This window comes from Candidatus Tisiphia endosymbiont of Beris chalybata (assembly GCF_964026555.1).
GTDB lineage: Bacteria > Pseudomonadota > Alphaproteobacteria > Rickettsiales > Rickettsiaceae > Tisiphia.
The window spans coordinates 115,344-346,029 of record NZ_OZ032159.1; the positions used below are offsets into that span (position 1 = coordinate 115,344).

Below are 230,686 nucleotides of genomic sequence, written 5' to 3' on the forward strand. Positions count from 1 at the left end.
TTAAAACCTGGTGTTAATAATTAAAGTCAGACTTTGAAAATTGAATTGAGACTAAAATATTACTCATGAAAGCTTTTTCCATATTTATATTAATTATTTTTACTTCACTCACAGCTATAGCTAGAGAAGAAATTAAGGGGGGTAATTTGCAGCTTGCTTCCTATCAAGAGCTAGAGAGGTTGGAGGCTTTAGAAAAAGAAAACCAACATTTATTAGGTAGAATCGAAGTAGCTGAACATAATATTGCAAAATTAGAAAAAAGCTTAAGCCTGCTACATCAAGAAGCTTTAGCTTCCTCTAACGCTGCAGGGGCTAAAACTGTCAAGGCCGACTCTTTAAGCGACATATTTGACATAACATCTGATAAACAGGCAATAAGCCAAGATAATAAAGCTATCAATAACTCTGGCGGTAATATAGCTAAAGATAAGCCACTCTATGATTTGGCTCTGGCATCTTTAAAAGAGAATAAATTAATGGAAGCAGAAAAAAAGTTTGCAGAATTTTTAAAAAACTTTCCTAATAGTCCTCTAGTCAGCAATGCCTATTTCTGGTATGGAGAAACTTTTTCCAAGCGTAATATGTTTGATAAGGCTGCTATAAACTATTTAAAAGGCTATAAACAAGCCCCTAAAGGAGCGAAAGCTTCTGATTCTTTACTTAAGCTCGCATTAGCGCTTGGTGCGCTTAATAAAAACCAGCAAGCTTGTTCTATTCTAAATAAACTTGATGCGGAATTTCCTAGCAGAACAATTAGTTCAGTAACAAGGGCTAAGGAGGCTAAAATTAAGTTTGGTTGTAAAAATTGATAAGTTAATAGACTTCCTGCATAAGTCGAAAGTAGCCAGCGGGATTTTTAGGAAAAACGAAGCTGAGCCGAGCTGTGGACAAGGATGTATATGAGGAGCAGAGGCAAGTTTTGACAATAAAATCACCCACTAGATCGGGCCTTGTGCAGCAAGTCTAATACTATCTGCAGTTATTTATAGTCTAGGCCCTTATTAATTAATAACCTCTGCTGGGGGGAAGAAGGTAATGAACAATGATAGATATTTTAGAAGAAATTTTAAATGATAATAAAGAAGAAAAAAGGTTATTTTATTTTAAAAAACTCCTTCCTATAGTAATTATTTTTGTACTTATTACTGTAATAATAATGATCATAAATAATTGGTATAATGAAAAAAAAATAAAAAATAATCAGGAAATAGGAGATATTTTAGTTAAAGCTATACGTTCCCCAGTAAATGAAGAATTAACTATTAAACCATTAGAACATTTAGTGGCAACTAGTAATAATAAAACTAAAGAATTAGCGGCCATTGCCCAGATTGGATTTGGAATAAAGCGCAATGATTGGGCCCAAACCGATAATTTATTGAATAATATAATTAATAATCAATATTACGATGAATTAACCACCGCATATGCCCGTTTAATTTGGATCAGTTTAAATATAGATAAAATACATTTATCTGATATAAATATTACCATGTTAGAAGAATATTTAAATTACTTTGACACGGCCAATAAGCCATTTTATGGAACAGCAAATTTGTTGAAAGCACACTGGTATATTAAAAAGGGTTCTAAAGATTTAGCAATCAATACTTTGACTAACCTAATTTCATTAGATGAACTGCCCTTAAGCATTAAAAAGCAAGCGAATTATTTGCTTGGCACCCTTACAATAATAAAATAGAAAGTATAAGATATGAAAAAACCACTATTAGTCGCTTTGTGCTTACCATTTATTTTAGCTTCTTGTGGTCTTGGATCTCACAAGATTAAAAATATTACTGAATTAACTCCTAAGTTAGTATTAGAAAATGATGAACTTATTAAAGTAGACCCTGTTATTAATGACTTTACTCCCAAAATGTTACAGGGGAAAGAATATGCGATAGCTAAGTATAAAATAATAGCAGAGCCAGTCTTGGCTCACGATATTCTTTATATTATTGATAAAAGAGGGAACGTTTCTGCTTTTTCCAATAAAAGCAAGTCAACTATTTGGTCATATAATATAAGTATTAATAAGAACGATCATTATGTAGGAGGGGGAATCCTACATCATAACGGCAAATTATATGTTACTTATGGATCAAGGTTTTTAGTGATTTTAGATAGTGCTTCAGGCCATGAAATAATAAGAAAAGAGCTGCCTGATATAGTAAGAATAACCCCAATACTAATTGATGAACATAATATTTTAGTGCAAACAATAAGTAATCAAATATTAGCCATTAACATTGAAAACTTAAATTTTGTTTGGCAACATGAAGGTATGTTTGAAACATTATCTTCAAGCTATTATGTGGCTCCTATAGTTCAGGGCGGGTATATAATAGTAAATTACAATTCCGGTGAAATGGTAACTTTAAATCGTCAAGGCACGGTGTTATGGACTCAGGATATATCACTAGGTAAACAAGAAATTGGGTTGCCAAATTTTGAGACTTCGTCTATCTTATGTAAACCCGTGGTGCACAATTCATCGTTATATATAGCAAATAGTAGTGGTAAGCTAATTAAGTTAGATATTCTGAAAGGTACAATTCTGTGGCAAATTAAAGCGGCAGATATACAATCCATGGCGTTATCAGGCAATAGTTTATTGATTACCAATAATGCTGGACAAGTAGGCGCGGTTAGTACTGAATCGGGCAAAATTAAATTTGTAGCAAATTTAATTCCACCTAATACAAAAAAACTTAAAGCCGCTTTATTTTTAGCTCCGATTATTAGTAAATTTGGTGATGGTTGGAAATTAAATATAATTTCTAATAAGGGGGAATTATATAGTTTTCACTCAGATAATAGGGGAAATTTAGAAGTACAGCCACAAATTAACAAAATTGCTAAAAATATAAAATATTACGGAGAAACAGCCGAAGGTAACATATATTTTATAACGGATAGAAAAGCGATTTTTGTAGCTCTGCAATAAAAACAAGGGCAGGCCTATACTATATTAGGCTTTATATATAATAACATTTAACTTGACAAATCGCTGTGTATAATGCTATTTAAGTATACGCCAGTAGCTAATTGGTATAAAGTAGAAACTCAATTTGTAATTAATAAAATTATTTAACGTGAAAACTTATTCTGCAAAGCCATCCGAGATTCAGAAGAGGTGGTGGATTATAGATGCTAAAGGTCTCGTATTAGGGCGGCTTGCTAGTGAGGTAGCTAAAATCTTGCGTGGTAAACATAAGCCTTCTTATACTCCTCATTTAGATTGTGGAGACTATATAATAATAGTTAATGCACAATATATCTATTTGAGTGGGAAAAAATCAGATCTTAAGGATGGTAAAATTTATTACCGACATACCGGTTTCCCAGGAGGAATAAAAGAAACTACTGCCGGAAAGATTTTAATGGGTAAACATCCAGAACGCGTCATAAAACTTGCCGTAAAAAGAATGATTACTAGAAACGTATTAGGCTCTAAGCAAATGGGAAATCTCTATGTATATGCTGGAGCTGAGCATCCTCATCAAGGGCAACAGCCGGAATTTTATGATTGGGCAAGCAAGAATCCTAAGAACAAAAAGTTATAGATCATGACAACATTGAAAATGCAAGACACTAATACTAGTAATGCTATTATCGCTTCAGATACGCTAGTAAAAAATAAGAAATCAGTATTAAATACTAATAAAGTTTATAGCACTGGCAGAAGAAAAAATGCAATTGCTCGCGTTTGGATTCAAGTGGGAAATGGCCAGATCATAGTCAATAAAAAAAACGTAGAACAATATTTTACCCGCGAATCACATGTTAAAACCTTATTACAGCCTTTTGTGGTCACTAAGTCAGCTGGGCAATATAATATAATATGTACTGTTAAAGGGGGGGGTGTTTCCGGTCAAATGGGAGCAGTATTGCATGGAATTGCTAGGGCTCTTAACAAAATTGCTCCTGAATACCACGATCTTTTACATAAAGCTGGCTTATTAACACGTGATTCACGGGTAGTAGAACGTAAAAAATATGGTCAACATAAAGCGCGTAAAAATACCCAATTTTCTAAACGTTAATATTTTACATTATAATACAGGCTTCTGGCATAATTGGTATTGAGTAGGGGATTTGAAGCGTGCACAGAAGACTGGGCTACTGAAGCGTATAGCCCATATACCGCTTTTGTGCTTCAAGAATTGGCATGCTATGTGTCCCAAAGATTGAGGCTTGCTCACGTACCGTGTAAGTACACGCTATGCTCCTTTGGCTTTGCCACATGCTCGATCTGCTTGAAGTCGTCCTTTGTCTACCACCTTTTCAGGTTCGAGCAGTATATATTGCGGCTCTAATTTAGAAAAACTTTATAATTTTGTAATACAAAAAGGCTACGTTAATATAATATAAAATTTCTTTAATAGGACTATGGCGGGGTAGCTCAGCTGGTTAGAGCAGCGGAATCATAATCCGCGTGTCGGGGGTTCAAGTCCCTCTCTCGCTACCAAAAATATTGGTGAAGCAATAATTAGACTTTTTACATAATTATTGTTCGAATTAACTCTTAAAATATAAATACATTCTATGAAAACTTTAATTTTATTTATTAGTTGCTTATGTTACTCTTTAATCAGCAACGCTGCTCCTACCTCTTCATCTAGCTTGAAAACTCTGCACCAATATGCTTTATCAATTGAGAATGAAAATTCTGAAAATAAGATCTTGTCATTTTCTAAGTATTTTCTTTCAAAACCTTATGATACAGAAATAGGTAATAACTTAATTGTTTGGGATCAAACAAGAAATAAAATTAATCTAATTAACCTAGATAGCTTTGATTGTTTTAGCTATATCGAAATGGTTTTAGCTTTGTCAACGATACAAAATCCTAATACTAATTTAGAAAAATTTACTACCCAACTAGCTGATAATTTAGCAACAATAATGTTTTCCTCAAATAATATTAATTATAGTAACCGCAATCACTTTATGGATGAATGGTTAAGGAATAACAAAAATATTATTGGAGAAAATGTTTTTGAAAAACTTAGTTATGCCAAGTTAAAGAACGCTAAAATTAATAAAGCAGGATTACTAGAAAAACAAATTAAAAATTATGCTGATAAATCATTAAATGAAAGTCAACGTCAGCAATTTATTGATAAATATAAAAATTTAATTAATGACTCTGCAACTTTTGAATCAAGTATTAAATATATAAGTTTTTCAGATTTTTTATTACATGAAAAAGAGTTAACTCAAGATTTACAAGGGAAAATTTATATAATAACTATACTAATGGATAATCCTGAGTTACTAGCATTAACGGGCTCTGAGCATAATATAGCTCATGTTGGTTTTGTATTTGTTAAGGAAGGCGCCTTATATCTAAGGCATGCTACGTCCATTGGTTCTAAATCTGTAGAAGAAATATCATTAAAAGATTATGCTAGTGCTAAAAAACAAAGTAAAGTTTTAATTGGCTTCACCTTATTTGATTTAAAAATTTAAACATGTATACTCTAGGAACTTCAAGAATTGGCGTCGTCGCGCCCTAAATATCGAGGCTGCGTATGTACTTTAGTATGCTGCGCTGCTCGACTTTGAGCCTCCTGCCTCTTCTTGAAGTTGACCTTCGTTACTCTCTTTTCAGGTGCGAACCATACTGTTCACTTATGCCGAAATCGAAGTTATATTACCAAGCATTTTTTATAATTATGGGTAGAGCATACGGCCGTATAATGACTAAATCAAATCTGATACAATAATTTTGATATTTTGGATTAGAATTTAAAAATATACTGACAGATCTTTTGATCCGTGTTTGTTGTTTAGTGGATAATATCCTATATTCCAGCGACTTTCTTGCTTTAACTTCGATAAAAACAAGCTTTTGTCCACGCAAAGCAATAATATCAATTTCTCCTACGTAATATTTTTTACGGTGATACAAAATTTGATAAAATTGAAGTTTATAAATAATAATTGTTATATACTCGGCTATTAAGCCGAGGGTAAATTTTTTCATTATACTACTCGTCTTTCAAAAATTGTTTTTTTATTTTATCATGGACTCATGTGGTCAAATACTTGCATGTATAGCTGTGAACGGTCACTGTATAGCTTAGATCAATATGATACAGACAAGATAGTATACAGGAAGTATAATAGATATACATACTTGGAGATACATATAGTGTCAACACCTTAACGATTTAGGCTATACGCTGCGCGCGCTCGCCATGGAAAATAAAATCCAATTCTTGAAGTATGAGCAGTATATATGTCTTCTACCTTATACCCCAAATATCAGATTTCTTGACCCACGGACGGCAAAGCAAGTAACTTTGACAGTAGACTTCTTGCGAAATTCTACTCGAGATGATAATTTGTATGTCGAATCTAGGAGCAAATCCTCACCTATAGTATATGCCATTAAGGTGCGTATACTGCTTGTACTTCAAGAATTGGATTTTATTTTAAATGGCGAGCGCGCGCAGCGTACATGTCAGTACGTGAGCACGTGAATCCAGGATAAAATAAAAAAAACAATTTTTGAAAGACGAGTAGTATATAGGGTATTTACCTTCAAGTATCCATGACTACTATACTTCTAGCACACTATTATGTCTATATCATAATGATACAAGCTATACGCTGCGGTTTGGTGCGAAGAGTCTCCTTCAAATTTCCTGCTTGACGCGAGTTTCGAAAGAGGTCTATTTCTCGAAAAAACCCACAAGTCGATAAAGTTAAGCTACACCTTCTAAATGTAAAAGAATCCGTTTAAGTTCTAAGCCAGCAGCATAGCCGGTTAACCTAGAGTTACTACCTATCACCCTATGGCATGGTACTATAATGGATAAGCGATTCCGTGCAATAGCATTAGCTACTGCTCTAAATGAGTTAGGAGCAGATACTAAATTAGCGACTGCCTTATAACTTAAAACTTGCCCATAGGGTATGTTACAGAGGGTAGACCATACCTTTTGTTGGAAATCAGTTCCGATAAAATTATAGGCAATAGTGAACACTTGTCTCTTGCCGTTTAGATATTCCGTTAGTTCTGTATAAGCTTCATTAAATATATTTAAGCTTTTTTGTTCATAATCTTGAATATTTGGTATGGCCGCATGCTTCTGGCCTTCAAAATACAAGCCAGTCAGAGCGGTTCCATCTGAAGTTAATAGCATTGTGCCTATTGGTAAGTTAATATATTGATATATTATTTTGTTACTAATCATCCTATTCTCGGGAATACTGCCGTTGGGAGATTAATATCTCTGCCTGGCGTTATAGCAAATTCTTTGGTTAAATGTTTCCACAATCTTTGATCTACTGGCACAGCTAATTGATCAAGCATTATATTAGCTGAATTAGGGATAAATGGCTGTAACATTATAGCTATATACCGTATTAGCTCTAGCAAGGTATATAAGATTTCAGACATTTTCTCAGGATTTGTTTCCTTTAAATTCCAAGGTGCTTCGTGATCTATGTAGACGTTTGCTTCTTCCGCTAAGTTAATAATACTCGTTAATACTGCATTAATATCAAATAAGCTCATCGATGAAGAATTTTGTAAAACCGATTCCTCAACTTTTATAATTAAAGGTGAGTCATAAATTTTATTTAGAGTATCTTCATTAATTAGCGGAATCTGTTCCTCATTATTTTTATAGGCCAAAGTTAAAGTTCTCTGTAACAAATTCCCGATCTTATTAGATAGCTCACTATTTACTCTATTAATAAAATTATTTCGGGAAAAGTTACCATCTGAGCCGAGTATTACTTCGCGGATTAGATAGAATCTGACAGGATCTAGCCCAAACTCGTCTATTAATTTTATAGGATCAATAACATTTCCTATGGATTTAGAGATTTTTTGTCCATCATTTGTCCACCACCCGTGGGCCATTATGCATTTAGGAGGCTCAAGCCCAGCAGCCATAAGAAATGCTGGCCAGTATACTGCGTGAAAACGTAAAATATCTTTACCCACCACATGGACATCAGCAGGCCAAAACTTATTATAATTATCGTGGGGAGCGGGGTATCCTAACGCCGAAATATAGTAAGTAAGAGCATCCAGCCATACATATATTACATGCTCCTCATGCTCTGGCACTTTTACCCCCCATTTAAAACTAGAACGAGAAATAGAGAGATCATGAAGCCCAGATTTAACAAAGCTAATTACTTCATTATATCTAGCAGCTGGTCTGATAAAATTAGGATTATTAGAATAAAACTCAAGCAATTTATCTTGCCACTTTGATAAGCGAAAGAAGTAACTTGGTTCTTCTACCCACTCAACTGTTGCGCCAGTAGGAGCGAGGCCATCTATTAATTCGGAGGCATTATAAAATGCTTCATCACGCAGGGAATACCAACCATTATAAGAGCTCAGATAAATATTATCGCTACTTAGTAATTGTTGCCATAAATATGTCACTGCTTGCTTATGGCGCGCTTCGGTAGTCCTAATAAAATCATCGTTAGAGATATTCAGAGATAACATTAAATTACGAAAATGCTGGGAAACCTGATCAGTAAATTGTTGTGGATCCATATTACGGGCAATAGCCGCTTTCTCCACTTTTTGTCCATGTTCATCAGTGCCGGTTAAGAACATAACGTCTTTCCCTAACAGCCTCATAAATCGAGCCATTACATCAGATATCACGCTAGTATAAGCATGACCTATATGAGGAACATCATTTACATAATAAATAGGGGTGGTAATATAGTAAGTATTGTGCATAATAAAAAATCAAATAATTTTATTAGGTTCTGGAAATATTTCTATAAATGGTCGATTTCATCATTAGGCTTTCTGCATAAGTCGAAAAATCCCTCAACTATTCTTTGACTTATGCAGGAAGTCTATGTATTAACTATATAATATTTTTTATGAATTAAGTATACTATAAAATTATTTCAAAGTGGGTAGGCAATGAAAAATTATATCTTATTAGAACAAGAATTAGAAAAAATTTCTCAAATCAATAATGTGATTTCCATTCTCTATTGGGATATTTCGGTGAATATTCCAATAGACTCGGTTAATAATAGAACAAAAGAAATAGCTTATTTATCTTCTTTATCTCATTCTATATTAAAGTCGCAGAAACTCGAAGAATTAGTAGAAGCTTGCTCTCAAGATTCAAAAGGTCTAGATGAATGGCAATTAGCGAATGTTCAAGAAACAAAGAAATATATTATTGAATCTAAATGTATAGATGATGATTTGAGAGATAAATATATTATAGCTAGTACAAAATGTGAGATGATTTGGCGTGAAGCAAGAAAAAATAATGACTATCAATTACTCAAGCCTTATTTACAGTCAGTATTAGATTATGCTAAAGAAATGGCACGTGCTAAAGCACAAAAGTTAAATTGTAGTATATATGATGCTGCGCTGGACCAATATGATCCAGGCCGTAAGGCAGAGGAAATTAGAGTAGTGTTTAATGAGATCAAAACTACTATTCCTACCTTAATTCAGCAAGTAATTGAAAAGCAAAGTAACGAGAAAGTAGTGCCAATAGTAAAGGTGGTGAATAAAGACTTACAAAAACTAATTGCCACAAGGCTAATGGAAGTAATGGAATTTAACTTTAGGAATGGTAGGTTAGATGAATCAACTCATCCATTTTGTGGAGGAACTTCTTATGATATAAGATTAACTAATAGATACAATGAATATAATATTATTTCCGGCATAATGGGCGTAGTCCATGAAACTGGCCATGGATTATATGAGTATAATTTACCTGCGCAATATAAAAATCAACCAGTGGGGAAAGGTAAAGGGATGGCGATTCATGAAAGCCAATCCTTATTTATGGAAATGCAAGTAGGGCGTTCGCAAGAGTTTTGTGAATTTTTAGCTACCTTACTTAGAGATGAATTTGATTTTAAAGGAACAGAATATACGGCTGATAACCTTTACAAATTAGTCACCAGAGTTGCTCCAAGCTTTATTAGAGTAGACGCTGATGAAGTTACTTATCCTTTACATGTAATCATTAGGTTTGAACTGGAAGAGGCCTTAATTAATGGCGAGTTATCATTAGATGATTTACCATATTATTGGAATAATAAGATACAAGAATATCTTGGTATTATGCCGCAGAATGATAGAGAAGGGTGCTTGCAAGATATTCATTGGCCTATGGGGAGTTTTGGCTATTTTCCATCTTATACTAATGGAGCTATTATTGCTTCTATGCTGATGCATCAAGCGCAAATAAAAAATGGTAATATAAAAACAGAAATAGCACAAGGAAATTTTAGTAATATCAACCATTTCTTAAATAATAATATTAGAAAATATGGTTCATTAAAAACTACTAATAAATTAGTTGAGGATGCTACCGGAGAAGAAAAGATTCAGCCTAAGATATTTCTAAATTATTTAAAACAGAAATATTTAACTTGAATGCCAGGGCACGGAGACCACAAAATCATCAACTAGATATCACCGACTAGATCGACTTATGCAGGAAGTATACTGCTATGAAGGCTTAGGCTTAGATTTTGGTATACAACCGGCACCAGCAGCTAATGGCTCAAACTTTACCTCCATATTCTCGTGGTTTGATAAACAATAACGTTTCAGGGGTACCTTAGGATCAGGTATCATGTCATCTTCACACCTGCCAGTTGCCTCTAGACCTATCGCTGTTTCATCCCAGATGGCATTACCACTATCAGGGCTTGGAGTAGTAATTGCATGGCATGTAGGGATGGGGTATTTTACGCATAAATCTAATTCTAGAAGAGTTTTATCTCTAATAGCTTCTATTTTATTGTCATAATTTGGCTTACCATCTTTCTGCTGTAAAACAAAATGTTGTTCTTCCTTGTTGATGGGGAAGTTTAAAGAAGCAGCAGGTATAAGTCTATCTTTTACAGCTACTGAAGCTTTACATAATTCTTGCCCTGGGTGAACATTATTTTCATAGCAATATATTAAATTCTGAGATACTGAATCCTGACATTCATATATTGTTATCCTATTATTTTCTTTTTCAGGTATAGCTTTCTTCTTTGTACACCCCACTTTACCTTCTTCTTGCTGGCATATTCTAAGAGTTGGATTGTCCCGCATGATTTGATTAAACTCATTGCAATCCACTATATCTGTTTCAGTAAGCTTTGTTAATACACAATTAGCATCTTGAGGATTTGGCGGGTCATTAGGATCCTTAGAATCAGAGGAGGATGTACCAGGGGTACACTTAATCATATCCTGCGGTTGCAAACAAGCATGGGTGGCTCCTTGAATATACTTCCCCTGACGATATTCCAAGCCACTTAAATATACTCCCCCTGGTATAAGTTTCTTCGTTTTAGGGTCATAAGGAAATTTGTTATCTTTATATTGCCCAAATCTGCTTAACGGGTCTATTGCATTTTTCCCAGAAAATGGCATAGCAATATATTGGCTTCCATCATCAGAAATGAAAGCCATAAAAGCAGAGAAATTAAGGCCGGCTAAACTGAAGTTTACTTGCTCTCCTACTGCTGATGTAGAGGGGCTCCTAATTGTTAAGGGAGTCACAACTGTGGGTAGAGAATTTATTACTTTATCATCCTCATCTAATACTTCTAGGGTAGCAATAAATTCAGGGGTAAAATATTTGTTATTAGCAGTGCATAGAGTATTAGGGGATGGGGGACATAGAGAAGTTTTAATTACATATCCATCGAGCACTCTATTAACACAACCCACTAAATTATTTCCTTCGGATACACAAATCGATTTTGGATCTTGGTGAGGAGGAGAGGTCTTGTCTTCGGAATCGGTACTAGGAAATTGAGCAATTGTAATATTAAATGTTCGAGGGGAAGAAGTTTTGGTGTTATTATTATCTTTAAGCTCTCTATGTTCTCTTAATGAATCTGTGGGATTTGGCTCGGTGAACACAAGAGGTACATCAATAAATTCTCCAGTATTAATTCCCCATACTTCTTGACAGGCAATTTTATTTGGTACTTTATTAGGGTCGCAATCCTCAAGATCATCAACATAATAATCATATGGTTTAGTAGTTTTTCCTATTTTTTGCCCATACACTATTCGAAAACCATCTTGACAGCTGTTTAAGGAAGCGACGCTACATGTCAAAGGTATTTTTGTATCAACACAATATCCATTGCCTGTAGGGTCTGGGCATGGTTTGATAGTATCGCGTTGTTCGGTTGCAGCATGAATAGCTTTAGCGGATAGAAGCGAGGGGTTAATTTTAACGCATCGGTCAGGTTTTGTAGGGTCCATATTCCCCTTACAAAGAGGTACTAAATTGTCAAGACTAATACGTACTACATTATGAATAATATTATTGTTAAGGCGAGAGACTACACATGCGTCCTCAGAATTTTGCCTGAATTTACCATCTCGGTTTTTCTTACTACATATAGTGCTAATAGTGGGCGTAGGCTGAATAAAATCCAAGGTAGGGCAATATGGAGGAGGGAAAGGACCAAGAGGGATTTCTACACAGCCAAGAGATTCACGTACATCCCCATTTAAGGATCCAAATTTTTTTAATATTCCTACTACCGCGTCCTGCAGCTTGCTAAGGAGTTTCCCTATTTGCTTAAGTATAGTCTCTAATACATTAAGGCCGGGGATCTTATCGGCCCCTAATGAATCCAATAATTCGCCCAATAGTTTCGGTAAATTAGCATCCTTCTGTCCTAAAAAAAATAAGAGAACTTGCATTATAGGGTGTAGCTTAGTTGTCTTATGAAGAGGTTGGTTATATGGATATATATCCAGTATATCCGTGCTGAATCCTGAGGCTGATATCAAATTAACTAATCCAGGGTCAATGTAAGCACATAATTTCGGTTTATCAAAGGATATTGGGTTTCCCTGCTCATCTAGGACAGGCTTATCATCTTCATCTAAAATTCGCGCGTCATTTTCTTCGACTCCTACCATATTCAAATGCTTTCCTGCCGTATAACCATTATCTGCAGGTATTTCTTCTGTGTGTAGGGCGTCCGCAGGAACTTTCGGCATCGCAATACGAGCGCAAATCCTAAGAACAGGTACAGCATAAGCACCTGCCCATACTGCACACTCTCCATTCCCTTTTAAATTAGTAGATTTACTCCAGCATGCAAGGGCATTACAAGAGGTAGTTCTTACGTTAATTTTGGGGTTAAAATAGGTGCTATCGGATGTTTTTTGAGCACAATATTTAAGATAAAACCAAATCCCTGGTTTAGGCATTTCAAATTGCATTAAGCAATTATCCGTCTTTCGGCCCGCTTTTTTATTCCAAGGGGCACATATAGGATTAGGTTTTACATTTCCCCATTTAACTTTACCATTCCAGATTTCATCTTCTGTACCGCTACCACAATTACAAGGATCAGAGAAACAGGTAGCAATATCATCCCAGACTGATGAGTAGGCAGGAATAGAATACATCAATAAGAAAAACGCTATATAATATTTTTTTAGCACCGTATTAATCCTCTTCTTATTTTGAACCATATTGTTTGTTAAATATGGTTTAATGCTCTATATAATGGGTTAATCCAATCATCTGGATGTCCGGGATATTTTTGTAATATTTTTTGGTATATTTGCATTTCGGGTTCTCTACAGGATAACATTCTAGCTATTCCACTTAAGCCTCCAATACTTAACTCTAAAGCAACAGTTTGATCATTTTGCTTAATTAGGAATCTTCTAGAAGCAACAGAAAATTTTGATAGTTTATTTATCTCAGAAGAGTTTAATTCTAAAATTTTTTCTAAATATTCGGATCTTATTTCTGAAGGTAAAATGATTTTAGTATCCATTAAATTTAACCAGCTTTGTAACGCATTAGTCTCTAGAAATTGCAGGTATGCAAAATTAAAATTGCTAATTAAAATACCATTATTTTTAAACAAATTCTCTGAAATCATGGGAGATATGTTAACAAAATTTTCTGGTTTATACAAGGAATCAAGATTATCAATTGCTAATATTTTGGGTTTTTTTCCTATAAGTGTTAAATGATAACTTAGCGCATATATTAATCCTGCACATAAACTTTTATGGGATGATAGCTTTAGAAGAAATGTATCTATAAGTTTTCTGTCCTGCGGATAAAAGCGCTTGGTAAAAGATTCTTCAGTAAATTGATATAAATTAAAGCCTATTATCCCTGATTCCTCTACTAAAAATTTATCGTTATTAAACAGCCCATCATATAGTCCGCCAGTTTCATAATCCGCTAGTTTAGCTTTGATTAGGCTGCCACTTTCGGTAGACCAATCTATATTTTGTAAAATAAAAGTGAAGAAACGCTCTTGTTTATCTAGGCTATAGATTTTATCGATAATTACTTCTAAAAATTTTAATTCTCCCTCTGTGAGAGGAGTATAATTATTATTACAAATAACTTTTAAAAACTCCATAATAAAATGTCGTGATTCAGGGCTATCATCTACTAAAAAAGGGTTTATTAAAAGAGTTTCTTGTGTTACCCATTGACCTTCCAGCGCTTCAATAAAAATCCTTGAATTATCATTATTGGTAATATAAATTATCGTTGGATCATATTTAGTAGCTTCGGAGATTAAAAAATTTGTTAAAGTAGTCTTACCAGTATTCGGTGTACCCAAAATACAAGTATTACCCCTACCGCTTCCCTGACTATGAAAATTCATAAAATAAGGAGTCCCTTTTTCTGTCCTTAATAACGTTACTGCTCGCCCCCAAATATTTTTGTGTTCGCCGGTGGGGAAATTATGTAAGGAAGCTAAGGCTGCAGTATGATCAATAATGGTGGGAGCCATCCTGCGCAGGTAGGAAAAATTACCAGGAAGTTGAGCCCAGAATGTTTGTTCTAAATTGATATCTTCTAGCACATGCACTATACCAATTTTAGAGAGTTCTCTAGATGCTTGTGCTACTGATTTATCTAATTGTTCTAGATCCGGGGCTATAATCGCAATAGAAATTTGTTGTTTGCAAAATTGATTAGGTAATAGCTCATCAAGGTTCATTATTTTATCTAGGGCGGTAATTTCAGCAAGTTGAGTATCTTTACTAACTTGTAAAATATATGCCTGATCTTTAAAGTGTTTAGTTACTTCTTTTTTGTTAACAAAGTAAAATATTTCCGTAGCAATTAATTCCACCGGTAGTTGTAAAAAGCTATCTAACGCCGCTGATGACACTTCGTGATATTCTTTTATAGAGATAATGGAGGCAAACTTTCTAATATGTTCTTGACCCATCACTTCAATTTTATCGCTACCGACTGCATATTGATTTGAGGCTAATACTTTCGATAAATTTGCAATTGGCACTAAGGAGTATTCTTCATTAAGATGGATAATTCTATGATATACAAACATGAGTTCAGAATAAGATTCTTCCTCTTCAAAGGCGATTCCTAATTTTACTGCTCCAAAATCTTGTAAATCTGCCAGTATGCCATTTACAGCATTATTTAGTTTAATAAAAACGTTATCTAAATATTTACTTTGAAAATCTACTATTTTTGTAATAGATAAGGAGGTAAGTAAAGTGGCAAAATTCGTAACTTTCAACTTAGCTGAGTCATAAATTATGGTTATGTATAAGGTGTTAACAAATTTATCATCCCAAAAGTTTTTTTTGCTGCCATAAATTATGAATATTAGCAGCTAGTAATTTATTATAAAGGGCTGGATCATCTAAGTTTATTTTACGTCTTACAGTATGTATCCAAAAAGCAAAATTATTATTTTTAATATTCTGTTTGATCGCGTTACGAACCACTTCTCGCAAGTTAAACAATTTGCCGCTTATATTTTCTGAATTAATACCATTTATTTGAATAGTTTGTAATAACTCACCATTCTTGGTTAATAAAGTATCTTTATTATAGTGACAAGCAATTGGAATAAAATTTTCAGCAGCATTATTATATAAAGCTTTATCAACTTTTCGAGAATTTTGAGTTATTGTGAACACTAATTATCCTTAACAAAATAACAACTTTAATAAATAACAACTTTAGTCTTTATAATTATGAAGCTTTTTTACTCCTCCCATATAACTTATCAAACTATCCGGGATAGTGATTGAACCATCTTCATTTTGATAATTTTCTAATATAGCCACTATAGTGCGCCCAATTGGTAGGCCGGAACCATTTAAAGTATGAACAAAAGTCATGTCAAGGCTACCAAATTCTTTGTATCTCGTTTTCATCCTTCGTGCTTGAAAATCGCCACAATTTGAACAGCTAGAGATTTCGCGATATAATTTTTGCCCTGGTAACCATACTTCTAGGTCATAGGTTTTGTTAGAGGCAAATCCCATATCCCCAGTACAGAGCAGCATTACTCTATACGGTAAATCAAGTTTTTTAAGTATGGTTTCTGCAGCATTAGTAATATATTCATGTTCTCGCCCCGATTCTTCTGCAGTAGTAATGGTGACTAACTCAACTTTACTAAATTGATGCAGTCGTATCATACCTCGAGTATCTTTGCCGCTGCTTCCTGCTTCAGACCTGAAGCAAGGGGTATGAGCAACATAACGAATTGGTAATTCGTCTCTTGCAATGATAGTATCAGCCACCATATTCACTAGCGGCACTTCACCAGTAGGAATAAGTCTATAATTATTGGTCGTTTCAAACGAATCACCAGCAAATTTTGGTAATTGTCCAGTATTATACATAGCAGCGCAGCGTACTAATGAGGGAGGAGATAATTCAATAAAATCGAATTCCTGGGTATGAATATCAATCATAAAATTGATTAAAGCTCTCTCTAACCTAGCTAAATCCCCGCGTAGGGTGACAAATCTGCTGCCAGATATTTTAGTAGTATTAACAAAATCCATCATCCCTAAATTTTCTCCGAGCTCAAAGTGCTGCTTAGGGGTAAATAATGGAGGGGTAATTTCTCCTACCGATCTAATAAGCTTATTCATGCTTTCGTCAGTACCATATGGTACTTCATCATCAGGAAGATTAGGCAGTAATTCCAATATATTATGTAATTCTTGGTTGCTATTTAATTTTGAATGCAGTTCTTCTAATTTTTCATTGATATGATCTACATCACGCTTCATTTCCTCAAAATCTTTACTAGATTTATCAACCATACTACCAAGTTCTTTAGACTTCTTTTTACGCGCATGTTGGAATTGTTGAATTAAATTAGTTAATTGACGTTTATTCTCATCTAATTTAGTAATTTGATCAGACATTGGAGGAATGCCTCTTTTAATCAATAAATCGTCAAATTTTTGTTTGTTTTCTCTAATCCACTTTATATCTAACATTGAGTTCCTCGGTTTTCTACAAATTTACACATAATAATTGACACCTCATATAATAAAATCATTGGTATTGCAAGGGCAAACTGGCTCAGGACATCGGGCGGAGTTATTATTCCGGCAATAATAAAATTAATTACAATCGACAATCTTCGTTTGTTACTTAAATCTTTAGCCTGTAATATTTTTAATAAATTCAATATTAATATGACAATTGGTAACTGAAAAGCTATACCAAACGCAAGAATTAATTGAATTACTAAGTGCAGATATTCACTAATTTTAGCTTCTAATATTATTGGGATAACAATATTATTATTTTCAAAGCTTAGAAAAAATTGCCATGCACGTGGCATAACAAAATGGAATACAAATATACTACCGCTCCAAAATAGGATAGGAGACATACATAGTAAAATAGCCGCATATTTTTTTTCATTATTATATAAACCAGGTTTTATGAATAAATAAGATTCTAAAGCAATAATTGGCATAATCAGTAAAAATGAAAAAAAGGCGGCAAGTTTTATATAAGTAAAAAATGCTTCCGTAAGTCCAGTATAAATCACTTTTCGAGTGTTATCCTCGCTTAATTTGGCAAGTGGCTCTAATAAAATATTATATATATTATTACTAAAATAATAGCAGATAATAAAACAAATAATAAAAGCAAATAATATTCTAAAAATTCTAGTTTTGAGCTCTAAAAAATGCTCTATAATAGTATAAGATTTCATATATTACATAGTATACTTAATTTGCTTGCAAGAATAGTTTTTCATTTTTCTAGGATTCGTGTGCTCATATAGGAGTATATAGTTAATGGGTACGAATTGAAATACAAAATAGTGCTAAAGCATCGCTAATAGTTTTTCCACATTGTTTAAGCTCTCGTTAATCCTTATTATTTTGTTTATCTATCAATATTTTATCTAGTTCTTGGTTAAGAGCTTTAATAATTTTAGTATTTTCGCTGCTGGGCTTATTGGAGAAGTGTGGTTTTTTAGGCACATTCATAAAATCGGTTTTTTTGGGATTATTAGGGATTTTAATTGATTGTAAACTATTGAGGGAGAAAGTATTAAGTAAAGTTTTACTAGTTTCATGGAGATAAGGGGTAGTGATAGAATTTTGCAGCCAATTTGGGTATTTATCTAGCGTTGTATGCTTTGCAATATCTTGTAATGTTTTAGCTCCCAGATAACTATTAGAAAACAGCACTGCTAAGCTGCTGAATAATAATAAGCAAATAAAAGCTCCCCTAAAGAAACCCGCTGCGAACCCAAGAGCTCTATCCAGCATACCGCCTCTAATAACAGATACCATTAAAATAAATTTACGAGTTATTAGACTGCATATTATTAAAGAAATAATATAAGCAATAATACCCGAGACTACCTCTAATGCTATAGGATTCACTAAATATTTAGTAATTATTTTCGTTATGTATGGTTGTGAAAAATAAGTGATAATAATTGAGGATATAAAACCTAATAGGCCAATAAGAAGTTTTATCACGCCTCCATATAACCCCAAGAGGGAGGAAGCAGTAATTATGGTTAATATTATGAGATCAAACCAGGTAAGCATCAGCTTTATTTTGTTATTAAATATTCTTGAAAGATGAGCAGTAATATTGATCCCGATTTGTATCCTCTAGTAGCCTGTTTCATTTTTCCTAAAAACTCCTATAGCTTTACTTGGAGTTATGCCGTAAGTCTACTAAAATAATAACTTCAAATATTAATAATTTAAATTTTTTTCACAGAAGCTAGGGAAATTGGGAGTATAATAAAATTTTTATATTGAATAGAGAGAATTTTATACTATATATAACCAAAAGCCCATATTATATAGAAATTATAACGCCATGTTCGACTTTTTTTTAGCAGGTAACTAATTTTTCGAGTTGTGTTGGCACAAGTTTTAAAGACTTTGTCAAAAATGTAGCAATAGTATGAGCAAGTAATTTTCTAGCGATGCGAGATTGTAGATGCCAGTAACTCTTAACTCTGATAGCATTAATAGCAAAACGTTCTGTAAGCTGACCAATAACAGTTTCAATTAAACGACGAGTAGCAGTAATCCATTTAAGGAAATTCTTGGATCTATTATCCTTCATATTCTTTTTTAAAGGTGTTTGTAAATCAATGTTTTTGGTGGCCAACTCATCTTTTAAATCCTGACCAAGATAGCCTTTATCGCCCAGTACCATGCCACTAATATTAGGAGACATTACTTGCAGAGCTTCACGTTCAGACCCATTAGCAGGAGTTATCATGAATCCAGCTATTCGACCTTCTTCATTAATTAATACGTGTCCTAGAAAACCGTAATAATAGCTATCTTTCGAAGCGCAGTACCCATAGTCAGCGTATTCCTTAAAACATCGCCCTCTCGTTGCTCGGGCCAAATTTATTACAGGAATCGGTACCCCATCTATCATATGCAGATCTGATTTGCTTGCACTCTTAAACAAGTCGGCAAGCAGCATGTTCTTAATAGATAAAAGACCGCTACATTGCTTCACATAAGACGGTCTACTCTTTAGATTGGGAAACCATTCTTGAAAATGACGTTTAAAATATTCCCATATCTGCTTGTCTTGGTGCAAACCGATAAATTCTCCCACCACTTCCATTGTTAATGCTTCCACGTCACTTAAGCAAGGTGGAAATCCTGCTTTCCTTACTTTGATATTTTTGGTTATTATAGTCATTTTTTCTTCTATGAAACAATACACAGTAATGATAAACTCTTCTAGGGTCATAGCTTCTTTCTCGATAATTGAACTATGACCTTATTAGGCTATCCTATTCTTTTGTCAATCTTAAAAAAAAGTCGAACATGGCGTAAATTATAATAATATTTTAAAATTATAATAGACTTTATGCACGTAAATAGTAAGATTTTTGATAATTTGTCTGGTAAGGTTTTAATCTCAACCCCCTATATGTTTGAGGGTATATTTAACCAATCCCTTATTTATATGCTTTCTCATACAGATGAAGGTGCTATGGGTTTAATATTTAACCATTTAGTTAATCAAATAGAAGTTAAATCCTTCTTTAAAATAGAAGATGATCAAGTACCTAGTAATATTGTGATGCCTATCTATTTAGGGGGGCCAGTTGAACATGAACGTGGATTTTTTCTACATTCTGATGATTATGATAAAAATTTATTGTTAAAATTTCAAAACCATTTAGCGGTTAGTTCTAATCATAAAATATCTTATGATATTGCGGCAGGGCAGGGGCCTAAAGATAGTTTATTTATTATTGGTTATACTGCTTGGAAAGCAGGGCAGCTTGAGGCGGAGCTTAAGGATAATTTGTGGATAGTGCTGGATAGTGATAAGGATTTTATTTTTGCTGACCATCCTGAAAATAAGTGGGATCATGCCTTAGAAAAATTGGGTATAAGAAAATCGCATTTTACTTCACGGATTGGTAACGCTTAATAATACATCCGGGCTTATGTAATAGCATTTCCGAAAACTAAATTAGCATTAGCAGTACTAGTGCTCTACATATTAGTACGCAAGGAGCGGAGATCATGAAGCAGGGCGAACGTAGATGATTAGTTTTCAGAGATGGTATAATTCAGGTGGAAGAACCTAGTATATACTGCTCGTACTTCAAGAATTGGATTTTATTTTAAATGGCGAGCGTTTGCTGCGTACATGCCAGTACGTGAGCACGTGAGTCCATGATAAAATAAAAAAACAATTTTTGAAAGACGAGTAGTATATTCAGGTTAATTATAGGAGAAGAGGGTGGGTTGGATAATTTTTGCCAGTATCATTATAGGGTTATTAATTTATGATCTAGGTTTAACCAATAGGTATAATAGAGTAATTACTTTTCGTCAAAGTATTTATTCTACTCTTTTTTATCTATTTATAGCTTGCGCCTTTGGGGTTTTTATTTTCTTTGAGATGGGTAGCGAGAAAGCTTTAGAGTATTATACTTGTTTTTTTATAGAAAAAGCTATGTCCTTGGATAATATTTTTGTTATTTCAATGATTTTTCAGTTTTTTTCTATTCCCCTAATGTATCAACACAGAATATTATTTTTTGGAGTGCTAGGGGTCCTGTTTTTTAGAGGAGTGATAATTTACTTTGGGATAGTGGCAATTACTAAATTCTCATGGCTCTTATATCTTCTGGGAGTAATACTAATAATAACAGGCGTTAAAGCTTTTTATATAACTAAAGAAAAATTTAATATCCGCCAATCCTATATTTATAAGTTTTTACAGAAATATTGCAATCTTACAGATAAAATAATTGGTTATAGATATTTTGTAAGAGAAAATGGTAAAATAAGCATAACGCCTATTTGTGGGGCGTTAATAATTATAGAAGCTATGGATGCAGTTTTTGCTCTAGATAGTATTCCCGCAATATTTGCTATTACTCATGATAGCTTTATAATATACACTTCTAATATTTTTGCAGTATTAGGTTTGCGCAGCCTGTTTTTTTGTTTAGCCAACCTTATAGAACGTTTTCATTATATAAGATATTCTCTAGCAATTATCTTAATATTTATTGGGGTTAAAATATTTGTAGTACATTTTATTGCTATACCTCCTTATTTCTCGTTATTAGTAGTGATTAGCATTATAACTGGTGGTATTTTTGCTTCAATAATGGCGCCAAGAAATAAAAGTTAACACTTTATTTCTTTATCCTTTTCAATATTAAACCTATGCCAAATATTGTTAAACTGGCCATAGTACCTACAAATACTCCGCGCACCCCGTAAAATTGTCTGCTAATAAAATTTTCCCATATCAGAAAAGTGGCACTACCTACGCTTCCGCTTATAATCATCATAATTGTTGATACGGTAATACCACATAGAGCAAATATTAAAGGTATTAATATTATAGGTCCCCAAAATCCTGTAATGAATACTACCAAATCAATTACGTTATGAAATTTTAATGCAATGATTATTGCAATGCTGCCAATTAGAACATTAGCAATCCGAGCAATTACTAATAATCTGCCTTGATTTTGGATTTTCAATAAAGGATTTAGTAAATCTTTTACCAACGCTATAGTAGTGATATTTAAATCAGAATCAGCAGTAGACATTACTGCGGCCAGCATTCCAATGATAACAATCCCTTGTAGGCCGGGAGGTACTACCTGTCCAATAAGATAAGGAAGCGCCAGAGTAGAAGATTGGTTAGGAAATAGATGATAAGCAATTAACCCATTTATAGTAACACATATTAAGAATAAGGCATATATAGCAGATTTTATATATATTGCTTTGCTAGTTGCTTTAGGATTTTTATTAATTAAGGTTCTTTGAATAAAATGAGGATATAAATTCATTACGTAAAAACCAAGCATGGCGGTGATAGTGTTAATAAGTAAATCATGATCAAAGCTATTATTATGAAAAAGATATACTTTTTGTGGAGGAAGCTGTTGAAAAAATTTAAGGAATCCGATTTCGTGGAGCCCGCATGTTGCTATGATCGGAATCGCTATTATCATAGCAAAAAATTGTATCAAATTGGTAAATATTATTGATTGTATTCCTCCTAAAGTAGTATATATGATCACAATTCCGTAGCTTAATATTACCCCCTCTACATAATTAATTTTCAATAAATATTGAAAGATGTAACCGCTAACGCTTATTTGAGCCGCTACAAAACCTATAGATACCAAAATGGTAGTGAGACCTGCAATAAAGCGGCCTGCCTTCCCATAATATATCGACATTATATCGCCTATGCTTTCAGCGCCATAATGTTTGATTATTTTGGGTACTAGGTAAATAGCTATTAATATATCAACTGGTATGGTCAGGATTAAACCATAGGTATAAGAGATGTTTCCTGAGAATGCTTTTTCTGAAATCCCAAAGGTAGTAGCGCCCCCAACCGAGGATGCAAAGATAGTAGCAACTAGGAGTAATTTATTACTACTGAAATTACTTCGGATACTTGCATAATTTGCAAAGCTTACCATTTTCGCTTTATGATATATCCCAAAAATCAGTAAAAATATTAAGTATAAAAATACTATGGTAATGTCAATTGTCATCTAATACCATTTCCGAAAACTCATCATTACGTCGTACTTCATGCTCTCCGCTCCTTACGTACTAGTATGTACGCGCAGGTAGCCGACACTCGTACTCCTAGTGCTAATTTAGTTTTGGGAAATGGTATAACTTCAGTTTCTTCGCTATCTCTTATCCCAGTGATATATCCTACTCATCTTTTAAGGGTTGCTTTTTTATTTTATTAAGGATTCGTCTGTTTACGTAACGTATATGCTACTTCCGCATATACTCGGTGAACTTCAAGAATTGGCGTCGTCATGCCCTAAAGATCTGCGATGCTCACGTACTATAGTACGCTGCGCTTCTCGACTTTGACACTCCTAGCTCTTCTTGAAGTTGACCTTCGTATACCAACTCTTCGGTTATGAGCAGTATACTTACTGCTTAAAATAAAATGAGGGGGTCTTGAAAAGAGTATACGTTAAATAACTAGTGCTAGCAATTAATATAAGTACATAATTTGCATTAGTAACCACAAAGATGCTCCTTACTCCTACTAATTAACTCCGTGATTGCTGCTTACCATATTTTAGAAAACATATAATTTATTTGAGAGATATTTGAAAATTCTTGACTCTATGGCTTTACTCTAATATTCTCAAATACCACATAATCCCAAATTATCCCAAATTTGACCAAATCTTATACGGTGTGGATTTGTTAGTTATAGCCTGCGGTATTTAGCTGGTGATATAAAATCTTAAGCTTTACGAAAGCACTTAAAAACTGAAAAATGTAAATGAGTATTTTTCTATCAAAATATATCAATAATCTTGATAAGAAAGGACGGGTGTCAATACCCGCTAGCTATAGGACCGTTTTAGAAGAACATTCATTTAAGGGTGTTATTGCCTACCCATCTTTTAGAAATAAATGCATCGAGGCTTGTAGTATCAAAAGGCTAGAAGAGTTAAGTCAAATCATTCAGACCTTGGATCCGTATTCAGAAGAACGTGATGCTTTTGAAACAATCATTCTAGGAGAAGCTGTGCAGCTTGCATTAGATAGTGAAGGTAGGGTAGTAGTGCCTAAAGCCTTAATAGAACATGCTAATATAGCAGAGCAAGTGTGTTTTGTTGGTAAAGGCCTAATTTTTGAAATGTGGTGTCCACAAAACTTTGAAGTGTATCTTACCGCTGCTCGTAAGATCGCTCAAGATAATCGTTTAACTTTAAAAAACATTTAAGAAGATGGCACAAAAATTCTCAAATGATTTAGAGAAGCTAGCTACCAAACGCTCCAAGGCAACGTTGTATAAAGAGCATACATTGCACGAGATAGAAGATTTGCCCCTAGGTTCTGCAAGTGACTTGCACGAGGATAACAAGGAATTGCCCCATATTCCAGTTATGCTAAACAAAGTTAAGGAGTTATTACAGCCTAACGATGCAGGAAATTATTTAGATTGTACCTTTGGCTTTGGGGGCCACAGTAGAATGATCCTTGAGTCTTGCATGGGTAATGTAGTAGCACTTGATCGAGATCCGAACGTGAAAATTTATGCTGATCAGTTAATAAATGATTACCCCACTAGAATGAAATTTATTCAATCAGATTTTGCAAGTAGTGCAGTGAAGTTAGGGGACGCAAAATTTGATGGGATTGTGATGGATTTAGGAGTGTCGTCTATGCAGCTTGATTCTGGTGCCAGGGGTTTTTCATTTACTCATAATGGCCCTCTTGATATGCGAATGAGCCATAGCGGGTCCAGTGCTGCAGATTTTATCAATAATGCCGATGAGCAAGAAATAGCGGATGTGATTTATCAATATGGTGATGAAACTTATTCCCGAAAAATAGCTAGAAAAATTATTGAGCATAGACAGCAAGAGGCTATAACTACTACCTCACGGCTAGCAAGCATTATACATAGTAGCATAGGTGTTAGGCACGGCAAAATTGATTCCGCTACTAAAACTTTTCAGGCATTGCGTATTTATGTTAATGATGAATTAGGTCAGTTAGAACAGTTTCTGAATAATTGTAAAAATATTTTAGCTAGGGAAGGAAAGTTAATCATAATATCCTTTCATTCTTTAGAAGATCGAATAGTTAAGAATTTTTTTAAAGCTAATTCACCTAAATTGGTCGCACAGTCTAAATATTCTGTAAAATTAGAGCAAATGGAAAATAGTAATAAATGGCTTAAAATCCTTACTAAAAAGCCAATAAGTCCATCATTAAGCGAAATCCACAACAATCCAAGGGCGCGTTCTGCAAAGTTAAGGGCGGGGCAAGATGTCAGGCCGTACAATGCCTAAACGCCGATATTTTCAAGGAGAATAGTGTAATGATGTTAATTAGGATGGTTAGTTATGTAGTGGTAATTATTGTAGCTATTTCTATTTATGGCTTATTTACCATTAAGGATAAAGTGGCTAGCTTGCATTATCAGATTAGTACCATATCTAAGCAATTAGCAGAAGAGAATAATATGCTGCATATTTTAAAAGCCGAACAAGCATATCTTACTTCGCCAAATAGACTGAGAAAATTAGCTTCACTCTATTTGCAGCTGGATAATATTAAGATTACTCAAATGGTTAGTGACCCTTTATCACGTGCTGAAGCTAAATATGTAATATCTCCAGAAGAAGGATTACAATATCTTACCAAAACCACTGCTAAATGGCGTTATAAAACCCATAATACCAATAAATATATTAAAACGGTTTCTAGTAAGAAGGTAGAATAACCTATGCAGATTACTAATTTATTATTATTCCTGAAAAATATTGTCATCAGAATAACAAGAAATTTTAATGATATTATTGTATGGGATGTTTCAGTTGACAATACAAAAATTAGGTTATTAACGGTTAGTGGTTGTTTTGCTTTATTCTTTTGTGGCTTAGCATATCGCTTAATAATTATCGCCACTAGCGATTATGTTAAGCAAACGGAGTATAACATAAAAAACACCTTGCGAAAGGAAATCATAGACCGTAATGGCACTTTATTAGCCGTCAATTTGCCTTCTTCATCCTTGTATGCAAACCCTCAACGAGTCATTAACCCTAGGCAATGCTTAGAAAAATTAGCGGCAATACTTCCACGGATTGATAAAACTAAGCTGCTTGCAGATCTCAAAACGGATAAAAGTTTTGTATGGATACAAAGAGATCTATTGCCCCACGAACAAGAAGCAATATCTAATTTAGGCATGCCAGGCTTTGTATTGGAGCAGGAACAAAAACGAATTTATACTTTTTCCCATTTACTTTCGCATGTGATAGGATATGTCAATAGGGATTTGGTGGGGATGGCAGGATTAGAAAGGGCCTATGAGCAGTTTTTAACTAACTCAGATCCTGATAGAAGTAAAGAAGAACAACTTAACAAGCCTTTAGAATTAACGATAGATGTCAGGGTCCAGAACATTTTAAATGAAGAAATAGAACGTACTATTAAAGAATTTAGTGCCAAAGGAGCGGTAGGAATAATTGCTAATCCTAATAATGGAGAAATTTTAGCATTTGTTAGCAAGCCTGATTTTGATCCCCATTACCCTAATTTAGCTAAACCCGAGGAATTATTTAATATGGCAAGCCTTGGTATATATGAAATGGGCTCTGTATTTAAAGCGTTAACTATGGCAGTAGCGTTTGATGTTAATTGTATCACCATGAATGATGCTTATGATACTAGTTACTTGAAAGTAGGAGGGTTTAATATAAAGGATACTCATTATATGCCTGGATGGCATAGTGTTTCAGAAATTTTTTTACATTCTTCGAATATTGGCGCTACTCAAATTATTTTTGAGGTTGGTAAGCAGCAGTTTAAGGAATATTTGAAGAAATTAGGTTTATTAGATCAACTGAAAATTGAGATTCCAGAAAGAGGGACTCCTCTATTTCCTTCGGATAAAAGATGGACTGACCTTACAACGGCTACTATGTCTTATGGCTATGGGTTATCAGTAAGCCCCTTACATTTTATGCAAGCCGTAATACCCGTAGTAAATGGGGGGATATTGTATGACCTTACCTTAATAAAAAGGCCAAGAACGCGTACACTTGGCACTAGGGTTTTTTCTGAGAAAACTTCTAAGCAGATGAATCAGTTATTTCGAGTAGTGGTGAAAGAAGGAACAGGACAAAGAGCCGAAGTAAAAGGTTATTTAGTGGGAGGTAAAACGGGTACTGCCGAAAAATTATCTTCCGGGCCTGGTAAAAAAAGGTACCTTAAAAATAGCAGGGCTTCATCATTTTTAGGGATACTCCCCTCTTATAATCCCCAATATGTTATTTATATTATGTTTGATGAACCTAAAGGTATTAAAGAGTCATTCGGCTTTGCTACAGCTCGGTGGACTGCTGCTCCTACGGTAGGAAGAGTCCTTGCAAGATTGATATCATTATATGGGATAGAACCTATTTATAAGGGTGAAGAATTATAGAAGAGCAAATAGCTCTCGCTTAGAGAAAGCGCCGCTTGTATTCGACCTTTAGAGTAGATGAGATAAAACCAATTATTTCTACCTGTGAAAAAAATTTTTAAATTTCTGTTTTAGATTTGAAGCTGTTGTAGTATTTGACGCCTTTGATTTGTCCATATTCACCTTGTCCATAAGTTTTACCTCCTTCCCTATCTTCTGCGCTTCTGCTTTTAGATCTGGTACTTTATCTTTTGGCTTCATAAATTCTGTAAGAGCTCTCGTGCGTTGTATTATTTCCCTAGAGATTTTAATTTGTGCAGCTTTTGGATCCTTCTCTATGTTCTGCTTTATTTCTGTTCGGAATTCTTGCAGTTTTTGATAATGCTCCTGATCGTCCTTACTCATCTTATCTATTCGCTTTACAACCTGAGGACTAGATCGCGTTAGTGCCTCGTGCATTAACTCTACAGAGTGCTTTATCTTTGTATCGTCAGGTGTCTTAGCTGCTATTGCTAATGCATTTTACGTTAATTCTGGATAAGGGGAATATGGGAGGATAATAGATAATAAGGATTGCCAAGGGAGGCAACCTACAGTATTGAAGTTTTTGACCAAAAAAACAAACTGTAGTCATGAAGAAAGATATCACAGAATTATATAGTTTTATAGATGATTTTTGTAAAATTTATCTTGAACTTCCTCTATCTTCTCAATAAAGGCATCCTTAACCACTTTCCCCATCTTTTTTATCCAAACTGACACCACTGAATTATGTATTTTCTTTACCCTAGCTATTGCTCTAATACCCATTGAATTAATATACATCATTACCGCTTCTAATTTAAAATCTGCACTATACTTAGATGCTTTGCCTCGAAACACACTATTACAAACTTTACATTTATATCTTTGTACTCCATCTTGTAGTCCATTCTTCACTATCTCTTCAGAGCTACATTTCTTACATCCTTTCCATGCTCCTAACATTATTTCGCTCCTTATTGCTATTTCCCTATATAGCTTAGCTATATATTGTTCATCCGTCAACTGTCCATAGGCAATGCCAAAGTCATTTTAGTCTTGCTCAATTTTAGAGTACGACTTTTAAACTGCCCTGTCTCTTAATATACCTTGAAATTTTTCTTTAATAACAGAGATAATTACGTTACTTAACTGGTTTAAATCCTCCTCATTTAACGTACGATCATCGGCTTGAAATTGCACTTTAATAGCCACAGATTTTTTACCCCATGGTAATTTCTCACCTATATAGATATCAAACAAATCCACTGTTTTTATTAATTTTTTATCGAGATTTTTTATACAATTCACCAGTTCTCCAACCGGCTGGTCTTGCTCTATTACAAAGGCATAATCTCTAACAGTTATCTGAAAATCAGACACTATCAATTCCCGCCTCTTCCCAAATTTTGATTTACTAAATGGGATATTAGCAATATTGAGTTCAAAAGCAAATACTTCCTCCTTAATACCAAAATGTTTTAATATAGTAGGATGCACTTGCCCAAAATATGCTATTACATTCTTCCCGAGTTTTATTAAACTAGACCTTGTTGGGTGGTAATAAGATAAATCTACCTTAGTAAATTGACAATTATCTATATTTATATTCATATAATCCAAGGCAATTTTTAAGTCAGATTTAATATCAAAAACATCAAACAAGCGCGCTGCTGAATGATAATTCGTCACACTATAATAGCCGCATTTTATTCCCGAAGCAAATAACCCCTCTCCCTCGACGGTGCAAGAGTTAAATACTGGCCCTATTTCCATTAAGGCAATGGTCTTAATAGATCTATCAAGGTTTTTTGCAGCCATCTTTAATAAATTTGGCAGAATAGAAGGGCGCATATAATTATTATCTAGACTAATTGGATTTACTAAGAACAAATCTTCTTGTAGTGTTGAAAATAATTTTGCTGTTTCACTATATAAGAATGAATTGGTAACTACCTCATCATAGCCACAACTAGCTAAAACCATTTTAAGACCCCCTACTCTCCTTTGTTCTGGATCATTAGGGTTCTTGAAATCTAACATAGGTAATTTAATTGAAGTCAGCCGATCATAACCATAAACTCGGATAATTTCTTCAATAACGTCTTCTTTGATATTAATATCATGCCGCCAAGAGGGTACTAAAATGTTGATTAGACCTCTTTCACCGCTTGCATCGTGCTGGGAAGAAAAAAATCTATCGTTAGTTTTTGGTATTGTACTATCTTCATTCACGATAATGAAGCCCAAACTTTCTAAGATACTACAAATTTTTAATAGGCTTAGATTCATACCAGTTATTTTAGATAAACAACTTATAGGAAACTCTAAAGATTTCATAATAGGATTAATGCTACCTTCATATATCACCTGGGAAATTTCCCCACCGCAAATAGAAACGATCATTTCAGTAGCAATATTTAAGGCTTTCATAGTAAATGCCTGATCTATATTGCGTTCAAAACGGTAACGTGATTCAGTATCAAGCTGTAACCGTCTGCCCATTTTAATAATATAGCTAGGTGCAAAACAGGCGGCTTCTAAAATAATATTTTGCGTACTTAATGTGCAACTACTATGACTCCCTCCTATAATGCCAGCAATAGCTTGAGGTTCCGACTGATCCTGGACTATTAAATCGTCTTCTTCTAAATCATATTCTTTTTCATTTAACGCTATGAATTTAGTTTTTTCTTGAAGTAATGCTACCTCAATATTACCTACAAATTTACTTTGATCATAAGCATGCATTGGCTGACCAAAGCTATATAATATATAATTAGCTACATCTACTATTGCTGAGACCGATTTTACCCCTATATTATCTAATAAACGTTTTAACCAATCTGGACTCTCTCTATTGTTTAAGTTTCTTATTTCTCTAACACAAAATAAGCAAGCAGCTGTTTTATCTTGGACCTTTAACGTAAGCTCCGACTGAAACCCTTCTTGAATTACTGGTAGGGTTAATTCTGTCAGCCTACCTATTCCGCTAGCCGCTAAATCTCTAGCTATTCCATAAACTCCAAGTGCATCCCCGCGATTGGGAGTAACATTAATATTGAGTACTGGGTCATCCAGCCCATAATAATTTACAAATGGCTCTCCTACCTTAGCAGTAATAGGCAATTCAATAATCCCTTCAGGATCGGTGCCCACTAATAATTCTGCTTCAGAACAAAGCATCCCACAGCTTTTTTCCCCACGGATTATCGATTCTTTAATCTTAAACTTACCCCTTGGAATTTCACAGCCAACCTTAGCTAATACCACTTTGAGATTTGCCCTAGCATTACTAGCGCCACAAACAATTTGTAATATTCCTTCTTGCGTTTCTACTTCACATATTTGTAATTTATCTGCCGCAGGGTGAGGCTTAGTACTTAATATATACGCTACTTTAAAATCACTTAATTCGGCCCTTCTGTCTATTATTTCTTCTACTTCAAGACCCAGTGCCGTTAAGCATTGAGCAATTTCTGCTACCGAAGCGTCAGTGTCTAAAAATTTCTTTAACCAGGATAAAGTAATTTTCATTTTGTTATCCCCCCTGCTATAGCCGCAAAATCAAAAGCAGAAAAATTATAATGTTTTAACCATCTGATATCACCTTCAAAAAACTGTCTCAGGTCTTTAATATTATATTTTAACATAGCGAAACGCTCAATCCCTAAGCCAAACGCAAATCCTTGGTATTTTTCACTATCTATATTAACATTCTTTAAGACATTGGGGTGTACCATCCCACAGCCCAATACTTCAAGCCACCTGTCACTATTTGGCATTTTAATATCTACCTCGGCTGACGGTTCAGTAAATGGAAAGAAACTTGGTCTAAACCGTATTTCTATGTTGGCTTGTTCAAAAAAGTTTTTGATAAACTCGATTATTACATATTTCAAATGCCCCATATTAATCTTTTCCTCAATTACTAAACCTTCAATTTGATGAAACATTGGGGTATGAGTCATGTCAGAGTCAGAGCGATAAGTTCTACCGGGCGCAATAAATCTAAAAGGTGGATTACTATTTTCCATTGCCCTAATTTGAATTGGGGAGGTATGAGTACGTAATAATAGGTTCTGCCCTTCTTTTTGTGATTTAAGGTAGAATGTATCATGCATTTGCCGCGCCGGATGGTCTTTATCAAAATTCAAAGCGGTAAAGTTATACCAGTCATTCTCTATAGTAGGACCCCCTTGGACGTTGAGACCAAATTTTGCAAAGATTTGAATCAATTCTTCAGTAGCTTGGGTAATAGGGTGTATACTTCCTTGTTTATATGACCTTGCGGGAATTGTTAAATCTATTTTTTCTTCAATAAAACGTTTTGCTAACTCACTTTCCTCTAACACTACTTGTCTTGCTTCTAACAAATTGGTAATTTTTAATTTCACTAAATTAATAGCTTCTCCCAGATGCTTACGCTCAACTTGCTCAATAGTGGCCAGTTGTTTCATTTCTTGATTAATTAAGCTTTGCTTCCCCAAAAACTCTACTCTAACTTGCTGTAATTCAGATATAGTATTGGTTAACTCTATTTTTTTCTCTGCAGAATGTAGTATTTTATTAAGATTATTCATAAAGCTCAAATTAGGTAATTTAAATATAGCTATACTGCTCATACTTCAAGAATTGGATTTTATTTTGAATGACGAGCGCGCAGCGTACTATGTAAGTACGTAAACACATTAGCTCACGATAAAATAAAAAAACAATTCGTCTTATGCAGGAAGTCTACTATGGAAAATAAATTAATTTACTAATAAAAGCAATGAAGATATAGTAGACCTCTTGCATAACCTAAAGATAATTGAAGAATTTTTAGGAGAAACGAAGTCGAGTACCGCAGCGTACATGTTAAGTACGTGAGGAACAGAGAGGAGTTTCGACGACAAAATTACCAATTAGATTAGGTTATGCAAGAGGTCTAGTGAATTCAGAAGAATTAAGAACTGATAGGAGAGGCAGTGAAGCCTAGGTTCTGTAAAGGAAAAAGATTACTGCTATAAAGGAAGATTAAAATGCTTAAAGTAAGACAAATTGGGGATCCACAACTTCACCTGGTACCAGCCAAGGCAGACCTATCGAAGATTGACTTGGTACAAAATTATATCACTATTTTACAAGAGGTAAAAAATTTATACGGCGGGGTTGGAATAGCATGTAATCAATGCTTAGAAATTACTAATCCTATTCAACTTGCTTTAGTTGGTGTTGGGGATGAAAAATCAAAAGTAGAAGCCCAGAAGAGGTACCCTCATGAACAAATCCCTAGTACGACTATTATGATAAACCCGACCATAGTAGGTTATAGTCAAGAAACATATTATCCCACATATGGTGAAGGGTGCTTAAGCGTTTTTGGGCCGATACGCGGCAAAGTCCGAAGATATTCTCGCATCACAGTTCAATATCAAACCTTAGAAGGTTATATTATCAAAAGAGAGGTTGAAGGTTTTGAGGCCCACATAATTCAGCATGAATATGACCATTTACTCGGAATTGTTTATCTACAAAGAATATTTCAGGATTGTACCTTGGCGAGCAAAGAGTTAATAGCTACTTTGCTAGACAGAGAAATAAATAATAGACAAAATCGTCTTCCTTATAACGGTACGGTTTCTAATCAACCAATACTTGTTTTTGATAGAAAAGAAGATCAAGTAATTTTTGAGCCTACTCTGTTATCTCTCCTATTAACACAATTAGAAAACTCTACACTTTTAGGCATGAAACAGTGCTTACAATCCCCCCATCCGCTCCACTAACGCAATAGACCTCTTGCATAACCTAAAGATAATTGAAGAATTTTTAGGAGAAACGAAGTCGAGTACCGCAGCGTACATAGACGTACGTGAGGAACAGAGAGGAGTTTCGACGACAAAATTACCAATTAGATTAGGTTATGCAAGAGGTCTAATGTCATAGCACAGAGTAAAATAATTTTCATACTGGTGCTGGTCCAGTACTAGCGTACTGGTCCAGCACCAGTATGCTTCTTTCCAGACATCATTACTTTCTTACCTGCCACAAGCAACTCCTGAAAACTCTTCGCGCACTCGCCAGAGGCTTTAGTATTCTCTAGGACGCCTTTACATATCACAATAACTACGTTGCAGGCAGAGTTAATGAACTTCTTTAGGGCCGTTAGAAATTCCTTCTCTTTCAGTACCCCAATTGGTTCTACAACCTTCTCCACCAATAGAGCTTGCACAAATTTCTCCAAGCGCCCCATCGGGCTCTTCTCATAACGTGATTTAATTAACTCATCCAAGTTCTCTCGTGGATCTTTTAATACATCTTCGAAACCACTACCAAAATTTTCTAAAATTTTCTTACCTCCTTCCAGATGGAGCTTACCCTTTTCACTAACCGGCCCCGCAAGGATTGAGTTAACAAGCTCTAAGACTACTGCTACCTTAGTTTTAATGTCCTGTAATTTTTGACCAGCAGTATCCTGAAATTCCCCTATATTATTTAATTTTTCTCCTTCTACATGGTGAGCTACCGTTTTACTATCTTGCTTGCTATCTCCAACCATTGCTGTATTATTTTTTTTATCTATTATTACTTCTTTCCAAATCACTACCTGAAATTTGTTGTTCTATTGTCATTATTATCCTTCCTTAATTAATTCATGTAATTAAATATCGATTAACGAGCTAAATCAATTATTTAAATAACTCTTCAGTATAAGCTTACCATATCTTATATTAACTTAATAACCATTTTCCTAAAAAATTTAATTATTCTCCTGACCTGTGTAAACTTAAGGCTATTTTATGTATAAATTACTAATTAATATTTGCATATTAAGGCCTAATCTATTAGAATAAGGTTTTTTTATGTGTATTTAAGTAGTGTGGTAAAATTTTGGCTTTGACAAATATGCAGTAAAGACTTATTATTCAGAATTAAAAACTACCTTTGTATCCAGAACATCTTGTTGCTGCAAATATTGGTGTTGGATAATATAAGTAGTTTATTCATATACCGTTACATTTTATTCTATTATCAAGTAATTATCATATATATTATGCTAAAAAATATCGACTGGCCTGCTTTTTTTGTACTACTTCTCTTGCCTTTTTTGCTGTTATATTTAATGATAAAATATTCAGCTGTTAATGGCATTGGTTTATTTGAAATCGGCTTACTGATCGCAGGGTATTATGGAGCTAACATTGCAGTAGGAGTAGGTTTGCACCGTTTATGGTCTCATCATGCTTTTAAAACGAATAAAGTAGTGGAGTTTGTTCTGGCAGTTATGTCAGCCGCTACATTGCAAGGACCAGTGTTATCTTGGGCATCAAATCATCATAAACATCATACTTTTACTGATAAAGATTTGGATCCCCATAGCCCATTAAAATATGATAATAAAATTTTAGGTTTTTTATGGTCGCATATTGGTTGGATGATAATCGGAGGTAGCTATAAATCAATTGACCGTATTACTATGGTTAAACTCGGAAAAAACAAAATCTTAAAATGGCAGTTAAAATATTATTGGGAAATTGCTATATTGATGAATAGTGTTGTTCCTATAACAATTGGTTATTTAATTAAGGGAACTCTTACTGCAGCATATGCAGGTTTTTTATTTATTTCTATAGGTAGAGCCCTCCAACAGCACGCAACTTTTTGTGTGAATTCATTATGTCATTTCGTTGGTAGTAAGAAATATTACAAAGGTACTGCTGGGGATATCTGGTGGATGGCATTATTTTTATTAGGGGAAAATTGGCATAATTTCCATCATGCTTTTCCTTCTGACTACCGTAATGGTATTAAATGGTATCATTTTGATGTACATAAATGGATAATATACGTAATGAGCAAATTGGGATTAGCTTGGAACTTAGAACGAACGGAAAAAGTCCGAATCAATGCAAAAATGCATGAAGTGCGCTTCAGTGTAGTAGAAGGAAGGACCCAACAATTAGGTTTACTACAAAGTAAGGCTGAACAATTAGTAGAACATATACGGATAAAGCTTCAAGAACTTGAAAATTCTTCTGTCTCTATCAAAGAACAATTGAATAAATCTTTCATAGAAATTCAAGAATCCCTTAAAAAGCTTGCAGAACAATTACATTCATCAATACAATTAACTGAAAAATCGTCCGAGCAATTACTTAAGATTGCTACTAAGAAAATTAAAGGCAGTGAAGAGGCTATTTATCAATTATATAATAAACTAAATAAACAGCAATATCTTAGTAACTAGCTGTGCTGTGCATGTTCTATGTAATCATTAGACTTCCTGCATAAAGTCGAGCTAGTGCATTTTATCCTATTCGATATACTCCTCGCAGATGATTTTGCTGCTAGGCGCGATGGTAGAGCCTATAGATAATAGGCGAGCTATTTGAGCAACGACGCATGCAAATTCGTATCAGAAGAGTTTATTATATGGATAATTAATTTTATCTTAATATTTGGCTCATTAACAACTTAAATATAATAGATGTTATGCAAAATTTACCTCCTATTAAAGAGATGAGCTTTGAGGACGCTTTAACGGAATTAAAAGACATTGTCAAAAAAATTGATATGGGTGAAGAAAGTTTAGAGTCTTCAATTAATAACTTTGAAAGAGGAATTTTACTAAAAGAGCATTGCGAACAAAAATTAGCTGATGCCCGTTTAAAAATTGAAAAGATTACTAAGCTAGTAGATTCGACGGTAATATTAGAGACAATTGATTCGTAAAAAGCATTTACTAGACTTCCTGCATAAGTCAAAAATAGTTAAGGGATTTTTAGGAAAAACGAAGCCGAACCGAGCTGCCCCCCATGTACGCAGCTGAGGAGCGGAAGCAAGTTTTGAGAATAAAATCACCCACTAGATCGAACTTATGCAGGAAGTCTACTAAACCTTATATGCAATTCCAAACAGTATACTGCCTAAATTGAAAAATATAGTATATACTGCTCGTAACTGAAGAGTTGGTAGACGATAGAATCAACTTCAAGAAAAGCTAGCAGTGTCAAAGTCGAGAAGCGCAGCGTACTATAATAGTACGTGAGCATCGCAGATCTTTAGGGCCCAACGACGCCAATTCTTGAAGTTCCTAGAGTATATACGTTACATAAACCGCAAATCCTTGTACACAATAAGAAACTATTCTTAGCAGCCAATGAGTATAGTAGCTCAATACGAGTTTCAAAGTAGATCTATTAAAACAACCATAAGTGAAATTATACACGATATAAAGAAATATATAATTTTTATTATTTAGCTTTAAGCTGTAGTATTGTTGCTAGTAATGCATATAGATAAATTTAAAAAGCGTTAAAATTACTGTTATTTTACACTGGCATAAAATGTTTTTTTATGCTAGAAAGTTGGGAGTTATTATACCAAAGTGAAAAACGTTATTTATACATAGATATATTCCTACTTATTTCTAATGCAATAAATTGTAGTTGAATGAGGTTCCTATATTGCACAAGAACAAAAATATATCAAAATTAAGTATAAATGTTTTACACTTAAATATTTTTCTGAATTAATTTAAATAAGTTGTGAGGTTCTAAATTATGAGTACAGATAAGGATGTTGAAAATGCTGTTATTAAGATTGTTGCTAGCTCATTAAAACTAGAGGAATCAAAAATAACCCCTGATTCTAGGTTCATTGAGGACCTAAGAGCAGATAGTTTAGACACTGTTGAATTAATGATGGCAATAGAAGCAAAATTTAAGTGTGATATACCAGATGAAGATGCAGGTAAAATTCTAACTGTTGCTGACGTAATACGTTATATAGAAAATAAACAACCTGTAGTAGGAAGTTAAATAACCTTCCGCTAGATATTATATGATCTTGATTTTATGTTAAGAACTAACACTCAAAAACAGAACAGATATGTCAACTAGACGGGTAGTGATAACAGGTCTTGGCCTAGTTACCCCATTGGGTCACAATGTTAAGTCTTCGTGGAATGGAATTATAGAAGGGCGTAGCGGTATTAAACCGATTACAGGATTTAATGTTGATAAACTGGCGTGCAAAATAGCAGGGATAGTGGATAAGTCCAGCACTAATGGCTTCAACCCCGAACAATACATCAACCCGCGCAGCCTTCATAAAATGGATTTATTCATCCAGTATGGAATTGCCGCAGCTGCCGATGCAATAGAAGATAGTGGTTGGAAGGCAACTAATGAATTATCTGCAAATAGAACAGGTATAATATTAGGATCAGGTATTGGTGGGCTTAAGATGATTGAAGAAACGTCTGTGAAATTCCATACAGAAAATAATGGTAAAGTCAGCCCTTTCTTCATCCCTGCTTCGCTAATTAATCTATTGGCTGGGCACGTTTCAATTCAATATGGTTTTACCGGACCAAATCATGCGACAGCTACTGCTTGTTCTACAGGAGCGCATGCTATAGGTGATGCGATGCGGATGATCCAATATGGGAATGTCGATGTTATGATTGCTGGCGGTGCTGAAGCTCCAATTACGCCAGTCGGAGTAGCAGGGTTTATTGCCGCAAGGGCATTATCTACTAAATATAATTCTACCCCAGAGATTGCGTCAAGGCCTTGGGATAAAGACCGTGATGGGTTTGTCATGGGCGAAGGAGCGGCTGTAGTAGTGCTGGAAGAATACCAACATGCTATAGTAAGAGGTGCTAAAATTTATGGTGAAATCGTGGGGTATGGTTCTACCGGAGATGCCTACCATATTACCTCGCCTCATCCTGAAGGCAAGGGGGCTTATAGAGCGATGGTCGAGGCTCTTAAAGATGCTCAAATCAACGCTCAGCATATTGACTATATTAATGCGCACGGTACTTCTACTCCCGTTGGTGATGTGATTGAGTTATTGGCGGTACAAAAATTATTTTTAGATGCCAATCCAAAAATCCTTATGTCTTCCACTAAATCATCCACTGGGCATTTACTTGGCGCCACTGGTAGTATGGAATTAATTTTTTCCCTTCTGGCAATCCAGGATCAAGTGGCCCCTCCTACTTTAAATCTATATAATTGTATAGAAGAAGCCAAGATAGATTTAGTACCATTAGAAGCGCGAAATAAAAAAATTAATTATGTTCTTTCCAACTCCTTTGGTTTTGGGGGCACTAACGCTAGTTTAATTATTAAAAAGATTTAGGGCGTGTAGACAACTAGTTCTGCAAACATTTTTATGTATAAATATATTTATGACCACCCCTATTTATTATATTAAAAATGGTAATTTAAGCTTTGCAGATAAGCCTATATTATCAAATCTTACCTTGTATATTCATAAAGGAGATAAGATTTGTCTTATTGGAAAAAATGGTTGTGGTAAATCTAGTCTAATGAAAGTAATTGCAGGAAGTTACGAGCTAGATAATGGTGAGTTATTTCAGGATACTAGGACAACAATTAATTATTTGAATCAAGAAGTTAAACCTAATTTAAACTTACCTATTTATGATTTTGTGCTAGATCAATTCAGCGTGAGCGAGGTTGATCAATATAAAGTTGATATCATCCTAGAGAAACTACAGCTTGATAAATCTAGTAATTTAGCTAGCTGTTCCGGCGGACAAATCCGAAGAGCTCACCTAGCTAAAACCTTAGTGGCAGAACCAGAAATTCTGCTGCTTGATGAACCTACTAACCATCTTGATATCTCAACCATAGAATGGCTGGAAGAATTCGTCAAATCTTACAATGGCGCTATTGTGTGCGTGAGTCATGATAGAGCATTTTTAACAAACGTGACTAATAAAATTTGGTGGCTTGACCGAGGGAATTTACGAAAATCAGACCAAGGCTTTAAATATTTTGAAGAATGGCAAGAACTCATTATCGAACAAGAAGAAACAATTTTAAAAAAGTTGAATAAAAAGCTGGGGGTAGAAAATGACTGGCTCCAGACCGGAGTAACCGCTAGAAGGAAAAGAAATCAAAAAAGATTAGCAGATTTAAAAAGCTTAAGAGAAATAACTAGAAAACATGCTAATAACCTGGCCTTATCTAAGCAAAGGGTCAAAATAGATAATATTGAAGAGTCTAGTCAAAGTAAATTCATTATAGAACTGGATAGTGTGTCTTTCCATTACCCCAAAACTCAAATTATTAATAATTTCAGCTTTAGGGTGAAAAAAGGAGAAAAAATAGGAATAATTGGTTCAAATGGCTCTGGAAAAACTACTTTGATTAAATTAATCACTAAGCAAATTGCCCCCCACTTGGGCAAAGTAATACATGGTACTAAATTAAATATTTCTTATTTTGACCAACATAGAATAGAATTAAATCCTAACTATACATTACAACAAATATTATGCCCTACGGGCGGTGATCAAGTATTTTTACCTAATAAAACTATGCATGTTGCAGGTTATTTAAAGCAATTCATGTTCGACCCTAAACTTCTTACCACCAAAGTAGGCACCTTATCAGGAGGAGAAGCTAGCAGGTTGTTATTAGCTAAAACTCTAATCAATCCTGGTAACTTGCTAATTTTAGATGAGCCAACGAACGATCTTGATATGGATAGTTTAGAGATCCTATTGGATATTCTAGGCGAATACCCTAGCACATTATTAATAATTAGCCATGATCGTGATTTCTTACATAGGTTAGTCACGAGAACTTTAATTTTCTCTCACAATACCACCTCTAACAATACCATAATTGATATAGCGGGAAGTTATGAAGATTACCGCCAATTAGTTCCTGCAGCTTTAACAGCCAAACAACCAATCAAATTAGCCAACAAACCACCCACCCCTGCTTTTAAAGAGGAAACAACAAAACCTAAGAAATTATCTTATAAATATCAGCGATTACTTGAAACAATCCCAATAGAAATAGAGGCGTTAGAATTAAAGATTAAAAATTTAGAATTACACTTAAGCGATAATACTTTATTTTCTACTAATTCTATTAAATTTAATCAATTAAGCAACGATCTATTATTGCATAAGAAACAGCTTGAAGAATTATTAGCCCAATGGCTAAAGATTGAAGAATTCGGCATTGCCGATAAATAGTTGATGGCAATCAAAGATTGTGCTTGGGTACCGTAAACGTCATGAGCTAAGCGAGCGTTTGCTGCGCGCAGCAATCCAGGAAACATTGGTTTGTTTGCAGGATTTTCTGGATTGCTTCGTCGGCCTTATGGCCTTCTCGCAATGACAATGCTCTGGATCAACTATTTATCGGCAATGCCATAGGCAATGCCGCAGTATATGTAAAATTTATATTGAATAATTAAATTATTTGTGTTAAAATGACTTTATTTCTCTTAAGTTGTATTAATTTTTTCTTATTTAACAGCATATTGGGGTAGCGCTTTACGAATATGCCTACTCCTGACTCTTAATACAAAAAAAACCAAATTTGCGCAGGATCTAAATTCTATGCAGCTAAGGTGAGAGCACTGTATAGTTTAATTTATTAATTTCTATACCTCATCACAATTTTTAAAGAAGTGACGCTATGGCAGCTCTAACAAAATCAAAGCCTCTACAAAAAATTATATCTTTTTCTGAAGATAAGTCTGATATAGATAGAACTCAATCTATCCTTAATGAAGGTTGGTCGATAGTAAAATTAGTACCATGTGGAAATCACTATGTTGGTGTTATGGAAAAGCCAACTTACGATACTTCTCTTAGTGCTGAAGAACAGCTTGTTTATATCCCTCCGAAAAAAAAGATCTCGTTTAGTTGAATATATTTTAAATGAGGCCTCTTTCAAAACATGCTTCGGATAGGGAATTTTATAGGGATAGTGTATCTATTGCAAAAAATTTCTGCTATTTTGCCCAGAAAATACGCATAAATCAAGCTATAAAAATTTCCTTCACAAAACCTAAGATATGACAAAGTATAAAAATCATTAAGCCTTGATTTCAGTATGTATTTTCCTTGATTTTGATAAGTCGATCCAGTATAAAAGTAATTATTTCAGGTTTAGATCATCATCATGCAACGTTTAAAAATCCTTTTTACCCTAGCGTTATTATTATTGTATACTATTTCGCCAGTTGAGGCACGGTGGGGTAAATATGAAGATGCTGCAGTTGAAATTAAATTTTTTAATAATAAGATTAAAGTAAATAAAAATGGTACTTCGGAAATAATAACAGAATTCAAGGCTACCATACTTAAAGAAACTGCACGTAGTAGCTTTTCCCAATATAGTTTTACTTACAATGGAGATAGTTCCTACATCACTATTTTAGAAGCTAAAACCATTTATAATGGAAAAGAATACCTAGTTACTAAAGATATGATAGAAGATAAACCGCTTGCCAGTGGGGGCCAGGGATTTGACCAGTTAAAGCAATTAGTTCTCTCCTTCCCCAAAGTAGAACTCGGAGCCACAATCTATTTAAAATATAAACAAGTCGAAACAAAAGTTCCCATTGATAATTTTTATGGCCATAACTTATTTTATGGGGGGGGAGGTTATTGGCAAGCAAGCAGTACTAAAATTACTTCGGAATTACCTTTAAAGCTCAAAATAAATGATCCCAAGAATGTATTAAAAGTTGTCCAAGAAACAAAGAAGAATACAGATTCTATAAATATTACCTTAACCGCACCTATCTATGAGGGGCTAGTAAATGAGCCTAGTAATGGTATATTAAATATTAAACACGCTACGTGGGTTTCAGTGTCCAGCCTGCTTGATTGGCAAGAGTTTGCTAAAAAATTAACCCCTGGCTATTACAAAGTCATTAATCAACCACTTCCTGAAATATTCACCACCATAGCAGATTCCGCGGCTAAGAAGAATAACGATGAGGAAAAAATTAATTTTGTTACTTCTTCACTAAATGAAAAAATTCAATATATGGGAGATTGGAGGTCAATAGCAGGGCGTTATTTTCCAAGAGATTTAGAGAAAATAGCTAATTCCCAAATTGGAGATTGCAAAGATTTTACGGCAAGTACAGCCTCTATACTACAAAAGCTTGGGTATCAAGTGCAGCCTATTTTAGTCATGAGAGGGACTTATAATATTTCTAATCCCGGATCATTACCTAATATAAGTAATTTTAACCATGTAATGCTTAAGGTTACCAGCCCAGAACAGAAAGTGTATTGGATTGATCCCACCAATATAGTGAGCATGGCTCAAGGTATTTTCCCGGATATCTCTAATAAAGACGGTTTAATGTTAGATGCTAAGGAGGCAGGGTACGTAAAAATCCCAGCAATATCGGAACAAAGCTCAAAAACCACCTATAATAGTGAATTAATTATTCAAAATAACGTTATAGATGAAACGGGGCAAGCAGTAATGCATGGAGAAACAGCTTTAGATTTCGCAGGGGCTGGATTATATTATTCAAATGAGCAATTGAGAGATATGACTTTTTATTTGATTAGTGGAGTACATCTTAATGAAGAAGACAAGAAATCTTTAGAATTACCTGACCTTACTTCGCGCATTGTCAAAGACCTTACTATCAAATATAAATTTCAACAAAAAAATCTACTCTTTAATACTAATAATGGGCCGGCTTTAAGGCTGGGGGGGAGCAGTGCAGTCAAACATATTATTAGTACAGCACCAGATCAGCTATCAGATATCTTTATCGGCATCCCGGGGACTAATGAAAAACATATACAAATAAGAAATACTACAATTAAACACTGTGAAAGATTAGACTTTAAAATAGATTCCCCCTGGTTATCGATTAATAGATTCTGTAAATATCAAGATCAGGGTACTGAATTTATCGATAAAGTAATTATACGCAAAAGTTTTATTACCAATGAAGAGTTAAAGACTACAGAATATAAAAATTTGAAAGAGCAGTTAGAAAATAATTTTGATGGAGCTTCTATAATAATAAATGAATAAAAATTAATTATGGATGTATACCATTTCCCAAAACTAAATTAGGCATTGCCGATAAATAGTTGATGCCGGAGCATTGTCATTGCGAGAAGGCCATAAGGCCGACAAAGCAATCTCGAAAAATCCTGCAAACAAAACCAAGGTTTCCTGGATTGCTGCGCGCAGCAAACGCTCAATCGCAATGACGTTTACGGTACCCAAGCACAATCTTTGATTGCCATCAACTATTTATCGGCAATGCCCTAAATTAGCATTAGGAATACGAGTGTCGAGCGGCGGAGCGGGAGATCATGAAGTATAGTATAGTCCATTAAAGCGTGGCGCGTACAGGGTATTTATCTTCAAGTATGCATGACTACTATGCTTTCCGGATACTATTATGTATATATCTAATGATATAAGCTATATCATAGCAACCTAAGCTATACTACGAACGTAGATGATTAGTTTTCAGGCATGGTATAAGATCATAAGGTGTTTCTTGTCCTTATTAAAACTCTTACATCAGATGGCTCAACAATTTATTGTTAGACATTTTTTTCAACTTGCTACCTCCAGGGAATTGAAAGGAAATAAGGCACGCAAAACCGCAGCGCCCTTAGCTGCAACTGAGGAATTCCTAGGTTCTGTGAAGGAAATCTTTATAGAAGTGATTTATAGAGCATTTTAAGCGAAAAATAGTGGGAATTTTTTTGTAGGAATATTGTGCTTCAATTTACACTAAGTATTTTGTGAACTTATCTACCGCCTCTCTCGCTCCCGGGGCGTTTAGCAGAACTTTGGCTTACGGGCGGCGGTAAGACATTGGGAAGATTTGTAACCTTCGGATGTTTCTCCTCCATAACTTTTCTCATTTTGTCTACTACTGCCTTTGCTAGACTCTTGATTTCCTGTTCAGGCATAGTAAGTTTAGCTATTGTTTCTGGCGCTACTTCTCCAAGCGTGCGTACTACTTGTATAAATTCTCCTGATTTTATCACCTTTTGCATTTTCGGATTCTGGATTAATTCTTTAAATTTTTTCTCTACTTTTTCTTTTTCTTCTTTAAATTGTTCGGGGTTTTTTGTTTGGGCGATTTTCTCTATATTTTTTAGCTTAGGGTTATCGCGCATTAAGACTTGGAATACCTTAGCGTTTTTATTGCTATTTTTTTCATACTTCTGATTAACCTCGAATAAACGAGGATTTTTTAGTTTTAAAGCTTTCTTTAGGACCTCTATGTCCGTAGAGTCTGATTTACCGGAGTTATACTTCTCTAGTGCATCGATCTTCCTCTTAATCTTAGCCCCGGAATTAATTTTTCCTTTTTCTGGAGTGTCACTATTTTTATTACTTTCTTCTTTTAACTCTTGATTAGTTGCTAATCTATCTTGCTTATCTATTAAGAGGAGAAAGTCCTGATACCCATTAACGTTAATGTCCTTTGGCTTATTGGTATCTGTATTATGCTCCTCTAACGTTTTGCGTACCATACTTAAGATTACAGCCTTATTTAAGTCCTTTATTTCCTCTTCGGTGAACTGAGATTTGTCATTTTTGGTTTCACTTTCTGGCATTTCATACCTAATTTATTATTCTTATCTATTGGCCTAATATTTATCGCTTTTCGTTAACTTCGGGCTTAACCGAGGCATGATGCTTTCCTTCTCCAGCTCTCTCCCTGGCTCCATATTATAGTCACTTAGGTGAATTAGATACTAGGCGCGAGGAGTGAAGCCTAGGAGATACTAAGTAAGCGACGAGCAACAACGTAGCTAGTTTAACCTAAGTGACTATATCTCTTGTTAGGATTCATACTAACCTTATAAATTATCATGGTAGTACAATTCTTGACTGTTTAAAAATTATTTACCAAAATTAATAAAATAAATAATAAAGAGTGTTACATTTATGTTAATAAATGTAAGCTATTAGCTAGAAAAACGAACAACATAGAGGAAGGCTTTTCTAGACAAGAGTTGCTAATTCGTGACTTTTTATTAATTAGGTAATGATAAGAAAATAATAATTTGCCTTAGATATTTTAAGCTTAATATAATTTTGTGTTTTGGTGGGAGGCAATATGCCGCAACAATGCGCGCGCAAGGAAAAATTCTTCCTTTACTTAGGCAGTGGGGTTATCTAGACTAAAAATCTTCTTATTATCATCATAAGAAAAAATTTCTGCATACCTACCCCAACCTATTACAGATTTTAAAGTGGTAATAGCATCCTCATTAGCTAGTTTATCGGTAAGATAAGACTTAAAATGTGCAAAAGAGGCTTTATGGTCTGGTTTTTGATGTAAAGTAGTATATATATAAGATGCAATAGCTATATTATCGAGTAGATGCTGTTTGAAAATATTTTTTCTTTCCTCTAAGTTACCACTAGCAAACAACTTTCCAGCTTGATTTAATTTTACATTTTCTGAAGTAACCGTAGCAAAATCTAATATTTGTAATGCATTAACAATTTGTAATATTTCACTCATATTGTGAATATGAAACACCTCCAGTAAATCTGATAAAGGTGCATTACCTTGGTATGGTAAGCTAGCTAGTGCTTCAATACTACCAATTAATTTCGTTACTGACGTTAAATTAATTTTTTGATCAAGATTCTTATCTTTACGACTCACTACCGTAGTTGGCTTTTCATATGCAGATACCATATGACTATATATTTTATCAACTATTAGACCAAATTCCATACTATGAATATCGCGGGGTCTTGCTAAGGCAATAGGGATTTCAGATACTATTCTCCCAGGGTTAGCAGAAAGTATCAGCACTCTATCCGCCATAGTTACAGCTTCTTCAATTGAATGCGTTATTAGCACTACGGACTGCATCTGAGTTTCTCCCCTCTCCCATAAATTCAGGAAATCTTTCTTCAAATTATTAGCTGTAAGAATATCTAAAGCAGAAAAAGCTTCATCCATGAGTAAAATTTCTGGCCTTAGCACTAAAGCTCTGGCAAAACCCACCCTCTGCTTCATCCCCCCTGATAATTCTTTAGGGTAGGCCGATTCAAAACCATCCAGGCCTATCATGTCAATGGCATCTAACGCACGTTTACGGCGCTCATAGCTAGATAAATTTAAACTTTCTAAACCTAATTCAACATTTTCTAGCACTGTCAGCCACGGAAAAAGAGCAAATGCTTGAAAAATCATGCTAATATTGCAGTTCTCTTCAATAGACCTTTGGTTATACCTTATTACTTGTCCCTGAACTGGCAATATAAAACCAGCTATTATTCTTAATAATGTAGATTTGCCTGAACCAGATTTACCAAGGATTGCCACTATTTCACCAGCTTTAAGCGTAAGATTAATATTATCTAATATCTTTTTCTTACTACTATCCTCCTTTGTAATAACATGACTAATTGATACTAATTCCAGTAAACTATCTGCCATAAATTTTCCTTTTTAATAATTAAGGAATTAGACTTCCTGCATAAGCCAAAAAAGCGCTCGGGATTTTGAGGAAAAACGAAGCCTAGCCGAACTGCGTACTAAACTGTACATGAGGTGCGTCAGAGGCACGTTTTGACAACAAAATTATCCCCTAGGGCGGCTTATGTAGGAGGCCTATTATAAAAATTGATATATTCTTTTTGTTCCTAGGAACCATCGTTTTATTTTGAGTAGTAAGGGCGTGGTAGTAACATACACGTTAGATTAGCACCCGCATCCTTAAAAAATAAAATGAGAGTTCTGAGAAGCAAAAAGAGTATATATTAAATTTTAAAGCGATTTATACAATACTCCTGTAAGGGCCGCCAAACTAAACGATTAAAAAATACTACTAATAAAGCCATGACCCCCATGCCTAAAACTATTTTATTAAAATCTGCTTTAATCGTCATTTGAGCTATATAGCTTCCTATACCATCGGCTATCATTGTTTGATCTCCAAAAGTAATAATTTCTGCTACTATACTAGTATTCCATGCGCCCCCAGAGGCAGTGATTGCTCCTATGATAAAATATGGAATAATTGCTGGTAACATTACCTTATACCACCAACTCCACCCTTTAACCCTCAAAATTTTTGTCACATCCTTAAGTTCATTTGGCACAGAAGAGGCCCCGGCTATTACGTTAAATAAGATATACCATTGCGTCCCTACTATCATTAAAGGACTAAGCCAAATGTTGGGGTTTAAATGGTAATGAGTAATAACTATAAAGACCACAGGAAATAATAAATTTACTGGAAAGGCTGCAAGGAACTGAGCCAAGGGCTGGGCAAAGGAAGCTATTTTAGGATTTAAGCCAATATATATACCAATAGGAACCCATATTACTGCCGCAATAATAATTAATATTACTACCCGGAGTAAAGTAATTAAACCAAGTTTAAAGGCATATAACATCTCAGCTAGGCCAATATCATGATATAAGAAATAACTTATATAATAAACAGCAAAACAACTAATAACAAATAAACCTATATACCATAAATAATCCAGAAGAGTAGAGGAGACATTTGAAGAATTAATCAATAAATTTTTTTCTCTTATACCATATTTATTGAAGAGGGGAGCATATAATATTAATTTGCCAAGGGAATAAATAGGAACAGTTAATTTTTTAATTAATTTACTTCTTTGAAATAAGGTCAATACCCAAGAGCTAGGCGCATTATTACCGGACGCCATATTATAATAAAATTTGTCAGCCCATGCAGTTAAGGGCCTCAGTAATAATTGATCGTATAATATAATAACTAAGGTCATAGCTAGAAGGGCATATCCTATAGCATGAAAATTTTGCTGCTGAATTGCTAGCGCAATATACGACCCAATGCCTGGTAAAGTAATATTGCTATTTCCGACTGTAATTACTTCGGAAGCAACCACAAAAAACCAACCACTAGATATTGATATACCGAGATTTCCTACTAAAGATGGTATTGCATAAGGAACATTAATTTGCCAAAATCTCCTCCAGCTAGACATCCTAAAAATATAGGCTACTTCTTCCAATTCTTGAGGAATAGTTTTTAAAGAATAATAAAAACTAAACGTCATATTCCAAGCTTGTGAAGTAAAAATAGCAAATATCGCCGCACATTCCGCGCCCATTACACTTGATGGAAAAAGCGCTAAAAAAGCTGTAACCGTAAAGGAGATATAACCCAGAATAGGTAGAGATTGTAAAATATCTAGCAATGGAATAAAAATTTGTTCGCACTTCTTACTTTTGGCCGCTAAGGTCCCATAAATAAAAGTAAATACTAACGATATTATAACAGCAATCAGCATCCTTAAAAGCGTTCTAAGGGAATAATGAAAGAGGTTACTGTACTCTAAGTTCACTGGTTCTTGTGTTAATATAGCGATCGGGGCATTCATTTGTTTTAATCCCCAAGCAATAAAAATAAAGAAAAGTCCTAATATTAAAAATGTTAAACAATTAAACAGCCAGCTATTATTATTTGTTTTAGAATAGTTTATAAAATACATAATGGCTTTAAGTGAATCAATAAAAAGACTCGGTAATAGGCTTATTTGTTAATAATCCTCTTTTGCACGTTTGCACCCGAGCAGGGAAATTTGAAAGAGCCACGGAGCACAGGGCCCATAGAAAACTTATTACTGCTTTAATAACTGCTCTACTTTATCAGCATTATCAAAACCATAATCATAATGAAAACGAATTTCAGGAGAATATTTTAAATTCACTTTGATTGCCACTAAGTGTCTTATAGCATATTTTGAATTATTCAAGGCTTCTATCAACTGCTTTGCACTTAAATTAGTGTTAAATGGTAAAAAATAACAATCAGCTAATTTCAAATCAGAAGTCACTATTACTTTAGTAATAGTGACAGGACAATCAATTAAGCTTTCGTCTAACTTTTTGCCACGACGCAATATTTCCGCTATAGCTATATTTATTAACATTGCTACTTTTTGCGGTTTATGCGCCTTAGTTTTATCTAGAGATATTTTCATAACTTGAATCGCTCTCCTCTAACTTAGAAGAATATTAACTTAATATTATAACAATTGTTTCTTTTCTTCAATAATTTCAAACACTTCTATCATATCCCCTTCTTTTATATCATTGTAATTATCAAAGGCTATTCCACACTCAAACGTTTCTCGGACTTCTTTTACTTCATCTTTAAAACGTTTTAGAGTTTTAAGCTTCCCTTCATGAACCACAACATTATCACGTATTAGGCGCACACCTGCTCCTCTTTTAATAATGCCTTTAGTAACATAACAACCGGCTACTTTCCCTACTTTAGTTACCACAAATACTTGCCGGATTTCAACTGATCCAATATATTGCTCTCTAATAATAGGGGATAGCATACCGCTCATTACCAATTTAATATCATCTAATAAATTATAAATAATAGAATAATATCGAATGTCTACAGTATCTTTTTCTGCCATAATTAAAGCATTACTATTAGCCCTGACATTAAAGCCAAGAATAATTGCCTTAGACGCTCTTGCTAAGGTGACATCTGCCTCCGCTATGCTACCTACTGCTTGATGTAATATCCTTATTCTTACTTCATCAGCGGGCAATTTTTGTAAGCTCGATACTATTGCCTCTACTGATCCTTGTACGTCTCCTTTTATAATTATTGGTAATTCTTTTACGAAGCCTGCGGCCCCTGACGCTTTCAAGAACAATTCTTCAAGGCTGGATCTTTGAGTTACAGAAATTTTCTTTTCTTTAGCAATACGCTCCCGGTAATCTACAATATCTCTAGCCTGTTTCTCATTTGTCACTACATTAAACTGATCACCAGCTCGGGGAGCTTCATTCAAACCATATACCTCTACTGGTATGGTTGGACATGCTAAGCTAATATTAACCCCTTTATCATTATTCATGCGCCTGATTTTACCATATTTGGTCCCTGCAACTACTATATCCCCATTTCGTAAAGTACCGCGTTGTACTAGGACCGTAACAACTGTTCCCTTCCCTTTATCAACCCTTGCTTCTATAACTACCCCAGCTGTTAACCCTCCGTAGTTAACCTTTAAATCTAACATTTCTGCCTGCAATAAAATCGCCTCTTCTAACTTATCTAAATTAGTTTTCTTCAAAGCGGACACAGGCACTAACATAGTATCCCCTCCTAACTCTTCAGCAATTAAACCATAAGTTACCAGCTCATTTTTAATTTTTTCCAGGTTACTCCCTGGCTTGTCTATCTTATTAATTGCAACTATTATAGGGACATTAGCAGCTTTTGCATGGTTAATAGCTTCTATTGTTTGGGGCTTTACTCCATCATCTGCAGCCACCACTATAACTACTATATCTGTTACCTTTGCACCTCTGGTCCTCATCTCTGAAAAAGCCTCATGTCCTGGCGTATCAATAAAAGTAATAGCTTTATTCCCTTCTAAATTTACTCTATACGCCCCTATATGCTGGGTAATACCTCCAGCTTCTTTACTAGCCAGGTCAGTTGATTTTAAAGCATCCAGGAGGGAAGTTTTCCCATGATCCACATGACCCATAATAGTAACGATAGGAGCTCTAGCTTTTAAATCTTCTTCTTTATCTTCTGCGCTAATCAATATATTTTCTACATCTGACTCTTGAACTCGCTTGACAGTATGTCCTAAGGTAGAGGCTACTAATTCTGCAGTATCAGCATCAATGGTTTGGGTGGTGGTCGCTATTACTCCAAGTCGCATTAATTCCCTGACAACATCAGCTGCACGCTCAGACATTTTAGCGGCTAAATCTCCTACCATTATTGCCTCAGGAATAATCACTTCTCTATAAACTTTTTCAGGCGCAGCATATTGCTCCGCTTTCCGCTTTTCTTTTTCACGGGCTCTTTTTAACGAGGCAAGGCTCCTAGTTTTACCAACATTATCTTCTCCCTTAGAATCAAGCATATTAAAAATATCGGCTTTTTTTAGTTTTTTAGGTTCTTCCACCTTGAGTTTTGGAGCGATTACCTTACTATCACCAATTTTATCTTTTTCTGTACTCTCTTCAATAACTGTCCCTGCCTGGGTTAGTGAAGGCGCTGCGGAGGGCTTATTATTAAAATGTTTAGGTAAAATCTTCTCTTCGGCCTTTTCCTCTACTTGCGAAGGCTCAATAGGTAAATTTTTCTCTGCTTCACTAATAGAATCAAGCGTATCTACTACATTCTCTTCAACATCATTACTGATATCCTGTGTTTGAGTAGTCACCGGATTGATTCGAGCAATCTGCGTCAAAGTAGAAACAAATTGATTCTCCATATTTTGAGACTTAGCTTTTTCTGCAGCATTTTTTAATACAGCTAAGCGCCTGTTAAATTCCTCTTTAGCAGTGGAATCTAACCCTTGAGAATTGGTGCCACTAGCCCGGTTTTTATTAAAAGAGAAATCCTTGGAGGCAGAACTGCTCTTTTTAACTTCAACAATAGTTTTAGCAGAACTAACAAAACCTCTGGTCATATTAGCGTTACCAACTGGCTTATTAAGAGTCAGTTTTGAACTGCCAAAGGTCAATCTTTTGGGTTTAGATTCTTGGTTATCCGTCATAAATATTAGATCTCTTTAACTTATTGTTAGTTATTAAGTCTCTTTGCCAAACTCTGCTGCTGATATAAAATTTGTAAGAAAGCAATTAGCGTTAGTTTGGCTCAGAATTCCACTAGACTGCCTGCGTAAATCTCAATCTAGTCAATAATTTTATCCTTGAAGATGTGGCCTGACGCTCCTGCCCTGCCTATAGCCAAAGTGATTTAGCTGGGGACCTCCCACTATTTCTCCTAAAAATTCCGACAGACTACGTTGACTTGTTCAGAAAATCTATTGGAGACTTAGTAATAGACCCCTTCAAATTCCCAGTAAGATGCGAGCTGCGAAAGAGGTCTATTACTTACTAAGAAGGTAGGGTTTTATTCTCAGTAGTACGAGCGGTATCAATGATTAAGGCCATATCTTCTTCTGTCATTCCTGAATTAGAAACTAATGACTTAAACTCTCCAACTGTTAATACCCCTAAATCTTCTATAGTCTTGATCCCATATTCTGCCATCTTCAATATAAACTCTGGAGGTAATTCTAATACATCAATTAATTCTTGTTCAACCCCTAATTCCTCCAGCTTAGCAATAATCTTCTCATTTTTAACATTCACGTACTCTATAGCTCGATTTTGAATCTCTGTTGCTAATTCTTCCTCAAAACCTTCAATATCCATCAAAGCTTCAATTTTGCTAGAAGCAATTTGTTCCACAGTAATAAAACCTTGGGAAGATAAAAGTTGGGCTATTACCTCTTCCACATCTAGAGCTTCGGTAAATAATTCTGTGGTAGAGCGAAATTCTTCATGCCTACGTTTAGATTCTTGTTCTTCGGTCATTACATTAATATTCCATCCGGTAAGCCTGGACGCTAATCTGACATTTTGGCCACGTCTTCCTATTGCAAGACTTAAATTATCCTGCGATACTACTACATCAACGTTATTTCTATCTTCATCAATCACGATTTTAGTAATTTCTGCCGGCGCAAGAGCATTCATTACAAATTGGGCAATGTTCTTATTCCATAATATTATATCTATCTTTTCTCCATTCAGCTCATTAGTAATTGCTCTGACTCTATTGCCTTTAATTCCTACACAAGTACCTATAGGATCAACAGCAGAGTCAGCAGCAAAAACTGCTATTTTTGTTTTGGATCCCGGATCACGCTCGATCGCTCTGATCTCAATAATATTATCATAAATTTCAGGGACTTCTAACTCAAATAGCTTAACTACCATTCGATCATCAGTTCTTGATAAAAAGATTTGCGGCCCTTTAGAAACCAACCTTACATCTTGAACATATGCTTTAATACGGTCGCCCACTTTAAAGCTTTCCCCTCTAATTAGCTGATCTTTTTTGATTATTGCTTCAGCCCTACCAAGATCTACAATAATATTATTGAATTCTATTCTTTTGACCGTACCATTTAGGATTTCTCCTTTTCTATCTTTAAAATCTTCATATTGCTTTTCTCTCTCAGCTTCGGTCACTCGTTGTATTATTACTTGTTTAGCAGTTTGGGCTGCAACGCGCCCTAAATCAATAGGAGGTAATAATTCATATATTTCATCCCCTATTTTTGCATCACTTTTTCTTTCAACTACATCTTTTAAAGAAATTTGGGTAAAATAATCTTCTGATCTCTCTACTACTTCCAGTACCCTAAAAAGGCTAATATCCCCAGTTTTTCTATTAATTTCCGCCTTTATGTTATGATCATTTCCGTATTTTCTACGCCCTGCTACTTGTACAGCTTGCTCCATGGCTAAAATCAACGCTTCTTTAGGGATACTTTTTTCGCGCGCTACCGAATCTATAATCTGCAGAATTTCTATATTACCAATATTCACCATAAGATTTATTGCCTTTTAAGATTTTTTATTTATTAAATTCCTAAACATTTCTTCTGTTAATACTAAAGATGCTTTTTTTATCAGATCAAATACAATAATTACTTCCCCCCTAGGGGTATTAAGATGAATTTGATTATTTTCAGCTTTAGATATCTTGCCCTGATATCGCGTTTGCCCCTTTAATAAATCTTTTAATTTTATAGTAACTTCTCTATTTAAAAATCTAATATAATCCTGAAATTTTATTAAAGGCCGCTCTATCCCTGCAGATGAAACTTCTAAAAAATACTTATCACTAATTATATCTTCTACATCCAGAAGCGCTGAAACATGATAGCTTACAGTGCGGCAATCCCCAATACCAATTTGCCCTCCATCTAACCTATCTATCAATATTTCCAGCACTTTACGCGTAGACCCTTTTAACGTGACTTTTACTACCTCAAATCCTAGACCTTCTAGTGTATCTTGTATTATATCAGTAATTTGTTGCTCTATATTTTGCATTACAAATACCCCCATTAATTATAATTATTATTCGAGATAATATACATATAGCTTTGGCTGGGATATAACCTAAGTTATTTCAAGTTGCAAAAATAAGGAACAACTATGGTAAAGAACAGCTATAGCCTGCGGTATTGAGCTGGTGATACTTGATTTTGCAGGATTCGGTTGTGCTCACGTATTCTCTATACGCTGCGCAACCTCACCTTTAAATTCAAGTGTCCCCAACTAAATCACTTTGGCTATCAGGTGTACTCAAATGATCCCTCGAGTTGGATTTGAAAATGCATGATCAAGAAGCAAAACGGAGTACATGAGGAGCTTCAGGCCACGTTTTGCCTAAAAATCCCGAGCACTTTTTCGACTTATGCAGGAAGTTTATTTTCAAAAAACAATTCTTCAAAGCAAATGAGTATTCCAATAAAAAAGGTGGGTTTAACCCACCTTTTTACCGATATTAAATAACATTACATATGTTACCATATTTTTATTATATTAGCAATAACTAAAAATTTATTCTCTTGGCATTGCCTAAAGGCAGTTGATAAGATATCCAAAGGTTTTAAGGAATAATAAGATATAAAGAGAAAGTGCTAACATTATACTGCATTTAGAGTATTTTTTAGTTTTTCTATCTAATCTTGCTAAGTTATCTCTATAAGATGAATTTTTTGCCTCAACCAAGCAAGTTTCAGCCTTATCAATTATATGCTTTTTACTTATTTTATACTTACTATAAACATCATAATCATCTGTACATAGATACTTGATATTATAGTGCTCAAGCCTAAATGCTAATGGTAAATACGAAGCAAAACTCCTGTCCTTCGTTACTTCGATATCAATAACTCGGAGCCTATCTCGGTCAACAGCACTAAATACATACGCTTTATTTTCTTTTTTTTAATGTAAGTAAAAAGCTCATCTAACTCCACTATATTAATATCTTTTTCTTGAACTTCCTCTATCTTCTCAATAAAGGCATCCTTAACCACTTTCCCCATCTTTTTTATCCAAACTGACACCACTGAATTATGTATTTTCTTTACCCTAGCTATTGCTCTAATACCCATTGAATTAATATACATCATTACCGCTTCTAATTTAAAATCTGCACTATACTTAGATGCTTTGCCTCGAAACACACTATTACAAACTTTACATTTATATCTTTGTACTCCATCTTGTAGTCCATTCTTCACTATCTCTTCAGAGCTACATTTCTTACATCCTTTCCATGCTCCTAACATTATTTCGCTCCTTATTGCTATTTCCCTATATAGCTTAGCTATATATTGTTCATCCGTCAACTGTCCATAGGCAATGCCTATACTGCTCCAGGGCGGTTTAAAAGTCGCACTCTAAAATTGAACAATCCTAAATGATTTTAAGTAAATATTACTGCAAAAGTCATGGCCAGGAGGTTGCTTACTGCAGGCGAAGAAGCAATCCAGAAAAATATACAAAAACACGATGATTTAATTCTTGTGATTGCTTCGGGCGGCGCGTCGTGCTTTCTTGCAGTGATTTTTGTTATTCTTAATAATTACTTGTTGCAACCTTTGAGTGCGACTTTTAAATTGCCGTGATTCTGCTCGTATTTCCAGAACCTAAAATCTCTTTGGCAATATATAGCTTAGGTTATTATGATACATACACGATAGTATGCGGGCAGCGTAGTAGTCATGCATACTTGAAGATAAATACCCTGTACGCACCTTAATGGACTATACTATACCCGAGTTGCTATTAATTAAAAATGATTGGCAATCCCGGTTAAAAGGATTATACTCTTACAATTAAAATTGATAGATACATATTATGGGCATGAGTTTAACTCACTTATTAGTGATATTGTTAATTGTTTTACTATTATTTGGGGCCGGGAAGTTACCGCAAGTAATGACAGAGTTAGCCAAAGGACTTAGGGCATTTAAAGAAGGAATGAAAGATACAGAACAAAAACCTGATGATAAGAAAGATTAACCTCACTACAGATGGGCTGAATTCAATAGACCTCTTGCATAACCTAATCTAATTGGTAATTTTGTCGTCGAAACTCCTCTCTGTTCCTCACGTACGTCTATGTACGCTGCGGTACTCGACTTCGTTTCTCCTAAAAATTCTTCAATTATCTTTAGGTTATGCAAGAGGTCTAATACAGTCAGTTAGTTGGATTCAGGCCATACGGTAGCAACAAGCTTAAAGCGGCTTAACATCTCTAGGATAAGTATCTTTATCTAGTTTATATTATATAACTGCTTTTAGAATTTAAAACCAACACCTACGGATATCACTAAAGGATTGAATTTGATTTTAGATGATACGGTTTTTTTCCCTACTAAAGCTTCCTTATAATCAACTTTAGTATTGAGGAAATATTGTTTAATATCTACGTTAATTAAGGTATCATCTTTAGCATAGAAATCTATACCTACTTGTAATACTGGGCCAAAACCATTTTTAACTTTAAACGCTTTAGATTTTGTTAACATGTAAGTACCATGATATCCCCCTCCTATATAAGGGCTTATTGAGCCAAAAGGAGCTATGTGGTACTGTCCAAGTAAGGTTAATGGCATCGTATAGAGTTCTCTTCTTTTCTTAACACCATCTGTGTTGCCTTGATTATTATGTGCAACGTTTGCTAAGTGGGTTGCTTTAATACGCAGTACCTCAAAGCCTAAAGACAATTCAGCAGCTATATTAGGAGAAAAGAATATAGAAGTAGAGGCCTCTAGCCCGTATCCAACTTCAGTAAAACTACCAACCGCTACTGGCTTTGGGATAGTAGATGAAGGAGGAGTTTTGGCTGCGCCTTGAGTTTTGATACCCGCGCCCCTAATTTTAAATACAAGATTTCCTTCATTTCCATAATAATCTGCATCATAATTATTAATATCTTCATCTTTATCCGCAAAGCTATTAATACTTATCAAGCTTATTAAAAAAAACACTACTAAATTTTTAGTTACCTTAATCATCATTGCAACCTTTCCTTGCTTTTAATATATTACTGTATTATACATACTCTTCTTGGTAAGAAAATCAAATAATATATATAAATTTCTTAAAGCTTATAATTAACGGTGATAATTATAGCACTACCTTTTTTTTGTGCATAGGTATTTTAATTTATGGGTTTTTACCAAATTATCAGAAAAGTATACTCGAATTAAATATAAAGCCAGTACATATAACCAATCAGCTAGAGATCAGGTTATATGGGTTGTAGGTGAGAATATAATAATAAAGGCATAAGGGTAAAATAATGAATAATAAATTTACTAATTATTTTGTTGGCATAGGGTGGTTTATATTAAGCTTATTAAGTAGTATTACCAACGATATAATAGCCAAATCACTAGGAATTAGATTGCATAGCTTTGAAGTGGCATTTTTTCGTTTTTTCTTTAGCGCATTAGCCTTAATACCTTTTATTTGGTATTATGGAACCCAGACTCTTAAAACTAATAGCCCCTTTATCCATATAATCCGAGGGGTGTTATTGTTTTTTGGTATGACCTCCTGGACTTATGGTTTAAGTATCGCCCCAGTAACAACTGCTACGGTAATAGGTTTTGCTACTCCTCTATTTACTTTAAGTTTAGCAATATTTTTTCTAAAGGAAAAAATTATTTGGCAAAGATGGGTAGCCACTTTATTGGGTTTTATTGGTATTATAATCACTCTAAAACCACATGCTGATGATTTTAATCCTTATATATTATTGTTTGTATTAGCTTCAATATCTTTTGCAATGCTAGATATTATTAATAAAAAATTTGTTATAAAAGAATCAATGATCAGTATGTTGTTTTATTCTGCATTAGTAACATCTATCATCTCAGCGCCGCCCTCAATAGCCTATTGGCAAACCCCTACCCCATGGGAGTTTATGTTGCTATTTAGTTTAGGGGCAGGGGGGAGTTTAATCTTATTTTTCTTGTTAAAAGCCTTTTCTTTAGTTGATGCTACTGCTACCGCGCCTTATCGATATATAGAATTAATATTGTCAGCAGCAGGAGGATATATTGTTTTTAAGGAAATTCCTGAAAATAGTACTTTGTATGGCGCTTTAATAATAATTCCTACAACATTATTTATGATATATTCCGAAAAAAAACATATTATAGATGATAATAAAATAGTTCCATAATTATAAATCCAAAAACATTGATAATTTATATTGATTAAAGGAAATTATGAATAAACGTAAGTTAGTTTTTGCTAGCGGTATAGCGAATGCATTTGAATGGTATGATTATGCATTATTTGCCCATTTTGCTCCCATAATAGGAATAAAGTTTTTCCCGGGGGTGAGTTCTAGCGCCTCCTTATTACATGCCTTTATAGCATTTGCTCTTGGGTATTTAATGCGTCCCATTGGCGGAATATTTTTTGGAATAATAGGGGATCGCTTTGGCCGGAAAACCGCTTTAAGTACTTCGATATTTTGTATGGCGCTGCCAACAGCATTAATCGGTATAATCCCTACTTATGACGAGATAGGTGCTATTGCCACTATACTAATGATTTTAGCACGGATGCTGCAGGGATTATCCATGGGAGGAGCGCTTACTGGTTCGATCTCCTTTATTATTGAACATACCGAACCGCACCATAGGGGTTTTACTGGTAGCATATCTATGGCAAGTATTTGTGCTGGGATATTATTTGGTTCTATAATTGCTAGTCTTATTCAGACTATTTTATCGGTTGAACAATTTAATAATTGGGGATGGCGAATTCCCTTTTTACTTGGCATCTTTATTTTATTTGCGGGCCTTTATATTAAAAAATATACTACTGAAACACCAGTATTTCAGGCGATCAAGGAAGAGGGGGCAATTTTAAAATCCCCCCTTACAAAGGTGATATCTAAGCATTGGGTTGACATGTTGATATCAATATTCATTAATGCTACTGGCTCAGTAATATTTTATTTACAGGCAATTTACTTAATGTCATTTTTACGAATAAACCGTAATTTTAGCGATTCTGATGTCAGTAATCTAGCGAACTGTTGCTACCTAGTGATGATAGTTGCGACTTTATGTTCAGGTTATTTATCAGATATAATCGGGAGAAAAAGATTATGTATCATTAATTTATTGTTAATTATTGTGGTTACTCCATTTTTAATGAATATAATTGAAACAGAAGATTTCTATTATATAATTATAGCGCAAATTATCTTATCTATCTTAGCGGCGTTTTATATTGGTCCGGAGCCAGCTCTACAAGCGGAGATGTATCCTACAAATATCAGAAACACTGCGTTATCATTATCATATAATATAGCAACTAGCCTTTTTGGAGGTACGACCCCTTTAGTCGTAGAATATTTAATTCAAAAAACTGGAACTATTACTTCTGCTACTTATTATGTGATTATATGTGCTATTGCTAGCTTGATAGCGCTTGCTTTTTATAAAAATCGTGAGGGAGGTAAGTTGATTACTTGAGGAAAACTTAAAAGAAAATTTTTTAAATAATTTTCTAGCCATTTCTAGCAAAGTTATCTATAAAGTGAAGAGAGTCTTATGTTAAATAACCTAGGCCTTATTTATCTTAATCTCGAACTTTAGGGAAATAGCAAAGCCGATGAGGCTCAATTTTTTGTTAATTAATAAACTTTATTTTTTATGTCAGAAGTAATAGCTAAAGAGCAGTTAGCGCAATATATAAGCCAAATAGAACAACTTGAGCAAGAGAAAACTGAATTGTCTACCGCAATAAAAGAAATATTCGATACGGCTGCCTCTAGTGGTTTTGATAAAAAGGCTATGAAGTCGGTCCTGAGATTAAAAAAACTTGATAGAAATGAATTAGCAGAACAGGATGCTATATTAGAACTTTATAGACAAGCACTAGGTCTCTAAATAAATACTATAATATTAAAAAATTTAGCGATGCGATTATATCCTTTGAGGCTTTTACCTGATAAAATCAATTTTGATTTTATGCAATTTACAAAAGTAAGTTATACTGTTTCTATTATTTTAACTCTTATGAGTCTCCTATTAATAGGTAAGTATAGGTTTAATTTAGGGATCGATTTTACCGGGGGAGTAATAATTGAAGTACGTGTCGACCAGGAACCTGACTTAGTAAACATGCGAGAAATTCTCAATAAACTTAAAATTGGCGAAGTAACTTTACAAAATTTTGGTACTAAACACGATTTGTATATAAGGATTGGTAGTAATAAAGAAGATGCTTTAATGCAAAATGTTGATCTTATTAAATCAGCTTTACAGCAATTTCCTTATAAATACGACTATCGTAAGGTAGATTTTGTCGGTCCGCAAGTTGGTTCTCAGCTAATAAAATCCGGAATAACAGCGCTAATTCTTGCTTTTATAGCTATAATGATTTATACTTGGGTTAGATTTGAATGGTATTTTGGGCTGGGGATTCTTGTCGCATTGTTGCACGATGCAATATTAAGTCTAGGTTTCATGAGTTTAACTCAGCTAGATTTTAATTTAAGTTCGATAGCGGCGCTGCTGACCATAATAGGTTATTCTGTTAATGATTCGGTTGTGATTTACGATAGAATTCGCGATAACTTACGCAAAACTTCGCAGAGAATTATGCCGCAGATTATTAATAGAAGTATTAATGAGACGCTCTCTAGGACTATTTTAACGGTCATCACAACTTTGTTGGCTAGCCTAGCGTTAGTAATTTTTGGAGGAAAAGCTATTTATAGTTTTAGTGTATTAGTATTTTTCGGTATAATAGCTGGAACATACTCTTCTATCTTTATTTCTGCTCCTATCTTACCTTTGTTTATTGCGAAGAAATTGGATACTCGTTTAGGTAGTAAATAATAGCCTCCTATCAAAATTCGCTTTGAGTAGGAAATTTGAATGGGGAGGTTGGGCATCGGTCTGTCTACAAATTACCAACAAAAGCAAGTTTTGAAACGAGCCTAATCTTAAGGTAATTATACCGCCATTTATATTTATCTTAATCGTCAAGATAAATAAGTTCCGGAGGTATTTGGAGCAATATTTATAAAACTATTGAGAAAAGTTTATAGTTGCTTTATTAGTCCTAAGTCTCTATATCTTGAATCTTATAGCTTAAAAGAATTTTATTATTTATACTCTTAATTAATGTTATATATTTAACTGCATGAATCCACAACAAAAATTACCTATATTACCAAGAGCAACAGCAATCTGGCTGATTGAAAATACTGCCTTGACATTTAAGCAAATAGCTAACTTTTGTGGAATTCATGAGTTTGAAATTAAAAGTATCGCTGATGGAGAGGTATCTCAAGGTATTATGGGCCTAGACCCTATTGCTGGTGGTCAATTAACTAAAGAAGAAATAATACGTTGTACCAATGATAACAATAGTAGTTTAAGAATTTCTACCAGTACCGCCTATGAATTAGTAAGTGCTAAACGGAAACAGCAATCTAAATATACCCCTATTGCTAGGAGACAAGATAAGCCAGATGCAATATTTTGGTTACTTAAAAATTGTCCAGAGATTGCAGATAGCCAAATTATTAAGTTAATCGGTACTACTAAGGCTACAATTGATACAATTCGTGATCGTAGTCACTGGAATATGAAAAATATTCGTCCGCGCGACCCGGTCTTACTTGGAATTTGTAGTCAAATGGAATTAGATACAATAACTGAACAGGTTAAGTTGGTACCCCAGCAAGATAAGGAGCATAAAGAATAATCTAATATAGCCGAGTTCCGGATAACTGATTAGCGCAATTAAACTATTTTAATAAACTCTTATTGGGTATTGGTACCTATTAAAAATTTATGAACGAGCAATAAAAGCATTTTATACTTTATAAGTTACCCGAGATGTTTATAATTAAATTGATTGATAAGAGTTAAATGAGTAAACCAAAATCTGTTTTTTTCTCTGCCATTTCAGGCAATATACTAGAATACTATGATTTTACTGTGTATTCGGTATTTTCAGCGGTAATTGGCCGTACGTTCTTTCCAAAAGGCCCAGAATTGATCCAGATCCTATTCAGCCTTGGAGTATTTGCCGTAGGGTTTCTTACCAGGCCCATAGGAGGGATCTTTTTTGGTTATGTGGGCGATAAGTATGGGAGGCGAATATCTTTAATTATTTCTATGCTTGGTATGACAGTGCCAACCTTCACTATGGGGTTAATTCCCTCTTACGAAGATATAGGAATTTATGCCCCAATAATATTGGTCATAATGCGCCTTTTACAAGGGCTCTGTATTAGCGGTGAAGGGGCGGGTGCCGCTATTTTTATTCTAGAGCATCATCAGAACTTACGGCCTGGTTTTACTGCCGGTTTAGTACATGGTTCAAATATTGCTGGAACATTAATTGCTACCCTTATAGGAATTATTATTGAACAATATTTTTCTCATATTGATTTTGCTTGGCGTTTTGCATTTTTACTAGGAGGATTTATGGGGCTTATGGGGTTCTACTTACGTCTTCGAGTATCAGAAACTCCTATTTTTAAAATGTTAGCTCATCAGAAAAAAACCCTGAAAGCGCCTTTTACCAACGTAATTAAGACCGCCTGGAAAGCAATGTTTTTAACTTTTTGTGTTGGGTCGGTTGCCAGTAGTGTTTTGTATTTAGTTAAAACTTATATAAATGTTTATTATAATAATGTTTTACATCTTGATAATACCACTGCTCTGATTTATCTATTATATACTTCTTTTATAGCTATGATCACTATGCCATTATTTGGGGGGCTTGCTGATATTATAGGTAAATTTAAGATGATTACTTATGCAAGTATTGCAGTTTTTGTTTTGGCTTTACCTACTTTATTTTCTATGTCTTTACCAGGCACGTGGTGTCAAATTATATCTTTAACTATTCTAGGATCGCTTGGAGGAGCAATATCAGGATCCGCCTATATATTTATTATTTCCTTATTTACCCCAGAGCAAAAATTCTCAGGGGTAGCTTTTAGTTATAATTTAGGAATTGCTATGTTTGGAGGTACTTCTCCCATTATCTCCCGCTGGCTTGTTGAACAAACTAATTTATTTTATGCTCCAGCTTTTTATATCATGACTACTTCTAGTGTATTTTTGCTAATCATTTATATTATGAGACACGAAATAAGAAGCATACTGAAAGAGGTTGCTTATTAACTATTTCCGAAAACTAATCATCACGTCGCCTTACTTCATGATCTTCGCCCCTCACGTACTAATATGTACGCTCCGGTGCAGGGCAGCCGTACCCTTTGCTAATTTAGTTTAGGGAGCTGGTATTAGACTCCTTGTAGATTCGCATCGACCAGGGAATTCTGTAAGAAGTTTATGAAAGGAATTTTTTAATTTATTATAATATTCTGATGTTCAATAATAGAGAAAAAACTAGCAGTTGGTTCACCGATTTGCGTGATCAACTGCGTATAGAATTTGAAAAAGTTGAGTTAGAATATAGTAAATTAAAGAATTTATCTCCAGCAAAATTTGTACCTTCTCCTTGGGAGAGAGCAGATGGAGGGGGAGGGGTGATGTCAGTAATGCGAGGGAATGTATTCGAAAAAGTGGGAGTGAACATTTCTACCGTTTTTGGTGAGTTTTCGCCAGAGTTTAGTAAAAATATACCCGGAACTGAAAATAATAAAAAATTTTTTGCTACTGGCATTTCTGTGGTGGCTCATATCAATTCACCTTTAGTACCAGCGGCCCATTTTAATACACGCTATATTGAGACTGCAAATAGTTGGTTTGGAGGAGGAGGAGATCTTACCCCGTTCTATCAGGATGACGAGGAAAAGGTAAAATTTCATAATGCTTTTAGAGTAGTATGTGATCAATATAATTCTGATTATTACCCTAAATTTACTAAGCAATGTGATGAATATTTTTATTTAAAACATCGCAAAGAACCTAGAGGGGTAGGAGGCATATTTTACGATTATTTAAATACTGGAGATTTTGACCAGGATTTTTCATTTACGCAGGATATAGGCAAAGCATTTTTGTCAGTATATCCTGCTCTGATTAGGGGCAAAATGCTGCTCCCCTGGACAGACGAGCAAAAAAACTACCAACTAATACGCCGGGGCCGGTACGTTGAATTTAATTTGCTATATGATCGTGGTACTATGTTTGGTTTAATGACTGGGGGAAATGTTGAAGCAATATTAATGTCCTTGCCCCCTATAGTACATTGGTAGTTAGGCCCGCCGTCAAAAATGTAGAACAATAATAGCTAATATAATTAGAGAGCAAAAATATATAGAGAATCCATAAGAAAATGCTAGAATAGAGCAAAAATCTTATAGAGTGTGCTCATATGCCCAGGGAAAATATTACAAAATTCCAAAGACCAGGACAACTTTTTGGGTATAAGCTAACTGAAGAATTAAATCCCAATAATAAATTATATAAGCTAAGATTTTTGGTAGATTGGTCTTATTTAGAAGAGTGGTTGTTGGCAAACGTTAAGATTAGTTTACTTGGTGGGAGCCGGAGTTGTCCTATAGCTTAAGTCATTGAGGTATGGACAAGTCAAGGGGGAAGTGATATAAGATTTAGGGAAGATAATAAAGAGAGAGAATACATGGCAGCCCCTTATCCATATGAATTACGTATAAGAGTAATATCGGCCCTAGAATCTAAGATGCCAGTAGCAAAGATAACGGGAATATTTAAGGTTTGTAGAGAGACAGTATATAAATGGAAGAAGAATAGACCTCTTGCATAACCTAATCTAATTGGTAATTTTGTCGTCGAAACTCCTCTCTGTTTCTCACGTACGTCTATGTACGCTGCGGTACTCGACTTCGTTTCTCCTAAAAATTTTTCAATTATCTTTAGGTTATGCAAGAGGTCTATTAAAGAAAGCACTGGTGATATCAAAGCCAAGTGTGGTTATCAGAATGGATATAGTCGGAAGCTAATAAAAGATAAAGCAGAGTTTTTAGAATTCATGAAGATAAATGAGGGGAGAAGTATTCAAGAGATAGGAGAGCTAATGCCCAATAGAATGTCGAGTTCAACAATTAAGTGTGCTTTAAAAAGCTTTAATTACACATATAAAAAAAACCTTTTATCACCCCAAGAGGGATATAGCAGCAAGAGAGAAGTTTTGGGAAGAGATAACTCAAATTCCACCAGAAAAGCTAGTATATCTTGATGAATCTGAGATAGAAGATAACGCTTGTCCTCTATATGGTTGGAGTTTAAGAGGAGCAAGATGTTATGGTAACAAAATAGACCTCTTGCATAACCTAAAGATAATTGAAGAATTTTTAGGAGAAACGAAGTCGAGTACCGCAGCGTACATAGACGTACGTGAGGAACAGAGAGGAGTTTCGACGACAAAATTACCAATTAGATTAGGTTATGCAAGAGGTCTAATATATCAACATACCAGGAGAGTAAATATAATAGCTGGTTTGTGCCAGGATCAAATTATTGCCCCGGTAGTTTTTGAAGGCAGTTGTAATAAAGCATTTTTTGTATCTTATGTAGAGACGATGTTAATAAAGGAACTTAAAGCTGGTCAAGTAGTAGTAATGGATAATATTAATTTTCATAAAACTGCTAGAGTTAAAGCTTTAATAGAATCAGTGGGATGTAAGATTTTGTATTTACCTACTTATAGTCCTGATCTTAATCCTATTGAGCATTATTGGTTTAAGATGAAGCATCAGATCAGAAAAATCGCTAGCGACTTTAAAGATTTTTTTGTCGCTGTAGAACATGGAGTACTAATGTCTACAGCTTAGTGACTTAAGCTATAGTTAATAATTCACAAAGGTCTAAACTTCCTTGTCTTTGGTGCTTCCTATCAGAAGCAATCAACTTCTTACCTTCCCATTCTTGATAAATTTTACAAAAATTATCTATTAAATAATATACTGTTGTGATACATTTTTTCATGTTGAGTTATCTTGATTTTCTTTAAAAAATTTCTTATAACTCAACATCTTTGATTTGAAAAACCCTTTCTTATTACTTCTCTAAACTCTCCTTATCCTAAACTCGCGTTATAAAGATAAAAATTTTGAAATCCAAGTTTGACTTTTACTGAACTCCTGACGCCTTTCTTCAACCAACAATGACCTATTTTTGAATGAGTCCCAAACCTTGCCTCATCAAAGAAAAAGATCGCTTTCTTTAAATTTGCATTAGATTGTAGTTTTAGAGGAAGATTTTTTTTTAAACTCTTCTACCAAATTTGGATTTTGTTTGTAGTGCTTTGGTCTCGGGGTTATATACGAATAGTTTAGCTTATGCATTATTCTATGAACAGTAGATTTACCCAGGACTATACCCATAGTACCCTACGATTTTTGTAGGGAGGCAGAGTAAGTAGTAAGAAGTTCTATTTTTGGAGGTATTAATAAGGTGCGTATTAGTTGAGTTACAGCTATTAATGATAGATTGATAAAAGATATTTTTAATATGATCAAACCCGTAAGTAAATAATGAAAATAATTGTTTTTCAGTGGTTTTTTGGAGTTTTATACGGATTGGGTTTAGTGAATTTTGTATTAAGCCATTCTTAACTATTAAAGCTGAAGCAATAGCAGTTACCACCAATAATTTTTTGAATCTATCCAAATTTACTAAGTGACTTTTTTCAATATCAAAGCCTCCGCTTTTGAGATGCTTAAACAACCGTTCGATGGACCAGCGGTACCTATATAAAGCGAAAATATCAACTTCGACCTCAATTGATGACACCAAAACCATCAGTTCATTTTTATCATTTCTATATGCAGCAAAATTGACTTTTCTATCCCACAATATTCCAGCACAAACCTTATATTTTAAGGCTTTGAGATCATTAAATATTAGACCTCTTGCATAACCTAATGAACTGCGCCCCTATGTTTAGACCAAAAAAGCTTTAAATAGAGAGACTATTATTTTCATAAACTATCTACAAAAATATTATTTTTATAATTTTGTAGCTGTTGTGGTAATAGTGGAATTGTGGGTAAGTCGCAAGACTTATCCATAAATCCACTATATATCTCAAACGGCGTTTTGTACTCCAAAGCCTGATGGGGCCTTTGATTGTTATACCAATTCAACCATTTCGGGATATTATTTTTCAACTCTAAAACTGAAGTACACCGGTATAAATACGACCCCTCATACTTAAACGATCGCCATAAACGCTCAATATGGGCATTATCGTTACACCTGCCTTTGCCCGTCATGCTGATGCTTATGACGCATCTCCTCAATTCATTAATCCAATCCTCGCTGGTAAACTGGCTACCTTGATCACTATTAATTATCGACGGCTTCCCATATTTAGCTATAGCATCTTCTAACGCTAGCAAACAGCTCTCTGTATTTAAACTATTTGATAAACGATATCCTACTACTAATCTAGTATAAACATCGATTAATGCAACCAAATACATAAAACCACTTTGTACCCTTAAATAAGTGATATCCACCTGCCATACCTGATTTGGCTTTATAACCTCTAACCCTGATAGCAAATATGGATAAATAGCTTCTTTTAGGTTTCTTTTACTTGTATTAATCGAAGGGTAAATTGCTTGCAAATTCATTAGTTTCATCAACCTCCTGACTTTTTTGCTGTTAACAATTACCACTTCTCTCCTAAGTATCGCCGTTATTCGCCGGTAACCATATATCGGATAATTACTATAGATCTCAACTATTCTATTACTTAAATAATTATCTTGATCCTTCTCCGAATCCTTGTAATATAGGCTGGAGCGGTTCAGATTCAATAGCTGACTTTGCCGACGAACACTTAAATCTTTATAATCCTTATCTACCATCACTTTCCTCTTTATAGTTTCAACTTGGCAGATACGAGCTGCAAAAAATCGTTTTCTACCTTCAATTTGCCAATAGTTGCATGCAGTTTCTCTATTTCGCTTGTAGAACTAGAGGAATTACCGTTTTCATAGCTAAACTTAAAAATATCAGCACCATTTTCCAAAAATTGTTTCTTCCACCTTGTCATTACCGACCTTGGAACTTGATATTTTGAGATTATTTCAGCAATACTCAAATCTCCTCGGATCATCTCTAGCGATACTTTAAACTTAAATTCTTTACTGTAACTTTTTGGCTTACTCATTTTCGACTGCTCCTATTTTATATTTATTTTAACATAAAATAGTCTCTCTATCACTGCTCTAGTTTTCGGGGCGCATTACGTAAAGATAATTGAAGAATTTTTAGGAGAAACGAAATCGGGTACCGCAGCGTACATAGACGTACGTGAGGAACAGAGAGGAGTTTCGACGACAAAATGACCAATTAGATTAGGTTATGCAAGAGGTCTATTTTGTTACCTATTTTCTCATCGTAAGAAAATTATAACAGAAATACAACCTATATTCTAGCGCTAAATAGCCTAGTTAATAATGGGAATTGGTATTAGATGCACGGCGAGAAACAGTAGTATAATCTGGTATCTTAAGTTCAAGCTTCATTGATTTCAATACAGATTCCACAAAACCCTGTGCTTGTCGATATGGTAATTGATAAAATTCTCGCATCAACAAACATAACTCTATTACATATTCACTATATATTACTTTGCCCCCATGTTGTCGCTTACCACTATAATACCAATTGCTTATCGCTTCCTCAGAGATAAAAAAATTTATGCTTGCTATTTTCTTTAGTTTCTGGTTATATTGCGACCAGTTGCGCTTTTTTCGATGTATGGTCATACACCTTTATTAGCGCAACTATCTCCTCTTGACAACCTATTTCTTCTAACTCTTATTCTCCATGCAACAAGGCCATGGCCTTCTCGCAATGACAATGCTCCGGCATCAACTATTTATCGGCAATGCCAAGATTTGGAGTCGATAATAGTTTATACTACTGTACAAATTAAGAATATCAAACACCTGCATGATGTTATACTCTAGGAACTTCAAGAATTGGCGTCGTCGTGCCCTAAAGATCGAGGCTGCTCACGTACTTTAGTACGCTGCGCTGCTCGATTTTGATTCTCCTCTCGCTCTGCTTGAAGTTGACCTTCGTCTATCAACTCTTCAGGTACGAACAGTATATATTTGATGGATCAAGCTATGATCAAGAGACGTAGCGCTATAGAACCAATAATAGGACCTCTTAAAAATTTTGGTAGGGTTGGCAGAAATTACCTAAAAGGAATAAGAGGAGACATCATCAATCCATTAATCTCTAGCATAGGCTGGAATCTACGTTGTATAACCAATTATTTGCTCAAACCAGTCATTTCGACATAAAAATTAGCAATCAACAAAAACACCCCACAAATTCGTTTAGCAAAAATCGTTAACAATAGCTTCTACAAAAAATTTAAGAAAAAATACTATTTTCAATAACAAAACTCAAAAAACCCCTTAAGCAAAATTTATCACCCTAAATTATTACAAACTAATTAACTTCATATTGGCAGATACCTAATTTTAGTAATTTTGACAGGGGGATGACTAGTTATCTTTAAGCATGCCTGGCTACCATGCTTCCCATATACTAATATGTATGTATCATAATGATATAAGCTATACCAAACCCTATGATTGGCGAAACCGAGAGGATTCGAACCTCCGACCTAGTGATTAGGAATCACTCGCTCTATCCAACTGAGCTACGGCTTCTTTATAAAAGTTAATGCAGAGATACTTGAGCGATCCCCAGAATTGTTTTTTTATTTTTCACGAACTTCGTGCGCGCATGTAACGTATAGAGAATTTTTATCGAAAAATGGCATATACTTCTCTGATATGAATTTGTGTGCGTCGTTGCTCAAATAGCTCGCCTATTATCTCTAGGCTCTACCATCGCGCCTAGTAACAAAATCATCGGAAGAAGAGTATAAATCAACACGTATAAATCAAGTTATAAAAATTTGCTAGCATAATCTAGAGTATACTCATTTATTCTGCTTTTTATACCAGAAATAATAGACAGGAATACCGCTTAATGCAAATGAACTAGCAATTATTATAGTTCTAATAGGAGTTTGATAAATAGTCCATACGCAAAAACTAATTGCAGTCCCACCAATCAACCACATATATAAAGGGGATTTTTCTAGTTGAGTTATCAATAATTTGCAAAACGCAATGCTACACGCTAAATACACAAATAAAAAGGTGATCACAGAAAAATCAATTATTTCAGTAATTTGTGCTGATAAATTTTCATTTGCTGTGATAATTAAGAGAGGTAATATTCCTATACAACTGATAAGGATACTCCACACGGGGGCACCATTTTTATTTGTTTTTGCTAGGAAGGACGGCATAAACCCATCTTCCGCTAGCCCTAAGGCTATTTGTCCGCTAGTTAATACCCACGCATTTAATGTGCCAATACAAATAATTGCGGCAATTAATGAAATAATTATATGCCATTTACCTCCAAAAATTATTTGCGTTGCATCTACGTAAGGGGCGCTAGAAGTTATTAGCTCTTCTTTTGGAATTATTCCAATAATCCCAATATTATTAATTAGATATATTATCGCTACACATAGGGTACCTGTGACTATTGCTTTTGGTATAGTCTTAGAAGGATTGATTACTGATCCCGCCTGAGCAGTAGCCGATTCTAGCCCAATAAAACCCCAAAATGTTAATAATATTACTTCGCTCAGACTTTGAAAAAAAGTTAAATTGCTAGTATTTTGTTCTATAACAAAATTCCTACTATCAAACTTACATAACGCAGCAACCGGTATAATGATGAGAGGAATAAATTTTAATAGGGTGAATATAAATTCTATACGCCCTGCTACTGCTATACCTTTAAGATTTAAAAGCATAATGGTGAGTAACAGTAATATTTCTAGTCCTAAATATAGCAAACTATTATAAGCGCCAATTAAAGGAGCTAAATATCTGATCGCTGCAATAACAACTGTTGCAGTACTCACCCATGAAATTACCCAATAAGTCCAGCCCGTAAAAAATGCTGGAGTATTCCCAAATATATTTTTTAAATATACATGCGGGCCTCCTGTCTGAGGAAATTTTGAGCATAATATAGCAAATAACAGCGCAAGGATTATAGCGGCACAGGACGATACTACCCAACCGGCTAATCCATATACTCCAAAGGGCGCTAAACTTGCTGGTAATATTAAAATTCCTGTGCCGATCTGGCTACCAGTAGCTAATGCAAAAACTGACCAAAATCCAAGTTTTTGGGACATATAATTCTATTAATTATCACTTAAATTTGCTTGCCCACTGAAAAGCTTGAACATTACTCTTCCAATTAATTTCAGTTTTTGCAATATATAGCATAGTCCATTAAGGTGCGTACAGAGTATTTATCTTCAAGCATGCATGACTATAGTCACTTAGGTTAAACTAGCTACGTTGTTGCTCGTCGCTTACCTAGTATCCCCTAGGCTTCACTCCTCGCGCCTAGTATCTAATTCAACCTAAGTGACTATACGAGCAGTATATAGGCTGTTTTGTTCTTTAGGCTTCCTGCGTAAGTTGAAAATAGTTAAGGGATTTTTAGGAAAAACAAAGCTGAGCCGAGCTGCTTACATGGATGTACATGAAGAACGGAAGCAAGTTTTGACGACAAAATCACCAATTAGCAAAATCACCAACTAGCTCGACTTATGCAGGAAGTCTTTATATTTAAAGTATCCCTATTAATGAGAAACCTAACTATTCCCTGCGCGATGCAAGTTTTGGAAGAGGCCTATTAATAGTGGTGGTGACCCCTACGGGAATCGAACCCGTGTTTTCACCGTGAAAGGGTAGTGTCCTAACCGCTAGACGAAGGGGCCGTAAAAGATCGCTGGTGACTAAGCTTTTTATACACTTTTGGGTGTCTATGCAACCCTAAATCATCTTAAAAACTTTGTCTACCGAAGCTTGAGTATTAACGATAGTGAAATTAGCTAAATACCGCAGACTATACCGTCCGTACAAAGGTATATACTACTCGCTTTGCCGAATTGTTTTTTTATTTTATCAAAAACTCACGTCCTCACGTAACTTCATATATACGCTGCGCGCGCTCGCCATTCAAAATAAAATGCTGGTTCTAGCAGTACAAGCACCATACTCGAATGACCCCTAGAATTTGCATAGTCACTTTAGAGGCGCAAAGGTCTTATTGTAACCGCTTGCTCTACCCTTAATATTGCACAACAGCATCATAGGAATAAAACTTAATATCGCTATCATTTGATTATACTGTAAGCTAACAGCGTTCAGTTTATACACTATACTTAAAATATTGCAAGCATGAAATTGTATTTTTAAATTAACTTCACTCTACTTTCTCTTTTTTTTCTTGCTCTCTGTAGTTTGGTTAAATCTACCAATGTTTCGTACAAATTTTTGAACACTATTAAGTTCAGTGCCATAAGTTTTAGTATATTCCTTAACAATATTTATATCATTTTTATAAGAATTATTAAGCACTAATGCCTCATCAATAGTATCATTTTTATTGAAACTAACTTTTATTATCCTTTGTTCTAATACTTTTGGCTCAAGCCAAGCTCTTTTTGATAAAGAACGATGTACATAATACCAAGTATTAGGCGAATAGCTAGGGATAATTGTTGCGGTTCCAATTAAATCTTCTACCTCGTTTTTGCTCAGTTTTTTGTTCTCCAGCATAGGTAATAAACTGTCATCCACATATTGGCCTCGCGATTCAATTACTTGACAGTTAGAGAGAGTCAGTAAGATAAACATAGTGGAAAGAATTCTAATTATAAAAATTTTCATACAATTTATTTTTGAAATACCTAGATTTTGTAATGGAAATATAATATACTGCCCTATCAATTTGACAAATACTTTTTACATATAAATTTATAACCTTTATATTAAAATAGTTTTTGCAGTAAATTAGGGTATAGGGCAATGTTAGAGGTGTATATATTACTACCCAGTCTTTAACGCTTAACTAGGTTTTGCTATCTCATACCCTGCATTTAATATTATATATCTAAATCAGGAATATACATACTAACAATAAAGTAGTGCAGTAAAGGACAAAGTGAAAACATACTCGGCAAATCGTTTTAGAGGGTATGTTTTTTATTAGACTTCCTGCATAAGTCGATCTAGTTAGTATTACATATTTTTATACCGAGTTGAGAGTACAATAGAATATTTATTAAGTAAATAGTTTAATTTTAAGAGGCGAATATGGCAGTACCAAAAAAGAAGACATCGAAATCAAAACGCAATATGCGTCGTTCCCACCTTGCGCTGGGTAAAATTAACGTTGTAGTAGATTCTGAAACAGGGGAATATAAACTTCCTCATCACATATCTTTGGTTGATGGGACTTATAATGGGCGACAAGTGATTATAAAAAAGTCAGAAAAAGACGAAGAAGTAGCATAAACTGCAATGTCCTGTAAAATTATTGGGTGTGGTTCCTATTTACCAGAAACTATTATTACTAATTCAGCTTTATCTTTATCAGTTGATACTAGTGATGAGTGGATTCGTTCTAGAACAGGTATATTAAAAAGACATATTGCTAGTGATAATCAATATACTTCTCATTTAGCTCTTAAAGCTAGTCAAACGGCGATAGAGGACTCTGGCCTTCCCCCTTCTGCTATAGATTTAATCATTACTTGTAGTACCACCCCTGATAATAGCTTTCCCTCTATTGCTTCTAAATTACAAGGTTACCTTGCTCTTGGTAGCATCCCCTCATTTGATTTACAAGCAGTGTGTTCTGGCTTTATTTATGGCTTACATGTTGCAGATTCTTTAATTAGTTCTAGTAAATATAAAACCATATTGCTGGTGGGGGCTGAAAAAATGTCCTCGTTGCTTGATTGGAATGATAGGGCTACCTGTATATTATTTGGGGATGGAGCTGGAGCGGTAATATTGCAATATAGCGATGATAATTCGGGAATAATAGATAGTCATATTTACTCGGACGGACGTTATTATGATCTTCTTTATACCGATGGAGGGGTAAGTATGAATGGTAAAAGTGGTAAATTAAAAATGAAGGGGCAAGAAGTTTTCAAATATGCAGTCGAGAAAATGTCAAAGTCAGCTGAAGAGATAATGCATAACAATCACTTGACCACGGATGATATAGATTATTTTGTTCCTCATCAGGCCAATATAAGGATTATAGAGGCAATCGCAGAGAGGCTCAACTTTGCACCCAATAAGGTAGTAAAAACAGTAACAGAGCATGCCAACTGCTCCGCCGCATCAATTCCTCTGGCGCTTGCTTCTCTTAAAAACTGTCATAACCTCAAAAAAGGCGATATCTTACTGTTGAGTGCTATGGGGGCGGGCGTCACCTGGGGATCTGCTTTAATACGATGGTAAATATAACCTCTAGATTCTGTGAAGGAAATTTTTATATACTAGACCTCTTGCATAACCTAAAGATAATTGAAGAATTTTTAGGAGAAACGAAGTCGAGTACCGCAGCGTACATAGACGTACGTGAGGAACAGAGAGGAGTTTCGACGACAAAATTACCAATTAGATTAGGTTATGCAAGAGGTCTACTCTAGGAACTTCAAGAATTGGCGTCGTCGTGCCCTAAAGACTGCGCTCCTCACGTACTAATATGTACGCTGCGGTACTCGACTTTGAGCCTCCTTGCTCTTTTTGAAGTTGATTCTATCGTCTACCAACTCTTCAGGTACGAACAGTATAGTAGTAAAATTAGATCCATATCTTAATATTTTCTTAATTTTTGTTCATCAGACTGTCGCATCTTAGGCATGGTTAGTAAAACATTCACTAGATTTCATACGAACAATTCACCCAAAAGTAGGCAGGTCGTCACACTCTCCTATATTCTGGATTGTCCATTCCTCATAGGGTGCTTCTCGTAGTTTATATTCTGCTAGTTCCTTCGTGGTTCTCTCTATATTTATAGGGTCCGTATCTGTTACTTCTTGTTCTAGATAGTTGGGGCTGTATATATTAAACTTCTCGTCCTTTGCTTTGCGGTTTAATAAGCATAGGATAGGAAAGAATCTACCGTATCCCGGTATTTCCTTTATTTTGTCTACCTCAAACGCCGCTTTGCTTAATGCGTCTTCTACTACCTTTCTAGCAGTCATTTCTATGTCTATCAGCTTTATAGGTGATACTTCCCGAATCGCTTTTTCTTCCATATCTAGGTGCGCTGCGGTTTTGCTGGCCTCATCTCCTTCAAGTTTGCGGCTCCAAGTGAGCTGCGCAAGAGGTATATTCTCTTCGGCTATTTTGCGGAGCGTAGATCGCCTTTCGGTATTAGAGATAGAATCTTCAGGTGATTTATAGTCAATTGATGAGAAGTTGGTGACATCGTCACTCGTCTCTTGCCTATTATCTATAGCCGTCGTTCCATCGCTCCTAGCACCAAATTCTCCTGAATTGACTATAGTATCTTCATCTTCCATTGATTCGGCATCTTTTGATATATATCCTTCATCCTCCTCTAGGAGCTGCTTCCATACATCCTCCTGTTCTTCACTACTTATTAAGGGTTCCTGTTGGCTGCCTTTCCATTCAAGTAATGCTTTAATAATTGCAGGATTATCAGTCCCCCCTATTAAATAATACTCTGTTGCGTAGGAAAAGGCGCTCCTACCAAAGTGATCTTGCCAATTAATATATTCTTTAAATTCTTTTATATCATTCTTAAAAATATTTTGCCAATTAGCTTGAAAGTGACTTACTAAAAGTTGGTATGTTTTTATATCCAGAGTCTGGATAGCTAATATCAAAGCTGTTTCTTTCGCTTGAGTTTTTTGCGTAATATCTGTGTTAGGATGAGAGAGAAATTCTTGAATAATCTGTATATTTCTCTGTTTAATTGCTAATAAAAAAGGTGGATCATCATCCTGCAGACCTTGCACTGTTGAGGCAGAGGTAACTTCATTAAAATCTATTTCAGGAAATTTTAATGTCGAATCTAGGCTCAAATCCTCACATACACCCCCGTACGCTGCAGTTTGGAGCGAAGAGTCTTCTTCAAATTCCCTGTGCGATGCGAGTTTCGAAAGAGGCCTATTGATATCAATTGCTTCTGTTAATGGGGAATGGCTATTTTCATCTGGTGGGTTAATATTTCCGTTGGAGTCAAATTGAGGGGCTAAAGGTACTGTATCTAATTGCTCACTGTCATGCTGCAAGATTTGTAGTTCTATTTGTGCTGGTTGCTCTTCTAGTAGAGGAACTGCAAGGTCATAATTACCACTTTCGTCTTTCTCAATATTGCTAATGGTAATTATTATACGGTTATATAGTGCGTTTTGTATAGATGGTTCGTTAATTGATGAAATATTATTAGGTGGGGTCTGGAATTTAAGGGGCTCTGTTTTCGGCATTAGCTGAGGGGGAAGGTGGGGAGTAGAGTTACTATCACTAGATAGATATGTTTCGGCTGAGTAGGTATCCAATAATAAGTTTGTCTGCTGGAAGGTCGTAAGGTCATTCATCACTAGCTGCGCAGTAGGATAATCAGAGATACTATCTACGCTGCAGCTAACAATCATATCATGGGGACTAGGTAATCTATGATTAAAATCTGAATTTATATTAGGTTCTAACAATGTAAGTATGGTATTGTTGTTATTTTGGTAAATATTAGTAGCGTGATCATTAAATGATAATCTGCTATTGATATTTCTTAATATCCCTAGCTCTTTATATGACTCAAATTTATAAAGCCTATGGATACGCTGTTTGATATCTCGGTCTTTAGCTGGGGTTTTAAGTATATTAATAAGTGGAAGATAAGCTGATTGGTACAAAGATTGATATATATTATATACTTTTTCTTTGATAATTGCTGGTTTCTTTTTATATTTCCAATGTGCTGCCGTTCCATGCTGGGCCTTCTCATTCATTGCGCAAGTACGGATTTGGATCTCTATATTTTGCCTAGTGGGACCAATGATTATAGTATGTAAAGATTGATAACCATTAGATTTAGGTCTGTGAATATAATCCTGAAATTGACCCTTGACGCTTTGATAATGGGCATGCATGACCGCAAGGGCTTTATAACAATCTTCAACATTCTCTACTATAATTCTAAATGCTAAAATATCATATAATTGCCCTATATTAATATTTTTCTGTAGCATTTTTAACCAAATAGAATAAGGAGTTTTGATCCTACCGAATATTTTGGCTTGGATACCTTCAGCCTGCAAGCTATTATGAAGAGAATTAATAATTTTAGTAATTAAAGCTTTGATATCTTTGCCACAAAAGGCATATAGATGGGTTAAAATATATTCTCGAATATCTGGTTGCAATATTGTTAAACAAATTTCTTGCAGTTCAATTTTAATTGCTTCGAATCCTACTCTTGACATTAAGGGTACGTAAATTTCTATTATTTCTAAAGCAGAAATAGCGTATTTTTCAAGTGTAGGATTGACCGAAAATATACTAATATTATGTAATAAGTGAGCCAGCTTGACAAATAATACTCCTACTGCTACTTCTTGTGGCATAGAAAGTAAGAAGTCAAAAAATTTCTGTGCTTGTCTTATATTATAAGGTAAGTAATGAATTGTTGATGTTTTAAGGATTCCCTCTACTATGTTGGCTATTTCTATACCAAATTGGCTGCTAATTTGTTGGAGGGGGAGAGTAATTTTAGATAAATCTGTTGTGGAGATAGCAGTAGACAATAAGCCTGCTATTACTGTATTATTATTGGGGTAAATCGTTAAGAGGATTTCAGCAACTTCCAAAGCATATGCAGGATTTTGACCCTGAGATATAATGTAAGAGATAGCCTCCTGTAATTTAGTATCATTAAGCCTAAAAATACTGTTAGTGAGCATAAAAGTAATATTTCCTTAGGCTTCCTGCATAAGGCGAAAAAGCGCTTGGGATTTTTAGGAAAAACGAAGCCGAGCACCACAATGGACAAGGATGTACATGAGGAGCGGAAGGCCACGTTTTGACAACAAAATCACCTACTAGATCGACGCTCTCTAGAGCGACTTATGCAGGAAGCCTCTTATATTTTCGATCAAAATCTTTCACAAAGCTTTCTACTTAAAAATTTTGTTTTTAGAAAATAGAAGTAAATGAGACCAGTGAAAATAAAATTGGAGAGATCACTTTCAGCCTTAATTTGATTATGTTAAATAATTAAATATTGCTCAATAATCAAATACGCCATTCCAAGGGAATGACCTCGACTGGCAGTATGCAGCTAATGTATTTATAGTCAATTAATATAATCTAGGGACGCCGTTGTTTGTTGCTCTACCATAGTAGTTCTAGGCTCTACCCTGGCACTTAGACCCTAGTGCATCTTAATTGATTATACTTCAAGGCTTACTGCCTTTGTTTAAACAATAGGGATATATACTGCTCGTACTTCAAGAATTGGCGTGTCGTCGTGCCCTAAAGATCGAGGCTTCACGTACTTTAGTGCGCTGCTTGACTTTGAGCCTCCTGCCTCTTCTTGAAGTGGATTCTATCGTCTACCAACTTTTCAGGTACGAACAGTATATGTCTTCATTGTTAAAATTATAAGATTTTTTGTTAACATATACAATCTTTAAATTACAAAAATCTTAATTAAGTTTTAAGAAGAATATTACTAATTTAATTGAATTACGCAGAAAGTCTACTAAAAGCAGGATAATTCACCTCGACTTGATATAAAATAAATATTTTTATATCAAACTGAGGTATATACTGCTCGTAACTGAAGAGTTGGTATACGAAGTTCACCGAGTATATATAATAAATATAAAAAGAAATTTTGATGCAAAAAATTATAAAATGCCTATATCAGGCTGCCTTTAGAACAATTGAACATGATGGTATAGAGCACTCGGGATATATGTCATTTATGGTGCTTTTATCAATATTTCCCTTTTTAGTCTTTTTATTAGCGCTTACAAGTTTTGTGGGGGCTTCAGAGCTTGGTAAAAATTTTATTATTATTTTTTTAGATAATATGCCTGAACTTGCTACCGACTCTATAAAAACGAGAATTAATGAATTAGAAACAAGCCCTCCTCAGAGCTTAATGACTTTAGCAATCATTGGTAGTATATGGACTGCTTCATCTTTTGTGGAGTGCCTGAGAACAATTTTAAATCGGGTCTATGAAATAAAATTTCCTCCTCCTTATATAAGGCGCAGGCTTCTTAGTATAGTCCAATTTCTAGCGATTAGTATATTTATCTTGTTAGCTATGCTTCTGCTAGTAGTTGTGCCAATAATATTAGCAAAACTGCCATACCTATTAACAATAATAGAAAAACATAAACATACCTTAAATATTTTACGGTATATTATACTTTTTTGTGCGCTATTTATTACTGCTTCATTACTATACTATATTGTTCCTAATGCCTCTCTAAATTTCATTGATGTAGCCCCTGGAGCCTTAGTAACGGTAGTGTTATGGGTTATCAGCGGATATTTATTATCAACCTACTTAATGTATTATAATCAATTAAGTATAATCTATGGCTCACTTGGTAGCATTATAGTAACCTTAATCTTTTTTTACATTATTAATATGATTTTTATCTATGGTTCCGAATTTAATTATTTATATACAAAAGAGGAGTGATAGTGGCTCATCTTCCGTACCTTTGGCAATTTTAAATTTAGAAGAATTTAAGATTCTGACTAACACTTTCTATTCCAAGATGTTCAAAGGCACTTTTAGTAATTATGCGCCCCCTGGGAGTGCGTTGTAGCAATCCTATTTGTATTAAATATGGTTCTATGGTTTCTTCCACTGCATCACGTTGCTCCGATAAAGCTGCAGCAATAGTATCAATTCCTACCGGTCCCCCAGAATAATTATCGGCTATAAATTTCAAATATCTATAATCATTGCTATCTAACCCTATTTTATCGACCTCTAAACGATTTAAGGAAATATTCGCAATAACTTGATCAATTTCTAGCTTATTCTCAACTGAGGCAAAATCTCTTACCCTTTTGGCTAATCTTATGGCAATCCTAGGGGTGCCCCTGCTGCGCCGCGCTATTTCCTCTAAAGCGCCATCTGTTAAATTAATCTTTAATAATTTGCTGATTCTAATAAGAACTAATTTTAATTCTTCTACATTATAAAAATGCAAGCGTAGGGGGATTCCAAATCTATCCCTTAATGGGTTGCTTAATAATCCAAGTCTAGTAGTGGCTCCTACTAAAGTAAAATTGGGTAAATTAATTTTTACTGTTCTGGCAGCTGGCCCTTCTCCAATGATTATATCTAAAGCGAAATCTTCCATTGCTTGATATAATGTTTCTTCAATGTGAGTACTAAGCCTATGAATTTCATCGATAAATAATACATCCTTTTCTTGTAAGTTAGTAAGGATAGCTGCTAAATCAGCTGCTTTAGAGATAGCAGGGCCAGAGGTGGTTTTGAAATTAACTCCCATTTCTTTAGAAATAATTTGCGCTAGGGTAGTTTTGCCAAGGCCAGGGGGGCCATAAAATAATGTGTGATCCAAATGCTCGGATCGGTTTTTAGCTGCCTGGATAAAAATAGATAAATTTTCTTTAATCTGTTGTTGGCCAACGAATTCTTTTAAGTAGCTAGGTCTTAAAGAAAATTCTTGATCTGTAGGCAGTTTATCGCTCGATAAGATATTCTTAGACATTGGTACCACGGGCTTTTAACGCAAGTTTAACTAGTTCATTAATAGAAATCTCAGGATTTTTAGCAATAATTTCTTGTACTAAATTTTGTGCTTCATTTCTATTAACACCAAGCGAAGTTAAAGCAAGCATGGCATCTGACATTAGGCTCGTGAGAGTATCGTCTTGTTTGCTATGGGGAGTGTTTAGGTTGTGGATATTCCCAAAAGTGTTAGCAATTTTATCTTTTAATTCCACAATAATTCTTTCTGCTAATTTACTGCCTACCCCTGAAACGACTTTAAAAGCCTCTTTATCTCTGGTGAAGATGGAAGATTGAATTTGCAGAGGAGATAAATTCGATAAAATAGTTAATGCCATTCGAGTGCCTATCCCTCCCACCGATTGCAATAAATTGAAGAAATATTTCTCTTCAAAAGATAAAAAACCAAAAAGGGTAATATGGTCTTCCCGTACATGAGTTTCTATTAGTAACTGACAAACTTCGTTGATAGCTAATTTATTTAAAGTCATACCAGAACAATATACTAAATACCCAACATCGTTAACGTCAATAATTACATAGTCTTTAAAACATGAATCTATTTTTCCTTTTAATTTGCCTATCATATATTATTATTTTTAATTTTAGGAGTACGCTTTTTGATACAAATATTGGTAATGATAGGAGCGCCAGTTAATATAGCAGCAAAAACATAATGTATTAATAGAGGCGTATCGCTACAATGACATTTTCCATCATCAGAGTAAGTTTCTAATAGTATGATTTTTGCAATAATAAAAGTAGCAATTAAATATATTATTATGTATAGTGGATATTTAAATTTTGACCATATATTTTTTACCATATCTAAACCTATCTTGTTGGAGACATAAAGTTTTGTTCATTAATCGTTAATTATAAGCGAATATTTGTTTCTAGGTTCTGTGAAGGTTTCTATCTAATGGTCGATTTCGTCGTTATTTTTGTTCTCGAATCCTCACGTACATTTAGTACGCTGCAGTTCTGTGAGCAACAATGCCTATAAATCTACTCATTACATAGAAATCTTTACAGAACCTAGTAATTTATATAGTAATGATTATATAACTTTAAGTTTTTGTTTTAAAGCTAAATAGTAAGGTTCTCCTCAATAAAACATATGATAAGACCTGCATTTTTAATTGCCTTTTTTACAATTATTATACGCTATTATGATTATGCACTGTTTGGTTTATCAGCAGCAACTTTATCTAAGAATTTTTTCCCTCCTGATACTTCACATAATCAAATATTATTATTTTATGCTATTTTTGGTATAGCAGTCATAGCAAGGCCTTTGGGGTCGATTATCTTCGGTTTTATTGGAGATAAATATGGGCGAGCAACATCAGTAAAAATCTCGGTATTTTTAGCTACTACCTCAACAATTTTAATCGGGCTGGTTCCTAATTTTGGGACAATTGGAATATTTTCTACCCTAATTTTAACTTTTTGCCGGATGCTATTTTTCATAAGCCTAGCTGGCGAGAGTGATGGTATAAAAATTTATGTAGTAGAAAAAGTAGGGAAGTTGTATAAAAATTATGCCAATGGTATCGTAGTATGTTGTAGTCAAGTTGGCGCTTTATTAGCAGCACTAATGTACTATTTAGCAACAGAACATACTAGTATTACCTATCTATGGCGTATTAATTTTATTATTGGTGGAATATTTGGTGTATTCATAATATTTATGCGTCATTACTTTGTGGAAAGTGAAGAGTTTTTACAATATCAAAATAATCCCCACTCTCCTGAAATAAAATTTTTAGATTTAAAGAAAATCCTCAAAGAAGTAATAGAAAAATTTATTTTAGCCTTAGTAATTAGCGGGGCTATAGGTGGAATTTATCATTTTTTAATTATTTTTTGGGGGGTATTTTCAGTGAAATTTGCTTTAATTCATGACTTTCAGCAAGGGCAGAGATTAAATATACTTTTAATAGTAATTTATGCGGTAATGTCAATAGTATCAGGCAAATTAGCTGATAAATTTTCTCCTAAACTGCAAATTATTACCTCACTATTATTAAGTTTATTAATTATAGTTATTGCCCAATTTGTTCTATATATTAATAATTACCTAATTTATTTTCCTATATTCCTTATAGTGCTCGCACCTTTTTATATGATTCCCCTACAAATTATTGTTCAATCTATATTTCACACTAACATTAGAAATAGGATGTATAGTCTTTCTCACTCGATTGGAGGGATGGTTCTCTCCTCTACTACTCCATTTTTTTGTATGGTATTATGGCAATATTCTCATTCTTTACATATAGTACTAGGATTTTTATTGTTATTATTAGCGCTATTGTTAACTACAGTGATATATCTATATACTTCCACTACTATGCTCCTTTTCCGATGATTTTACTGCTAGGCGCGATGGTAGAGCCTATAGATAATAGGCGAGCTATTTGAGCAACGAAGCATGCAAATTCATAGCAGGGTAGTATATAAGAGGGGAAAAACAACTTGTATAGAGAATGCCGTTGTTCACTAGCTTCTGTGAGCATTGCTAAAATATTTAGGCCATAAAATCTAATAACTTTAAGGGGAACAAGTTGAAAAAAAACAACTTAATCAAATATGACTATAGTGCATATATTACACTAAAAAGATTAGTAGGGGAATATATTAAGCCTTACTTAAGGCAGCTAATGATTGCTGTGTTTTTTATGGTTATTTCAGCTATTTGTTCCACTATTAGCGTAAAATTAGTGCAACCCATCATAGATCAATTATTTTTGACTCACGATAGTAAAATGCTACTTATACTGCCCTTGACGGTAATATTAACTTTTGCTGTTAAGGGGATCGCTGAATATTATCAAAGCTATTTAATTAAATTTATTGGTCAGAAAGTTTTAACTGATCTGCAAATTAAAATGTACGAGCATTTATTATTCGCAGACATTTTATTTATCCAATCACAATCGTCAGGGCGGTTGATATCGCGCTTTACTAATGATATTTCAATGATGCGCGGTGCGGTGTCGAATTTGCTTGTTGGATGCGCTAAACATCTTTTATCCGTATTGTTTCTCCTAATATTAATGGTTAAATTAGAACCAATATTATCCTGTATAGTATTTATTGTATTTCCTATCGCAATTTACCCTATCCAAAAATTAGGAAGAAAAATTCGTAAAATATCTGGGCACGCACAAGAGGATTTAGCTAATTATACTTCTAGATTAGATGAGACTTTTCAATCTATTAAAATTGTTAAATCTTTTTTAGGGGAAAAAGTTGAAAGTAATAGAGCGTTATTGATTTCAAGCAATATTTTGAATTTTTTAAAAAAAACGGCCAAATTAGATGCCTTAATTTCCCCAATCATGGAAATATTATGTGGTACTGCGGTGGCAGGAATAATTTGGTATGGTGGATATTTAGTCATGTCAGGGAAAACTACCCCAGGCGCCCTTTTTGCCTTCATTACTGCGTTTGTTTCTGCCTATCGCCCCTTTAAAAGTTTGGTATCTTTGAATGTAAATTTGCAAGAAGGAATAGCAGCTACTAAGAGAATATTTAACGTATTAGATACTGAGCCTAGTATAAAAGATAATCTCAGCGCCCAAAGGAGCCAATTCATCAATCCGGAAATAATTTTGGATAAAGTAAGCTTAAATTTTAATAATAGAGTAGCGTTAAAATTAGTTAATTTAAAGTTAGAAAGAGGCAAAATAACCGCTTGCGTGGGACGTTCTGGTAGCGGTAAAACTTCTATTGCAAATTTATTAGTACGTTTTTATGATCCTTCAAATGGGCGTATTTTAATTAACAACCAGGATATTAAAGACATACAAATTAGTTCTTTAAGAAGCCAAATTTCCTTAGTTACTCAAGACACTACGTTATTTGATGTTAGTATTGCCGATAATATCGCTTACGGTCATCTTAATGCTTTGCGAGAGCAGATCATTATTGCGGCAAAATATGCAGACGCTGATGAATTTATCTCTCAACTCCCAGAAGGTTATGATACTATAATTGGCCATCAAGGTTCTACTCTATCTGGAGGGCAACGTCAACGTTTAGCAATAGCTCGAGCTTTTTTAAAAGATGCACCAATTTTAATATGGGATGAGGCTACCAGTTCTTTAGACCACAATTCAGAGCAACTAATTTTTAATTCTTTAGTAAATATTCGAAAAAATAAAACTACTTTAATTGTAACTCATCGCTTATCTACTATTCAAGACGTGGACCATATAGTAGTCATGAAGAGCGGCCTCATCGCTGAACAAGGAACTCACTTGCAGCTGATGGCTCATAAAGGGGAGTATTATAAATTATATAATAAAGAACTAGGAGAAGGGTAGGGCAGAGCAGAGAGCTACTGCTTATGCCGATTCCTACTGATTTTCTATTACCGCGCATTTTGTTTTTCTTCTATATAATTTCAAGTCTACCATTTTCCTAAATCTTGTGAGCGTGTCCAATAATTCTATGAAAATTATCCTTATATCAGCATGTGTAATTAAATCACAATCTTAAGATTTTTTAATGTTTGTTCCATATTTTTCTTAAAGTTGATTTAACAAAATATTTAATAACTGTTAACATTTATAAATGAATAAAATGCTAACAGTTATTAATAAATATTCAAACCTTTAGGAGGATTATATGGCTAAACCAGAAATTAGAGAAGTTATTAGTAAGGGTGTTATTTTATCTACAGGAGAGGGACTCAGTGGAAAAGGACCATTTGTTTCAGGGTCAAGTTTAATTAATGGGGTAGCTGGCTGTAATATTAAAGTTGACGTGGATCAGCTTGATATTCACTCTATTGAGGATAAAACACCAAATGCAAATCTTCATTCTGTTTATAATACCTGCCTTACATTAGCAGAAAATGTACATAATGTATATCTGGGTTCTATTAAAACGCCATGTTCGACTTTTTTTTAGCAGGTAACTAATTTTTCGAGTTGTGTTGGCACAAGTTTTAAAGACTTTGTCAAAAATGTAGCAATAGTATGAGCAAGTAATTTTCTAGCGATGCGAGATTGTAGATGCCAGTAACTCTTAACTCTGATAGCATTAATAGCAAAACGTTCTGTAAGCTGACCAATAACAGTTTCAATTAAACGACGAGTAGCAGTAATCCATTTAAGGAAATTCTTGGATCTATTATCCTTCATATTCTTTTTTAAAGGTGTTTGTAAATCAATGTTTTTGGTGGCCAACTCATCTTTTAAATCCTGACCAAGATAGCCTTTATCGCCCAGTACCATGCCACTAATATTAGGAGACATTACTTGCAGAGCTTCACGTTCAGACCCATTAGCAGGAGTTATCATGAATCCAGCTATTCGACCTTCTTCATTAATTAATACGTGTCCTAGAAAACCGTAATAATAGCTATCTTTCGAAGCGCAGTACCCATAGTCAGCGTATTCCTTAAAACATCGCCCTCTCGTTGCTCGGGCCAAATTTATTACAGGAATCGGTACCCCATCTATCATATGCAGATCTGATTTGCTTGCACTCTTAAACAAGTCGGCAAGCAGCATGTTCTTAATAGATAAAAGACCGCTACATTGCTTCACATAAGACGGTCTACTCTTTAGATTGGGAAACCATTCTTGAAAATGACGTTTAAAATATTCCCATATCTGCTTGTCTTGGTGCAAACCGATAAATTCTCCCACCACTTCCATTGTTAATGCTTCCACGTCACTTAAGCAAGGTGGAAATCCTGCTTTCCTTACTTTGATATTTTTGGTTATTATAGTCATTTTTTCTTCTATGAAACAATACACAGTAATGATAAACTCTTCTAGGGTCATAGCTTCTTTCTCGATAATTGAACTATGACCTTATTAGGCTATCCTATTCTTTTGTCAATCTTAAAAAAAAGTCGAACATGGCGTTATTAAAGGTACTGGAAACACTCATAAAGTATTATTAAGCAGTTCTGGGGTAAAAGGACCTGTAAATGTAACATTAACAGGTACTGGCGGTGGCGAAGTAACAGACAATGATTATTCTGGGTTTTCTTGTCTAGAAAGTAATGCTGAAACTGTCCTAGAAACCAATTCTTTTAATAAAGGGATTATTACACTAGATACTAGATTCTATGAAGGTGGTGCAGGGCTAACTCAGTTTAAGGTTATAACTGATTGTGTACGTCCTTTTTTTCGAGGTCAAGATAGAATTGATGGGGCCGTTAAAGAGATCCTTTTTGTTTATAAAACTATTATTGGTAGTGCCAATGCGCCTGCAACATATACTATAGAGCTGAATAATGTTGAGCTTAATTTTATGCAGCAAGGACGCTATCCAGGAGTTGACTCCAAACATCCTCTTTATGACACGCCTATTATTGAAGCAGCTCACGCAGATTCGGCATTGTGTCTAAAAGCTACGGGTGGGGCTCCTCAAATAAATATGTGTGGACCTCTAGATTTAGGTAAGGATAATCATGGGATAGTAAAATTAAATGATGGTTCGCCTGTTGAGCATAGTTTCTTAACAATTCGTCCTTTCTCAGGTTCAGGAATACATCCAGCAGTAGATAAGTCAGTTGCAACATTAGGTACTAAGGATCATCAGTTAAAAAGCTTAGTAGTCTATCCAGGAGCGCTCTTGGCCGCAGACTATCATGCTTATTCGTACGAAAATCTTAATCATCATGCCGTAGCCCAGGTGGGGGAGGATTCTGTATTGCATGATGTGGCATAAATTATTATATACTACTCTGATATGAATTTGCATGCGTTGTTACTCAATACTCTCCTAGATTTTACTAGGCTTCGCTCCATCGGCCGCAGCAAAATCATCTGAGAGGAGGAGAGTTTACTCCCATTCTTTGAATATTAATAAACTCTCCTACTTAACTGGTAGGGGAGTTTATTAATAGCCTTCCTGCATAAGTCTAAAATAAAATCTAATTCTTGAAGTAAAAGCAGTATACATTAGACCTCTTGCATAACCTAAAGATAATTGAAGAATTTTTAGGAGAAACGAAGTCGAGTACCGCAGCGTACATAGACGTACGTGAGGAACAGAGAGGAGTTTCGACGACAAAATTACCAATTAGATTAGGTTATGCAAGAGGTCTATTTTATCATGGACTCACGTGCTCACGTATAGCTTAGGCTATTATGATACATACATGATAGTATGCGGGAAGCATAGTAGTCATGCATACTTGAAGATAAATACCCTGTACGCACCTTAATGGACTATACTATACTAGCATGTACGCAGCAAACGCTCGCCATTTAAAATAAAATCCAATTCTTGAAGTACGAGCAGTATATAGTCAATTAATATAAACTAGGGACGTCGTTGCTCTACCATCTTAGTTCTAGGCTTCGCGCCTAGCCCTTAATTCATCTTAATTGACTATAGTTTAAGAATATGTTGCCAATACAACTTAATCTATTCCTAAAATTTTATGAGTTTGTAGTGAAAGGCGATAGCCGTAGTTCAGTGCTAAGTTCACAGCAAATTGTTCATTTTCTTGATTAATAATGTGATTATTTTGATCCATAGGCTGGACAAAAACTGGAATATTATATTTACTTTGTCCCAGCTCAGGTATTTGAGAATATCCGAGAACATTTTTAGCTACTAGAAATTTTATTGCCTGAAGACGCGGCAGTAGATCTTCCCGTAACGGTAGATAACGATTTTTTATTACTTTTGGGGAACATACTATTTGCACTTGCTCTGCAATATTACGGTATAAAGTGCCATTGGTTTCTATTTGCACTGTAAACTTTAGTTTCACTAAACTATCGCATAATAGCTCAATAGATTGCCGAAAAGGTTCACCACCAGTGATAACGACCAGGTTAATTACTCTCTGCTTACTGAAATTAAGAGAAAGGTCCAAAACATTCTTGATAATTTCCTGTAGATTAACAATATTAAATTCTTCAAAGTCAGTATCACAAAAACTACAAGCTAGATTACAGCCGCCAAGACGAATAAAGACCGCGGGAGTGCCTACAAATGGTCCCTCTCCCTGAATAGTTTTAAAAATGCTTTTTACTTCTAGATTAGTTCCATCATTAAATGTGGGGGATCTTTTGGGGTTTTGGCCAAACATATATTTATCAAATTTATTTTGGCAATAATATATTAACAAACTCTGCTTTAGATAAGTCTACTACAGGCTTTACACTAATATCTCCTTGCTTGATATTATTGACATATCCTACTGTAATACCTGCAGGATATATACTGCCGTGACCGGAGGTGATAACCTTTTCTCCTTTTTGTACTAGATGCGCTTTAGGTAAATAAAGAATTTTACTATCATTGCCTCCTCCGCTCATAATGCCTTTTTCTCTTGATACAGCTGTGGTAATTGGAATTCTAGAATTTACATCATTAATTAAAATTATTTTTGAGTAGTTATTACTGACCTGGATGACCCGTCCCACTAATCCTTCCGCATGTGTAACAATTTGATCTATTTCTACTCCATGTTTGGTCCCTGCTGACATTACCGCAGTTTTACTAAAAGGGTTTAATGAGACATTAATTAATCTAGCTCCGATATGTTTATATTGCTCTTCCTCTACAACTGACAATAATTTTTTAAGCTCATTATTTTCCGCTTGGATCATATAGAGTTCGTTTTGTACGTACCTTAATCTCTCCACTTCTAATCTTAGTGTGATATTTTCCCTGGCTAAATTTTTAATATAAACAAAGTTTTGAGTTAGCAAATTAATGTTCTTAAATAATGCCTTATGGACTGAAAATATTCCAGAAATACAAGGGCTAACTATTTCTAAGGAAATAGCAGAGAGTTTCTGGGGAGAAGATATATATACATATAATGATAATATTAAAAAAAATAAAATAAAAAGTCTTTTTACGGTGATAAAGATTGATCGGATGAATATTGATATCTCCTTAGTATTTTTTATTCTATTTTCAAGTAAGGCCATCGTTAATCTTGTTTAAATAACACATGTTTTAGTTTATGAAAATCTTCTAATACTTTGCCAGTACCAAGTGCTACACAAGATAATGCTTGATCGGAAATTATTATCGGTAGATTTGTTGCTTCTTTTAGCACATAATCAAGATTTCGTAGTAAGGCGCCCCCACCAGTCATCACAATGCCTTTATCTACAATATCCGAGGAAAGCTCTGGCGGAGTGGATTCTAACGCAACCTTTACTGCTTCTACAATTTGGCTGACTGGTTCAATTAAACTATCAGCTATTTGTTTTTCATTCAACAACATTTCTTTGGGAATCCCGTGTACTAAATCTCGACCTTTAATTTCCATTACTCTTGGTTCTAAATTATCATCTACGAAAGCAGTACCAATTTCTTTTTTAATTTTTTCTGCGGTGGCTTCACCAATTAATAAATTATAATGTCTTCTAATATAAGAAATAATGGATTCATCCATTTTATCACCGCCAACGCGTACTGATCTAGAATAGACAATCCCCCCTAATGATAAGACCGCTACTTCTGTTGTTCCGCCACCTATATCCACAATCATTGAGCCAGTTGCTTCGGTGACTGGTAAACCAGCGCCAATCGCTGCTGCCATTGGTTCTTCGATTAAGTATACATCTCTTCCTCCAGCGCTTTCTGCAGCTTCTTGGATGGCTCTCCGTTCTACGGGGGTAGAGCCTGAGGGCACGCAAATTATAATCATTGGTCCAGTAAATGACCTACGATTATGAACTGTTTTAATAAAATATTTTAACATTTCTTCCGCTCCTTTAAAATCAGCAATAACGCCATCTTTTAAAGGTCTTTTTGCTTCAATATCTGTTGGGGTACGTCCTAGCATAATTTTTGCTTCGTGACCAAATGCATAAGGCTTAAAGGTACCATTTTCTTTAATAAGGGCAACTACTGATGGTTCATTAAGTACTACGCCCTTGCCTTTGACATATACTAAAGTATTGGCGGTACCAAGGTCTATAGCTATATCTGATGCAAATCTACTAAAAAATTTCGCTAACATTTTTATTTCTCCTAAACACAAATTTATAATTTTTTTTATCTCTATTTATCAATCGGCTTCCGGCATAAATCAATAGACTGCCTATGTTAATAAGCCAATCTAGACGGTAACTTTGTCGTCGAAGCTTGTCTTCCCCTGTATTATATATACAGTTCAGAATTTGTGTTAGTTATAATAATTGAAACACTTTTTATATCAAGTATGTTGAGCAGGGGTGATAATAAAATTACTTAATAAGAATAGACATATATTAGGTAATAACACTGCTAAGGCTGGGGTAATGCCATTATAAGAAAGCATTTTAAATGAAATTTCTAGGGAAAAATAAGCAATAAAACCTATAAATAAACCAAAAATGAGGATTTTATCTTGCATATTACTTCTTTGCTTTAAGCTAAAAAAGCATGAAGCTAGTACTACCATAATCCCCATAATTAAGGGTTTGAATAATTGCTTGTAATAATAAATTTGGTAATTAATGGTTGGTAACCCCGCCTCTGTCAATTGATTTATTGTCGTCGGTAAGTCCCATATTGAGACCATTTCTGGATTGATAAAATTATCTAATAGCTTACTGATAGAAACAGTAGTAGGAATATTAAGCTGACTATAAGATGCCAGCTTTTGGCCATCATAAATTTTGGCTGAAAATATTGCTAAATTGTTATTAGCTAAAACAGCATATGGAGCATCAATTCTTTTTAAAAAATTATTATTATTATCTAAAATTAATAAAGTAAAGTTTTTTAACTGATTAGTGCCTATATCAATCACTTTCGTTTGTAGTATCTGTTTAGTATTCTCATTCTTTTCAAGGAGTAATAGTCCGGATTTAGAGATTCTAAAATTAAGGGCAGTTTTATTTGTTAATTTGGCCTTTATATGTTCGTATTTTTGTAAGCCAATAGTACCAAGAGGGCTGCAGATGGTTACAATTATAATACCAAATATTATTGACGCAATAACCGGCATGAATATTATTTTCCAGATATGGATGCCGTTACACAACATTAATAACAATTCATTATATTTTGTTAGTTTTTTTAAAAAAAATAGCATAGCGCTAAAGCTAATCAGCCCACTTATTTCATTAAGAAAAAATGGTATTTTGTATAATACTAGTTTCCAAAAATAGTGAGTTGGTATATATAAAGATTTGAACTGTTGTAAAAGATCAAAGATATTGGACAGAATTAGGATGCCAATAATTATAAGTAATATATTGATAAAATAACCACAATATAACCTAAATAAGTACAAGGAAAGTATTTTAAGATTAATCATTGTATAAAAAATGATTGGTGGGCCCGGCAGGACTTGAACCTGCGACAACACCGTTATGAGCGGTGGGTTCTAACCAACTGAACTACAGGCCCTTTAACAATAATTGTTAAAGTCTTATATAATTATTAGGGGATGAAGTCTAGCAAAATTTTTATAATAATCAAAAAGTTTTAATCCAACAGTAATTAAAAATGTTGGCAATTAAAGTCACTTGTTAGTTTCTAGGAAGAGGATCTTTATAGCTTGCAAGATGAGGATACTGTTCATCTTGCAAGAATTGCCTTTTTATTTTTAATAGATTTCTTGCATAATTCATAGCGAGCTGGTAATTTGTACGCCGATTCGGCACTCGGACCCTCAGAGGCCTCTCAGTAGGCTGCGGGTTTTGCGTTCTGGATCTCCTAAAAATTCTCTACTCGATGCGAATTATGCAAAAAGTCTAGCAGAAGGAAATTTTATTTATTGGAAGTAAGATGAGAAATAAATCAAAGCATAAGATTATAGGCGCCTTTTTAGGGACAATAATAGAATATTATGACTATAGTTTATATGGTTTTTCAGCGAGTATTATCGCAATTAAATTTTTCCCAAATTCAGATCATTTAACTAGCTTAATGAATGTGTTTGCAGTTTATGCAGTAGCATATCTATCTAAACCTATTGGCGCTATGATTTTTGGGCGTATAGGAGATATTTATGGCCGTAAGGTAGTGCTTAATATCACTATAATAGGTATTGTGATACCTACTATTATTATAGGACTGCTCCCCCCCTATTCAGCAATTGGTACTTGGAGCGCAGTAATATTGATTATATGTCGATTTATGCAGGGTATATTTGTAGCAGGAGAGTATGATGGAGCGGCTATTTATGTGATCGAACACTTAGGTAAGGAATATCGTTCCACTGCCTCAGCGGTAACCAGATGTACAGGTGTTATAGGAATATTACTGGGAATAGGGGTGACTAATTTTTTTAGTTCTCATATCTTTCCTGATTGGAGCTGGCGCATTCCTTTTTTAATCAGTTTACCTTTAGCTTTAATAGTATTATATTTCCGGCAAAAACTTGCTGAAACCCCGGAGTTTAAAATTGATAAAGAGAAAGGGGTAAAAATAGAAAATTTAAGCGATTTATTAAAAAAGCAATGGCGAGTAATATTAATGGTAATATTCCTTGCGGGCGGATTTGGGGTGACTTACCAAATAGCAATTATTTTTATGAAACAATATCTACCGTTGGTAATGCCGCAAGCTACTTTAATTATTAGTACATTTTCGGTGTTAATAGTGCTATGTTTTGCTGTCTCCATGCCAATTTCTGGCCTACTAGCTGATCGCTTTAGTGAAGTCATGGTGCTCAGAATCAGTTTATTTGGTACTATTTTTGCTAGCTTATTATTTATTATTGCCGTTAAGAATGAAATGCTTAATCTAGTATTAGTAGCTTGTTTAATGTTAGCATGTTTTGTAGCACCAGTTAATGCTTTAGCGCACGGTATTTTTGTTAAAGCTTTCCCAGTTAATAGACGCTACCGGGCGATAAGCCTTGGTCATACTATTGGGGCAATGTTAATGGGAGGAAGTGCTAACTATGTATGTTTACTAGTAATGAAAACACTAAACTTTAAGCTATTTCCAATTATATATCTTATCATATTTGCAATATTGGCGTATTACATGGTAAGAAAATTTGAGCAGAGTAGAAAATAGACTTTTTCTACAGCTCGCATATAGTCACTTATGGTAAACTAGCTACGTTGTTGCTCGTCGCTTACCTAGTATCTAATTCAACCTAAGTGACTATATCACAGGTAATTTCTAGGTCGATTCTGTACTTAATTCTTCACCTGTAGCATAGAGCATAATAGCATAAGTCATTAAGGTGTGCACAGAGTATTTATCTTCAAGTATGTATGGCTCTATGCTGCCCGCATATTATCATGTAGGTATACTACTGGTCTTTCAAAAATTGGCGTCGTCGTGCCCTAAAGATCGAGGCTGCTCACGTACTTTAGTACGCTGCGCTTCTCGACTTTGAGGCTCCTTGCTCTTCTTGAAGTTGATTCTATCGGCTACCCACTCTTCAGGTGCGAGCAGTATATAAAGTATACCTACAGAATTTAGGACCAAAGATTTTTCATTTTATTAAAAAAGCTAGCATCATCGTCCTTATCTTTGTCTAATTCTTTACCTAGAGCCTCCAACGATTCTTTCTGTTTTTTAGTAAGGTTTTTCGGTATTTCGATATGGATATGAGCAAGCATATCTCCTCTAATAGGGGATCTAATTTTTGACATTCCCTTACCTTTTAACCTAAGCTGGTCAGCGTTTTGGGTACCTGCAGGTATTTTTAATTTTACCTTCCCCCCTTCTATGTCAGGCACTTCTACTTCTCCCCCTAAAGCTGCTGTGATGAAACTAATAGGTAATCTACAGTGTAAATTAATTCCATCTACCTTATAAAGATCATGGGGTTTAATAGTAACAAAAATATATAAATCTCCATTCCCTCCCCCTCGTAGTCCAGCATCTCCTTCTCCTGTAAGGCGTATCCTAGTTCCGTTTTCTACTCCTGCGGGGATATTGACTAATAAATTTCTGTGTTGCGGAGAGCGACCATTGCCACGACATTTGGTACAAGGGTTTTTTATAATTTGACCTAGCCCTTGACAGCTAGGGCAAGTTTGTTCAAGGGTAAAAAATCCCTGTTGAGTTCTTATAGCTCCTTGCCCCTTGCAGGTAGTACAATTGGTCATACCAGCATTCTTTTCTGAACCGCTACCACTACAGTTAGAACATTTTACTTCACTAGTAAAATTAATATTTTGCTCCGTGCCCTGGAATGCTTCTTTTAAAGTAATAGTGGTATTATATTTTAGGTCTGATCCTCTAACTGTTGGTGAAGGGCGTTGCCTTCTTGCGCTCCCCCCCATAAAATCGTTAAAAAAATCTCCAAATATATCATTGATATCCGCTCCATTCCCGCTGTTAGATCTTGTTGATGAGGCGCCCCCCCCTTTAACAAATGCTTCATGACCAAAGCGGTCATAGGCTGCTCTTTTTTGCTCATCTTTTAACACGTCATAAGCAGCACTAATTTCTTTGAATTTTTTTTCTGATTGAGTATCGTTAGAATTGCGGTCAGGGTGGTATTGCATTGCCAACTTATGATAGGCCTTTTTTAGCTCTGCTTGAGTAGCAGTTTTATTCACACCAAGTATTTGATAATAATCTTTTGTTGCCATATATATGTGTATTTTATTAGAGATTCAAGTCTCGACTTAAGTAATACTATTCCCGAAAACTAATCATCACGTCATCGTACTTCCTAATATCCACCCCTCACGTACTAGGTTCTGTGGAGGTTTCTATGTAATGGTCTTATCGATCGTTATTTTCGTTCTCGAATCCTTACGTATACCCTAGTGTGTTGCGGTTCTGTGAGCAAAAATGCCTATAAATCTACCATTACATAGAAATCTTCACAGAACCTAGAATAATCAGCTTGTAAAAAAAAAATCAAAAAAATATCCTGAGATATAGTCATTTAGGTTAAACTAGCTACGTTGTTGCGCGTCGTTCACCTAGTATTTCTAGGCTTCACTCCTTGCGCCTAGTATCTAATTCACCCTAAATGACTATACAATCTTATTATTTATTTTCGCTTACATCCTCGTAATTGGCATCAACTACCTTCTCTTCAGCAGTAGTAGCGCTAGGACCGTTTTCGGGCGGAGCTTGATGCGCTGCTTCTCCAATTTTCATACTACTAACTGTAAGGAGTTCAGTTTTTGCTTTAATTTCCTCTAAATCATCAGATTCTAAGACAGACTTTAATTGTGCTATAACACTTTCTATCTCTTGCTTATTTTCAGCTGATATTTTACTACTATTATCTACTAGCATTTTTTCTGTAGAGTAGATTAGGCTATCTGCGCTATTCCTAGCATCAATTAATTCACGACGCTTTTTATCGCTCGCAGCATTTTGCTCTGCATCTTTTACCATTTGCTCAATTTCACTATCACTCAGCCCGCCAGACGCTTGAATTGTAACCTTTTGTTCTTGACCGCTAGCCTTATCTTTAGCAGATACATGAACTATGCCGTTTACGTCTATGTCAAAAGTGACTTCAATTTGAGGCAGCCCTCTAGCTGCAGGCGGAATGCCTGTAAGGTTGAATTGTCCAAGTAATTTATTATCACTTGCCATTTCTCGTTCTCCTTGGAACACCCGAATCGTTACAGCATTTTGATTATCTTCAGCAGTGGAGAAGGTCTGACTTTTCTTAGTAGGGATAGTGGTATTACGGTCAATTAATCTCGTAAAGACACCTCCTAAAGTTTCTATACCTAAAGAAAGAGGGGTAACATCAAGTAATAATATATCGGTAACTTCTTTGTTTAATACTCCCCCTTGGATAGCAGCACCTAACGCCACCACTTCATCAGGATTCACGCCTCTATGAGGTTCACGGCCAAAGAATTCTTTTACCTTTTCAATGACTTTCGGCATTCTGGTCATTCCGCCAACCAGTACTACTTCTTGAATGTCAGAAGCTTTTAAATTAGCATCTTGTAGCGCTTTTTTACAAGGCTCAATTGTATCTTCAATTAGTGTTGATACTAAGGACTCTAGCTTTGCTCTAGTAAATTTCATATTTAAGTGTTTAGGGCCGGAGCTATCAGCCGTAATATATGGTAAGTTAATATCGGTTTGGGCGACAGAAGATAGTTCTTTTTTAGCTTTTTCTGCTTCTTCTTTTAACCGTTGTAGGGCCAGAGAATCGTTACGTAAATCTATGCCGCTGTCTTTTTTAAACTCTTCGATTAAGTAATTTAAAATTTTAGCATCAAAATCTTCTCCCCCTAGGAAAGTATTACCATTAGTAGATTTTACTTCAAATACTCCATTACCTATTTCTAAAATAGATATATCAAAGGTACCGCCTCCGAGATCGTAAACTGCAATTATCTTGCTCTCATCTTTATCAAAACCATATGCTAACGCTGCGGCTGTTGGTTCATTAATGATCCTTAAAACTTCTAAACCAGCAATTTTGCCTGCATCTTTTGTTGCTTGACGTTGAGCATCATTAAAATATGCGGGTACTGTAATTACCGCTTGTGTTACCTTTTCTCCTAGATAATTTTCAGCTGTCTCCTTCATCCTTTGTAGAATGTAAGCCCCAATTTGGCTCGGAGAATATTTTTCTCCTTTAGCTTCAAGCCAAGCATCTTTATTATTAGCTTCTACTATCTTAAATGGCACTATCTCTTGATCTCTTTTTACCATAGGATCAGTATAGCGTCTACCTATTAGACGTTTAGTACCATAAAAAGTGTTTTTTGCATTAGTGACAGCTTGGCGCTTTGCGGCCTCACCAATTAATTTTTCTCCAGAATTGCTAAATCCCACCATTGAAGGAGTTGTCCGAACACCTTCAGCGTTTTCTATCACTTTTGGCCGTTGTCCCTCCATTACTGCCACACAGGAATTTGTTGTTCCTAAATCTATACCTATTACTTTTCCCATATATACTCCTAAACCCAATTTAAACAAATTTATTTTAAATAGACAAATTTTGATATAGTGTTCTATAATGACTTTTACAAGGGGGCTTATAAAAAATTATTACATAAAAATGTTCATAGAACCTAATTGAAGGGTTACGATCCTAATTATTTTTGTATTATAACAATAGGGGAGAAAGGGGAAAGTAGAGTTTCGAGAAAGGTTTGATGATCAGGATGCAAGTATACCAACTCTTCAGTTACGAGCAGTATACTTGCATCCTCATTTTTAGGTTAAATTTATATAATTTTAGCCTTTAACAAGTAAAATTGATCTACCTTATGATAAGTAATCGTCAGGAATTGGATCTTCTCCTTCTAAGGAGGCATTTTCTTCCCGCTTGCTTACTGACTGACCTAGTAATTCCTCTATGAGTTCAAGTTTAGAATTTTCATCTTCCCCTCCACTATCATATCCGTCGTCTTCTTCTAAGGCAAAAGGTTTCTTAGCAGCCAAGGAGGGGGCAGCTAATATATCTTGAGCTCTCATTATACCCTCTTTTTGCTCCCCTTGCGATAATTTGGGCTCAATAGGCTTAGAGGCTGCTTGTACCTCAGAGAATGGATGAGCTGAAAGCGCTGAGGGTTGTGGGGTTAGAGGTATAACGCCAGCAGTAGAGGGGGAATTAACCCCTACCGGTGGAAGATCATAAGTCAGCTGTTCCTGGGAAGAGGACACATCCTCTTCCCCATAACCTTCATCTATTTCTTGAATTATACTAGGCGGGGTAGTACTAAATAATTCGTGATACAGCGGAAGGTTAACCTTGATTAAGTTTTCAGGATGCTTGTTATTATAACAAGTTACCAAATTGTCCACAATGCCTTTGAGCCATAAATTTCCTTCAGCTTCTAGGTGAATTCCTACGTCATCTTTCAGGCTTTGCATATTTTTAGGAGAAGAATCATCTAATTTGGTACTTGACTTTTCCCTGAGAGGGACTGCTATTTTATAATATTTATCAGGTAATATTCGTTCTATCATATTTTCTTCCCAACGTTGTTGAGAATCCATAAGTAAAGATTTAACATTATTAATTAGTATATCTAGTTTTCCTCCACCGTACATACCAGAGGTATGGCCCTTAACATATGGGTCATCTGAAGAAATATAAGTCATGTTGTTAACATTATATCCTGCTATTAACAGTTCAAGAAAAACTGATAAAGTAGGAGAATTTTTTCCTAACCCCCCGTCCCACCATATTGAATCTTTACTACCACTAAGATTTGTTACTTTTGCCCATGGGAGAAAACCTGGCGCAGCTGTTGTGCCTAATAATACATCAACTAATCGATAATTATGATCTGGATTTTCGCGTGCTTTTATTGTTGAAAGAACCTCAATATCGTGGTCATTTCTATTATACACCGGAATAAATAATGGTATAATCGTATCGGCAAGAGTTAGATCCCCACAATGTTCTTCTAATAATTTTTTAAGAGCCTCGCTACTATATTTGTTACCTAACAAACCATTAAAGGTTTTAATATTATACATAGTTTGCTTGAAAGTACCTTGCGGAAAAACCTTTTGTACCATTTCTTGAAAAAGGTCAACTACTTCACTCGCTGCAAATCGTGGCTCAAGACTTCCTTTTTCCTTCGGGATAGTCAGTATAACAGCCATCAATCCTCCAACACTGGTACCGGCTCCAATATCGTAAAGCTTGCTAATAGGAGTACCTGTTAATTCTTCAATTAGCGCTAATACTACTGCTTGTTGTATCCCTTTGACCCCTCCTCCTTCACAGCTAAAGGCATTGATACCTTCTCCAGCTTTGAAGTTATGTGAGAATACTGGTTCCTTAACATCGCGAGTAATAGGATTTTTAGCTATTTTAGCGTCTAAATTGTCAAACGATGGGAATTTGATATTTTTATTCGTTACTGCAGTAGACATATTTCCTACCTATAATGTATTTATATTAGTAAATAATTTTGAAATTTAAAAAGTAATAAAAAGTATTAAGAATAAATTGATAAACTAAGCTATACTATCTATTGTTAATTAATTTCATTATACTATTATAAGTTAAAGAAAAATAGTAATTATTGTATTTAGGAGAAAAATTAATTAATTTTTCTCCTAAATACCGCACTTAACAAAATTCTGCTGCAGTTTAGAGACATTAGAATAATAAATTCAATTTTATTGACCCTTGGTGACTATAGTATTTTTTACCAGTAGTTAACCAGTCATAAGTGGTCATGATTTCTGTCATCCCACGTTTAATAGTCACGTTACCTCCAATTTTATAGCTGTATTTGGAAGGTTTTTGAGTAAAAAATAACTGGCTGTTGGAGGCGGTAATAGGGGTATGGGTAGTAACATTAGATATGCTAGCTTTATTACGGAAAAACTTTTCAGCTTCTACATATAAGCCTGGGGTTATTAGCATAGTACTAGTAATTTGTAACGGTAGGGCAGTGCCAAAACCAATAATTCCGGAAGTTTTTTTACTACTATTACTAGCAACTTCTAAGCTTTGAGCCTCGAAGTTTTGGGTATAACTTCCTGTATTATAGGAGCCATATTTGAAAGCCATATTTGGTATAACTAATAATTTACCAAGCTGCGATTTATGGGCAAGCACTACTTGACTGCTATAAGGTTTATTCTTGATTTTGTTGTTCAATATTTGGCTTTGAAAGGGAGTTTTTGTAATGATATCACCGAATCCTAGCGAAAAAAACCCTTGTAATATTAGTTTCTCTGTTAAACTACCTTGGCCATATAAAGATAATAAGTGAGTTTTTATAGCTACCTTCTGACTATGATTTTTATATTTAAAATTAGAAGTCACATAGTTATAGGCTAATCCAATAATACTATTCTCCTGTACTTCTATATCAGTGCCAATAGAGCCTATAGTAGTTTTACCATGATAATCGCCTGCCTTATCCTTGTCATTATTATATTTACTACTGCCATAATTGCCATTAATCCATAAATGTTTTGGTAGACTTTGCTCTTGATCCCCTGAACCTATGGCTGCTTTATTATAAGTAGAAAAGAGCCTATCTTGTGCTGCTTGAGTAATAATATGTTCTACTGTAAGCATTGAAGCATTTATTAGCGGTTCCAGGTAGTAAGGGTAGTTATTAGGGCTATTTGAGACTATTGAGGGTAGCAGTGGAGCATCGTCACCCCTTCCGCCGCCTGCAGGGGGTGAGAGTAGATCCGTCCTGCTTGCTTCACCGCTTGCAGGTCTGCTTTCTCCATTACCAATGCGGGGAAGGGGAGGTGTAGTGGCTGTTGGGAGGGGCAGTGAAGAAGAGCTACGAGGTGAATTATTAGCTTCTTCTTCCCTAGGCCTCTCATTAACTGCTGGCTGATCATGATTAGGGCTATAGTCAATTGATGAGAATTTGGTGATATCGTCGCTTAATGCTTGCCTATTATCTATAGGCTTCGTTCCATCGCTCCTAGCACCAACTTCTCCTGAATTGGCTATATTGGGATCAGGATCCTTTTTTACATCAGGCTCCATAGGTATTAGGCCAGTCGCCATGGGCTTGATAGTAGGAATAATAGGGTTAGCAGAAAACGCTTGTGGTTGATTAAGAGTGCCGATTTTACCTACATAGATAGGAGGAGCTTCTTGTACCTTGTCATGTTGCATTGGAGAGGAGTCCTCCCACTCTTTATCTACTCGCAATTCTTCTTCAGTTTTTGGCAACGCCGATTTTTTTTCTCGTGAAACAGTTTGATCCGGTGCACCCATTGCATTCATATGCGCCAATACTGAGGCTAGAGGTGTTCTTGGTGTAGGTGTGGTTGATTTAGGAAAAGTATTAGCTTTATTTTTTAGGAGATGACCGTTTTGTAATGATAGTTTAGCTCTAGTTTTGTTGAGCTGCTCCAGGAAGTCAGTAGGCGCAGGGTTGTCACTACTATCTAATAGCCGTGGAGGCACCGCTGGGGGAGCACTACCGGCGAGTACGCCACGCTGGTTAGCGTCATCAATAGTTTCTACTTTTGGTGTTGTATCCCTACTCCTCTGCGGTGATGGGGGCGGGGTTAGAATATTACTGAGATTATATTTGGGTTGAGTGGCAGGAGGAATAGCGGTCTTATCATCAGTATATTGTGTCTCATCCTCACCATCAGATTCTGAACTGCTGGACTCATTCATCGCCTTAGCCCTCTGGGTCAAAAGTAAATGTTTCGCTACTGTGGCAGTAATACTTGGACGATCTAGTTCTGGGGGCGCAGCTCCTGTTTTTGCAGTATTGCTTTTAGTATCCTTGGTAGACGTAGCGGTGTTATTATTCTTGTTATTATCGTTCTGTTGATTTGATAAAGTTATTAAGTTTTTCCAACCTTTATTTGGTTGAAAGTTTTTGAGACCGCCAATTGGCGGAGGAGGAAGCGGCGGAGGCGGTGGTGGTGGAGGAGGAGGAGAGGCATCAGGAGCTGTATTCGAAGCAGAAATAGCCAGATTAAGTTCTGCAGATGATGCAGCCCCAGCGTTACTGCCTTGACTTATGGCAGGTTTATTATCGTGTGCTGCACTTTGATTCCGCTTCAATAATGCCTCGTTCACTATGTGCTGCATCTGCTTAAACTGACTAACTTTTTTTCGCTCTTGAGGCGTAGGAGCTGCAAATACCAAGCTAGGCATACTGATAATAGTTGTTACTATACTTGATGTAAATAATAGGGCCTTAGCATTATCCCTTATTTTGCGTTTAATTTTGTGATTAGTAACGCTTGTTAGTGATAAAAAATTTTTCATAAACCTCTGAGTAATGGTTATTAACGAAGCTATAACGTAAGTAATTAATAAGTTCAAATAATCTATTAAGTTGTTAGCAATCTGTTAATCATTTAATATGGTTTAATAATATTTGTGTGACTTAATTGCTGCATAGTGAAGTATTACAACTTTTAATGGGCTTTTTTTACACTATGGGGTGAGCTATATCCTCGGGTTGTTTTGCTATCTAATTAGCAAAAATTAGGTGAACTACAATAGACCTCTTGCATAACCTAATCTAATTGGTAATTTTGTCGTCGAAACTCCTCTCTGTTCCTCACGTACTTAACATGTACGCTGCGGTACTCGACTTCGTTTCTCCTAAAAATTCTTCAATTATCTTTAGGTTATGCAAGAGGTCTAATATATTATGGAATCATGCGGGGCACCTTTCGCCTTTCTTGGGGGTAATCAAATATTAAAAAGATTGACAAATCATGATATTACCGCATAATGGCTATGATGGTTGTGCAGTTGCGTAAATAATCTAGCGAGATTTTACGAGGAAAGTCCGGACTCTACAGAGATATGGTGCTGGTTAACAGCCAGCGGAAGAGCAATCTTTTAGGGAAAGTGCCACAGAAAATATACCGCCAATTTTATTGGTAAGGGTGAAATGGTGCGGTAAGAGCGCACCGGTAGGTTGGTGACAAACTACGCATGGTAAACCCCACCAAGAGCAAGATCAAATAGGCACTACAGAACTTGCATGTTCCTAGGTTTCTCTGACTAGAAGTAGTGTGGGTAGATCGCTTGAGGTAAATGGTAACATTTATCCTAGATAAATAACTGCAGTAAGTATTAAAGTACTTATACAGGATCCGGCTTATAGACCATCATTTCTTTAAAAAAATCAAGATTCTTAAATATTATCTCATGAACAGTTAAGAATTACAAAAAGCAACTAGGTTCTTATATCTACTTATAACATATTTCTAAGGTATACTGCTCGTCACTGAAGAGTTGGTAGACGATAGAATCAACTTCAAGAAGAGCTAGGAGTGTCAAAGTCGAGAAGCGCAGCGTACTATAGTACGTGAGCATCGCAGATCTTTAAGGGCACAACGACGCCAATTCTTGAAGTTCAGCGAGTATATAAGGATCTAAGTTAAATTAGAAGTAAGGGCTAATTTAATTCCTGCAGCTCGGTTTTAGTAAATAATTTTATCTGTAAAGAAGTAAGCTCGGAGTTAATGGTATTTGATGCTAATTTATTTGCTTGAATTAACAAGTCGGTGTCTCGAGTAAGATCGGCAAAAAAGAATCTTATTTCTCCACTTTGTTTGGTACCTAAAATTTCTCCGCTACCTCTTAAAAGCAGATCTTGTTCAGCAATATAAAATCCATCATTACTATTGCGCATAATTTCAAACCGGGATTTTGCGGTCTTGCTGAGCCTTTTAGGGTCATAGAGCAAAATACAATGAGATTGGAGGTGGCTGCGTCCTACCCTTCCTCTAATTTGATGCAGTTGTGCTAAGCCAAATTGTTCGGCATTCTCTATAATGATTAAAGTTGCTTCTGGAATATTTATTCCTACTTCAATAACAGTAGTGGCTACTAAAATATGCACATCGTCTTGTTGAAATTTCTGCATAATACTATCTTTTTGCTCATTTTTCATTTTGCCATGGATTGCCGCAGTAATATTAGGATATATATTGTCAATGTAGGCTAAACGAGTATTTACATCAATAAGCTCTCTATTATTTTCAGTTTCTGCTCCTTCTGCCATTGCAGGTTCAATAAGGGGGCATACCCAATAGATTTTTTCCTTAGCTTTAAGCTTTTTATCCAAGCTAGTAATTATTAGAGGTAACTTAACTTTTGGCACTATACTAGTAATGATTGGCAAGCGGTTTTTAGGTTTGTTCATTAATTTGGAAATAGCCATGTCACCAAACATGGTAAGAGTAAGACTCCGAGGGATCGGGGTTGCAGTCATTACTAGTACATCTGGACTTGAAGCTTTATTAATTAACTCTAAGCGTTGTTGTACACCAAATCTATGTTGTTCATCAATTACTATATACCCCAAATTTTTAAAATTCACCTTTTCTTGAAATAAGGCATGGGTGCCGATTAATATATCAATATCCCCACGTTGTAAATCTAAGAGTGTTGGTTTCCTTTCGCTCGTTGCTAACCTGCTTGTCAGGAGTGCTAGCCTTATTCCTGTACCATTGAGTGCTTTAATAAAGAATTGATAATGCTGATTAGCTAATAGATCTGTAGGTACCATTAACGCTGCTTGAAATTTAGCTTCTATCACATTGACCATTGTCAACAACGCTACTATAGTTTTACCAGAGCCCACGTCTCCTTGTAGCAAACGCATCATTTCGCCAGCCGCTAATTGGTCTTGTTCAATTTCTGCAATTGCCATTTGTTGGTCGTTTGTGAGTTCAAATTCTAAGTTTCTAAGTATAGCATGTTGTAAGGTAATAGCCTTGGCAAATGAGTTACCCTGCTTTGCTTGAATTTGGGTGCGAACATAACATAAAGTTAATTGATTGGCTAAAAGTTCTTGCTCCGCAAGTCGCCTGAGGCACTCGGTATATCTTTGATCTAAATTACTGGAATTAGGAGCGACTTGCTGGTAATGTAGGATTTTTAGCTCTTCTATTAAGGCGTTGAGATACTCATGAATATCCTGTGAATTTTTGGCTATATTATCAGAAAACCTTTCTAGGAAAATTATAGCTTGTTTAATATATGAATGAAGCTGGGGATTTGTAATGCCATAAGTTAAAGAGTAAATTGGTTCTAGTGGATCATTAGCCTTGTCGTTAAAAATAAATTCTGGGTGAATTAATTGAGGCAATCCTGCGAACACTTGTGCTTTCCCCTTAACAATCAAGGTATTTCCTATTTGCAAATGTTGAAAAATAAAATTTGCTGGTCTATTAAAAAATATTAATAGGATAGAACCAGTTTCATTAGAGGCTAAAATTTTTAAAGGTTGTACTTTTTTAGTAGGTTTAAGAATTTCTTGAATAGTTACTCTAACCTGGATTAATAACCCATTTTTTAAAGAAGATAAATTAGGGGCAATTATTTTTATTTGATAAGAAGTAGGTCGATAAAATAATAAATCCCTTAAAGTAATTATTTCTAATCTTTTAAGCGCATTAATTATATTATCACTAATATTGAGATAAGTTTTAATGGGAGAGAGAAAAAATTTGTTAAAATCTGACATAGCCATAATATTGCCGGCCCTAAATAATCAGGCGACTTTAATTTTCTCTATTTATTATATTATACTGAGGCTAATTATATAACGTTTTTTTAGAAGTGATATCAATAAAAGCGTTTATTGTTGGAATTTACTAATAATAAATATCAACTTCCCGTTTGCTAGGTCACTTTTTTAATAGTTCACCAAATTTTCCACTTCAAGCTGCATTTATTAAAAATTACCATATGATATTTATTGTTAGGCTGTAGAAAAAGCTAGATTATTATTTAATAATAGATACAATATAGTTAATAAATCAATAAATGATTAAGATGTTACACAAGGGTCAACCCCTTATAGGGCCGTGGAGCCCGAGAATCGTAGAATTATATAATCAACTAATAGCATCAGAGGCCCCTGATTTCGATAAATTGAAAGCTCTTGTTGGGGAGGCACATGATGTCGAGATCAGCCGCCCTATTATAGTCAAATTGCTAAGAAATAGTGGGCAGAACTTAGACCAGTATTTACGTCCCGCAATAGCAGAACGACGTGATGATCTGTTGCAAATATTGGAGGAAATTCCTCAACATGAAGAGGAGGACGAAGAAGATGAGGACACGGTTAATGTCTATAAACAGGAGTGCAAGATAACTTACTATATCCAGAAATTGCTAGGAGATATAAAGGAGCGGCTAGGAGATATAAAGGAGGAGGGGCCAGCAGTTCTAAAAGAGTTGCTAGGAGATCTAAAGAAGTGGCTAAAGGACAGCCCACAAGAAGCAAGGTGTATTATGTCACCCGCCATAGTATTGTTGGGGCCCGGGATAATAATCAAGAGTATTACTTATATAGTACAACTTGGTTGTAAATTGTATAATCTCTATACTTCCGAATCATCAGACCCGGATTTTTTGGTATTAGAAAATAACACCTGCCCCTTACAGGGGGAGCTATATCAAGATTTTAATAATCATACATAAAAATTTCCTTTACTGAACCTAGCGGTCAACTACGATTTTTAAAAATTTAAAATTTCACAAGCATAGTTGATACCAAGTGGTGCATGCCTTTTTAGATATTGCATGCAAGGCTAGGGGGGTCAAAACCCCCCTAGCAACGTTATCTATCTTACTCTGTGATAGTCTTAAGCCAGGTTATATGCCTATTTTCGTTCGCTAGGCCTGTAGTCAACGTCTTTTCCGCTTCTATAAATTTTTGATCATGTTCAGTCATACGTTTATAGGCGGTATTAATATCTTCTTCTAGCTGTATAATAGCCTTGAGTATAGCATTATCTCCAAAAAGATTTGCAATAGCTACTTTTCCTATGGAGATTAGCTGAGTACCACTTGGGCCACGCGGCGCCTCTATACCTTTACTAGTTAACAGTTGAGTAAGGGCACTGACTTGGCTTTTATGCTCAGCTTTAGCATTAACCAGTCCTTGTTTATAGTTGGCACTCTCAATTCGATTAATAGCCGCTTCGTACGCCTCTAGCGCTTCATATTCTAATTCTACTAATTCCTTTAATGCTTTAGCAAAGTCTGTTTGCTGTCCTACAAAAGTAGTCATATCTATATATCCTCTGTAATTGTAAATAATCTAGGTTCTGTGAAGTTTTTATCTAATGGTCGATTTCGTCGTTATTTTCGTTCTCGAATCCTCACGTACATTTAGTACGCTGCGGTTCTGTGAGCAAAAATGCCTATAAATCTACTCATTATATAGAAACTTTCACAGAACCTAATATTAATGGCTCCTCAGAGCAAAATGCGAATCCAAAACCTTTTACGGCTGCTGGGGGATAATACCTGCGGTTCAGTATAGTCTTATACCGAACCACAGGCAGTCAAATTCAGATAAATTATTTCTATTGATCTGAATCATCTTTTTTAGCGGAGCTATTTGTATGACTCTGCTTTTTTTGGCTTGCTTTTCCACCCTTATGGGCTGTTTCGTGTAATGACTTCTTGTTCATTGTTGCGAAACCTTTTTTTTGAGTAGTCATTTTTACCTCCTAAATTTATATTATCAGGCTATTGTAAACTATGCTTTGAGCTCAAAACAGTGAGGTGCTCACACATCACGTTTTTAGGTTAACTCTTCTCGTAGCTGCTTGTCAACCTTTTTATCAAAAAAAATTATTAGAGTATATTTATATGTAGTATTGTGTTATATATTCCTAAAAAATTGCCATCAAACTAATTATCTTTTATAAAAATCTATGGAAAAGAAACTGTTTGTCAAAACTTATGGATGTCAAATGAATGTGTATGACTCCATAAAAATGCAAGACTTACTGGAGCCTTTTGGTTATAAGCCAACTGATACGATGCAGCATGCTGATATGATTATTCTTAATACATGCCATATTAGAGAAAAAGCTGCAGAAAAAATGTATTCTGAACTTGGCCGTATTAAGCAAATTAAAGATGAAAGAAAATCTCAAGCTAAACAGGATTTAATAATAACGGTAGCTGGTTGTGTTGGACAAGCAGAAGGAGATGAGATTTTTCGCCGTGCTCCTTATGTAGATATAGTAGTGGGTCCTCAATCTTACTACGAATTACCGGAATTAATTGCGAAAATTGCTAGGCATGAAAAACAATTAATTAAACTTGATTTTGTTGAAGAAGCAAAATTTGATAAATTACCTGAACAAACTGGAGTCAAAGATAGTAGTGCACTAATCTCAGTCCAAGAAGGGTGTGATAAATTCTGTTCTTTTTGCGTAGTACCTTATACAAGGGGGGCAGAATTTTCCCGCAATTTAGAACAAATATATAGAGAAACTGTAAGGGCAGTAACAAATGGTGCAAAGGAAGTAATTTTTCTAGGGCAAAATGTTAATGCGTATCATGGAAAAACGCCTGAAGGTATCGCCTGTAGTCTAGCGGATTTAATCAAATATATAGCGACTATACCTAGCCTTGAACGTATTAGGTATATTACTTCACACCCAATTGATATGACAGACGACTTAATCCAATTGCATGGCATTGAACCAAAATTAATGCCATTTTTACACTTACCCGTACAGTCCGGTTCAGACAGAATTTTGAAAGCAATGAACCGTAAGCATAATAGAGATTATTATTTCGATATTATTAAACGTATCAGAAGCGTTAGATCTGATATGATTTTTTCGTCTGATTTTATTGTAGGCTTTCCTAGTGAAACAGATGAAGATTTTGCAGATACCTTAGATTTGGTAAAAAAAGTAGGATACGGTCAATGTTACTCTTTTAAGTATAGTCCAAGGCCTGGCACGCCAGCAGCTGTTAAAGAACAGATACCAGAATATATTAAATCTAAGCGCTTAGCGATTTTACAAGAGGAATTATCGAAACAACAATTACAATTTAATGAACATTGTGTAGGGGCTACCATGCCAGTATTATTTGACCGTAAGGGAAAATTGGATAATCAGTTAGTAGGTAAAACAGCTTACATGCAGTCAGTACATATAATTAATCCTACCAATAACTTATTTGGACAAATTTGTGAGGTAAAAATTATCAAAGCTAGTACAAGTAGCCTGACGGGAAGTCTATATAGTCACTTAGGTTAAACTAGCTACGTTGTTGCTCGTCGCTTACCAAGTATCTACTAGGCTTCACTCCTCGCGCCTAGTATCTAATTCAACCTAAGTGACTATAGTCAATTTTAATACAAAATTAGTAAACATGCTCAAGAAATTATATGTAGGTCTAAAATTATTAGTAATAGTAGGATTAATAGGAATTAGTAGTGTAATGGCGTTACTCTATTACTACTCCCAAGACCTACCAGATTACTCACAACTTACTAATTATTATCCCAATTCTGTCACTAGAATTTATTCACAGGATGGGAAATTAATTGAAGAATACGCCTTCGAGCGTAGAGTTTTTGTTCCTATTAATAGTATTCCTCGCTTGCTAATAGAAGCTTTTATTGCAGCTGAAGATAAAAATTTCTATGAACATCCGGGGGTGGATATTATTAGTATTTTGAGAGCTGCGATATCTAATATCTTTAATATCGTTCGCCATCGTAGAGTAGAAGGGGCCTCAACTATTACCCAACAAGTAGTTAAGAATTTTTTATTAACTTCTGAGGTATCAATAGAGCGAAAAGTTAAAGAAGCAATATTATCTTACAGAGTTTCAAAAGTATTTACTAAGGATAAAATCTTGGAGCTTTACCTTAATCAAACATTTTTCGGTAAAGGAGCTTATGGAGTTGCTATGGCAGCCCAAAATTATTTTAATAAATCTGTCGAAGATTTAACTATTGCAGAAGCAGCGTTTATCGCTGGTTTACCCAAAGCGCCCTCAAGTTTTAATCCCACAAAAAATTATGCACGAGTAAAAGAGCGTAGAGATTACGTTCTTATGAGAATGTATGAGGAAGGTTATATCAAACAAGAAACAGTTCTAGAAGCAATAGCAACTCCTATTATTTTAAAACAACGTGATCGTAACGAAACAGTAAAAGCAGATTATTATGCGGAGCTGGTAAGAGAAGAAGTAATTAACAGAATAGGTAGTAAGGAAGAGTTTTATACTGGCGGTTTGACAATTATTACTTCCCTTAATGCAGATTATCAGAAAGCTGCGGATAATGCTCTGCGGCAAGGTATAAGAGATTATGATAAAAAGCATGGTTTTAGAGGTAGAATCAATTCTATCAATATAAATAACTGGCACGAAAACTTAAAGCAAATTGTGAAACCAGGAGGCTTACTTGAATATCAATTAGCTGTGGTGTTAACTCTTCAGGATATGCAAATTGAGATTGGGCTTGAAGATGGCAGTAAATCAAAAATACTTTTATCTGATATGAAATGGGCAGCAGCTAATCTGAAATCTGCAAAAACTTTATTAAAAGCTGGAGATGTGATAGTAGTTGAAAAGCTAAGCGCGAATTATGCCTTACGACAAATCCCTCTAGTTAATGGGGGCATTATAGTAATGAATCCTACTACTGGTCAAGTACTAGCTAGTAGTGGAGGATATGATTTTACCGTTAGCAAATTTGATCGTGTTACTCAAGCGCTAAGGCAGCCAGGTTCGCTTAGTAAAACTTTTGTATATTTAGCTGCTTTGGAAAATGCAGTGCAACCTAACACATTGTTTGAAGATGGGCCTGTAGAAATTGATCAAGGGGCAGGGCTGCCAATTTGGCGTCCAAAAAATTACAAAGGTGATTTTTTAGGATTAATCACTATGCGCAGCGGCCTTGAGAAATCACGCAATCTGATCACTGTTAGAGTGGCTCAAGCCATAGGCTTAAATAAAGTTGCTGAAATAATCAAAAGGTTGAATATTAATAGTGAGCCTAAAAAAGTATATTCTATGGTTTTAGGATCTCTTGAAACTACCTTAGAGAAAATGACTACGGCGTATGCAATGATTGCGAATTCAGGGAATAAAGTAACGCCGCATTTTGTAGAATTAATCAAGGACCGTAATGGCAAAATCATTTACCGTAGAGATAATCGTGAATGCAGAAATTGTCATATATCAGATCAACAACTTGCTGACCCCCCAAATCCCATTATCTCTGCTCCTAACTCTAAAATGATTATTGATGAAGCTAGCAATTACCAAATTACTTCCTTCTTAACAGGAGCAGTAGAAAGAGGGACCGCCGCGTCTGCCAAAAAGCTTGATAAGATTATAGCAGGAAAAAGCGGCACTACTAATGAAAGTATGGATACCTGGTTTATTGGCTTTACCCCTAAGATCATTGTTGGAACATATGTTGGCTATGATATTCCTAAAACTCTTGGCAAAACTGCTACTGGCTCAAGTGTTGCCTTACCTATATTCATTAATTTCATGGCAAATGTTTATGCTAATATTCCTTCTTTGCCCTTTCACGTGCCAGATACCATTAAATTGTTACGCACCGATCGAAAAACTGGCAAAGTGACAGCCCTTGGCGATATCGTCGAAGCATTTAAAATTAATGATATACCGCAAATACCGCATATAGATGGGCAGCAAGATGAAGATATATTTTATAATATGCCCCCTGAACAAGATGCTTCTCAGGAAATATATTAATCGTAATCTAGGTTAGGTTAGTAAGATAAAATATCAATATCGTTCCACCCTATTAAATCTAAGTTAGCTCTAGTAGGTAAAAATCTAAATATATGCTTAGCTATATCTAACCTTGCTTCGGCTACAAGCATTTGGTGTAAAATGCTACGTATTTGATGTAAGTACACCACATCCTTGGCAGCATATTCTTTTTGTTCTTCTTTTAATATCTTACTGCCCCAATAGGAAGATTGTTGTTGTTTCGACAACTGGATACCAAGTAGCTCACGGCATAACTCTTTAAGTCCATGAAAATCAGTATAGGTACGGACTAATTTAGAGGCTATTTTTGTACAGAAAATATTTTCTAAATCTATTTCAAGATATTTTTTTATCGCGGCTAGATCAAACCTAGCATAATGAAATATTTTTTCTCGAGTTGGATCAAGTAATAGCTTTTTTAAATTAGGCGCCGAGTAATTTCTATCTATAAAATTTATTAGATAAACATTGCCATTACCATTAGTCATCTGTAAAAGGCATAATCTATCTCTATGTAAATTTAAGCCCATTGTTTCAGTATCAATTGCAATATCACCTGAAATATCTAGATCTTCAGGAATATCATTGGAAAAAACTATAATATTTATAAACACCTCCTAGGTTATTTAATTACTAGACCTTTTTCCAAACTCGCTACTACATTACCAGTAGGAATAGAGTTTAGAAAGAGGTCTACTTTGTCCCTTCTTTAGGGTCATTTTTTGTTTCTACAGAGTTTATAATAAAAACTTGTTCATTTGGCATAGCTACTCCTAGAACTCTGCGTGCTTCTTGATCTAGCATATCACGGTCTAGTAATTCGGGCCTGAGTAATTTCACCCTATGTTCTAGCTCAATCCTTTCATCTCTGACAATTTCAAGGGCAGTATAGGTTTTTTCAAGTTGGTGGTTTAATGAAAAATAAGCTATAATACCTCGATTGCCATAAATAGAATGATAAATAAAATATGACAATAATAAAAATAGAAAAATATTAAAAATAATTTTCTTTGAGCTTTTTATTGCCATAAAAAAATATAAATGCTTCATAATATTTGACTAGTGACAAATAAAATAGGGGCCGTTAAAATTATGCTGTCAAACCGATCTAAGACTCCGCCATGACCTGGTATTATAGTACCACTATCTTTAATTGCAAATTTCCGTTTAAAATATGAAATAAATAAATCGCTCAGCTGGGCTATTAGTGCCAGAAAAATAGCTGCTATAATTAAGTGCTGCCTTTGCAGCAAATAGGGTTGAGACAAATTAAACCCTGGAAATAAGCTCAGTAAAAAAGCCGCAAGCCCACTGCCCAAAATCCCTATTAGTAAACCGCTCCAAGTTTTGTTAGGGCTGATTGTGGGCGCAAGCTTAGGACCTTTTAGGTTTTTTCCTCCCACCATAGCAAATGTGTCCACTGACCATATTATAATAAAATATAGTAATAATAGCCAGTATTGCGTCTCATTAATAGCAATAAATATTAGAGATATAGTAGGAACTGGAATAATCATAAACCCTAATAGCTGATAACAGTAAGAGGATTTTGTCATCTGACACCATTCATATAACATCCCTATAGTGACTAATAACATCAGGAAACAGAATAGTAATTTACTAAACATAATAGCTATAATAAAGATTGGACCAAGCACTAATGCTGATAAAACCCTCAGTATGTTCTGCCTGTGTTTTTTACCTTGCACCAAAATTCCTTTTCCTTTTTGAGTAATTATCTAATGCTTCTATCAGATCTTCCTTAGTAAGTTCTGGCCAGTACTTAGAGATAAAATGTAGTTCAGCATAAGCTGATTGCCATAATAAAAAATTACTTATCCTAAGTTCTCCGCTAGTACGAATTAATAAATCAACATCCGGCATTTCATTATCATATAAATAATCTTTAAATTCATTTTCACTAATTTGGGTTTTGCCAGAATTAATAATTTTTTGACAGGCATCAATAATTTCTGCTCGTCCTCCATAACTAAAAGCAATGCAAAGAGTCATCTTGGTGTTATGTTTTGTTAGCTCGACAGAGTCGAGCATTTGTTTTTGTAATAGTTGTCCTGCCTGTTCTAGCCTCCCTATGATTTTTATTCTGATCCCATTTTGATGTAATGAAGTTGCTTCGTTTTTGAGGTAATTACGTAGTAATTTGAGTAAAAATGCAATTTCTGTTTTAGATCTATGCCAGTTTTCCGAAGAAAAAGTATATAGAGTTACATAAGGGATATGAAGTTCTATAAGGGCTGGTAATAACTTTTTAACATTATTTGCTCCAACGCGGTGGCCTTCAGATTTAGGCACCCCGTTACTCAATGCCCATCTGGCATTACCATCCATGATGATAGCTAAATGATTTACTGTGCTGGTAATGGTCATATTGAAATATCCTGCGCGATGCGAGTTTCGGAAGAAGTCTGTTTTCAAATCCAACTCGCGAGATCATTCGAGTATACATAGTCTATTAAGATATATCAAACTTATATATACTGCTCGTACTTCAAGAATTGGCGTCGTGGCACCCTAAAGATTGAGGCTGCTCACGTACTTATATAGTACGCTGCGCTGCTCGACTTTGCCACTCCTCGCTCTTCTTGAGGTTGATTCTATCGTCTACCAACTCTTCAGGTACGAGCAGTATACAAAAAATAAGGAGACACAAATAAAGCAAAATTTACTATATTCCTATAGTGAGTTAAGGTGAGGTATTGAAATCCGCACCAATAATCCCCCTAAATTCTTGCTATCTTGCAATAATATAATACCATTATGGTCTGTAATTATTTCTTTAGTAATAGCAAGACCCAGACCAACGTTTCCTGAGTTGTTGATTGAACGTGATTTATCTGAGCGATAAAACGGTTTAAAGACCCGCAATTTTTCTTCGTCGTTGATACCTTCTCCATTGTCCTCAATGGTTATGATTACGCTTGCATTAATAGCATGGGCAGAAATTTCAATTTTGGTAGAATATTTTATAGCATTATTTATTAAGTTGGCTAGAGCTCGTTCAAAATTACCAACTTTAAGTTGCACTTGTATTTCTTGTGTTGTGGTTAAGAGAGTAATATTGGTAGTAGGCCATTTATTTATTACTCCTTGTAACCAAGGTAATAAATTAATAAGCTGATATTCTTCGCCATTTTTCCCTGTAGTAAAGTCTAAATAAGAGTTTATCATTTGTTGCATTATTTCTATGTCTTCCTGTAATTCTTTAGTCGCTTCTGTGGAGGGCATTAAAGCTAATTGTAATTTCATCCTAGTTAAAGGAGTACATAAATCATGAGAAATCATAGCTAGCATTCGAGTTCTTTTTTCTATTTGTTTTTCAATTCGATTTTTCATTTTAAGAAAAGCAACTCCTGCTTTTCTTATTTCTTTTGCTCCTGAGGGCTTAAAATTATTGCTCCCCTTTGCTTCCTGTCCAAACTGATCCGCAGCGTCGGCAAGAGTTAAAATAGATTTAATCTGATTTTTAGAAAAAATTAAAGAAATAGAAAGTAGCAATATTGTTAAAAATATTAACCACAAAACAAAAATATAAGCGGTAGGGTTGATCAATAATTTTGTGGGAAATGATATTTCTAGCAAACCGTTAGTTAATTGAAAATATACTTCAATTCTTTTATTATCATTAATCTTAATAATATTTCGTTTATTAATTTTGCCATCTATAACACTTTTAAAAATTTCTAATTCTTCGCTAATTTTAGGTTGTATTGTAGGGAGGTAGGAATTTTTATGAAATTGATATGCTAAATTTAGATAATTAGTTTCTAGAAGAGTTTGTTCTAAAAAATTATTTTTATTTTGTTCAAGTAGGGCGATTATTTCATTGGCAATAATATTGCTGGTATAGTATGACACATTATACCAATGCCTATCATAGAATAAAAATACTGCCAGAATTTGTCCTATTAAGGTAGGAATAATAATGATTAATACAAATCTAGCTAGTAAAGTTTGAGGAATAAGTTTACGTATAGATAGCATATCCCCCATTACGTATAGTTCTTAGATATTTAGGGCGCTTAGGATCATCTTCAATTTTACTTCTTATGCGAACAATTTGTACATCAATAGATCTAGGGCTTAAACCTCCCATTATTTTGGATAACTCATCACGGGAGATTACTTGTCGCTCATTTAGTAGTAATAATTCTAGTAATTTCTGTTCAGTAGAACTCAAATTTACTAGATGATTATTTTTTATAAATTCTTTTGTATCAAGGTTATAATAATTATTACCTAAACGCTTAATTTTCCCTGCCTGGGTATGTTGCGCGTGGCTTTTTATTAGGTTATTAACTCTGAGCAATAATTCCTGGGGCTCAAAGGGCTTTGTTAAATAATCAGATGCTCCTGCTTCTAAGCCGGTCACACGATCTCTGGGCTGAGACAACGCAGTAAGCATAACAATCGGTATATTATTGCCGGTTGATCTTATAATATTTGCAAATTCAAGACCGGTAATATCTGGTAGCATAACGTCAAGGATAATTAAGTCAAAGATTCTCTCTCCTAATAAAGCTTTAGCTTGCTGGGCATTAGTGGCAGTTGATACCGCAAAGCCCTTGGTACATAAAAATTGCTTCAAAAGTTTCAGTATTCTGGTATCATCATCGACTACTAAAATATGATATTTATGTTCTTGCATAAATTAAATTTTATAATTAATCTGAATGTTCAAATAGCTCGTGATATATTATAAAAAAGAATTACCTATTGCGAGTAGGATTAAACTCACTCTTACAGTAAAAGTAAGTATATAGGTAACCTCAATGTGATACAAGAATAGTCTTCATGCATAATTCGCATCGAGCTGGTAATAGAATTATGTAAAAGCCTAATAATTAAATATTAGTATATTCTTAATAATAATAGAAAAATAATGTCCCGAGATAATCAATCTATAAAAATTGCTAGTACACCTTGCCCATATATCTGGATGAATGGCGAATTTATTCCAGTAAATGATGCTAAAATATCCGTTCTTACTCATAGCCTACACTATTCGGGGGGAGTATTTGAAGGAGAAAAAGCCTATAATGGAAAAGTTTTTAAGCTAGCAGAACATACTACTAGGCTTTTAGCATCAGCAAAAATTTTATATTTGGACACCCCATATAGTGCTGATGATATTATTAAAGCCCATCATTTACTCATAGAAAAAAATAATATTAAAGATGCTTATATTCGTCCATTAATTTGGCAAGGTAGTGAATCCCTTAATATGACCAATCCTGCGTTATCAGTGAATTTATTAATTGCTGCTATCCAATCTGCGCCTAAACCTTCTGCTGCCTTAAATTTACATATTGCCCGGTTCAGGAAACCTCACCCTACTTCTTTGCCTCCCCAATGTAAATCATCGGGGCACTATAATATGATGATTACTACTCAAAAAGAAGCAAAATCTTTAGGGTATGATGATGCTATTGTATTGGATTGGCAAGGTTTGATAGCTGAATGTACTGTTGCTAATATATTTTTTGTCAAAGATGAGCGATTATTCACCCCTATTGCTGATCGATTTCTAGATGGTATAACGCGGCAAGCAGTGATGAATATGGCAAGAAATATTGGTTTAGAGGTAATAGAAGAAAGGATAGCTATGGAAAGATTAGAAGAATTTAAGGAGGGTTTTATTACCGGTACTTCTGTAGAAATTAAAGGGATCAATTCTATTAATTTAGGCAAAGAAACAGTATTGTTTAAGGAGCATAATATTACTAATTTGCTCAAAGCTAAATATAAAGAATTAGTGGGAGCGGTTATGTAAAGAAGTGAAAATAGTTTTGGCGATAGTGGTGCTAATACCTGGTACTTTTGATAATTCCTCTATAGTTGCCTCACATATAGCTTTATATGAGCCAAAATAATATAAGAGAGCTTTCTTTCGCCCCTGCCCAATAGAGGTAACCTCATCTAAGCTAGATATACTCAGCGCTTTAGAACGACGTGCTCTATGGTTTTTTATAGCAAAATTATGGGCTTCATCTCGCAAAATTTGTAAAAATTTCATGACTGGTAAATTTTTATCAATAGTAAACCCTTCTTTATTGAACATATAAAATTGTTCATTTCCTGCATTCCTGTCCACCCCTTTTGCCATACAAACAACAGGAATATTCATCTCAAATTCATTCATTATTTTTTGGACAACTGTTAAATGGCCTTTTCCGCCATCAATAATCATTAAGCTAGGGCTCTTGCTGGGGTCCTTCTTTAGCTTAATAACTCTTCTAGTTAAAACAGTTTCTAACATTTTATAATCATCGCCATGTTGTATGGGGATATTAAAAATTCTATATTCTTTTTTATCTAACCCAGATTGGGTGGCAACCACCATACTACCTACCGCAAAACTGCCCATGATATGACTATTATCATAAACCTCAATGCGAGTTGGAATGATAGCAAGGTTAAATAGTGTCTGTATTTCAGCAAAAATCAACTGGTTTTTAGCAAATTGATTTAAATGGTGGTCAAGGGCTGCTCTAGCATTAGTTTCTGCATTTTCTATTAGTTTGATTTTGTCAGCATTAGTTGGCTGGGAAATAGTGACTTCCTGGTTATTACTAATTTCCCTAATAGCTTTAGTTATTAAGGTTAAATCATTAATTGGATGATTTATAATGATTTCCTCAGGGATTTGGGCAGTTTGATAGTGTTGAGTGATAAATTGTGTTAATATTTCCGATTTCGTGCTGTCATTATTCTCAGTATGTAGAGGAAAATAAGGGAGATTACCATAAAACTGTCTATTCCTATAAACAAATAATTGTATACAATAGCCATTACTTTTTTCAGTAATGGCAATAACATCTGCATTTATTACACTATTACCGAGTAAATTTGATTTAAGTTGGATGTAACTGATAGCTTTAATTCTATCTCGTATTGCTGCCGCTTCCTCAAAACGTAATTGAGCACTGAAATTTTCCATCTTTTGAGCAAGTAACTGTTGAAGTTGCGCAGTTTGTCCGCTAAAAAATTTTTCTACTTGCCTTACTAGCTCATTATATTCTTCTTTGGTAATTTTACTGACACAAGGAGCGCAACAACGACCAATTTGGTATTGTAAACACGGGCGCTTACGGCTTTTGAAGTAATTATCACTGCAAGAACGTAATTTAAAAATCTTCTGTAATTCACGCAAAGTATTATTAACTTGCTCTATTGCAATAAAGGGGCCAAAAAATTTGCCTTCAGATAAATTTTTGCCTCTATATTTGATTAATTGCGGATAATCACTCTCTAACGTTAGCTTAATATATGGAAAAGACCGACCATCTTTCAGTAATATATTAAATTTTGGCTGTAATTTTTTGATTAATTGTGCTTCTAGTAATAAAGCTTCTACCTCTGAGTTAGTAATATTATACTCTAAGTAGTTGACTAGCGATATTAATCGTAAGGTTTTAGTATCAAGATCGCTTTGGATATAATTAGTAAGGCGTTTCTTAAGATTTTTAGCTTTTCCTATATAAAGAATTTTTTTATCCTCTCCTAGCATTTTATAAATTCCAGGAAGATTTGGGATATCTTGAATATAAGACTTTATTAACTCATGGCCGATAAGTTTAGGTGCTAATAACTCGGCAACACAATTCTTAATTTTCATCGAGTGTATTTACTCAGTTTTCTTCGGAACAGGATCATAGCCCCCATCAACAAAAGGGTGGCATTTAATGATTCTCTTAAGGAATAGCCATAACCCTTTGATATTACCATGTATTGCTATGGATAATCTAGCATATTCTGAACATGTTGGAGCGAAACGGCAATTAGATCCTAGTAAAGGCGAAATAAAAAATTGATAAAATTTAATAAGAATAATAAATAAATTAAATTTGCTGGCACAACGACGCCAATTCTTGAAGTTGCTAGAGGAAATGGGTGCTTTCGGAGGCATTATGCAAGCGCCCTATTATCTTTTAATAAATTAGCAAGGGTTTGATAGGATTTCAGGGCTTGATCATGACTAACTGCTATTAATTCCATCCCCAACTTTTCGTTACTATTAATATCCCATAAACGACAATTATCTGGGCTAATTTCATCTGCAAGCATTACAACAAATTCTTCGCCATTAAAAACCCTACCGAACTCCAATTTGCACTCAACAAGCCTGATGCCAATCCCTACAAACAGCCCACTCAAAAAGTCATATATTCTTATCGCTTTATGTTTCACTTCATTAATCTCCTTATTAGTTAACCAACCAAAATTTAATATTTGATGTTCATTAATTATAGGATATTTTAATTCACTGCTTTTAACTCTAAAATCAATAATAGGATGATCAAATACATACCCTTCTTCCATAGAAAATTCTTGAACAAACCTACCACAAGCTACTGAAGAAACAGCTACCTGAATGGGAAAAATATCTACCGTCTGAATTAATTGCTCACGCATATTAATTTTTTCAATTAAATGATTATCTATACCCACCATATCTAGCTTACTCATTATAAAGGCTGAAATATTATTATTTAATACGCCTTTACCCGAAATATCTACAATTTCCCCATTGTCCAGGAGGATTTTGTCAGTAAAAGACATAATCAAAGCAAAATCTTCGGAAGATTGGTAAAGAATTTTACTTGACCCTTGGTATAATTTTTCTTTCATCGAAAACGTTAAAAAAATAGGTGAAATAAATATTTTAGGCTAAGCCAGCTAGCGGCAATTGCTAAAGAAGCAACAATAAGCCCTATGATAGAAATAAAAAAGCCAAGCAATATTATTAGGCCATCACGATTTAACAGCCCTAGCGTCATGACTGCAATCCCTAATGCAGGGATCGCATTAGTCAGAGGTAAGGGCACCGCTACTGCTATAGAGCAAAATAAAGATACTAAACCAACGAATTGTTCACAATATATTGAATTTGAAAAATTAAATCTAGGTTTTAAATATTTCTCTACTACTGTAATGATCGGAACAAATTTTTTACTTACTTTAATTAAGGTCATATTGCTTATTTGATAGTTATTAATTCGGGCAGGGAGAAAAATTTGCCTAAGCCCTAATAACATCTGGATAGATAAAATTATTAAAGGTAAACCCATTAAAGTAGTAAAGCCTGGGGGGTAGGGTAGGGGGATCGCAACAGGAATAGCAAAAAATAGCATAGTTAATACCAGACCATTTTCATGAAAATCTGCTATTAACTCACTAATTTTAGTGATGCCTTGTTGGTCTTTTTGGCCTAACTTATAAAAGATACTGGATACTTTTGTGGCATCCAGCCTCTTGTTTTGGAAATGCATATTGAATATTTTTGGGTAAGGCTATTAATATAAAGCTATTTTGATAAAAATTCTATACTCATTTGCAGATATGCATTGTTTTTTCATTAGACCTCTTTCGAAACTCTACTTCTACTGGTAATTGGGACAATGAATCTAGGCTCGAATCCTCAGCTGCACCCTAGTGCGCTTGCGGTTCTGTGAGCAAAAATGCCTATAAACCTACTCATTACATAGAAACCTTCACAGAACCTACATAAGCCCTTTGCAAAGTTTTTGATAATCTATAGTTAAAGGGGAGGGGCCAATAATCGATAAAGTTGGTTTAGTAATAAAGATTTGTTGAGCAATATTTGTTATATCCTGCGTAGTGATATTGGTAATATTGTCAATAGTTTGCTGGAGAGGTATATATTTACCAAAAACTGCAAAGTTTTTTCCTATTTCCTCAGACTTATAAGAAGATTTCTCTTGAGCTAGGTAAATACTAGATTTGAGTTGTACTTTAGCTCGTTCCAGTTCAAAATCTTTAATATCGCTACAGATTTTCTTGATTTCATTTATTAATTCAGCGGTAAGAAGAGTTAATTTATCATGGTTAGTAGAAGCATATATCCCAAATATGCCACTATCATAATATGAACTATTATAGCTCCCAATAGAGTAGGCAAGGCCAAGGTTTTCTCTAATTTGTTGAAACAATCTAGACGACATACTACCACCGAATATTAAGGAAAGAAGCTGGACGTGATATAATGGTAGTATGTTAAGATATGGGATACTCTCAAAACCAAGAATTATCGTAGTTTGTTCCAGATCTTTAGTGATAACACTATGGCCGCCAGTGTAGCTAGCTCGTGAGAAAGGTTTGGATGATGTACTTGGTAATGAGGTAAATAAGTTTTCCGCAAACAACACTACTTGCTCATGAGTAATATTTCCTGCTACCGATAAGTAAATATTTTCTGCATTATAATGTTTTTGAGTGTACTCATTAAAATGTTGTGTAGTAAATTGACTTAAAGTTTCCTGAGTGCCTAAAATTGATTTTCCAAGCGCTTGGTTATAATAAGCACTAGCATAAAACTTTTCATAAATAAATTCTTCAGGGTTATCATGGACATGAGCAATTTCTTGTAAAATTACTTGATATTCCTTTTGGATTTCAATTTCAGAAAAAACTGAATTTTGGATTATATCTGCTAGGATTTCTAACGTTTTGGGGAAATACTCGCTTAATGTTTTAGCATAATAAACTGTATGTTCATGGCCGGTATATGCATTGAACTGACCCCCTATGGAATCAAATTCTTCGGAGATTTGCTTAGCAGATCTAGTAGCTGTGCCTTTAAAAGCCATATGTTCAAGAAAGTGAGACATTCCTTCTTCAAATGGCTCCTCATATCTACCTCCTACATTAATAATTAAGTTAATGGCTACTGAATTAACAGCTGGCATATTATAGCTAAGGATAGTTAGTCCATTTTTAAGTTTACTGGAATTAAAAGTCATTATTATGTAATTTTTTGAGTTTTTAGGCAGAGGGGCCTAAATCGTGTTGACAAAATTTAAATTAGATTTTGTAGCCCTTTCTTTTCTCCAGGTTCCTTACAATTGGAGGGTACAGGCAACGACACTTAAAATAAAACGAAGATCCTTGAAATGCAAGTAGTTATTTAGTTAATCTAAATCTAATAGTGTATCTAAAGAAGATGGATTTAAAGCTGCGCAGGCTCCTGCAACTGACACCTCAGATGAAGAAAGATTAGAGACATATACATGTTTAAATTTTTCTTGCGGAAGTAAATTTTTTGCTGTCCCTGGCAGTAGCCTTCCACTAATATTACAATGAGGGATCCCTAAAATATCACAAAATGTTCTAGCGATACTATTACTATTACCTTCCCTAATATTGGAAAGTTCACCACCAAATGGGTTATATCTAACATTAAGCAGATTAAATGTTTCTGCACCATTAAGTATACAACCATCCCATAATTTTTCCATCTCTTCCCGAGACCCTTCTCTTAGGGTCTTTTCTTCTTGTCCTGGCTGAACTAAGCCTGTAAAAGATTTTGCCGATAAAGTGCTATGATTTTCTCTAGGTGGGTATATTACTGCTTTTAAACGATCCTCCCCTCCAAAACTTACACTTTGAAATTCGTTGTTATTATTTACTGCTATCCCATGAGCTTGACTTATAATCTTACCTTGCTCATCTTTTAGCACTAGAAATTGATGACTTGCTATTGGCAGATCCAACACTGATAAGGTGAACTCTCTTAATGCTATCTTACTTTTCATAAATTAATGTTCCTAAAGCTTATTTATATTATGTATTAATTATTCTGGCAACTACTAATTACTTTAGTAACTAAAAAATATTGGGTTTGAAATATTGAGTTTGGTATAATATTCTCATACAAGAAATTTATTATATAATTGCAGACTTGCTACATGTTTGTTATAATAGAGCACTTCACAAACAAGAATATCCTGTAGTGTTTAAAAAAATTAATTTTGCTAAAATGCATGGATTAGGGAATGATTTTGTAATTATCAATAAAAGAGATTTACCTAAAAATTGTGATCTACAAAAATTATCTCTTAATATTTCAAATCGCCATATGGGCATTGGTTGTGACCAGTTTATTGTTTATAATCAAAAGCCCAATTATTATGAAATGGTAGTATATAACCAAGATGGGTCAAGTGCAAAATTATGCGGAAATGCTTCAAGGTGTTTAGCAAAATTAATATATCTAAATACTGGGATTAGAAAAATTCAGTTAAATATAGGAGAGAAAAAATTAATATGCACCGTATTAAACGAACATGAAATTAGTGTTGATGTTGGAATTGTTAGCTTTAACGAGTCCTGGATGCCTTCCTGTGATAAAATTTGGGAAGTAGCAGAACGATATATGATAGATTTAAAAGAAGTGATTTGCGCAGATGTAGGTAACCCCCATTTTGTTATTTTTACTAATCTCAGTGATCGAGATAAAGAGATAGTGGGAGAAAAATTGCAAGCAAAAGAATTATTTATTGATGGAGTGAATGTTAATTTTGTGTCAATTAAGGATAATAAAATTTATTTATTAGTTTGGGAACGGGGAGTAGGATTAACGCTTGCGTGTGGGAGCGGCGCAGTAGCTAGTTTTGCTGCAGCTATAAATATGGGGTTTGTTAGCTCTCCTTGTGAAGTAGTGTTCCCTATTGGAAGCCTCAAAATGTCAAAACAAGAGGAAAATATAATAATGACCGGTCCTGCGACTTTAGTGGCATTGGGGGAATTCTTTAATGACTAAATCACAAGAAGTGATTACTTTTGGCTGTAGATTAAATATTTATGAAAGTGAAATTATCAAAAAGAATTTAATACTGTCCGGCCTTGAGAACGTGGTAGTATTTAATACTTGTGCGGTAACTAAAGAAGCAGAAAAACAATCTCGTCAAGCAATTCGGAAAGTGAAAAAAAATCATCCTGATTTAAGAATCATTGTAACTGGCTGTGCTGCTCAAAATAATCCGACCAGTTTTACCAATATGATAGAGGTAGATAAGGTAATTGGTAACACTGAAAAGTTACTTCCTGATTATTATCAACTGAATGGTGAAAAAGTAGTAGTTAATGACATTATGTCAATCAAACAAACTGCTAATCATCTGGTGAGTCACTTTGATGGCAGGTCCCGTGCCTTTATTCAAGTACAAAATGGTTGTAATCACCGCTGTACCTTTTGTATTATACCTTACGGCAGAGGCAATAGCCGTTCTGTGCCTATGGGAGTAATAGCGGAGCAAGTAAAACAATTAGTAGAAAATGGTTATAATGAGGTGGTGTTTACCGGTGTGGATGTCACAGCTTATGGGCCAGATTTACCTGGTAATCCAACTTTTGCTCAAATGCTGAGAAGAATTATAAGAATAGTGCCTGAATTAAAAAGATTTAGATTGTCATCAATTGATGTAGCAGAAATTGATGAGGAATTATTTGAGCTAATAGCATACTCTTCTCAAATCATGCCTCATTTCCACATTAGTTTACAAGCGGGTGATGACATGATCCTTAAAAGGATGAAACGCCGTCATAATCGCCAGAATGTCATTGATTTTTGTCATAAGCTGCGTGCTATAAGACCGAATGTATCATTTGGAGCAGATATTATTGCTGGTTTTCCTACTGAGACTGATCAGATGTTTGAAAATACTAGAAAACTGATTGCTGAAGCGGATTTACAATATTTACATGTTTTTCCTTATTCGGAACGTGATGACACACCGGCGGTGCGAATGCCTCAAATACCAAAATTCGTCAGAAAGACAAGAGCCGAAATTCTAAGAACTGCAGGGAAAGAACAACTAAAAAAATTCTATCAAAGAAATATAGGAAAGAATGTAGAGTTATTAGTAGAAAATAATAAAATAGCTCACACCGAAAATTTTATTCCTGTAAAACTGCACGGAGATTTTGTAGTGGGGCAGATTGTAAAAGCTAGGTTAATTTCTATAGAAGAGAATCACATGCTTTCAGAAGTTTTAGGATGAATATGAGTAAATATAAAAATATGGCAATTTACGGGGGAGGCAGTTGGGGTACTGCGCTAGCCTGCCAGGTGGCAAGATGTTATAATAGTGTGAATATATTATTACGTGATAACGATATATTACAGGAGATAGAAAATACTAGGACCAATAAAAAATATCTAGGGGATGATATTAAATTGCCCAATAATATATTCCCTTCTAATCAAGTATCAGCTATCTTAGAAAAAGAAGTAATAATTCTCGCAGTTCCTTCTTATGCTTTTGCTAATAGTTTAAATATATTAAAAGAAGCGCAAATATCACCCAATATAGTATTATTGGTGGCAACTAAAGGGTTTAGTAAGAACCCTACCGAATTATTATCGGATAAAGTGAAATCAATATTACCCCACAATCCTTTGGCCTTTATAGCAGGTCCTAATCTTGCTAAGGAAGTGGCAAGAAATTTGCCTACCTCAGTCACGATAGCTTCGGATAATATTCAGGTGGCACGAAAATTAGCAGTAAGTTTAATCTCAGAGCAATTTAAAGTTAGTATTACTGATCATTTTGTGGCTCTTCAAGTAGCCGGGGCCGTTAAAAATATTATAGCTATAAAAAGCGGATTATATGAGGCGCGGAACTATGGCCAAAATGCTAAAGCAACTCTTATTACTGCAGCGTTACAGGAAATTAAAATCTTATCGGAAGCTATTGATGGAGAGCTGGGGGATAATTCTATTTTATATGCTCCAGGAATATTAGGAGATTTAATTTTAACTTGTTATTCAAAGGACTCACGAAATACTAGATTTGGCTATGAGCTAGGCCATCAAAAGGACCCAGAAAAATTTTTAAAGGAAAATTCATATTTAGTAGAAGGACGAGAAGCAGCTAAATTAGTATTAGATTTTATACAAAAATATAATCTGACATTACCGATTATCAAGTCTGTAGTACAAGAATTAAACCTAGGCTAGATCAAGTTATTCATCCCAGCAATATTAATTATGAAATTTTTTAAAGAGCTACCGCAAATATTTTATAAGATTATATTGGTAGAATTGTGCTTATTATTATTAATATTCCCTTTAGAAGCTTTTAGAATTGATGCCGCCTCTATTATTTTTCCATCTTTTGATATTATTTTGCTTTACTATTTTGCGACAATTTACCATATTAGTTTTGGAGTAATATTCTTAATAGGGATAGTTTTTGATCAAATATACTCAATGCCAATTGGTACCAATTCCTTGGTGTTAATCTCTGCCCACATATTAGTAAAATTTTTAGGGAAATATTTTACACTGCGCAGTTATTTAACAAATTTTATAATTTTTTGTTGTTATTATTTTTATATAATACATTGTAGGTATTTTTTAATTGCTATCAAGGATTTAACAAACCAAGGATATTTTGTTATAATAATGCAGTATTTAACCACCATATTATCTTATAATTTAATCCGAGTTCCATTTGATAAAACGTTAAAATAATTCAGATATGCAAGGGAGCAGAGGTGCATCTGATCCCTTGCTCAAATTCAAATCCATTGATTATATATAAGATTAATGATGATATAAAAGAACTGCCGGGAGACCTAGGTTTTTACTTAAATTTACTGATTTAACAAAATATGCTAAGCAAAAAAATATTATATAACCAACTAATCTCCAGGAGGTCTTTCTTAATAGGTGCAGGGAAAATGTCGTTGTTGTCCTTACTGGCTAGCAAAATGATTTATATGCAACTTTTTGAAAGCGTAAAATATCGTACTTTATCTGATAAAAATCGTATTAATTTTGTTTTATTATCACCGGTTAGAGGACAAATTTATGATGTAAATGGTACTGTGCTAGCGATAAATCAAGCGTGTTTTAGGCTATTATTAGATCGAAATATTAATGCCAATTATCAGAATGAGTTAAAGCTCATTTTCAATATCTTAAATTTTTCAGAAGAAAAGATAGGGGCTATTAAGAACAAAATAAAAAAAGCTAATACTCATATCCCTTTTGCAATATTAGATAACCTTACTTGGCAACAAATGGCATTAATAGAAGAGCAAAAGCCCTATTTAAATTCGCTTTTTATTGATGCTGGCTTAGCACGGTTTTATCCTTTCTCAGATTCTGCATGCCATATAATAGGTTATATTGGCCAAATTAATGAACAAGAAAAACAAGATCTAAAAATAAATAATTTAGGCGATTTTTATGTCGGCAAATTTGGATTGGAAAAATATTATGAAGAGAAATTACGAGGAGAATTTGGCTATAAACAAGTAGAAGTAAATGCGGTAGGGAAACATGTCCGGGAGATTGCCAGCTTCCACAGTAACGATGGGCAGGATTTATACTTAAATATTGATATAGATCTTCAACATAAAATACAACCATATCTCAGTAAGCAGGGCTGCTCTGCCATAGTTATGGATGTTAAGAACGGTAATATATTAATCCTTGCTATGTCGCCAGTATTTGAAACTAATAATTTCATAAAATTATCTAATGATTATTGGCAGACTTTAATTAATGATCCTTATAAACCTTTAATTAATAAGATAGTACAAAGTACTTACCCACCTGGCTCAGTTTTTAAAATTATTACTATTTTAACTGCGCTAGAACATGGGCTTACTCCTGATCATAGCTTTCATTGTTCTGGTGCTTCGGTGCTTGGTAGTAACAGCTTTCGTTGTTGGAAAACTTATGGTCATGGGCGAGTGGATATGTATAATGCTATGAAATATTCTTGTAATACTTACATGTATGAAGTAGGACGTTTGGTTGGCTTTAGGAAAATCCTCAATATGGCCAAAAAATTTGGGTTTGGCAAAAAAACAGGAGTAGACTTAACAGGAGAAGTTAGCGGGTTTTTACCCTCAGAAGAGTGGAAAGTAAGAAAATTGAAATCCCCGTGGTCTTTAGGAGATACTTTGAATTTATCGATCGGTCAGGGGTTTTTATTGTCTACCCCTATTCAATTAGCAAGTTTTGCTACTGCCATTGCAAGTGATGGGAAATTATATAAGCCTAGAATTGCTAAAGAGCAGGCATTATTTGAGCAAATTGACATCCAACAAAAACATTTGGATGTTTTAAAAGAAGGTATGTTTAAAGCGGTAAATACTGAAGGTGGTACTGGCTATTATAGTAGGATTTTAGGGGAAAAGAAACAATTAGCTGGTAAAACAGGCACAGCTCAGGTACAGTCCAAAGCTAGTATTGATGATGATTTAAGTAGAGAGAATATTGCCTGGGAAAGGCGTAATCATGCGATATTCATGGGCTTTGCCCCATACCATCAGCCACGCTATTCTATTTTGGTTTATTTAGATCATGGGGGAGGAGGGGGGAAGGCCGCAGCGCCTATAGCTAGTAAAATTATGTCAATGGTACTTGATAAATATGCTTAATATTCCTATTATACCATTTCTGAAAACTAATCATCACGTCGCCTTACTTCATGCTCTCCGCTCCTCTCAGCTGCGTCTATGTATGCAGTTCGGCTTGACACCCGTACTGCCAGTGCTGATTTAGTTTTGGGAAATGGTATTATAATCTATTGCGTAATTAATATAACTATATGTTAAATTCAATTTTTGGACAGTTTGTCGTTATTTTACCTGAGATTTCGCTGGTATTGTTGGCGTTATTTTCTCAGCTCTCCGCCCTGTTTTTTAGTAACAGAATAAAAATTATTACTAATATTACGGTAATAATTTTATTCATATTACTTGCTTATACTTTTTGTGGCTTAACTGATTGGATGGTAAGTTTTAATAATTCTTTTGCTACAGGCAGAGGGATAGGCATTTATAAAGCTATAGTTTTACTGTTCTCGATAATGACAATAGTGATTTATAAAGATTATTGCCAGATAGCACAGCAAGAATTTAAATTTGAATTTATAACCTTAATATTACTCTCTACCATGAGTTCTTTTGCTGCTATATCATCACGTAACTTTTTATTGTTGTTTTGTAGCCTAGAGTTGCAGGCATTAATTAGTTATGTCCTAGCTGGTTTTAGTATAAATAATCTTAAATCCTCAGAAGGAGCATTAAAATATTTTGTTCTAGGGGCTTTAATCAGCTGTCTATCATTATTTGGTATATCCTATATTTATGGCTTTGGTGGAGGGTTAGACTATACCTATATTTTTGATGCGATGCGTGGGATGCGCCAGCCTAACATTGGGCTGGTAGTAGGGATGGTACTTTTTTTAAGTAGTATCTTTTTTAAATTATCAGTGGTACCTTTACATGTGTGGACTCCTGATGTTTATGAGGGATCTCCTATTCCTGCGGTAACATATTTTTCCGCTTCTACTAAATTTGCAAATCTAGTAGTATTATTAAATATCATTATATTAGCTGAAAATTATAAGCCAATCTCAATGAGTTTAATAAAAATTCTCGCGATTTTATCGATGTTCATTGGCGCAGGGGGAGCGCTACGCCAAAATTCTTTAAAAAGGCTAATGGGGTATAGCACTATCCTCAATATCGGATATGTGTTAATAGGCGTTTCGTTGGCAGGGAATTCTTGGAGCAGTAAAGCTGCTTTATTATACATGATTATTTATGCTATCTCAGTTATAGGCTTCTTTAGTTGCCTAATTGCTTTGCTGGGTGACAAAGCAGATACAGCAACATTTGAGGATTTACAAGGGCTTGCATCTACCAGAAAAGCTTTAGCTGGCGGTATTACTATTATTATGTTTTCTCTTATTGGGATACCCCCGTTAGCAGGATTTTTTGGCAAATATTTTCTTTTTTATCAAGCGATTATTCATCAGCAATTTACTTTGGCGATCATAGGTATTGGCAGTAGCGTGGTTGCTGCTTATTATTACCTTAAAATAGTTAAATCTATGTACTTTGTTGAAATTAAACAGGGACACGCCTATTCTTCAATCACCTCTTCTCTAAGTTTAAAATTTATGAACTGCCTTGTAATAGCCTTCCTATTACTTTTTTCTGTAGTTTTTATCTTCGCAATCCTGACTTGAGTTAGAAATGTGGCACGAAAAATATACTCTAATAGTTTTTGAAGAACTAGACAGCACTAGTTCGGAAGCTCTTAGAATAGCACGAACTAGCCCACGGGGAAATTATGTAATAGTTGCTAAAAATCAAACTCACTCTCGCGGTAGAAATACTAAAGTTTGGCACTCCTACCCTGGGAATTTGCATTTGAGCATATTATTAAATCATAATATAGATTTTAATTATATCCAGCAATTGTCTTTTGTGACAGCGGTGGCTGTATATAAGGCTATTAATTCCTTAGCAAGTAAATCATCAAATAGCATTAAATTAAAATGGCCGAATGATCTATTAATAAATAATAAAAAAGTAGCTGGGATATTGCTTGAATCTATTACTATAAATAAGGCACATTATTTAGTGATAGGTATCGGTATTAATATTAGGCAAAATCCTGTACAGGCTGATCAGCCAACTACTAATTTATTGAATGAAGATATTGAGGTAATAGAGAGCACAGAGTTGTTAGATAGAGTTATGAGTAATTTTGAAAAAAGTTTTATATTATGGCAAACATATGGTTTCGATCGAATAAGGCAGTATTGGATGAAAAGGACTTACCAACTTGGCCAACTAATTACTGCGAATTATCAAGGTACCAAACTCTCCGGGCTTTTTAAAGGAATAGACCATAATGGCCGAATGAAAATTTTACTAAATTCAGGAGAGACCAAGTTGCTGTCAATATATTAGCAGGGCAATTTCAAAGTGCGACTTTGAAATTGCCCTGCTATATTAGGCTCCTGTATATAGTCACTTAGGTTAATAAACTAGCTACGTTGTTGCTCGTCGCTTACCTAGTATCTCCTAGGCTTCACTCCTCGCGCCTAGTATCTAATTCAACCTAAGTGACTATAAGACAATCTAGTCGGTAATTTTTTTTATGTCTTTGGGTCCAGAGAGCCCCCGTACTCTTGCTCTCTATTCTGTGCCTATGTATGAATCACCGCTGCTACTTCATCTGCAAAATTTTTCTCTACTTGCACTATCCCTTCACCCAGTTCATAACGGATAAATTGACTAATTTTAATTGTCCCTCCTAAGGCTATTTCAGCATTTTGAATCACTTGCGCAATAGTTAATTTATCATCAAATAAAAAATTTTGTTCCAATAACAGAACTTCTGCCAAGAATTTACGAATTCTTCCCTCAACCATTTTATCAATTATGTTATCTGGTTTGCCCGAAGCCTTCGATTGCTCAATAAATATATTTCTTTCACGCTCAATTACTGCTGGGTCTAAGCTTGTGGCATCGAGAGCATAAGGGTTGCTTGCGGCGATATGGATGGCGATTTTTCTTCCTAATTCAGAAAGAGTAGTTTTATCTTGAACCGTTGATTCTAGTCCTATGAGAACAGAGATTTTACCTTGATTAGTCACTACAGCATTATGCACATATGCACTCACTACCCCTTGGGAAACGGTGACAAGCTGCATACGGCGTAAAGTTAAATTTTCTCCAATAGTGGCAATATTATCTAAAATTTCTTCATTAACAGTTTTTCCGGAAGGAGTTTTAGCTAATTTTAGTGATTCTAAATTATTATAGTGGAGCGCTAACTCAGTAATATTATTAACTAATTGCTGAAATTTATCATTTCGTGCTACAAAATCTGTTTCGCTATTTATTTCTATAATAGCTCCTACTTTCTCCTGGACCTTAACAGCAGTAGCTCCCTCTGCCGCAAGTCTACTAGCTTTTTTTGCAGCTGCCGACAACCCTTTAGTCCTGAGCCAGTCAATTGCTTTCTCAAAATCGCCATTGGTTTCAACTAAAGCTTTCTTGCAGTCCATCATCCCTGCGCCGCTTTTCTCTCTTAATTGCTTTACTAAGCTAGCCTCAACCATTTTTCTTTCCTCTAATATTATTTTTTAGGTTTTTTAGTATTTTGATCCTCTTCTGCCAGCTCTAATGCTAGCTCAAAATCAGTGACTGCTTCATTTGCTGTGTCAGGGGCTTTAGAAAATTTCTTACTAAAGTTTAATTTAGCAATATTTCTAATATTCTTATTTTTTTCTTCCTGATTTTCAATACTGCCTAAATCAACGCCCGAGGCAACTAAAGATTCTTCTATACCGGCGAGCACCGCATCAGCAAATAAGCTGCAATAAAGTTTTATAGACCTTATAGCGTCATCGTTTCCAGGGATAGGGTGATCTATATTATCGGGGTTGGAATTAGTATCTACTATGGCAACGATGGGGATCTTTAATTTCACTGCTTCCTGGATAGCTAAATGTTCCTTATTAGTGTCAATTACCACTAGTAAATTAGGTTTAGTATTAAGATGTCTTATACCTCCTAAGGATCTAAGCAATTTATCCTTTTTACGGGTCATCTCTAATATTTCTTTTTTAGTATAGCCGGCACATTCTTCTTCATTTGCCAAAACTTTCTCAAGCTTATCTAGCTTTTTTATTGAGTTTGAAATTGTGCCCCAGTTAGTTAACATCCCGCCAAGCCAACGGTGATTTACATAAAATTGGCCGCACTTTTCTGCGTATTCAGCTACTATCTCGCTTGCTTGAACTTTAGTACTGACAAATAATATTTTACCATTCTTTTTAACAGTTTCACACATTATATTTAACGCTCTTTCCATGAGAGCAACGGTTTGTTGTAGGTCAATTACATGGATATCATCTCTACTACCATAAATATAAGGGGCCATTTTAGGATTCCACCGAGAAGTTTTATGGCCGAAATGGACGCCTGCATCAAGTAATTCTTTTATATTAACCGCTTGTATTTTTGACATTTTTTCTCCTTCAAATGTTAGTTATATATCTCCTGTAAGAGATAACTACCGCAAAAGTCTAATACCAAAAGCCTTAAAGCATATTTGGACTAACACTATTCTTTTGCGTGTGAATTTTGCTTAATTTATAAGCTTCTGGAGTATACATTTTGATTCAGATATTTGCAATAGTGTTGTAGACTAATTTAATTAAAGCTCTTTGTCTATATAACCCCTTCTCCAAATAGTAGAGCCGTCCGCTTTATCTTCTATAATTATCCCATCTTGTAGTAAGTTTTGCCGTATTTGGTCAGCTAATTCCCAATTTTTTTGTGATTTAGCCTCACGGCGCTTAGCCAGAAGTTGGTTAATATCTGTCTCATTTACTGCAGAATGAAACCAATTTTTTGGTGATTCTCTCATCAACCCGATAAAATTACTGCAAGCAAGCATAGAGGAGGCATGCAAATATTTCTTTTCTTCGTTGTTTGTACCAAAAATAAGCTTAGCATAATCATTGATTATTTTAATAGCTAACGGAGTATTCAGATCATCAAGTAACGCAGATAAGAAGTTTGGGGGCAGGGGAGGGCAAGGAATACGGCTCATATCTAAAGAATCCAGCGCTCTATACCAATAATTTATTGTTTTGGTAGCGTCTTCTAATGCTTTATTATTGTAATCTAATGGTTTACGATAATGAGTAGATAGCAACAGTAACCTTAGTATATCCCCCGGGACTTTTCTATTGATAAAATCCCTGACAGTAAAAAAATTACCTAAAGATTTACTCATCTTTTCACCATTTACGGTTAGAAAACCATTATGTACCCAATAGTTAGCAAATTGTGAATTAGGAAAAGCGCATACGCTTTGAGCAATTTCATTAGTATGATGAGGGAAGATTAAATCAGCACCACCACCATGTATATCAAAATTTTCGCCTAAATATTTATAGCTCATAGCTGAACATTCTATATGCCAACCTGGTCTGCCTCTACCAAAAGGGCTGTCAAAACTTGCAGACATCTCTTCATCTTGCTCCACTGCTTTCCATAACACAAAATCCTGGGGGCATTTTTTAGCAAGATTATTTTCAATACGTACCCCATCTATTAATTCCTCTAAACTACGGTTAGATAATTTGGTGTAATTTAAGCAAGTAGAAACATCAAAATATACCTGATTGTCGACAATATAAGCATGTTTTAAGGCCAGTAATTTCTGGATAATCATAATCATATCCTCAATATGCATAGTAGCTTTAGGCTCAATATTAGGTTCCTGGCACCCTAAATATTGCATATTTGCATGAAATTCCTGAGTAACTTTGGTGGTTAAATCGGAAATAGTGATATTTAAGTCCTTAGCCTTGAGTATTATTTTATCGTCCACATCAGTAATGTTACGAACATATAGAACATTTTTAGAGCCAAATAATTTACAGAGTAAGCGGTATAAAATATCGTATACTATTACTGACCTCGCATTGCCGATATGGGGAGCGTCGTAAACAGTTGGACCACATACATATATCTTGACTAAATTACTATCTATAGGGGTAAAAACTTCTTTTTTTCGTGTTAAACTATTGTGTAATAACAATTTCATAGATATCATGGTATATAAATCAGTATTATAGTGAAGTTATGAAGAGTATACGTTGAAAGCGTAGAGCTATGTATACTCGAAAGAGATCTATTGCAGCTTGCTCAATTTATTGTACTATATATATTATATATATCAAGTCTACCCTAATACTAAAAATGAATTTTTCAGAAAAAATCACCAAAATTCCAATTACTTTAATAATCCTTATTAGTATAGTATGTGGTATAGGCTTTGTAGTGCTCTATTCGGCTGCTAGGGGTAATATTCAACCTTGGGCTTATAAGCAAATAATAAATTTCTGTGTATTTTTGCCTGTTATGTTAATTGTTGCCTTGATTGACATAAAAATTATATTCAAATGCTCTTATATCTCGTATCTCACTGTGTTAATTTTATTAATAGGGGTAGAGCTCTTTGGCACTAGTTCTATGGGGGCAAAACGCTGGATAGATTTATCTGTTATTCGCCTGCAACCTAGTGAGCCCACTAAACTAGCGATAGTATTAATGTTAGCGAGATATTTACATCAGCTCAAAATCGAGGAGTACCTAAAATTCTCTCAGATAATATTACCTCTAACCGCCGTATTAATCCCTGTATTATTAATTATAAAAGAACCAGATCTAGGAACTGCTATTATCACTTTAATTATTGCTAGTAGTATATTTCTTGCTGCTGGTTTTAAGTTAAGAAATTTTATAATAACGGGGGGGATCGTGCTCTGTTGCCTGCCAGTTATGTGGCATATAATGCATGATTACCAAAAAAAGCGGGTTATGGTTTTTTTAGATCCTTCCAGAGATCCCTTGGGGGCAGGGTATAATATCATACAGTCAAAAATTGCCATTGGCTCAGGAGGGTTGCTTGGTAAGGGATTAGTTAAGGGTAGCCAAAGTCATCTAGATTTTCTGCCAGAACATCAGACAGATTTTATTTTTGCCACCTTTGCTGAAGAATTTGGGTTAATCGGCAGTCTAACTTTATTGCTTTTGTATGCAGCCATCATTATTATTTCTCTAATAATTGCGGTCAATTGTAGATCGATGTTTAGTAAGCTGATGGTGATAGGGATTACCTCAATTTTATTTAGCCATGTATTTATCAATATAGCTATGGTTATGGGATTATTGCCGGTGGTGGGGGTACCTCTCCCCTTTATCTCTTATGGCGGGACTATGCTAGTATCTATGATGATTGGGTTTGGCTTAATAATGAATGCCCAAATCCACCAGCATAGTAATATTAGGTGAGTAGAACTTAACCCTGGCGCAGAATATCTAATGCTGAATCTACACTCTTTTCTAATAAATTCATATTTTTCTAACAAAACAAAGAAAACTCTAGACCTTAGTTGCAAGATTTGTTATAAGGTTTGGATAGCTAGTTCCTCGGTAGCTCAGTGGTAGAGCAAACGGCTGTTAACCGTTCGGTCGCTGGTTCGAGTCCGGCCCGGGGAGCCACATTTCATAATATTCAACTAAATATAGCATGACTAAGGAAGAACTGATTAGCTTTGAAGGAACGGTCCTTGAACTTTTACCTAGTGCAACTTTTAAAGTTAAATTAGAAAATGGTCATTTTATCACTGCCCATACATCTGGAAGGATGCGTAAGAACCGTATTAGAATCCTTGTGGGAGATAAAGTAACAGTAGAAATGACTCCTTATGATTTAACAAAGGGGCGTGTTACCCACCGTTATTAATTCCTCTTTTTTATCTGTAGTTTTGGAGTCTTCGCTAAAAGAAGCTAGCCTTGCGGGATATTTTCACCATTAAACCTCTCCCTCGCGTGCGAAGTCTTGTCGCGAAAATCTTATCAGCTATTTGTTAATTTAAATAGAGGGCTAATTAGATAGATAGTAGGCGTTTAAGCACCTACTATTTCAGTAGCGCTCTCAACATTTGTTAGGAACCAATTGACTTCGTTAGATATAAGATTTCGGGAAAACGTCCATTCTTCCTTTAAAAAATCGAGTTTACTAGTTATTTTTTTACCACTAAATAATACTTTAATAAAAATATTATTAGCAAAACTATAGCTTTCAGAAATTTTTGCTTCTAATTTACCCCCATGGACAAATTCTCCATAATTTTCAGAAAAAATATGGAACTTTTCTACATATCTTTTATCAACTAGTTTTAGCAATTCTTCAATGTCCTCATCATTTGCAGCTTCAATAATCAGCTCAAAAGCCATTTTGGCGCTATTTAAAAACTTACTTGGCTGAAAGGATGGAAGTTTAACTGTAATAGATTCTAAGCCAGTAATGATGGCTTCTCTATTCTCTTCTATTATGAATCCATCAAGGGTTGTAGTGTCAAGAGGGGCTTTTTTGAAAAAATTCTTTTTAAAGAGGTTAGTAGGAGAATTTGGGGCTGTATAGGTCACGTCCTTAATTTTTGCTTCCCCAAAAAATGAAAATTTTTGTTTGGCAGGATCGTTGTCTGAGGTAGAGCCAAGTTTAGAAATTAGCTTGTTGATCACAAAAAATGCAATACCAGCAAAAATTAATAATTCGATCATTTGAGGGGACATTGATATAACTCAATTAGATTTTAAAAAGCACACATAATCTTCTGCCATTGTATTGTAAAATTTAAATATTTGGAAGTATTTTTACAGAATAATGTTAATTAAGTTAAGAATTAAAACTCCTTAACAAAAAATTGCTTAGTAATCCTTAGTGGAGTCTTAAATTATGCTATCATCAGTAATAATCAATTACTGATGTATATTACTCGTATTTCAAGAATTGGATTTTATTTTATCATGGACTCACGTGCTCACGTACTGGCATGTACGCAGCAAACGCTCGCCATTTAAAATAAAATCCAATTCTTGAAATACGAGCAGTATATGGGGTATCCCATTTTAGAGAGAATCATGATAACAAAATATTTCAAGAAAAATTTCAAGAAAATTTTTAAATCCAGTAGCTATAAATCTCATAAATTTACAGATTTTATTAGTATGCAAGGAGGGGAAATTAAGGATGCCACTGTTGGCGCAAACGCTTATAGCCGAAATGTTATTGTCTATAGATGTGTAAACTTAATAGCGCAGTCGGCTAGCCATGTACCTTGGATTGTTAGTAAAAATAAGGGAGGAACTTATGAAAGAATTGTAAGTCATCCTATTTATAATTTACTGAAAAAGCCAAATCCTGGCAAGGCGGGGGCTGATTTTTTTGGAGAAATCATAGCTAATAAATTATTATATGGGAATGTCTATATTTTAGCGGCACTTGTCAATATGAAACCTCGAGAAATCTATTTGCTACCGCCTGATTCTACGGAATTAATATTAGAAAAAGGACGGCAGGTCGCTTATAGATATATAGGTAATAATGAGGAAAAAATTTATCCTATTGATCCTCTTAATCGAATGAGCAGGATATTACATTTAAAAAATTACCATCATGCTAACATGCATTATGGCTTATCTTGCCTAGATGCTGCTTCCCTTTCAATTAATTTACATGATCAGGCAACTCATTGGAATAGTTCGCTATTAAAGAATGGGGCGCGTCCTAGTGGGGCTTTAATAGTCAAGGAAGGTTATCTTACTGAAGAACAGTTTGATAGGCTGCAAAGCCAACTTATCGAAAAATTTACTGGTAGTCATAATTCGGGCAAACCATTACTTTTAGAAGGCGGACTTGGGTGGCAAGAAATGAGTATTAATCCTAAGGATATGGATTTTATCGAATCAAAGAATTCAGCGGCTAGAGAAATAGCTCTTGCCTTTGGTATTCCTCCGCAGTTACTTGGTATTAATGGTGATAATACTTATAGTAATATGCAGGAAGCTAGGTTGGCTCTTTGGGAAGAAACGCTAATCCCTTTATTGGACAAACTATCAGATGCTTTAGGTAATTGGTTGTCCCATTGGTATCAAGAAGAAATTATTATAGATTTTGATCGTGATAGTATTTCTGCTTTAACGGAAAAACGAGAAAATTTATGGGCAAAAATTACAAACGCTAATTTTATGACTTTAAATGAGAAAAGAGCCATTGTAGGCCTAAAGCCATTAGAGAATGGCAATAGATTATGACCAATGATACTATTACTAGAGTATATAGCTTTATTGCGAAAATTGTTTCTTTACTTGAAGTGGAGCTAGAAGAGTTGGAGGTCAAGAAATGCAAGGATGCCTTGACAGTTAAGAAGAATATTACTGAAACACTTAATAAATTGGTTAATTTAATTATTCAATTAAACAAGTTAAGTAAGGATGGGTATTTGCAGGAAGAGACTAGCATGAAGGAGGATGATGAGTTAATTATAGAGCAGTATTTACGCAAATATACTCGCTGAACTTCGTCTAGCAACTCTTCAGGTGCGAACAGTATATCAATAGACCTCTTGCATAACCTAATCTAATTGGTAATTTTGTCGTCGAAACTCCTCTCTGTTCCTCACGTACGTCTATGTACGCTGCGGTACTCGACTTCGTTTCTCCTAAAAATTCTTCAATTATCTTTAGGTTATGCAATAGGTCTAATGAGTTACCCAAAAAAGTTATTAGAGGCAATTTTAAGAAGCGATTTTAATAGCTTTATTAGTAAGGTGTTTAGCACCATTAATCCTGGCAGTCAATATCAAGCTAATTGGCATATCGAACTGATAGCAGAATATTTGCGCGCCGTACAAAAGGGAGAAATTAAAAGGCTAATCATTAATGTGCCTCCTAGATCTTTAAAATCCGTATCGATAGGGGTAGCATGGCCCGCCTGGATATTAGGACATAATCCATCAAGACGTATTATGTCCGCTAGCTATTCGCAAATTTTAAGTGAGAAACATTCCTTAGATTGCCGGTTTATCATGACCTCAAAATGGTATCAGCAGCTTTTTCCTAAAACTATTTTAAGTAAAACACATAATACCAAAAGTAAATTTCTTACTACTGCTAATGGTTTTAGATTTGCTACTTCGGTTGGCGGGTCGGCAACAGGTGAGGGGGGAGATATATTAATTATTGATGATCCTCATAATCCAAGTCAAATTAACTCAGTTAAAATGCGCCGCCGGGTGATTGAGTGGTTCGAGCAAACCTTTGCTACTAGGCTAAATGATAAAAATACTGGGGTAATAGTATTAGTCATGCAACGACTTCATACGGAGGATTTAACGGGTTATCTGTTAGATAATTCTAATTCTTGGAGTCACCTAAAGATTCCCGCTATGGCTACCCAAGATCAAATTTTTACTATCAATAACTTCGCGCATCATTATGTTAAGGGTAATAGCTTGCACAGTTTTCGTGATCATTCTCATTATCTTATTCAGTTAGAAAAAGAAATAGGCGTGCATAATTATGCAGCCCAATATTTACAAGAACCTATTACTAATAATTGCATGTTGCTCAAAATGCAAGATATTAATTTTTATGAAATTATTCCTGAGAGATTTGATTATTTAGTCCAAAGCTGGGACACCGCAATTAAAATTTCTGAAAATGCTGATTATAGTGTGTGTACCTCTTGGGGCATCATTGATAAAAAATATTATTTATTATCAATGTTAAGAGCAAAGCTTACCTATCCTCAACTAAAAGAGCAAGTAATTAAACTATCCGCAAAATACCGCCCTAAAACTATCCTGATTGAAGATAAAGCAAGCGGGCAGCAGCTTATCCAAGACCTAAAATTTGAAGGGCTTGTTCATATCGCTCCTATTAAACCTAAATTTGATAAGATTACCCGCTTCGCTTCGAGTAGTACTTTATTTCAAACAGCCGCCTACCTCCCTAAACAATCAGCCTTTAATAGTATATTGCTTAATGAATTGCTCAGCTTTCCCTATTCTAAAAATGATGACATAGTAGATTCAATTAGCCAATTTTTAAATTTTATGAAAGAACAATCTGTTAAACAAGTAGCGCGAATCAGAGAGTTTTAAATTGTTATGGAAAAATTATCTAGTTGACAAAATAAATAATTTATAGTAATTACACATCCCATCAAATAGTTAAATAATAATTAAATAATTAATAATTGAAATAATAATTTTAGGAAATAATAATCATGTCTTTAGGTAAATTGGTTAAACAATTTGGGGGGTTAATAGTTGTTGGGGCGACCCACATTTCTATCAATTTTGCATATACTGTAGTAGGTAATAAGAGCAATAGTCAGGAGTATGATTCCGCTCCAACCCCTGGTTATGAAAGGAACCCACAGGATAGCGAGGTTGCGAAAATAGCCCTAGGGGTAGGGACAGGGGCAGGGGCGGTAATAGGGTTTGCCTGTGGGATAGCAGCCGCGTATATTGGTTATCTTTGTAGGTGGAAGATACTAAAACAAGTGGGGAAATTGTGTGGCATAGATGCAGACCCAGAGGAGCCAGCTCAACAAAGAGACCTAGATCTACTCCCCCTTACCCCCCAAGAGAGGGATTGGGAGCAGGTGGCCCCACAGCGGCCCTATGGGGCACCGCCCTCCTATAATGAATGTCTCTTGAGGGTAGAGGCGCACTCTGATACAGAGGAGGATTGGGACGCAGTTGAGGAACATTCTTCTTCCCTACACGACCGCGATGTAGAGGCGCACTCTGATACAGAGGAGGATTGGGACGCAGTTGAGGAACATTCTTCTTCCCTATACGACAGCTATGTAGAGGCGCGCTCTGTTGCAGAGGAGTATAGGGACGCACTTGTTGGGGAACATTCTTCTTCCCTACACGACAGCGATATAGTCTAAGTCTTCTGGCTTTAACTAATAAACTGTCCTTATTAGACTTACTTTCTATAACGCAAATATTAATACAAAGGAATTATGTCAAAAAATATTAAGTATATTAAAGATATTAAGAATATTACAAAACAGCTGCGTTTATCTGTGAAAGGCAGAAGTAAAGATTGTCACGATATCCCAGCACCGGATGTCGTAATGTACAAATATGCGCTATTATCAGCCCCAAGTAAAGAAGCAGTGGTCATCGCTAATAAAAATATTAATCATTTACCAGAAAAAACCTCCACAATGCAATTCGATGATAATTACAAGCAACAGCCAGACTCTAAATCATCTTGGAATAAGATTAGGGTTGAACTTAAAATTGGTAAAGGCAATAAAAAAATTATTAAGAAGACTCAATCTAGTAATGCCTGTACCAAATTAGATTATATTGAAACTTATGAAGTGGATGAGTATATTCTCAATTTAACAAGTGAGACCCCTATGGTTTTTTCCGGAGTCAGAGATTTGATATGTGCAGACTTATTAGGGAACCTTACCACCTCTTTAGGCAGTTAACTATCATATAATACTATATTAGAACTATGCTCCTTTAAATCATATCTGAGTTAAACCTTACCCAATACATTAGACCTCTTGCATAACCTAAAGATAATTGAAGAATTTTTAGGAGAAACGAAGTCGAGTACCGCAGCGTACATAGACGTACGTGAGGAACAGAGAGGAGTTTCGACGACAAAATTACCAATTAGATTAGGTTATGCAAGAGGTCTATTATAGCCAATTAGAATAGACCTGCTTTACAGCTCGCATTGAGTTGGTAATTTACATGTTGAAATAGGTGCAAAGCCGCAGCTGCCCATGCTTGTGCTGCCGTTTTGCGCCCCTCATCTCCTTCAAATGTTCTGCTGATGAGAATTTTGAAAGAGATCTAATAATATTATTAATTTTTTGTTAATGCCCTAACTTTATCTTAAGTAAAAATAATAATATGATAAGAGTTATAATTAATAGAGTTATTAAGTCAGTTATCCGGCATAGCGATAAGAATCTTAATAACGTTACTTTTTCTGGTATTGCCTCTAGCAGGACTGGTTTAGGTAGAGCCTATGAGTTATACCATTTCCCCATTATAAGCAGAGATATTAGATTGATAGAATGAGTAATTTATGATATAAAGCTAGGTAATAATGAAATAATAGGAAGTAACAAGGAAATGCCTAAAGTATCAAAAATGATAAATGACGAATTAGTATTAAAAGCAAGGGAAGCTTTGAATAACGGAGGGAAGAATGGTGTTGTAGTAACAAGATTAAAAGCCATACTAGCATCGAGTAAGCATGGTATTAAGAAAGTAGCGGAAGTTTATGATATCAACAGATCTTCGCTACATAGATGGGTTGCTCTATTTCGAGATCAAGGCATTGATGGTCTCAAGAACATAGCAAAGCCTTCTAGATCAAAATTAAATACTGCTCAAAAAGATGAGATTAAAACTTTGATAAAGAGAGACAGTAGTATTACGATTAAGAAATTAAAGATAGTGATAAAAGAAAAATTTGATATAGATATAGAAAAATCTAGTATACATAGAATGCTAGGGGCACTTGGGTTTAGGCATATTACTGGTAGAAAGAGGCATTACAAAGCTGACACATCTTCTCAAGAAGAATTCAAAAAAAAATCTACAACAAGTACACCAAGATAATCCTATGGTACCTATTTATTTTTTTGATGAGACTAGGTTTGGGACCAATACAAAACATGGTTTAGGATGGTTTGAAAAAGGCAGTAGGACTCCAGTTCCTACAAAGCTGGGATTTAAATCATTTTATCTTTATTCTGCTACAAATCATAGAGATGGAGACTCTTTTAGTTTAATTATTCCGAATGTTGATAAGGCCTGTATGCAAGTTTTTCTTAATGAATTTGCGAAACATATAACTACAAAAGTTATACTAGTGATGGATGGAGCTGGATGGCATAAAGGTCTTACAATACCAGCTAATATTGAGATTATGTACTTACCACCATATAGTCCAGAGTTAAATCCTGTAGAGAGGTTGTGGCAACATTTAAAAGATTCGGTATTAAAAAATAAAGTTTACGATTGTTTAACTAAACTTGAAGATGCTGTAATTGAATTTATTCAATCTATTTCAATAGAAACTATAAAATCTATATGTAATTGTTCATATATCTATTTATAATAGGGAAATGGTATTAGAGTTGCTCCCTTTGGTCATAGTGTTAATTGCGGCGTTTGTATGTTTAGTAAGTATCGTGGTTACGGTAGTAAAAATCGTTTATGACTATTGTAATGAGATTAATGAGGAAGATCCTGCGCCCGAAGAATCAGAGATACCAGCCCTCTCATCTCACTCTCCTGATTACGAGACTGTTGAAATTGAAGCAGAGGAAAGCAAAAAACTAACCGGTGAGATTAGGAAAGAATATAATGCGGATAGTTCCACTTCAGGGGGAGAATAAAAATTATCAGTATAAATTTGGCGTTGCCGATAAATTTCATGGGTGAGTTAGTAGACCTCTTGCATAACCTAAAGATAATTGAAGAATTTTTAGGAGAAACGAAGTCGAGTACCGCAGCGTACATAGACGTACGTGAGGAACAGAGAGGAGTTTCGACGACAAAATGACCAATTAGATTAGGTTATGCAAGAGGTCTATTGAAATAAACATAAAACGCAATATATTATATAACTATGCATCAGTAAAATATGAGGTTAACTATGGAAAATCACTGGACAAATTTAAATATTAATCAAACACAAGCCAAGAAAGGCCAACATTACCAAGCAGTGGGAAGGTCGCAAGCTCACCCATCAAATAGTTGGGCAGGAAGTCTATTGGTGCTTGGAATTTTTGTTACTAGCATAATGCTTAATAATGGTCAGGTAGAGGCAGCTACCGTGAAAACGCCACAAGCGCAGGAAAATTTAAAGGGCCAAGAGAATAGCGATAGTCAACGCAATGAAGCGGTAGAGTATCATAACCCATTTGAGCAATTATCCAAAGATATGGATAGATTATGGCATAAGATGGCGATAAGAGATCATAGCTGTCATATAATAGATGAACCCTTTATGAATAATACTAGCTTTAATAGCTATCTTAATAGTAATGATAAAGAATATATATTAAATATTGAGATACCTGGTTTTGAAAAAGAACAAGTAAAAGTTGAGCTACAGGGTGAATATATTATAATTAAAGCTCAGAAAGCTGAGAAAAGTAAGAAAGATGACTCTCATACCAATTCACAACGGCGTAGTTCATTAGACCAAAAATTGTTTCTACCAAAAGATGTGAATAAAAACGGGATTACAACTAGCTTAAAAAATGGAGTCTTAACTATTATTTTACCTAAATCTCCAATAAAAACTGAAGAGATTAAAACAATTCCTATCGGTTAAGGAGGTAAAGTCTTGGGCATTGCCAATAAAATAGTTGATGCCGGAGCATTGTCATTGTAAGAAGGCCATAAGGCCGACGAAGCAATCTCGAAAAATCCTGCAAACAAAACCAATGTTTCCTGGATTGCGGCGCACCGCAAACGCTCGCTTAGCTCATGACGTTTACGGTACCCAAGCACAATCTTTTATCGCCAACAACTATTTATCGGCAATGCCAAGTCTTGGCAGATTTGGTAAAGAAATTATTAGACCACTTCATGATTAATTGATAATTGATTGACTTAATTAATTTTTAGGAGCAATATGTATTTGTAATATATTAAGTAAGAGGTTTGTATTATGTCTAAGAGTCTTGAAGTTTTAGCTTACTATCAAGGAGAAGGTTATACAAAATTGGATTTTGGAAGGTGGTTACCTAAAGCTGCAAAAAGTGAATATGTCCCACGGGAATGGAATGATGAAAGCAAAGCTATGGCTTGTTATATGGTGGAAAAGTATCACCTTGGAGCAAAAGATTATGATAAGCATATAGCTCGACATCTTAAGTTAGGTGAGACTATTCTCTCCCTTCCTGCTGGTTATAAAATAAAGTTACCAGAGATGTCTTTAGAAGTTAGAAAGAAAATTTTGGATAATGCTCAAACCCTTTCCAATTCTGATGACAGAGATATATTAAATGCTCTCTCATTACAATTTAAGGATCATCAGTTGAGTATTATCGAGCCTGCTCCTGTGGCGGTAGTAGAGCAGACTTCAGAACCTGCTGCTCAGGCATTCTGTCAATGCCCTGCTGAGAAGCTAGCTTCTTCTTCTCCATTGCCCCCCGCTCCTCCTCCCCATGGTGCACCTCCTCCTGCTTATGAGGACGTAGTCCTCATAAGTGTGGTGCAGCAGGGCGTTCCACCAGGAGGTAATATTCACCATGAGTATGCTAGTAATGTGGTTTGGGATCAGTAGTAGGTAAAAACAAAACTCATACCAAACTATTTAGACATTTTTAATGATATAGCTTTAATAATTCAGCATTATTAAAGCTATTGATCAACTCTTCAAATTGCGAGTTATCAGAGTATTCTAAGGTAGTTTTATCTTTTATTTGGTTTCTAAACCAAGTGAGTTGTCTTTTGGCGTATTGTCGAGTTTTCGTTTGGGTTAAGGTTAATGCTTCCTGCATCGTAATCTTATTTGTTAAATATGCTAGTATTTCTTGCACGCCAATAGCTTTGGTACCTGAGGTAGTAGCAATAGGAAAATTTTTAGCCATCACCTTTACTTCTTCAATTGCTCCACTATTAAATAAAGTCTGCACCCGGGCATTACAGCTGTCATAAAGAAAATTACGTTCGGGCTGTAGGAAAAATACTTGTACCTTAAATTGTGCTAGGATAGGGATATTTTGAGTAGTATAAAATTCAAAAATAGATCTGCCAGTTTGCATACACACTTCATAGCTCCTGATAGAACGCTGCGCATCTGAAGGGTGTAGTTTTTGCCCAGCAATTTCATCTAATTTCTGTAATTTTTGAAAAAATTCTACCTGGCCAATATGAGAATGCAATTCTCGGACATATTTCCGGATTTCCGGCGATATATCTGGGATCTCATTGTAACCAAAAAGTAAAGAATTAATATATAGGCCCGTTCCTCCAATAATAATTGGTAGCTTGCCTATAGAAGTAATTTCTTTAATTGCTTCCAGAGCCTTATTGAGATATTTTACAGTTGAAAATTCCTGTTCGATAGATAAAAAGTTATAAAGAAGATATGGTATTTCCTTGCGATATATTGCTAAAGGGGAAGCAGTAATAATAGGTATTTGCTGATATATTTGCATAGAGTCACTATTAATTATTGCACCATTATATAATTTAGCTAAATGGTGCCCTAAATAGGTCTTGCCACTAGCGGTGGGGCCACAAATAATTAATATATCCTTCTTTTGCATTCAAAGCTTAGCTATATAATAATATTGACTGATCGTAGTAAACTGTATAGTTCCGCCTTAAGTATATTAAATCCTTCCAGTTCATTGGATTGATATCTTGCAATAAGGTTTGGTTCTGTATTAGAGGCCCTCAATAACCACCAGCCGATACTAGAACTAACTCTTATACCATCTATATCATTAAAAAAAATCTTTCTATCAATTAATTTTTGTTTAATTTGGTTAATGACCTTGAATTTTCTATCATCTTCTAGAGGGATTTTAATGTCTATGGGGGGCTCAATTTGAGGTAACTCCTCTATCATCTCATCTAGCGATTTGTTAGTTTTAGATAATAAATCTAGCAGTCGTAGAGCCGAATAAATCCCATCATCATAGCCATAATATTTATCAGCAAAAAACAGGTGGCCACTAACCTCTCCTGCGAGCAAAGCGTTAGTTTCTTGCATTTTATCTTTAATATAAGCATGCCCAGTTTTCCATATTACAGGATTGCCTCCATACTCTTTAATTTGATTAAATGTGGCATCACTTGTTTTTATATCCATTATAATAGTAGCATTTGGATGCTTAGCTATTACATCTTTAGCTAATATAGTAAGGATTTGTTCTGCTGTAATCACTTGTCCTGTTTTACTGATTATCCCAAGGCGGTCTGCATCTCCATCAAAAGCAATACCTACCTCACAATTTTCAGATTGCACTAGCGTAATTAGGTCGGTAAGATTAGTTAAAATGGTTGGGTCAGGATGATGAGCTGGAAAGTTACCATCTATTTCCGAATTTATTATTAAATTTTTATTTGGTAATCTGACTTTTAATAGCTCAACAATATTACCAGCTGCCCCATTGCCAGGATCCCATGCGACTTTTAACGTAGGATCTATAGTAATTTCCTGAAGAATCCGCCCAGTATATTGCTCAATTATATCTAACTCTACTACTTGACTATTTTCGGTAAAGCGGGAGGGAGTATTATCCCACGTGCTGTTACAAATGATATCGTATAAATTATGAATTTGTTTATCGTAAAATGGTTTGCCTGCTGCTAGCATCTTAAAACCATTATCTTCTTTAGGATTATGGGAGCCAGTAATCATGATACTACCACACGGTTTTAATATTTTATCTGCAAAGTATAAAGCAGGAGAGGGCACAACTCCAATTGAAAGGACGCTACCTCCCGCATCGATAATACCATTAACCAGTGCCTTATAAAGGGCAGGGGAGCTTAACCTGCCATCGCGCCCTACACATATTTTTGTAGGTTGTTCCTGCTGGAGCATTTTGGTAAAGGAAAAGCCAATTTTGTATGTCAGAAGGGCAGAAAGATCTGCAAGAGTGTTGCCTCGAATATCATAGGCTCTAAAAATTGTTTTCTTTATTTTTATTGTCATTATAATTAATTGATTACCACTATACTAAATATGTAGACTAAATAAGTGATGATAGATGAAAGATAAGTATAGATGAAAATTTTAGCCTTTGATACTGCAAATAATAGCGCCTCTGTTGCAATTTCAGACGACCAAGTAATCCTAGCTTATCTTGAAGAGCTAAGGCCTACTTTGCAAGCGGAAACTATAGTTCCTATGATTGAAGAAGCATTAAAAATAGCAGGACTATCTTACCAGCAGCTAGATTATTTAGCGGTGACTAACGGGCCAGGTAGTTTTACCGGAATTAGAATAGGGCTTTCGGTTGCGAAAGCTATAGTGTTGAGCACTAGTGTCAAGGGGACTACAGTATCAAATTTTGAGTATTCATATTTTAGGGCAAGTGCGCAGGTTCGAAATTATAGTAAAATGTTTGTCTTTCTTAACGCTTATAGAGGGCAACTATATAGCCAAGTATTTAATCAAGATGGCACCGCTTCCAAAGCGTTATTAATCACTTATGAACAAGCTATAGATTTAATAAAGAGAGAAGAGGGTATTAGAATTTGTACTGGTAGCGGGGTAGAACTAATATATGATAGGATAAAAGATCAGGAGAACGTAATAATTTTACCACGCTTTGCTAAGGTAAAAGCCTTACATATATGTCGGTATATAGCTAATAAAATATCCCTAACGCAACTTTTACCTTCTAGCATAGAGCCATTATACATCCGCCCTCCAGATGCTAAATTGCAGAGTAAAGGTATTACATCTTATTCATAGGGGTCACCCCTATAATATTAAACCCAACTCTTATAATCTTTTGGATAGCACTTGCCAAGGTCAGGCGGGCTGTGGTTAATTCTAGATCATCTTCAATTAAGAAGCGGTAATCATTATTTTCTTTCCCAAAATTCCATAAGGAATGAAATTTAGAAGCTAGGTTAACTAAATAGAAAGCTACTCTATGAGGCTCAAAATATTTTGCTGCCGCTTCTATAACTTTTGGCCAAGAAGCAAGTAGTTTGATCATTTCTATTTCTTCCTCAGTAGAAAGTAATGACAGATTATACTCGTTTTCTCTAAACTTAACATATGCAGGATACATAGTTTCTTCGGCTTTCATCAGTATGGATCTAGTACGAACATAAGCATATTGTACATAAAATATGGGGTTATCTTTTGATTGTTCTCTTACTTTAGCTAAATCAAAATCCAAAGGGGCATCGTTTTTACGGGTCAACATTATAAATCTTATTATATCTTTCCCAACTTCCGAAGTTACATCACTAACGCTCGTAAAATTGCCCTTTCGTTTTGACATTTTTACTGCCTCGCCATTATGGACAAAATTTACTAACTGACAAATTTTTACGTCTACTTTAATTTTCTTCTGCGTCAGCGCTCCTACTATCGCTTCGATTCTTTTGACATATCCAGAGTGGTCAGCTCCTAAAATATAGACTAAACGTTCGGCTCCTCGGTCTATTTTATCCTTAGCATAAGCTAGATCTGAAGCAAAATAAGTCCAGCTCCCATCAGATTTCTCTATTGATCTATCTTGAGTGTCTCCAAAATTAGTAGATTTAAACAGTCGATGAGTTTGCGGATTCCACTCCTCCTCTATTTTACCTTTTGGTGGCGGTAATTGTCCTTCATATATTAAGCCCATTTGACTCAATAGTTTCACTACTTCATCGATTTTACCATAATCATGTAAGGATTGTTCAGAGAAAAACACCTGGTGTTCAATCTCAAGATCTTTCAGATCTTTCCTGATTAAATCTAACATCTTTTCTATGCTGAATTTTTTGATTATTTCATGCCGTTTATCATCTGCTACTTCTAGTAGTCTATCCCCAAATTGTTCTACTAAGTCCTTAGCCACATCTATTAAATATTCCCCAGGATATAGCCCTTCTGGTAATGAAAGTTTTACCCCTGTTACAATTTCTTGGTAACGAAACAAGACAGCTTTAGCTAGATTATCTACTTGGGCGCCTGCATCGTTAATATAATATTCCTTAGTTACTTGATATCCTGTAGTTTCTAAAATCCGTGCTAGCGCATCCCCATAAACTGCACCCCTAGCATGGCCAATATGTAGAGGGCCTGTAGGGTTGGCAGATACATATTCGATATTGACCTTCTGGTTATTGCCGACATTGATTTGAAAAAAATCTTCATTATCCAGCAGGATATCTTTAATAGCATGATGCCAACAATCTGCAGTAAGAGTAAAATTAATAAACCCGGGTCCAGCTACCTCAATAGAGGCAATATAAGAAAGTGGAGATAGTATTTCTTTAAATTTAATAGCTAGTTCTCGCGGTTTCCCCCCTTGTTTTGAGGCGATAATCATTGCGATATTACTTGCTAGATCCCCGTTTAGATTGTCCTTCGGCATTTCTATTGTAGCTAACTGTAATATTTCGTCATTATTGCATATTTGTTGCCCTGCAATAATAATATCATTTCGTAATTTATTAAATATATTCATAAAAATTAAATGTTGTTAAAATTACAGCTATAGAACGATTGATATTCTTGTATAGCAAAACGATCTGTCATGCCTGCTATATAATCAGCGACGATAGTAGCTTTTGACTTCTCATCGTCTACAATCAACTCTTTCCAATTAAATGGTAACAAATCAACATTATTTATATATAATCTAAATAATTCTTGAATAATTTTTTGGCACTTTAAGGTCATCGCGGTTAATTTATTATTTCTATATACTTTATTAAATAAAAATTGTCTTATTTCCTTTATAGACTCTTTTGTTTCCTCTGTAAAATCGATAATCTGATAACCCAGATGTCGGATATCCATCGCGGTATCAATATTTTCTTTCTTTAAATTATTATTGGTTTGTAACAATAAATCGTTAATTAAATCACTCATTAATTTGCGTACCACTTCATAAATCAGCTTGGAAGAGCTAATATCTTTAAATTGAGATTTAATAGTACTAATGTAGCGCTCAATAAAGGTAATTTCAGATAAATGATTAAAATCAATAATTTTGGCGCCAATACTATCTTCTAAATCATGAGAGATATAACTGATATCATCAGCTAGGGCTGCTACTTGTGCTTCAGCCGAAGCATAAGTAGTTAAATCAAGGTCATTTTGAGCATTATATTCCTGAACATACTCCGAAACATTATGAAGTAAAGGACCATTATGTTTCACTATGCCTTCTAATACTTCCCAAGTTAAATTTAATCCATTATAAGAGGCATATCTTTTCTCTAATTTAGTAAGGAGCTTTAAGGAATGAGCATTGTGGGAAAAGCCCCCAAAATCTTTCATACATTCATTTAACGCTATCTCTCCTGCATGTCCAAAGGGGGTATGGCCTAAATCATGAGCTAGCGCCACGGCTTCTGCTAAATCACTTGATAAATTAAGAGTATTGGAAATAGACCTTGCCACCGTGGCGACTTCAATTGAATGAGTTAGCCTATTGCGATAGTGATCCCCTTCATGATTAATAAAAACTTGAGTTTTATATTGTAAGCGTCTAAAAGCTTTTGAATGTATTATTCGATCACGATCTCGCTCAAATTCATTCCTGTAATTAGTAGGCTGTTCTTTATATAACCTTCCTCTATTAGTAGATGGATCGCAAGCATAGGAGGCAAGCATTATATCAACTCCAAATTTAAATTGTTCAAAACTAAATAACTATATTAGGCAAAGTTGTCAATTACTTATTTCTAAGATATAAGAACCTAGTATAAAATTACTATGGAACTTTTCAAGCTTTTTAAGATCTGATGCTTGCAAAAGTAAGCCTTTAGTATTATCTTATAAATAGCCCATTCTAAATATCACACAAATATATGGCAACAAAAGTTACTAATAACACTCAGCTTATTAATAATAACATAATAATTACTGAGAATGTTTTTAAAAAAGTAGAAAAGTTAATAAAATCAGAAAATAACCTAGAGCTAGCGCTTAGAATCAGTGTAGAAGGAGGAGGGTGCTCCGGTTTTAGCTATAAATATGAACTTGTTTCTAATAATGATTTGACTGCAGATGATAGTATTTTCGAAAATGGGCTGACTAAAGTGATTATTGATGCAGAATCCAAACAACTCATGTCGGATTCTATTATAGATTTTATAGAAGAATTAGGGGGCTCCTATTTTGACATTAGTAACCCAAAAGCTAAGGGTAAATGTGGTTGTGGTAATTCTTTTTCGGTATAACTTAATTTAAGCTCTGAACTCTTAAAAGATTTACGTTAACAGAGGGAAAGTAACAAAATTAACTTGCAATTATTTTATTAAGTCTTTATATTTATGCGCACTAGCAACATGGCTTTGGTATGCCTAAATTTTGCTACTTACCATCTTAAAATACCAAACAAGGGAATATTATGCCTAAATTAAAAACAAAATCTGCCGTAAAAAAGCGTTTTAAACTTACTGCTACTGGCAAAGTGATAGGGACGCAAGCAGGCAAAAAACATTTCATGAGACGCCGTACAAAAGCTCAACTTCGTAACCTGCGAGGTACCACAATTCTTTGTGATCAAGATGCAAAGAATATTAAAAAATTCTTTATGCCCTATGGTATTTAATAATTTAAAAGAAGGGAAATGAGCTATGTCACGTGTAAAATCAGGGAAAGTTTCAAAAAATCGTCATAAAAAAATCCTTAAATTGGCCAAAGGATATAGAGGAAGGTCTAATAATTGTTTTAGTGTAGCAATTGAAAAAGTAGAAAAAGCGCTGAGTTATGCTTATAGAGATCGAAGAAACCGTAAACGTGATTTCAGAGGGCTTTGGATTCAAAGAATTAATGCCGCGGTCCGTCAATATGGGTTAGTTTACTCTCAATTTATGGGGGGGCTTAAAAAAGCGGCTATTGATATTGATCGTAAAGTGCTAGCTGAATTGGCGGTTAATAACCCGCAAGGTTTTGCTGATGTGGTGACTAAAGTAAAAGAACACTTAGCTTCCTGATATTGGTAAGGTTGTATTAGACCTCTTTCGAAACTCTGCTTTTGGTGGTAATTTGTACGTCGAGCCGGTGCTCGAATCCTCACGTACATTTAAGTATAGCTTATATCATTATGATGCGTACACGATGGCATTGCCGATAAATAGTTGATGCCGGAGCATTGTCATTGCGAGAAGGCCATAAGGCCGACGAAGCAATCTCGAAAAATCCTGCAAACAAACCAATGTTTCCTGGATTGCTGCGCGCAGCAAACGCTCGATCGCAATGACGTTTACGGTACCCAAGCACAATCTTTGATTGCCATCAACTATTTATCGGCAATGCCTACACGATAGTGTGCGGGAAGCATAGTAGTCGTGCATATTTGAAGATAAATACTCTGTACGCACCTTAATGGTCTATGTTATACACTGTGGTTTGAGGCGAAGAGCATAGTACCCTACGATTTTTGTAGGGAGGCAGAGTAAGTAGTAAGAAGTTCTATTTTTGGAGGTATTAATAAGGTGCGTATTAGTTGAGTTACAGCTATTAATGATAGATTGATAAAAGATATTTTTAATATGATCAAACCCGTAAGTAAATAATGAAAATAATTGTTTTTCAGTGGTTTTTTGGAGTTTTATACGGATTGGGTTTAGTGAATTTTGTATTAAGCCATTCTTAACTATTAAAGCTGAAGCAATAGCAGTTACCACCAATAATTTTTTGAATCTATCCAAATTTACTAAGTGACTTTTTTCAATATCAAAGCCTCCGCTTTTGAGATGCTTAAACAACCGTTCGATGGACCAGCGGTACCTATATAAAGCGAAAATATCAACCTTATACTACTTCTTCCCTCCCTAAATCAACCCTCCACCCCAAAATCGTAGGGTACTATGCTAAAGACTGCGCTCCTCACAATAAAATGATGGCTCTTGAAATCCATTGAGTATATTATATAGTCACTTAGGTTAAACTAGCTACGTTGTTGCTCGGCGCTTACCTAGTATCTCCTAGGCTTCACTCCTCGCGCCTAGTATCTAATTCAACCTAAGTGACTATAGTAAATTAATATAAATGAAGAGCTGAGATAAGTCAGATATGCTGCAGGATAGAGAAGCTAAATTTTATAAAAAAATTTATTTATTTTTTGTAGAACATTTACTTGTATTGCGCTATATGTCACTTCAAAAAAAGGAATTTAATGTTATTATCAAAAATTGTAAAAGATTATCGATTATTTGAAATATTAGTCCTAGGTATAGTGAGCGGTATGCCGTTGGCTATATTATACACTAGTTTAATTGCGTGGCTTAAAGATGATGGTATAGATATTTCCATCATTACTACTTTTGCAGTTGCTAGACTCTCTTATTCTTTAAAAGTATTCTGGTCGCCAGTAGTAGATTATTTTAAAATACCAATATTAAGTAAATTTGGTCATAGAAAAAGCTGGCTGGTAGTTTGTTGTAGTTTAATATCCTTAGTATTACTCATTATGAGCACTGTAGTACCCAGTGAATCATTAAAATCATTGTATTTTCTTACTATTTGTCTTGGATTCTTATCTGCGACATTTGATATCGCTGTTGATGCACTGAGGATAGAGAAATTCGAGTCAGCAGAGCAAGGAATTGCTAGTGCTACCGCAGTATTAGGTTATAGGGTAGGTATGTTAATTACTGGGGCAGGGGCCTTATATCTTGCTGAAGTGACAAAGGATTGGTCAGCTACCTTTATTACTATCGGAATAATTTTTGCTGTTGCAGTAATTTTTATAGTGACCGTAAAAGAGCAACAATTAGAAAGAGACAATATTAATATTTTCTCTTTTAGTGCTATAATCAGTTCAGTACTAAAACCTTTCCAAGAATTCTTTATTAGGAGATATGCTACTACAATTCTACTGGCGGTAATCTTTTTTAAGCTAGGAGATGCTATGCTGGGAGTTGTAACTATGCCATTTTATCTAGAACTAGGTTATACCAAAGGGCAAATAGCCTTAATTACTAAATTTTATGGTTTCTTTGCTACTCTGACTGGTGCTTTTGCAGGTGGGATAGTACTATATCAGCTTGGACATTTTAGAGGATTAATAATAACAGGTATTATTCAAAGTTTAACTCATATTGCCTTTATTTGGTTAAACCATCAAACCGCTAGTAATGAGGTTTTATTTATTGCAATTACTATAGAAAATTTTGCTGGGGCAATGGGTACTACTGCTCTTGTTAGCTATATTAGTAATTTATGTAATAGAAAATATTCTGCTACTCAGTACGCTTTATTAACTAGTAGTAGCAGCTTCTTTCAGAATAGTATTACTGCTTCGGGTGGAAGCCTGGTAAAAATGTTAGGTTGGGATAATTTTTTTATTCTCACAATAATTTTAGCCTTGCCAGGACTTATTATTTTGTTCTATCTTAATAAGAAAGAAGTGAAAGGTAATATAACAGGTTATAGTGAATTAAGATAAAATAACTTCACTTTAATAATTGACATTAACTATGATTACCCTAAAAAAAATATCGTTGTTCTATATTATTGCTGTAGTGATTGCAGGTGTAAGCGTTAATACTGCTTATGGCCAAGGGCAACTTGTATCGTCTCCTACTCCTACTAGCCTTGTGGTTGATTCTAACACGGGTAAAATATTATATGAAAAAAATTCTAATATCAAGATTTACCCTGCTTCCCTGACAAAGCTCATGACATTATACTTATTATTTGAAGCTATTGATTCGGGTAAATTAAGAATGACCCAGAAATTATATGTTTCAAAAAAAGCAGAAAAGATGTTGCCACTTAAATTAGGGCTTAAATCTCATGAAACTATTACTGTCAGGGACTCTATATCGGCACTTATTATTAAGTCTGCTAATGATGTAGCGGTGGTAGTAGCTGAAAATATTAAGGGTAGTGAGGAGAAATTTGTAGGGCTAATGAATTACCGTGCTAGGCAGCTTGGTATGAAATCTACCCATTTTGCTAACGCTTCGGGTTGGCATCACCCAGCGCAGAAAACTACGGCGCGGGACCTGACTAAATTGGCGCTAGCTATTAAGCGGGATTTTCCTAAACATTATCATATTTTTGCCCAGAATAGTTTTGTTTTTCGAGGTAAAGTGATAAAAGGCCATAATAAAGTTAATGAAACTTATTATGGCGCTGAGGGGCTAAAAACCGGTTATACCACTCCAGCTGGTTATAATGTTATTACTGCTGCTACGCGGCAAAACAAGTCCTTAATGGCTATTGTGACGGGCTGTAAATCTTCAGCGCTGAGAAATGACCAAATGGTCAAACTATTAGATAAACATTTTGAGTCTGCTACATCTGTTATGCCCAGTAGATCTATAGTAAAAGTAAATACTCAGCCGGTAAAATCCAGTAAAACTACCACACATGCCCAAAAAGTTAAAACAACTAAGGTAGCGCTCAACGGTAAATTAAAGACTAAAAAGAAGCTAGCTAGGAGTTAGGTTTTGTAAAGGAAATAATAACTCTTGCAAGATCAAGGGTATATACTGCTCGCACCTGAAACGTTGGTAAACGATATACTGCTCGTACTTCAAGAATTGGATTTTATTTTAAATGGCGAGCGCGCGCAGCGTACATGCTAGTACGTGAGCACGTGAGTCCATGATAAAATAAAAAAACAATTTTTGAAAGACGAGTAGTATAGAATCAACTTCAAGAAGAGCGAGGAGGGTCAAAGTCGAGCAGCGTAGCGTACTAAAGTATAGCCAAAGTGATTTAGCTGGTGACAGTTGAATTTAAAGGTGAGGTTGCGCAGCGTATAGAGAATACGTGAGCACAACCGAATCCTGCAAAATCAAGTGTCACCAGCTAAATGCCGCAGGCTATATGTGAGCAGCCTCGATCTTTAGGGCACGACGAAGTCAATTCTTGAAGTATGAGCAGTATATTAGATAGTATTATTAGTAATTTGAGTTATAATTTCCATTAATTCTTCGTTCCTATAGGGTTTATGGATTAAATAAGTTTTCTGTTCATCTAACAGAGATTTAAGCTCATCATAATTGTTAGTTAAGCCGCTTTGAAATACTATCGGGATATGCGCTGAATTTTCATTTTCTCTAATTTGTTTATATACTTCATAGCCGCTTATATCTGGGAGAACAATATCTAAGAGAATTAAATCAATCTTGTTAAAAAAGATTTTGGTTAAATTAATTGCTTCTTTACCGCTATAAGCGCTGATAATTTTGAATCTTTGCTCATAAGTAAATATTAAGTTGGCTGATTCATGACAAGTGACTTCATCATCGACAAGGAGTATATTAAATTGCTTTCTATTAGGTTTAATAAGTACTCGAGGTTTTCTTTGGTTATAAGCAGGAATCATAAATACTAGTTTGGCGCCTATATCATAATTATTTTCAGCGTAAATATAGCCTTTATGCGCCGTAACAATCTCTCGACAAATCGTTAACCCAATACCGGTACCTATGAAATTTTTGTTAGTTCTGGAACTACGGGTAAATATTTCGAAAATTGATTCAAGCTCTGAAGCAGGAATTCCTACTCCCGTATCCGAGATAGTAAAACGCCAATATAATTTATTATCATAATTTATTGAATTAATGGTAGCAGTAATTGTTCCCTCACAGGTGTATTTTATAGCATTATTAAACAGGTTATTTAATAATTGATTGATTCTAGCTTTATCACCTTTAATCATGGCTTTTTTTATCCCATGCTCCTCCAGCTCAATTTTCACTTTATTATTAAAGACATTTAATTCTACTAGCTGTTGTACTATATTTTTGATGCAAGCGAGTAAATCTATAGGAGTAAAGTAAAAGACCATTTTACCTGTACTAAATTTTGATAAATCTAATAATTCATCAGTTAATTTTATAATACGCCGATTATTTTTAGCTAGTACTCCAATTTGTTTTTTCCGTTCCTGTTCACTAAGTTTATCCCAATTTTCATATAAAAATTGAGATATATTACTAACTCCATGAATTGAAGATCTGACTTCATGGGATATATGATCAAGAATATTATTCTGTGCAAATAATTTTTTTTCTAACTCTAAAATTTTATTTTTTGAATTATTTCTAAATGTATTTAACCATGACAACATCTTCGACCTATAAATATAGAAAAAATTAGAAAACAAAGCTACCCCTCCCTGTCAGCCACTAGCTTGCTCGATAACTTGAGTAATAAGTTTATACATTTAGGTTCTATGAAGGAAATTTTGATAGAAGTGATTTGTAGAGCGTTTTAATCGAAAAATAGTGGAAATTTTGTCGGAATAGTGTACCTATTTCAAAAAATTTTTGCTATTTTGCAGAGAAAATACGCATAAATCAAGCTATAAAATTTCCTTTACAGAGCCTAGGATGGGCGCTCGTGAGGATTGTCATGCTGACCCAGCTCTACTAGGTTCTGTGAAGGTTTCTATGTAATGAGTAGATTTATACTGCTCGTACTTCAAGAATTGGATTTTATTTTAAATGGCGAGCGTTTGCTGCGTACAACTAAGTACGTGAGCACGTGAGTCCATGATAAAATAAAAAAACAATTTTTGAAAGGCGAGTAGTATATAGGCATTTTTGCTCACAGAACCTAGTATAAATAATTACTCAAACACTTGTCTTAAGGTTATGGCAGCAGAGACAGTACCTTCATCAAGATAATCCAGTTCACCGCCTATCGGTATGCCGCTAGCTAACCTGGATATTTTTATTTTATAATCTTTGAAATATTCAGCAATAAAATAAGCCATTGTTTGGCCTTCTAAAGTGGAATTAGTTGCAATCATTATTTCTTTAATATTATTGTTCTGACATCTAGTTAATAGCTCAGGTAATCGCAGTATTGTAGGATTTTGTCTACTGGCGACTGATAAATTGTTCCCAAGGACATGATAATGTCCATTAAAAATTCCACTACGTTCTATGGCCCAAAGTTCTATAACTGTATCCACAATAGCTATAATAGCGTCATTACGGCTGTGAGATAAGCATATCCTACAAATATTATTTGAGTCAATATTACCGCAAACAGTACATTTTAAGACATTATTATCCACCGATGAAAGAGCAGCAATTAAACTTTTTAGTCTTATATCTTTTTCTTGTAACAGATGTAAGACTATCCGCCTAGCAGACCTTTGACCCAGCCCTGGCAATTTAGAAAATAGATAGATCAGTTGATCTATTTCATTTAACTGATGCGCCATTTATATCATTTATTTCTTACCCCTTGGTTTCTTATCTACCTAGAGAAAATTTTCAATAGCAATAATTTATTAAGCACTTCCTTATAAATAAGCTTAATTTATCGCTTAATAACTACTGTTTGAGCCATTTTATCATGTAAGGCTTGCCGCTGTTTAGAAACCACTATAGACCAAATACCAAATAATGCTGTAAAATAACCGCAAAATCTTTTGATAAATTGCCATTTGCCAGGTTGCTCAAGCGTTACTGCATTAACTATTTTCATATGCATAATCATCTTACCAGGAGTAGCACCGTAATAAACCCAAAAACTGATAAAATATGTTCCCACTATAATAATATTAACTATTGCCATTAGCGCAATAAATATTAACAAATTGCTAAAATTGTTCACTGCAAGCGCCTCTAGATTTTCTGCACTCTTTATTAATATTTCTGCAATATTTACCTTAAAAAGAAACTCAGACAATTTGAAAGAGATAAAAGTAGTGAGTGGAGTTGAAAGTATTGCCAATAGGAATAAATCTAAAGTGGTGGCAAACATTCTAGGAATAAGGGCAGGGTAAATGATTTGCTTTTTCATTTTTTTATTAGGGGCCTGTTATTAATTCAAACATATTTTATAGTAGCCTATTGTAATATAAAATCTAGGCTATTACCAAGCATAATATCTAGAGAGGTACTAGAAAAAGGGGCTAACTTAAGAGTAGTATTAATATCGATATATTGTTTAGGTAATAATTTAATATTTTTTTGATCTAATATATAAGTTTTAACCGGCATATCTTGTTTGTCTAGTAACCTAACTCTAGTTAGTGGTATTATTATATCCTCATTATCATGATTGGTTATCCTATAGGAGACTTTAAGCTGGTTATTATCTGTTGTATGGTCCGCTTGTATATTGTCTATCATTAACTTATTATTGTGAAATTTAGGTAAAGCCAATATATTGAGTTTTTCATGAAATAATATGTACAATAAGAGAAAAATTAAATTAATCAATATAATAGATACATTATTAGAAGGTTGAGGAATATTAATCGGTAATAATACTGGCAGATTAGTGCCTTTATGCGCGTAAACTAAATTATCAGCTTTATGAGATACAGAGTTCTTAATTTCATCAGGCTGTACCGGCTTATTGGTAGCGGGGATAGATTGTTCTTGATTGTTAGCATTTGAAGGGGCCTCAGTCACAAATTCTGGTTTTTGATACCATATATGTTGGCAATTTGAACATTTAACCTTTCGTCCATTGGTTCCTATCTGGTCTGGGAAGAGGGAGAAGCTAGTGTGGCAACGTGGGCAAGTAATACTCATGATAATTTCATAACTAATTTAAGACTTTGGTATAAGTTGACTTAAAAATAAAGTTATTTATGATTTTTATCAAGTGCTTATCAAGGATACTATGCAAAAACATATAAAGCTTATAGAAGAATTTTGGGAAGGACGTGACAAATTAACCAAAGGTTCAGAACAGACGGAGTATTTAATACAAATATTGAATGAGATTATTAATGCTTTGAATGAAGGAGTAATAAGAGTTTGTGAAAAGCAAGGACAAGAATGGCAAGTGAATTATTGGCTAAAAAAAGCGTTATTACTATATTTTCTTGTTACTGACTCGCAAGTTTATGCGGGGGATTGTATCAAATGGTATGATAAAATTAATCCCAGATTTTCTCACGATACCTCAGAAGCATTGTTTAAAAAGCACTTATGCCGTATAGTACCCGGGGCGTTTATAAGAACAGGCAGTTATATAGGAAAAAATGTAGTAGTTATGCCTTCCTTTATCAATATAGGGGCCTATATAGGGGACGGTACTATGATTGATAGCTGGGCTACCGTTGGCTCATGTGCACAAATAGGAAAAAATTGTCATATTTCTGGTGGTACAGGAATTGGGGGGGTATTAGAACCCATTCAAAATAAACCTGTAATAATTGAAGATAATTGTTTTATAGGAGCAAGATCAGAAATAGCTGAAGGGGTGATAGTAGAAGAGGGCAGCGTAATTAGTATGGGAGTATTTATTGGGGCTTCTACCAAGATAGTTGAGAGAGAAAGCGGTAAGATAATATATGGTAAAGTGCCTGCCTATTCAGTAGTAGTACCTGGCAGCATGCCCTCTAGTATAGGGAAACCAAGTTTATATTGCGCCGTAATCGTAAAACAAGTTGACCATATTACTCGAAGTAAAGTATCTATAAATGATTTATTAAGAACCTAAAATAGTATTAATATGATGAATTTAAAGGTAATAACCTAATGACCAATTTAAAAGTAATAATCCAAACAAAAGCTCTGACGCATGCCTTAACCTTTGCTAACTCGGTGGTAGAAAAACGTAATGTAATTGCTGAACTTAGTAATATTAAATTAACCACCCATGATGGTAAGTTAGAGTTAATTACTACTAATATGGAAATATATTTGAGCCAAAAAATTCCTGCCCAAATAGTAAGTGAGGGTGAAATAACTGTCTCTACTAAGACCCTTAGCGATATAGTCAAAAAAATCTCGGATAATGAAATAACTCTTACTATCTCGCCTGAAACTGCGCAGCTGGAAGTGTTAGGGCAGAATTGCACCTTTAATTTATTGACGCTACCTGTGGCTCAATTTCCAACTTTAGATGAGATAAGCAGTGAATACACTTTTCAAATTCCTTGCCGGGACTTTGCGAAGATGATTGATAGTACTTTATTTTCTATATCAACGGATGAAACTAGATACAATTTAAATGGTGTGTATTTCTGTATCAAAGCAGGAGAATGTAGGGCCGCTAGTACGGATGGCCATAGGCTGTCGGTTTCCGTAGTACCAATAGAAAATAGTGCAAAAGAATTTGGGGTTATTCTACCTAAAAAGACTTTAGAGGAGATTGTGAAGATCGCTAAAGATCCTAAAAATATTCAACTAGATATGAAAGTTTTTTTAAGTGTTAACAAGATTAAATTTGTATGCGATGATATTATTATGGTATCTAAACTTATTGACGGTACTTTTCCTGATTACCAATCCTTTATTCCAGTAGACAACAATTCAAAACTTACTATTAATACTAAATTATTATCGGAAGTGATTGATAGGGTAGCCACCATTACTATTGATAAGTTCCAAGCAATTAAGTTGGTATTATCCAAAGATTCAGTCGAAATAACTGCTTCAGGAGAAACAAGGGGAATAGCTAAAGAAGTTATCCTCTCTTCCATAGATGCGAGTAATTTATGTATATTTGAGGCTGAAGATACGTTGTCTATAGGTTTTAATCCTAAATATATTATGGACAGTTTAAATGCATTAGCAAATGCTATCAAAGCAAGCCAAGTAGAGCTGCACTTTTCTAGCGCCTCTTCGCCAATGTTATTAAAGCCCGTGGATAACTCCCCTGAACTTTTTGTCATCATGCCAGTAAAAGTATAAAATTTATCGGTTTCTCTGCAGAAGCAATAGACATCTAGCGGTTGAATGGTTAATAGTTTAGTTAACATCTAATAATTTTTTAATTAAATATTGCCAAATTCGCTATAAAACTGTATAATAATAATTTAATTAATTAAGGGATAGATATATGCCTTACACAGTGAAAGAGCTTAAATTAGTCGGAAGTTACGCGCCGGAGCGTAAGATAGGGGGCATATTACTGCCCGCTGGGAAATGGCAACATTTGGAACCCCCGCGTAAGAATGATGAGGGCCCGGGTAAGCCAAAAGTGGCCATAAAGGATAGTTGGGATGATAAAGCTAAAGATTTTACCAATAAATCTTTAGCTGACAATCCTAAGATTAAGATAGTATTCAATCAAGGAACTGTATATATATCCGATGCTGGTTTTCAAGAAATTGTAAACCAGGCTGTATATAAAGATGGGGTTAAGATAGAAGACCTTCCTAAGTTTTACCAACAGGAAGTACTTCCGTTTATGGATATTGATCAACCTTCCCACAGTGATGTATCTGGTAGCGGCGCAGCAAGTTCTAGTAATGTTGTGACTTTAGTCGGGAGGGACGAAGAAATCAAGAAAACTCCTGATGAGAGAATTAAGCAGATAGAGGAAGCCAGCCAGCCAGTTACAGCACTACTAGGTAATGAAGAATATGTTATTCTAGAATCAAATCTATCAAATCATGATGACTATGTAAGGTTAGTATCAACCGCTGGAGCTTCATACGATTTAGATTAATAACCTTTACTATTTATATTACAGAAATTGCTTTTTTGTGTTGTAAATAAACCAACTATGTTTTAGGGATAATCCTAAAGAGCTTATCCCTAAAAAAGATATACTCCTTTCGAAACTCTACCCGAGATGATCATTTGTATGTCGAATCTAGGCTCGAATCCTCACATACATTTAAGTACGCTGTGGTTTGGAGCGAAGAGTCTCCTTCAAATTCCCTGCGCGATGCGAGTTTCGCAAGAAGTCTAATAACGCGAGTTTAGGATAAGCACAACGAGGGATTAACAGAAGTAACTAATTTTAAGCTAAGTTTTTTAATAGACCTCTTGCATAACCTAATCTAATTGGTAATTTTGTCGTCGAAACTCCTCTCTGTTCCTCACGTACGTCTATGTACGCTGCGGTACTCGACTTCGTTTCTCCTAAAAATTCTTCAATTATCTTTAGGTTATGCAAGAGGTCTAATAGCATATCCTACCACACAAGCCAAAATATGGACTAGGAAATTAACAGATGATCTATTCCTTGAATGTTCTAGATTCATGCTGTTTTTTAGTACATTAAATACTGACTCAATTAGGGATCTCTTCTTTAACAGTTCTTTATCTTCTATTCCAAGTAAATGTATTTTTATATCTTTGCGAATACTGCTAAATAAACGTAAGCTTTTAGCAAAAAGTTTGTTAAATATCTCCTTTGATATATAAGCCTTATCACCAAATAATTTACCTTCTAACCCTTGAGTCATAGACAAAACAGTAGAGATATCACTTCTATTTCCTTTAGTAATTTTAACTGCCATTATCTCTCCTTTATTGTTAATAATTAAATAGACCTCTTGCATCACCTAAAGATAATTGAAGAATTTTTAGGAGAAACGAAGTCGAGTACCGCAGCGTACATAGACGTACGTGAGGAACAGAGAGGAGTTTCGACGACAAAATTACCAATTAGATTAGGTTATGCAAGAGGGCTAATGTAATTTAAATCCCATAAACCACCCATAACTACTCATACCAATTTTAGCAATTTTACCAAATACTTTATTGCTACCAGTACGTTTATTATGGCAAATTGCTAATTTAGTAGAGTCAATGAAATATATCCCTGTATCTTCTCCTCTTAATAATTGCATTAACAATGCTAATGGTAGTATTAACCTAGGCCACAGCTGAATTATACCATTTCCCTATTATAAATAGATATATGAACAATTACATATAGATTTTATAGTTTCTATTGAAATAGATTGAATAAATTCAATTACAGCATCTTCAAGTTTAGTTAAACAATCGTAAACTTTATTTTTTAATACCGAATCTTTTAAATGTTGCCACAACCTCTCTACAGGATTTAACTCTGGACTATATGGTGGTAAGTACATAATCTCAATATTAGCTGGTATTGTAAGACCTTTATGCCATCCAGCTCCATCCATCACTAGTATAACTTTTGTAGTTATATGTTTCGCAAATTCATTAAGAAAAACTTGCATACAGGCCTTATCAACATTCGGAATAATTAAACTAAAAGAGTCTCCATCTCTATGATTTGTAGCAGAATAAAGATAAAATGATTTAAATCCCAGCTTTGTAGGAACTGGAGTCCTACTGCCTTTTTCAAACCATCCTAAACCATGTTTTGTATTGGTCCCAAACCTAGTCTCATCAAAAAAATAAATAGGTACCATAGGATTATCTTGGTGTACTTGTTGTAGATTTTTTTTTGAATTCTTCTTGAGAAGATGTGTCAGCTTTGTAATGCCTCTTTCTACCAGTAATATGCCTAAACCCAAGTGCCCCTAGCATTCTATGTATACTAGATTTTTCTATATCTATATCAAATTTTTCTTTTATCACTATCTTTAATTTCTTAATCGTAATACTACTGTCTCTCTTTATCAAAGTTTTAATCTCATCTTTTTGAGCAGTATTTAATTTTGATCTAGAAGGCTTTGCTATGTTCTTGAGACCATCAATGCCTTGATCTCGAAATAGAGCAACCCATCTATGTAGCGAAGATCTGTTGATATCATAAACTTCCGCTACTTTCTTAATACCATGCTTACTCGATGCTAGTATGGCTTTTAATCTTGTTACTACAACACCATTCTTCCCTCCGTTATTCAAAGCTTCCCTTGCTTTTAATACTAATTCGTCATTTATCATTTTTGATACTTTAGGCATTTCCTTGTTACTTCCTATTATTTCATTATTACCTAGCTTTATATCATAAATTACTCATTCTATCAATCTAATATCTCTGCTTATAATGGGGAAATGGTATTATACGGCTATAGCTTGGCAAGTTAAAATAACCTCGATATTTATAGGGTAAATGGTATAAGTAATAATTTTTAAAATCTTTGCAGGGAGATAAATAAAAATATAACACTATAGTTAATAATTCACAAAGGTCTAAACTTCCTTGTCTTTGGCGCTTCCTATCACAAGGTAGCAGCTTCTTGACTTCCCATTCTTGATAAATTTTACAAAAATTATCTATTAAATAGTATACTGTTGTGATACATTTTTTCATGTTGAGTTATCTTGATTTTCTTTAAAAAATTTCTTATAACTCAACGCCTTTGATTTGAAAACCCATTTCTTATTATCTCTCTAAACTCTCCTTATCCTAAACTCGCGTTATTAGTCAAATCCTCCATCATCACTCCACTCGCCACCCTCTCCTGCCAGTTCCATCTCCTGAGGAGGAGGTGGCAAGTCGTATTGTCTAGGAGGCGCAGGGGCATGCATTAAAGGGGCCCTATCAACTTCTCCCCGCTGCTGTGCGTTCTCTGCCCAGCCATCATGATGATGGCCGTCTCCTTCCCTCTCCCTCGCTGGATGTGCATTGGGTGCAAGATGCGGGTGGTCTACTTCGGCTGCTTGCCTCGGAGCAGGAACATAATGATAGTGATAAATATGCTTAATCTTCGCCTCGTAAACATGACAATTCGTAGAGTTTGAGAAGTTATTGTGAGGAGCAGCGTTGTGGCGCGTTTGCGGTGCTACATACAGAGGCTGATGGTCATCCATATTGCCTCCGTGCGGGTGACGATTTTCTAACTCTTCTCGTGAGGGCGGTCCAGCCGGCGCATGATAACCTCCAGCATTTGCTGGGTCTATACCTTGTCCTGGGGGGCTCTTACCACAGTGTTTGTATAGACAGGCTCCTACTGCTACTGCTACACCTACTACTATACTGCCCACCACCACTCCAACTGATATGGCGGAGAGTGCGATTACAGTAGAAGAGCTAGTGGTATCCGAAGGTATTACTGGCGTCATAGTTATGATGGGCTCTTCTGCGCTCGTACTCTGCAACCGCACGGTATTTTTAGTCATAGTTTTGTCACAAGGGCTAAGCCGCTCTATAATCTTATCATACCCGCTACCTGAATAGGAAACAAACGGGCCCGTGAGCCAGTCACTCCAGGCTTCCCCTTTAGGACAGTTAAGCTTTTCAAGCAATTTATTATCTTGATATATCTCAACTGGAGTGTGGAGATTAGAAGAGGGGTTTGAGTTTTCACTAGCCTTGATGGTACAATTTTCTGTACCCCGACATTCTATTTTTATCAGTAAATTCTGGGGGATGGCGGGTGAGGAGGGGCAGCACACTCGAGCAATATTTTTTTTCACTCTGGTTCTGCTAGCGGTTTCTTCCTCAAATAAGGTAGTTCCTTCTGGGAGATCTTCAGCAGCTTTTTCGTCCAGACTTGCCTGCAGAGCTTGATACCACCTAGGAAAGGGCTCCGGTGGTAGTGGTTGGGATAAGGGAAAATTTAAGGAAACGAGAAAATCATTTATCTGTAAATCAATTTGTTGTTCCGTCATTTTGAGATCTGGGATCCAGCTAGTTGGAAGTTGATTGCTCTGCTCTGTATTATCAAAGGGGGGCGCAGATAAAGATTTGGAGAGGGGATCTGCCTTATTAATATAACGCCCCTCAACTCCCGAAGTTTTAACAGCCGAGGAGAAATATAAACCACAACACAAAGTCTTGATAGGGTGCTGTAGCATTCCTTTAACTGCTGAGCTTACAGGACGGACAAGTATATATGGATCATTATATATCTTGCTACCTATGTTTTCTGCTGTTTTACCAATAGCGCCCATAATGTCAATTGTAGTATTAATTGCCTTAAGGGCTAGTTTATCTAGGCGCATTTTGTATTAATTTTAATAGTTAAAGAGAGGTGATTTGCTTATTTAGCTAATAATCCTGTAATTATAGGGCTGAAAACTGACCTCTATAAAGACCAGCCGCATTATATTAATTTATTTAAAGGAATCAATTAATTTTATCTTAAATAATTAACTTTTTTGGCTATTTGTAATTATTCAGGGTGAGCGGGGGGAGGAAACAGCTCCTATAAGTTACAATTGAGTAATAATTAATAACTATAAGTAGAAAATTGTGGTGATAATTGTTTGACAATATGGCGATTTAAGTATATCTTCCTAATCTATTAACAGGAAAAGAGAGTATGCTTTTTACGCAACTAATTTAGCAGAATTTAAAAGATTAATTTTATGTCATTGAATATCGCTTCTTTCAGGTCTTCCACTTCCCTAATTCTTGAAATATTTTTTGGGGTTTCTTTGTTAGCTATTTGCTCTCAAATAACTATACCAATTCAACCGGTTCCTATCACTATGCAAACAGTAGCAGTATTGTTCATAGGCCTTATGTATGATAGGGTTAAAGCCCCGTTAACGGTATTAACTTACTTACTATTAGGCTCTGTAGGGGTTCCGCTATTTGCTAGTTTTTCATTTGGGATTAGTAAGATAGTGGGATCAAATGGTGGGTACTTTATAGGCTTCTTAATTGCCGTATATGTGATGTCCTGTTTAAAAGGCACTATTGTCAAGAACAAACTAATAGAGCAGCTTTCCTTATGTTTAATAGGCAATATAATAATTATGGGACTGGGCTATTTGTGGCTTGCTAGATTTTTAGGTGTAAGCCAAGCCTTCTATGCGGGAGTGGTACCTTTTATTATTCCGGGGATCATTAAATCGGGATTATTAATAGGATTGATACGTATTGTTAAACCGAGAAGAGCCCGTTAGCTTTATATAATTTTTTGAGCTGCCAGAATTCTCAGAGCAATATATAACTTTGTGGCTCTCTATATTTATACTCCTCTGATATGAATTTGCATGCGTCGGTTGCTCAAATAGCTTGCCTATTATCTATAGGCTCTACCATTGCGCCTAGCAGCAAAATCATCGGAAGAGGAGTATAGCTAGATAATTCGCCTATTATTTTTGGCATTGCCGATAAATAGTTGATGCCAGAGCATTGTCATTGCGAGAAGGCCATAAGACCGACGAAGCAATCCAGAAAATCCTGCAAACAAATCCAATAGACCTCTTGCATAACCTAAAGATAATTGAAGAATTTTTAGGAGAAACGAAGTCGAGTACCGCAGCGTACATAGACGTACGTGAGGAACAGAGAGGAGTTTCGACGACAAAATTACCAATTAGATTAGGTTATGCAAGAGGTCTAATGTTTCCTGGCTTGCCGCGCGCAGCAAACGCTCGCTTAACTCATGACGTTTACGGTACGCAAGCACAATCTTTGATTGCCAGCAACTATTTATCGGCAATGCCTTATTTTTTTATGAAATAAGTTGCGTTTTGCCTGAATATTGTCTAGGATTTGAAGGCTTTAGGCTAGGTAGCAAAGTGGTAATGCCGTGGACTGCAAATCCTCCATGCGCCGGTTCGATTCCGGCCCTGGCCTCCAAGATTATTTTAGCAACTCTAAGAGTCTATATGGAATTTATAGATCAGTTCCTTGAAATGATGGTCGCTGAACGCGGTATAGCTAATAATTCGTTAGTGAGTTATAAAACTGATCTAATAGATTTTCAGAAATTTTTAGTAATAAAAAATCTACAAGAGTCGCATGTGCAGACAGGGGATATAAGGGTATTAGTAGAATATTTGGTTACAAAAGGATTACAAGCACGATCAGTAAACCGTAAAATATCTGCGATAAAAAGTTATTATGAATTTTTAATTAGTGAAAAATATATAGACTATAACCCTTGCTTAACGATCGATCTTCCGCAATATCAAGTGTTATTACCTACTATTTTATCCATTGAAGAAATTAAAACTCTGCTTTTATATTGTAATAGGGATAAATCTAATAATGCTATACGCCTAAAGGCGATGGTCCATTTATTATATGCAAGCGGAATCCGAGTATCAGAATTAGTCAGTATAAAATTAGCTAATATTTTAGTCAATCAGCTATCTTGCGATATTAGAAAAGTCTTTGCCATAACTGGCAAAGGTAATAAAGAGCGTATGGTAGTTATTAATCCTCAGGCTATAGCAAGCTTACAAAACTACTTAGCGGTACGTGATAAATTTATAAATATCAAATGTAAAAATAGCCAGGCATATTTATTTCCTTCTACCTCCGCTAGTGGGCATATGACGAGGCAAAATTTTGCTCTTTTATTAAAGCAAGTATCGCTGCAGGCGGGTTTAAATCCCGATAATATTTCTCCTCATAAAATACGCCATAGTTTTGCTAGTCATTTATTAGAAGGGGGAGCTGATCTACGGGTAATTCAAGAATTACTTGGCCATGCAGATATTAGCAGTACCCAAATATATACGCATGTACAAGCTAAACACTTAAAACAGGCAGTAGATTTGCACCCTCTGGCCAATAAAAGAGCTAAATATGATGTAAATAACTGTCTCTAAATTGGCATGATTTAACTTGCCTGCTATATAATATTATATATAGGCTGCGCTCCATTATCGCTCCTAACACCAAATTCACCTGAGTTGACTATATTGAAATATGATATAAAATTTAAATACCGATTTAACATAAAACCGTGGTGCTTGAGCCATAACTTAGCAGATTTATAATTGGGATAAATTGTTTCTACTAACTTCCAGAAACGTGAGCTGTGGTTCATTTCTGCTATGTGGCACACTTCGTGAACTATGACATATTCTAAAATTTCTCTAGGCGCAAAGATGAGCCGCCAGCTAAACGATAAGACCCCCTTGCTATTACAGCTGCCCCATTTACTACTACTATTTGTAAGTTTAATTTTAGTAAATTGTAAGTTATGTTGTTTACTTAATAACGTAGCTGCTTTAGTTATTTCCAATAATAGCTTTTCTTGTAAAAATTTTATTAAAATATTGTTATATTGAGCTAAAATAGAATATACTAGAATGGTATTTTGATTGATTTCAACTTTGTTACATACAGATTTATGGATTTGCAGCGAATATTTTTCTCCTAAGATCGGGATCGTATGTGGGTCTAGCGGCTCCCTTGGAGAAAATTGTAACAATTTTTGTCTTATCCATTGTTCTTTTGTTAGAAGAAAATTATATCCGGCATTAAGTTTGCTATTAGGCACGACTAATTCTGCGCCTTTATTATTGATCCTAATGGCAATATTTTTAGCTTTATTGCTGTATCTTATGGGGACTTGAATAGGAGCACCGTGTCGCTCTAAAGTAATCAAGTTTGGTATTAATTTTTGGGGATGCTCCATAGTAAATAATTTCATGCAGGTTGCCGCTTAAAGTACTATTTTCTATTATGTTTTCAGCGAAAATATAGCTATTAAGTCTTCACTCTTTATAGAACTTAATAACGCAAGATTTCCAATATAAGCTTAACCTTAAGAGGCAATATGATAAAGACAGCTTTCATTGTACTAGATGTGATTAATGGTATTACTGAAAGTGCTCAATTTAAACCATATCTAACCAAATATAAAGTAATCTCTAAAATCAATCAATTACTTAACCATTGCCGCAAAGAAAAACATCTTATTATTTTTGTTAAAATAGGTTTTAGTGATCACTATTATGAATTAGGGCACCGCTCACCGTTGTTCATACATAATAAAAAGAATAGCTTATTAAAATTAAGTGATAATAGTACTGCTTTCAGTGCAGAGCTCGATTATCGTCCGCAGGATTTAGTAGTTATAAAACACCGAATTAATGCGTTTTATTCCACAACCTTAGAAGCAATTTTAAACGCTAATGAAATTAATCATCTTATTTTAGCGGGTGTTTCTACTAATTTAGCGGTTGAGGGAACTGCCAGAGATGCTCATGACCGTAACTATAAAGTAACTATAGCAAGTGATGCTTGCGCTAGTAATAGTGAAGAACACCAACAGAATGCACTGTCAATTTTAAAAATGATTAGTGAAGTAAAAACAGTTGATGAAATATGTTTAATCTCAAATTAATTTAGAAGAGGAATAAGAATGAATTATTCTCCTTGCACACTATACTCGCTGAACTTCAAGAATTGGCGTCGTCGTGTCTAAGACTGCGCTCCTCACGTACTAATATGTACGCTGCACTGCTCGACTTTGACCCTCCTTGCTCTTCTTGAAGTTGATTCTATCGTCTACCACCTCTTCATTTATGAACACTATACTCTTGCGCCTTCAAGAGTTGTTGCTTCGAAAGGAGTCTATTGAATTTCCTAATACGTCAAACATACGACAATCTACATTTTTCGGTAATTTAAAGCTTCGGCAATATGTATTTTATAAACATTTCTAGAGCTATCAAGGTCAGCTATAGTGCGTGCAACTCTTAAAGTCCTATTATAAGCTCGCATAGATATACGAAATTTTGTAGCGGCTTCATTCAATAAATCTTTCCCCTCATCAACAGGTAGCGCGTATTCTATAAGTAACTGCCCATCTAGACGATTATTTGTTTTAATATTATATCCTTCGTACCTGGCGAGTTGCATTTCTCGCGCTTGTTCCACTCGCGCAGCTATTTGCTTGGAACTCTCGATTCCTTGGGTGTCTATTAAATGATAATTATAGGCATCGCTTGATCCTACTTCTATATGCAGATCAAATCGGTCCATAATAGGGCCAGAAATTTTCATTTGATAATCACTCCCACATTTAGGCGCTTTAGAACAAGCCTTGTATGGATCGCTTAAATAACCGCATTTGCAAGGATTCATGGCCGCTATTAATTGAAAGTTAGCGGGGTATTTAATATGAGAGTTCGCTCTAGCTATTAATATTTCTCCAGTTTCAATTGGTTGTCTTAAAGACTCTATAACATTTGACGGAAATTCTGGTAATTCATCAAGAAATAATACTCCATTATGTGCTAACGAAATCTCTCCAGGCTTTACTTTTTTGCCAATACCGCCCCCTACCATAGCCGCTGTGGAACATGAATGATGGGGAGCACGAAATGGTCGTGTTCGGGTTAATTTGCCATTTTCTAATTTCCCAGCAATACTTGCTATAGTACTGCATTCTAATATTTCTTCGGGGCCCATTTTAGGTAATATACCAGCTATACGTTGGGCGAGCATAGATTTACCTGTGCCAGGGGGGCCAAACATCAGTACACTATGACTGCCTGCTGCTGCTATTTCTAATGCTCTTTTAGCTATTTTTTGACCCTTGATATCTTTAAAATCTAGATAATTTATTTCAGTACTGTCGATCTCCAATTCAGGAGCAGACAATATTTGGGTACCTTTAAAATGATTTACTAACTCAATTAAATTCTGAGCCACTAATATACTATTATTACCAGACCAAGCTGCTTCTGCTCCGTTAGCTTTGGAACATATCAGCCCTTTCCCGCGTGCAGTTGCCCCAACAGCCGCAGGTAAGGCACCAATTACCGGTAAAATGGCGCCATCTAGTGATAACTCTCCTATTACCAGATATTCCCGTATTTCTTCACTAGGTAAAATATTCATGCTGCTTAATATTGCGCACGCAATAGCAAGATCAAAGTGACTTCCTTCTTTTATCAGGTCAGCAGGCGCAAGATTTATAAGTATTTTTTTGGTTGGCAAGGCTAGGCCTATTGAAGAAAGAGCAGCCCTAACTCTTTCTTTTGATTCGGCAATAGTCTTATCCGCAAGCCCTACAATAGTAAAACTAGGAATTCCTGGAGATATTTGTACTTGTACATCAACATCAATTATATCTATACCACTAAAGGTTAAACTTCCAAGGTGTACTACCATTTATAACTTACAATTTTAAGTTTACAGAATAAATTTTATAAGATCAATATTTTGTACAATTTTTGATAGCTGCTTGTCTACAAAATTTTCATCAATAGTTATCTTTTTTTCTTCTGTATCGCTGGCATTGAAACTTATATCTTCCAATAAATTTTCTAAAATAGTATGTAATCTTCGGGCTCCAATATCTTCTACCTCGGAATTCACATTAGTGGCATAATCAGCAATTTTCTCTATCGCTGCTTGGTCGAATAGTAACTCTAAACCTTCGGTGGCCATTAAAGCGGAATATTGCTTTATTAAACTTGCTTCAGGTTCAATTAAAATCTTAATCATATCCTCTTTGGTTAGAGAATTTAATTCAACTCTAATAGGTAATCTGCCCTGTAATTCGGGTAATAAGTCAGAAGGCTTTGATAGGTGAAAAGCCCCCGAAGCTATAAATAAAATATGCGCTGTCTCTACTGGGCCATATTTAGTATTAACAGTGGTACCTTCAATTAATGGCAACAAATCCCTTTGGACACCTTCTCGGCTGATTTCTGAGCTTTTTCCTTCAGATTTGGAAGTAATTTTATCTATTTCATCTAAAAATACTATTCCATCATTTTCTACTAGCTGTATGGCGTCTTGAGTAATTTTTTCTATATCAATCATTTTTTCTGATTCTTCAGCTGTAATAATTGCCATAGCATCTTTAACCAGAATTTTTTTGTTTTTTGTTTTAGTCCCTCCTATAGCTTTACCAAGCATATCAGAAATATTTACGACTCCCATAGCGGCTCCTGGCATCCCAGGAATTTCGAAATTAGTGTTGCCAAATATATTGCTTGTATCTGCTATAGTGATCTCAATTTCAGTATGATCTAATTCCCCTTTTTCTAATTTTTCTTTAAATTTTTCTCTAGTTTCACTTGTTGCAGTTTTGCCAACTAATGCATCTAAAACCCTTTCAATCATCTTGAGGTTAGCATTACTAACTACTTCTTTTTTAGCATTAGTTTTTTGAATACTAACAGCTATTTCCACCAGATCTCTTATTATAGATTCTACGTCCCTTCCGACATAACCTACTTCTGTAAATTTAGTAGCTTCAATTTTAAGGAAAGGAGAACCCGCAAGCTTAGCAAGACGTCTAGCAATTTCCGTTTTACCAACCCCAGTAGGACCAATCATTAGAATATTTTTGGGAACAATTTCTTCCCTAAGAGGTTCACTGACATTTTTTCGCCTATAGCGATTTCTCAGAGCAATTGCCACGGCTTTTTTAGCTTTATTCTGCCCTACAATAAATCTGTTCAGCTCTTCTACAATTTTACTTGGAGTTAACCCCATAGACTCTTTTTTTGTATTAATATTCATATAACTTTTTCTAAAATAATATTATGGTTCGAGAAGACACAAATATCTGCCGCAATCTGCATTGATTTTAAGGCAATTTCTTCTGCTGTTAAATCATTGTTATAGGACATTATTCCTCTAGCAGCTGCAAGCGCATATGAGCCACCAGATCCTATAGCTGCCTCGTTTCCATCTGGCTCAATTACATCTCCGTTACCTGTAAGAATTAGAATATTTTTTTGATCTGCTACTATCATCATTGCTTCTAATTTACGTAGATATTTATCACTACGCCAATCTTTTGCTAGTTCTACAGCACTTCTAAGAAGATGATAAGAATATTTGTCTAATTTTGCTTCTAATTTTTCAAATAAAGTTAGTGCATCTGCAGTAGAGCCGGCAAAACCAGCAATGATACTATTATTACACATCGTTCTTAATTTTTTGGCGGTGGACTTTAAAATTGTATTACCATGTGAAACCTGACCATCGGCTGCAATTACCACGTTGTCATTTTTTCTTATACAAAGTATAGTGGTTCCATGTAGTGCGTATGTTTTTGATAAGATATCTAGCATAATGATTTTTTAAATATTGATATTTGTCTAGTAATTAATATTATATGTAGAGATAATCAATTGATACCAATTAGATACTTTCTGCTTCTTGGTGCTATTTACTATTTCTGCTAATTAGCGGATTGATATCTAATTTACGGCATTTACTACTTATACTCTAAGTAATAACTTAATATCACAATTACAAGATTTGGCTATGAATATTTATTCAATATATGTTAATCCACAAAAAAAAGATAATAATTGTATAATTATTAAGCAAGGTGTTTCTCTATTTGCAGCAATTTTCAATGTTGGCTGGTTACTATATCATCGAATGTGGCTATTATTAATAGTAACTTCTATTGTAGTGGTTAGCGCCTTTAGTCTAAATTGTGAGTGCATAAAGGCAGGGGTCCTAATAACTACCATGTTGATATTTGGTTTTTGTAGTACCGATATACGGGAATATGATTTAGAAAGAAAAAAATATCTATTACAGGATATAATATTAGCTAATTCTGAAATGGAAGCAGAATTAAAGTTTTTAGAGCGGGTAACCCATCAATAGGCTTCCTGCATAAGTCGAAAAAGCTCGGGGTTTTTAGGGAAAACGAAGCCGAGCCGAGCGCCGTACATAGACGTATAAAGTAGGAGAAAGTAAATATGTATGATAACAATAATATTTTTACAAAAATTATTAATAAATCTGCACCAGCACAAATAATCTATGAAGATGCTAATATAATAGCATTTAATGATATTAACCCTGTGGCCCCAATACACATAATAGTAATCCCTAAAAAGGAATATATGGATTATGGAGAGTTTATAAATAAAGCATCGGAAGCAGAAATTAAAGATTATTTTAGCAAATTATTACATATTATTGAATTAGTAGGTTTAAAAGAAAAGGGATACCGTTTGATCACTAATAAGGGAGAAAAGTCAGGACAAAGTGTATTTCATTTCCATTATCATATTATTGGCGGTGGAAACTTGTCTAATTTAATCGATTAATCTTGAGTATTAGAGAAGAATTTAGTATATATACTGTTCGTAAATAAAGAGTTGTATAATCTTCGCCTTTCAAGAGTTGTTTTTTTCATTTTATCAAAGTTTCGCGTGTTCACGTACTTAGTTGTACGCTGCGCGCGCTCACCCCTGGCAAATAAAATGATGGCTCTTGAAATCCATTGTGTATACGTGAGCATGTGAGTTCACAAGAAAATAAACAAACAATTCGGCAAAGTGAGTAGTATACGTATATTAGGGTAATTTATTTGGTAAGTAATGGTAAAAAAATATAATGTTGCTGTAATAGGGGCGTCAGGTAATGTAGGCCGTGAAATATTAGCAATTTTAAGTGAAAGAACTTTCCCTATTAATAATATATATGCGATAGCCTCAAGTGGGTCTTATGGTAAGGAGGTGAGCTTTGGAGATAAAATCTTAAAAATTACTGATATAGATAAGATAGATTTTAGTAAAGTTGACCTTGCATTTTTTGCAGCTGGCTCTGAAATATCTAAACAATATATACCTAAAATTGCGCAGCAAGGGTGCATAATAATTGATAAGTCTTCATTTTTTAGACTTGATCCTGAAGTACCCTTAATAGTTCCAGAAGCTAATTTGATAGATTTGCAAAATTATACTAAGAAGAATATTATAGCTAATCCAAATTGCTGTACTATTCCGATTGCGGTAGCGTTAAAACCGCTAGATAACGCTGCTGAAATTAAGAGAATAATTGTTTCCACTTATCAAGCGGTTTCTGGAGCGGGTAGGGCGGCAATGGATGAGCTATATAATCAAACGAAAGCAAAATACGCTTTTAATGATGTACAACCGCAAATTTTTCCAAGGCAGATAGCCTTTAATTTATTTCCTCATATTGGTCATTTTAGTCAGCAAGGTTATACTACCGAAGAATTGAAGATCTCTTTGGAATTAGAAAAAATTATAGGAGTTCATGCCAAAACTACTGTAACTTGCGTTAGGGTCCCAGTATTTGTTTCTCACTCTATGTCGGTTAACGTGGAATTTCGAACGCAACTTGAAGCGCAGGAAGCGGAAGAAATATTAAGAGAATCCGAATCTGTAAGCGTTAATTCTTATTTAAATGAAATGAAATATTCGTGCCCCGTAGATGTGGTAGGAGAAGATTTAGTATATGTTTCAAGGATACGAAAGGATTATACGCAAGAAAATACTCTTAATTTATGGATTACCTCTGATAATTTACGTAAAGGAGCGGCATTAAACGGAGTGCAAATTGCAGAAGAATTAATTAAAGGATTTTAATGCATATTATAGAAGCACTTCGTCACAAAATAGAAAGTACGGAAGCAAAGTTTATCTCTTTGAAGTACCTAGGTAGGGAAGGGGGGTTACGGCAAATTGATATTGCGGTAAGAAATTTAGTGATATTAGAAGATTGCATATTAGTAAATAATATAAAATTACGACCAATTAGTGAGCTGTGCTTTGTTGATCCTTTTCGCAGCTATGTCACTTTATTTTGTTTATGTGATAATTTAAGTGAGCAATATAACCCACGTCTTTTTTTACAAGAGATTATATTAGGTAATAATGATGTTAATAGTATTGGATTTGAATTAGGAATTAATTTTTTTATTGTTAATAAATCTGAAAATATCGTGGTTAAAGAGCATCAATTAATAAATTATCAAAACCAGGTTGAGCCGTACGACCAATTAGCAAATTTACGTGCTGAAATACTTGATATTCTTGAAAAAATTGGCATCCCTACAATTTGCCACTATCATGCTCACGACTTCTCTAGCTGCTCTATTATTATTAAAGCGCATAACTTCCTTAATGTAGCAGATTATTTAGTAATTACTAATTTTATCATTCAGAACGTTGCGGAGTCCTATGGAAAAATAGCGTATTTCTTAAATGATTTAAAAAATGATTTATATTTGGTATTTTCGGAGCAGGAAGACAATAAAAAACTTGCTACCGCAATTATTTCCAATATAATTCATAATTTAGAAAATAGTGCTAATAATGGGTATTTTGTAAATCAGGTAATGCAATATTCGCGGGAAGGAATGAATGGCAGGCAAATAGGCTCTGATGATTACCATCGTGCACCGCAAAATTCCCACAAGCTACATTTAAAATTACGGCAGGCTATCAATCCTTATCTTGCCATGTCTTATTTAATAGTTTATGGTTTTGATAATCAACTGATAGGTAAGCCTTCGGAAGAAATATTGGCTTCTTATTTTAAGGTCAGTTGAGAAGAAGATATATATATTAATTGAACTAACAAATAATTGTTGTAGTCTAGGTTGTATTTGAGTAAAAAAATTGGTATATATTAACCTAATAATCTTGCATTCGAATTAAAGTACAAATATATAACGGTAATATGAAAAATAATAGTGCATCAGCAAATAGTTCTCAAATTAGAAACCCTTTAAATGATGCAATTAATAAATGTAAAAATGCCTTCTGGGTAGTTTTTTGGTTTGCATTTGTCATTAATTTATTAATGTTGATAACCCCTCTTTATTCTTTGCAAGTTCTAGATAGGGTGATAGGTAGTGGTAATCTATGGACCTTAATGTGGTTATCAGTAATTATTGGTTCAATATATTTTATTTATGGGTTGTTACAAGTTGCTCGTTCCTTCACTCTAATTAAAGTTGGGGAATGGTTAGACAAGACAGTCGCCCCTGTAATTTTTGGTTACTCTATTTCCGCCTCAGCAACTCGTACTAACACGGCCGCTAGCCAATTGCTTCGCGATTTTCAAACGGTCAAGACATTTTTAACTAGTACTGGGATTAATACTTTATTTGATGCCCCGTGGAGCATAATTTATATAGTAGTAATTTTTTTGATCCACCCGTATATTGGAATTCTGACTTTAATTGGGGCAGTAATTATTGTATCTACAGCTTTTTTTAATGCAGCTGCTACTAATAGAACCCTAGGAGAAGCCACTGAATTTTCGATCAAAGGTATGGTTCAAGCAGATATTGCTAATAGAAATTCAGAAGTAGTAGAAGCTATGGGGATGATGAAAAATGTCACAGCAAATTGGCATAAATTTAATATTGCTTCTTTAGAGAAGCAGTCAATAGCTAGCTACCGTAATGGCGCTATTTCTAATTTTTCTAGGTTTATTCGGAATATCATGCAGATGCTAGTAACTGGTATTGGCGCTTATGTTGTTGTTAGTACGAGGGGAGAAGCAATGACTACTGGGGGAATGATTATGAGCTCTATTATAGTGGGTAGGGCGTTAGCACCGTTCGATAATGCTATAGAATTATGGAAAAGTATGAGCGGGGCGATCAAATCCTATAAAAATATTAATCAATTGTTTAATTCATTTAATTCCCGTGATGAAGCAATGCCTATACCCCACGTGGAAGGTTATTTAACAGTAGAGAATATTTATTATGCTACTCCTGTTCCTGCTTACCTCCCGCAACCCCCTACACCTCGCTATATTTTAAAGGGTATATCATTTGCGGTGCAACCTGGGGAAATATTAGCTATTATTGGCCCTTCTGCTGCTGGTAAATCCACTCTATCAAAAGTGCTGGTTGGGGTATGGAAAGCAGCTTCAGGAAGTGTGCGGCTTGATGGAGGGGAAATATATCGATGGAATAGGGAAGATTTTGGTAAACATGTAGGATATTTGCCACAAGGAATAGAATTATTTAGTGGAACTGTAAAGCAGAATATTGCTCGAATGTTAGAAAATCCAGATCCTGAAAAAGTAATTGAGGCTGCTAAAATAGCGGGAGCCCACGAAATGATTTTACGATTACCAGATGCCTATGATTCAGACATTGGATCGGCCGGTTCTAATCTCTCTGGGGGGCAAAAACAACGTATAGGCCTTGCTAGAGCCTTTTATGGGAACCCTAAATTAATTATTTTAGATGAGCCGAATGCTAATCTGGATGAAGCTGGAGAGATAGCTTTATCCAATTGTTTAAAACAGTCAAAGACTAAGGGTATTTCTGTGTTAGTTATCTCTCATCGGCCTTCTGTATTGTCTGTAGTAGATAAAGTATTGATCTTACAAGATGGTATGGTCGCTTTGCACGGCACACCGGAAGAAATGCATAATCGAATAAAAATGCTAAAAAGTGGTGTTATCCACATTAATGAATAAGTAAAAAAATATGGAAGAAAAGTCAAATAATACTAAGCCTTCGTTCTCACCGGAGCAACTTAAACAACTTTTAACTTTACAAAAAGATGTAGTAAACGCAAAACGGACTAAAAAAGGTATTATATCCCCAAATTTGATAGTCAGTATTTCTAAAGCCATTCAGAGCATATTATACTACCTGGATCGCTTTATAAATTTTATTACTAAAAAAACTGATTCTAATCGTAACGATGTATTACAGGTTGCTCGCTCGCCAATTCTGTTTGGAACTTATGTCATAATATTTTTTGTGTTAGTTGGCGGTATATGGGGGAGTTGTGCTCCTCTTGATAGTGCAGCGGTAGCAGGAGGTATAGTTGTAGCGAGTACTAATAGGAAAGTGATACAGCATCATGAAGGGGGTATTATTGCTAATATTTTCGTTAATCAAGGTGATAACGTTAAGGTAGGAGATAAATTATTAGAGCTAGAAGATGTGAAAATTAAATCCCATTATGAAAGCACTTTAAGTCAATATAGGCATGCTTTAGCAACAGAAAGTCGTTTAATTGCAGAAAGAGATGATAAAGAGAAGATTGAATTTCCTGAATTACTTCAAAATGATATCAATTTACCAGATGTAGCTAGAATTATTGAGACTCAAAGTAGTTTATTTCAGTCTAAAAAAGAAGTACATAGAAGTGAAAAGAACGCTTATCAGCAACGGGTAGAACAGTTAAATAAAAAAATAGAAGGATTAGAGGCTAGAAAGCTTTCTTTTATAAAAAACTTAGAAATAGTGCGAGATCGCTTACGAGCAATGAATACGTTGCACAAAAAAGGTTTTAGCCCTAGAGCAGCGTTATTAGAATTAGAATCTAAGGAAGCTCAATTCAAGAGTGAAATAGCCCTATCAGATACTGAAATAGCGAGTACTAGGCATGCTATTTCAGAGAATGAAATTTCAATTCTTAACTTACAAAATAAAATTACTGAGAAAATATTAACTGAGCTTAGAGAAGCGCAGGGGCAGGTAGTACATTTGAAAGAACAGTTTAATGCCTATAAGGATTCTCTAAATAGAGTTGTGATTAGATCCCCAGTAGATGGTATTATAAACGTACTAAATTTTCATACAATAGGTGGTGTAGTGGCGCCAGGTAACCCTATTTTAGAGATCGCGCCAAGTAATGATAATTTAATAATAGAAGCGCAGGTTCCAAGTAGATTAATAGATTCAGTGCACGAAGGTTTAGTAGCTAAAATTCGCTTTAGTGCCTTTAAGTCAAGAACTACCCCATTATTTAGTGGTAGGGTGGTCAAATTATCCCCTGATATTGTTCAAGATCGAAGTCAGAAGGCGGGCGAGACAGTATATATTGCTAGAATTGAAATTAACATGGAAGAATTTAATAAGGTTGCAAAAGCGAAGAACTTGGAACTTCACCCAGGTATGCAAGCGGAAGTACAAATTGTTACCGGCACTAGAACTTTACTTCGCTATTTGTTGGATCCGATTACTGATACCATGTTTAGATCGTTTAAAGAAAAATAAACCTTTATACTACTCTTTTGTTCTCAAGAATTGTCTTTTTATTTTATCAAAAACTCACGTACTGACATGTACCCTCCGCACGCCTATTATTGCGGCAAAATAACACCCAATCCTTGAGAACGAAAGAGTATATCCCCATATTCCACATTCCCCTCAATTTCGAATCGTCATAATAGTAAGTAAGAAACTATTGAAACTCAAGAAAGCTTGCCTTAATATAAGTCAATATATAACTATAGTCACTTAGGTTGAATTAGATACTAGGCGCGAGGAGTGAAGCCTAGGAGATACTAGGTAAGCGACGAGCAACAATGTAGCTAGTTTAACCTAAGTGACTATATATTGTTTTGTAAATCACTTTGGCTATACGTAAGCCTTCTGACTCCATGATAATTTCAAAAAACAATTCAGATGTGCAAATGAGTATACATAAGCTAATTTGCGGCGTAGAATATTATGTTTACAGAATCAATAGGATTATTCTATTACTACGGAGTCAATATCACCGAATCTACACTATGGATTCTTACGTAATAGCAGTAATACCAAATTGTGATTATAGGTTAGTTGATATAATCTATCTATTAAAGGCTTTATTAGATGGCGACTAGCCTATAGATCACAATTTTATAAGGTCGCTTTAAGCGAAGATACGTTTGGAAATTTGGCAGTTGTGGCTGTTTTAACAAAGAAGTCTAAGATAAAATCTTTAACTCGAGGGAACAATATGGTAAATAAAGAGAATATACAGCTTAATAAATATGCATTAAGCCAAAGCGGGTTTAAAGAGACAGAGAATAAATTATTAGGTTTATCGCGAAATGTTTTAGCTCTTAGATTTATTTTGGGATCTAAGCATAATAAAACCCAAAACTATTTTAATGTATTGATGAATCAAATATATGCAATGAAAAAGCAAATAGATTATATTAAAGTTTACCTAAACATTAAAACTGCGGCTAATAAAAGTAGAAGTAAAGGAATTTAAGGCAGCTATATTTGAATGATCCCTCGAATTAGATTTGCAAATAAGCGGCGAAGGCACAAAAACAGCACATAAGTTATACTACTCACTCTGCCGAATTGTTTTTCTTATTTCATCGTGAACTCACGTACTTATACTGCTCGTACTTCAAGAATTGGATTTTATTTTAAATGGCGAGCGTTTGCTGCGTACATGCCAGTACGTGAGCACGTGAGTTCCCGATGAAATAAGAAAAACAATTTTTGAAAGAAGAGTATTATACATGTGATAGCTTATATCATTATGATACATACACAATAGTGTACGTGAAGCGTAGTAGTCGTGCATATTTGAAGAGAAATATTCTGTACGCACCTTAATGGTCTATGCTGTACGCACTTTAGTACTCTGTAATCCTTAAGTTCATTCCCCCTATCCCAATAGACCTCTTGCATAACCTAATCTAATTGGTAATTTTGTCGTCGAAACTCCTCTCTGTTTCTCACGTACGTCTATGTACGCTGCGGTACTCGACTTCGTTTCTCCTAAAAATTCTTCAATTATCTTTAGGTTATGCAAGAGGTCTAATGTCCTACCAGAAGCAAATTATCTAAGAATACTAATAAAGATTTCCTACAATTCCAAGCTATAGCCTGCGGCATTTAGCTGGTGACACTTGATTTTGCAGGATTCGGTTGTGCTCACGTATTCTCTATACGCTGCGCAACCTCACCTTTAAATTCAAGTGTCACCAGCTAAATCACTTTGGCTATACGAACTAGTCTTATGACAATTTCATAAAATTTTGCTAAAATATAACACTTTTTAATTGCTATTTATAATAGAATATTATACTTTGGTCTACATTAATAATAGATTAAAAGGTATTAGTAATTATGTTACATAACATGCAACACGATTGTGTACAAAAACAATGTAAACCCGCCGATATTGTAGAACAGCTTTGTGGTAGTCTCCAAAAGTCAAGCTTACGGGACTGTGGTCACGCCTTTGCAAAATTACATTTACATAAGTCCCATATGCAAAGACAGATAATTGCCCATGACAATTATCTTTTATTCAGAAAAGTAGCAGAATATGCTGATTTACTTCTAGACGAGTCGCCAATACTCACAACTCTCATTAATATTGCAGAAAAATGTGCAAATTTAGAGTGGATGTTACACGCTCAGGATGATGCAGCTTTTAAAAAGGCGATAGAATGTAAACACTTTAAAACAGCTTCGGTAATAATACAAACGGTGCAAGAGTTAAAAAATAATGCCCGTGGAAATGATACAACACTTTTTAACACTTCCCACTGTCAGCTAGTAATGAAAAATGAAGTGCTTAAAATGATTGCTAAGTTAACAAATCCTTCCACATTAGTATTTACGATAAAAGATTATGATAAGGAGATAATTCAGGACTATAATTTATCTATAAGTGATGTAAGTATGCGCGAGGAGCCGGCTCCCTCATTAATAAAGCAGATTAAACATACTTTTTCTACTTTAAGCTTAAATACCTCCCCTTCTATTCCAATTAAGTTTACGATTTCTAAAATTGCTAATGACCCAAGTGCTATAAAGCTCGCTATTTTACCTTCGGCTTGTCCTACTACTACTAAGAAGTCTGAGAACATTGAGTTTACTATCCCTATGAATGAAGACTCTTCAACTGACACCACATGTTTTGGGATATTCTCATGGTGTAATACCAATCTTACTTTCCCTGTTTCTATAGTGGGTATTACAGGAGAAGAGACCGTATAGTCAATTGATGAGAAGTTGGTGACATCGTCACTCAATGCTTGCCTATTTATATAGGCTCTACCATCGCTCCTAGCACCAAATTCTCCTGAATTGACTATATAATAACCTAAATTCCGGATAAGGAAGAAAAGACATAATGAACTGCGCCCCTATGTTTAGACCAAAAAAGCTTTAAATAGAGAGACTATTATTTTCATAAACTATCTACAAAAATATTATTTTTATAATTTTGTAGCTGTTGTGGTAATAGTGGAATTGTGGGTAAGTCGCAAGACTTATCCATAAATCCACTATATATCTCAAACGGCGTTTTGTACTCCAAAGCCTGATGGGGCCTTTGATTGTTATACCAATTCAACCATTTCGGGATATTATTTTTCAACTCTAAAACTGAAGTACACCGGTATAAATACGACCCCTCATACTTAAACGATCGCCATAAACGCTCAATATGGGCATTATCGTTACACCTGCCTTTGCCCGTCATGCTGATGCTTATGACGCATCTCCTCAATTCATTAATCCAATCCTCGCTGGTAAACTGGCTACCTTGATCACTATTAATTATCGACGGCTTCCCATATTTAGCTATAGCATCTTCTAACGCTAGCAAACAGCTCTCTGTATTTAAACTATTTGATAAACGATATCCTACTACTAATCTAGTATAAACATCGATTAATGCAACCAAATACATAAAACCACTTTGTACCCTTAAATAAGTGATATCCACCTGCCATACCTGATTTGGCTTTATAACCTCTAACCCTGATAGCAAATATGGATAAATAGCTTCTTTTAGGTTTCTTTTACTTGTATTAATCGAAGGGTAAATTGCTTGCAAATTCATTAGTTTCATCAACCTCCTGACTTTTTTGCTGTTAACAATTACCACTTCTCTCCTAAGTATCGCCGTTATTCGCCGGTAACCATATATCGGATAATTACTATAGATCTCAACTATTCTATTACTTAAATAATTATCTTGATCCTTCTCCGAATCCTTGTAATATAGGCTGGAGCGGTTCAGATTCAATAGCTGACTTTGCCGACGAACACTTAAATCTTTATAATCCTTATCTACCATCACTTTCCTCTTTATAGTTTCAACTTGGCAGATACGAGCTGCAAAAAATCGTTTTCTACCTTCAATTTGCCAATAGTTGCATGCAGTTTCTCTATTTCGCTTGTAGAACTAGAGGAATTACCGTTTTCATAGCTAAACTTAAAAATATCAGCACCATTTTCCAAAAATTGTTTCTTCCACCTTGTCATTACCGACCTTGGAACTTGATATTTTGAGATTATTTCAGCAATACTCAAATCTCCTCGGATCATCTCTAGCGATACTTTAAACTTAAATTCTTTACTGTAACTTTTTGGCTTACTCATTTTCGACTGCTCCTATTTTATATTTATTTTAACATAAAATAGTCTCTCTATCACTGCTCTAGTTTTCGGGGCGCATTACGTAATAGGCTTCTTGCATTATTCGCATCGAGTAGGAAATTTGTAGGAGTGAATGCACAAAAAACCCCAGCCGGATTAGAGGAAGCTGGGGATCATGGCCTTCTGGATTCGACGTAGAAATTATCAGCTCGATATGGGCTGCGCAAGGAATTTAATTAATAGACCTCTTGCATAACCTAATCTAATTGGTAATTTTGTCGTCGAAACTCCTCTCTGTTCCTCACGTACGTCTATGTACGCTGCGGTACTCGACTTCGTTTCTCCTAAAAATTCTTCAATTATCTTTAGGTTATGCAAGAGGTCTATTTAAGTTTTGAAGATATTTTTAAGGTAATAGCGAATTTTAAAAAATCAGGCGCTACTTATTTATTAACTACCACATTTGTCAATAGAGAGTCAAACAATGCCCTAGTTGGTGCAGATAGTTTTGGGCGTACCTTAAATTTACAACAAAAACCGTTTAATTTTCCAGAACCAATTTTATTACTAAATACAGGATCCCCTCAAGATAATGATCTTTACCGCGATAAAAGTTTAGGCCTATGGTACCTGAAAGATATTACATTACCTAAAGAATGGTATTAGAACATAAGTTTAAGAGTTACCGCCCCTTGATGACTAGAATATTTTCTCCATAAATAATAATTATATTGGGTAATTAATCTCACATTGTTTTTTTCATATAATATACTGGCACCTACGTTATAGCTTACCTTAGGTGGTTTTGGTAAATTAATCACTTGTTCAGTATTATTACTAATATACGTCACTTTACTAAGTATTTTTTTATTCTTATTGCAGAAATTATGCTCGATAGAGCCATGGAACGTTAGGGTGAAGATTTTGGAGTTAGCGCCAAATAATGAGGGTACTACGGCTCTGGCGCCCATAATTCCTATTAATTCCTGATATTTATTGGAGGCAATAGAGAAGTGATATTTTCCTACATTACTATCAATATAGGGGCCATTTTGATAATAGCCGTATCTAATGCCAACATTTGGCATTATCACTACAGTAGGAGTAGGGATTTTATAATTTATCTTGGTCCCTATATTATAGTGGGTATTATTATGCTTAGCACGACAATCATATTTAACACGCGCAATATTACATACCAATTTATTCATAATATAGTTACGTGCGGTTGTCATGATGCTGTGTAAGGTCCATTTACTGCTGAGCTCTTTATGGTGATATAGTGTTACTCCATGGCTTAATATTGAAATCTTCTTATTATCACTACCGGTAAATTTAAAAAGAAAATGCATATTATTATAAGCTATACCAAGCAATTCTTTTCTATCATTTAATTCAAAATCCAAACCGATAATAGCCCCATAATTATTTCCCTTATAGCTATGTATGTTTTCCATCATACCCAATCTATTAGCGCCATATAAGCTACTAATCCATAAACCTTTTAGTTTAGTTTTTTCTTTATCTCCAGCTGCCACAGCATTTATTAAATTTATTCTGTGATTAACTATATTATAAGTCAATATATTATTTACCACCTGAGTTATATGGGCTAGCAATAACGTGTTACTAGCATTGGTTATCACCTGAAATAGTTCAGCAGGGCTTACAGTATCAGCTTGCTGTTTCATAGGTAAAGCGCTGCTGTTTAATTTTTGCTTTCCTATAAGATCTGTATTATTGTCGTTAATATACTCTTCTGATATGAATTTGCATGCCTCGTTACTCATCGCTTGCCTATTATCTATAGGCTTCGCTCCCTCGTGCCTAGCAGCAAAATCATCTGAGAGGAGTATAATCTCTATATTTGTTTGATCTCTTTCTATTTGACTAGTAGATTCAAGGGAATCATAAGGAGGGCTAGCCACATTATTGACATTCACAGCGGAATTATTGAGATTAGTATTAACTCTATCATTAGAAGAGGGATTATCACTATACTGGTTACTTTGCGTATTTATAGACCGCTGCCCAACAGGCTGTACTGGTGTAGAGAAAAAAAGCCCCATTTCTTGCAGCTCTTCCCTAAGATTTCTCCCTTCTTCTGCGAGTTGATTATCATAATGTTGGTTTGGATTTTGGGGGGCTTGTATTGGTAATACTATTGACTCTTCTAAACTAGCATCTTGGAAGTGGGGGAGGGCAGGGCTATTTTTTTTAGGAGTAGAAGATAATAAATAACCTTGGGGTAGAGCTAATCTATCCTCATTAACACTATAGTCAATTGATGAGAAGTTGGGGACATCGTCACTCGTCGCTCCATACCTCCTAGCACCAAATTCTCCTGAATTGACTATATCGGATTCTTGCTTAGAGGTTTCAAGTTCTCCATTATTTGTTTTAGCTATTGGAGATGGGAACATAACACTCTTGGGATCACTTTCTTCTACAGATAATCGGAATAATGGACCTAGATTTAAGCTTTCATCTACATTATTAGAAATATCAGTAAATTCGAGTTTTTGCTTAAACTGAGGAGTAGTGTCAGACAACTCTGGTCCGGCAGGAAGTTTAGGAAAACTAGTATTATAAAGGACTCGTATTCTTTGTTGTTTTTTTCTTATTTTTTCTACCGTTTTCTGATGTTCTTGATCTATTTTTTCATACTGTATTAACAACGGGTCTAGCTCTGTTAATTCTTTTGTAACAGTATTATATTCGGTTTGAATATTTTTTATTATATTATTATCTTCTATACTAAGTGTCTTATAATTTGGCGCATTATTAACGATTTTTTGCTTTTCCTTGCCTCGCTGCTCCTCCTTGCGGATTAATATCTCTTTCTGTCGTTCGTAGTCCTTAACTTGTTCCTCTAATAATTTGATATCGAACTGCGTGGGATCTTGTTCATATTGCTGATAATATTGTTGATATTCTGGCGTCATAACAGAGGGAATATTATCAGTCTTTATCAAGTATACTATTGATAACTTATTTTGACACAGCGTTTGTTGCTCGGTTATAGAGTTAAATTCTCGATGTATATTATCCAAGGTTTGATCAAGCTTTTGTGGTAATTCTAAAGGCCTATCCTCCTCTGCTATGAATTTGCATGCGTCGTTACCCATCGCTCCCCTAGCAGCAAAATCATAGCAGAGGAGTATATCTTTGTTAGTAACAGTATTTTGGAGTTGGTGTTTCGTGGCGCCTAATTGCCTACTCAGCTGCTCCAAACGACCATGGAGTTTGGGTACTTTTTCTTTAGTATATTGCAAGGAACGTTTTTGGCGTGATAAGTCTTTTAATTTATCCTGTAATTTTTCTAGTCTTTCTTGAGCTTGTGAAATTTTTTCTTCTTGCAGACTTGCTGTAATTGACGCATCCGGATCAGAGGAGGAAGAGTCCAAAGCTCTGGCTGGTAAGGTATAAGTTGATGACATTATAATACTTCCCCAGAACAATATTAGGCTTCCTGCATAAATCAATCTAGTCGGTAATTTTGTTGTCGCACCTCGCCTCCGCTCCTCCCGTATCTCTATATACTCCTCTGCTATGAATTTGCATGCGTCGCTGCTCAATGCTCGCCTATTATCTATAGGCTTCGCTTTATCGCGCCTAGCAGCAAAATCATCGCAGAGGGGTATAGAGCTTGGTTGAAACTCGTATCGAGCTCGTATGAAGGCGGGGGCAGCCGATTTCGTTTCTTCTACAAATCCCAAAGGCTGTTTTAACTTATACATGCAGTCTATTAGTATCATTTAGTTAAAGTTTTGTTCTCCTAAAACTAGCATGCTAGAGGCTTCACTTTAATGACACGGTAGATGACAGTGGTGCCGGGAGCTAAAAACATGCAAACAATCATGCCCTATCACTTTTACGCAGAAAAGCGCTGTTGTATAGTGATAAGACTCCCAGCATAAAGCTCAGGAGTCCGATATTACAGTTCGGAACAAACTGTTGTTTGTAGGGGTTTTTAGCACCAGGATTGTAACGATAATAGAAGTCCTAGAATTAGTCAATAGTTAAGTGAAAATTAAATTAATTATCATTAACCTACTAGGTTGTGTTGACAAAAAATTTAACGTAACCAAATTAAAGTTCCTGCAAAATTTAGGAAAGCTAAGAAGGTGTCGGGAATTTTATCAAACCTAGAGAATATGCGTCTAAAATGTTTAATTTTACTGAAAAAACATTCTATTAAATGTCGTTCTTTATAAATATGTTTATCGTATTCACGTTGTACTTTACGGTTACATTTCGGCGGAATAACAACCTTACAACCCTTATTCTCTAAGCTTTTTACAAAGGCACTACTATCATACCCCTTATCTGCTATCAAGGTAATATCGTGGATATCTTTGGTAAGATTTTCAGCTTGAGTAATATCGTTCCTCTGCCCAGCAGTCAGAATAAACTTCAAAGGATTACCAAGCGCATCAACTTTAGTATGAATTTTAGTACTAAAACCACCTTTACTTCTACCTAAGGCTGCTTGCTCTTGATTGCCTTTGTGATACCCAGATGAACAAGCATGTGCTCTGACAATAGTCGCATCGATTATAGTTGATTCCATATCTGCATCCCTTGTTACATAATCCATTAATGCTTCCCATATACCCTGTTCTACCCATCTCTTAAATCTACGATAAATACTGTACCAATATCCATAATATTCAGGTAAAAGGCGCCATTGACATCCGCTCCTGGTTACAAACCATATCGCCTCAATAAATTTCCTTAAGCTAGCTTCATCATGGCTATGTATTCCTTTAGTTTGTTTTAAAAATGTTATAATTACTTCCCATACTCGTTCATTTATGTAATACTTCATTGTGGTGGTTTCTTTGTTTCAATGACTGAAAACTACCACTTAGTATTATTATTGCAATCCTCTATCTCTTATACCTCAACCTTATTTTTTTTGTCAACACAACCTAGGTTCTATGAAGGTTTCTATGTAATGGTCGATTTCGGCGTTATTTTTGTTCTCGAATCCTCAGCTCCCCCTAGTGCACTGCGGTTCTGTGAGCAAAAATGCATATAAATCGGCCATTACATAGAAACCTTCATAGAACCTAAACTTGCGTTATAGTCAAGTGTCACCAGCTTAAATACCGCAGGCTATAAATAAAGACGCTGCGGCTTTGTTTGCATGCTTCATCTCCTTCAAATTCCCTGTGAGATGTAAGCTGGGAGAGAGCTCTAATAGCAAGGGTCAGCATCAAGGCACAAATTAGTGTCATTATAATTAAATTTAATTAAATTATTGACGAACTCAGCAATTTCTACTATCGTTACCGATTCTGGTACTAAAAACACCTACAAACAACAGTTTTTCTGAACTGTAATATCGGACTCCTGAGCTTTATGCTGGGAGTCTTATCACTATACAATAGCGCTTTTCTGCGTAAAGGTGATAGGGCATGATTGTTTGCATGGTTTTTAGCTCCCAGCCCCAACATAATCAAATATACAACTAAACATGCTAGTGTTAGGAGAACAAAACTTTAACTAAATGATACTAATAGACTTCCTGCATAAGTCAAAAATAGTTAAGGAATTTTTAGGAAAGACAAAGCTGAGCCGACCTGCGTACATATTAGTATATCTTAGGTTATTATGATACATACATGATAGTGTGCGGGCAGCATAGTAGTCGCGTATATTTGAAGATAAATACTCTGTACGCACCTTAATGGACTATACTATACATAGACGCAACTGAGGAGTGGGAGTAAGTTTTGACCACAAAATCACTCACTAGATCGCCCTCCACTAGATTGACTTATGCAGCAAGTCTAATAGAAAGGGATCAACAGGTCTCTTCCCACCCCTAACCTACACTGATAATTGCTGTTAAAATCTATTGCTATTTATTACTAATGTGGTATACAATAGTAACTTTAAGTTTCAAAATACCTAAAATCACACTAGAAATTTATATATACTGCTCGTACTTCAAGAAGAGCAAGGAGGGTCAAAGTCGCGCACCGGAGCGTACATATTAGTACGTGAGGAGCCTCGATCTTTAGGGCACGACGACGCCAATTCTTGAAGTTCCTAGAGTATACTCCTCTGCTATGATTTTGCTACTAGGTACGATGGTAGAGCCTATAGGTAATAGGCAAGCTATTTGAGCAACGATGCATGCAAATTCATATCAGAGGAGTATAGTCCCAATTTTTGGTTAAAACCCCCAGCTACAGCTGGTGGTTATTGGGATTTTATTAACTTTTTAATCATGAGGATATATGCACTCCCCAGCACAGCTAGCGTCTACAAGTAGTAAAACAAAGTATAATTATTCTCCTTTACACGAGGCAGTACAAAATGGCGATGGACAGGCAGTAATAACGTTGTTAAAAAGGGGAGCAGATATAAATGCTCAAGATGATGAGGGGAATACCCTTTTACATATAATCTCATCTAAAAATAATGTAAGTGCCTCAAACGAAGCTGATGATATTGAAATAATGCAAGAATTATTAGCTACCCCAGGGTGTAATGTAACACTAAAAAATAAGGCAGGAGAAACTGCTTTACATATTATCTGTAAAAAAGATATTGATAAGTGGGTAGGTATTGGCCCTGCCTTACTTACACTTAATTTTGGAGGTTCTATACCTAATTCCGGTCTTACTGCATCAGATGAGGATGTTGAGTATAATCAGTATGGTAATTACGGTACCTTTAAAGCTAGTTTTCATAAAGCACAACAATTGTTAGATAAGGATAAATCTTATGCAAATATAGCAAATAATAAAGGACAACTTCCTGTGCATACTTTATTAGAAGGATTTATAGGAAAGTTATCCAGGATAGCTGGTTATGATATATTCAAAGTCGGAACCCCGCCGGTATTCCCGGACGAAGGGGTAGATTTATTAAATCTGTTACTTGATAATACTTCTAATATAAATGCACTAGATCACCAAGGTCAAAATTTTGCACATCTTGCAGTGAAATCTCAGTTTGGGGAGGTATTAGAAATATTGCTCGATAGAAATATTAAAGTGGATGCTGTAACTAAAGATGGTAGAACTGTTTTACATAATCTGTTAGAAAGCAAACACTGGTCTTGTGATGAAATAAAAGCATTGATTGAAAAAGGTGCTAAGATAGATAAGCAAGCTCTTTTATTAGCTCAACAAAATGATGCTGAAGAGGATACAATTGAGATGTTAAAAGCAGCACTTCCTGTAAATGTGCAGGATATGAAAATAGTGCTTTCTGCAGGAGAAAAAATAGATCTAACTCAACCTAATGTAGAGATGTTGCCAGATGAAATACGAAAAAAGGTAGCAAATACTATCCAACTATTTCTAACAACAATAATTGGCAACCCACAAGGCATAAACAACGCATCAGAGAATGGAGCTGATAGGGATGCTAAATATTACGATGAAGAGTTTTCTGATGGCATCACTATATCAGATATAGAAAACACAATAAAAGATGAAAAAGAGAGCTCAGACTCTAGTTCCGATAACTCAGCTGCAAGTTCTGACGATGAAGAAGAAGTTGGAGAGGGGAGAGTCGAAGAAGATATAGTCAATTCAGGAGAATTTGGTGCTAGGAGCGGCGGAACGACGCCTATATATAATAGGCCAGCATTGAGTGACGATGTCACCAACTTCTCATCAATTGACTATACAGGATTACAAAGTAACAGCGCCTCTACTCGTCCCCCAAAGAAAACTATTTCTTATGGGTCATTAGATGCATTAGCTGCTAGGCAAGTTAATCAATTCTATGAACATTTTATTAATAAGTATGTTAATTTGTATGAACCAGATGAGGAAACTCAAAATAATAATTTGCACTTAGCATTAATAAATCGACAATGGAAAATAGCAGAAGAACTGATTGAAAAATGCCCTAGCGCTAATATTAATGATCAAAATGAAAAGGGTGATAGCTATTTGCATCTTGCTATTTATAAGAATGATATTGATCTTATATCAAAACTGCTCGATAAGGATATTAATATTAATTTACAAGGTAAGGAAGGTAGCACTCCTTTAGCTGAAGCCTTATACTCCCAATATCATGATGTAGCAAAGCTTTTAATGGCCCGGGATGCAGATGTGCATGTTAAGGATGTCTATAAAAATTCTCTCCTACATCTTACAAAATCTGTACTGATATTGAAAGAATTATTAGAATTGGGTCTAGAGGTAGATAGTGTGAACAGCATAGGAGCGACACCTCTCGTATATGCAATATACCCATGGAATGCTAAAAAAGCGCAACTATTACTACAAAAAGGAGCAAATATTGAGCATAAAGTAACCGCACCCCCTGATCATGGTACGTGTTTAGATCATTTACTTACCTCCAGTTTTATATCTCAACACTTGGATAGTACTCGTATTAAAACTTGTTTTAATACCATAAAAGTATTTATTGCATATGGGGCAAGAGTAGATCAAGAGAAGCTTGAATATTTCAGAAAATCAACGTCCCCAGCCCATCTAGAAGGGGTCAAAGTCGTATTCAAAACTAAAATTATCAAAGATATATTATCTGCAAAAAGCCTCCCATCTTTGAAACATTCTGATTTGTCAATAAATCCCAACGATATGAATGAATTACATTACCAAATTATTAATGCTAGTCTAGATAAAGTTGAGCTAACTGATGATTGGTTGAAGTTAACCCAGGGCTCTGTAAGTATATTAGATGATGTTACCAACACAGTTCTCTTAAGCAGTACCCCAGAAAAGTACTTTCCTGAAGAAAGTATAAATGAGGATGAAAAGAACGATGTTACCCAAGAAGCACATAATACATCTATTGAAGCAGAAATACAACCAATTGGAGAAGTCTAAAGGAGAACGTTTAATAGAGCTTGTTGTAAAACTCTAGATTTATAATAATAAGCGATTTAAAAGTAATTTGCTCATAGCAATATAAATAAAATTTTGGGATGTTTGAGTTAAAAAATCATATTCCTTTGCTAATCTTCTACTTCTACCAAGCCAACCAAAGGTACGCTCTACTACCCAACGTCGCGGTTCAACCTTAAAACCCGACTGTTTAATTGGTAAACTCTGGACCGGAGTATCTTTATGAACCCAAACTCCATGCCTTGTTTTTCTCTTAACAATTTCCAAATCAATATCATACTCTTTATTAATATAATCCTTTAACTTGCTACCTTGTAACCCATATCAGACCATATTTTTTTAACAGCACTATATTTGGTTAACATATTAGACCTCTTGCATAACCTAATCTAATTGGTAATTTTGTCGTCGAAACTCCTCTCTGTTCCTCACGTACGTCTATGTACGCTGCGGTACTCGACTTCGTTTCTCCTAAAAATTCTTCAATTATCTTTAGGTTATGCAAGAGGTCTAATATTTAATGATCTCAAAGCCTTAAAATATAAGGTTTGTGCTGGAATATTGTGGGATAGAAAAGTCAATTTTGCTGCATATAGAAATGATAAAAATGAACTGATGGTTTTGGTGTCATCAATTGAGGTCGAAGTTGATATTTTTGCTTTATATAGGTACCGCTGGTCCATCGAACGGTTGTTTAAGCATCTCAAAAGCGGAGGCTTTGATATTGAAAAAAGTCACTTAGTAAATTTGGATAGATTCAAAAAATTATTGGTGGTAACTACTATTGCTTCAGCTTTAATAGTTAAGAATGGCTTAATACAAAATTCACTAAACCCAATCCGTATAAAACTCCAAAAAACCACTGAAAAACAATTATTTTCATTATTTACTTACGGGTTTGATCATATTAAAAATATCTTTTATCAATCTATCATTAATAGCTGTAACTCAACTAATACGCACCTTATTAATACCTCCAAAAATAGAACTTCTTACTACTTACTCTGCCTCCCTACAAAAATCGTAGGGTACTATGAACGAGAACTTTCTCAAGAGCAACTAGCAAGCAAAATCGGTAAAACTAAGCAATATATCTCAGCTATTGAAAAAGGTACAAGACAAGGTACAATAGATACTCTAAAAAAGCTCAGCTTTGTTCTAAATGTTGATTTGGGTATGCTTAGTTAAGTAATATTTGGCGCACCCGAGAGGAGTCGAACCCCTAACCTTATGATCCGTAGTCATATACTCTATCCAATTGAGCTACGGGTGCTATATAGATGATATAATACTTTGAAAAAACGGCTGTTTGTTTCCTATAATGTTAATACAATAATTATATCAGAATGGCAAGCTGTACTAAATCATTTTAAAATCAGATATCAAATATAAGATTATCAATTAATTAAGACGCTTGCATTATACTAACGAACTAGAATAATTGTCAATCAAAAAGCTATGATTTGCTGGGTCTTGTGGTAGTTGTTAAGATGGATCTAATGGTTACAGGGTCGTTAGCCAGTTGCAGCAAGTCTATTAATAAGCCTAATACTGATTCCTAGGCCGATTTTAATAAAACAATTATCAATTAATTCTCTAAAAGTGTTAATTCGAGCTGGATGCTAATCTAAAAATATGTATACTGTATATAATAGACTTCCTACATAAGTCTAAAAAGTTATTTATATCCTATACATTAGACTTCTTTATAAAACTAGTCGCCCTTATAGTGTTAGATTCAAGGAAACCTATGCTTATTGCTCTTATTCGTACAATTATTGTTCCTGGGCTGTGGAACTTAGTTGCATTTAAACATGCCAAGGCTCCTTGTATAAGAAAGGGTTTTGATACAGTAAAATCTATCATTATATTCGCTTTACTTACTATATTAATGCCTTCTATTGCTCTAAGCGCTAGTACCACCCCTGCAGGCAATAATAAGCCAACCAATATTTTAGAAATTACTCCTCCTATCACCCCCCGACTAGAAAAATATTACTTAGGCCAGTTATTTGGTAAGAATAAGCTATATATCTCATTATGTGATGCCACAATAACTGAGCGTTGCGCAAAGCCTAGAATTATTGCCGAAAATGGCGGTAGAATTGCTAAAGGTATTACTATTAGTCCCTATATTGGAGGAGAATGGAGAATTAATGAGAATTATCATATAGAATTTATTCCTGCAACTTATTGGCTTGCTAAAACAAATTATACTATCACGATTGATAAAAATAGTTTGCCCATTTTTTCCTCTCTAAACTATAATATTATCTCATTTCAAACTCAACCGTTAGCGCCTAATATTAAAGAAATGGGTTATATCCAAGATGAGTATGATCTGGAGAAAAAATTCGTGCAAGCTAAAATAGAATGGAATTATCCAGTAGAACAAAAATCTTTTGAAGAAAGACTAAAATTGAGCGTAGAAAATACTCAATCCCTATTACCTTTGTCCATAACCTTGAACGATAAAAAAACTGAAGCGACGGTTACTACTACCCTGACAGCTCTTACTGATAAAGAACGTGTTGCTTCTTTAGTAATATCGGAAGGAGTGAAGCCTTTATATGGAGGAAAAGCTCTGAGCCATTCAGATATAGAGGAAATGGATAGAACATATATGGTAGGTAAAGAGAACTTTCATAAACACCACGAACAAACATTAATACCTGACATATATTCTTACTTTAAGGTCAAGAACGTCGATTTTACTATTGTGAAGAATGAAAAGAATATACCAGAACAAATTATTGTTATTAATACTAATGTCCCAATTTCTCCTGAAGAATTAAAAAATAATTTGCAACTATTATTATTACCTAAAGATAAAGCTGGCTCTTTTATGGGCGCTCCCAGTCAAAAAGACTATCAATGGAAAAGTAGCGCAGAAATAACTAAAGAGGTATTTGATCAAAGTATGTTAGTGAATTTTGATTCCTTACCTACTTATACAAAATACTCAAGTACAAATAGTATTAAAGTTAATATGCCGCCAGGTAGATTCTTAATGCTAACACTAAAACGCGGCACTAAATCGTATGGTGATTTGATTTTAGGGCAAGATTATCAGAAAATAATTCGTGTTAATAATTTCTTGTCGGAAATTAAAATAATGTCCGAAGGATCGTTACTATCTTTATTTGGAGAAAAAAAGCTGTCAATTTATTCTTTAGGGGTGAGTACGCTCAATATAGAAATAAATCAAATCGCTAAACATAATATTAATCATCTAATTAGTCAAACTTACCAAGATAGCAAATTTCACCAACCCAACTTTCGAAATTGGAGTTTTAATGAGTATAATATATCTAAAGTTTTTGAAGAAGTTAGAGAATTAAACTCAGAAGTGAAAAATATTCCACAATATTCTACTTTAGATTTTAATCAATATTTGAAAAGTAAATCTTTTGCCCCGGCAGGAAATGAAGAAAATAAAGGTTTATTTTTTGTAAAGATATCTGATCTTAATTCTAATGTGCAAGATAAAAGACTAATTTTAATTACTGATATAGGCTTCTTAGTCAAAATTCAACAAGATGGTATGCAAGAAATTTTTGTATCTTCTATTACAAAGCAAGCTCCATTAAAAGGAGCACTAGTGGAAATCATAGGACTAAACGGGCAGGCAATTGCTACCGCGACTACTGATAGTTCTGGACATGCCTCTTTACCAAATGTTAGAAATTATATGCACGAAAAATCTCCTGTAGCATATATTATTAAACATAAGAATGATCTTGCTTTTATGCCTTATGGAAGAAGGGATAGAGAGGTAAATTACTCAAAATTTGATGTTTCAGGTATCACCGCTTCAGCAGAAGGTTTAAAAGCGTATTTATTTTCTGACAGAGGAATATATAAACCTGGGGAGCAGGGTAATATTGGGATAATAGTGAAGCAGGCGAACTTTGCTAATAACCTAGAAAATATGCCATTAGAGCTAGAGGTAACCAACCCTAGAGGGCAAATCTTTGACAAGAAAAAAATTACTCTAAATAAGGAAGGGTTGGTAGATTATTTATTTCAAACGAATGATAGTTCTCCCACTGGCACCTATAATTTTGCTCTATATATTGCTAAGGACAGATATAGGGGCAGTATGCTCGGGAATGTAGCAGTCAAAGTTGAAGAATTTTTACCTGATAGGATGAAGATACAATCTCGATTTAAGGTGCCTAGTAAAAAATTATATGTTTCCCCAGACAATCTAACAGTAGAAGTGGACTTACTGAATCTGTATGGTTCCCCTGCGGTTGGAAGGACGGTGGAAGCTACTATTAACTTAGTACAGACAGGCTTTACCAATCTAGGCTTGCCAGACTATAAAGATTATATATTTTATAGTGGGATGGTAGACGAAAGACATTTTACTGAAAAACTGAATACTAGTATAACCGATAATAATGGGCATACAGAATTTGATTTAAACCTCAAACAATATAGCAATGCTACCTATCGAGTTGACTTTTTGGCCGAAGGATTTGAGCCAGATTCTGGTAGGAGTGTTAAAACTACTAACACAATTTTAGTATCTCCACTTCCGTATATTATTGGGTTTAAACCAAGCAGTAATCTAGCATACCTTAAACGGCACGACGAATGTAATCTAGAATTTATTGCCTTAGATAATGAAGGTAATAAAATTAGCATACCTCAGCTAGAAGTTGAATTAAAAAGGATAAATCATGTTAATAGCTTAACCTACCAAGCAGATGGTAGTTATGCTTATCAGTCCTTACCCATAGAAACCAGTATCACTAAAAGCGTAATTGCTGCTAATACTGGTTTAAGTTATCTGTATAAGCTCTCAACGCAAGAGGTAGGAGATTATGCTATTTATCTCCGCGATAAACAAGACCCTGATAAACTAGGTAGGGTCTTTTCACATATAGAATTTACCGTAATAGGAGAAGGGAACGTATCTGCCAGCTTAACTAAAAATAGTTCCTTGAAAATTAAAACCAATAAAGCAGACTATAAGGCTGGCGAGGAAATAGAAGTCAGTGTTACTGCCCCTTATATTGGTTATGGGTTGATCACTATTGAAACGGACAAAGTGCATAATTTTACTTGGTTTAAAGCTCATACTAGTAATAGTACACATAAAATAACGGTTCCTAAAGATTTTGAAGGTAAAGGCTATATTAATGTGCAGTTTATTAGGTCACTGGCCTCAAGTGATATTTTTATTAGTCCTTTCAGTTATGCGACCATCCCCTTTACTGCTAATATTGAGAAACGAGAACAAAAAATTATTATCGATGTACCCAAGAAAATACAGCCGGGGCACGATCTAACGTATTAAATACCGTACTAAAAGGCCAGGGAAAATAGCCATCTTTGCGGTTGACGAAGGTATATTATTATTTGGTCGTTATCAAACTCCTAACCCTATCAATTATTTTATTAATAGTAGAGCTTTAGAAGTAACTACTGCTCACGTGTTAGACCTAATCCTACCGGAATATTCCCTGCTGAGAAGATACTCTAGCGCCGCAGGCGACGGGGTTTATCGATTATGGTAAAAATTTAAACCCCTTTAAACGCAAAACACAGCCACCAGTCGCCTTTTGGTCGGGGGTACTCGACTCTTCCACGAGCGAGCAAGAATTAAGTTTCCCGATCCCTGACTATTTTAACGGTACTATTAGAGTAATGGCGGTTGCAAGTAATCAAGAGGCAATTGGGAGCACTGCAGAGACTACATTAGTGCAGGGCGAGTTTGTGATTAGCCCTAATCTACCATTATTTGCCTGCCACCCCTGGGGATGAATTTACTATTCCTATCACAATTGCTAATAATGTAGCAGGATCAGGCAATAGTGCTAAAGTACAAATTAATGCTCAGCCAAGTAGCCATCTAGAGTTACTTGATTGCCCCAAAGAAATGTTAATTGCAGAAGGAAAAGATAGTACTGCGCAAGTACGCGTTAAAGTTAAGGAGATATTGGGAAGCGCTAGCATCCAAATTACTGCTGCTCTAGGCGAGAGTAAGGCTTCAATAACTAGTACTACGAGTATTCGTCCTGCTAGCCCAAAGGTTACTACTGTTGACACTGGCTATACCAATAATAAAGAATTAGATATTGTTATGTCTAGAAAAATTTATCCCGACTTTGGGAAGGTGAAAGTCTCTCTTTCTCTACTACCAGTTGGGATTATTACTGGGCTTAAAGAATATTTAGATAATTACCCTTATGGTTGTACCGAACAATTAGTTAGCCAAAATTTTCCTAATGTATTATTGTATGATCAGCAGGATTTAGTGAGTGGATTAGAGCTGCAGCGTAAAAAATTATACGAAGGCCTAACGCAAGTATTCACCACTATTAGCGAGAGACAAAATATGATGGTAGTTTTAGCGTATGGGGTAATTATGGGGCCTCGGATGACTTTACTACAGTATACACTATGCATTTCTTTACTGAAGCTTTAACGAAGAACTTGCCCGTACCAGATCATACCTTTAGTGCTGGTATTGATTACCTAAAAAATATGGCTAATAAAGCAATGTTTTCCAAAGATCAAGCGCGGGAGAAAGCTTATGCTATTTACATTTTAACTAGAAATAATGTGGTGACTACTCATTATATCGCTAACGTTATAAATTATTTAGAAACTGCTTATAAAGATCAATGGCATAATGATTTAGTAGCAATATACCTCGCTGCTACTTATAAGATGCTCCATATGATCCCAGAAGCTAATCAGCTATTAGAGCAATTTAATTTAAGTGCTACTATAAAAGCGGATGTTCAGGCTCCAACATCTTATAATTACAGCTTTTATAGTAATTTAATTAAATATTCCCAATATATTTATCTATTATCCCTACATTTTCCTGAGAGATTAGACAAGTTTACTCGTGACTTGAGTGCTAGCATAGCAAACTCGATCAATACAGGGTATAATACTATTGCTTCATCCTATGCTATTATGGCCAGCTTAGCCTACAGTAATACAATGAACAGCACTGTAGATAATTATTTTACACTTCAGCAATATGGTCCTCAAGCGTCCCAGGCCCCAGAACTCAATTTAAAAGCTGCACGAATTACTACAACTGAACTAGGGGTGGAAACTAATAAGTTGAAGATTATTTCTACTGCTCCTAATTTCTTCTACCAATTGATAATAGCAGGTTTCGATCAGAAGGTAGGAGATACAAGGGAGGAAAACGGCATTGAGCTTGATAGGCAGTATGTGGACGAACAAGGGGAACCAGTGAGCAAAGTTAAACTCGGCAGTACAGTAAACGTTTTATTAACTATCCGGTCCGCAAGTAATGCTACCTTACCAAATATAGCAGTAGTAGATTTACTGCCAGGTGGTTTTGAGTTAGACAGTGCGCCGAATATTAAAACAAAATTGTTAGAAAGCTGGGAACCATATTATGTTGATAAGCGAGATGATAGAGTAGTAATATTTGGTTCAGTCCCGGATTATAAAGTGCAATATCAATACAAGATTAAGGCAGTAAATAAAGGTACTTTTACTACTCCCGCCTGCTATGGGGAGTCTATGTATATCCCTAGTATTTATTCGAGAGGTGTTATTGGTAGTATAGTCATTGAGTAGCCGTTGGTCCTTGCGCAAAAAATTATACCATTTCCGAAAACTAATCATCACATCGCCTTACTTCATGTTCTTCGCTATATTGCTAGGGGGTATTACCTCATATAACGCCATGTTCGACTTTTTTTTAGCAGGTAACTAATTTTTCGAGTTGTGTTGGCACAAGTTTTAAAGACTTTGTCAAAAATGTAGCAATAGTATGAGCAAGTAATTTTCTAGCGATGCGAGATTGTAGATGCCAGTAACTCTTAACTCTGATAGCATTAATAGCAAAACGTTCTGTAAGCTGACCAATAACAGTTTCAATTAAACGACGAGTAGCAGTAATCCATTTAAGGAAATTCTTGGATCTATTATCCTTCATATTCTTTTTTAAAGGTGTTTGTAAATCAATGTTTTTGGTGGCCAACTCATCTTTTAAATCCTGACCAAGATAGCCTTTATCGCCCAGTACCATGCCACTAATATTAGGAGACATTACTTGCAGAGCTTCACGTTCAGACCCATTAGCAGGAGTTATCATGAATCCAGCTATTCGACCTTCTTCATTAATTAATACGTGTCCTAGAAAACCGTAATAATAGCTATCTTTCGAAGCGCAGTACCCATAGTCAGCGTATTCCTTAAAACATCGCCCTCTCGTTGCTCGGGCCAAATTTATTACAGGAATCGGTACCCCATCTATCATATGCAGATCTGATTTGCTTGCACTCTTAAACAAGTCGGCAAGCAGCATGTTCTTAATAGATAAAAGACCGCTACATTGCTTCACATAAGACGGTCTACTCTTTAGATTGGGAAACCATTCTTGAAAATGACGTTTAAAATATTCCCATATCTGCTTGTCTTGGTGCAAACCGATAAATTCTCCCACCACTTCCATTGTTAATGCTTCCACGTCACTTAAGCAAGGTGGAAATCCTGCTTTCCTTACTTTGATATTTTTGGTTATTATAGTCATTTTTTCTTCTATGAAACAATACACAGTAATGATAAACTCTTCTAGGGTCATAGCTTCTTTCTCGATAATTGAACTATGACCTTATTAGGCTATCCTATTCTTTTGTCAATCTTAAAAAAAAGTCGAACATGGCGTTCATATATGATTATTATTAAGCCCCCTTTGCTGACCGAGGCAAGTTTCTCAAGGGTAGTGCTTGATAGAGAGGGTGAACTCATGAGAATGTCACTTTCGTTAGACCAGAAATATAGATTATATGTGCCTCTTACTGACATTTCTCCAAAATTAATACAAATTATTCTATTATATGAAGATCAATATTTTTATAGCCACATAGGAATAAACCCTAGCTCGTTGTTAAATGCTTTTGTTAAGACCTATATTACAGGTAACCGAAAGGTTGGGGGTTCAACTATTACTATGCAAGTAGCGCGGATAAAATTTGCTATTAACTCAAAGAATATAATAGGAAAATTATGGCAAATTATTAAAGCAATACATTTAGAGTTACATTACACAAAAAATGAAATTTTAGAAGCGTATTTAAACCTTGTTCCTTATGGAGGGAATATTGAAGGGGTGGGAGCAGCAAGCTATATCTATTTTAGGCGGCCAGTAAAGGATTTGAATATAATTGATAGCGTAACCCTTGCAATAATACCCCAGCACCCTGTTAAAAGATCTCCCCAAAGTAACGGCACCTTTAATACTGAGCAGATAATGCTTACCAGAAAACGTTTGTTTAATCGTTGGGTGCAAGTCCACCTCGAAGATAAAGTATATGAAAAGCTTCTTCACTTACCCATAACGTTTAACTCTACTAAAGAATTACCGTTTTTATCACCTCAATTTACTTTATCCTTGCTTGCTAATTATAGTAGTAACATTATTTCCTCAACTTTAGATAAGGATTTACAAATTACCTTAGAAAAACAAATAACAAATTATGTAAATTCATACAGTAATTATGGGATACGTAATAGCGCAGCTCTACTTATTGACTTTATTAATATGGAGGTATTAGCTAGTGTTGGCTCAGCGGATTTCTTTAACAGCTCTATTGATGGTCAAGTTGATGGGACCAGGGCTAAACGTTCTCCCGGCTCAACCCTTAAACCATTTGTGTACGCTTTAGCCTTTGATCAAGGTCTAATCCATCCTTTAACGGTACTGCAAGATTTACCACGGCAATACGGTAATTACCTAGCAGAAAATTTTGATAGTAAGTTCATGGGTCCTATTAGTGTTCGTGAATCATTAATCAAAAGCAGAAATATCCCGGTTTTATATCTTGCTTCACAACTTAACTATCCAACTTTCTATGAATTTTTGCGCAGCGCTAATATTACTAAACTAAAAGCTTTTCCCTATTATGGACTAACTATGGCTCTGGGCTCGGTGGAAGTCACTATGGAAGAATTAGTAAAGTTATACGCTATGCTAGCGAATTTAGGGGTATATCAAAACCTTAACAAAATTAGAGATAATAATATATCTAGTCAATTTCAGGAAATGGCTACAGGTGCCCACAAGGAGCAAAAGCAATATAATAGTCAAACCTACGTCAACACCAGCAGCCCCGTCGTGCCACCCCACCACCCCTTACAAGGGGAAGGAGAGAATATAAAGCCAAAGGTGAGACTCTTAAGTAAGGAAGCTAGCTATTTAACCTTAGATATTTTAAAAGATATAGGGCAGCCAGGATTTAATTATAATATGGCTAACCTTAATAGCAGGCTACCAGTTTACTGGAAAACAGGTACTTCAAGCTCATTTCGGGATAGCTGGGCTATTGGAATATTTGGAAAATATGTACTTGCAGTATGGGTGGGCGATTTTAAAGGAAATACTAGAGGAACATTTATTGGAGTCAAGACAGCCGCCCCCTTATTTTTTAATATCATAAATGCTATAGTAGATAAAAAAGCTAGTGAAGATCTATTGTTAAATAAATACCCGGAACTAAAAATTACTAAAGTAGCAGTATGTGCCGATACGGGAGAGGTAAATAATAATTCATGCTTGGTGAAAGCTATCACTTGGTTTATTCCAGGGGTCTCTCCAATAAAACCAACTGGTATATATCAAAAAATTGTGTTACCTACTACTAATATACCTCGTGTAGAATTGGCGCCAAGCAGGGAAGGTGAAGGCGTCTTATCGCCCCAAACCGCAGGGCGCCCTGAGTCATGTGAAGATCCCCGCACCGGAATCTTCCGCCAATTCCCAGCAGGAGTAAGCTGCGAAAAAAGTCTATTATCTAAAGAGCCTAATATTTTAGGCAAGGAAGAGGATGATCATACTCCTTTAGCGGTTAGTTATAAAAAATTAGAAATTACTTCTCCCTTAAAGAATGTTATATATTCACTAAAAAATAACAATCAAATAATTTTATCTGCCAATACGGATTCTAGAGCCAAGGAAATTTTTTGGTTCGTTGATAATAAGCTGATAGGGCGAACAACCCCCAACCAACCATTATCATGGACAGCTAAACCGGGCAAAATGGTGTTACGGGCGGTGGATAATAATGGAGCAAGTGATACGCAATTGATAATAACCAGCAATTAGGTCCTGTGAAGGGATTTTGCAAGAAAATTTAAGTTTTATAAAAATTATAATTATAAAGGATTAAAATGATTGTTTTAGATAAAGCCATTTTTTGGGGTATCATTATTGGGGGTTTGATTGCTTCTTTAATATTAATCTCGGATATCTTAACGCCCTTTTGTATTGCCGGGGTAATATCTTACTTATTACAACCAGTAATTTATAAGCTTTCCCACCGCCATAAATATCCGCGAAATATGATAGTGGCGATAATTTTTGGCTTATTTGTTAGTATTTTTATTGTGGTGGTAGCGGTCATATTACCAATAATATATCAACAAATAACGTTGCTTATTAGTAAAATTCCTACTTATAAAGATTATTTACAAACAGAATTAATTCCCCTTATTACCGCTAAAATTCAAGCAGTAGAACCATCCATAGCTAATCAAATAAAAGATTTAATTAATAATTTGGCTAATAGTCTCTTCTCTATGATGACTAGCCTAGCTAATAATATTTGGCATTATACGATGGTGACCATCAATGTATTTCTGATCCTGGTATTAATTCCTATTATTTTATTTTATTTTCTACGAGATTGGGGTAAAATCATCACGACTATAGATAATTTATTGCCTCTAAAAAATAAACAAAAGATTAAGCAAATGTTAACTGCTATTAATAATACTTTAGCTGCTTATGTAAGGGGACAACTTAATATTTGTTTATTATTATCAACTTATTATAGTATTGCCTTATGGCTTGTTGGGGTGGATTTAAGCGTATTGTTAGGTGTTTTATCTGGTTTTTCTATAATTATCCCATTTGTGGGGGTATTTATAACTTTTTTCCTGACAATGATAGTGAGTTACTTTGCTTTAGGGATAGGGAATAAATTATTTTATATAGCTATTATATATATTATTGGCGTGCTGGTTGAGGGTTATATATTAACCCCTAAAATGATAGGAGATAAAATAGGGCTACACCCTTTATGGATAATATTTGCGGTTCTGGCGCTTGGTAATTTATTTGGTTTTATTGGGATATTTTTTGCGGTGCCTATGGCAGGTATAATAAAAGTGTTATTTTTAAGCACTATTGAATTATATAAATCTAGTAAGTTTTATAAGTCTTAAACATGATCCAAGATTCACAGCAATATATATTACCGTTATTTGATAATGTTTTATATCCTCTGGATAATTTTATTAATTCCCCTTCTAATCAAGCCGCTTATGAAGCAATTAATAATTGGCCTAATATTTGGGGGATAAAACCATATGAGCTGGTACTGTTAATTTACGGCCCTTCTTCTTCTGGTAAAACCTATCTTACTAAAATATGGCAAAGTTTAACGGATGCTTTGGTTATTACTAAAGATTTAAATATATTAAGCAATGAGTTAATCTCACGTTATAATGCTTTTATTATAGAGGATATAGAAGGGCTAGAAGAGCGCGAAATACTTCATTCTTTTAATTTACTCAATGAGTCGGGTAAATATTTATTAATGACTACCAGTAGTTTGACTAATAGCTTTGCCTTGCCGGATTTATCTTCGCGGATTAATGCCAGCTTACAGATAAAGATTAACCCTGCTGATGATGAATTAATAACGAAATTAATTTTTAAATACTTTTCTGAGCATTCAATCATGGTGAACGAGCAGGTAATCAAATATTTATTAACTCATTTGCCTCGGCAATGTGCCGAAATAATAAAAACACTAGCCAAGATCACCCATTTTGCTTTAGTCCATAAACATGCTATTACTATTTCTTTGATTAAAAATGTGCTCTCTAACGCCTCTAGTGACTGAAAATCCCCAGGTCTAATTTTTTCCTATCTCCTGTTTACAAGTTTTTGTGTCTTAAAATATCTTTTTCTATCAATTTTTCTAATAAAGCACTTGCTTTATTTTCATTAATATTTTATATTGCCCTCGATTAAAAAATATTAATATTTTAATATATACATTAATACTTTAATCGTTATGCAACCACAACTGTAGTTTGGTAGTTTTGATAAAATAAAAACCAAAAAGACAGGTTTGTTGGTTAAAAGAATTTATATTAATTAAGAAGGAGATAAAGGATATGCTACCCTTAAAGGAGATACGACATGCTGGAAGCCCTCTGGGCAAGACATTAGACTCGTCAGTCACAAGTACTAATAATTCCAATTGGCGCACAAAAGAGAATCTGAAGCCGGAAAAAAAGAGTAATAGTAAGTCTACTAATCAAGAACCAGGTAGTGGTGCAGGTGAGTTTGATGAGCTTGTAGATGAGTTGAATGAGTTTATTAACGTTCCTGCTAATAATACTATAGACTCAAACAATACTGGCGGCGGAATACAAGAATCTTGGCGTGGGGCACAACCAAGGAATATAACAGAGGATATAGGTTTAATACTTACTGAGGGGGATCAGGGGCTGCCGGATGGAATACAAGACTTCAGAGCGTGGTACCAGGAAAATAACCACTCTACATTCCAGCCCTTTGTTAGGGGTGCTCCTATGTCTAGTACGTTTACCCCTGCTTTAAATGGACCAAATAACCCTAATGATTTAGTGTCTGCTCTAAAAAATCATCCATGGTTTACTGCTACTATGGCCAGCTTAAGCATAATAGGGTTCGTGGCACTTGGATCCTTGGGATGCCAGGGAGCCAAAAAGCTATATAGTTGGGGTATGAAGATGGTGGTAAATTCGGATCCCCATGTATCCCACCCGCAGGCTGGTGGAACAGCTGTTGATACAGAAATGCAACCAATGCGGAAGAATCCTAGCAAAGATACGGCCCTTTATAACCTTGCCCCACAGGACGAGGAATCTGAAGGGGTAACAAAGAAAACCCAGGATTGTAGTACTACTACCGCTCCGCCTGTGCCAGACCATCAAATGGCTCAGCCTTTTCTTCTGAACCCATCTGATAATGAGTGGAGAGAGGTAGCATTTAAGCGGCAAGCAGCGGGAGCAAGCTATATTGATCTTCTCAATAACCAATCTGACACTATAGAGCCTATAAAAGTGTTAGGTGATTTCAACTCACAAATTATTGATAGTATAGACCCTTAAGGGTGCGTACAGGGTATTTATCTTTAAGTATGCATGGCTGTTATGCTGGCCATATACTATCGTGTATGTATCATAATGATATAAGCTATACTCACGATTCCGTTGCTTAAATCTTACGAATGGGATTTAGCTACTATTATTTTTGAGATTTAATTTCTGGTAAATATGTTCTTCTATTTCTGAAGAACATATTTATGCAGGAAAGTCATTATGTTTTAAAAATATCCCCCTCTACCTTGTACATTAATTTCACCTATAATCTCTTCCCCAATTCTTGGCTTATTACCCATAAATTTCAACTTTTCAAACCCCCTTCTATCCAGAAAAGTAATCTATTTTAACACAACCCCTACTAAAGTTGTGACAAAAATGTTATAAAAGTAGTTGCTTTCTTTGCTATTAGCTATTAACGTATAAATTCATAATTAGCTTTTAAGGGTAGGTTCATGTCCACAATGTCGTTAGATGTTCTTGTTGTTGATGATGAAATAGATATTAGAGATTTAGTGTCAGATATTTTAAAAGACGAAGGGTTTACGGCGCGTACAGCCGCTGATAGCACTCAAGCCTTTAAAATGCTGCATGATAAAATTCCTTCTGCGATAATTCTAGATATTTGGCTACAAGGTAGCGAACTTGACGGGCTGGGAATTTTAGAGATCGTGAAAAAACGTTATCCTTTAATCCCGGTTATAGTAATAAGCGGCCATGGCACTATTGAAACAGCGGTAAGTGCTATTAAAATGGGAGCTTACGACTATTTAGAAAAACCTTTTACGCATGATAAGCTCATAATCTTGTTAAAACGTGCGTGTGAAGTAACCAAATTAAAACGAGAAAATATTAATTTAAAATCCAAGGTGATTGATAAAGCTGAGTTAATAGGCAATTCTCCTATCACCACTAAGCTAAAAGCAGATATTGATAAAATTGCTTTAACTACTAGCAGGGTATTGATTCAAGGTAAAATTGGCAGCGGTAAAGAGTTGGCAGCTAGGTTAATTCATAAACAATCAAAACGTGCTAATGCACCCTTTGTGGTATTCAGCCCTATATGTATGAGCCTTGAAAAAATTAACCAAGAATTATTTGGAGGATATGAGGAGCAAGAAAACGGCGTAAGGCGCTTATCCGTATTAGAAGTAGCTAATAATGGCACTTTATATATTGATGAAATAATAGCTCTGCCTTTGGCTTTACAAGCCAAATTACTTAAATTTTTACAAGAGCAAACATTTGATAAAGCAGGGAATAAATCCGTAAAACTTGATGTAAGATTTATTACGGCTACTTCTAGAAATATACCGGAAGAAATTGCTAAAGGAAGTTTGTTAGAAGATTTATATCATCGTTTAAATGTCACTTTTCTTAAAATCCCATCGTTATATGAGAGAAAAGATGATATACCAATATTAGTGAAATATTTCATCAAACAGCTTGCCAAATTTTCAGGTTTAAAGGTGCGGGAATTCTCCGATGAAACGATTGCCGCCTTGCAAGTGTATAACTGGCCGGGTAATATAAGACAGCTGCGTAATATGGTGGAGTGGACCTTAATTATGAATCCCTTAACCTCTAATAATAGCGAGCTGATCAGACCTAATATGATCCCCGCTGAGATTTTAGTTAATGGCCCGAGCATCAGTAAGCAAGAAGAGAACCTGGACATGATGTCTATGCCTCTTAGAGAAGCAAGAGAAGTATTTGAAAGACAGTATTTATCAGCACAGATGACAAGATTTAATAATAATATCTCTAAAACTTCTTCATTTGTAGGAATGGAGCGGTCGGCATTGCATCGTAAGTTAAAATTACTTAATTTACATATTCCTAGTAATAAATTTCATGATGAAGAATATAGTGAGAATTTATAAATTTTGTATACTCTTCGTCTTTCAATTAGTACTCGTGAGCGGCTGCTCTGCACCAGAAAGAGATGAGCATGGGTTATTGTCTCCAAGCCAAAGCGCTGTTATTAGGGATTACATAGAGGCGCAAAATAAACGTCGGTTACCTGTAAACATTAAGGGTAAATTTGGCACAAATCTAAGAGGATTAAATTTACTGCGGGTTAAGTTAATTAAGGAAGATCTGTCAGGAGTGGATTTAAGCTTTTGTGAAATATCTCTGGTAGATTTTTCAGGAACAAATTTTGAAAAGGCAATTTTTACTAAATCAGTAATTCAAGAAAGTGATTTTACAAATTGTAACCTGCAAAAAGTATCATCGTTTGGTTCAGATTTTCAAGCTTCTATATTTGGGAATGCTACCTTTCAGGATGCTAGTTTTATTCAAACTAACTTTGAAGGTACGGAGTTTATTAAAACTAATATAGAAAAAGTCAATTTTGAAAATTCACGATTTACCAGCGCTTTCTTTGATGAAAGCACTATTACTAACTCTAATTTTCAGAAAAATAATCTAGTTGAAGCTAGCTTTAAACATGCTATTATCTCTAATTCAATTTTTTATGGGGCTGATTTACGAAGAATAATAGCTAAAGAAGCTCAAATGACTGGCTGTTATTATGAATCTTCTGACTTAACAAGCGCAGACCTTGAGGGGTCTATTATTAATAATTCTGATTTTACTCATAGCTTTATTAATAACGTGCAGCTAAAAGGTGTAAAAATTACTAATTGTCTATTTGCTTTTTCGTCAATGCAAGCAGTAAAATTCGACAATACTATTATTGCAGACTGTAACCTTACCAATACTAATTTTAATAACGCTATTTTTAATCAGGTAACAATCCAAAATAGTATTTTGGATAATAGCCATTTTAATGAAAATAATATAAGAGGGACAGTATTAAAAGATAGTAGTGCTAAATCCGTCAAATTAAATAGAGTGAATATGACGGGGGGGGAGATTGCGAATAGTAACCTAAGTGGAATAATATTAAATAATAGCTATATCAAACAAGCAAGTATTATTAACGCTAATTTAACTGATAGTGAAATAATAAATTCTGCGTTCCATGATACTCAATTCAAACAAGTAAATTTGACTAAAGCCTTAATTCAAAATACTTCATTTGTGGGGGATAAGTTTATATCAAGTACTTTCTATCAGAGCGCTATAATAGATTCCAATTTTCAGGAGGTAGTTTTTGCGGCTTCGCCTATTTCTAATTCTCAAATTAATAATGTTAATTATATAAAAAGTAGCTTTACTGATTCGGATTTTAAAAGAAACATTATTATAGATAGTCAAGGCTTTGGGGAAGCAAAAACCGAAGATATTATATATTCTATCAAGTCTTTAGAACAAGTAAAAGATCTAACAAAGATGAATTTTCAAGGTTTAGTATTGACTGGGCTAAACTTTAAAGAGACAGTTTTTTCAGGTTCTGTTTTTAAGAAAGTTAACTTAGCTAATTCGGTCATGCAAAATTGTACATTACACGATAGTGACTTTACTATGGCAAATTTTAATAATGTCGACTTCAGTAATTCCTCTCTGGTGAATAGTACTTTAGAATCAGCAAAAATTTATAACGTAAATTTTAATAATGCCGACCTGACTAACGCAAATTTTAATAAGGCATTTGTTAATAAAATATCGTTAGTTAAGACAAATTTAAAAGGGACAAGGGGCCTAAAATAATGTTTAATATATCATGGAACAAGAAATGCCAGAAACCCAAAGAGAGCTTGTTTCCAATGGGGGAAGCGGACACTATCACTGTATTAGGGTATTTTCAAGGGGTAGCCACTCCTGGGGAGGCTAAGCCTGTAAAATTTGATAAAGAGCAAGGTGTTAAATACGAAATAAACATAGGCGGTAAAATTTATGGATCAATCTATGAAAAAATAATATCAGAACCTGTAACAGTTAAAATAAACTGGGATCAAAGTTTTACTATTTATAATTATAGGTCTATTCAGTTGCCAAATAAAATGGAGTTAGAACTACCTGATACTACCTTACAGATTGGGCTAATTTTAGATAATGATAGGGGGATTAAGCTCCTTCCGTGTAATGCCCTTTATTTGAAGATAATTTATCAAGATGATGGTAAATTAGTAAAATTTGGAGTGCCAGGTACGCCATTAATTTTTGATTGTAAACAGTTAAAAGAGTGCCCTGTTGTCACCAAATATCATAACACCATCTATACTTTGCCTATTAGTAACGAGGTTTATATAGATCTAGACCAGCGTGGGGTTGTTAAAATTGGTGATGATAATCCCGCTTATTTGTGGGATCGTTGGCCCTAACCACGGCGAGTCAGTGTTCTACTGCGACTAAGGTTTTTATCATTAGAAGGACCTGCATTTATGCAGGGATGAGGCCTCTTGGGGCACTCTAATTCTGCCTGTGATTGGGGTAATAATCCTAGGCTTGAATCAGGCGGTACATTTAAGGGGATGGGGGTCTTGTGCTGCCTTTTTGTTGCAAATTCCTTAGCAAAATTGGATTTAGAATCAGCACCATATGTACTAATGTTTGTGAATATAAACCGTTTAAATTTTACATTATCTGCTATTAAAGAGGCGACGTCAGGCGGGGGAGAGTCTGCAGCGCTAATTTGAATTAGAGCATTTCTTCTTGTATCTTCTAGCACTGCTATTTCTTGCAATATTGCTATTTTTTGTTGTGGTAATATACTCTCATCTGCTAGGGTAGCCTTTATTAGCTCAATCTTTGTTGAAACATTTTTCTCCTCTAAGTTTTTATCTAGCTTTTCTATTATAATGTCGATTTCTTGGTCATTTTTGTAACCCAAAAATATAGACTGGCTTACGCTTTCTTTTACTCCCTTTATCCCTTTGTGGTCTGCGGTTATTGTAGACTCTCTATCTTGTATAATATACTTCTCTGATATGAAGTTGCATGCGTCGTTGCTCAATGCTCGCTTATTATCTATAGGCTTCGCTCCATCGCGCCCAGTTGCAAAATCATTTGAGAGAGGGATAGACCTCTTTCGAAACTCTATTTCTACTGGTAATTGGGACAATGAATCTAGGCTCGAATCCTCACATACCCGCCCGTACGCTGCGGTTTTGCGCGCCTCATCTCCTTCAAATTCCCTGCTCAACGCGAATTTCGAAAGAGGCCTAATGTCTCTATCTTGTATAATATTGTTGGGCTGAAGAGGTAAGATGGTTTTTTTCATTCCCTCAATAGAGGAAATGGATTGCGAACTAGTATCCTCTTTAGCATTGACTATTTTAGCATTAGCTGGGGGGAGGGGGGCGGCACTTATAGGCTTTGCTGCCACTAATGGAGTTTTTACTTCTTGAGCTATCGTCTTACCTTTCAGTTGCGTAGTAAGCAAGGAGGGGAGATTACCTGCTGCAGCATTTTCTATAGAAGTAGGAGATGTAGGAAGAGCTTTCTTAGCTATATGAGAAATTTTTGGGTGCAATTCTTCTTCTTGACCTTGTTCTTTAATTATCATATAGAACAATTTAGTGATCATTTTTATCAAAACTTGAGAAAGGTTATTGGTAAACTGATACGCTTCTCTAAATCTTGTCTTGAATTTTTGTTTATTATTAGAACTGATTATAGTATCAAAATAGGAGAAATGTGTTCGTATTAATTGCTTTAATTGATTTTCATCAATTGACTTTGCGTTATTTAAAAGGCCCAGTTTAATTTGCACTCCATATTCTTCCAAAGATCCTTGCCTTTTTTGCATTACATCTTTAAAGCTAGTTTTGATATCTTCTACTGTAATTGTTTCTGCTGCTACCTTATGGAATTTATGAGGCATAGCCTTTCGGGCCCAATTGACTAATGCTTCATTATTGTAATAACGTATTAATTCTTGGAAAGCCTTATCAATGGTTGGGTCTAGGTTAATTTTTGCGGTGTTGATTAAGCTGTCGGCAAATAAATTATTATTTTTTAAAAAATCAGGAAATTCTCTATAATGGTTAGTGGGGCCTAGTAATGGAAGGTGTCTACTAATAGAATGTGGATGTATTTTATCCTCCAACTTATTAAGGCTGGCAGCAAAATCTATCCGCACTAATCTAGGTGGTTCCGTTAAATTATTTGGATTTCTAATAACCCCTATATTGCCTGTATGGATGTCAAAATCATTTGTTACTAAACTTGCAGGAGCTATTTTCTCAAAATCTTGATAGTTTAGTTCTATAAAAGCATTAGTAAGAGTTTTAGCCAACAACTCTCTGCTGCCCATATTTAAAGGTCTGCCCTCTTTTCTAAGCCAGTCATTTGGTTTAGTTGTGTCTGACATGTTCTCGTCCATGTCTTTATACATGTCATTACTGTAATTCTCTAAAAAGTCAGATTTTACATATATATTTGAGCCATCATCTTGAATCCCCCCTTCTGTATAGTATTTGTAACTGATAGATTGAGGCGCAATAAGTGACACTTGCGCTCCAGAGCCTGGGCTTAGGGCTTGAAAACATTGTGAGCCGAGAAATTCAGCAATATTTTTGCTATGATCACTCTCACATTTAACCATCGAGAGCTTGCCATTTTCATCTTTATATATTCCTCCTGCTATTCCCGCGTCATTTGCTCCAGATTCTTTGCGCTGATAGGGTTCTAATCCCTCAAACTTTATTTGCTGTGGTCTTTCTTGCAGCGTTGACATGTTACCTCCCCCAAGCTATCATTATATACTCTAGGAACTTCAAGAATTGGCGTCGTCATGCCCTAAAGATCGAGGCTGCTCACGTACTTTATAGTACGCTGCGCTGCTCGACTTTGCCACTCCTAGCTCTTCTTGAAGTTGACCTTCGTCTACTAACTCTTCAGGTACGAGCAGTATACTTCCTGCATAAGTCGATCTAGTTGGTGTCGGTCTAGTGGATAATCTTGTTGTCAAAACTTGCCTCCGCTCCTTCATGTACATTTAAGTCTAGTTCGGTGCTCAGCTTCGTTGAAAATTCCTAAAAACCCCTTAACTTTTCGACTTGTTGCGAATATATTATAATAAGTTGGTAGATTTGTCAAGAATTTTACAAATCTATGGTTACTGGGGCGTAAAATATTTCAATTAAATACTCAAGTCAAGAACTGCATCCTAGCGATTTTAGACTATATACTGTTCGCACCTGAAGAGAAGTATAGTCCAATTTTTGAGAACAAAAGAGATTTTATCGGCAATGCCATTTTATTTGGGGATATCAAGGAAATTCAGAAAATCTCGTAGCTCCTGCCTAGCTGCTACGTGCGATATATTAAAACTTTTACCGTAGTTAGCGGTTGTTAGATCAAGTAAGGTTAAACCTTGTAAAAATAGCTCCCGGAAGATTACTCTTTCGCTAAAACCGGGAGAGATTTTAAAGCTAATCCTTTTTGATAATTGTTCAAGCGCAGCATAAACCTTCCTTTTATTTACTGCATCCAAATTGCTGAGCCTATTGCGTATTATAATCCAGTCAATTGTCCCACCATTTCTACTAGCTTTTTGCATTTTTTGTTCCCAAATCATTTGACTATATATTGAAGGAGTGATAACTGAGAAGTTATTAGCATCAACTTTAGCTAGTACATCAAAATCAAGAAAGCTATCATTAATGGGGGTAATTATAGTATCCGCATAAGAATGAGCTAACCGAGAGAGAAAAGAGTAACTACCTGGGGTATCAATAATAATGTAGTCTGCCTCTTGCGTTTGTTTAAATATTGCTTCAAAATTAGCTCTTTCTTCTTCTTCCTTTGGCCCTATAGCTTGTTGAGGGCTTTCAGTTAAATGAAAATGTGCAGGACAAAGGACTGTTTGAGTTGGATTATTTAGGTTATAATTAGTCCTATTAGCAAAATAGTTAGTTAATGAGGCTTGTCTAGTATCTGTGTCTATACTTGCAACTTTATAACCATTATAAAGTAAGCTAACAATAAGATGCATAGAACAAGTAGTTTTACCGGCCCCCCCTTTTTCATTACCTATTACAAAAACATGCCCTTGCTTATGCTTATTGACCTTCATAGTAATCTTTGATTAGTTGATTTAGAAGGCTGACTCCGTACCCTACCGCCCCCTTCTTAGTTCCAGTATTATTCCCTGCTTTGCTATAAGCTACCCCTGCAATATCAAGGTGTGCCCATGCCATGCCTTCTTTAACAAAATGTTCTATGAAATGAGCAGCCGTAGAGCTATTAGCGCCCCTACCAGCAGTATTAATATTAGCAATATCTGCGGTCTCGGATTTAATCATTTCCCTAAAATCCTTATGCATAGGCATACGCCATAATTTTTCATTCACTTTATTGCCTGCTTCTATTAACCGATTTGCTAACTGCTCATTATTAGAGAAACATCCAGCATAAGTGGCGCCCAGAGCTATAACTATAGCACCAGTCAGAGTAGCCAGGTCAATTACGCAACAAGGGCTGAATTTTTCTTGCACATACCAAATCGCATCTGCTAATACTAATCTTCCTTCCGCATCGGTATCAAGGACTTCTACTGTTTTAGTCGACATGGTAGTAACGATATCGCCAGGGCGTTGGGCGTTACCAGAGGGCATATTTTCTACAAGGCCTACAACTCCAACTACATTAGCGCTCGCCTGCCGTCCTGCTAGTGCTATTAAACTTCCCACTACGGCGGCGGAACCCGCCATGTCATATTTCATTTCTCCCATATTGGCAGATGGTTTAAGCGATATACCTCCGCTGTCAAAAGTTACTCCTTTCCCCACTAAAGCTACCGGTGGCTGGTCTTTATTGCCTCCCTTATATTCCATTACCACAAGTTTTGACTCGTTTTGTGAGCCTTGTCCTACTGCTAATAAAGCTCCCATCCTGAGGTTTTTCATTTCTCTTTCCCCTATAATAGTCACTTCTATACCTAAGGGTTCAAGATATTCTAAAATTCTTTCAGAATAAGTTTGAGGGTTCTTAATGTTTGCTGGCTCATTAATTATATCGCGAGCAAAAAATATAGCTTCCGCTAATGACTTTTTATCATTGAATAGCTCTACAGCTTCAGATGGGTTATCTAAAGAAATTTCTAAGCGCTCTACTGCAAATTTATCTATATCAGTTTGTTTTGTCTTATATTTATCAAATTTATATGAGGCAAGCAGGAAACCGCTCGCTATTAAACAAGCAAAAATAGCAGGCGCATATTGTCCGATATTAAAAGAAATTCTTATCCCTACTGACTTAATTTTATGGGTGAGACAATTTGATAAAATTTTCCCTCCTATTTCTTCTATCTCAAAATTTTGCAGCTTTGTTTCATCACCTAGGCCCACTAATATTAAATATTTTACTTCTCCATCTTTACCGATCGAATTCATAACTTTTACCTGGGACGTTTTACCGGTAAAAATTAATTTATTGTGAATAGTTTTAGAAATTAAGCCATGATACTGCTGGTCAAGTAATAATAATTCACTATTTAATTTTAGCTGCTCGTTAATAAAAACTACAACCCCTTGATTATTTGATAATTCTGTGCTAATAAAGTTGATGTTGCTGAACATGTATCCTCGTTCTATTTTTAAAATTAATCTATCAATTATTTTAGTTTTTACAAGTAAATATCTATAATAGTTATTTAATCACTTCCATTAACTCATCCCACTCTCTTTTAGACATAGTGCTTGTTTCTTGAGTAATATTCTCGTTATTAAGGAGCTTCTTTATCACCGCAAGACCTTTTTTAGAAATATTAAATCCTTCTATTCTATATTCGTTAAAGGCGCCATAAGTCAAAGGGAGCCATTTTTGCACTATTTCCAACATTTTATCAGCATATACCCTAATCTCATATTGCGCATGCGGATCTGCTCTAAGTAACAAAAAATTTAATAGATTATGGAGATTAACTTTCCAATACCATTCCGTATAATAGTTTAAGGTTAAGTTCATTCTTGCTAATTCCCTGGTAATACCTATAGCATTTGGGTCAATGATATTGCCTTGTTCATCTTGATTCATTATCTCAGTATAATGCTGGTAGCACATTTTAGCATCTTTTTCTAATAGGGCTAAGACCTTATCTGCGACCTCTTTTGGTATATCTTCGTTACTTCTGCCTTGCTTATTGGTTAGCGACTGGCTAGCTAGATTTTCTCTAGCAGGTAAATAAAATTCATTTCCTAAGATAGAGTATCTAGCTGAATATTCGTTAACACTAGCGGTTCTATGGCGTATCCATTGCCGGGCAACGAAAATAGGTAATTTAATGTGAAACTTAATATCACACATTTCAAACGGCGTTGTATGTTTATGCCTCATTAAATAATAAATTAAACCTTTATCTTGATTTAATTGTTTTGTACCTTTTCCATAGGATACACGCGCCGCTTGCACGATGCTACTATCATCTCCCATATAATCAATAACTCTGATAAAACCATGATCTAATACCTTTAATGGTTCAAATAGTAGTTCTTCTAGCGCAGGAACCGTTGCTCTTTTAGTAGTGTAATTATTATGCATTATCTTACTTCAATTATTCTTTTTTAAGATCAGTTAGTTCTAACATTAAGTATTCCTCGAGAGGTATTTTATCTTGAGTAATCATTTGGTTTAATTTTGATCCTAATGCTTTAAAGGTTTTGCCTTTAGCTATCACCGTTCGCATGCCCACCGGCACTTTGCCATGTAACGCATATGACATGATGAAAGGATAGCTTATATCTCCTATTTTCATCTCAATATTTTTTCCTTGTTGTTTTGAGTCATATAGTATTTGGTTATTTGATAAACGAGTAATTTTTGCATTCAGTTTTACTTTATCTCCACATAATAATGGTGCTTTATATGCTATCTTATTATCAAAAATCTTTACTTCATTACTATCAATAAAGCTATGAGGTAACACTGAATTTAAGACTATCTGTACTTTATACGAGGCTTCATGATCTATGTTTTCTGTCCTATAAACAGGGCTATAATAGGCATATTGCGGTGGTAGAATAGCTTCTCGAACTTCTCCTACTCTCATGCCCACTGTTACTATATCAATACCTGGGAGGATAGGTTTAGCACCAAGAGAGAAGGTTTTAGTATTGGAAGATATTAGATTATTGTTAATATCTAATATCTTATATTGAATATTAACTATATGCCCACAAGTGACAGGACCAATAGTTCCTTCTTTTAAAGTGTTAATTTTGAAAAGAGGCTGCACTATATTATGATTTACTTCTATAATATAATCTCCTTGCGTGTTAAGTTTATTTTGTGGTTGCAGTAAATTTTCAAAAAATAATCGACCTTGCTCCGTTTTAAGAGAATTGATTACTATTTTAGAGAGAGATTTTTCCAGAAAATTACCAGTTAATTCTACTGTGGTTGATTCATCCTTAGTAGCAACATTATTATTTTTTTGCGTATTACTCTGATTTTCCGTATTATTTTTTTTCTCTTCCAAGGGTGGAGAGGGAAACATTTTGCTCTGCATAATAGAATAAATAATAGCCACACCAATAATAAGGCTTAAGATTTTTTGCATAATTGAAGTTGTATTTATTTCACTAATTCAAGGCAGTATACATAACCTAATTTATTAATTGCAAGATAATTTAGTGTGCTTTCTAATAATGTTATAGCCAAAGTGATTTAGTATAGAGAATCAACTAGCGAATATATAATAGACTTCCCGCATAAGTTCGAACTAATGGGTGATTTGTTGTCAAAACGTGGCCTTCCGCTCCTCACGTACGCCCTAGTGCGCTTGCGGTTCTATGAGCAAAAATGACTATAATAACGCCATGTTCGACTTTTTTTTAGCAGGTAACTAATTTTTCGAGTTGTGTTGGCACAAGTTTTAAAGACTTTGTCAAAAATGTAGCAATAGTATGAGCAAGTAATTTTCTAGCGATGCGAGATTGTAGATGCCAGTAACTCTTAACTCTGATAGCATTAATAGCAAAACGTTCTGTAAGCTGACCAATAACAGTTTCAATTAAACGACGAGTAGCAGTAATCCATTTAAGGAAATTCTTGGATCTATTATCCTTCATATTCTTTTTTAAAGGTGTTTGTAAATCAATGTTTTTGGTGGCCAATTCATCTTTTAAATCCTGACCAAGATAGCCTTTATCGCCCAGTACCATGCCACTAATATTAGGAGACATTACTTGCAGAGCTTCACGTTCAGACCCATTAGCAGGAGTTATCATGAATCCAGCTATTCGACCTTCTTCATTAATTAATACGTGTCCTAGAAAACCGTAATAATAGCTATCTTTCGAAGCGCAGTACCCATAGTCAGCGTATTCCTTAAAACATCGCCCTCTCGTTGCTCGGGCCAAATTTATTACAGGAATCGGTACCCCATCTATCATATGCAGATCTGATTTGCTTGCACTCTTAAACAAGTCGGCAAGCAGCATGTTCTTAATAGATAAAAGACCGCTACATTGCTTCACATAAGACGGTCTACTCTTTAGATTGGGAAACCATTCTTGAAAATGACGTTTAAAATATTCCCATATCTGCTTGTCTTGGTGCAAACCGATAAATTCTCCCACCACTTCCATTGTTAATGCTTCCACGTCACTTAAGCAAGGTGGAAATCCTGCTTTCCTTACTTTGATATTTTTGGTTATTATAGTCATTTTTTCTTCTATGAAACAATACACAGTAATGATAAACTCTTCTAGGGTCATAGCTTCTTTCTCGATAATTGAACTATGACCTTATTAGGCTATCCTATTCTTTTGTCAATCTTAAAAAAAAGTCGAACATGGCGTTATAAATCTACTCATTTAGATAGAAACCTTCACAAAACCTAGTTTTGGGAAATGGTATTAGTTGACTATAGGGAGATTTTATGCTACCTATATATTTTTGAGTTTAAACACTATTATAATTTTATGCACGCCAAATTCTTCCTTAGTATTCCTTTTGCATTACTAATTTTAACTCTATCAGCTTGCGGACCAATATATACTACTGAATATGAAATTGTCCCGCCGTCAACTGAGTTTGGAGCAATGTGTGCTAATAATTGCTTATTATCCAAAACAAGTTGTGAAAATTATTGCTTAGATAAAGCTAATCAAGCTCGTCTTATTAAAAGCTTAGAACAACAAAATAGCGATTTACGTAAAATGAATCAAGGAGTCAAATTAACTAATGAATTTAATTTTGATTTAGATGATAATGGCCACTGCGTTAAAAGATGTATGACAGATTATCATACTTGCCATATCAATTGTGGAGGCATGGTGATACCGCATACCCGCACTACTACTTACTAGACTTCCTGTATAACTCACTCTAGGAAACACTAAATACTAGGGCTCTATCTTGGTTTCCTAAGTCTCGATAAAGTTGTTTAAAGGTATAATGATAGTGACTAAAAATTTCTTTAACCATCTCTGCTTGATTAAATCCGATTTCCAAAAATATTTTACCCTGTCCTTTTAAAAATTTCTTCGCTGACTGCGCTATTATATGATAGGCTGCTAAACCATTATTTTCAGCAAATAACGCGGTCTTAGGTTCGTATTTTAAGGTTTCAGGCGACATATATCGCCTATCATTATAAGAGATATAAGGAGGGTTGCTGACAATAATATCACATTTTTGCTCTGCTAAATTCTGAAACCAATCACTATGAATTATTGAAAGTCTTGTAAGAACATTATGTCGCTTAGCATTGTGAGTGGCAATTACTAGCGCATCTTGACTAATATCGGTAGCGGTGGCCTTAATATCCCTCCGCTCTAACAATAGGCTTATGGCGATGCACCCACTACCAGTCCCCAGCTCTAATATAGTGGTTTCCACCCCCAAACTATTCTGCTCATTTAATACTGCTTCCACGAGAATTTCCGTATCTTGGCGCGGAATCAATACCTTGTTATTTACTATAAATTGGTAACCATAAAATTCTTTAGTTCCAATAATATACGCTATGGGCTCTAAAGTTAGACGTCGATTAATCAATTCTCCAAACTTAATTTGTTGGTATAGCGGTAATACTTCTTCAAACCTAGCTAATAAATATTCAATTGGTTGATTAGTGATATATTGCATTAATATCCTAGATTCTAAATTTGCGGTATTAATACCAACTGCCTCTAACTTTCTAGCCCCATATATCAATAATTCTTGTATAGTTTTGGAGTCCTTCAAATTAATGCTCATGAGATTATTTCCAGAATATCTAAAGGCAGAGAGGACTGAAATTCAAGTAACTGACCATTTGCTGGATGAGTAAAGCTTATATACCAAGAATGTAGAGCTTGCCTTTTAAAAGTAGCAAGCTTTTCTTTAATTATCACAGAACTGTGGCTAATTTTACGGCTATTATGGCCATAAGTTTGATCGCCCACCAGGGAGTGTTTTAAATGGCTTAATTGCACGCGAATTTGATGAGTACGACCAGTAGTTAGTTTGCATTCTAGCATGCTTATTAAACCCTGAAATAATATTTCTTCTGTCTTATAATGAGTGATTGCTTCCTTTCCCCCAAACTTTAAAATAGTCATTTTTTCGCGTGCTATTCTACTACGCCCTATATTATTTTTAATAGTGCCTTCTAGCGGGTTAATCACTCCCCAGATTAATGCCTTATATTTACGCGTAAGTTGTCTTGTTTCTATTTGATGGGCTAAATGTGCATGAGCAAAGTTATTTTTTGCAACGACCATTAGCCCGGTAGTATCTTTATCTAAGCGATGTACAATGCCGGGACGCTCACATCCTCCTATGGTAGATAAAGATTTAGTATGATAGAGTAAAGCATTTACTAAGGTATCGTGGTAATTGCCATTTCCTGGATGTACAATCATTCCCGCTGCTTTATTGACTACTATTAAATCTTCATCTTCATAGCAAATATTAAGTTTAATATTCGACGGCTGCATTGTTTGCAGAACAGCAGGTTTAAACTCTATTTTAATAATATCATTCTCCTTGACCTTGAAGTCAGGATGAGGAATAATTAAGCCATTAACTTTTACTTGTAAGCCATTAATAATTTTTTGGATTTGGCTTCTAGAAGTCGTATTGATAAGGTAAGTTAGAGCTTGGTCAAGTCTAAAACCATGTAAATTTTTTGGTAAGATATGTTCTTCCATCACTCAAGAATTTTTAATAATAAAATAGATCATTCTAAAATGGGTCATTTAATAAATAAAGTTAATCAACTGAAATGGTTGCGGGCAGTTGGGGTAGATTACTATTTTGTCGAACCTACTGCCCAGCCTAAGCATTTAATTACTAGACCTCTGTCCCCGCTTGCATCTTACAGTGAGTTTGAAGGAGATGAGGCGCGCAAATTACCAGCTCGAGATGAGCTGCGAAAGAACTCTACTACTCAAAGCCTTAATAATCAGTTCACAATATTACCTATGGCCCAAAATTATTCAGAAAGTAAAATAATTCTGCAAGAAGAAAACAGTATAAAGTCGAAAGCAGAGAATGCCAAGATTAATTCTTCAAAAAATATTCATGAGCCAGTTTCTGCTAACAAGAAAATAGAGGCGTCACCTAATTCTAGTACTGCTCTGCAGCTTGCGCGGAAATTAGCAGACGAGGCTACCAGCTTAGAGGAATTAAGAAAGTCATTAATAGAATTTGAAGGGTGTAGTTTAAAGAAATTAGCAAATAATACAGTATTTGCAGATGGTAACCCAAACAGTTCTATCATGTTGATTGGAGAGGCTCCCGGTAGTACTGAAGATGCTAGAGGGATTCCCTTTTGCGGAGAAAGTGGTCAATTGCTTGATAATATATTAGCCTCGATTAATCTCTCACGAGAGCATAACGCTTATATTACTAATACAGTTTTTTGGCGACCTCCGGCTAATCGTCAACCTACCCTGGAGGAAATAGATATTTGTAGGCCGTTTGTAGAAAAACATATTGCCTTAATAAATCCTAAACTAATTGTATTAGTAGGGAATGTGGCTGCGACAAGTTTGCTAGGCAAAAATGCCGGAGTAACTAAAATTAGACAGGAATATTATTGGTATACTAACCCCTATCTTATGAAACCAATTCAAACTACCGCTATTTTTCATCCTGCTTATTTACTAAGACAACCAGCACAAAAGAAAACTATCTGGTATGACTTGTTAAGAATTCAAGAGTTTGTTAATATAAATATTAACCCTACTAATAGTTAACAAATTACAACCAGCAAAGGAATTGATATGAAAAATAATGATGCTCCCGCTTTAGAAGAAGTTGAATTAAAAATAGGGGATAAAGTTGTTAATTTACCAATTAAAAAATCGACAATAGGGCCCGATGTTATTGACGTTACTAATATATATTCATTGACCGGGTACTTTACTTATGACCCAGGATTTATGTCTACTGCTTCTTGTAAATCAGCAATGACTTATATAGACGGAGATAAAGGGATATTAAGGCATAGAGGTTATGATATTAAAACTTTAGCAGAAAAATGTAACTTTTTAGAAGTAGCATATTTACTATTGAATAGTGAATTACCGACCAACAGTCAGTATGACTCTTTTGCTCAGAAAATTTCTCATCACTCGTTGCTTAATGAACGTCTTAGAAGCCTATTTATGGCCTTTCGTTTTTCTGCTCATCCTATGGCTATTCTGCTTGCGGTAGTTGGCTCCTTATCAGCATTTTACCCAGATTTTTTAAATGCAGAAGATCAGGAGCGCGAACTAATCGCGATTAGAATGATCTCTAAAATGCCAACAATTGCCGCCATGGCCTATAAATACTCAATAGGGCAACCCTTTATTTATCCTGACAATAATTTGGATTTTACCGAAAATTTTCTTTATATGATGTTTGCCACTCCTTGTGAAAAATACCAAGTAAACCCTGTAATAAAAAATGCTTTAGATAAAATATTTATTCTACATGCTGACCATGAGCAAAATGCTTCTACTTCCACAGTACGTTTAGCAGGGTCATCAGGGGCTAATCCTTTTGCTTGTATTAGCACGGGCATAGCTTCTCTTTGGGGGCCAGCTCACGGCGGAGCTAATGAGGCAGTAATTAACATGCTAAGAGAAATCGGTACTATAGACCGGGTCCACGAATATATCGCTAAGGCAAAAGATAAAAATAATCCATTTCGTTTAATGGGTTTTGGTCACCGGGTTTATAAAAGCTATGACCCAAGAGCCGCAGTCCTACGAGAAGTATGCAGCGAAGTATTAGCAGAATTAGGAGAACATAATAACCCATTACTCAAAATAGCTACTGAACTTGAAAAAATTGCCCTTAACGACCCATATTTTATCGAGCGCAAGCTATATCCAAATGTAGATTTTTACTCAGGAATTATTTATCAAGCTATGGGCATTCCTTCTCAAATGTTTACGGTGCTTTTTGCCATAGCAAGGACGGTAGGCTGGATGTCGCAATGGAAAGAAATGCACGAAGATCCTGCCCAAAAGATCAGTAGGCCGCGGCAATTATATACTGGGCATATAAAGCGGGAATTTATTCCGGTTGACAAGAGGTAATACCATTTCTCAAAACTAGGGTCTGTGAAGGAAAGTTAATAATTATTTCCTAATTATTTTTAATTATTTTTTGACTTTCATAAATTAATAATGTTACACTAATATAAGCAATAATTAAAAGGTAAGGTATGGCTGGGGGAAATTTTTATAATATGAATCAAGCTAGGGAGAAGGGGCAGTCCCTAAAAGTGGAGAAGGAAGGGGCTGAACAAACAAACTATAGCAAAGGGGAGATAAAGTACATTCGAACTTTGGTTAGAACTTTGGTTAGAAGGGTACAAGAGGTTTGGGAAAAAAATAGCAGTGTAGCCTCGATTGATGACCGTGCAGAAATAAATGAGACTTTTAATACATTAGACCCATTACTAAAAGAGTACGATTTATCAGATGATAAGGAAGTTAAGCTTGAAGATTATTTTAGTAGCGATCCTCAACTAATTGAAGAATTAGAGAAAGTAAGTAAGAAATATGCTCCTCTTAAAGAAAACAATATGAGCGATAGACTTTATAGGGAGCTTTTGAAAATAGAGAAGCAGTACACCACTACTAAAGATAGACATCCATTTATTAATAAAATAAAAGAATTTCTTGCCTCTATAGTTGCGTTGTTCAAAGACCTACGTAATCCACAAAAGAAAAAAAGGGCTGAGGCTGCCACTGAAGAAATTGAGCAAATGGGAAGAGACCAAGCTAATAGACCTCTTTCCGAACTCGCTACTCCTGAGGAATTTTTAAGAGAAGCGAAGCCGAGTCGAGCTGCGTACACAGAGGTACGTGAGGAACGGAGACAAGTTTCGACGACAAAATTACCAGTAGGAGTAGAGTTTGAAAAGAGCTCTATTAATAAAAACCCTGCGCTAGGCGAGGCTGCTGCAATACAGCAGCCAATAGCAGCAAAAAATTCAGTCACGGAGGGCCTACCACTAGCAAGCGAGGTCTTGAAGAAGGTTACGGCGCCACCAAATCAAAGTTCAGAAGCTATAGCTTCGCCAATAAAAACGAATGTAGTTCCAGGGTTAACCCCAGAAGAAGAAAAGAAAAAGCGTCCATGGGCTGGCTTAGGGGAGACGCCTCTTCCGAAGAAGCCGCCCGTGCCTCCAAAGCCCCTAGACTTATCAAAGAGAGATGTCCCAGATATACTGCCTCCTCCCACTGTTCCTCCGCAGGAACTCCCTCCTATTCCTTCACCACCCACGCCCCCATTGCCTCCGCCAGTCCAATCAGAAAGCAGAGGAGCTTTTGGCAAATTAGAGCCAGGGCAGGCAGAATCGTTTAGTGGCATAGTAACTGCATCCCCAGCTTCATTAAAGGAGGTCTTGCCAGCCCCCACAACTATAGTCAATTCAGGAGAACTGGATGCTAGGAGCAAGGGAGCGACGTCTATATATAATAGGCAAGCATTGAGTGACGATGTCACCAACTTCTCATCAATTAACTATACCTCGCCTATCCCACCAGCACCTCCCCCTCCACCTCCGGTAATATCTGGAGAAGTAGACGCGATTGCTAACCCTGCTAATAATAAGGCGTTATTAAAAAAAATTACAGAAATAAAATTAAATAGAGCCCCTGCAGGCAGGGTATCACCTGTGCCAGGAATAACGGGTGATTTAATAGAGGAACTCCAGAAGCTGCAGAGCAAGAAAGGAGAGATTGAAGGAAAAGCAGGCAAAAGTGCCGATAGCTCTATTTTCGGTTCCACTGCCCAATGGAATGCACTAAAGAAAGAGGAAGAGGATCGTCATGCTAAGCTTAAGGTACTTCATGAGCAGATTGATCAGGTAAATTTGAGCGCTGACAAAAAAGCCGCAGAAGAAGCAAAAGCAGCTAAAAAATCCGAACCTGTTCCTCCTCCTATAATAAGGGTAGAGGGAATTCCAGTAGCGCCTCCACTTCCAGTCGATGGTAAGCTACCAGCATTGATCGGCAGAGCTGCCCAATCCCCTACAGAGAAAGCGCCCCTTTTACCAAATGTAAATGGCTTGCGAGGAGTCCCAGAGGACAAGAAGGAAGCTATGGTGGTATACGCAGGAGTGATGGACGAGTTAAACAAGAAGTTAGCCGAGAGAGAAAATAATGTACAGAAGATTAACGAGCGCTCTAATAATAATAACAAGGACCATTCCCCGTCACGTTAAGTACCATCATTAATAGGCTTCTGGCCTAATTCGCATCGAACAGATAATTTTACGTCGAATCTAAAAACTGCACTCCTTAGCTGCGTACCATAAAAGTACGCAGCAGACTATGTAAGTTCTCTGTGATATGCGAGCTGCAAAAGGGGCCTATTGTGAATTTATTAATATCCTGATTATTGTTTCTTCTAGCTGGGCGTATTTTAGTTTTGGTCCTAAATAACTATTGCTCACTATCACAAAACTATATGGGACATTATTTTTATCAAATACATAACCTATCAAGGAAGAAATCCCAGACATAGTCCCAGTTTTAGCAAAAATATCTACCCCTTGAAAACGCTTATTCAAGGTGCCCACTTCGCCAGGTCTTGCTAACATTAACTTAATAACTTCAAAGTTTTGATCCTGATAAATTCTAGCCAAAAACCCATCAAACTGTGTTGGGGTAAACAGATTATATCTGGATATACCTGAGCCATCTACTATTATGGTCTTATCTAAATTTATCGCAAAATTTTGCAACACATATTGTTTTAATAATATTCCTGCCGTTGGCCAATCCCTTACCCCATATATATCAGCAAATTCAGCAAGTAAGTAATCGGTAATATAATCATCTGAAACTTTTAAAGCATAACTAGCGATTTGATAAAAGTTTTTTTGACTTTCAACAATTTCTTGGGCGGCTATAGGTTTGGCGCTATATAAAATTTGTCCCTTTATTTTAATATTATTTTTAGCTAATAGTTTTTGTAATGATAATTTTATATAATTTAAATTATCATTAGTTACTGCCTTGACGCTGCCTTGAAATTCTTTATTTAAAGTACCATTTATTAATAAATTATCATTTTTAATGGTTATATCTAGTTTATCTTTATAGCCCCCAGGGATAGTGACCGCATTATTTACAATTTTATAAGGTATCAATTCTTTATTATCTACACCTATCTTGCTTTTTACTTGTAAATTTGGTTGTAGCTGTACTTTTATACAATTCTTATTAATATGTACTTTAGTGATTAGCGCTCCGTAACAATATTTCGTATCTTCTACCATCTTGCTCTCTATAATCGGTGGGAGAGAAAAAGTAGAGTCTATAATGTAGAAATTTCGAAGAGTAGCAGAAGATTTTGCTTTAAGCAGTTTAAGCATACTATCAAGAGCTTCAGTAGAAAAATTAGGATCATTAATATCTAAATAGTAATCTTCCCCTTTTTTCCAAATCTTATTAGTAAAACGATAATCGTTACCAAAATATTGCCTTAACGCAGCTATCGTAATCAACTTTAAAGAGCTGGCAAAATTATAGTAACTATCAGCATTGCGCTCATAGACCACTTTTCCCGTTAATAAGTTCCTGATTTTGATTCCGATATTAATATTAGAATCGACTTGATCAATTGCTTGATTAATCGCTTTGTGGTAATGA

At 35.0% G+C, this 230,686-nt stretch carries 209 protein-coding genes, 7 tRNA genes, 1 other RNA gene and 6 pseudogenes (1 of these 223 running past the window's edge); 113 read left to right on the plus strand and 110 right to left on the minus strand.

Annotated features, from left to right (window positions below; all coding sequences use genetic code 11):
* The first annotated feature begins 65 nt into the window (after window positions 1–65).
* The 7 genes from ybgF (at window position 66) to AAGD44_RS00640 (ending at window position 5,478) form a co-directional block, all read left to right on the plus strand.
* Complete coding sequence (gene ybgF / locus AAGD44_RS00610; protein ID WP_341764139.1) at window positions 66–809, plus strand: tol-pal system protein YbgF; 744 nt, start codon at window positions 66–68, stop codon at window positions 807–809.
* A 233-nt stretch (window positions 810–1,042) separates the two neighbouring features.
* Entirely contained in the window at window positions 1,043–1,702 is a 660-nt protein-coding gene (locus tag AAGD44_RS00615; RefSeq protein ID WP_341764140.1) for a DUF2659 family protein, read from the plus strand.
* A gap of 12 nt (window positions 1,703–1,714) precedes the next feature.
* Window positions 1,715–2,950 carry a PQQ-binding-like beta-propeller repeat protein gene (locus tag AAGD44_RS00620; RefSeq protein ID WP_341764141.1) on the plus strand — a complete coding sequence of 412 codons (1,236 nt, stop codon included), beginning with the start codon at window positions 1,715–1,717 and terminating at the stop codon, window positions 2,948–2,950.
* Window positions 2,951–3,098: 148 nt separating this feature from the next.
* Window positions 3,099–3,569 carry a 50S ribosomal protein L13 gene (gene rplM, locus AAGD44_RS00625; protein WP_341764142.1) on the plus strand — a complete coding sequence of 157 codons (471 nt, stop codon included), beginning with the start codon at window positions 3,099–3,101 and terminating at the stop codon, window positions 3,567–3,569.
* Between the two features lie 3 nt (window positions 3,570–3,572).
* On the plus strand, window positions 3,573–4,049 hold the full coding sequence (gene rpsI / locus AAGD44_RS00630) for a 30S ribosomal protein S9 (protein WP_410520987.1): 477 nt from the start codon (window positions 3,573–3,575) through the stop codon (window positions 4,047–4,049).
* Window positions 4,050–4,397: 348 nt separating this feature from the next.
* Window positions 4,398–4,474 (plus strand) — tRNA-Met (locus AAGD44_RS00635).
* 77 nt (window positions 4,475–4,551) lie between these two features.
* On the plus strand, window positions 4,552–5,478 hold the full coding sequence (locus tag AAGD44_RS00640; RefSeq protein WP_341764143.1) for an N-acetylmuramoyl-L-alanine amidase-like domain-containing protein: 927 nt from the start codon (window positions 4,552–4,554) through the stop codon (window positions 5,476–5,478).
* A gap of 184 nt (window positions 5,479–5,662) precedes the next feature.
* Here the strand turns inward: AAGD44_RS00640 and AAGD44_RS00645 are convergent, their stop codons facing one another.
* The 3 genes from AAGD44_RS00645 to metG form a co-directional block, all read right to left on the minus strand.
* Window positions 5,663–5,995, minus strand: coding sequence for a YraN family protein (locus AAGD44_RS00645; protein ID WP_341764144.1), 333 nt, complete (start codon window positions 5,993–5,995; stop codon window positions 5,663–5,665).
* A 724-nt stretch (window positions 5,996–6,719) separates the two neighbouring features.
* On the minus strand, window positions 6,720–7,211 hold the full coding sequence (locus AAGD44_RS00650) for a methylated-DNA--[protein]-cysteine S-methyltransferase (protein WP_341764145.1): 492 nt from the start codon (window positions 7,209–7,211) through the stop codon (window positions 6,720–6,722).
* A complete protein-coding gene (metG, locus tag AAGD44_RS00655; protein ID WP_341764146.1) occupies window positions 7,208–8,731 on the minus strand; it encodes a methionine--tRNA ligase in 1,524 nt (507 codons plus the stop codon). The genes AAGD44_RS00650 and metG overlap by 4 nt, the downstream gene beginning before the upstream one ends.
* A gap of 192 nt (window positions 8,732–8,923) precedes the next feature.
* On the opposite strand from metG, the gene AAGD44_RS00660 reads away from it, so the two are divergent.
* Window positions 8,924–10,414: a carboxypeptidase M32 gene (locus AAGD44_RS00660; protein ID WP_341764147.1), complete on the plus strand. Its 1,491-nt coding sequence runs from the start codon at window positions 8,924–8,926 to the stop codon at window positions 10,412–10,414.
* A gap of 75 nt (window positions 10,415–10,489) precedes the next feature.
* Here AAGD44_RS00660 and AAGD44_RS00665 read toward each other — a convergent pair whose 3' ends face one another.
* The 6 genes and pseudogenes from AAGD44_RS00665 to AAGD44_RS00690 form a co-directional block, all read right to left on the minus strand.
* Entirely contained in the window at window positions 10,490–13,486 is a 2,997-nt protein-coding gene (locus AAGD44_RS00665) for a hypothetical protein (protein ID WP_341764148.1), read from the minus strand.
* A gap of 8 nt (window positions 13,487–13,494) precedes the next feature.
* A pseudogene (locus AAGD44_RS00670) lies at window positions 13,495–15,937 on the minus strand (VirB4 family type IV secretion/conjugal transfer ATPase).
* 51 nt (window positions 15,938–15,988) lie between these two features.
* Window positions 15,989–17,269 carry a serine--tRNA ligase gene (gene serS / locus AAGD44_RS00675; protein ID WP_341764149.1) on the minus strand — a complete coding sequence of 427 codons (1,281 nt, stop codon included), beginning with the start codon at window positions 17,267–17,269 and terminating at the stop codon, window positions 15,989–15,991.
* Window positions 17,247–18,000: pseudogene (gene tatC, locus AAGD44_RS00680) on the minus strand (twin-arginine translocase subunit TatC). The gene serS and the pseudogene tatC overlap by 23 nt, the downstream one beginning before the upstream one ends.
* A gap of 157 nt (window positions 18,001–18,157) precedes the next feature.
* The gene (locus AAGD44_RS00685) at window positions 18,158–18,853 is read right to left on the minus strand and encodes a CvpA family protein (RefSeq protein ID WP_341764150.1); all 696 of its coding nucleotides are present in this window, start codon (window positions 18,851–18,853) and stop codon (window positions 18,158–18,160) included.
* 295 nt (window positions 18,854–19,148) lie between these two features.
* Window positions 19,149–20,033, minus strand: a complete 885-nt coding sequence (locus tag AAGD44_RS00690) for an IS982 family transposase (RefSeq protein WP_341763539.1) — start codon at window positions 20,031–20,033, stop codon at window positions 19,149–19,151.
* A 120-nt stretch (window positions 20,034–20,153) separates the two neighbouring features.
* On the opposite strand from AAGD44_RS00690, the gene AAGD44_RS00695 reads away from it, so the two are divergent.
* Entirely contained in the window at window positions 20,154–20,726 is a 573-nt protein-coding gene (locus AAGD44_RS00695) for a YqgE/AlgH family protein (protein WP_341764151.1), read from the plus strand.
* A 315-nt stretch (window positions 20,727–21,041) separates the two neighbouring features.
* Window positions 21,042–21,944, plus strand: a complete 903-nt coding sequence (locus AAGD44_RS00700) for a TerC/Alx family metal homeostasis membrane protein (protein ID WP_341764152.1) — start codon at window positions 21,042–21,044, stop codon at window positions 21,942–21,944.
* 4 nt (window positions 21,945–21,948) lie between these two features.
* On the opposite strand, the gene AAGD44_RS00705 is transcribed toward AAGD44_RS00700, so the two are convergent.
* Window positions 21,949–23,337 carry a sodium:solute symporter family protein gene (locus AAGD44_RS00705; protein WP_341764153.1) on the minus strand — a complete coding sequence of 463 codons (1,389 nt, stop codon included), beginning with the start codon at window positions 23,335–23,337 and terminating at the stop codon, window positions 21,949–21,951.
* A 761-nt stretch (window positions 23,338–24,098) separates the two neighbouring features.
* Between AAGD44_RS00705 and AAGD44_RS00710 the strand changes: the two genes are divergently transcribed.
* From AAGD44_RS00710 to AAGD44_RS00725, 4 genes are read left to right on the plus strand one after another with little or no spacing between them, the layout of a single operon-like run.
* Window positions 24,099–24,545 (plus strand): cell division/cell wall cluster transcriptional repressor MraZ, encoded by a 447-nt coding sequence (locus AAGD44_RS00710; RefSeq protein ID WP_341764154.1) that lies wholly within the window; start codon window positions 24,099–24,101, stop codon window positions 24,543–24,545.
* A 4-nt stretch (window positions 24,546–24,549) separates the two neighbouring features.
* On the plus strand, window positions 24,550–25,620 hold the full coding sequence (gene rsmH / locus AAGD44_RS00715) for a 16S rRNA (cytosine(1402)-N(4))-methyltransferase RsmH (protein ID WP_341764155.1): 1,071 nt from the start codon (window positions 24,550–24,552) through the stop codon (window positions 25,618–25,620).
* Between the two features lie 29 nt (window positions 25,621–25,649).
* Window positions 25,650–26,054 (plus strand): hypothetical protein, encoded by a 405-nt coding sequence (locus AAGD44_RS00720; RefSeq protein WP_341764156.1) that lies wholly within the window; start codon window positions 25,650–25,652, stop codon window positions 26,052–26,054.
* Window positions 26,055–26,084: 30 nt separating this feature from the next.
* Window positions 26,085–27,761, plus strand: a complete 1,677-nt coding sequence (locus AAGD44_RS00725) for a peptidoglycan D,D-transpeptidase FtsI family protein (protein ID WP_410520999.1) — start codon at window positions 26,085–26,087, stop codon at window positions 27,759–27,761.
* 78 nt (window positions 27,762–27,839) lie between these two features.
* Here AAGD44_RS00725 and AAGD44_RS00730 read toward each other — a convergent pair whose 3' ends face one another.
* The 4 genes from AAGD44_RS00730 to pheS form a co-directional block, all read right to left on the minus strand.
* The gene (locus tag AAGD44_RS00730; protein WP_341764158.1) at window positions 27,840–28,145 is read right to left on the minus strand and encodes a hypothetical protein; all 306 of its coding nucleotides are present in this window, start codon (window positions 28,143–28,145) and stop codon (window positions 27,840–27,842) included.
* Between the two features lie 258 nt (window positions 28,146–28,403).
* A complete protein-coding gene (locus AAGD44_RS00735) occupies window positions 28,404–28,787 on the minus strand; it encodes a hypothetical protein (protein ID WP_341764159.1) in 384 nt (127 codons plus the stop codon).
* Window positions 28,788–28,844: 57 nt separating this feature from the next.
* The gene (gene pheT / locus AAGD44_RS00740) at window positions 28,845–31,298 is read right to left on the minus strand and encodes a phenylalanine--tRNA ligase subunit beta (RefSeq protein ID WP_341764160.1); all 2,454 of its coding nucleotides are present in this window, start codon (window positions 31,296–31,298) and stop codon (window positions 28,845–28,847) included.
* Window positions 31,295–32,344: a phenylalanine--tRNA ligase subunit alpha gene (pheS, locus tag AAGD44_RS00745; protein WP_341764630.1), complete on the minus strand. Its 1,050-nt coding sequence runs from the start codon at window positions 32,342–32,344 to the stop codon at window positions 31,295–31,297. The genes pheT and pheS overlap by 4 nt, the downstream gene beginning before the upstream one ends.
* Before the next feature lie 441 nt (window positions 32,345–32,785).
* Between pheS and AAGD44_RS00750 the strand changes: the two genes are divergently transcribed.
* Entirely contained in the window at window positions 32,786–33,532 is a 747-nt protein-coding gene (locus AAGD44_RS00750) for a peptide deformylase (RefSeq protein WP_341764161.1), read from the plus strand.
* A 13-nt stretch (window positions 33,533–33,545) separates the two neighbouring features.
* Window positions 33,546–33,692 carry a palindromic element RPE1 domain-containing protein gene (locus tag AAGD44_RS00755; protein ID WP_341764162.1) on the plus strand — a complete coding sequence of 49 codons (147 nt, stop codon included), beginning with the start codon at window positions 33,546–33,548 and terminating at the stop codon, window positions 33,690–33,692.
* A gap of 40 nt (window positions 33,693–33,732) precedes the next feature.
* On the opposite strand, the gene AAGD44_RS00760 is transcribed toward AAGD44_RS00755, so the two are convergent.
* A complete protein-coding gene (locus tag AAGD44_RS00760; RefSeq protein ID WP_341764163.1) occupies window positions 33,733–34,350 on the minus strand; it encodes a hypothetical protein in 618 nt (205 codons plus the stop codon).
* A 450-nt stretch (window positions 34,351–34,800) separates the two neighbouring features.
* On the opposite strand from AAGD44_RS00760, the gene AAGD44_RS00765 reads away from it, so the two are divergent.
* The 8 genes from AAGD44_RS00765 to AAGD44_RS00800 all read left to right on the plus strand — a co-directional run bounded on the left by AAGD44_RS00765 (window position 34,801) and on the right by AAGD44_RS00800 (window position 44,267).
* Window positions 34,801–35,994, plus strand: a complete 1,194-nt coding sequence (locus AAGD44_RS00765) for an acyl-CoA desaturase (RefSeq protein ID WP_341764164.1) — start codon at window positions 34,801–34,803, stop codon at window positions 35,992–35,994.
* Between the two features lie 245 nt (window positions 35,995–36,239).
* Entirely contained in the window at window positions 36,240–36,479 is a 240-nt protein-coding gene (locus AAGD44_RS00770; protein ID WP_341764165.1) for an exodeoxyribonuclease VII small subunit, read from the plus strand.
* Between the two features lie 830 nt (window positions 36,480–37,309).
* A complete protein-coding gene (acpP, locus tag AAGD44_RS00775) occupies window positions 37,310–37,567 on the plus strand; it encodes an acyl carrier protein (protein WP_341764166.1) in 258 nt (85 codons plus the stop codon).
* 70 nt (window positions 37,568–37,637) lie between these two features.
* Window positions 37,638–38,897, plus strand: a complete 1,260-nt coding sequence (gene fabF / locus AAGD44_RS00780; protein WP_341764167.1) for a beta-ketoacyl-ACP synthase II — start codon at window positions 37,638–37,640, stop codon at window positions 38,895–38,897.
* A 49-nt stretch (window positions 38,898–38,946) separates the two neighbouring features.
* On the plus strand, window positions 38,947–40,773 hold the full coding sequence (locus tag AAGD44_RS00785) for an ABC-F family ATP-binding cassette domain-containing protein (RefSeq protein ID WP_341764168.1): 1,827 nt from the start codon (window positions 38,947–38,949) through the stop codon (window positions 40,771–40,773).
* 448 nt (window positions 40,774–41,221) lie between these two features.
* Window positions 41,222–41,455 (plus strand): DUF2674 domain-containing protein, encoded by a 234-nt coding sequence (locus AAGD44_RS00790; RefSeq protein WP_341764169.1) that lies wholly within the window; start codon window positions 41,222–41,224, stop codon window positions 41,453–41,455.
* A gap of 255 nt (window positions 41,456–41,710) precedes the next feature.
* The gene (locus tag AAGD44_RS00795; protein ID WP_341764170.1) at window positions 41,711–43,600 is read left to right on the plus strand and encodes a DUF3857 domain-containing protein; all 1,890 of its coding nucleotides are present in this window, start codon (window positions 41,711–41,713) and stop codon (window positions 43,598–43,600) included.
* 478 nt (window positions 43,601–44,078) lie between these two features.
* Window positions 44,079–44,267 carry a hypothetical protein gene (locus AAGD44_RS00800; protein ID WP_341764171.1) on the plus strand — a complete coding sequence of 63 codons (189 nt, stop codon included), beginning with the start codon at window positions 44,079–44,081 and terminating at the stop codon, window positions 44,265–44,267.
* Window positions 44,268–44,334: 67 nt separating this feature from the next.
* Here the strand turns inward: AAGD44_RS00800 and AAGD44_RS00805 are convergent, their stop codons facing one another.
* The 9 genes from AAGD44_RS00805 to AAGD44_RS00840 all read right to left on the minus strand — a co-directional run bounded on the left by AAGD44_RS00805 (window position 44,335) and on the right by AAGD44_RS00840 (window position 55,777).
* Window positions 44,335–45,153 carry a hypothetical protein gene (locus AAGD44_RS00805; RefSeq protein WP_341764172.1) on the minus strand — a complete coding sequence of 273 codons (819 nt, stop codon included), beginning with the start codon at window positions 45,151–45,153 and terminating at the stop codon, window positions 44,335–44,337.
* A 548-nt stretch (window positions 45,154–45,701) separates the two neighbouring features.
* Window positions 45,702–47,000, minus strand: coding sequence for a nitrate/sulfonate/bicarbonate ABC transporter ATP-binding protein (locus AAGD44_RS00810; protein WP_341764173.1), 1,299 nt, complete (start codon window positions 46,998–47,000; stop codon window positions 45,702–45,704).
* 323 nt (window positions 47,001–47,323) lie between these two features.
* Window positions 47,324–49,054, minus strand: coding sequence for an ABC transporter permease (locus tag AAGD44_RS00815; protein ID WP_341764174.1), 1,731 nt, complete (start codon window positions 49,052–49,054; stop codon window positions 47,324–47,326).
* Window positions 49,055–49,183: 129 nt separating this feature from the next.
* Entirely contained in the window at window positions 49,184–49,546 is a 363-nt protein-coding gene (gene rbfA / locus AAGD44_RS00820; protein WP_341764175.1) for a 30S ribosome-binding factor RbfA, read from the minus strand.
* Window positions 49,547–49,591: 45 nt separating this feature from the next.
* The gene (gene infB / locus AAGD44_RS00825) at window positions 49,592–52,111 is read right to left on the minus strand and encodes a translation initiation factor IF-2 (protein WP_341764176.1); all 2,520 of its coding nucleotides are present in this window, start codon (window positions 52,109–52,111) and stop codon (window positions 49,592–49,594) included.
* A 343-nt stretch (window positions 52,112–52,454) separates the two neighbouring features.
* On the minus strand, window positions 52,455–53,960 hold the full coding sequence (gene nusA / locus AAGD44_RS00830; protein WP_341764177.1) for a transcription termination factor NusA: 1,506 nt from the start codon (window positions 53,958–53,960) through the stop codon (window positions 52,455–52,457).
* 15 nt (window positions 53,961–53,975) lie between these two features.
* Complete coding sequence (rimP, locus tag AAGD44_RS00835) at window positions 53,976–54,467, minus strand: ribosome maturation factor RimP (RefSeq protein ID WP_341764631.1); 492 nt, start codon at window positions 54,465–54,467, stop codon at window positions 53,976–53,978.
* 531 nt (window positions 54,468–54,998) lie between these two features.
* Entirely contained in the window at window positions 54,999–55,313 is a 315-nt protein-coding gene (locus AAGD44_RS07770; RefSeq protein ID WP_410521000.1) for an IS1 family transposase, read from the minus strand.
* Window positions 55,298–55,777: a hypothetical protein gene (locus AAGD44_RS00840; protein ID WP_341764178.1), complete on the minus strand. Its 480-nt coding sequence runs from the start codon at window positions 55,775–55,777 to the stop codon at window positions 55,298–55,300. Before AAGD44_RS00840 ends, AAGD44_RS07770 begins: the two co-directional genes overlap by 16 nt.
* A 511-nt stretch (window positions 55,778–56,288) precedes the next feature.
* Here AAGD44_RS00840 and tatA point away from each other — a divergent pair.
* Window positions 56,289–56,453, plus strand: coding sequence for a twin-arginine translocase TatA/TatE family subunit (gene tatA / locus AAGD44_RS00845; protein ID WP_341764179.1), 165 nt, complete (start codon window positions 56,289–56,291; stop codon window positions 56,451–56,453).
* 5 nt (window positions 56,454–56,458) lie between these two features.
* On the opposite strand, the gene AAGD44_RS00850 is transcribed toward tatA, so the two are convergent.
* Together AAGD44_RS00850 and AAGD44_RS00855 are read right to left on the minus strand one after the other, a co-directional pair.
* On the minus strand, window positions 56,459–56,617 hold the full coding sequence (locus AAGD44_RS00850; protein ID WP_341764180.1) for a palindromic element RPE1 domain-containing protein: 159 nt from the start codon (window positions 56,615–56,617) through the stop codon (window positions 56,459–56,461).
* Window positions 56,618–56,731: 114 nt separating this feature from the next.
* Window positions 56,732–57,451 carry an OmpW family outer membrane protein gene (locus AAGD44_RS00855; protein ID WP_341764632.1) on the minus strand — a complete coding sequence of 240 codons (720 nt, stop codon included), beginning with the start codon at window positions 57,449–57,451 and terminating at the stop codon, window positions 56,732–56,734.
* A 287-nt stretch (window positions 57,452–57,738) separates the two neighbouring features.
* On the opposite strand from AAGD44_RS00855, the gene AAGD44_RS00860 reads away from it, so the two are divergent.
* The 10 genes from AAGD44_RS00860 to AAGD44_RS00905 all read left to right on the plus strand — a co-directional run bounded on the left by AAGD44_RS00860 (window position 57,739) and on the right by AAGD44_RS00905 (window position 66,210).
* Window positions 57,739–58,626, plus strand: coding sequence for a DMT family transporter (locus tag AAGD44_RS00860; RefSeq protein ID WP_341764181.1), 888 nt, complete (start codon window positions 57,739–57,741; stop codon window positions 58,624–58,626).
* 46 nt (window positions 58,627–58,672) lie between these two features.
* Window positions 58,673–59,935 carry an MFS transporter gene (locus tag AAGD44_RS00865; RefSeq protein WP_341764182.1) on the plus strand — a complete coding sequence of 421 codons (1,263 nt, stop codon included), beginning with the start codon at window positions 58,673–58,675 and terminating at the stop codon, window positions 59,933–59,935.
* A 180-nt stretch (window positions 59,936–60,115) separates the two neighbouring features.
* Entirely contained in the window at window positions 60,116–60,352 is a 237-nt protein-coding gene (locus AAGD44_RS00870; protein WP_341764183.1) for a DUF2312 domain-containing protein, read from the plus strand.
* Window positions 60,353–60,382: 30 nt separating this feature from the next.
* Entirely contained in the window at window positions 60,383–61,306 is a 924-nt protein-coding gene (gene secF, locus AAGD44_RS00875) for a protein translocase subunit SecF (protein WP_341764184.1), read from the plus strand.
* 307 nt (window positions 61,307–61,613) lie between these two features.
* Window positions 61,614–62,180, plus strand: coding sequence for a cell cycle transcriptional regulator TrcR (locus tag AAGD44_RS00880; RefSeq protein WP_341764185.1), 567 nt, complete (start codon window positions 61,614–61,616; stop codon window positions 62,178–62,180).
* A 167-nt stretch (window positions 62,181–62,347) separates the two neighbouring features.
* Entirely contained in the window at window positions 62,348–63,613 is a 1,266-nt protein-coding gene (locus AAGD44_RS00885; RefSeq protein ID WP_341764186.1) for an MFS transporter, read from the plus strand.
* A gap of 206 nt (window positions 63,614–63,819) precedes the next feature.
* A complete protein-coding gene (gene hemF / locus AAGD44_RS00890; protein WP_410520988.1) occupies window positions 63,820–64,653 on the plus strand; it encodes an oxygen-dependent coproporphyrinogen oxidase in 834 nt (277 codons plus the stop codon).
* A gap of 119 nt (window positions 64,654–64,772) precedes the next feature.
* On the plus strand, window positions 64,773–64,967 hold the full coding sequence (locus AAGD44_RS00895) for a hypothetical protein (protein ID WP_341764187.1): 195 nt from the start codon (window positions 64,773–64,775) through the stop codon (window positions 64,965–64,967).
* Between the two features lie 132 nt (window positions 64,968–65,099).
* Window positions 65,100–65,183, plus strand: a complete 84-nt coding sequence (locus AAGD44_RS07775) for a hypothetical protein (RefSeq protein ID WP_410521001.1) — start codon at window positions 65,100–65,102, stop codon at window positions 65,181–65,183.
* 517 nt (window positions 65,184–65,700) lie between these two features.
* Window positions 65,701–66,210: an IS630 family transposase gene (locus AAGD44_RS00905; RefSeq protein WP_341764189.1), complete on the plus strand. Its 510-nt coding sequence runs from the start codon at window positions 65,701–65,703 to the stop codon at window positions 66,208–66,210.
* Window positions 66,211–66,214: 4 nt separating this feature from the next.
* Here the strand turns inward: AAGD44_RS00905 and AAGD44_RS00910 are convergent, their stop codons facing one another.
* From AAGD44_RS00910 to AAGD44_RS00940, 8 genes are all read right to left on the minus strand, one after another.
* Entirely contained in the window at window positions 66,215–66,364 is a 150-nt protein-coding gene (locus AAGD44_RS00910) for a hypothetical protein (protein WP_341764190.1), read from the minus strand.
* A 248-nt stretch (window positions 66,365–66,612) separates the two neighbouring features.
* Window positions 66,613–66,762 (minus strand): helix-turn-helix domain-containing protein, encoded by a 150-nt coding sequence (locus AAGD44_RS07780; protein WP_410520989.1) that lies wholly within the window; start codon window positions 66,760–66,762, stop codon window positions 66,613–66,615.
* Window positions 66,743–67,234, minus strand: a complete 492-nt coding sequence (locus tag AAGD44_RS00915; protein WP_341764191.1) for a transposase — start codon at window positions 67,232–67,234, stop codon at window positions 66,743–66,745. Before AAGD44_RS00915 ends, AAGD44_RS07780 begins: the two co-directional genes overlap by 20 nt.
* A gap of 125 nt (window positions 67,235–67,359) precedes the next feature.
* Window positions 67,360–68,253 carry an IS3 family transposase gene (locus AAGD44_RS00920; RefSeq protein ID WP_341763476.1) on the minus strand — a complete coding sequence of 298 codons (894 nt, stop codon included), beginning with the start codon at window positions 68,251–68,253 and terminating at the stop codon, window positions 67,360–67,362.
* A gap of 11 nt (window positions 68,254–68,264) precedes the next feature.
* Complete coding sequence (locus AAGD44_RS00925) at window positions 68,265–68,558, minus strand: hypothetical protein (RefSeq protein WP_341763459.1); 294 nt, start codon at window positions 68,556–68,558, stop codon at window positions 68,265–68,267.
* 283 nt (window positions 68,559–68,841) lie between these two features.
* Window positions 68,842–69,159 (minus strand): transposase, encoded by a 318-nt coding sequence (locus AAGD44_RS00930; protein ID WP_341764192.1) that lies wholly within the window; start codon window positions 69,157–69,159, stop codon window positions 68,842–68,844.
* Window positions 69,160–70,003: 844 nt separating this feature from the next.
* Window positions 70,004–70,080 (minus strand) — tRNA-Arg (locus tag AAGD44_RS00935).
* Between the two features lie 275 nt (window positions 70,081–70,355).
* Window positions 70,356–71,639 (minus strand): APC family permease, encoded by a 1,284-nt coding sequence (locus AAGD44_RS00940; RefSeq protein WP_341764193.1) that lies wholly within the window; start codon window positions 71,637–71,639, stop codon window positions 70,356–70,358.
* Between the two features lie 292 nt (window positions 71,640–71,931).
* On the opposite strand from AAGD44_RS00940, the gene AAGD44_RS00945 reads away from it, so the two are divergent.
* Complete coding sequence (locus AAGD44_RS00945; RefSeq protein WP_341764194.1) at window positions 71,932–72,054, plus strand: hypothetical protein; 123 nt, start codon at window positions 71,932–71,934, stop codon at window positions 72,052–72,054.
* 104 nt (window positions 72,055–72,158) lie between these two features.
* Here the strand turns inward: AAGD44_RS00945 and AAGD44_RS00950 are convergent.
* A tRNA-Glu gene (locus tag AAGD44_RS00950) sits at window positions 72,159–72,233 on the minus strand.
* Window positions 72,234–72,726: 493 nt separating this feature from the next.
* Complete coding sequence (locus tag AAGD44_RS00955; protein ID WP_341764195.1) at window positions 72,727–73,188, minus strand: outer membrane protein assembly factor BamE; 462 nt, start codon at window positions 73,186–73,188, stop codon at window positions 72,727–72,729.
* Window positions 73,189–73,614: 426 nt separating this feature from the next.
* Between AAGD44_RS00955 and rpmF the strand changes: the two genes are divergently transcribed.
* Genes rpmF through AAGD44_RS00970 form a run of 3 tightly spaced genes read left to right on the plus strand, consistent with a single transcriptional unit; the run spans window position 73,615 to window position 74,966 of the window.
* Window positions 73,615–73,815 (plus strand): 50S ribosomal protein L32, encoded by a 201-nt coding sequence (rpmF, locus tag AAGD44_RS00960; RefSeq protein WP_341764196.1) that lies wholly within the window; start codon window positions 73,615–73,617, stop codon window positions 73,813–73,815.
* Window positions 73,816–73,821: 6 nt separating this feature from the next.
* Window positions 73,822–74,775: a beta-ketoacyl-ACP synthase III gene (locus AAGD44_RS00965; protein WP_341764197.1), complete on the plus strand. Its 954-nt coding sequence runs from the start codon at window positions 73,822–73,824 to the stop codon at window positions 74,773–74,775.
* Window positions 74,776–74,822: 47 nt separating this feature from the next.
* Window positions 74,823–74,966: a palindromic element RPE1 domain-containing protein gene (locus tag AAGD44_RS00970; RefSeq protein WP_341764081.1), complete on the plus strand. Its 144-nt coding sequence runs from the start codon at window positions 74,823–74,825 to the stop codon at window positions 74,964–74,966.
* Between the two features lie 252 nt (window positions 74,967–75,218).
* On the opposite strand, the gene AAGD44_RS00975 is transcribed toward AAGD44_RS00970, so the two are convergent.
* Window positions 75,219–78,248 (minus strand): HD domain-containing protein, encoded by a 3,030-nt coding sequence (locus AAGD44_RS00975; RefSeq protein WP_341764198.1) that lies wholly within the window; start codon window positions 78,246–78,248, stop codon window positions 75,219–75,221.
* A gap of 938 nt (window positions 78,249–79,186) precedes the next feature.
* On the opposite strand from AAGD44_RS00975, the gene AAGD44_RS00980 reads away from it, so the two are divergent.
* Entirely contained in the window at window positions 79,187–80,005 is an 819-nt protein-coding gene (locus tag AAGD44_RS00980) for a YihY/virulence factor BrkB family protein (protein ID WP_341764199.1), read from the plus strand.
* Window positions 80,006–80,042: 37 nt separating this feature from the next.
* Here the strand turns inward: AAGD44_RS00980 and ruvB are convergent, their stop codons facing one another.
* The 3 genes from ruvB to AAGD44_RS00995 are packed head-to-tail and all read right to left on the minus strand — an operon-like array spanning window position 80,043 to window position 81,899.
* The gene (gene ruvB / locus AAGD44_RS00985) at window positions 80,043–81,053 is read right to left on the minus strand and encodes a Holliday junction branch migration DNA helicase RuvB (protein WP_341764200.1); all 1,011 of its coding nucleotides are present in this window, start codon (window positions 81,051–81,053) and stop codon (window positions 80,043–80,045) included.
* Window positions 81,046–81,660 carry a Holliday junction branch migration protein RuvA gene (gene ruvA, locus AAGD44_RS00990; RefSeq protein ID WP_341764201.1) on the minus strand — a complete coding sequence of 205 codons (615 nt, stop codon included), beginning with the start codon at window positions 81,658–81,660 and terminating at the stop codon, window positions 81,046–81,048. Before ruvA ends, ruvB begins: the two co-directional genes overlap by 8 nt.
* Entirely contained in the window at window positions 81,657–81,899 is a 243-nt protein-coding gene (locus tag AAGD44_RS00995; protein ID WP_341764202.1) for a Holliday junction ATP-dependent DNA helicase RuvA, read from the minus strand. The genes ruvA and AAGD44_RS00995 overlap by 4 nt, the downstream gene beginning before the upstream one ends.
* A gap of 294 nt (window positions 81,900–82,193) precedes the next feature.
* Here AAGD44_RS00995 and AAGD44_RS01000 point away from each other — a divergent pair, with 294 nt between their 5' ends.
* From AAGD44_RS01000 to AAGD44_RS01010, 3 genes are all read left to right on the plus strand, one after another.
* Entirely contained in the window at window positions 82,194–83,447 is a 1,254-nt protein-coding gene (locus tag AAGD44_RS01000) for an MFS transporter (protein ID WP_341764203.1), read from the plus strand.
* Between the two features lie 196 nt (window positions 83,448–83,643).
* Complete coding sequence (locus tag AAGD44_RS01005) at window positions 83,644–85,407, plus strand: ABC transporter ATP-binding protein (RefSeq protein WP_341764204.1); 1,764 nt, start codon at window positions 83,644–83,646, stop codon at window positions 85,405–85,407.
* Window positions 85,408–85,711: 304 nt separating this feature from the next.
* Entirely contained in the window at window positions 85,712–85,996 is a 285-nt protein-coding gene (locus tag AAGD44_RS01010; protein ID WP_341764205.1) for a hypothetical protein, read from the plus strand.
* Here AAGD44_RS01010 and AAGD44_RS01015 read toward each other — a convergent pair.
* The gene (locus tag AAGD44_RS01015) at window positions 85,993–86,877 is read right to left on the minus strand and encodes an IS982 family transposase (protein WP_341763539.1); all 885 of its coding nucleotides are present in this window, start codon (window positions 86,875–86,877) and stop codon (window positions 85,993–85,995) included. The genes AAGD44_RS01010 and AAGD44_RS01015 overlap by 4 nt on opposite strands.
* A gap of 475 nt (window positions 86,878–87,352) precedes the next feature.
* Here AAGD44_RS01015 and AAGD44_RS01020 point away from each other — a divergent pair, with 475 nt between their 5' ends.
* Complete coding sequence (locus tag AAGD44_RS01020; RefSeq protein ID WP_341764206.1) at window positions 87,353–87,772, plus strand: hypothetical protein; 420 nt, start codon at window positions 87,353–87,355, stop codon at window positions 87,770–87,772.
* Window positions 87,773–88,014: 242 nt separating this feature from the next.
* The gene (locus AAGD44_RS01025) at window positions 88,015–88,188 is read left to right on the plus strand and encodes a palindromic element RPE1 domain-containing protein (RefSeq protein WP_341764207.1); all 174 of its coding nucleotides are present in this window, start codon (window positions 88,015–88,017) and stop codon (window positions 88,186–88,188) included.
* Between the two features lie 281 nt (window positions 88,189–88,469).
* On the opposite strand, the gene AAGD44_RS01030 is transcribed toward AAGD44_RS01025, so the two are convergent.
* The 5 genes from AAGD44_RS01030 to AAGD44_RS01050 all read right to left on the minus strand — a co-directional run bounded on the left by AAGD44_RS01030 (window position 88,470) and on the right by AAGD44_RS01050 (window position 92,416).
* The gene (locus tag AAGD44_RS01030) at window positions 88,470–89,147 is read right to left on the minus strand and encodes a 7-carboxy-7-deazaguanine synthase QueE (RefSeq protein ID WP_341764208.1); all 678 of its coding nucleotides are present in this window, start codon (window positions 89,145–89,147) and stop codon (window positions 88,470–88,472) included.
* A 13-nt stretch (window positions 89,148–89,160) separates the two neighbouring features.
* The gene (gene mreC / locus AAGD44_RS01035) at window positions 89,161–89,997 is read right to left on the minus strand and encodes a rod shape-determining protein MreC (protein ID WP_341764209.1); all 837 of its coding nucleotides are present in this window, start codon (window positions 89,995–89,997) and stop codon (window positions 89,161–89,163) included.
* A gap of 2 nt (window positions 89,998–89,999) precedes the next feature.
* Window positions 90,000–91,040, minus strand: a complete 1,041-nt coding sequence (locus AAGD44_RS01040; RefSeq protein ID WP_341764210.1) for a rod shape-determining protein — start codon at window positions 91,038–91,040, stop codon at window positions 90,000–90,002.
* 195 nt (window positions 91,041–91,235) lie between these two features.
* A complete protein-coding gene (locus AAGD44_RS01045; protein WP_341764634.1) occupies window positions 91,236–92,324 on the minus strand; it encodes an LptF/LptG family permease in 1,089 nt (362 codons plus the stop codon).
* 15 nt (window positions 92,325–92,339) lie between these two features.
* Window positions 92,340–92,416, minus strand: a tRNA-Ile gene (locus AAGD44_RS01050).
* A 381-nt stretch (window positions 92,417–92,797) separates the two neighbouring features.
* Between AAGD44_RS01050 and AAGD44_RS01055 the strand changes: the two genes are divergently transcribed.
* Window positions 92,798–94,036, plus strand: coding sequence for an MFS transporter (locus AAGD44_RS01055; RefSeq protein WP_341764211.1), 1,239 nt, complete (start codon window positions 92,798–92,800; stop codon window positions 94,034–94,036).
* A 410-nt stretch (window positions 94,037–94,446) separates the two neighbouring features.
* On the opposite strand, the gene dnaJ is transcribed toward AAGD44_RS01055, so the two are convergent.
* The 4 genes from dnaJ to AAGD44_RS01075 all read right to left on the minus strand — a co-directional run bounded on the left by dnaJ (window position 94,447) and on the right by AAGD44_RS01075 (window position 102,641).
* Window positions 94,447–95,571 (minus strand): molecular chaperone DnaJ, encoded by a 1,125-nt coding sequence (dnaJ, locus tag AAGD44_RS01060; RefSeq protein WP_341764212.1) that lies wholly within the window; start codon window positions 95,569–95,571, stop codon window positions 94,447–94,449.
* Window positions 95,572–95,977: 406 nt separating this feature from the next.
* Complete coding sequence (gene dnaK, locus AAGD44_RS01065; protein WP_341764213.1) at window positions 95,978–97,861, minus strand: molecular chaperone DnaK; 1,884 nt, start codon at window positions 97,859–97,861, stop codon at window positions 95,978–95,980.
* Window positions 97,862–98,179: 318 nt separating this feature from the next.
* Window positions 98,180–99,802 (minus strand): patatin-like phospholipase family protein, encoded by a 1,623-nt coding sequence (locus AAGD44_RS01070; RefSeq protein WP_341764214.1) that lies wholly within the window; start codon window positions 99,800–99,802, stop codon window positions 98,180–98,182.
* A gap of 229 nt (window positions 99,803–100,031) precedes the next feature.
* Window positions 100,032–102,641: an autotransporter domain-containing protein gene (locus AAGD44_RS01075; protein ID WP_341764215.1), complete on the minus strand. Its 2,610-nt coding sequence runs from the start codon at window positions 102,639–102,641 to the stop codon at window positions 100,032–100,034.
* Window positions 102,642–103,120: 479 nt separating this feature from the next.
* Between AAGD44_RS01075 and rnpB the strand changes: the two genes are divergently transcribed.
* An RNA gene (gene rnpB, locus AAGD44_RS01080) (RNase P RNA component class A) lies at window positions 103,121–103,507 on the plus strand.
* 281 nt (window positions 103,508–103,788) lie between these two features.
* Here the strand turns inward: rnpB and AAGD44_RS01085 are convergent.
* Complete coding sequence (locus AAGD44_RS01085; protein WP_410520990.1) at window positions 103,789–105,870, minus strand: ATP-dependent DNA helicase RecG; 2,082 nt, start codon at window positions 105,868–105,870, stop codon at window positions 103,789–103,791.
* A gap of 305 nt (window positions 105,871–106,175) precedes the next feature.
* Here AAGD44_RS01085 and AAGD44_RS01090 point away from each other — a divergent pair, with 305 nt between their 5' ends.
* Complete coding sequence (locus tag AAGD44_RS01090) at window positions 106,176–106,826, plus strand: hypothetical protein (RefSeq protein ID WP_341764217.1); 651 nt, start codon at window positions 106,176–106,178, stop codon at window positions 106,824–106,826.
* Window positions 106,827–106,974: 148 nt separating this feature from the next.
* Here the strand turns inward: AAGD44_RS01090 and AAGD44_RS01095 are convergent, their stop codons facing one another.
* Together AAGD44_RS01095 and AAGD44_RS01100 are read right to left on the minus strand one after the other, a co-directional pair.
* On the minus strand, window positions 106,975–107,418 hold the full coding sequence (locus AAGD44_RS01095; protein WP_341764218.1) for a ferritin-like domain-containing protein: 444 nt from the start codon (window positions 107,416–107,418) through the stop codon (window positions 106,975–106,977).
* Window positions 107,419–107,716: 298 nt separating this feature from the next.
* Window positions 107,717–107,854 carry a hypothetical protein gene (locus tag AAGD44_RS01100; RefSeq protein WP_341764219.1) on the minus strand — a complete coding sequence of 46 codons (138 nt, stop codon included), beginning with the start codon at window positions 107,852–107,854 and terminating at the stop codon, window positions 107,717–107,719.
* A gap of 216 nt (window positions 107,855–108,070) precedes the next feature.
* On the opposite strand from AAGD44_RS01100, the gene miaB reads away from it, so the two are divergent.
* Together miaB and AAGD44_RS01110 are read left to right on the plus strand one after the other, a co-directional pair.
* Window positions 108,071–109,417: a tRNA (N6-isopentenyl adenosine(37)-C2)-methylthiotransferase MiaB gene (gene miaB, locus AAGD44_RS01105; RefSeq protein ID WP_341764220.1), complete on the plus strand. Its 1,347-nt coding sequence runs from the start codon at window positions 108,071–108,073 to the stop codon at window positions 109,415–109,417.
* A gap of 115 nt (window positions 109,418–109,532) precedes the next feature.
* The gene (locus tag AAGD44_RS01110) at window positions 109,533–111,899 is read left to right on the plus strand and encodes a penicillin-binding protein 1A (RefSeq protein ID WP_341764221.1); all 2,367 of its coding nucleotides are present in this window, start codon (window positions 109,533–109,535) and stop codon (window positions 111,897–111,899) included.
* A 17-nt stretch (window positions 111,900–111,916) separates the two neighbouring features.
* Here the strand turns inward: AAGD44_RS01110 and AAGD44_RS01115 are convergent, their stop codons facing one another.
* The 6 genes from AAGD44_RS01115 to AAGD44_RS01140 form a co-directional block, all read right to left on the minus strand.
* The gene (locus AAGD44_RS01115) at window positions 111,917–112,528 is read right to left on the minus strand and encodes a ribonuclease D (RefSeq protein WP_341764635.1); all 612 of its coding nucleotides are present in this window, start codon (window positions 112,526–112,528) and stop codon (window positions 111,917–111,919) included.
* Between the two features lie 85 nt (window positions 112,529–112,613).
* A complete protein-coding gene (locus AAGD44_RS01120) occupies window positions 112,614–112,970 on the minus strand; it encodes an FtsB family cell division protein (protein WP_410520991.1) in 357 nt (118 codons plus the stop codon).
* Window positions 112,967–113,659 (minus strand): phosphatidate cytidylyltransferase, encoded by a 693-nt coding sequence (locus AAGD44_RS01125; protein WP_341764637.1) that lies wholly within the window; start codon window positions 113,657–113,659, stop codon window positions 112,967–112,969. The genes AAGD44_RS01120 and AAGD44_RS01125 overlap by 4 nt, the downstream gene beginning before the upstream one ends.
* Window positions 113,619–114,308 (minus strand): polyprenyl diphosphate synthase, encoded by a 690-nt coding sequence (gene uppS / locus AAGD44_RS01130; RefSeq protein WP_341764222.1) that lies wholly within the window; start codon window positions 114,306–114,308, stop codon window positions 113,619–113,621. Before uppS ends, AAGD44_RS01125 begins: the two co-directional genes overlap by 41 nt.
* Before the next feature lie 306 nt (window positions 114,309–114,614).
* On the minus strand, window positions 114,615–115,922 hold the full coding sequence (locus AAGD44_RS01135; RefSeq protein WP_341764638.1) for a HAMP domain-containing sensor histidine kinase: 1,308 nt from the start codon (window positions 115,920–115,922) through the stop codon (window positions 114,615–114,617).
* On the minus strand, window positions 115,906–116,586 hold the full coding sequence (locus AAGD44_RS01140) for a response regulator transcription factor (RefSeq protein WP_341764223.1): 681 nt from the start codon (window positions 116,584–116,586) through the stop codon (window positions 115,906–115,908). The genes AAGD44_RS01135 and AAGD44_RS01140 overlap by 17 nt, the downstream gene beginning before the upstream one ends.
* Before the next feature lie 234 nt (window positions 116,587–116,820).
* On the opposite strand from AAGD44_RS01140, the gene AAGD44_RS01145 reads away from it, so the two are divergent.
* A complete protein-coding gene (locus AAGD44_RS01145; protein WP_341764224.1) occupies window positions 116,821–117,711 on the plus strand; it encodes a branched-chain amino acid transaminase in 891 nt (296 codons plus the stop codon).
* Here AAGD44_RS01145 and uvrC read toward each other — a convergent pair.
* The 6 genes from uvrC to AAGD44_RS01175 form a co-directional block, all read right to left on the minus strand.
* Window positions 117,691–119,556, minus strand: a complete 1,866-nt coding sequence (uvrC, locus tag AAGD44_RS01150; protein ID WP_341764225.1) for an excinuclease ABC subunit UvrC — start codon at window positions 119,554–119,556, stop codon at window positions 117,691–117,693. The two genes, AAGD44_RS01145 and uvrC, sit on opposite strands and share 21 nt — an antisense overlap.
* A gap of 9 nt (window positions 119,557–119,565) precedes the next feature.
* Entirely contained in the window at window positions 119,566–119,847 is a 282-nt protein-coding gene (gene yidD, locus AAGD44_RS01155; RefSeq protein WP_410520992.1) for a membrane protein insertion efficiency factor YidD, read from the minus strand.
* Window positions 119,847–120,569: a phosphoribosylaminoimidazolesuccinocarboxamide synthase gene (locus AAGD44_RS01160; RefSeq protein WP_341764226.1), complete on the minus strand. Its 723-nt coding sequence runs from the start codon at window positions 120,567–120,569 to the stop codon at window positions 119,847–119,849. The genes yidD and AAGD44_RS01160 overlap by 1 nt, the downstream gene beginning before the upstream one ends.
* A gap of 8 nt (window positions 120,570–120,577) precedes the next feature.
* On the minus strand, window positions 120,578–121,210 hold the full coding sequence (locus tag AAGD44_RS01165) for an exopolysaccharide biosynthesis protein (RefSeq protein WP_341764227.1): 633 nt from the start codon (window positions 121,208–121,210) through the stop codon (window positions 120,578–120,580).
* A gap of 231 nt (window positions 121,211–121,441) precedes the next feature.
* Window positions 121,442–122,701, minus strand: coding sequence for a M16 family metallopeptidase (locus AAGD44_RS01170; protein WP_410520993.1), 1,260 nt, complete (start codon window positions 122,699–122,701; stop codon window positions 121,442–121,444).
* Window positions 122,702–122,869: 168 nt separating this feature from the next.
* A complete protein-coding gene (locus AAGD44_RS01175) occupies window positions 122,870–123,493 on the minus strand; it encodes a hypothetical protein (RefSeq protein ID WP_341764228.1) in 624 nt (207 codons plus the stop codon).
* 197 nt (window positions 123,494–123,690) lie between these two features.
* Here AAGD44_RS01175 and dapF point away from each other — a divergent pair, with 197 nt between their 5' ends.
* The 7 genes from dapF (at window position 123,691) to AAGD44_RS01210 (ending at window position 131,465) form a co-directional block, all read left to right on the plus strand.
* Window positions 123,691–124,500: a diaminopimelate epimerase gene (gene dapF / locus AAGD44_RS01180; RefSeq protein WP_341764229.1), complete on the plus strand. Its 810-nt coding sequence runs from the start codon at window positions 123,691–123,693 to the stop codon at window positions 124,498–124,500.
* A complete protein-coding gene (mtaB, locus tag AAGD44_RS01185) occupies window positions 124,493–125,740 on the plus strand; it encodes a tRNA (N(6)-L-threonylcarbamoyladenosine(37)-C(2))-methylthiotransferase MtaB (protein ID WP_341764230.1) in 1,248 nt (415 codons plus the stop codon). Before dapF ends, mtaB begins: the two co-directional genes overlap by 8 nt.
* Window positions 125,741–125,742: 2 nt before the next feature.
* Window positions 125,743–126,699, plus strand: coding sequence for an NAD(P)H-dependent glycerol-3-phosphate dehydrogenase (locus AAGD44_RS01190; protein WP_341764231.1), 957 nt, complete (start codon window positions 125,743–125,745; stop codon window positions 126,697–126,699).
* A gap of 30 nt (window positions 126,700–126,729) precedes the next feature.
* Window positions 126,730–127,215, plus strand: a complete 486-nt coding sequence (locus tag AAGD44_RS01195; RefSeq protein ID WP_341764232.1) for a hypothetical protein — start codon at window positions 126,730–126,732, stop codon at window positions 127,213–127,215.
* A 140-nt stretch (window positions 127,216–127,355) separates the two neighbouring features.
* Window positions 127,356–129,137, plus strand: a complete 1,782-nt coding sequence (mrdA, locus tag AAGD44_RS01200) for a penicillin-binding protein 2 (protein WP_341764233.1) — start codon at window positions 127,356–127,358, stop codon at window positions 129,135–129,137.
* 170 nt (window positions 129,138–129,307) lie between these two features.
* Window positions 129,308–130,735 carry an NADH-quinone oxidoreductase subunit NuoN gene (nuoN, locus tag AAGD44_RS01205; RefSeq protein ID WP_341764234.1) on the plus strand — a complete coding sequence of 476 codons (1,428 nt, stop codon included), beginning with the start codon at window positions 129,308–129,310 and terminating at the stop codon, window positions 130,733–130,735.
* A 7-nt stretch (window positions 130,736–130,742) separates the two neighbouring features.
* Complete coding sequence (locus AAGD44_RS01210) at window positions 130,743–131,465, plus strand: biotin--[acetyl-CoA-carboxylase] ligase (protein WP_341764235.1); 723 nt, start codon at window positions 130,743–130,745, stop codon at window positions 131,463–131,465.
* Window positions 131,466–131,704: 239 nt separating this feature from the next.
* Here the strand turns inward: AAGD44_RS01210 and tsf are convergent, their stop codons facing one another.
* The 3 genes from tsf to cysS form a co-directional block, all read right to left on the minus strand.
* Window positions 131,705–132,622, minus strand: coding sequence for a translation elongation factor Ts (gene tsf, locus AAGD44_RS01215; RefSeq protein WP_341764236.1), 918 nt, complete (start codon window positions 132,620–132,622; stop codon window positions 131,705–131,707).
* Between the two features lie 17 nt (window positions 132,623–132,639).
* Window positions 132,640–133,533, minus strand: a complete 894-nt coding sequence (gene rpsB, locus AAGD44_RS01220; protein WP_341764237.1) for a 30S ribosomal protein S2 — start codon at window positions 133,531–133,533, stop codon at window positions 132,640–132,642.
* A 189-nt stretch (window positions 133,534–133,722) separates the two neighbouring features.
* The gene (gene cysS, locus AAGD44_RS01225; protein ID WP_341764641.1) at window positions 133,723–135,123 is read right to left on the minus strand and encodes a cysteine--tRNA ligase; all 1,401 of its coding nucleotides are present in this window, start codon (window positions 135,121–135,123) and stop codon (window positions 133,723–133,725) included.
* 155 nt (window positions 135,124–135,278) lie between these two features.
* Between cysS and rodA the strand changes: the two genes are divergently transcribed.
* From rodA to infA, 3 genes are all read left to right on the plus strand, one after another.
* Window positions 135,279–136,373, plus strand: coding sequence for a rod shape-determining protein RodA (gene rodA / locus AAGD44_RS01230; protein ID WP_341764238.1), 1,095 nt, complete (start codon window positions 135,279–135,281; stop codon window positions 136,371–136,373).
* 135 nt (window positions 136,374–136,508) lie between these two features.
* Window positions 136,509–136,583: transfer RNA gene (locus AAGD44_RS01235), tRNA-Asn, on the plus strand.
* A 28-nt stretch (window positions 136,584–136,611) separates the two neighbouring features.
* Window positions 136,612–136,827 (plus strand): translation initiation factor IF-1, encoded by a 216-nt coding sequence (gene infA / locus AAGD44_RS01240; protein WP_341764239.1) that lies wholly within the window; start codon window positions 136,612–136,614, stop codon window positions 136,825–136,827.
* A gap of 164 nt (window positions 136,828–136,991) precedes the next feature.
* Here the strand turns inward: infA and AAGD44_RS01245 are convergent, their stop codons facing one another.
* On the minus strand, window positions 136,992–137,660 hold the full coding sequence (locus tag AAGD44_RS01245; RefSeq protein ID WP_341764240.1) for a hypothetical protein: 669 nt from the start codon (window positions 137,658–137,660) through the stop codon (window positions 136,992–136,994).
* A gap of 348 nt (window positions 137,661–138,008) precedes the next feature.
* On the opposite strand from AAGD44_RS01245, the gene AAGD44_RS01250 reads away from it, so the two are divergent.
* Window positions 138,009–139,181, plus strand: a complete 1,173-nt coding sequence (locus AAGD44_RS01250; RefSeq protein WP_410520994.1) for a phage portal protein — start codon at window positions 138,009–138,011, stop codon at window positions 139,179–139,181.
* The gene (locus tag AAGD44_RS01255; RefSeq protein ID WP_341764241.1) at window positions 139,178–139,444 is read left to right on the plus strand and encodes a hypothetical protein; all 267 of its coding nucleotides are present in this window, start codon (window positions 139,178–139,180) and stop codon (window positions 139,442–139,444) included. Before AAGD44_RS01250 ends, AAGD44_RS01255 begins: the two co-directional genes overlap by 4 nt.
* Window positions 139,445–139,451: 7 nt before the next feature.
* Here AAGD44_RS01255 and AAGD44_RS01260 read toward each other — a convergent pair whose 3' ends face one another.
* Window positions 139,452–139,622 (minus strand): palindromic element RPE1 domain-containing protein, encoded by a 171-nt coding sequence (locus AAGD44_RS01260; RefSeq protein WP_341764242.1) that lies wholly within the window; start codon window positions 139,620–139,622, stop codon window positions 139,452–139,454.
* A gap of 8 nt (window positions 139,623–139,630) precedes the next feature.
* On the opposite strand from AAGD44_RS01260, the gene terL reads away from it, so the two are divergent.
* The 10 genes from terL (at window position 139,631) to AAGD44_RS01310 (ending at window position 146,219) form a co-directional block, all read left to right on the plus strand.
* Window positions 139,631–141,031, plus strand: a complete 1,401-nt coding sequence (gene terL, locus AAGD44_RS01265; protein WP_341764243.1) for a phage terminase large subunit — start codon at window positions 139,631–139,633, stop codon at window positions 141,029–141,031.
* A 125-nt stretch (window positions 141,032–141,156) separates the two neighbouring features.
* Window positions 141,157–141,831 carry a hypothetical protein gene (locus tag AAGD44_RS01270; protein WP_341764244.1) on the plus strand — a complete coding sequence of 225 codons (675 nt, stop codon included), beginning with the start codon at window positions 141,157–141,159 and terminating at the stop codon, window positions 141,829–141,831.
* 75 nt (window positions 141,832–141,906) lie between these two features.
* Window positions 141,907–142,386 (plus strand): hypothetical protein, encoded by a 480-nt coding sequence (locus AAGD44_RS01275; RefSeq protein ID WP_341764245.1) that lies wholly within the window; start codon window positions 141,907–141,909, stop codon window positions 142,384–142,386.
* A gap of 78 nt (window positions 142,387–142,464) precedes the next feature.
* Window positions 142,465–142,608, plus strand: coding sequence for a palindromic element RPE1 domain-containing protein (locus tag AAGD44_RS01280; RefSeq protein ID WP_341764081.1), 144 nt, complete (start codon window positions 142,465–142,467; stop codon window positions 142,606–142,608).
* Window positions 142,609–142,819: 211 nt separating this feature from the next.
* On the plus strand, window positions 142,820–142,990 hold the full coding sequence (locus AAGD44_RS01285) for a hypothetical protein (RefSeq protein WP_341764246.1): 171 nt from the start codon (window positions 142,820–142,822) through the stop codon (window positions 142,988–142,990).
* Between the two features lie 54 nt (window positions 142,991–143,044).
* The gene (locus AAGD44_RS01290) at window positions 143,045–143,536 is read left to right on the plus strand and encodes a helix-turn-helix domain-containing protein (RefSeq protein ID WP_341763541.1); all 492 of its coding nucleotides are present in this window, start codon (window positions 143,045–143,047) and stop codon (window positions 143,534–143,536) included.
* A gap of 4 nt (window positions 143,537–143,540) precedes the next feature.
* Window positions 143,541–144,038 carry an IS630 family transposase gene (locus tag AAGD44_RS01295; protein ID WP_341763542.1) on the plus strand — a complete coding sequence of 166 codons (498 nt, stop codon included), beginning with the start codon at window positions 143,541–143,543 and terminating at the stop codon, window positions 144,036–144,038.
* 7 nt (window positions 144,039–144,045) lie between these two features.
* Window positions 144,046–144,318, plus strand: coding sequence for a hypothetical protein (locus AAGD44_RS01300; protein ID WP_341764247.1), 273 nt, complete (start codon window positions 144,046–144,048; stop codon window positions 144,316–144,318).
* 260 nt (window positions 144,319–144,578) lie between these two features.
* Window positions 144,579–145,262: an Hsp20/alpha crystallin family protein gene (locus AAGD44_RS01305; protein ID WP_341764248.1), complete on the plus strand. Its 684-nt coding sequence runs from the start codon at window positions 144,579–144,581 to the stop codon at window positions 145,260–145,262.
* Window positions 145,263–145,601: 339 nt separating this feature from the next.
* Window positions 145,602–146,219 (plus strand): hypothetical protein, encoded by a 618-nt coding sequence (locus AAGD44_RS01310; RefSeq protein ID WP_341764249.1) that lies wholly within the window; start codon window positions 145,602–145,604, stop codon window positions 146,217–146,219.
* A gap of 40 nt (window positions 146,220–146,259) precedes the next feature.
* Here the strand turns inward: AAGD44_RS01310 and miaA are convergent, their stop codons facing one another.
* Both miaA and AAGD44_RS01320 read right to left on the minus strand, forming a co-directional pair.
* A complete protein-coding gene (miaA, locus tag AAGD44_RS01315; RefSeq protein ID WP_341764250.1) occupies window positions 146,260–147,207 on the minus strand; it encodes a tRNA (adenosine(37)-N6)-dimethylallyltransferase MiaA in 948 nt (315 codons plus the stop codon).
* Between the two features lie 11 nt (window positions 147,208–147,218).
* Window positions 147,219–148,598 carry a phosphomannomutase/phosphoglucomutase gene (locus tag AAGD44_RS01320; protein ID WP_410521002.1) on the minus strand — a complete coding sequence of 460 codons (1,380 nt, stop codon included), beginning with the start codon at window positions 148,596–148,598 and terminating at the stop codon, window positions 147,219–147,221.
* 78 nt (window positions 148,599–148,676) lie between these two features.
* Between AAGD44_RS01320 and tsaB the strand changes: the two genes are divergently transcribed.
* The gene (gene tsaB / locus AAGD44_RS01325) at window positions 148,677–149,369 is read left to right on the plus strand and encodes a tRNA (adenosine(37)-N6)-threonylcarbamoyltransferase complex dimerization subunit type 1 TsaB (RefSeq protein ID WP_341764252.1); all 693 of its coding nucleotides are present in this window, start codon (window positions 148,677–148,679) and stop codon (window positions 149,367–149,369) included.
* Here tsaB and argS read toward each other — a convergent pair.
* Together argS and AAGD44_RS01335 are read right to left on the minus strand one after the other, a co-directional pair.
* Complete coding sequence (gene argS / locus AAGD44_RS01330; protein ID WP_341764253.1) at window positions 149,353–151,086, minus strand: arginine--tRNA ligase; 1,734 nt, start codon at window positions 151,084–151,086, stop codon at window positions 149,353–149,355. The genes tsaB and argS overlap by 17 nt on opposite strands.
* A 5-nt stretch (window positions 151,087–151,091) precedes the next feature.
* The gene (locus AAGD44_RS01335) at window positions 151,092–152,240 is read right to left on the minus strand and encodes a deoxyguanosinetriphosphate triphosphohydrolase (RefSeq protein WP_341764254.1); all 1,149 of its coding nucleotides are present in this window, start codon (window positions 152,238–152,240) and stop codon (window positions 151,092–151,094) included.
* Window positions 152,241–152,437: 197 nt separating this feature from the next.
* Here AAGD44_RS01335 and AAGD44_RS01340 point away from each other — a divergent pair, with 197 nt between their 5' ends.
* From AAGD44_RS01340 to rplT, 3 genes are all read left to right on the plus strand, one after another.
* Complete coding sequence (locus tag AAGD44_RS01340) at window positions 152,438–152,809, plus strand: HesB/IscA family protein (RefSeq protein WP_341764255.1); 372 nt, start codon at window positions 152,438–152,440, stop codon at window positions 152,807–152,809.
* Window positions 152,810–152,979: 170 nt separating this feature from the next.
* On the plus strand, window positions 152,980–153,183 hold the full coding sequence (gene rpmI / locus AAGD44_RS01345) for a 50S ribosomal protein L35 (protein WP_341764256.1): 204 nt from the start codon (window positions 152,980–152,982) through the stop codon (window positions 153,181–153,183).
* Window positions 153,184–153,208: 25 nt separating this feature from the next.
* Window positions 153,209–153,568 carry a 50S ribosomal protein L20 gene (gene rplT / locus AAGD44_RS01350; RefSeq protein ID WP_341764257.1) on the plus strand — a complete coding sequence of 120 codons (360 nt, stop codon included), beginning with the start codon at window positions 153,209–153,211 and terminating at the stop codon, window positions 153,566–153,568.
* 396 nt (window positions 153,569–153,964) lie between these two features.
* Here rplT and AAGD44_RS01360 read toward each other — a convergent pair whose 3' ends face one another.
* Window positions 153,965–154,381 carry a transposase gene (locus AAGD44_RS01360; protein ID WP_341764643.1) on the minus strand — a complete coding sequence of 139 codons (417 nt, stop codon included), beginning with the start codon at window positions 154,379–154,381 and terminating at the stop codon, window positions 153,965–153,967.
* A 371-nt stretch (window positions 154,382–154,752) separates the two neighbouring features.
* Here AAGD44_RS01360 and AAGD44_RS01365 point away from each other — a divergent pair, with 371 nt between their 5' ends.
* Window positions 154,753–156,024: an AmpG family muropeptide MFS transporter gene (locus tag AAGD44_RS01365; protein ID WP_341764258.1), complete on the plus strand. Its 1,272-nt coding sequence runs from the start codon at window positions 154,753–154,755 to the stop codon at window positions 156,022–156,024.
* Window positions 156,025–156,055: 31 nt separating this feature from the next.
* A complete protein-coding gene (locus AAGD44_RS01370; protein WP_341764259.1) occupies window positions 156,056–157,030 on the plus strand; it encodes a D-alanyl-D-alanine carboxypeptidase family protein in 975 nt (324 codons plus the stop codon).
* A gap of 446 nt (window positions 157,031–157,476) precedes the next feature.
* Here AAGD44_RS01370 and AAGD44_RS01375 read toward each other — a convergent pair whose 3' ends face one another.
* From AAGD44_RS01375 to AAGD44_RS07785, 5 genes and pseudogenes are all read right to left on the minus strand, one after another.
* Window positions 157,477–158,664: a hybrid sensor histidine kinase/response regulator gene (locus AAGD44_RS01375; RefSeq protein WP_341764260.1), complete on the minus strand. Its 1,188-nt coding sequence runs from the start codon at window positions 158,662–158,664 to the stop codon at window positions 157,477–157,479.
* A gap of 501 nt (window positions 158,665–159,165) precedes the next feature.
* Window positions 159,166–159,768 carry a recombination mediator RecR gene (recR, locus tag AAGD44_RS01380; RefSeq protein WP_341764261.1) on the minus strand — a complete coding sequence of 201 codons (603 nt, stop codon included), beginning with the start codon at window positions 159,766–159,768 and terminating at the stop codon, window positions 159,166–159,168.
* A 98-nt stretch (window positions 159,769–159,866) separates the two neighbouring features.
* Window positions 159,867–160,352 carry an RDD family protein gene (locus AAGD44_RS01385; RefSeq protein ID WP_341764262.1) on the minus strand — a complete coding sequence of 162 codons (486 nt, stop codon included), beginning with the start codon at window positions 160,350–160,352 and terminating at the stop codon, window positions 159,867–159,869.
* Window positions 160,353–160,399: 47 nt separating this feature from the next.
* On the minus strand, window positions 160,400–160,969 hold the full coding sequence (locus AAGD44_RS01390) for a hypothetical protein (RefSeq protein ID WP_341764263.1): 570 nt from the start codon (window positions 160,967–160,969) through the stop codon (window positions 160,400–160,402).
* A gap of 24 nt (window positions 160,970–160,993) precedes the next feature.
* A pseudogene (locus AAGD44_RS07785) lies at window positions 160,994–161,092 on the minus strand (zinc-ribbon domain-containing protein); the annotation flags it as partial.
* A 91-nt stretch (window positions 161,093–161,183) separates the two neighbouring features.
* Here AAGD44_RS07785 and dapD point away from each other — a divergent pair.
* The 3 genes from dapD (at window position 161,184) to AAGD44_RS01405 (ending at window position 163,964) form a co-directional block, all read left to right on the plus strand.
* Complete coding sequence (gene dapD, locus AAGD44_RS01395; RefSeq protein WP_341764264.1) at window positions 161,184–162,008, plus strand: 2,3,4,5-tetrahydropyridine-2,6-dicarboxylate N-succinyltransferase; 825 nt, start codon at window positions 161,184–161,186, stop codon at window positions 162,006–162,008.
* Window positions 162,009–162,046: 38 nt separating this feature from the next.
* A complete protein-coding gene (gene dnaN / locus AAGD44_RS01400) occupies window positions 162,047–163,204 on the plus strand; it encodes a DNA polymerase III subunit beta (protein WP_341764265.1) in 1,158 nt (385 codons plus the stop codon).
* Between the two features lie 148 nt (window positions 163,205–163,352).
* Window positions 163,353–163,964 carry a hypothetical protein gene (locus AAGD44_RS01405; protein ID WP_341764266.1) on the plus strand — a complete coding sequence of 204 codons (612 nt, stop codon included), beginning with the start codon at window positions 163,353–163,355 and terminating at the stop codon, window positions 163,962–163,964.
* A gap of 297 nt (window positions 163,965–164,261) precedes the next feature.
* Here the strand turns inward: AAGD44_RS01405 and AAGD44_RS01415 are convergent, their stop codons facing one another.
* The 6 genes and pseudogenes from AAGD44_RS01415 to AAGD44_RS01450 form a co-directional block, all read right to left on the minus strand.
* Window positions 164,262–164,417, minus strand: a complete 156-nt coding sequence (locus AAGD44_RS01415) for a palindromic element RPE1 domain-containing protein (protein ID WP_341764267.1) — start codon at window positions 164,415–164,417, stop codon at window positions 164,262–164,264.
* Window positions 164,410–165,096, minus strand: a pseudogene (locus AAGD44_RS07790) (transposase). The gene AAGD44_RS01415 and the pseudogene AAGD44_RS07790 overlap by 8 nt, the downstream one beginning before the upstream one ends.
* 57 nt (window positions 165,097–165,153) lie before the next feature.
* Window positions 165,154–165,651 (minus strand): IS630 family transposase, encoded by a 498-nt coding sequence (locus tag AAGD44_RS01435; protein ID WP_341763542.1) that lies wholly within the window; start codon window positions 165,649–165,651, stop codon window positions 165,154–165,156.
* Window positions 165,652–165,655: 4 nt separating this feature from the next.
* Entirely contained in the window at window positions 165,656–166,147 is a 492-nt protein-coding gene (locus AAGD44_RS01440; RefSeq protein ID WP_341763541.1) for a helix-turn-helix domain-containing protein, read from the minus strand.
* A gap of 97 nt (window positions 166,148–166,244) precedes the next feature.
* A pseudogene (locus AAGD44_RS01445) lies at window positions 166,245–166,499 on the minus strand (IS982 family transposase); the annotation flags it as partial.
* Between the two features lie 110 nt (window positions 166,500–166,609).
* Window positions 166,610–168,133: a hypothetical protein gene (locus tag AAGD44_RS01450; protein ID WP_341764270.1), complete on the minus strand. Its 1,524-nt coding sequence runs from the start codon at window positions 168,131–168,133 to the stop codon at window positions 166,610–166,612.
* Window positions 168,134–168,499: 366 nt separating this feature from the next.
* Between AAGD44_RS01450 and AAGD44_RS01455 the strand changes: the two genes are divergently transcribed.
* The 4 genes from AAGD44_RS01455 (at window position 168,500) to AAGD44_RS01470 (ending at window position 170,701) form a co-directional block, all read left to right on the plus strand.
* Window positions 168,500–169,042: a biotin transporter BioY gene (locus AAGD44_RS01455; protein WP_341764271.1), complete on the plus strand. Its 543-nt coding sequence runs from the start codon at window positions 168,500–168,502 to the stop codon at window positions 169,040–169,042.
* 304 nt (window positions 169,043–169,346) lie between these two features.
* Window positions 169,347–169,607: a palindromic element RPE1 domain-containing protein gene (locus AAGD44_RS01460; protein WP_341764272.1), complete on the plus strand. Its 261-nt coding sequence runs from the start codon at window positions 169,347–169,349 to the stop codon at window positions 169,605–169,607.
* Between the two features lie 42 nt (window positions 169,608–169,649).
* Window positions 169,650–169,724 (plus strand) — tRNA-Cys (locus AAGD44_RS01465).
* Window positions 169,725–169,753: 29 nt separating this feature from the next.
* The gene (locus AAGD44_RS01470; protein WP_341764273.1) at window positions 169,754–170,701 is read left to right on the plus strand and encodes a site-specific tyrosine recombinase XerD; all 948 of its coding nucleotides are present in this window, start codon (window positions 169,754–169,756) and stop codon (window positions 170,699–170,701) included.
* Between the two features lie 23 nt (window positions 170,702–170,724).
* Here AAGD44_RS01470 and AAGD44_RS01475 read toward each other — a convergent pair whose 3' ends face one another.
* The gene (locus AAGD44_RS01475) at window positions 170,725–171,531 is read right to left on the minus strand and encodes a SprT family zinc-dependent metalloprotease (protein ID WP_341764274.1); all 807 of its coding nucleotides are present in this window, start codon (window positions 171,529–171,531) and stop codon (window positions 170,725–170,727) included.
* 126 nt (window positions 171,532–171,657) lie between these two features.
* Between AAGD44_RS01475 and AAGD44_RS01480 the strand changes: the two genes are divergently transcribed.
* A complete protein-coding gene (locus AAGD44_RS01480) occupies window positions 171,658–172,227 on the plus strand; it encodes an isochorismatase family cysteine hydrolase (protein ID WP_341764275.1) in 570 nt (189 codons plus the stop codon).
* Window positions 172,228–172,493: 266 nt separating this feature from the next.
* On the opposite strand, the gene AAGD44_RS01485 is transcribed toward AAGD44_RS01480, so the two are convergent.
* From AAGD44_RS01485 to hslV, 3 genes are read right to left on the minus strand one after another with little or no spacing between them, the layout of a single operon-like run.
* Window positions 172,494–174,002, minus strand: a complete 1,509-nt coding sequence (locus tag AAGD44_RS01485; protein WP_341764276.1) for a YifB family Mg chelatase-like AAA ATPase — start codon at window positions 174,000–174,002, stop codon at window positions 172,494–172,496.
* 21 nt (window positions 174,003–174,023) lie between these two features.
* Window positions 174,024–175,364, minus strand: a complete 1,341-nt coding sequence (gene hslU / locus AAGD44_RS01490; RefSeq protein WP_341764277.1) for an ATP-dependent protease ATPase subunit HslU — start codon at window positions 175,362–175,364, stop codon at window positions 174,024–174,026.
* A complete protein-coding gene (hslV, locus tag AAGD44_RS01495) occupies window positions 175,361–175,921 on the minus strand; it encodes an ATP-dependent protease subunit HslV (RefSeq protein ID WP_341764278.1) in 561 nt (186 codons plus the stop codon). Before hslV ends, hslU begins: the two co-directional genes overlap by 4 nt.
* 196 nt (window positions 175,922–176,117) lie before the next feature.
* Between hslV and AAGD44_RS01500 the strand changes: the two genes are divergently transcribed.
* The 7 genes from AAGD44_RS01500 to AAGD44_RS01530 all read left to right on the plus strand — a co-directional run bounded on the left by AAGD44_RS01500 (window position 176,118) and on the right by AAGD44_RS01530 (window position 183,589).
* Window positions 176,118–176,471, plus strand: a complete 354-nt coding sequence (locus AAGD44_RS01500) for a DUF2628 domain-containing protein (protein ID WP_341764279.1) — start codon at window positions 176,118–176,120, stop codon at window positions 176,469–176,471.
* Between the two features lie 95 nt (window positions 176,472–176,566).
* A complete protein-coding gene (locus tag AAGD44_RS01505) occupies window positions 176,567–176,920 on the plus strand; it encodes an HIT domain-containing protein (RefSeq protein ID WP_341764280.1) in 354 nt (117 codons plus the stop codon).
* A 273-nt stretch (window positions 176,921–177,193) separates the two neighbouring features.
* Window positions 177,194–178,207: an aspartate-semialdehyde dehydrogenase gene (gene asd, locus AAGD44_RS01510; RefSeq protein ID WP_341764281.1), complete on the plus strand. Its 1,014-nt coding sequence runs from the start codon at window positions 177,194–177,196 to the stop codon at window positions 178,205–178,207.
* Window positions 178,207–179,172: a hypothetical protein gene (locus tag AAGD44_RS01515; RefSeq protein WP_341764282.1), complete on the plus strand. Its 966-nt coding sequence runs from the start codon at window positions 178,207–178,209 to the stop codon at window positions 179,170–179,172. The genes asd and AAGD44_RS01515 overlap by 1 nt, the downstream gene beginning before the upstream one ends.
* Before the next feature lie 131 nt (window positions 179,173–179,303).
* Complete coding sequence (locus AAGD44_RS01520) at window positions 179,304–181,067, plus strand: type I secretion system permease/ATPase (RefSeq protein WP_341764283.1); 1,764 nt, start codon at window positions 179,304–179,306, stop codon at window positions 181,065–181,067.
* A 10-nt stretch (window positions 181,068–181,077) separates the two neighbouring features.
* Window positions 181,078–182,601: an HlyD family type I secretion periplasmic adaptor subunit gene (locus AAGD44_RS01525; RefSeq protein WP_341764284.1), complete on the plus strand. Its 1,524-nt coding sequence runs from the start codon at window positions 181,078–181,080 to the stop codon at window positions 182,599–182,601.
* Between the two features lie 727 nt (window positions 182,602–183,328).
* A complete protein-coding gene (locus tag AAGD44_RS01530) occupies window positions 183,329–183,589 on the plus strand; it encodes a hypothetical protein (RefSeq protein WP_341764285.1) in 261 nt (86 codons plus the stop codon).
* A 408-nt stretch (window positions 183,590–183,997) separates the two neighbouring features.
* Here the strand turns inward: AAGD44_RS01530 and AAGD44_RS01535 are convergent, their stop codons facing one another.
* The gene (locus AAGD44_RS01535; protein ID WP_341764286.1) at window positions 183,998–184,144 is read right to left on the minus strand and encodes a palindromic element RPE1 domain-containing protein; all 147 of its coding nucleotides are present in this window, start codon (window positions 184,142–184,144) and stop codon (window positions 183,998–184,000) included.
* 317 nt (window positions 184,145–184,461) lie between these two features.
* Here AAGD44_RS01535 and AAGD44_RS01540 point away from each other — a divergent pair, with 317 nt between their 5' ends.
* On the plus strand, window positions 184,462–185,340 hold the full coding sequence (locus AAGD44_RS01540; RefSeq protein WP_341764287.1) for a hypothetical protein: 879 nt from the start codon (window positions 184,462–184,464) through the stop codon (window positions 185,338–185,340).
* A gap of 193 nt (window positions 185,341–185,533) precedes the next feature.
* On the opposite strand, the gene AAGD44_RS01545 is transcribed toward AAGD44_RS01540, so the two are convergent.
* The 3 genes from AAGD44_RS01545 to AAGD44_RS01555 form a co-directional block, all read right to left on the minus strand.
* Window positions 185,534–186,427 (minus strand): IS3 family transposase, encoded by an 894-nt coding sequence (locus AAGD44_RS01545; RefSeq protein ID WP_341763476.1) that lies wholly within the window; start codon window positions 186,425–186,427, stop codon window positions 185,534–185,536.
* Window positions 186,428–186,438: 11 nt separating this feature from the next.
* Window positions 186,439–186,732, minus strand: coding sequence for a hypothetical protein (locus AAGD44_RS01550; protein WP_341763459.1), 294 nt, complete (start codon window positions 186,730–186,732; stop codon window positions 186,439–186,441).
* 201 nt (window positions 186,733–186,933) lie between these two features.
* The gene (locus tag AAGD44_RS01555; protein ID WP_341764288.1) at window positions 186,934–187,107 is read right to left on the minus strand and encodes a palindromic element RPE1 domain-containing protein; all 174 of its coding nucleotides are present in this window, start codon (window positions 187,105–187,107) and stop codon (window positions 186,934–186,936) included.
* On the opposite strand from AAGD44_RS01555, the gene AAGD44_RS01560 reads away from it, so the two are divergent.
* Window positions 187,102–187,395, plus strand: coding sequence for a hypothetical protein (locus AAGD44_RS01560; protein ID WP_341764289.1), 294 nt, complete (start codon window positions 187,102–187,104; stop codon window positions 187,393–187,395). The genes AAGD44_RS01555 and AAGD44_RS01560 overlap by 6 nt on opposite strands.
* Here the strand turns inward: AAGD44_RS01560 and AAGD44_RS01565 are convergent.
* Window positions 187,392–190,469: an autotransporter domain-containing protein gene (locus AAGD44_RS01565; protein WP_341764290.1), complete on the minus strand. Its 3,078-nt coding sequence runs from the start codon at window positions 190,467–190,469 to the stop codon at window positions 187,392–187,394. The two genes, AAGD44_RS01560 and AAGD44_RS01565, sit on opposite strands and share 4 nt — an antisense overlap.
* Before the next feature lie 338 nt (window positions 190,470–190,807).
* On the minus strand, window positions 190,808–191,560 hold the full coding sequence (locus AAGD44_RS01570; RefSeq protein WP_341763544.1) for an IS5 family transposase: 753 nt from the start codon (window positions 191,558–191,560) through the stop codon (window positions 190,808–190,810).
* A gap of 1,420 nt (window positions 191,561–192,980) precedes the next feature.
* Between AAGD44_RS01570 and AAGD44_RS01575 the strand changes: the two genes are divergently transcribed.
* Window positions 192,981–195,560 (plus strand): ankyrin repeat domain-containing protein, encoded by a 2,580-nt coding sequence (locus AAGD44_RS01575; RefSeq protein WP_341764291.1) that lies wholly within the window; start codon window positions 192,981–192,983, stop codon window positions 195,558–195,560.
* Between the two features lie 39 nt (window positions 195,561–195,599).
* Here AAGD44_RS01575 and AAGD44_RS01580 read toward each other — a convergent pair.
* Together AAGD44_RS01580 and AAGD44_RS01585 are read right to left on the minus strand one after the other, a co-directional pair.
* A pseudogene (locus AAGD44_RS01580) lies at window positions 195,600–195,949 on the minus strand (transposase); the annotation flags it as partial.
* Window positions 195,937–196,083, minus strand: coding sequence for a palindromic element RPE1 domain-containing protein (locus AAGD44_RS01585; protein ID WP_341764293.1), 147 nt, complete (start codon window positions 196,081–196,083; stop codon window positions 195,937–195,939). The gene AAGD44_RS01585 and the pseudogene AAGD44_RS01580, both read right to left, overlap by 13 nt.
* Before the next feature lie 56 nt (window positions 196,084–196,139).
* On the opposite strand from AAGD44_RS01585, the gene AAGD44_RS01590 reads away from it, so the two are divergent.
* The gene (locus AAGD44_RS01590) at window positions 196,140–196,766 is read left to right on the plus strand and encodes a helix-turn-helix domain-containing protein (protein ID WP_341764294.1); all 627 of its coding nucleotides are present in this window, start codon (window positions 196,140–196,142) and stop codon (window positions 196,764–196,766) included.
* An 8-nt stretch (window positions 196,767–196,774) separates the two neighbouring features.
* Here AAGD44_RS01590 and AAGD44_RS01595 read toward each other — a convergent pair.
* Window positions 196,775–196,851 (minus strand) — tRNA-Arg (locus tag AAGD44_RS01595).
* Between the two features lie 477 nt (window positions 196,852–197,328).
* On the opposite strand from AAGD44_RS01595, the gene AAGD44_RS01600 reads away from it, so the two are divergent.
* From AAGD44_RS01600 to AAGD44_RS01610, 4 genes are all read left to right on the plus strand, one after another.
* Complete coding sequence (locus AAGD44_RS01600; RefSeq protein WP_341764295.1) at window positions 197,329–200,886, plus strand: MG2 domain-containing protein; 3,558 nt, start codon at window positions 197,329–197,331, stop codon at window positions 200,884–200,886.
* 317 nt (window positions 200,887–201,203) lie between these two features.
* On the plus strand, window positions 201,204–201,353 hold the full coding sequence (locus AAGD44_RS07795) for an alpha-2-macroglobulin family protein (protein WP_410521003.1): 150 nt from the start codon (window positions 201,204–201,206) through the stop codon (window positions 201,351–201,353).
* Window positions 201,331–202,017: a hypothetical protein gene (locus tag AAGD44_RS01605; RefSeq protein WP_341764296.1), complete on the plus strand. Its 687-nt coding sequence runs from the start codon at window positions 201,331–201,333 to the stop codon at window positions 202,015–202,017. The genes AAGD44_RS07795 and AAGD44_RS01605 overlap by 23 nt, the downstream gene beginning before the upstream one ends.
* Window positions 201,993–203,159 carry a hypothetical protein gene (locus tag AAGD44_RS01610; protein ID WP_341764297.1) on the plus strand — a complete coding sequence of 389 codons (1,167 nt, stop codon included), beginning with the start codon at window positions 201,993–201,995 and terminating at the stop codon, window positions 203,157–203,159. Before AAGD44_RS01605 ends, AAGD44_RS01610 begins: the two co-directional genes overlap by 25 nt.
* Window positions 203,160–203,283: 124 nt before the next feature.
* Here the strand turns inward: AAGD44_RS01610 and AAGD44_RS01615 are convergent, their stop codons facing one another.
* The gene (locus AAGD44_RS01615; protein ID WP_341763539.1) at window positions 203,284–204,168 is read right to left on the minus strand and encodes an IS982 family transposase; all 885 of its coding nucleotides are present in this window, start codon (window positions 204,166–204,168) and stop codon (window positions 203,284–203,286) included.
* A 24-nt stretch (window positions 204,169–204,192) separates the two neighbouring features.
* On the opposite strand from AAGD44_RS01615, the gene pbpC reads away from it, so the two are divergent.
* From pbpC to AAGD44_RS01650, 7 genes are all read left to right on the plus strand, one after another.
* Window positions 204,193–206,688 (plus strand): penicillin-binding protein 1C, encoded by a 2,496-nt coding sequence (gene pbpC / locus AAGD44_RS01620; protein WP_341764298.1) that lies wholly within the window; start codon window positions 204,193–204,195, stop codon window positions 206,686–206,688.
* Window positions 206,689–206,753: 65 nt separating this feature from the next.
* On the plus strand, window positions 206,754–207,809 hold the full coding sequence (locus tag AAGD44_RS01625; RefSeq protein WP_341764299.1) for an AI-2E family transporter: 1,056 nt from the start codon (window positions 206,754–206,756) through the stop codon (window positions 207,807–207,809).
* A 2-nt stretch (window positions 207,810–207,811) separates the two neighbouring features.
* Complete coding sequence (locus tag AAGD44_RS01630) at window positions 207,812–208,492, plus strand: HdaA/DnaA family protein (RefSeq protein WP_341764300.1); 681 nt, start codon at window positions 207,812–207,814, stop codon at window positions 208,490–208,492.
* A 277-nt stretch (window positions 208,493–208,769) separates the two neighbouring features.
* A complete protein-coding gene (locus AAGD44_RS01635) occupies window positions 208,770–209,750 on the plus strand; it encodes a hypothetical protein (protein ID WP_341764301.1) in 981 nt (326 codons plus the stop codon).
* Window positions 209,751–210,205: 455 nt separating this feature from the next.
* Window positions 210,206–211,624 (plus strand): sigma-54 dependent transcriptional regulator, encoded by a 1,419-nt coding sequence (locus AAGD44_RS01640; RefSeq protein ID WP_341764302.1) that lies wholly within the window; start codon window positions 210,206–210,208, stop codon window positions 211,622–211,624.
* A gap of 34 nt (window positions 211,625–211,658) precedes the next feature.
* The gene (locus tag AAGD44_RS01645) at window positions 211,659–213,359 is read left to right on the plus strand and encodes a pentapeptide repeat-containing protein (RefSeq protein WP_341764303.1); all 1,701 of its coding nucleotides are present in this window, start codon (window positions 211,659–211,661) and stop codon (window positions 213,357–213,359) included.
* A complete protein-coding gene (locus tag AAGD44_RS01650) occupies window positions 213,359–213,973 on the plus strand; it encodes a hypothetical protein (RefSeq protein ID WP_341764304.1) in 615 nt (204 codons plus the stop codon). The genes AAGD44_RS01645 and AAGD44_RS01650 overlap by 1 nt, the downstream gene beginning before the upstream one ends.
* On the opposite strand, the gene AAGD44_RS01655 is transcribed toward AAGD44_RS01650, so the two are convergent.
* From AAGD44_RS01655 to AAGD44_RS01685, 7 genes are all read right to left on the minus strand, one after another.
* Complete coding sequence (locus AAGD44_RS01655) at window positions 213,970–216,330, minus strand: palindromic element RPE1 domain-containing protein (protein ID WP_341764305.1); 2,361 nt, start codon at window positions 216,328–216,330, stop codon at window positions 213,970–213,972. The two genes, AAGD44_RS01650 and AAGD44_RS01655, sit on opposite strands and share 4 nt — an antisense overlap.
* Before the next feature lie 39 nt (window positions 216,331–216,369).
* On the minus strand, window positions 216,370–216,591 hold the full coding sequence (locus AAGD44_RS01660; protein WP_341764306.1) for a hypothetical protein: 222 nt from the start codon (window positions 216,589–216,591) through the stop codon (window positions 216,370–216,372).
* Window positions 216,592–216,852: 261 nt separating this feature from the next.
* Entirely contained in the window at window positions 216,853–217,671 is an 819-nt protein-coding gene (locus AAGD44_RS01665; RefSeq protein ID WP_341764307.1) for a division plane positioning ATPase MipZ, read from the minus strand.
* On the minus strand, window positions 217,658–219,175 hold the full coding sequence (locus AAGD44_RS01670) for a leucyl aminopeptidase (protein ID WP_341764308.1): 1,518 nt from the start codon (window positions 219,173–219,175) through the stop codon (window positions 217,658–217,660). Before AAGD44_RS01670 ends, AAGD44_RS01665 begins: the two co-directional genes overlap by 14 nt.
* 70 nt (window positions 219,176–219,245) lie before the next feature.
* Window positions 219,246–220,136 (minus strand): FAD-dependent thymidylate synthase, encoded by an 891-nt coding sequence (gene thyX, locus AAGD44_RS01675; protein ID WP_341764309.1) that lies wholly within the window; start codon window positions 220,134–220,136, stop codon window positions 219,246–219,248.
* Window positions 220,137–220,149: 13 nt separating this feature from the next.
* Window positions 220,150–221,154 (minus strand): FKBP-type peptidyl-prolyl cis-trans isomerase, encoded by a 1,005-nt coding sequence (locus AAGD44_RS01680; protein ID WP_341764310.1) that lies wholly within the window; start codon window positions 221,152–221,154, stop codon window positions 220,150–220,152.
* 274 nt (window positions 221,155–221,428) lie between these two features.
* Complete coding sequence (locus AAGD44_RS01685; RefSeq protein ID WP_341763539.1) at window positions 221,429–222,313, minus strand: IS982 family transposase; 885 nt, start codon at window positions 222,311–222,313, stop codon at window positions 221,429–221,431.
* A gap of 207 nt (window positions 222,314–222,520) precedes the next feature.
* On the opposite strand from AAGD44_RS01685, the gene AAGD44_RS01690 reads away from it, so the two are divergent.
* The gene (locus AAGD44_RS01690; protein WP_341764311.1) at window positions 222,521–222,907 is read left to right on the plus strand and encodes a hypothetical protein; all 387 of its coding nucleotides are present in this window, start codon (window positions 222,521–222,523) and stop codon (window positions 222,905–222,907) included.
* A 19-nt stretch (window positions 222,908–222,926) separates the two neighbouring features.
* Here AAGD44_RS01690 and prmC read toward each other — a convergent pair whose 3' ends face one another.
* Window positions 222,927–223,799, minus strand: coding sequence for a peptide chain release factor N(5)-glutamine methyltransferase (gene prmC, locus AAGD44_RS01695; protein WP_341764312.1), 873 nt, complete (start codon window positions 223,797–223,799; stop codon window positions 222,927–222,929).
* Entirely contained in the window at window positions 223,796–224,734 is a 939-nt protein-coding gene (locus AAGD44_RS01700) for an RluA family pseudouridine synthase (protein WP_341764313.1), read from the minus strand. Before AAGD44_RS01700 ends, prmC begins: the two co-directional genes overlap by 4 nt.
* Window positions 224,735–225,007: 273 nt before the next feature.
* Between AAGD44_RS01700 and AAGD44_RS01705 the strand changes: the two genes are divergently transcribed.
* From AAGD44_RS01705 to AAGD44_RS01715, 3 genes are all read left to right on the plus strand, one after another.
* A complete protein-coding gene (locus AAGD44_RS01705; protein ID WP_410521004.1) occupies window positions 225,008–225,784 on the plus strand; it encodes a uracil-DNA glycosylase family protein in 777 nt (258 codons plus the stop codon).
* Window positions 225,785–225,811: 27 nt separating this feature from the next.
* Window positions 225,812–227,116 carry a citrate synthase gene (locus AAGD44_RS01710; protein WP_341764314.1) on the plus strand — a complete coding sequence of 435 codons (1,305 nt, stop codon included), beginning with the start codon at window positions 225,812–225,814 and terminating at the stop codon, window positions 227,114–227,116.
* A 128-nt stretch (window positions 227,117–227,244) separates the two neighbouring features.
* Entirely contained in the window at window positions 227,245–229,254 is a 2,010-nt protein-coding gene (locus AAGD44_RS01715; RefSeq protein WP_341764315.1) for a hypothetical protein, read from the plus strand.
* A 147-nt stretch (window positions 229,255–229,401) separates the two neighbouring features.
* Here AAGD44_RS01715 and dacB read toward each other — a convergent pair whose 3' ends face one another.
* Window positions 229,402–230,686: the 3' portion of a D-alanyl-D-alanine carboxypeptidase/D-alanyl-D-alanine-endopeptidase gene (dacB, locus tag AAGD44_RS01720; protein WP_341764316.1), read on the minus strand. The gene runs 65 nt beyond the window's last position; the window shows 1,285 of its 1,350 coding nt (coding positions 66–1,350); the start codon falls outside the window, past its right edge; the stop codon is at window positions 229,402–229,404.

Coding starts and splice junctions, on each gene's coding strand:
- pheT (WP_341764160.1), bottom strand. CDS start 31,298: ATGAAAATTACTTTATCCTGGTTAAAGAAATTTTTAGACACTGACGCT.
- AAGD44_RS01640 (WP_341764302.1), top strand. CDS start 210,206: ATGTCGTTAGATGTTCTTGTTGTTGATGATGAAATAGATATTAGAGAT.
- AAGD44_RS01710 (WP_341764314.1), top strand. CDS start 225,812: ATGAAAAATAATGATGCTCCCGCTTTAGAAGAAGTTGAATTAAAAATA.
- AAGD44_RS01375 (WP_341764260.1), bottom strand. CDS start 158,664: ATGTTGTCATGGTTAAATACATTTAGAAATAATTCAAAAAATAAAATT.
- dnaK (WP_341764213.1), bottom strand. CDS start 97,861: ATGGGAAAAGTAATAGGTATAGATTTAGGAACAACAAATTCCTGTGTG.
- yidD (WP_410520992.1), bottom strand. CDS start 119,847: ATGCCTCCGAAAGCACCCATTTCCTCTAGCAACTTCAAGAATTGGCGT.
- secF (WP_341764184.1), top strand. CDS start 60,383: ATGCGATTATATCCTTTGAGGCTTTTACCTGATAAAATCAATTTTGAT.
- nuoN (WP_341764234.1), top strand. CDS start 129,308: ATGTTAAATTCAATTTTTGGACAGTTTGTCGTTATTTTACCTGAGATT.
- rplT (WP_341764257.1), top strand. CDS start 153,209: ATGTCACGTGTAAAATCAGGGAAAGTTTCAAAAAATCGTCATAAAAAA.
- AAGD44_RS00870 (WP_341764183.1), top strand. CDS start 60,116: ATGTCAGAAGTAATAGCTAAAGAGCAGTTAGCGCAATATATAAGCCAA.
- AAGD44_RS01040 (WP_341764210.1), bottom strand. CDS start 91,040: ATGTTAGCGAAATTTTTTAGTAGATTTGCATCAGATATAGCTATAGAC.
- mrdA (WP_341764233.1), top strand. CDS start 127,356: ATGCTAAGCAAAAAAATATTATATAACCAACTAATCTCCAGGAGGTCT.
- hemF (WP_410520988.1), top strand. CDS start 63,820: ATGTTCAATAATAGAGAAAAAACTAGCAGTTGGTTCACCGATTTGCGT.
- AAGD44_RS01520 (WP_341764283.1), top strand. CDS start 179,304: ATGAAAAATAATAGTGCATCAGCAAATAGTTCTCAAATTAGAAACCCT.
- AAGD44_RS01530 (WP_341764285.1), top strand. CDS start 183,329: ATGGTAAATAAAGAGAATATACAGCTTAATAAATATGCATTAAGCCAA.
- AAGD44_RS01110 (WP_341764221.1), top strand. CDS start 109,533: ATGCTCAAGAAATTATATGTAGGTCTAAAATTATTAGTAATAGTAGGA.
- AAGD44_RS01000 (WP_341764203.1), top strand. CDS start 82,194: ATGATAAGACCTGCATTTTTAATTGCCTTTTTTACAATTATTATACGC.
- AAGD44_RS00815 (WP_341764174.1), bottom strand. CDS start 49,054: ATGTATTTTATAAACTATTCTAAAACAAATAATAATAGCTGGCTGTTT.
- AAGD44_RS00955 (WP_341764195.1), bottom strand. CDS start 73,188: ATGAAAATTTTTATAATTAGAATTCTTTCCACTATGTTTATCTTACTG.
- AAGD44_RS01055 (WP_341764211.1), top strand. CDS start 92,798: ATGAGAAATAAATCAAAGCATAAGATTATAGGCGCCTTTTTAGGGACA.
- AAGD44_RS01245 (WP_341764240.1), bottom strand. CDS start 137,660: ATGTCCCCTCAAATGATCGAATTATTAATTTTTGCTGGTATTGCATTT.
- AAGD44_RS01140 (WP_341764223.1), bottom strand. CDS start 116,586: ATGCAAGAACATAAATATCATATTTTAGTAGTCGATGATGATACCAGA.
- mreC (WP_341764209.1), bottom strand. CDS start 89,997: ATGGCCTTACTTGAAAATAGAATAAAAAATACTAAGGAGATATCAATA.
- AAGD44_RS00975 (WP_341764198.1), bottom strand. CDS start 78,248: ATGCTCACTAACAGTATTTTTAGGCTTAATGATACTAAATTACAGGAG.
- AAGD44_RS00920 (WP_341763476.1), bottom strand. CDS start 68,253: ATGGTAGATAAGGATTATAAAGATTTAAGTGTTCGTCGGCAAAGTCAG.
- miaA (WP_341764250.1), bottom strand. CDS start 147,207: ATGCAAAAGAAGGATATATTAATTATTTGTGGCCCCACCGCTAGTGGC.
- AAGD44_RS01135 (WP_341764638.1), bottom strand. CDS start 115,922: ATGCTATCTATACGTAAACTTATTCCTCAAACTTTACTAGCTAGATTT.
- AAGD44_RS01680 (WP_341764310.1), bottom strand. CDS start 221,154: ATGCAAAAAATCTTAAGCCTTATTATTGGTGTGGCTATTATTTATTCT.
- AAGD44_RS01635 (WP_341764301.1), top strand. CDS start 208,770: ATGCTACCCTTAAAGGAGATACGACATGCTGGAAGCCCTCTGGGCAAG.
- hslV (WP_341764278.1), bottom strand. CDS start 175,921: ATGCTAGATATCTTATCAAAAACATACGCACTACATGGAACCACTATA.
- AAGD44_RS01095 (WP_341764218.1), bottom strand. CDS start 107,418: ATGACTACTTTTGTAGGACAGCAAACAGACTTTGCTAAAGCATTAAAG.
- AAGD44_RS01275 (WP_341764245.1), top strand. CDS start 141,907: ATGTCAAAAAATATTAAGTATATTAAAGATATTAAGAATATTACAAAA.
- AAGD44_RS00730 (WP_341764158.1), bottom strand. CDS start 28,145: ATGAGTAAGGACGATCAGGAGCATTATCAAAAACTGCAAGAATTCCGA.
- AAGD44_RS00880 (WP_341764185.1), top strand. CDS start 61,614: ATGAATCCACAACAAAAATTACCTATATTACCAAGAGCAACAGCAATC.
- AAGD44_RS00770 (WP_341764165.1), top strand. CDS start 36,240: ATGCAAAATTTACCTCCTATTAAAGAGATGAGCTTTGAGGACGCTTTA.
- AAGD44_RS00940 (WP_341764193.1), bottom strand. CDS start 71,639: ATGTCCCAAAAACTTGGATTTTGGTCAGTTTTTGCATTAGCTACTGGT.
- rpsB (WP_341764237.1), bottom strand. CDS start 133,533: ATGTCAAAAATACAAGCGGTTAATATAAAAGAATTACTTGATGCAGGC.
- AAGD44_RS00810 (WP_341764173.1), bottom strand. CDS start 47,000: ATGGCAGATAGTTTACTGGAATTAGTATCAATTAGTCATGTTATTACA.
- ybgF (WP_341764139.1), top strand. CDS start 66: ATGAAAGCTTTTTCCATATTTATATTAATTATTTTTACTTCACTCACA.
- nusA (WP_341764177.1), bottom strand. CDS start 53,960: ATGGTGAATATTGGTAATATAGAAATTCTGCAGATTATAGATTCGGTA.
- AAGD44_RS01450 (WP_341764270.1), bottom strand. CDS start 168,133: ATGCGCCTAGATAAACTAGCCCTTAAGGCAATTAATACTACAATTGAC.
- AAGD44_RS01485 (WP_341764276.1), bottom strand. CDS start 174,002: ATGGTAGTACACCTTGGAAGTTTAACCTTTAGTGGTATAGATATAATT.
- AAGD44_RS01505 (WP_341764280.1), top strand. CDS start 176,567: ATGTATGATAACAATAATATTTTTACAAAAATTATTAATAAATCTGCA.
- miaB (WP_341764220.1), top strand. CDS start 108,071: ATGGAAAAGAAACTGTTTGTCAAAACTTATGGATGTCAAATGAATGTG.
- AAGD44_RS00925 (WP_341763459.1), bottom strand. CDS start 68,558: ATGAGTAAGCCAAAAAGTTACAGTAAAGAATTTAAGTTTAAAGTATCG.
- AAGD44_RS01365 (WP_341764258.1), top strand. CDS start 154,753: ATGTTATTATCAAAAATTGTAAAAGATTATCGATTATTTGAAATATTA.
- AAGD44_RS00615 (WP_341764140.1), top strand. CDS start 1,043: ATGATAGATATTTTAGAAGAAATTTTAAATGATAATAAAGAAGAAAAA.
- AAGD44_RS00640 (WP_341764143.1), top strand. CDS start 4,552: ATGAAAACTTTAATTTTATTTATTAGTTGCTTATGTTACTCTTTAATC.
- AAGD44_RS01625 (WP_341764299.1), top strand. CDS start 206,754: ATGATTGTTTTAGATAAAGCCATTTTTTGGGGTATCATTATTGGGGGT.
- AAGD44_RS01075 (WP_341764215.1), bottom strand. CDS start 102,641: ATGAAAAATTTTTTATCACTAACAAGCGTTACTAATCACAAAATTAAA.
- AAGD44_RS00650 (WP_341764145.1), bottom strand. CDS start 7,211: ATGATTAGTAACAAAATAATATATCAATATATTAACTTACCAATAGGC.
- serS (WP_341764149.1), bottom strand. CDS start 17,269: ATGTTAGATATAAAGTGGATTAGAGAAAACAAACAAAAATTTGACGAT.
- AAGD44_RS01475 (WP_341764274.1), bottom strand. CDS start 171,531: ATGAAATTATTTACTATGGAGCATCCCCAAAAATTAATACCAAACTTG.
- AAGD44_RS01085 (WP_410520990.1), bottom strand. CDS start 105,870: ATGGCTATGTCAGATTTTAACAAATTTTTTCTCTCTCCCATTAAAACT.
- AAGD44_RS01655 (WP_341764305.1), bottom strand. CDS start 216,330: ATGTCAACGCTGCAAGAAAGACCACAGCAAATAAAGTTTGAGGGATTA.
- AAGD44_RS01455 (WP_341764271.1), top strand. CDS start 168,500: ATGTCATTGAATATCGCTTCTTTCAGGTCTTCCACTTCCCTAATTCTT.
- AAGD44_RS00690 (WP_341763539.1), bottom strand. CDS start 20,033: ATGACCCTAGAAGAGTTTATCATTACTGTGTATTGTTTCATAGAAGAA.
- AAGD44_RS00705 (WP_341764153.1), bottom strand. CDS start 23,337: ATGACAATTGACATTACCATAGTATTTTTATACTTAATATTTTTACTG.
- rbfA (WP_341764175.1), bottom strand. CDS start 49,546: ATGAAAATATCTCTAGATAAAACTAAGGCGCATAAACCGCAAAAAGTA.
- AAGD44_RS01515 (WP_341764282.1), top strand. CDS start 178,207: ATGCATATTATAGAAGCACTTCGTCACAAAATAGAAAGTACGGAAGCA.
- AAGD44_RS00865 (WP_341764182.1), top strand. CDS start 58,673: ATGAATAAACGTAAGTTAGTTTTTGCTAGCGGTATAGCGAATGCATTT.
- AAGD44_RS00720 (WP_341764156.1), top strand. CDS start 25,650: ATGATGTTAATTAGGATGGTTAGTTATGTAGTGGTAATTATTGTAGCT.
- AAGD44_RS00645 (WP_341764144.1), bottom strand. CDS start 5,995: ATGAAAAAATTTACCCTCGGCTTAATAGCCGAGTATATAACAATTATT.
- AAGD44_RS01525 (WP_341764284.1), top strand. CDS start 181,078: ATGGAAGAAAAGTCAAATAATACTAAGCCTTCGTTCTCACCGGAGCAA.
- AAGD44_RS01070 (WP_341764214.1), bottom strand. CDS start 99,802: ATGTCTACTGCAGTAACGAATAAAAATATCAAATTCCCATCGTTTGAC.
- AAGD44_RS01660 (WP_341764306.1), bottom strand. CDS start 216,591: ATGTACATGAAGGAGCGGAGGCAAGTTTTGACAACAAGATTATCCACT.
- AAGD44_RS00855 (WP_341764632.1), bottom strand. CDS start 57,451: ATGATTAAGGTAACTAAAAATTTAGTAGTGTTTTTTTTAATAAGCTTG.
- uppS (WP_341764222.1), bottom strand. CDS start 114,308: ATGACCATTACCAGCACAGTAAATCATTTAGCTATCATCATGGATGGT.
- AAGD44_RS01480 (WP_341764275.1), top strand. CDS start 171,658: ATGATAAAGACAGCTTTCATTGTACTAGATGTGATTAATGGTATTACT.
- AAGD44_RS01175 (WP_341764228.1), bottom strand. CDS start 123,493: ATGAAAAGTAAGATAGCATTAAGAGAGTTCACCTTATCAGTGTTGGAT.
- tsf (WP_341764236.1), bottom strand. CDS start 132,622: ATGGTTGAGGCTAGCTTAGTAAAGCAATTAAGAGAGAAAAGCGGCGCA.
- AAGD44_RS01610 (WP_341764297.1), top strand. CDS start 201,993: ATGCATTTCTTTACTGAAGCTTTAACGAAGAACTTGCCCGTACCAGAT.
- ruvA (WP_341764201.1), bottom strand. CDS start 81,660: ATGATAGGCAAATTAAAAGGAAAAATAGATTCATGTTTTAAAGACTAT.
- AAGD44_RS01165 (WP_341764227.1), bottom strand. CDS start 121,210: ATGCATTTCCAAAACAAGAGGCTGGATGCCACAAAAGTATCCAGTATC.
- AAGD44_RS00910 (WP_341764190.1), bottom strand. CDS start 66,364: ATGAAAAAATGTATCACAACAGTATATTATTTAATAGATAATTTTTGT.
- AAGD44_RS01210 (WP_341764235.1), top strand. CDS start 130,743: ATGTGGCACGAAAAATATACTCTAATAGTTTTTGAAGAACTAGACAGC.
- cysS (WP_341764641.1), bottom strand. CDS start 135,123: ATGAAATTGTTATTACACAATAGTTTAACACGAAAAAAAGAAGTTTTT.
- ruvB (WP_341764200.1), bottom strand. CDS start 81,053: ATGTCTAAGAATATCTTATCGAGCGATAAACTGCCTACAGATCAAGAA.
- AAGD44_RS01700 (WP_341764313.1), bottom strand. CDS start 224,734: ATGGAAGAACATATCTTACCAAAAAATTTACATGGTTTTAGACTTGAC.
- infB (WP_341764176.1), bottom strand. CDS start 52,111: ATGACGGATAACCAAGAATCTAAACCCAAAAGATTGACCTTTGGCAGT.
- AAGD44_RS00965 (WP_341764197.1), top strand. CDS start 73,822: ATGTCCTGTAAAATTATTGGGTGTGGTTCCTATTTACCAGAAACTATT.
- AAGD44_RS01545 (WP_341763476.1), bottom strand. CDS start 186,427: ATGGTAGATAAGGATTATAAAGATTTAAGTGTTCGTCGGCAAAGTCAG.
- AAGD44_RS07780 (WP_410520989.1), bottom strand. CDS start 66,762: ATGGGTATAGTCCTGGGTAAATCTACTGTTCATAGAATAATGCATAAG.
- rpmI (WP_341764256.1), top strand. CDS start 152,980: ATGCCTAAATTAAAAACAAAATCTGCCGTAAAAAAGCGTTTTAAACTT.
- rpsI (WP_410520987.1), top strand. CDS start 3,573: ATGACAACATTGAAAATGCAAGACACTAATACTAGTAATGCTATTATC.
- AAGD44_RS01500 (WP_341764279.1), top strand. CDS start 176,118: ATGAATATTTATTCAATATATGTTAATCCACAAAAAAAAGATAATAAT.
- AAGD44_RS01470 (WP_341764273.1), top strand. CDS start 169,754: ATGGAATTTATAGATCAGTTCCTTGAAATGATGGTCGCTGAACGCGGT.
- AAGD44_RS00860 (WP_341764181.1), top strand. CDS start 57,739: ATGAATAATAAATTTACTAATTATTTTGTTGGCATAGGGTGGTTTATA.
- AAGD44_RS01290 (WP_341763541.1), top strand. CDS start 143,045: ATGCCTAAAGTATCAAAAATGATAAATGACGAATTAGTATTAAAAGCA.
- AAGD44_RS01145 (WP_341764224.1), top strand. CDS start 116,821: ATGTCCCGAGATAATCAATCTATAAAAATTGCTAGTACACCTTGCCCA.
- AAGD44_RS01255 (WP_341764241.1), top strand. CDS start 139,178: ATGACCAATGATACTATTACTAGAGTATATAGCTTTATTGCGAAAATT.
- AAGD44_RS01090 (WP_341764217.1), top strand. CDS start 106,176: ATGTTACACAAGGGTCAACCCCTTATAGGGCCGTGGAGCCCGAGAATC.
- argS (WP_341764253.1), bottom strand. CDS start 151,086: ATGAATATATTTAATAAATTACGAAATGATATTATTATTGCAGGGCAA.
- AAGD44_RS00790 (WP_341764169.1), top strand. CDS start 41,222: ATGGCAGCTCTAACAAAATCAAAGCCTCTACAAAAAATTATATCTTTT.
- asd (WP_341764281.1), top strand. CDS start 177,194: ATGGTAAAAAAATATAATGTTGCTGTAATAGGGGCGTCAGGTAATGTA.
- AAGD44_RS01170 (WP_410520993.1), bottom strand. CDS start 122,701: ATGACTTTTAATTCCAGTAAACTTAAAAATGGACTAACTATCCTTAGC.
- AAGD44_RS00930 (WP_341764192.1), bottom strand. CDS start 69,159: ATGACCATACATCGAAAAAAGCGCAACTGGTCGCAATATAACCAGAAA.
- AAGD44_RS00710 (WP_341764154.1), top strand. CDS start 24,099: ATGAGTATTTTTCTATCAAAATATATCAATAATCTTGATAAGAAAGGA.
- prmC (WP_341764312.1), bottom strand. CDS start 223,799: ATGAGCATTAATTTGAAGGACTCCAAAACTATACAAGAATTATTGATA.
- AAGD44_RS00995 (WP_341764202.1), bottom strand. CDS start 81,899: ATGGTAAAAAATATATGGTCAAAATTTAAATATCCACTATACATAATA.
- fabF (WP_341764167.1), top strand. CDS start 37,638: ATGTCAACTAGACGGGTAGTGATAACAGGTCTTGGCCTAGTTACCCCA.
- rsmH (WP_341764155.1), top strand. CDS start 24,550: ATGGCACAAAAATTCTCAAATGATTTAGAGAAGCTAGCTACCAAACGC.
- acpP (WP_341764166.1), top strand. CDS start 37,310: ATGAGTACAGATAAGGATGTTGAAAATGCTGTTATTAAGATTGTTGCT.
- AAGD44_RS01565 (WP_341764290.1), bottom strand. CDS start 190,469: ATGTATAAGTTAAAACAGCCTTTGGGATTTGTAGAAGAAACGAAATCG.
- AAGD44_RS01685 (WP_341763539.1), bottom strand. CDS start 222,313: ATGACCCTAGAAGAGTTTATCATTACTGTGTATTGTTTCATAGAAGAA.
- AAGD44_RS00765 (WP_341764164.1), top strand. CDS start 34,801: ATGCTAAAAAATATCGACTGGCCTGCTTTTTTTGTACTACTTCTCTTG.
- rpmF (WP_341764196.1), top strand. CDS start 73,615: ATGGCAGTACCAAAAAAGAAGACATCGAAATCAAAACGCAATATGCGT.
- AAGD44_RS00885 (WP_341764186.1), top strand. CDS start 62,348: ATGAGTAAACCAAAATCTGTTTTTTTCTCTGCCATTTCAGGCAATATA.
- AAGD44_RS01195 (WP_341764232.1), top strand. CDS start 126,730: ATGAAATTTTTTAAAGAGCTACCGCAAATATTTTATAAGATTATATTG.
- AAGD44_RS01335 (WP_341764254.1), bottom strand. CDS start 152,240: ATGCTTGCCTCCTATGCTTGCGATCCATCTACTAATAGAGGAAGGTTA.
- AAGD44_RS01570 (WP_341763544.1), bottom strand. CDS start 191,560: ATGAAGTATTACATAAATGAACGAGTATGGGAAGTAATTATAACATTT.
- AAGD44_RS01405 (WP_341764266.1), top strand. CDS start 163,353: ATGCCTTACACAGTGAAAGAGCTTAAATTAGTCGGAAGTTACGCGCCG.
- AAGD44_RS01440 (WP_341763541.1), bottom strand. CDS start 166,147: ATGCCTAAAGTATCAAAAATGATAAATGACGAATTAGTATTAAAAGCA.
- AAGD44_RS00665 (WP_341764148.1), bottom strand. CDS start 13,486: ATGGTTCAAAATAAGAAGAGGATTAATACGGTGCTAAAAAAATATTAT.
- AAGD44_RS01370 (WP_341764259.1), top strand. CDS start 156,056: ATGATTACCCTAAAAAAAATATCGTTGTTCTATATTATTGCTGTAGTG.
- AAGD44_RS01705 (WP_410521004.1), top strand. CDS start 225,008: ATGGCCCAAAATTATTCAGAAAGTAAAATAATTCTGCAAGAAGAAAAC.
- AAGD44_RS00805 (WP_341764172.1), bottom strand. CDS start 45,153: ATGCCAGAAAGTGAAACCAAAAATGACAAATCTCAGTTCACCGAAGAG.
- AAGD44_RS01600 (WP_341764295.1), top strand. CDS start 197,329: ATGCTTATTGCTCTTATTCGTACAATTATTGTTCCTGGGCTGTGGAAC.
- AAGD44_RS01665 (WP_341764307.1), bottom strand. CDS start 217,671: ATGAAGGTCAATAAGCATAAGCAAGGGCATGTTTTTGTAATAGGTAAT.
- tatA (WP_341764179.1), top strand. CDS start 56,289: ATGGGCATGAGTTTAACTCACTTATTAGTGATATTGTTAATTGTTTTA.
- AAGD44_RS01250 (WP_410520994.1), top strand. CDS start 138,009: ATGATAACAAAATATTTCAAGAAAAATTTCAAGAAAATTTTTAAATCC.
- AAGD44_RS00750 (WP_341764161.1), top strand. CDS start 32,786: ATGCTTAAAGTAAGACAAATTGGGGATCCACAACTTCACCTGGTACCA.
- AAGD44_RS01100 (WP_341764219.1), bottom strand. CDS start 107,854: ATGACTACTCAAAAAAAAGGTTTCGCAACAATGAACAAGAAGTCATTA.
- recR (WP_341764261.1), bottom strand. CDS start 159,768: ATGGCGCATCAGTTAAATGAAATAGATCAACTGATCTATCTATTTTCT.
- hslU (WP_341764277.1), bottom strand. CDS start 175,364: ATGAATATTAATACAAAAAAAGAGTCTATGGGGTTAACTCCAAGTAAA.
- AAGD44_RS01160 (WP_341764226.1), bottom strand. CDS start 120,569: ATGAAAGAAAAATTATACCAAGGGTCAAGTAAAATTCTTTACCAATCT.
- AAGD44_RS00785 (WP_341764168.1), top strand. CDS start 38,947: ATGACCACCCCTATTTATTATATTAAAAATGGTAATTTAAGCTTTGCA.
- dnaJ (WP_341764212.1), bottom strand. CDS start 95,571: ATGGCAACAAAAGATTATTATCAAATACTTGGTGTGAATAAAACTGCT.
- AAGD44_RS00895 (WP_341764187.1), top strand. CDS start 64,773: ATGCCCAGGGAAAATATTACAAAATTCCAAAGACCAGGACAACTTTTT.
- AAGD44_RS01575 (WP_341764291.1), top strand. CDS start 192,981: ATGCACTCCCCAGCACAGCTAGCGTCTACAAGTAGTAAAACAAAGTAT.
- terL (WP_341764243.1), top strand. CDS start 139,631: ATGAGTTACCCAAAAAAGTTATTAGAGGCAATTTTAAGAAGCGATTTT.
- AAGD44_RS01385 (WP_341764262.1), bottom strand. CDS start 160,352: ATGAAAAAGCAAATCATTTACCCTGCCCTTATTCCTAGAATGTTTGCC.
- pbpC (WP_341764298.1), top strand. CDS start 204,193: ATGACCTTATTAGGCTATCCTATTCTTTTGTCAATCTTAAAAAAAAGT.
- thyX (WP_341764309.1), bottom strand. CDS start 220,136: ATGCATAATAATTACACTACTAAAAGAGCAACGGTTCCTGCGCTAGAA.
- pheS (WP_341764630.1), bottom strand. CDS start 32,344: ATGAATAATCTTAATAAAATACTACATTCTGCAGAGAAAAAAATAGAG.
- AAGD44_RS01435 (WP_341763542.1), bottom strand. CDS start 165,651: ATGGTACCTATTTATTTTTTTGATGAGACTAGGTTTGGGACCAATACA.
- AAGD44_RS01010 (WP_341764205.1), top strand. CDS start 85,712: ATGGCTAAACCAGAAATTAGAGAAGTTATTAGTAAGGGTGTTATTTTA.
- metG (WP_341764146.1), bottom strand. CDS start 8,731: ATGCACAATACTTACTATATTACCACCCCTATTTATTATGTAAATGAT.
- AAGD44_RS01650 (WP_341764304.1), top strand. CDS start 213,359: ATGTTTAATATATCATGGAACAAGAAATGCCAGAAACCCAAAGAGAGC.
- AAGD44_RS01630 (WP_341764300.1), top strand. CDS start 207,812: ATGATCCAAGATTCACAGCAATATATATTACCGTTATTTGATAATGTT.
- AAGD44_RS07775 (WP_410521001.1), top strand. CDS start 65,100: ATGCCAGTAGCAAAGATAACGGGAATATTTAAGGTTTGTAGAGAGACA.
- AAGD44_RS01285 (WP_341764246.1), top strand. CDS start 142,820: ATGATAAGAGTTATAATTAATAGAGTTATTAAGTCAGTTATCCGGCAT.
- infA (WP_341764239.1), top strand. CDS start 136,612: ATGACTAAGGAAGAACTGATTAGCTTTGAAGGAACGGTCCTTGAACTT.
- AAGD44_RS01615 (WP_341763539.1), bottom strand. CDS start 204,168: ATGACCCTAGAAGAGTTTATCATTACTGTGTATTGTTTCATAGAAGAA.
- AAGD44_RS01295 (WP_341763542.1), top strand. CDS start 143,541: ATGGTACCTATTTATTTTTTTGATGAGACTAGGTTTGGGACCAATACA.
- AAGD44_RS00660 (WP_341764147.1), top strand. CDS start 8,924: ATGAAAAATTATATCTTATTAGAACAAGAATTAGAAAAAATTTCTCAA.
- AAGD44_RS00620 (WP_341764141.1), top strand. CDS start 1,715: ATGAAAAAACCACTATTAGTCGCTTTGTGCTTACCATTTATTTTAGCT.
- mtaB (WP_341764230.1), top strand. CDS start 124,493: ATGACTAAATCACAAGAAGTGATTACTTTTGGCTGTAGATTAAATATT.
- AAGD44_RS01270 (WP_341764244.1), top strand. CDS start 141,157: ATGTCTTTAGGTAAATTGGTTAAACAATTTGGGGGGTTAATAGTTGTT.
- AAGD44_RS00685 (WP_341764150.1), bottom strand. CDS start 18,853: ATGCTTACCTGGTTTGATCTCATAATATTAACCATAATTACTGCTTCC.
- AAGD44_RS01340 (WP_341764255.1), top strand. CDS start 152,438: ATGGCAACAAAAGTTACTAATAACACTCAGCTTATTAATAATAACATA.
- AAGD44_RS01690 (WP_341764311.1), top strand. CDS start 222,521: ATGCACGCCAAATTCTTCCTTAGTATTCCTTTTGCATTACTAATTTTA.
- uvrC (WP_341764225.1), bottom strand. CDS start 119,556: ATGAAAATTAAGAATTGTGTTGCCGAGTTATTAGCACCTAAACTTATC.
- AAGD44_RS00695 (WP_341764151.1), top strand. CDS start 20,154: ATGCACGTAAATAGTAAGATTTTTGATAATTTGTCTGGTAAGGTTTTA.
- AAGD44_RS01715 (WP_341764315.1), top strand. CDS start 227,245: ATGGCTGGGGGAAATTTTTATAATATGAATCAAGCTAGGGAGAAGGGG.
- AAGD44_RS01550 (WP_341763459.1), bottom strand. CDS start 186,732: ATGAGTAAGCCAAAAAGTTACAGTAAAGAATTTAAGTTTAAAGTATCG.
- dnaN (WP_341764265.1), top strand. CDS start 162,047: ATGACCAATTTAAAAGTAATAATCCAAACAAAAGCTCTGACGCATGCC.
- rodA (WP_341764238.1), top strand. CDS start 135,279: ATGAATTTTTCAGAAAAAATCACCAAAATTCCAATTACTTTAATAATC.
- AAGD44_RS01190 (WP_341764231.1), top strand. CDS start 125,743: ATGAGTAAATATAAAAATATGGCAATTTACGGGGGAGGCAGTTGGGGT.
- AAGD44_RS01310 (WP_341764249.1), top strand. CDS start 145,602: ATGTCTAAGAGTCTTGAAGTTTTAGCTTACTATCAAGGAGAAGGTTAT.
- AAGD44_RS01670 (WP_341764308.1), bottom strand. CDS start 219,175: ATGTTCAGCAACATCAACTTTATTAGCACAGAATTATCAAATAATCAA.
- AAGD44_RS01045 (WP_341764634.1), bottom strand. CDS start 92,324: ATGATTAATCTTAAAATACTTTCCTTGTACTTATTTAGGTTATATTGT.
- AAGD44_RS01305 (WP_341764248.1), top strand. CDS start 144,579: ATGGAAAATCACTGGACAAATTTAAATATTAATCAAACACAAGCCAAG.
- AAGD44_RS00980 (WP_341764199.1), top strand. CDS start 79,187: ATGCAAAAAATTATAAAATGCCTATATCAGGCTGCCTTTAGAACAATT.
- AAGD44_RS01300 (WP_341764247.1), top strand. CDS start 144,046: ATGGTATTAGAGTTGCTCCCTTTGGTCATAGTGTTAATTGCGGCGTTT.
- rimP (WP_341764631.1), bottom strand. CDS start 54,467: ATGCAAAATATAGAGCAACAAATTACTGATATAATACAAGATACACTA.
- AAGD44_RS01030 (WP_341764208.1), bottom strand. CDS start 89,147: ATGTTTGGCCAAAACCCCAAAAGATCCCCCACATTTAATGATGGAACT.
- AAGD44_RS01540 (WP_341764287.1), top strand. CDS start 184,462: ATGTTACATAACATGCAACACGATTGTGTACAAAAACAATGTAAACCC.
- AAGD44_RS00795 (WP_341764170.1), top strand. CDS start 41,711: ATGCAACGTTTAAAAATCCTTTTTACCCTAGCGTTATTATTATTGTAT.
- AAGD44_RS01020 (WP_341764206.1), top strand. CDS start 87,353: ATGCAGCAAGGACGCTATCCAGGAGTTGACTCCAAACATCCTCTTTAT.
- dapD (WP_341764264.1), top strand. CDS start 161,184: ATGCAAAAACATATAAAGCTTATAGAAGAATTTTGGGAAGGACGTGAC.
- tsaB (WP_341764252.1), top strand. CDS start 148,677: ATGAAAATTTTAGCCTTTGATACTGCAAATAATAGCGCCTCTGTTGCA.
- AAGD44_RS01560 (WP_341764289.1), top strand. CDS start 187,102: ATGCAAGAGGTCTATTTAAGTTTTGAAGATATTTTTAAGGTAATAGCG.
- AAGD44_RS01015 (WP_341763539.1), bottom strand. CDS start 86,877: ATGACCCTAGAAGAGTTTATCATTACTGTGTATTGTTTCATAGAAGAA.
- AAGD44_RS01120 (WP_410520991.1), bottom strand. CDS start 112,970: ATGAAGCATTTATATTTTTTTATGGCAATAAAAAGCTCAAAGAAAATT.